Annotated in this window: 157 protein-coding genes, 1 tRNA gene and 1 pseudogene (1 of these 159 cut by a window edge); 92 read left to right on the top strand and 67 right to left on the bottom strand. The window is 58.0% G+C overall.

Annotated elements, in window-relative coordinates; translation table 11 throughout:
• Positions 1 to 182 precede the first annotated feature (182 nt).
• The 7 genes from JAO29_RS06630 to JAO29_RS06600 all read left to right on the top strand — a co-directional run bounded on the left by JAO29_RS06630 (position 183) and on the right by JAO29_RS06600 (position 8,460).
• A complete protein-coding gene (locus tag JAO29_RS06630; protein ID WP_334267403.1) occupies positions 183 to 365 on the top strand; it encodes a DUF3565 domain-containing protein in 183 nt (60 codons plus the stop codon).
• A gap of 138 nt (positions 366 to 503) precedes the next feature.
• The gene (locus JAO29_RS06625) at positions 504 to 1,601 is read left to right on the top strand and encodes a mannonate dehydratase (protein WP_334267402.1); all 1,098 of its coding nucleotides are present in this window, start codon (positions 504 to 506) and stop codon (positions 1,599 to 1,601) included.
• A gap of 73 nt (positions 1,602 to 1,674) precedes the next feature.
• The gene (gene dprA / locus JAO29_RS06620) at positions 1,675 to 2,859 is read left to right on the top strand and encodes a DNA-processing protein DprA (protein WP_334267408.1); all 1,185 of its coding nucleotides are present in this window, start codon (positions 1,675 to 1,677) and stop codon (positions 2,857 to 2,859) included.
• A gap of 285 nt (positions 2,860 to 3,144) precedes the next feature.
• Positions 3,145 to 5,985: a type I DNA topoisomerase gene (gene topA, locus JAO29_RS06615; protein ID WP_334267401.1), complete on the top strand. Its 2,841-nt coding sequence runs from the start codon at positions 3,145 to 3,147 to the stop codon at positions 5,983 to 5,985.
• Between the two features lie 38 nt (positions 5,986 to 6,023).
• The gene (locus tag JAO29_RS06610; RefSeq protein ID WP_334267400.1) at positions 6,024 to 6,443 is read left to right on the top strand and encodes a DUF4760 domain-containing protein; all 420 of its coding nucleotides are present in this window, start codon (positions 6,024 to 6,026) and stop codon (positions 6,441 to 6,443) included.
• 134 nt (positions 6,444 to 6,577) lie between these two features.
• Positions 6,578 to 6,862: a DUF427 domain-containing protein gene (locus JAO29_RS06605; protein WP_334267399.1), complete on the top strand. Its 285-nt coding sequence runs from the start codon at positions 6,578 to 6,580 to the stop codon at positions 6,860 to 6,862.
• A 125-nt stretch (positions 6,863 to 6,987) separates the two neighbouring features.
• A complete protein-coding gene (locus tag JAO29_RS06600) occupies positions 6,988 to 8,460 on the top strand; it encodes a pyridoxal phosphate-dependent decarboxylase family protein (protein ID WP_334267398.1) in 1,473 nt (490 codons plus the stop codon).
• 19 nt (positions 8,461 to 8,479) lie between these two features.
• On the opposite strand, the gene JAO29_RS06595 is transcribed toward JAO29_RS06600, so the two are convergent.
• The 15 genes from JAO29_RS06595 to JAO29_RS06525 form a co-directional block, all read right to left on the bottom strand.
• Positions 8,480 to 9,973, bottom strand: coding sequence for an ATP-binding protein (locus JAO29_RS06595; RefSeq protein ID WP_334267397.1), 1,494 nt, complete (start codon positions 9,971 to 9,973; stop codon positions 8,480 to 8,482).
• A 231-nt stretch (positions 9,974 to 10,204) separates the two neighbouring features.
• Positions 10,205 to 11,728 (bottom strand): sulfatase-like hydrolase/transferase, encoded by a 1,524-nt coding sequence (locus tag JAO29_RS06590; RefSeq protein WP_334267396.1) that lies wholly within the window; start codon positions 11,726 to 11,728, stop codon positions 10,205 to 10,207.
• 76 nt (positions 11,729 to 11,804) lie between these two features.
• Positions 11,805 to 12,830, bottom strand: a complete 1,026-nt coding sequence (gene ilvC, locus JAO29_RS06585) for a ketol-acid reductoisomerase (RefSeq protein WP_334267395.1) — start codon at positions 12,828 to 12,830, stop codon at positions 11,805 to 11,807.
• A 46-nt stretch (positions 12,831 to 12,876) separates the two neighbouring features.
• Entirely contained in the window at positions 12,877 to 13,494 is a 618-nt protein-coding gene (ilvN, locus tag JAO29_RS06580) for an acetolactate synthase small subunit (RefSeq protein WP_334267394.1), read from the bottom strand.
• 3 nt (positions 13,495 to 13,497) lie between these two features.
• Complete coding sequence (locus JAO29_RS06575; RefSeq protein ID WP_334267393.1) at positions 13,498 to 14,448, bottom strand: alpha-1,2-fucosyltransferase; 951 nt, start codon at positions 14,446 to 14,448, stop codon at positions 13,498 to 13,500.
• 111 nt (positions 14,449 to 14,559) lie between these two features.
• A complete protein-coding gene (gene ilvB, locus JAO29_RS06570) occupies positions 14,560 to 16,344 on the bottom strand; it encodes a biosynthetic-type acetolactate synthase large subunit (RefSeq protein WP_334267392.1) in 1,785 nt (594 codons plus the stop codon).
• 13 nt (positions 16,345 to 16,357) lie between these two features.
• Positions 16,358 to 16,756 (bottom strand): hypothetical protein, encoded by a 399-nt coding sequence (locus tag JAO29_RS06565; RefSeq protein WP_334267391.1) that lies wholly within the window; start codon positions 16,754 to 16,756, stop codon positions 16,358 to 16,360.
• 141 nt (positions 16,757 to 16,897) lie between these two features.
• Positions 16,898 to 18,598 (bottom strand): dihydroxy-acid dehydratase, encoded by a 1,701-nt coding sequence (gene ilvD, locus JAO29_RS06560; RefSeq protein ID WP_334267390.1) that lies wholly within the window; start codon positions 18,596 to 18,598, stop codon positions 16,898 to 16,900.
• On the bottom strand, positions 18,599 to 18,814 hold the full coding sequence (locus tag JAO29_RS06555; protein WP_334267389.1) for a hypothetical protein: 216 nt from the start codon (positions 18,812 to 18,814) through the stop codon (positions 18,599 to 18,601).
• Positions 18,815 to 18,934: 120 nt separating this feature from the next.
• Complete coding sequence (gene leuD / locus JAO29_RS06550; protein WP_334267388.1) at positions 18,935 to 19,588, bottom strand: 3-isopropylmalate dehydratase small subunit; 654 nt, start codon at positions 19,586 to 19,588, stop codon at positions 18,935 to 18,937.
• A complete protein-coding gene (leuC, locus tag JAO29_RS06545) occupies positions 19,588 to 21,024 on the bottom strand; it encodes a 3-isopropylmalate dehydratase large subunit (protein ID WP_334267387.1) in 1,437 nt (478 codons plus the stop codon). The genes leuD and leuC overlap by 1 nt, the downstream gene beginning before the upstream one ends.
• Positions 21,021 to 21,689, bottom strand: coding sequence for a hypothetical protein (locus JAO29_RS06540; protein WP_334267386.1), 669 nt, complete (start codon positions 21,687 to 21,689; stop codon positions 21,021 to 21,023). The genes leuC and JAO29_RS06540 overlap by 4 nt, the downstream gene beginning before the upstream one ends.
• Positions 21,690 to 21,836: a hypothetical protein gene (locus tag JAO29_RS06535; RefSeq protein WP_334267385.1), complete on the bottom strand. Its 147-nt coding sequence runs from the start codon at positions 21,834 to 21,836 to the stop codon at positions 21,690 to 21,692.
• A gap of 31 nt (positions 21,837 to 21,867) precedes the next feature.
• Positions 21,868 to 22,974: a 3-isopropylmalate dehydrogenase gene (gene leuB, locus JAO29_RS06530; protein WP_334267384.1), complete on the bottom strand. Its 1,107-nt coding sequence runs from the start codon at positions 22,972 to 22,974 to the stop codon at positions 21,868 to 21,870.
• A gap of 72 nt (positions 22,975 to 23,046) precedes the next feature.
• The gene (locus JAO29_RS06525) at positions 23,047 to 24,225 is read right to left on the bottom strand and encodes a 2-isopropylmalate synthase (RefSeq protein ID WP_334267383.1); all 1,179 of its coding nucleotides are present in this window, start codon (positions 24,223 to 24,225) and stop codon (positions 23,047 to 23,049) included.
• A 125-nt stretch (positions 24,226 to 24,350) separates the two neighbouring features.
• On the opposite strand from JAO29_RS06525, the gene JAO29_RS06520 reads away from it, so the two are divergent.
• The 3 genes from JAO29_RS06520 (at position 24,351) to JAO29_RS06510 (ending at position 26,621) form a co-directional block, all read left to right on the top strand.
• On the top strand, positions 24,351 to 25,274 hold the full coding sequence (locus tag JAO29_RS06520) for a LysR family transcriptional regulator (RefSeq protein ID WP_334267382.1): 924 nt from the start codon (positions 24,351 to 24,353) through the stop codon (positions 25,272 to 25,274).
• A gap of 122 nt (positions 25,275 to 25,396) precedes the next feature.
• A complete protein-coding gene (locus tag JAO29_RS06515) occupies positions 25,397 to 25,822 on the top strand; it encodes a Spy/CpxP family protein refolding chaperone (RefSeq protein WP_334267381.1) in 426 nt (141 codons plus the stop codon).
• A 202-nt stretch (positions 25,823 to 26,024) separates the two neighbouring features.
• Entirely contained in the window at positions 26,025 to 26,621 is a 597-nt protein-coding gene (locus JAO29_RS06510) for an outer membrane beta-barrel protein (RefSeq protein WP_334267380.1), read from the top strand.
• 64 nt (positions 26,622 to 26,685) lie between these two features.
• On the opposite strand, the gene JAO29_RS06505 is transcribed toward JAO29_RS06510, so the two are convergent.
• From JAO29_RS06505 to JAO29_RS06490, 4 genes are all read right to left on the bottom strand, one after another.
• Complete coding sequence (locus JAO29_RS06505) at positions 26,686 to 27,213, bottom strand: porin family protein (protein WP_334267379.1); 528 nt, start codon at positions 27,211 to 27,213, stop codon at positions 26,686 to 26,688.
• A gap of 107 nt (positions 27,214 to 27,320) precedes the next feature.
• A complete protein-coding gene (locus JAO29_RS06500; protein WP_334267378.1) occupies positions 27,321 to 27,875 on the bottom strand; it encodes a porin family protein in 555 nt (184 codons plus the stop codon).
• Between the two features lie 118 nt (positions 27,876 to 27,993).
• Positions 27,994 to 29,883: a hypothetical protein gene (locus JAO29_RS06495; RefSeq protein ID WP_334267377.1), complete on the bottom strand. Its 1,890-nt coding sequence runs from the start codon at positions 29,881 to 29,883 to the stop codon at positions 27,994 to 27,996.
• Positions 29,884 to 30,004: 121 nt separating this feature from the next.
• Positions 30,005 to 31,099 carry an energy transducer TonB gene (locus JAO29_RS06490; RefSeq protein ID WP_334267376.1) on the bottom strand — a complete coding sequence of 365 codons (1,095 nt, stop codon included), beginning with the start codon at positions 31,097 to 31,099 and terminating at the stop codon, positions 30,005 to 30,007.
• Between the two features lie 369 nt (positions 31,100 to 31,468).
• Here JAO29_RS06490 and galE point away from each other — a divergent pair, with 369 nt between their 5' ends.
• Together galE and JAO29_RS06480 are read left to right on the top strand one after the other, a co-directional pair.
• A complete protein-coding gene (galE, locus tag JAO29_RS06485; protein WP_334267375.1) occupies positions 31,469 to 32,437 on the top strand; it encodes a UDP-glucose 4-epimerase GalE in 969 nt (322 codons plus the stop codon).
• A 46-nt stretch (positions 32,438 to 32,483) separates the two neighbouring features.
• Positions 32,484 to 33,059, top strand: a complete 576-nt coding sequence (locus JAO29_RS06480) for a DUF421 domain-containing protein (RefSeq protein WP_442886333.1) — start codon at positions 32,484 to 32,486, stop codon at positions 33,057 to 33,059.
• 72 nt (positions 33,060 to 33,131) lie between these two features.
• Here JAO29_RS06480 and JAO29_RS06475 read toward each other — a convergent pair whose 3' ends face one another.
• Entirely contained in the window at positions 33,132 to 33,341 is a 210-nt protein-coding gene (locus JAO29_RS06475) for a hypothetical protein (protein WP_334267373.1), read from the bottom strand.
• A 217-nt stretch (positions 33,342 to 33,558) separates the two neighbouring features.
• On the opposite strand from JAO29_RS06475, the gene acs reads away from it, so the two are divergent.
• A complete protein-coding gene (acs, locus tag JAO29_RS06470) occupies positions 33,559 to 35,535 on the top strand; it encodes an acetate--CoA ligase (protein ID WP_334267372.1) in 1,977 nt (658 codons plus the stop codon).
• 65 nt (positions 35,536 to 35,600) lie between these two features.
• On the opposite strand, the gene JAO29_RS06465 is transcribed toward acs, so the two are convergent.
• The 3 genes from JAO29_RS06465 to JAO29_RS06455 form a co-directional block, all read right to left on the bottom strand.
• The gene (locus JAO29_RS06465; protein ID WP_334267371.1) at positions 35,601 to 37,973 is read right to left on the bottom strand and encodes a PAS domain S-box protein; all 2,373 of its coding nucleotides are present in this window, start codon (positions 37,971 to 37,973) and stop codon (positions 35,601 to 35,603) included.
• A gap of 67 nt (positions 37,974 to 38,040) precedes the next feature.
• Positions 38,041 to 38,616: a YybH family protein gene (locus JAO29_RS06460; RefSeq protein ID WP_334267370.1), complete on the bottom strand. Its 576-nt coding sequence runs from the start codon at positions 38,614 to 38,616 to the stop codon at positions 38,041 to 38,043.
• A gap of 19 nt (positions 38,617 to 38,635) precedes the next feature.
• Positions 38,636 to 38,902 carry a hypothetical protein gene (locus JAO29_RS06455; RefSeq protein ID WP_334267369.1) on the bottom strand — a complete coding sequence of 89 codons (267 nt, stop codon included), beginning with the start codon at positions 38,900 to 38,902 and terminating at the stop codon, positions 38,636 to 38,638.
• A gap of 39 nt (positions 38,903 to 38,941) precedes the next feature.
• Between JAO29_RS06455 and JAO29_RS06450 the strand changes: the two genes are divergently transcribed.
• The 14 genes and pseudogenes from JAO29_RS06450 to murG all read left to right on the top strand — a co-directional run bounded on the left by JAO29_RS06450 (position 38,942) and on the right by murG (position 57,417).
• Positions 38,942 to 40,210, top strand: a complete 1,269-nt coding sequence (locus JAO29_RS06450; RefSeq protein WP_334267368.1) for a dicarboxylate/amino acid:cation symporter — start codon at positions 38,942 to 38,944, stop codon at positions 40,208 to 40,210.
• A 550-nt stretch (positions 40,211 to 40,760) separates the two neighbouring features.
• Positions 40,761 to 41,549, top strand: a complete 789-nt coding sequence (locus tag JAO29_RS06445; protein WP_334267367.1) for an NIPSNAP family protein — start codon at positions 40,761 to 40,763, stop codon at positions 41,547 to 41,549.
• A 392-nt stretch (positions 41,550 to 41,941) separates the two neighbouring features.
• On the top strand, positions 41,942 to 43,840 hold the full coding sequence (gene dxs / locus JAO29_RS06440) for a 1-deoxy-D-xylulose-5-phosphate synthase (protein ID WP_334267366.1): 1,899 nt from the start codon (positions 41,942 to 41,944) through the stop codon (positions 43,838 to 43,840).
• Between the two features lie 156 nt (positions 43,841 to 43,996).
• Positions 43,997 to 44,524 (top strand): DUF2127 domain-containing protein, encoded by a 528-nt coding sequence (locus tag JAO29_RS06435; RefSeq protein WP_334267365.1) that lies wholly within the window; start codon positions 43,997 to 43,999, stop codon positions 44,522 to 44,524.
• Positions 44,525 to 44,865: 341 nt separating this feature from the next.
• Positions 44,866 to 45,306: a division/cell wall cluster transcriptional repressor MraZ gene (locus JAO29_RS06430; protein ID WP_334267364.1), complete on the top strand. Its 441-nt coding sequence runs from the start codon at positions 44,866 to 44,868 to the stop codon at positions 45,304 to 45,306.
• 39 nt (positions 45,307 to 45,345) lie between these two features.
• Positions 45,346 to 46,238 (top strand): annotated as a pseudogene (gene rsmH / locus JAO29_RS06425) (16S rRNA (cytosine(1402)-N(4))-methyltransferase RsmH).
• 189 nt (positions 46,239 to 46,427) lie between these two features.
• The gene (locus JAO29_RS06420) at positions 46,428 to 46,955 is read left to right on the top strand and encodes a septum formation initiator family protein (RefSeq protein WP_334267363.1); all 528 of its coding nucleotides are present in this window, start codon (positions 46,428 to 46,430) and stop codon (positions 46,953 to 46,955) included.
• A 45-nt stretch (positions 46,956 to 47,000) separates the two neighbouring features.
• The gene (locus JAO29_RS06415; protein ID WP_334267362.1) at positions 47,001 to 49,316 is read left to right on the top strand and encodes a penicillin-binding protein; all 2,316 of its coding nucleotides are present in this window, start codon (positions 47,001 to 47,003) and stop codon (positions 49,314 to 49,316) included.
• 34 nt (positions 49,317 to 49,350) lie between these two features.
• A complete protein-coding gene (locus JAO29_RS06410) occupies positions 49,351 to 50,841 on the top strand; it encodes a UDP-N-acetylmuramoyl-L-alanyl-D-glutamate--2,6-diaminopimelate ligase (RefSeq protein WP_334267361.1) in 1,491 nt (496 codons plus the stop codon).
• Positions 50,838 to 52,217, top strand: coding sequence for a UDP-N-acetylmuramoyl-tripeptide--D-alanyl-D-alanine ligase (locus JAO29_RS06405; protein ID WP_334267360.1), 1,380 nt, complete (start codon positions 50,838 to 50,840; stop codon positions 52,215 to 52,217). The genes JAO29_RS06410 and JAO29_RS06405 overlap by 4 nt, the downstream gene beginning before the upstream one ends.
• Positions 52,218 to 52,369: 152 nt before the next feature.
• A complete protein-coding gene (gene mraY / locus JAO29_RS06400; protein ID WP_334267359.1) occupies positions 52,370 to 53,506 on the top strand; it encodes a phospho-N-acetylmuramoyl-pentapeptide-transferase in 1,137 nt (378 codons plus the stop codon).
• A 362-nt stretch (positions 53,507 to 53,868) separates the two neighbouring features.
• Positions 53,869 to 55,224 (top strand): UDP-N-acetylmuramoyl-L-alanine--D-glutamate ligase, encoded by a 1,356-nt coding sequence (murD, locus tag JAO29_RS06395; protein WP_334267407.1) that lies wholly within the window; start codon positions 53,869 to 53,871, stop codon positions 55,222 to 55,224.
• Positions 55,225 to 55,241: 17 nt separating this feature from the next.
• On the top strand, positions 55,242 to 56,333 hold the full coding sequence (gene ftsW, locus JAO29_RS06390; RefSeq protein ID WP_334267358.1) for a putative lipid II flippase FtsW: 1,092 nt from the start codon (positions 55,242 to 55,244) through the stop codon (positions 56,331 to 56,333).
• A 1-nt stretch (position 56,334) separates the two neighbouring features.
• A complete protein-coding gene (murG, locus tag JAO29_RS06385; protein ID WP_334267357.1) occupies positions 56,335 to 57,417 on the top strand; it encodes an undecaprenyldiphospho-muramoylpentapeptide beta-N-acetylglucosaminyltransferase in 1,083 nt (360 codons plus the stop codon).
• Between the two features lie 771 nt (positions 57,418 to 58,188).
• Here the strand turns inward: murG and JAO29_RS06380 are convergent.
• The 8 genes from JAO29_RS06380 to JAO29_RS06345 form a co-directional block, all read right to left on the bottom strand.
• Complete coding sequence (locus tag JAO29_RS06380) at positions 58,189 to 59,679, bottom strand: sulfatase family protein (protein WP_334267356.1); 1,491 nt, start codon at positions 59,677 to 59,679, stop codon at positions 58,189 to 58,191.
• A gap of 140 nt (positions 59,680 to 59,819) precedes the next feature.
• Entirely contained in the window at positions 59,820 to 60,848 is a 1,029-nt protein-coding gene (locus JAO29_RS06375; RefSeq protein ID WP_334267355.1) for a colicin transporter, read from the bottom strand.
• A gap of 316 nt (positions 60,849 to 61,164) precedes the next feature.
• Entirely contained in the window at positions 61,165 to 61,839 is a 675-nt protein-coding gene (locus JAO29_RS06370; protein ID WP_334267354.1) for a DUF4410 domain-containing protein, read from the bottom strand.
• Between the two features lie 88 nt (positions 61,840 to 61,927).
• Complete coding sequence (locus JAO29_RS06365; protein ID WP_334267353.1) at positions 61,928 to 65,578, bottom strand: efflux RND transporter permease subunit; 3,651 nt, start codon at positions 65,576 to 65,578, stop codon at positions 61,928 to 61,930.
• Between the two features lie 2 nt (positions 65,579 to 65,580).
• Positions 65,581 to 66,738 carry an efflux RND transporter periplasmic adaptor subunit gene (locus JAO29_RS06360; protein WP_334267352.1) on the bottom strand — a complete coding sequence of 386 codons (1,158 nt, stop codon included), beginning with the start codon at positions 66,736 to 66,738 and terminating at the stop codon, positions 65,581 to 65,583.
• 1 nt (position 66,739) lies between these two features.
• Positions 66,740 to 68,194 (bottom strand): TolC family protein, encoded by a 1,455-nt coding sequence (locus tag JAO29_RS06355; RefSeq protein WP_334267351.1) that lies wholly within the window; start codon positions 68,192 to 68,194, stop codon positions 66,740 to 66,742.
• A 4-nt stretch (positions 68,195 to 68,198) separates the two neighbouring features.
• Entirely contained in the window at positions 68,199 to 68,477 is a 279-nt protein-coding gene (locus JAO29_RS06350; protein WP_334267350.1) for a hypothetical protein, read from the bottom strand.
• 206 nt (positions 68,478 to 68,683) lie between these two features.
• Entirely contained in the window at positions 68,684 to 70,846 is a 2,163-nt protein-coding gene (locus tag JAO29_RS06345; RefSeq protein WP_334267349.1) for a sigma 54-interacting transcriptional regulator, read from the bottom strand.
• Positions 70,847 to 71,039: 193 nt separating this feature from the next.
• Here JAO29_RS06345 and murC point away from each other — a divergent pair, with 193 nt between their 5' ends.
• From murC to tsaE, 8 genes are all read left to right on the top strand, one after another.
• Positions 71,040 to 72,455, top strand: a complete 1,416-nt coding sequence (gene murC / locus JAO29_RS06340; RefSeq protein WP_334267348.1) for a UDP-N-acetylmuramate--L-alanine ligase — start codon at positions 71,040 to 71,042, stop codon at positions 72,453 to 72,455.
• Positions 72,456 to 72,717: 262 nt separating this feature from the next.
• A complete protein-coding gene (locus tag JAO29_RS06335) occupies positions 72,718 to 73,935 on the top strand; it encodes a cell division protein FtsQ/DivIB (RefSeq protein ID WP_334267347.1) in 1,218 nt (405 codons plus the stop codon).
• On the top strand, positions 73,932 to 75,164 hold the full coding sequence (gene ftsA / locus JAO29_RS06330; RefSeq protein WP_334267346.1) for a cell division protein FtsA: 1,233 nt from the start codon (positions 73,932 to 73,934) through the stop codon (positions 75,162 to 75,164). Before JAO29_RS06335 ends, ftsA begins: the two co-directional genes overlap by 4 nt.
• Before the next feature lie 195 nt (positions 75,165 to 75,359).
• A complete protein-coding gene (locus JAO29_RS06325) occupies positions 75,360 to 78,551 on the top strand; it encodes an alpha-L-rhamnosidase (protein ID WP_334267345.1) in 3,192 nt (1,063 codons plus the stop codon).
• 108 nt (positions 78,552 to 78,659) lie between these two features.
• On the top strand, positions 78,660 to 80,129 hold the full coding sequence (gene ftsZ / locus JAO29_RS06320) for a cell division protein FtsZ (RefSeq protein ID WP_334267344.1): 1,470 nt from the start codon (positions 78,660 to 78,662) through the stop codon (positions 80,127 to 80,129).
• Positions 80,130 to 80,324: 195 nt separating this feature from the next.
• On the top strand, positions 80,325 to 81,521 hold the full coding sequence (locus JAO29_RS06315) for a penicillin-binding transpeptidase domain-containing protein (RefSeq protein ID WP_442886332.1): 1,197 nt from the start codon (positions 80,325 to 80,327) through the stop codon (positions 81,519 to 81,521).
• A gap of 108 nt (positions 81,522 to 81,629) precedes the next feature.
• Positions 81,630 to 83,237, top strand: coding sequence for an NAD(P)H-hydrate dehydratase (locus JAO29_RS06310; protein ID WP_334267342.1), 1,608 nt, complete (start codon positions 81,630 to 81,632; stop codon positions 83,235 to 83,237).
• A gap of 17 nt (positions 83,238 to 83,254) precedes the next feature.
• The gene (gene tsaE, locus JAO29_RS06305) at positions 83,255 to 83,707 is read left to right on the top strand and encodes a tRNA (adenosine(37)-N6)-threonylcarbamoyltransferase complex ATPase subunit type 1 TsaE (protein ID WP_334267341.1); all 453 of its coding nucleotides are present in this window, start codon (positions 83,255 to 83,257) and stop codon (positions 83,705 to 83,707) included.
• Positions 83,708 to 84,016: 309 nt separating this feature from the next.
• Here the strand turns inward: tsaE and JAO29_RS06300 are convergent, their stop codons facing one another.
• The 3 genes from JAO29_RS06300 to JAO29_RS23450 form a co-directional block, all read right to left on the bottom strand.
• The gene (locus tag JAO29_RS06300; RefSeq protein WP_334267340.1) at positions 84,017 to 85,177 is read right to left on the bottom strand and encodes an SPL family radical SAM protein; all 1,161 of its coding nucleotides are present in this window, start codon (positions 85,175 to 85,177) and stop codon (positions 84,017 to 84,019) included.
• A 275-nt stretch (positions 85,178 to 85,452) separates the two neighbouring features.
• Complete coding sequence (locus tag JAO29_RS06295) at positions 85,453 to 85,719, bottom strand: hypothetical protein (protein ID WP_334267339.1); 267 nt, start codon at positions 85,717 to 85,719, stop codon at positions 85,453 to 85,455.
• A complete protein-coding gene (locus tag JAO29_RS23450) occupies positions 85,650 to 86,003 on the bottom strand; it encodes a VOC family protein (protein ID WP_442886331.1) in 354 nt (117 codons plus the stop codon). Before JAO29_RS23450 ends, JAO29_RS06295 begins: the two co-directional genes overlap by 70 nt.
• Before the next feature lie 185 nt (positions 86,004 to 86,188).
• On the opposite strand from JAO29_RS23450, the gene JAO29_RS06290 reads away from it, so the two are divergent.
• A complete protein-coding gene (locus JAO29_RS06290; RefSeq protein WP_334267338.1) occupies positions 86,189 to 86,689 on the top strand; it encodes a MarR family winged helix-turn-helix transcriptional regulator in 501 nt (166 codons plus the stop codon).
• Between the two features lie 190 nt (positions 86,690 to 86,879).
• Here JAO29_RS06290 and JAO29_RS06285 read toward each other — a convergent pair whose 3' ends face one another.
• Complete coding sequence (locus JAO29_RS06285) at positions 86,880 to 87,347, bottom strand: class I SAM-dependent methyltransferase (protein ID WP_334267406.1); 468 nt, start codon at positions 87,345 to 87,347, stop codon at positions 86,880 to 86,882.
• 329 nt (positions 87,348 to 87,676) lie between these two features.
• Here JAO29_RS06285 and rplA point away from each other — a divergent pair, with 329 nt between their 5' ends.
• The 5 genes from rplA (at position 87,677) to rpoC (ending at position 99,203) form a co-directional block, all read left to right on the top strand.
• The gene (gene rplA, locus JAO29_RS06280) at positions 87,677 to 88,387 is read left to right on the top strand and encodes a 50S ribosomal protein L1 (RefSeq protein ID WP_334267337.1); all 711 of its coding nucleotides are present in this window, start codon (positions 87,677 to 87,679) and stop codon (positions 88,385 to 88,387) included.
• A gap of 85 nt (positions 88,388 to 88,472) precedes the next feature.
• Positions 88,473 to 89,171, top strand: a complete 699-nt coding sequence (gene rplJ / locus JAO29_RS06275) for a 50S ribosomal protein L10 (protein WP_334267336.1) — start codon at positions 88,473 to 88,475, stop codon at positions 89,169 to 89,171.
• Positions 89,172 to 89,320: 149 nt separating this feature from the next.
• Positions 89,321 to 89,698: a 50S ribosomal protein L7/L12 gene (rplL, locus tag JAO29_RS06270; protein ID WP_334267335.1), complete on the top strand. Its 378-nt coding sequence runs from the start codon at positions 89,321 to 89,323 to the stop codon at positions 89,696 to 89,698.
• A gap of 656 nt (positions 89,699 to 90,354) precedes the next feature.
• Complete coding sequence (gene rpoB, locus JAO29_RS06265; protein ID WP_334267334.1) at positions 90,355 to 94,827, top strand: DNA-directed RNA polymerase subunit beta; 4,473 nt, start codon at positions 90,355 to 90,357, stop codon at positions 94,825 to 94,827.
• 185 nt (positions 94,828 to 95,012) lie between these two features.
• Positions 95,013 to 99,203, top strand: coding sequence for a DNA-directed RNA polymerase subunit beta' (gene rpoC, locus JAO29_RS06260; protein ID WP_334267333.1), 4,191 nt, complete (start codon positions 95,013 to 95,015; stop codon positions 99,201 to 99,203).
• A 278-nt stretch (positions 99,204 to 99,481) separates the two neighbouring features.
• Here the strand turns inward: rpoC and JAO29_RS06255 are convergent, their stop codons facing one another.
• On the bottom strand, positions 99,482 to 99,934 hold the full coding sequence (locus JAO29_RS06255; RefSeq protein ID WP_334267332.1) for a TonB family protein: 453 nt from the start codon (positions 99,932 to 99,934) through the stop codon (positions 99,482 to 99,484).
• Between the two features lie 237 nt (positions 99,935 to 100,171).
• Here JAO29_RS06255 and JAO29_RS06250 point away from each other — a divergent pair, with 237 nt between their 5' ends.
• The 3 genes from JAO29_RS06250 to JAO29_RS06240 all read left to right on the top strand — a co-directional run bounded on the left by JAO29_RS06250 (position 100,172) and on the right by JAO29_RS06240 (position 103,040).
• Positions 100,172 to 100,918: an ROK family protein gene (locus JAO29_RS06250; protein ID WP_334267331.1), complete on the top strand. Its 747-nt coding sequence runs from the start codon at positions 100,172 to 100,174 to the stop codon at positions 100,916 to 100,918.
• Between the two features lie 128 nt (positions 100,919 to 101,046).
• Positions 101,047 to 102,540 (top strand): sensor histidine kinase, encoded by a 1,494-nt coding sequence (locus JAO29_RS06245; protein WP_334267330.1) that lies wholly within the window; start codon positions 101,047 to 101,049, stop codon positions 102,538 to 102,540.
• Positions 102,541 to 102,782: 242 nt separating this feature from the next.
• Positions 102,783 to 103,040, top strand: coding sequence for a GlsB/YeaQ/YmgE family stress response membrane protein (locus JAO29_RS06240; RefSeq protein ID WP_334267329.1), 258 nt, complete (start codon positions 102,783 to 102,785; stop codon positions 103,038 to 103,040).
• A 44-nt stretch (positions 103,041 to 103,084) separates the two neighbouring features.
• On the opposite strand, the gene JAO29_RS06235 is transcribed toward JAO29_RS06240, so the two are convergent.
• Entirely contained in the window at positions 103,085 to 105,436 is a 2,352-nt protein-coding gene (locus JAO29_RS06235) for a putative bifunctional diguanylate cyclase/phosphodiesterase (protein ID WP_334267328.1), read from the bottom strand.
• 677 nt (positions 105,437 to 106,113) lie between these two features.
• On the opposite strand from JAO29_RS06235, the gene JAO29_RS06230 reads away from it, so the two are divergent.
• From JAO29_RS06230 to JAO29_RS06215, 4 genes are all read left to right on the top strand, one after another.
• Positions 106,114 to 106,566, top strand: a complete 453-nt coding sequence (locus JAO29_RS06230) for a thioredoxin family protein (protein WP_334267327.1) — start codon at positions 106,114 to 106,116, stop codon at positions 106,564 to 106,566.
• A 45-nt stretch (positions 106,567 to 106,611) separates the two neighbouring features.
• Entirely contained in the window at positions 106,612 to 107,466 is an 855-nt protein-coding gene (locus JAO29_RS06225) for a YihY/virulence factor BrkB family protein (RefSeq protein WP_334267326.1), read from the top strand.
• Positions 107,467 to 107,585: 119 nt separating this feature from the next.
• Positions 107,586 to 109,145: a pyruvate kinase gene (pyk, locus tag JAO29_RS06220; protein WP_334267325.1), complete on the top strand. Its 1,560-nt coding sequence runs from the start codon at positions 107,586 to 107,588 to the stop codon at positions 109,143 to 109,145.
• A gap of 180 nt (positions 109,146 to 109,325) precedes the next feature.
• On the top strand, positions 109,326 to 110,525 hold the full coding sequence (locus JAO29_RS06215) for a pyridoxal phosphate-dependent aminotransferase (RefSeq protein WP_334267324.1): 1,200 nt from the start codon (positions 109,326 to 109,328) through the stop codon (positions 110,523 to 110,525).
• A 67-nt stretch (positions 110,526 to 110,592) separates the two neighbouring features.
• Here JAO29_RS06215 and JAO29_RS06210 read toward each other — a convergent pair whose 3' ends face one another.
• Positions 110,593 to 111,624, bottom strand: a complete 1,032-nt coding sequence (locus JAO29_RS06210) for a PmoA family protein (protein WP_334267323.1) — start codon at positions 111,622 to 111,624, stop codon at positions 110,593 to 110,595.
• Entirely contained in the window at positions 111,617 to 112,969 is a 1,353-nt protein-coding gene (locus JAO29_RS06205) for a Gfo/Idh/MocA family protein (protein WP_334267322.1), read from the bottom strand. The genes JAO29_RS06210 and JAO29_RS06205 overlap by 8 nt, the downstream gene beginning before the upstream one ends.
• 371 nt (positions 112,970 to 113,340) lie before the next feature.
• Between JAO29_RS06205 and JAO29_RS06200 the strand changes: the two genes are divergently transcribed.
• Positions 113,341 to 113,880, top strand: coding sequence for a PEP-CTERM sorting domain-containing protein (locus JAO29_RS06200; protein ID WP_334267321.1), 540 nt, complete (start codon positions 113,341 to 113,343; stop codon positions 113,878 to 113,880).
• Between the two features lie 98 nt (positions 113,881 to 113,978).
• On the opposite strand, the gene JAO29_RS06195 is transcribed toward JAO29_RS06200, so the two are convergent.
• The gene (locus JAO29_RS06195; protein ID WP_334267320.1) at positions 113,979 to 114,128 is read right to left on the bottom strand and encodes a hypothetical protein; all 150 of its coding nucleotides are present in this window, start codon (positions 114,126 to 114,128) and stop codon (positions 113,979 to 113,981) included.
• 81 nt (positions 114,129 to 114,209) lie between these two features.
• Between JAO29_RS06195 and mutL the strand changes: the two genes are divergently transcribed.
• Complete coding sequence (mutL, locus tag JAO29_RS06190; protein ID WP_334267319.1) at positions 114,210 to 116,156, top strand: DNA mismatch repair endonuclease MutL; 1,947 nt, start codon at positions 114,210 to 114,212, stop codon at positions 116,154 to 116,156.
• A gap of 65 nt (positions 116,157 to 116,221) precedes the next feature.
• Here mutL and JAO29_RS06185 read toward each other — a convergent pair whose 3' ends face one another.
• Positions 116,222 to 117,049, bottom strand: a complete 828-nt coding sequence (locus JAO29_RS06185) for a hypothetical protein (protein WP_334267318.1) — start codon at positions 117,047 to 117,049, stop codon at positions 116,222 to 116,224.
• A 285-nt stretch (positions 117,050 to 117,334) separates the two neighbouring features.
• Between JAO29_RS06185 and JAO29_RS06180 the strand changes: the two genes are divergently transcribed.
• The 4 genes from JAO29_RS06180 (at position 117,335) to JAO29_RS06165 (ending at position 124,186) form a co-directional block, all read left to right on the top strand.
• Positions 117,335 to 119,044 carry an MFS transporter gene (locus JAO29_RS06180; protein WP_334267317.1) on the top strand — a complete coding sequence of 570 codons (1,710 nt, stop codon included), beginning with the start codon at positions 117,335 to 117,337 and terminating at the stop codon, positions 119,042 to 119,044.
• Positions 119,045 to 119,050: 6 nt separating this feature from the next.
• Positions 119,051 to 119,959: a hypothetical protein gene (locus JAO29_RS06175; RefSeq protein WP_334267316.1), complete on the top strand. Its 909-nt coding sequence runs from the start codon at positions 119,051 to 119,053 to the stop codon at positions 119,957 to 119,959.
• A 102-nt stretch (positions 119,960 to 120,061) separates the two neighbouring features.
• Positions 120,062 to 121,570, top strand: coding sequence for a UxaA family hydrolase (locus tag JAO29_RS06170; RefSeq protein ID WP_334267315.1), 1,509 nt, complete (start codon positions 120,062 to 120,064; stop codon positions 121,568 to 121,570).
• A 123-nt stretch (positions 121,571 to 121,693) separates the two neighbouring features.
• Positions 121,694 to 124,186: a 2-oxoglutarate dehydrogenase E1 component gene (locus JAO29_RS06165; protein WP_334267314.1), complete on the top strand. Its 2,493-nt coding sequence runs from the start codon at positions 121,694 to 121,696 to the stop codon at positions 124,184 to 124,186.
• 390 nt (positions 124,187 to 124,576) lie between these two features.
• Here the strand turns inward: JAO29_RS06165 and JAO29_RS06160 are convergent, their stop codons facing one another.
• From JAO29_RS06160 to JAO29_RS06135, 6 genes are all read right to left on the bottom strand, one after another.
• The gene (locus JAO29_RS06160) at positions 124,577 to 124,777 is read right to left on the bottom strand and encodes a cold-shock protein (protein ID WP_022845525.1); all 201 of its coding nucleotides are present in this window, start codon (positions 124,775 to 124,777) and stop codon (positions 124,577 to 124,579) included.
• A gap of 328 nt (positions 124,778 to 125,105) precedes the next feature.
• Positions 125,106 to 125,903: a (d)CMP kinase gene (cmk, locus tag JAO29_RS06155; RefSeq protein ID WP_334267313.1), complete on the bottom strand. Its 798-nt coding sequence runs from the start codon at positions 125,901 to 125,903 to the stop codon at positions 125,106 to 125,108.
• 68 nt (positions 125,904 to 125,971) lie between these two features.
• Positions 125,972 to 128,332 (bottom strand): hypothetical protein, encoded by a 2,361-nt coding sequence (locus JAO29_RS06150; RefSeq protein ID WP_334267312.1) that lies wholly within the window; start codon positions 128,330 to 128,332, stop codon positions 125,972 to 125,974.
• 228 nt (positions 128,333 to 128,560) lie between these two features.
• Positions 128,561 to 131,833 carry a TonB-dependent receptor gene (locus JAO29_RS06145; RefSeq protein WP_334267311.1) on the bottom strand — a complete coding sequence of 1,091 codons (3,273 nt, stop codon included), beginning with the start codon at positions 131,831 to 131,833 and terminating at the stop codon, positions 128,561 to 128,563.
• Between the two features lie 139 nt (positions 131,834 to 131,972).
• Positions 131,973 to 133,064: a YeiH family protein gene (locus JAO29_RS06140; protein ID WP_334267310.1), complete on the bottom strand. Its 1,092-nt coding sequence runs from the start codon at positions 133,062 to 133,064 to the stop codon at positions 131,973 to 131,975.
• 693 nt (positions 133,065 to 133,757) lie between these two features.
• Entirely contained in the window at positions 133,758 to 135,611 is a 1,854-nt protein-coding gene (locus JAO29_RS06135) for a phosphoenolpyruvate carboxykinase (GTP) (RefSeq protein ID WP_334267309.1), read from the bottom strand.
• Positions 135,612 to 135,785: 174 nt separating this feature from the next.
• On the opposite strand from JAO29_RS06135, the gene JAO29_RS06130 reads away from it, so the two are divergent.
• Positions 135,786 to 137,309, top strand: coding sequence for a rhamnogalacturonan acetylesterase (locus JAO29_RS06130; RefSeq protein WP_334267308.1), 1,524 nt, complete (start codon positions 135,786 to 135,788; stop codon positions 137,307 to 137,309).
• Here JAO29_RS06130 and JAO29_RS06125 read toward each other — a convergent pair whose 3' ends face one another.
• The 3 genes from JAO29_RS06125 to JAO29_RS06115 form a co-directional block, all read right to left on the bottom strand.
• The gene (locus JAO29_RS06125; RefSeq protein WP_334267307.1) at positions 137,310 to 138,365 is read right to left on the bottom strand and encodes an AI-2E family transporter; all 1,056 of its coding nucleotides are present in this window, start codon (positions 138,363 to 138,365) and stop codon (positions 137,310 to 137,312) included.
• Positions 138,366 to 138,402: 37 nt separating this feature from the next.
• A complete protein-coding gene (locus tag JAO29_RS06120; RefSeq protein ID WP_334267306.1) occupies positions 138,403 to 139,773 on the bottom strand; it encodes a glycoside hydrolase family 28 protein in 1,371 nt (456 codons plus the stop codon).
• A 299-nt stretch (positions 139,774 to 140,072) separates the two neighbouring features.
• Positions 140,073 to 141,149, bottom strand: a complete 1,077-nt coding sequence (locus tag JAO29_RS06115; protein WP_334267305.1) for a sialidase family protein — start codon at positions 141,147 to 141,149, stop codon at positions 140,073 to 140,075.
• Positions 141,150 to 141,363: 214 nt separating this feature from the next.
• Between JAO29_RS06115 and JAO29_RS06110 the strand changes: the two genes are divergently transcribed.
• The gene (locus tag JAO29_RS06110) at positions 141,364 to 142,161 is read left to right on the top strand and encodes a class I SAM-dependent methyltransferase (protein ID WP_334267304.1); all 798 of its coding nucleotides are present in this window, start codon (positions 141,364 to 141,366) and stop codon (positions 142,159 to 142,161) included.
• 203 nt (positions 142,162 to 142,364) lie between these two features.
• On the opposite strand, the gene JAO29_RS06105 is transcribed toward JAO29_RS06110, so the two are convergent.
• Complete coding sequence (locus JAO29_RS06105) at positions 142,365 to 143,201, bottom strand: AraC family transcriptional regulator (RefSeq protein WP_334267303.1); 837 nt, start codon at positions 143,199 to 143,201, stop codon at positions 142,365 to 142,367.
• Positions 143,202 to 143,317: 116 nt separating this feature from the next.
• Between JAO29_RS06105 and JAO29_RS06100 the strand changes: the two genes are divergently transcribed.
• The 3 genes from JAO29_RS06100 (at position 143,318) to JAO29_RS06090 (ending at position 145,531) form a co-directional block, all read left to right on the top strand.
• Positions 143,318 to 143,845 (top strand): DUF417 family protein, encoded by a 528-nt coding sequence (locus JAO29_RS06100; protein ID WP_334267302.1) that lies wholly within the window; start codon positions 143,318 to 143,320, stop codon positions 143,843 to 143,845.
• 199 nt (positions 143,846 to 144,044) lie between these two features.
• The gene (locus JAO29_RS06095) at positions 144,045 to 144,446 is read left to right on the top strand and encodes a nuclear transport factor 2 family protein (protein ID WP_334267301.1); all 402 of its coding nucleotides are present in this window, start codon (positions 144,045 to 144,047) and stop codon (positions 144,444 to 144,446) included.
• 89 nt (positions 144,447 to 144,535) lie between these two features.
• Positions 144,536 to 145,531: an aldo/keto reductase gene (locus tag JAO29_RS06090; RefSeq protein ID WP_334267300.1), complete on the top strand. Its 996-nt coding sequence runs from the start codon at positions 144,536 to 144,538 to the stop codon at positions 145,529 to 145,531.
• Positions 145,532 to 145,718: 187 nt separating this feature from the next.
• Here JAO29_RS06090 and holA read toward each other — a convergent pair whose 3' ends face one another.
• Positions 145,719 to 146,885, bottom strand: a complete 1,167-nt coding sequence (gene holA / locus JAO29_RS06085) for a DNA polymerase III subunit delta (RefSeq protein WP_334267299.1) — start codon at positions 146,883 to 146,885, stop codon at positions 145,719 to 145,721.
• A 146-nt stretch (positions 146,886 to 147,031) separates the two neighbouring features.
• Between holA and JAO29_RS06080 the strand changes: the two genes are divergently transcribed.
• Positions 147,032 to 148,111 carry a hypothetical protein gene (locus JAO29_RS06080; RefSeq protein ID WP_334267298.1) on the top strand — a complete coding sequence of 360 codons (1,080 nt, stop codon included), beginning with the start codon at positions 147,032 to 147,034 and terminating at the stop codon, positions 148,109 to 148,111.
• Here JAO29_RS06080 and lptE read toward each other — a convergent pair.
• Positions 148,108 to 148,626, bottom strand: a complete 519-nt coding sequence (lptE, locus tag JAO29_RS06075) for an LptE family protein (RefSeq protein ID WP_334267297.1) — start codon at positions 148,624 to 148,626, stop codon at positions 148,108 to 148,110. The genes JAO29_RS06080 and lptE overlap by 4 nt on opposite strands.
• Positions 148,627 to 148,738: 112 nt before the next feature.
• Between lptE and JAO29_RS06070 the strand changes: the two genes are divergently transcribed.
• Positions 148,739 to 149,614 carry a manganese catalase family protein gene (locus JAO29_RS06070; protein ID WP_334267296.1) on the top strand — a complete coding sequence of 292 codons (876 nt, stop codon included), beginning with the start codon at positions 148,739 to 148,741 and terminating at the stop codon, positions 149,612 to 149,614.
• A 96-nt stretch (positions 149,615 to 149,710) separates the two neighbouring features.
• Here JAO29_RS06070 and ftsH read toward each other — a convergent pair whose 3' ends face one another.
• The 3 genes from ftsH to JAO29_RS06055 form a co-directional block, all read right to left on the bottom strand.
• Positions 149,711 to 151,630 (bottom strand): ATP-dependent zinc metalloprotease FtsH, encoded by a 1,920-nt coding sequence (gene ftsH, locus JAO29_RS06065; RefSeq protein WP_334267295.1) that lies wholly within the window; start codon positions 151,628 to 151,630, stop codon positions 149,711 to 149,713.
• A gap of 388 nt (positions 151,631 to 152,018) precedes the next feature.
• Entirely contained in the window at positions 152,019 to 153,131 is a 1,113-nt protein-coding gene (gene tilS / locus JAO29_RS06060) for a tRNA lysidine(34) synthetase TilS (protein ID WP_334267294.1), read from the bottom strand.
• A gap of 118 nt (positions 153,132 to 153,249) precedes the next feature.
• On the bottom strand, positions 153,250 to 155,031 hold the full coding sequence (locus JAO29_RS06055) for a MutS-related protein (protein WP_334267293.1): 1,782 nt from the start codon (positions 155,029 to 155,031) through the stop codon (positions 153,250 to 153,252).
• A gap of 79 nt (positions 155,032 to 155,110) precedes the next feature.
• Here JAO29_RS06055 and ispD point away from each other — a divergent pair, with 79 nt between their 5' ends.
• Both ispD and ispF read left to right on the top strand, forming a co-directional pair.
• Positions 155,111 to 155,827 carry a 2-C-methyl-D-erythritol 4-phosphate cytidylyltransferase gene (ispD, locus tag JAO29_RS06050; RefSeq protein ID WP_334267405.1) on the top strand — a complete coding sequence of 239 codons (717 nt, stop codon included), beginning with the start codon at positions 155,111 to 155,113 and terminating at the stop codon, positions 155,825 to 155,827.
• The gene (ispF, locus tag JAO29_RS06045; RefSeq protein WP_334267292.1) at positions 155,824 to 156,441 is read left to right on the top strand and encodes a 2-C-methyl-D-erythritol 2,4-cyclodiphosphate synthase; all 618 of its coding nucleotides are present in this window, start codon (positions 155,824 to 155,826) and stop codon (positions 156,439 to 156,441) included. Before ispD ends, ispF begins: the two co-directional genes overlap by 4 nt.
• A 1-nt stretch (position 156,442) precedes the next feature.
• Here ispF and JAO29_RS06040 read toward each other — a convergent pair whose 3' ends face one another.
• Positions 156,443 to 157,111, bottom strand: coding sequence for an O-methyltransferase (locus JAO29_RS06040; RefSeq protein ID WP_334267291.1), 669 nt, complete (start codon positions 157,109 to 157,111; stop codon positions 156,443 to 156,445).
• 147 nt (positions 157,112 to 157,258) lie between these two features.
• On the opposite strand from JAO29_RS06040, the gene JAO29_RS06035 reads away from it, so the two are divergent.
• From JAO29_RS06035 to JAO29_RS23445, 8 genes are all read left to right on the top strand, one after another.
• Complete coding sequence (locus tag JAO29_RS06035; RefSeq protein WP_334267290.1) at positions 157,259 to 159,136, top strand: M14 family metallopeptidase; 1,878 nt, start codon at positions 157,259 to 157,261, stop codon at positions 159,134 to 159,136.
• Between the two features lie 86 nt (positions 159,137 to 159,222).
• Positions 159,223 to 160,530: a M24 family metallopeptidase gene (locus JAO29_RS06030; protein WP_334267289.1), complete on the top strand. Its 1,308-nt coding sequence runs from the start codon at positions 159,223 to 159,225 to the stop codon at positions 160,528 to 160,530.
• 122 nt (positions 160,531 to 160,652) lie between these two features.
• On the top strand, positions 160,653 to 160,970 hold the full coding sequence (locus JAO29_RS06025) for a M13-type metalloendopeptidase (RefSeq protein WP_334267288.1): 318 nt from the start codon (positions 160,653 to 160,655) through the stop codon (positions 160,968 to 160,970).
• 23 nt (positions 160,971 to 160,993) lie between these two features.
• The gene (gene fbp, locus JAO29_RS06020) at positions 160,994 to 162,004 is read left to right on the top strand and encodes a class 1 fructose-bisphosphatase (RefSeq protein WP_334267287.1); all 1,011 of its coding nucleotides are present in this window, start codon (positions 160,994 to 160,996) and stop codon (positions 162,002 to 162,004) included.
• Positions 162,001 to 162,261, top strand: a complete 261-nt coding sequence (locus tag JAO29_RS06015; protein WP_334267286.1) for a hypothetical protein — start codon at positions 162,001 to 162,003, stop codon at positions 162,259 to 162,261. Before fbp ends, JAO29_RS06015 begins: the two co-directional genes overlap by 4 nt.
• Before the next feature lie 93 nt (positions 162,262 to 162,354).
• Positions 162,355 to 162,430: transfer RNA gene (locus JAO29_RS06010), tRNA-Ala, on the top strand.
• 160 nt (positions 162,431 to 162,590) lie between these two features.
• Entirely contained in the window at positions 162,591 to 162,737 is a 147-nt protein-coding gene (locus tag JAO29_RS06005; RefSeq protein WP_334267285.1) for a hypothetical protein, read from the top strand.
• A gap of 328 nt (positions 162,738 to 163,065) precedes the next feature.
• Positions 163,066 to 163,572: a hypothetical protein gene (locus JAO29_RS23445; protein ID WP_442886324.1), complete on the top strand. Its 507-nt coding sequence runs from the start codon at positions 163,066 to 163,068 to the stop codon at positions 163,570 to 163,572.
• Positions 163,573 to 163,782: 210 nt separating this feature from the next.
• On the opposite strand, the gene JAO29_RS23440 is transcribed toward JAO29_RS23445, so the two are convergent.
• Positions 163,783 to 164,052, bottom strand: a complete 270-nt coding sequence (locus tag JAO29_RS23440) for a DUF3732 domain-containing protein (RefSeq protein WP_442886330.1) — start codon at positions 164,050 to 164,052, stop codon at positions 163,783 to 163,785.
• 226 nt (positions 164,053 to 164,278) lie between these two features.
• Positions 164,279 to 164,842, bottom strand: a complete 564-nt coding sequence (locus tag JAO29_RS05995) for a hypothetical protein (protein WP_334267284.1) — start codon at positions 164,840 to 164,842, stop codon at positions 164,279 to 164,281.
• Positions 164,843 to 166,064: 1,222 nt separating this feature from the next.
• Here JAO29_RS05995 and JAO29_RS05990 point away from each other — a divergent pair.
• From JAO29_RS05990 to JAO29_RS05980, 3 genes are all read left to right on the top strand, one after another.
• On the top strand, positions 166,065 to 166,748 hold the full coding sequence (locus JAO29_RS05990) for a response regulator transcription factor (RefSeq protein ID WP_334267283.1): 684 nt from the start codon (positions 166,065 to 166,067) through the stop codon (positions 166,746 to 166,748).
• A 113-nt stretch (positions 166,749 to 166,861) separates the two neighbouring features.
• Positions 166,862 to 167,239 (top strand): response regulator transcription factor, encoded by a 378-nt coding sequence (locus JAO29_RS05985; protein WP_334267282.1) that lies wholly within the window; start codon positions 166,862 to 166,864, stop codon positions 167,237 to 167,239.
• A 49-nt stretch (positions 167,240 to 167,288) separates the two neighbouring features.
• The gene (locus JAO29_RS05980; RefSeq protein WP_334267404.1) at positions 167,289 to 168,365 is read left to right on the top strand and encodes a sigma-54 interaction domain-containing protein; all 1,077 of its coding nucleotides are present in this window, start codon (positions 167,289 to 167,291) and stop codon (positions 168,363 to 168,365) included.
• Here the strand turns inward: JAO29_RS05980 and JAO29_RS23435 are convergent.
• Positions 168,355 to 168,717: a response regulator gene (locus tag JAO29_RS23435; protein WP_442886323.1), complete on the bottom strand. Its 363-nt coding sequence runs from the start codon at positions 168,715 to 168,717 to the stop codon at positions 168,355 to 168,357. The genes JAO29_RS05980 and JAO29_RS23435 overlap by 11 nt on opposite strands.
• Positions 168,718 to 169,209: 492 nt before the next feature.
• Here JAO29_RS23435 and JAO29_RS05975 point away from each other — a divergent pair, with 492 nt between their 5' ends.
• The gene (locus JAO29_RS05975; protein ID WP_334267281.1) at positions 169,210 to 172,716 is read left to right on the top strand and encodes a PAS domain S-box protein; all 3,507 of its coding nucleotides are present in this window, start codon (positions 169,210 to 169,212) and stop codon (positions 172,714 to 172,716) included.
• Between the two features lie 735 nt (positions 172,717 to 173,451).
• Complete coding sequence (locus JAO29_RS05970; RefSeq protein WP_334267280.1) at positions 173,452 to 173,814, top strand: hypothetical protein; 363 nt, start codon at positions 173,452 to 173,454, stop codon at positions 173,812 to 173,814.
• 127 nt (positions 173,815 to 173,941) lie between these two features.
• Here the strand turns inward: JAO29_RS05970 and JAO29_RS05965 are convergent, their stop codons facing one another.
• Positions 173,942 to 176,512, bottom strand: a complete 2,571-nt coding sequence (locus JAO29_RS05965) for an alkaline phosphatase family protein (RefSeq protein ID WP_334267279.1) — start codon at positions 176,510 to 176,512, stop codon at positions 173,942 to 173,944.
• A gap of 348 nt (positions 176,513 to 176,860) precedes the next feature.
• On the opposite strand from JAO29_RS05965, the gene JAO29_RS05960 reads away from it, so the two are divergent.
• Positions 176,861 to 179,878, top strand: a complete 3,018-nt coding sequence (locus tag JAO29_RS05960) for a TonB-dependent receptor (RefSeq protein ID WP_334267278.1) — start codon at positions 176,861 to 176,863, stop codon at positions 179,876 to 179,878.
• A 705-nt stretch (positions 179,879 to 180,583) separates the two neighbouring features.
• On the opposite strand, the gene JAO29_RS05955 is transcribed toward JAO29_RS05960, so the two are convergent.
• Positions 180,584 to 181,984 carry a hypothetical protein gene (locus JAO29_RS05955; RefSeq protein WP_334267277.1) on the bottom strand — a complete coding sequence of 467 codons (1,401 nt, stop codon included), beginning with the start codon at positions 181,982 to 181,984 and terminating at the stop codon, positions 180,584 to 180,586.
• A gap of 354 nt (positions 181,985 to 182,338) precedes the next feature.
• Between JAO29_RS05955 and JAO29_RS05950 the strand changes: the two genes are divergently transcribed.
• Together JAO29_RS05950 and JAO29_RS05945 are read left to right on the top strand one after the other, a co-directional pair.
• Positions 182,339 to 185,815, top strand: coding sequence for a TonB-dependent receptor (locus JAO29_RS05950; RefSeq protein ID WP_334267276.1), 3,477 nt, complete (start codon positions 182,339 to 182,341; stop codon positions 185,813 to 185,815).
• Positions 185,816 to 186,150: 335 nt separating this feature from the next.
• Positions 186,151 to 188,433, top strand: a complete 2,283-nt coding sequence (locus JAO29_RS05945) for a GH92 family glycosyl hydrolase (protein ID WP_334267275.1) — start codon at positions 186,151 to 186,153, stop codon at positions 188,431 to 188,433.
• A gap of 271 nt (positions 188,434 to 188,704) precedes the next feature.
• Here JAO29_RS05945 and JAO29_RS05940 read toward each other — a convergent pair whose 3' ends face one another.
• Positions 188,705 to 190,372: an alpha-amylase family protein gene (locus JAO29_RS05940; RefSeq protein WP_334267274.1), complete on the bottom strand. Its 1,668-nt coding sequence runs from the start codon at positions 190,370 to 190,372 to the stop codon at positions 188,705 to 188,707.
• A gap of 284 nt (positions 190,373 to 190,656) precedes the next feature.
• The gene (locus tag JAO29_RS05935) at positions 190,657 to 191,613 is read right to left on the bottom strand and encodes a 3-keto-disaccharide hydrolase (protein ID WP_334267273.1); all 957 of its coding nucleotides are present in this window, start codon (positions 191,611 to 191,613) and stop codon (positions 190,657 to 190,659) included.
• Positions 191,614 to 192,286: 673 nt separating this feature from the next.
• Between JAO29_RS05935 and JAO29_RS05930 the strand changes: the two genes are divergently transcribed.
• The 3 genes from JAO29_RS05930 to JAO29_RS05920 all read left to right on the top strand — a co-directional run bounded on the left by JAO29_RS05930 (position 192,287) and on the right by JAO29_RS05920 (position 195,845).
• Entirely contained in the window at positions 192,287 to 193,327 is a 1,041-nt protein-coding gene (locus tag JAO29_RS05930) for a glycosyltransferase (RefSeq protein WP_334267272.1), read from the top strand.
• A complete protein-coding gene (glf, locus tag JAO29_RS05925) occupies positions 193,320 to 194,510 on the top strand; it encodes a UDP-galactopyranose mutase (protein WP_334267271.1) in 1,191 nt (396 codons plus the stop codon). Before JAO29_RS05930 ends, glf begins: the two co-directional genes overlap by 8 nt.
• Before the next feature lie 126 nt (positions 194,511 to 194,636).
• Positions 194,637 to 195,845: a glycoside hydrolase gene (locus JAO29_RS05920; RefSeq protein WP_334267270.1), complete on the top strand. Its 1,209-nt coding sequence runs from the start codon at positions 194,637 to 194,639 to the stop codon at positions 195,843 to 195,845.
• Positions 195,846 to 195,858: 13 nt separating this feature from the next.
• On the opposite strand, the gene JAO29_RS05915 is transcribed toward JAO29_RS05920, so the two are convergent.
• Positions 195,859 to 197,679, bottom strand: coding sequence for a glycoside hydrolase family 2 protein (locus JAO29_RS05915; protein WP_334267269.1), 1,821 nt, complete (start codon positions 197,677 to 197,679; stop codon positions 195,859 to 195,861).
• Between the two features lie 604 nt (positions 197,680 to 198,283).
• Between JAO29_RS05915 and glgX the strand changes: the two genes are divergently transcribed.
• A complete protein-coding gene (gene glgX, locus JAO29_RS05910) occupies positions 198,284 to 200,425 on the top strand; it encodes a glycogen debranching protein GlgX (protein ID WP_334267268.1) in 2,142 nt (713 codons plus the stop codon).
• A gap of 44 nt (positions 200,426 to 200,469) precedes the next feature.
• Here glgX and JAO29_RS05905 read toward each other — a convergent pair whose 3' ends face one another.
• Both JAO29_RS05905 and JAO29_RS05900 read right to left on the bottom strand, forming a co-directional pair.
• Positions 200,470 to 202,428, bottom strand: coding sequence for a PP2C family protein-serine/threonine phosphatase (locus JAO29_RS05905; RefSeq protein WP_334267267.1), 1,959 nt, complete (start codon positions 202,426 to 202,428; stop codon positions 200,470 to 200,472).
• A 351-nt stretch (positions 202,429 to 202,779) separates the two neighbouring features.
• Positions 202,780 to 203,364, bottom strand: coding sequence for a PEP-CTERM sorting domain-containing protein (locus tag JAO29_RS05900; RefSeq protein WP_334267266.1), 585 nt, complete (start codon positions 203,362 to 203,364; stop codon positions 202,780 to 202,782).
• Between the two features lie 562 nt (positions 203,365 to 203,926).
• Here JAO29_RS05900 and JAO29_RS05895 point away from each other — a divergent pair.
• The 9 genes from JAO29_RS05895 to JAO29_RS05855 form a co-directional block, all read left to right on the top strand.
• Positions 203,927 to 205,093, top strand: coding sequence for a PP2C family protein-serine/threonine phosphatase (locus tag JAO29_RS05895; protein ID WP_334267265.1), 1,167 nt, complete (start codon positions 203,927 to 203,929; stop codon positions 205,091 to 205,093).
• Between the two features lie 80 nt (positions 205,094 to 205,173).
• The gene (locus JAO29_RS05890) at positions 205,174 to 205,569 is read left to right on the top strand and encodes an ATP-binding protein (RefSeq protein WP_442886322.1); all 396 of its coding nucleotides are present in this window, start codon (positions 205,174 to 205,176) and stop codon (positions 205,567 to 205,569) included.
• Between the two features lies 1 nt (position 205,570).
• Positions 205,571 to 205,933, top strand: a complete 363-nt coding sequence (locus tag JAO29_RS05885) for an STAS domain-containing protein (protein WP_334267263.1) — start codon at positions 205,571 to 205,573, stop codon at positions 205,931 to 205,933.
• 480 nt (positions 205,934 to 206,413) lie between these two features.
• Positions 206,414 to 206,674 (top strand): hypothetical protein, encoded by a 261-nt coding sequence (locus JAO29_RS05880; protein WP_334267262.1) that lies wholly within the window; start codon positions 206,414 to 206,416, stop codon positions 206,672 to 206,674.
• A 54-nt stretch (positions 206,675 to 206,728) separates the two neighbouring features.
• On the top strand, positions 206,729 to 207,256 hold the full coding sequence (locus tag JAO29_RS05875) for a hypothetical protein (RefSeq protein ID WP_334267261.1): 528 nt from the start codon (positions 206,729 to 206,731) through the stop codon (positions 207,254 to 207,256).
• Between the two features lie 182 nt (positions 207,257 to 207,438).
• Complete coding sequence (locus JAO29_RS05870; RefSeq protein ID WP_334267260.1) at positions 207,439 to 207,738, top strand: hypothetical protein; 300 nt, start codon at positions 207,439 to 207,441, stop codon at positions 207,736 to 207,738.
• 97 nt (positions 207,739 to 207,835) lie between these two features.
• The gene (locus tag JAO29_RS05865) at positions 207,836 to 208,804 is read left to right on the top strand and encodes a 2-keto-3-deoxygluconate permease (protein WP_334267259.1); all 969 of its coding nucleotides are present in this window, start codon (positions 207,836 to 207,838) and stop codon (positions 208,802 to 208,804) included.
• Positions 208,805 to 208,907: 103 nt separating this feature from the next.
• Positions 208,908 to 209,813, top strand: a complete 906-nt coding sequence (gene kdgD, locus JAO29_RS05860; RefSeq protein WP_334267258.1) for a 5-dehydro-4-deoxyglucarate dehydratase — start codon at positions 208,908 to 208,910, stop codon at positions 209,811 to 209,813.
• Positions 209,813 to 209,919 carry the start of an MFS transporter gene (locus tag JAO29_RS05855; protein WP_334267257.1) on the top strand. 1,246 nt of this gene lie beyond the right edge of the window, so only the first 107 of its 1,353 coding nucleotides appear in the window; it begins with the start codon at positions 209,813 to 209,815; its stop codon lies off the right edge, out of view. Before kdgD ends, JAO29_RS05855 begins: the two co-directional genes overlap by 1 nt.

Genomic DNA, 209,919 nt, shown 5'->3' with positions numbered 1-209,919 from the left:
GCACAGAGTGCCGGAAGCGTGTAGTGGAGCTGATAACGCTGAGCGAGCTCGTCGGAGATCGGCGGGTGCTCAAGGTCCCACATGAGAGGCGCCGAATTGAGGAAGTTGATTGCGGCTACGCGGACGGGATGGAGTGATGTGCCCAAAGGTCTAGTGTAAAAGATGCGTTGGAAGGAGACAGGATGCAGCGTGCGATCATCGGCTTCCATAAGGATGATGAGAGCCACTGGGTGGCGGAGCTGGAATGTGGGCATGGACAGCATGTGCGGCACGATCCTCCATGGATGGTGCGCGAGTGGGTGACGACGGAAGAGGGGCGGCGATCAAGATTGGGAACGGAGCTGGATTGCAAGCTCTGCGAGTAAGAGATGTAGAGGTTGCTGGTGGAGGGCGCCGAATGTAGGATTCTCTGCGGACGCGAACAGCCGGTGGGGGTGCAGCTTGTACAGTAAGGCCGGGGACTGCCCGATCAGCGACGGCGCGAGCATGGAAGCGAGGAATCAATGGATCGGCGAAGGTTTCTTTCTGCATCGAGCGCTGCGGCCGTCGTTCTCGGTGCGAAGACCGGGGAAGCTGCGGGATCTCCGAAGTCAGTGAAGGCTCCGAAGGCCCTGATGAAGCTGGGTTGCCAGAGTGCGCCGACTACGGACGCACACCTGAAGTACCTGGCGCGATACGGAGTGAAGCACATCTGCGGCTATCCGGAGACGACGGAGGGACGAATCGCCTCGACGGTGGACGAGCTGAGCCGTATGCGCGATCTGGCGGAGAAGAACGGGATTGAGATTCTCTGCGTGGGTCCGCCGATTCTCGAGTCCAGCTATATCGATCGCGACAAGCACCCGGCGATCATGCTGGCGCAGAGTCCTGAGCGCGACCGGGATATTGAACAGATGCAGCTGCTGATTCGCAACTGTGCGCAAGTTGGGCTGCCTTCGATCAAGTACAACATGAGCCTCCTCGGGGTGCTCCGCTCAGGCAGAGTGCAGGGCCGCGGTGACGCGAGCTACAGCCAGTGGAAGCTGGCGGAGGCGCATCCCAAGACCCCGCTCACGGTTGCGGGAGAGGTAGACGCGGATGCGTTCTGGGAGAGAATTACGTACTTTCTCGACAAGGTCATCCCGGTCGCGAATGAGTACAAGATTCGAATGGCATGTCACCCTCAGGATCCGGGCGTACCTCCGGAGGGATACCAGGGTGTGGATCGTGTGCTGGGCACGGTAGATGGACTGAAGAAGTTCATATTGATTCGCGAGAGTGAGTACCACGGGCTGAACTTCTGCCAGGGGACGGTGTCGGAGATGCTGGCCGATCCCGGCACGGAGATCTTCGATGTGATTCGCTACTTCGGAGCGCGGAAGAAGATCTTCAACGTACACTTCAGGAATATTCGGGGGCATCGAAACGACTTCGTCGAGGTGTATCCGGACGAAGGCGATGTGGATATGTGGAAGGCGATCCACGTGTACAGGGAGATCGGATATCCGTACATGCTGATGCCGGATCATGTTCCCGTCGCGGAGAGCGACCCCCACGGGCTGCAGTCGTTCGCTTACTGTTATGGATATATCCGCGGCCTGATCCAGGCCGTGCAGGCATAGCGTCGAGGAGAGAACGATCTTGAAGTTGGGCCCGCAGGAAGAGAAGAAGGATCCCTCATCTCAGAATCGAGATTTGGGGCACCCGGCACCCCGGTCTGCTGATGTTGCCGGGACGGAGTCGCAGCTGGCATGGCTTGGGCTGATTCTGACTCCGGCGATGGGAGCGACGCGGACCTGGCGCGTGATGACGCAGCTGGAGGATCCTCGACAGCTCTTTACGGCTTCGCTTACGGAGCTGGAGGGCCTGGGAATGCCCGCCCAGTCGGCGCAGTTCGTCTTTGACGGTAAGGCGCGAGCAGCGGCGGAGGACGAGTGGAACCGGGTAAGGGATAATGGCGCTGCGATTCTTACTCCGGCAGAAGAGGGATATCCGGAGCGGCTGCGCGAGATCTATGATCCCCCGGCGGTGTTGTGGATCAGGGGGGATGCCAGCCTGCTGTCGCGGCCGGGAATCGCGGTCGTAGGGACTCGTCACCCTTCTCCGTATGGAGCGGGTATGGCCGAGATGCTGTCGCGGGACCTGGCAGCGAGAAGCCTGACTATATTAAGCGGGATGGCTCGGGGAGTGGATACGGCGGCGCACAAGGGAGCGCTCGAGGCGAGGGGGAAGACGGTTGCCGTCTGGGGTACGGGAATCGACGTGATCTATCCCAAAGAGAACAAGCGCCTGGCCGAGCAGATTATCGAGAGCGGAGGCGCGATCGTGAGCGAGTACCCTCTGGGAACGTTCCCAGCGCCGCAGAACTTCCCCGTCCGCAACCGCATTTTGAGCGGTCTGAGCATAGGGGTGCTGGTCATCGAGGCTGCGGAGCACAGCGGGACACGGATTACGGCCAGACTGGCCATGGAGCAGAATCGGGACGTCTATGCAGTTCCAGGCAACGTGACGAACAAGAACGCCTGGGGCCCTAACACGCTGATAAAGCAAGGGGCAAAGCTGACAGCGACCTGGGAGGACGTCTGGGAGGACCTGCCCTCCGAGGTACGGCTGCAACTTGAAGAGGAGATGGGCGCTTCCGGGAAGTCTGAATCGAAAGAAGCCGGATCAGCATCCTTATTTAGCGACACGAGGCTCTCTGATCATGAACGGATGATTCTCGAACGGCTAAGGCAGGACGAAACCACCCAGCTGGACGAGTTGATCGAGCAGATGGAGGGTCAACTTGGATCGGCGGAGATCTTTACCGGACTGTTCGAGCTGGAGCTCGCAGGCCGAGTAAGGCAGCTACCGGGCAAAAACTATCTTCGGACGATGTAATCCGGAAGGCGCGTTAACGTCTGAAGCGGTGGAAAACTCTCCGGATGTGGAGATAAGTCTCTGTCTTTGAATCTATTTGCGTGCCGTACCGGAAGAGGTGCCCGAATGAAACGGACCTCTCCGGTGGTGGTAACGTTTCGGCACTGCCTTCGTCTGTTGGGAATCGCCGAAGGTGACGGAACCGGCGAACCGTGTTAGGTTCGCAAGGGAATCCTCGGAAGAATCGAGAAGGATGAATGGAACGCTCAGCTTCGAGCCGACGTTCCGGGGAAATGAAGGGAATCGATGGCTAAGTCACTTGTGATCGTAGAGTCGCCCGCGAAGGCGAAGACGATCAATAAATATCTCGGCAGCGACTACCAGGTGGAGGCCTCGCTGGGCCACATTATGGACCTGCCCAAAAACGACATCGGCGTAGAGCTGAAGAGAAGGACCTTCGAGCCGACGCTGATCGTCTCTCCTGGAAAGGAGAAGGTCGTCGACCGCCTGAAGAAGCTGGCGGCGAAGGCCGATGCGGTTTACCTGGCGCCTGACCCTGATCGTGAGGGAGAGGCAATCGCGGCTCATCTTTCGATGCAGCTTATGCCAGTGGTCCGGGACAAGAAGATGGTCCGAAGGGTGACCTTCAACGAGATTACGCAGAAGGCGGTTCGGGCGGCCTTTGAGAATGCGCGCGACGTCGATGAAAATCTTGTGGACGCGCAGCAGACCCGCCGGGTTCTGGATCGCCTGGTGGGATATCAGATCTCGCCCCTGCTGTGGGATAAGGTTCGCCGCGGACTGAGCGCGGGCCGCGTTCAGACAGTGGCGCTGCGCCTGATTGTGGAGCGCGAGCAGGAGATCAACGAATTCAATCCGGTGGAGTATTGGACGATCGATGCCGATCTTCTGTCGGGTGGTGGAAAGCATGGCTTCACGGCTCGATTTGTCGGCGTCAACGGCGTCCCTTCGCGGGTGGCCAATGGTGTGGATGCGGACGGGAAGGAACAGTTTCTCGCCAATGCACTGCCGGATCGTGACGCAGTCGACGAAGTGGTCGGTGAGCTGGGAGCCGCGAAGTGGACGGTAAAGTCGGTCGAGAAGAAGGAGCGCAGGAACAATCCCAAGGCTCCGTTTACGACGAGCAAGCTGCAGCAGGAGGCAGCGGGACGTCTCGGCTTCAACGTGCGGCGGACGATGGGCGTGGCGCAACGACTGTATGAGGGTGTGGAACTGGGCTCGGAGGGTACGGTCGGTCTTATTACCTACATGCGTACCGATTCCACCCGCGTCAGCCCGGATGCGATCGCGGAGGCGCGAGAGTTCATCGGCAAGCTGGGCGCGGGCTATCTGCCAGCCAAGCCGAATGAGTTTGCGGGCAAGAAGCAGGCCCAGGCGCAGGATGCGCATGAAGCGATTCGACCGACCTCGGTGAAGTTCACACCAGATTCGATCCGCAGATATCTTTCAGACGAGCAGTATCGCTTGTACAAACTGATCTGGCAGCGATTTGTGTCCAGCCAGATGACTCCTGCCGTCTTCGACCAGACGACGGTGGAGATTGAGGCGAAGGCAAAGCTGGCCTATGACTTCAGGGTGACCGGGAGTGTGCTGAAGTTCGAAGGCCATCTGAAGTTCGAAGAGGAAGAGAAACGGGCTCGGCATCTGGCGAAGGAGAAGGTTGCGAAGGAGGAGAAGGTCGCACAGGATCAGCCTGCTGGAGCAGAGGGCGAGGACGAGTCCGAACGACGGCTGCCGGAGCTGGCCTCCGGCGAGACTCTGCGGCTTGAGAAGCTGGATCCGCAACAGAAGTTTACGCAGCCCCCGCCGCGCTACAACGAAGCGAGCCTGGTGAAGACGCTGGAAGAGAAGGGGATTGGCCGGCCTTCGACGTACGCCTCGATCATCAACACCATCCAGGATCGCGACTACGTTAAGAAGATCACCGGGCGATTTGTGCCGACGGAGATCGGGATTGTCGTCACCAAGCTGCTGGTGAAGAACTTCCCGTATATCTTCGATACTCAGTACACGGCGACGCTGGAAGGCGAGCTGGATGCGGTCGAGGATGGGCAGGAGCGCTGGACGGATCTGCTGACCGGCTTCTACGACCACTTTGAGAAGGAGCTCAAAGTCGCTGAGAAGCACATGGAAGATATCAAGAGGATGGAGCACCCGACCGAGGAGGTCTGCGAGAAGTGCGGCTCCCCTCTGATTCTGAAGTGGGGTAAGTTTGGCAGCTTCTTCTCCTGCTCGAACTTCACCAAATCGAAGCCGATGACTGTGGCGGCGGGCCCGTGGAAGAAAGATTCCAAGGCGGTGGTGAAGAAGATCACCTCTGCCTTCACCTTCCCGATGACGGTGAAGGCGATGACAGAGGATGTGACGGACTTCAGTCGCGAGGCTGGCGATGCAAAGCAGTTGACGGCTGCCGTCCAGGAGGCGCAGGGCAAGGGGAAGAAGGTCGTGGTGGAGACCTTCAGCTGCGACTTCACCAAGGAGAACTACGCGGCGAAGCCGGACCTGAACGCTCCGGGCGCCGACGATGTTGCGGAAGAGGAGTTCTGCGATAACTGCGGCCGGGTGATGGTGCTGCGGAACGGGCCGTTTGGTCCCTTCATGTCGTGCCCCGGATACAACGAGGACCCACCCTGCAAGACGATTCGCAAGCTCAACCAGAAGGTCCAGCAGAAGCCTCCGGTGCAGCTGGAAGAGGCTTGCCCCAAGTGCGGCAAGCCGTTGCTTCTGCGGCAGGGCCAGTACGGCGAGTTCATCAGCTGCAGCGGGTATCCGAAGTGCAAGTACATCAAGCAGGACCTGCTGGATGTTAAGTGCCCGAAGTGCGGCGGCGATATTGCGGCGAGAAAGACGAAGCGGGGAGATGTGTTCTACGGCTGCGTCAACTATCCCAAGTGCGACTTTGCCTCGAACCAGAAGCTGATCAACGAGACCTGCCCGAAGTGCGACAGCGCATACCTGCTTGAGGTCACGAATGACAAAGGCACGTTCTGGGTGTGCCCGAACAATCAGGATGCACTACCCAAGCGTCGCAAGAAGAAGGGAGCAGCGGAGGAGGAAGTGGCCTCCACCGTGCCGCCGTGCAGCTTTGAAAAGCAGGCAGCTCAGCCGGAAGGCGAAGCTGCCTGAGGCAGGCGAGAAAGGCTTCCATCAGGAAGAGGAGAGAGATGGCAACTGCTGCAGACGGGGAACTGATCCTGAAGCTGTACGAGATGAGGCGGGAAGAGACGCTGCGGAAGTCGCGGCGCTTTATGGTCTTCGATTTCCAGCCGAAGACGATCGACGAGCTGCGGGTGGTATCGCGCGATGTCGGTTCGCAGCACAATGCAGCCTGGAGGCAGGTTGTGGGCTACTGGGAGATGGCAGCTTCGCTTGTGCTTCGGGGGGCTCTGGACCCCGACCTCTTCCTCGATTCCAATGGCGAGGGCATCCTGATCTATGCGAAGTTCCACCACTTCCACGCTGAGAGTGAGAAGCAGTCGGGTCACCCGTTTATGCGGCATACGGCGGCGTTGATTCGAAAATATCCCGTGGCCGCCAAGCTGCATGAGGGATTCCAAAGATCGCTTGGCCTGACGAAGGAGTAGACGCAAGCTAGCGTTTCTTTTCTGCACCGATTCTGTTACAACTACTAAAGTAGTCTCTGGAAACTGACTTTATGTGCGCCGCCTGGATACCGGGCGGCTTTGCTGTAAATTATTGGAAAGACGGGTTGCAGACTATGGCGAAGGCAGTTTGGAATGGGCAGGTTCTGGCCGAAAGCGAAACCTATGAGACGGTTGAGGGTAACGTTTACTTTCCCGAAGAGACGGTTAAGCGAGAGTTCCTGAGGCCAAGCTCTACGACCTCCAGCTGTCCCTGGAAGGGTCAGGCACGCTACTACACGATCCTGGTCGACGGGCAGGAGAACCAGGACGCAGCGTGGTATTACCCGGATCCCAAGCCTGCGGCCCGCAATGTAAAACATCACATCGCCTTCTGGCGTGGCGTCGAAGTGACGAAGTAAGCCTTCTTTTCTCAGATTCCCGAGGGCTCCTTCGCGAGCTTAGGGTTCTCTCGTTGCCGAGGGCTCACCTTCTGTCGTAGATCCAGTTGTCAGGACAATGCCAAAGTCCAGCGAGGTGGGACGACGTGTATCCCGATGAGAAAGAAAAGACGCTGGATCCTGGCAGCCAGCAGGAGTGGGACCGCCTGCGTGCCCTGGGGCACCGGATGATGGACCAGATCTTCGATCATCTGCAGGGAAGACGCGATCAGCCTGTATGGCAACGGATGCCTGACCCTGTCCGGAGAACGATGGAGCACGATCCTCTGCCGCGGGAGGGCGAAGGCGCTGCGGCTGCCTATGAGAGTTTCGTGAACGGGATTCTTCCCTACGGGATCGGAAACACGCACCCACGTTTCTGGGGGTGGGTGATGGGCAACGGTACTCCTGAAGGTGTGCTTGGGGAGCTGCTGGCCGCGGGGATGAATCCGAATGTCGGTGGATTCGATGATTCGGCAACCTTAGTGGAAGAACAGGTCCTCCGCTGGATGGCGGAGATGATGGGCTTTCCGCCAGAGGCGAGCGGTCTGCTGATGAGTGGGGGCACGATGGCGAACCTCATCGGGCTTGCCGTAGGACGTCATGCGAAGGCGGGATTCGATGTTCGGGCGCAGGGCTTGCAGGGCGGCCCGGTGCTGCGCGTATACGCTTCCAGAGAGACCCACAGCTGGCTGAAGAAGGCGATGGAGCTGATGGGGATGGGCCGAGTCGCTCTCTGCACGGTAGGAGTCGACCGCCATTACCGCATCAGGATCGACGAATTGCAGCAGGCAATCGCGGCAGATCGCGCAGCGGGTATGCGGCCTGTGTGCGTCGTGGCTACGGCGGGAACCGTGAATACGGGAGCGACTGACGATCTGGCTGCCATCGCTGATCTTTGCGAGAAGGAAGACCTCTGGTTCCACGTGGATGGAGCCTTCGGAGCACTGGCGTACTGGTCGGAGGAGTTGCGGGGTCAGCTCAAGGGAATGGAGCGGGCGGACTCACTGGCGTTCGATCTCCACAAGTGGGGTTACATGCCGTATGACATCGGCTGCGTTCTGGTCCGGGACGCTGAGACGCATAAGGCGGCTTTTGCCAGCGGTGCCAGCTATCTGGTCGCGATGGAGAGAGGCCCGGCTGCCGGGGGGCTGCAGTTTGCGGATCGCGGGATCGAGCTCTCCCGAAGCTTCAGAGCATTGAAGGCGTGGATGAGCATGAAATCGCAGGGCGTGAATGCAATTACTGCAGCGATAGAGCAGAACGTGGAACAGGCTCGATATCTCGTATCGCTGGTGGAGAAGTCTCCTTCGCTCGAGATTGCCGCGGAGGCACCTCTGAACATCGTCTGCTTCCGCTATGCCGGGGCAAGCGACGAGCAGAATAAAGAGATCCTGATGCAGTTGCAGGAGAGCGGAGTAGCCGTGCCATCGAGCACAGTGCTGGATGGGCGGTTTGCGATCCGCGTGGCGATCTCCAACCATCGTTCGCGCCGTGAGGACTTCGAGCTGCTTGTGAAGACCGTCGAGCAGATTGGACGCGATGTAGTTGCAGCGACGGGCAGTCCCGCACAAACCTAGTGCGGGACCCCATGGCTATCTAGTAGGCCTGTGCCTGCTCCAGTGGAAGGCGAACCTGGAAACAGGTGGATCCTGGACGAGACTCAACCTGGATATAGCCAGAGTGGCGTTGCAGGATGCGCTGCGCGGTATCAAGACCCAGTCCAAGACCGCGACCCGGAGCCTTGGTGGTGTAGAAGGGCTCGAAGATGCGGCTCTTGAGCTCAGGATCGATTCCCGTCCCTGTATCCCAGACCTCGATGACGGCCATTCCGCCCTGTACCCTGGCACAGACTCGCAGCGTGCCCTGATCCTTCATAGCATCGAGCGCGTTCTCGATGAGTGCGGTCCACACCTGGTTCAGCTCCCGTCCGTACCCGGCGACCGGAGGAAGCGCGGGATCGAAGTCCGTGATGACGGTGACTTGCTGCAGACGCGATTTGAACATCGCCAGGGTATTCCCCAGAGACTGCGCGATGTCGACGTCCTGGATGGGCGCCTGATCCATGTAGGAGTAGTCCTTGATGGCGCGGATCAAGTCGAAGATCCTGACCGTCGAGTTGACGACGGTCTCGGCCATCTTCTCGACACGGAGCGAGCTGGCGAAGGTGGCAACCGCTACCGGCAATGCCTCGGAGGTGGCAAGACCGGCAAGCTCATCCAGCTGAGTCGCAGCGATGCCGGTCTCAGCCAGGGCAGGTGCAATCGCCCAGGGATTGGGTATCTTGTGTTCTTCGAGCCAGCGCAAGAGATCGACCTCGCGGTCGCTGGTTGCAAGCGCATCAGGAGGGCCGTTGAGAGCCTCCTGCTCAGCCAGCCTAGACCGGGTGCGTGCAACCCAGGAGCGATACTGCGAGGTGAGCGCATCGGACAGACAAAGGTTGCCGAGACGATACTTCTGGTCGCCGTACTGGCGGAGCTCGGAGAAGAGGCTGGAGGCAGAACGTTGCGCCGCCGAGGCAGGGTTGTTGAGCTCGTGAGCGAGATTCGCTGCGAGCTTGCCGAGAGCAGCCAGCTTTTCAGCCTGCTGCTCCATGCGCGTCACCTCGCGTACGCGATCCATCATGGTCGAGACGCAGCGTTGCGTCATCGACGGAATAGCGGCCAGCATCTCCGGAAACAGATCTTCGTGAATATCGAGCGACCAGCCTGAGCCTACGAGATAGCCCTCTCCTCCGTATACCTTCATACGTGAGAAAGGGAGCTTGCCCGTCATCTGACCGGCCCGGCCAATCCAGAACGCCATGGGACCTGCGTTGTGGCGGCGGACGTGTACCTCGCCCTTAAGGATGAAGACCATCCGGTCACAGGGGCTGCCCTCTGCAAAGACCATGGCCCCGTCATCCCCCACGCGTTCGGTGCCGTGAGTGGCGAGCCAGCGATATTCGTCTTCCGCGAGGCCATCCAGCGCGGAGATGGTGCGGAGCGCGGCGACGATCTCGTGCAGCGGTGTCGGGTGATGGGGAGGAGCGATAAAGACCTGGAGCCCGAGCTGCTGGGGAAGTAGAGCTTCGTAACTGCTGGGGGCGGCCATGAGGCGAATCTCCTTCTGCCGTCGTGGGCAGGGTAGAGGAACAGGAAGGACAACTCTGTCTCATTGTGACAGGTTTTTGAATACGTTTGGAGGCAAAGCGGCCGTAGAACACGGGGTTTTGTGACGAAGAGCGTGTCCTTGCACGGAATGGCGCCAAGGCGCTACTGAACGGACAAATTTCGGCGTTCGGCTGCGACAGGTTATTGCCGAATATCGGGCGAGGGAGAAGATCTACGGACGGCTTCGCCCTGCTGATTCAATATGATTGATCTGGTCCAGCATGCGTTGGACCAGATCCGGGTGCGTCGCAGCAACATTATGGCGCTCGGCAGGATCATTCGTTCGATCATAAAGCTGCGGTTCGGGCGAATTTCCCAGCTCTGTCCGGGTGTTGGGATCGTAGGCAGGTTTATGGTTGCCACGGATAAGCTTCCACTTATCGTCGACAAGCGCCAGTGACCCGGCTTCTTCAACAAGGGACTGCCTTCCCTTGGGAGAGCGGCCGATCAGTGCGGGCAAGAGATCGAGACTGTCTGGTCCATCCTCTCGACGCAGGGGCTGGCCCACCAGCGACGCAAAGGATGCCATCAGATCAATCTGATCGACAAGCGCGTCTGAAGTTGTTCCCGGTTTGATGTGGTTTGGCCATTTCGCAATAAAGGGCACGCGTGTCCCGCCATCGAAGTTGCTGTATTTGCCTCCACGATAGATGCCGGCCGGTTTATGTGCGCCAAGTCTCTCGACTGCGTCGTCGTGGTAGCCGTCATCGACCACGGGGCCGTTATCGCTCGAAAGGATGAGCAAGGTGTTTTGAGCGAGGCCCTGCTTTTCCAGAGTTTGAAGAATTCGGCCGACGCACCAGTCAAGCTCGGCAATCGCATCGCCGCGGGGACCCATGCTTGTCTTGCCGGCGAAGCGAGGGTTCGGCAGGCGAGGGACGTGGATGTCATGCGCGGGATAGTAGAGGAAGAAGGGACGATGACTGTTTTCTTCGATAAAGCGGACAGCCTTTGAGCTGAGCGTGTCGGCGATATCTTCGTCGACCCATAGGGCGGACTTTCCGCCCTCCATGTAGCCGATGCGACTCACTCCGTCGACGATAGCCATATTGTGTCCATGGCTGGGCTTCATCTTCAGCAGCTCGGGATGATCCTTTCCGGTTAATTCGCCTGGAAAAGGGGCTTTATAGCTGACGTGGATCGGATCGTTGGGATTCAGATTGACCACGCGATGATTCTCCACGAAGACGCATGGAACGCGATCGGGGGTCGCAGGAATGATGAAGGAATAATCGAACCCCAGCTCCATCGGGCCGGGCTTGATCTCCCCATTCCAGTCGATCTCTCCGCTGCCCAGCCCAAGATGCCACTTACCGACGATGCCTGTGGTGTATCCCGCTCGCTTGAGGAGGGACGGCAGTGTGAGCTGGTGAGTGTCGATGACGAGAGATGCATCGCCCGGAAGAACTCCGGTGCCCTTCTTCCGCCAGGCGTATTGCCCGGTCATCACGGAGTATCGCGAGGGAGTGCATGTGGCCGATGTCGCGTGGGCGTCAGTGAACCGCAGCCCCTGGGCCGCAAGCGAGTCGATGTTAGGCGTGTGGACCGAGGTCGCGCCGTAGCAGCTCACATCGCCATAACCGAGATCGTCGGCGTAGATAAAGATGATGTTGGGATGAGAGGCAGGCTTTGCCGCGCCGAGCAAACCTGTGGCAGTGACAGCGCTGAGGGTCTGGAGAAACTGTCTGCGGTTCATCGCAGACCATCTTACTTGAGGAGAGGACTCGCAGCGGCGCGGGCGCGCACGCTGCGAGTCTTTGCAGACGGTGCAACTAGGCCTTGACGACGGTTCCGTTCTCGACCTTGACGGGATCGAGGAAGGGCATCGCCTTACGCAGCTCGGCACCTACGGTCTCGATGCCGTGGGCGGCCTCCTGCTGGCGGATACGAGCGAACTCATGACGGCCGGTCTCGTTCTCCTCGATGAATTTCTTGGCGAAAGAGCCGTTCTGAATCTCCTCGAGGAGCTTCTTCATCGCCTTCTTGGTCTCAGCGGTGACGATGCGTGGTCCAGCCACATAGTCTCCCCACTCCGCGGTATCGGAGATGGAATGACGCATGTAGGCAAGTCCGCCGCGATACATGAGGTCCACGATCAGCTTGAGCTCATGGAGAACCTCGAAGTAGGCAAGCTCGGGCTGATAGCCGGCTTCGGTGAGGGTCTCAAAACCCGCCTTGACGAGAGCAGCGGTGCCTCCGCATAGGACGGCCTGCTCGCCGAAGAGGTCGGTCTCGGTCTCTTCGGTGAAGGTGGTCTCAAGAACTCCGGCGCGGGTGCAGCCGATGCCCTTAGCGTAGCTGAGAGCAAGCTCGAGCGCCTTGCCGCTGGCGTTCTGCTCGACGGCTACAAGACCGGGTACGCCGCCGCCCTCGGTGAAGACCTCGCGGACGCGGTGGCCGGGTGCCTTGGGGGCAACGAGCGAGACGTCTACGCCCGTGGGAGGAACGATGGTTCCGAAACGGATGTTGAAGCCGTGCGCGAACATGAGGGTCTTGCCGGGAGCGAGGTTCGGTTCGACCTCTGCCTTGTGAACCTTGGCCGCGGTCTGGTCGGGCGTGAGATTCATGATGACATCGGCCCACTTGGCGACGTTGGCAACGGTGTCGACCTGAAGACCGGCCTTGCGTGCGCGCTCGGCGTTGGGCGACTCGGGACGGAGGCCTACGCGAACCTCGACGGCGGAGTCCTTGAGGTTGAGGGCATGTGCATGGCCCTGCGAGCCGTAGCCGATGATGCCGACTTTCTTTGCTTGGATGAGGGAGAGGTCTGCGTCTTGATCGTGATAGGTCTTTGCCATTTCTCTTTTCCTTTTCTTTGTTTCGTTAATCGTAAATGGAGGGAAGCTAAGCTTCATCTTCAGCGAACTGGTTCGGGAGATCGTCTGCGTCAGGACGTTCCGGGAAGGCGATGGGCGACTCATCAACGGCTTTCGTTCCGAGAGCCTTGAGTACGCGGCTGGTGTGATGACCGCGGCGCATGGCCATGCGGCCAGTGCGGGAGACTTCTAGCACCTCGAAGCTGGACTCACGAAGGACCTGGAGCAGGCCCTCGATCTTCGAGGCGGCGCCCGTCATCTCGAGCATGATGGACTCTGGTGCGAGATCGACCACGCGCGCGCGAAAGACATTGGCGAGCTCAAAGATCTGTGATCGCGAGTGCTGGCCGTGCGGCGAGTTGGGCCCGGCGGCGACCTTGATGAGGCAGAGCTCGCGGATGACTGCCTCGCTGCGGCCGAGCTCATCGACGTCCCGCGTGATCTCAAGCTTGTAGAGCGAGGCACGGATACGATCCGCGGCATGCTCCGGAGCCTCGCAGACGATCGTCATTCGCGAGACGCCTTCCCCTTCACTTTCGCCGACGGTGAGCGAGACGATGTTGACATTGAGACGGCGAAAGAGGGAAGCGACCCGTGTGAGAACTCCGGGCTTGTCGTCTACCAGGGCTACAAAGGTGTGAAGCATTGGTTACATCCTTATCAGGCTGTTATCTAAGGTTGGACTGAGTAAGTCATCGATTGCTGAATCGGCTGCGATGCGCTTCCACGATGGGGGCAGAAGATCGGTATACGGGACGGTGGGATCGAGCCAGCGGTTGGGCGCGAGAACGATCTTGTCAGGATTGGGATTGAGCCAGGCTCCCCACCACGAGAAGCTGCTATTGGCGATGATGTGGTGCCTGCAGGACGACATCAGCCGGAGATCTTCATGCGCGTCTGCCTGGCCGTTGTGATCGACAAAGATATAGCGTGGCCCTGCGGGAAGGTTCTCGCGGCAGAAGGCGATGTCGTCGGAGAAGACAAAGAAAGTTGGATTGGATAGGTGCTTCGCCATCGCGGAGATGGCGTTCTGGTAGTACGTGACAGGCAGGGCATCGCGACCACCGTAGATCTTTGTGTAGTCGCCGCGCCGAACATGAAGCGATACGGCAGACTCGCAGGCACGAATCTGTTCCTGCGTCTCGAGATTACGGCCCGTCGCAGCCTCTCGGAGGGCCAGTTCGCCGCGCAGCTGCTTCTCGATCGTTTGGGCATACTGATGCGCCTGAAAGTACCCGTCGATGTAGATGTTCCTCGTCATGGAGGTTACGGGCAGATCCTGAACGAAGATCCAATCAGTGTTGAAGTGAGGCTTATGCAGCACCGTGCCGGAGACAAGACGCCCAGGCAGAGCCACCGGTCGTTTGTAGGCGGCTGTCGAGCAGACCAGACGATCCCACCCATTTCGTTCTCGCACCTTTGCAGTGATGCGGAACTTCGACAGCAGGAAGGGACGTGGATGACCGAACGACACGGCGCGCTCCTCGGATTCGCGGATGATCTCTAGTTGGGCTGCGTATTTACGGGCGAAGTAGAGCCCCGCAGCGTACTGAAACAGTTGATTCCCAAGGCCGGACTTTTGTTGAAGCGTTATCTTCACGCAAGGCTCTTTCCAAAAAAGAATTCCAGAACAACAAAGCTTTCTGCCCTGCCCGGTAGGGAACTTCCGGTGCGGGTTCAGCTGGAACCGTACCGGGCTCCAGCTGTCTTCCTACTCGTCTTCGGCCGTTTCGATAAGAGGATTGGGCCGGCGAACCATCTCGTGCAAAGCGGCGCCGGGAGCGATCATGGGATAGACACCATCCTCCTTCTCGACCGAGAAGTTGATAAGGAAGGCGGTGGAACCTTCACGGGCCTTTGTAACCGTTGGTGTTACATATTTGCGCTCGGCGACGTGTGCTCCCGGGATGCCGTGAGCATCTGCCAGCTTGACAAAGTCGGGCGAGAGGATCGGAGAGCAGGCGTAGTTCTTGTCGTAGAAGGCCTCCTGCCACTGCCGCACCATACCCAGAAAGCCGTTGTTGATGACGGCGACGTTGATATGGATACCTTCCTGCTGGATGGTGGAGAGCTCGGCGGCCGTCATCTGGAAGCCGCCGTCTCCAGCGATGCACCATACGTCGCAGTCTGGGCGGGCCATCTTAGCGCCAATGGCAGCGGGCAGAGCGAAGCCCATGGTTCCCAAGCCGCCCGATGTGATAAGTGTGCGCGTATCTTCGTGCTTGAAGTACTGTGCCTCCCACATCTGGTGCTGGCCCACGTCGGTAGCGATGATGGTCTTATCGAGCCGGCCCGCAGCCTTAGCCTCCTGCCAGATGTCGTTGATGACATGGGCGGCATAGAGGTGTCCATTGTCGGGGAGATTGATGATGTCGCGCACGGCGGCATTGCCCTTCATCGCACGGATCTCGCGCAACCAATCAGTCGTGTTGTTGGTTGATTTCGTAGTATCCGCCTGATAGCTTTTGTCGTGAATGAGGGGCTCCATCGTCCGCAGCACCTCTTTGAGGTCACCAATCAGAGCGACGTCGACCTTGACGTTCTTGTTGATCTCGCTGGGGTCGATCTCGATGTGAATCTTCTTCGCGTTCGGGGCGTAGCTGGCGAGGTTGCCGGTGACGCGATCATCGAAGCGCATGCCAAAGGCGAGCAGCAGGTCGGCCTGCTGGATGGCATGGTTTACCCAAGATTCGCCGTGCATGCCCATCATGCCAAGCGCGAGCGGATGCGAGGCCGGCAGGGCTCCCAGACCGAGCAGCGTGGTGGCCACGGGAATCTGATATCGCTCGGCGAAGGCGAGAACCTCGCGCTCGGCGGCGGAGAGAATGATGCCGTGTCCGGCAAGAATCACGGGCTTCTTCGAGGCGCGCATCAACTCAATGGCGCGGTGCATCTCTGTAGATTCGGCACGCAGCATCGGGTGAGGTCGGAACGCGGCAGGCGCGGCTTCTTCGAAGTTGAAGAGCGTGGTGCCCTGCTGTGCGTCCTTGGTGATGTCGACCAGCACGGGGCCGGGGCGGCCGGACTGGGCGATCTGGAAGGCCTCGCGGATCATCGGTGCAACGTCTTCAGGCCGGGTGGCGACGAAGTTGTGCTTGGTGATCGGCAGCGTGATGCCGGTGATGTCGATCTCCTGGAAGGCATCGGAGCCGAGGACCTTGGACGAGACCTGCCCTGTGATGCAGACGATCGGAATGGAGTCCAGCATGGCTGTCGCGATGCCGGTGACGAGGTTGGTCGCTCCCGGCCCGGAGGTGGCAATAGCGACCCCGACTTTGCCTGAGGCACGTGCGTAGCCGTCGGCCATGTGCGCGGCGCCCTGCTCGTGTCGCGTGAGCACGTGGTGAATGGGGAACTTGCGCAGAGCGTCGTAGGCGGGGAGGATGGCTCCGCCGGGATAGCCGAAGACCGTGGTGACACCTTCGCCGACGAGCGTGGCCCAGAGAATCTCGGCTCCGGTCAGGGTGGGGTGTGCGTGTTTATTTTTGTCGGTCATTGCGGTCCCTCCATCATAAAAACCATATTTTGTGATACTTCGTCTGATCGTTGTATTTCGAATCGAGAGTCAGCGTCCAGAAACCGAAGGTGTTCTCGAGACTTCCATATATCTCGTTGTCGCTGGCAGCAGCATTGGATGATCTAAGAAAATTCTCCGAAAAGACAACTCCGCCTTGTCCAAGGCGCCGCCATAATCCGTTCGCATGAATAGTCGCTGCACCGTTAGCATTGATTTCTTGAGTAAAACTGTGATCAGCATTGAGAACAAGAATGGTGCGTTGTCCTTTCGATTTTGCGATGTACTTCCCTGCGACAAATTGATCACTGAAGTCCCAACTCATCCACCACCAGACAAGGCATGCCATTAAAAGTGCGATCACTCCCGCTACTTTTCTGGCCGGCCTGTTCATTGATGTACCTCAGGGGCAAGCCCCTTTTCTTCTGGTTGAGGGTGCGGCACGGCTAAAGCCGTGCCCTTAACAAAATGCGGAACAAAAGCAAGTGCGAAAAGCAATGAAACAGATCCCGCCGCTTCGCTGCGGAAAGACAATTTAGGTCGTCACAGCACCTTCGCTCGCGCTGCTCACGGTGTTTGCATACTTGGCGAAGACGCCGCGCTTGAAGCGTGGTTCGGGGTGCTTGATCTCTGCCAGACGCTTTGCAATCTCCTCGGCCGGGACATCGAGATTCAACTCGCGCTTTTCGATGTCGAAGGTGATCTTGTCACCCTCCTGCACGGCGGCGATTGGGCCCCCGAGGTAGGCTTCGGGAGCGACGTGGCCGACCATCAGGCCGCGGGTAGCTCCGGAGAAGCGGCCGTCGGTGAGGAGCGCTACGGTCTCCGAAAGTTCGGGGATTCCCTTGATGGCTGCGGTGACGGCGAGCATCTCGCGCATGCCGGGACCGCCCCTTGGACCTTCGTAGCGAATGACGCAGACGTCGTTGGGATTGATCTTGCCGGCCTCGACGGCGGCGTGGCAGTCATCTTCGGAGTTGAAGACCCGCGCAGGGCCGGTGTGCAGAATGCGCTCGTGTCCGGCGACCTTGACGACACAGCCTTCGGGGGCGAGATTGCCCTTGAGGATGACGAGTCCGCCCGTAGGCTTGAGGGGATGATCGACAGGATAGATGACGGCCTGGTTGGGCGTTTCAACGGCGTGCTCCGCCTCTTCAGCGAGCGTCTTGCCGGTGACGGTGATCTGACTGCCATCGATGAGGCCAGCGTCCAGCAGCCGCTTCGCCAGAAGGCGCGAACCACCGGCGTCCTGATAGTCCTTTGCGGCGTACTTGCCGCCGGGTGAGAGATCGCAGATGTGCGGTGTGCGATCGCTGATCGCGTTGAAGTCGTCGATGGTGAACGGGATGTTGAACTCACGCGCGATGGCGAGAAGGTGCAGCACGGCATTGGTGCTGCCTCCGCTGGCGCACGCTGCAGCGTAGGCGTCCTCGATGGTCTTGCGAGTGACAATCTCGGAGGGGCGAAGATCTTTGCGGGCAAGCTCCATCACGAGGCGTCCGGCTTCGCGGGATGCGCGGGTCTTCTCGGGCGACATCGCAGGGACGCCGGTGATCTCGATGGGAGAGATGCCGAGGAACTCGCCTGCCATCGCCATCGTGTTGGCGGTGAACTGGCCGCCGCAGGCTCCCGGACCGGGACACGCAGCTGCCTCAAGGGTCTCAAGCTCGTCGTCGCTGATCTTGCCGGCTGCGTGCGCGCCCATCCCCTCGAAGACCTGGAGGATGGTGATCTCCTTAGTAGTGCCATCGGGTTGCGGGAGCTTACCGGGAGCGATGGAGCCGCCGTAGAGCATCAGCCCAGGGATATCGAGGCGGCCGAGAGCCATGATGGCAGCGGGCATGTTCTTGTCGCATCCGGCAATGCAGACCAGGCCGTCGAAGGAGTTAGCGCGAGTGACGAGTTCGATAGAGTCGGCGATTACTTCGCGGGAGATTAGCGAAGCCTTCATGCCCTGCGTGCCCATCGTAATGCCATCGTGGACGGTGATGGTGTTGAACTCCATCGGTGTTCCGCCTGCCTCGCGGACGCCCTGCTTCACGGCCTCGGCGACCTGGCGGAGATGGAAGTTGCAGGGGCCGACCTCTGTCCAGGTATTGGCGATGCCAATAATGGGCTTATGAAGGTCCTCTTTGCTGAAGCCGACGCTGCGGAAGTAGCTGCGTGCAGCTGCCCGGTTGGGTCCTTCGGTGAGGACGATGGAGTGCTTCTTTGCCGGGTCGAGTTGGTTGCTCACTTAAAAGCCTTTCAAGTTCAGAGGTGATTGTGGCGACTGCTCGTGAGCAGCATCCGGGTTTTCAGTTTGTTCCTTCTTGGCATCATTCCAACCTGCTCGCCAACTAGCGTCTAGAGAGTCGAGGACGTGGAATCGTTCGCCGCGCATTCCTGCTCGATACCCTTCTTCGTATCGAGCGGGGTCAATCAGTTGCGGGATGCCAAATTCCGGTTCCATCGTGGTCCTCATAGGTCGGGGCCCTCAGGCCAGTGTTTTTTTGCTATTTACCCGGGGCTTCGCCCCAAGCTGGAATATAAGGCGCTTATCGCGTTTGGGCGCTGATGCGTTCATTGTGAGCTATGCGGGTACCTTTACTGTCTTCGGCGCAGACCAGAGATTCTTGTTGTGCTTCTCTTCAAATTTGTCGAGCGATTCCTCGTGACGCAGCGTCAGGCCGATGTCATCAAGTCCGTTCAGCAGGCAATACTTGCGGAAGGGATCGATCTCGAAGGTGGCACTGAAGCCGAGCTCGTCGGTGACGGTTTGCTTTTCGAGATTAATGGTGATCTTGTGTTCGGGGTTCTTCGTGCAACGCTCGATCAGGGTTTGGACTTCCTCTTCGGAAAGACGAGCGAGGACGATGCCGTTCTTGCCCGCATTCGAGAAAAAGATGTCGGCGAAGGTCGGTGCAATGACGGCGCGGAAGCCGTACTGATTGATGGCCCATGCCGCGTGCTCGCGTGAGCTGCCGCAACCGAAGTTCTTCTCAGTGATAAGGATCTCGGCGCCCTTGTACTCCGGCTTGTTGAGCACGAAGTCGTGACGCGGAACGAGCTGTTCGCTCAGGCCGGAGCCGGTACCGACGGCATAGCGCCAGTCGAAGAAGAGAAACTCGCCGTAGCCGGTGCGCTCGATGCGCTTGAGGAACTGCTTGGGGATGATCTGGTCGGTGTCGATGTTGGGCAGCGGCAGCGGCACAGCCTTTGACGTAAGGATGTTGATGGGTTCCATTAGTTCTTCGCTCCTTCCGTCTGTTTCCACTTGCGGATGTCGGTGAAGTGTCCCGTGATGGCGGCGACGGCGGCCATCTCCGGCGAGACCAGGTGCGTGCGTCCGCCGCGTCCCTGGCGACCCTCGAAGTTGCGGTTTGAGGTGGAGGCGCAACGCTCGCCGGGCTGAAGGATGTCAGGGTTCATGCCGAGGCACATCGAGCAGCCGGGCTCGCGCCATTCGAAGCCTGCAGACTTGAAGACCTGATCGAGCCCTTCTTCTTCGGCCTGCCGCTTGACCTGCTGCGAGCCGGGAACGACCATGGCCCGCATGCCGGTGGAGATGTGATGACCTTTGACGACGCCTGCTGCGGCGCGGAGGTCTTCGATGCGCCCGTTGGTGCAGGAGCCGAGGAAGACGGTGTCGATCTTGATCTGCTCCATCGGCGTGCCGGGCTCGAGGCCCATGTACTCGTAGGCGCGCTCGAAGCTCTTGCGATCGGCTTCGGTCTTCGCGTCGTCGAGAGTGGGCACGGAACCTTCGATGGTGGCGTGCATACCAGGTGAGGTTCCCCACGTAACGGCAGGAGCCAGCGTCGCGGCGTCGATGTGCATCTCGCGGTCGAAGACAGCGCCCTCGTCGGTGGGCAGCGTCTTCCAGTGCGCAACGGCCTCGTCCCACGCAGCGCCCGTCGGCGAGAAGCGACGGCCTTTGAGGTAAGCGAGGGTCGTCTCGTCGGGAGCGATCATACCGGCGCGCGCACCGGCTTCGATGCTCATGTTGCAGATGGTCATGCGGCCTTCCATCGACAGCGAGCGGATGGCCGAGCCGGCGTACTCGACGGCATAGCCGGTGGCTCCGTCGGTGCCGATCTTGCCGATGATGTCGAGGATGATGTCCTTGGCGGTGACACCGAAGGGAAGCTCGCCATCGACGGTGATGCGGAAGGTCTTCGGCTTGGACTGCGGGAGCGTCTGCGTGGCCATGACGTGCTCGACCTCGCTGGTGCCGATGCCGAAGGCCAGGGCGCCAAAGGCTCCGTGCGTCGAGGTATGCGAGTCGCCGCAGACGATCGTCATACCGGGCTTGGTCGCGCCCAGCTCCGGACCGATCATGTGAACGATGCCTTGGGATGAGTCCTGCACGTCGAAGAACTCGACGCCGAAGTCGGCACAGTTCTTGCGAAGAGCATTGACCTGCGCTGCCGAAACCTGGTCGACGATGTGGAGGCGATCATAGGCGCTGGTGGTCGGGACATTGTGATCGACGGTAGCGATGTGGCGATCAGGCCGGCGAATCTGGCGGCCGGCCATGCGCAACCCGGCGAAGGCCTGCGGGCTGGTAACTTCGTGCACGAGGTGCAGGTCGATGTAGAGGATCGTCGGCTCGTCTTTTGGCTCGACGACAACATGCTGTTGCCATACCTTTTCAAACAATGTCTTTGGTGCTGTGCTCATGAGTTTGCCTTCTGCTCAGTCGTTTGCATGATGCCGACATCAGCCGGCTGAATCTGGTGCGGTTGCCCGTCAGGATCGACGAGGATTACGTTAGCGATGTGCTCGACAGTCTTGTCGGCGAGAGGTTCCTGTACCCACGGCGCAATGTTGCGGGTGAGTGCTTCCGGCAGATGAGCGGGATCGAGTGCCCGGCTGGCGAAGACCCACAAGGTGTAAGTCGCGCCTGCCTGATCCGTGGGCTTATCTTCGGCGACCCAGTTGGTTGCGGCGAAGACGAGCAACGGATGTGCCGCCGCAAGATCGATCCAAAGCATTCCACGCTCCGGACAGAACTGCGCCACGCAGCCCGTGGCGATGAAGTAGCGATTGCGGTCTGAAATTACCGAACGTGGCTGACCCAGGAACGCCATAACCGTGTCGGGCAGATTCATACCGTTGCCCCAGAATGTCTGTGGCGCGGAGAGGTAGCTCGAAAGCAATGGCTTCAAACGCACATCCGAGAGAAGCGCGCTTCCGTTTCCGACTGGCGCTGGCTGGGTATATTGCCACAGCCATGACAGGTCATCGACGGCAGGCTTATCGCGCTTCAGATGAATCTGAGCGGGCGCGCCCGGGGCTACGGTCAGGACCAGCAGTGCAGCAGCGAATTGGAAGAGGCGGCGCATTTATTTTGCTGAAGCTGACTTCTTTCTTGTAAGCAGGATGAGCACGTTTACCACAAGAAACATGATCAGTCCGGCAACTACGAGGGATCGGACAGGTGCGCCGAGATGCCAGCGGTAATACAGCGCGCCGACCACGGCCAGGTTCATCAGGATTAGTCTCACTTGCGAACTCATGCGTCTATACGGCGTGAAGCGACTGCCGTCGATCGATGGATTCGGCCAGCGCCTGGTGGACGTGTTTGCCCATCTGCTGTGTGGAGACCATCTGCACGCTGTCGCCTCCCCGAGCGATATCTGCCGTGCGATACCCCGCTTCAAGAACCTTGTGAACCGCCTGCTCGACCGCGCGTGCATCCTGCTCGAGCCCGGCCGAGTGACGCAGAACCATCGCCGCCGTCAGAATCGCTCCAAGGGGATTTGCCTTACCTGTGCCTGCGATATCGGGGGCAGAACCGTGGACCGGCTCATAGAGATTGACTGCGCCGCCGATGGTCGCTGAGGGAAGCATTCCCAGTGAGCCGGTGATGACCCCTGCCTCGTCGGAAAGAATGTCGCCGAAGAGATTCTCGGTGAGGACGACGTCGAAGTTCCGCGGGATGTTCATGATGTGCATCGCCATCGAATCGACCAGTTGATGTTCGAGCGTGACATCGGGATAGTCCTTCGCGATCTCGGTGACGGTAGCGCGCCACAGCTGCGAAACTTCTAGAACGTTCGCCTTGTCGACGGAGGTAACTTTCTTGCGACGCTTCGAGGCCAGCTCGAAGGCGATGCGGGCGACACGAACGACCTCGTCGCGTGTGTAGCGCATCGTGTTGATGGCTTCGTTGGTCTCCTTGTTCCACCAGCGCGGCGCGCCAAAGTAGAGACCGCCCAGCAACTCCCGTACAAACAGAATGTCTGTATCCTTCGTCACCTCAGGGCGCAGCGGAGAGCTCGCCGACAAGGCGGGATAGGCGATGGATGGCCGCAGATTGGCGAAGCCTCCGAGTGCCTGCCGAATCTGCAGCAGACCAGCCTCGGGCCGCTTGTCGGGAGTCAGGGAGTTGAACTTGTTGTCCCCGACCGCACCCAGCAATACAGCGTCAGAATCGAGCGCAGCGTCGAGCGTCGCCGTAGGAAGCGGGGATCCAGTCGCGGTAATTGCGACCCCGCCGATCAGGCCCTCGACGAACGTGAAATCATGGCCGCCCAATTCCGCGACAGCGCGCAGAATACTGAGAGCTTCCCGTGTGACTTCAGGACCGATGCCGTCGCCGGCGAGGACTGCAACTTTAAGACGCATACGCTTTCCTTCTTAATGAGGTAATGAGGGCTAAGCCCTTCTCCTGGTCGGAGCCGCTCGAAAAGACAGGCTCTAGGTGGTTGCTACGACAGCGGACTTCTCGGCCTTGAGCAATCCAAGAATGTCCTGGTCGTAGATCGATTTTTTGCGATCCGCCAGCTCAGTAAAGCGGTGATAGACCTCATCGAGCTGCTCGCGGGTGAGGTGATGTCCCAGCTTCTCCAGCCGGTCTGCCAGCGCGCGACGGCCGGAGTGCTTGCCGAGGACGAGATTCGTGCTGCCCGCGCCAACCGAGGCAGGTGTCATGATCTCGTAGGTCAGCGGATTGGCCAGCATGCCGTGCTGATGAATCCCGGACTCATGCGCGAACGCGTTGGCCCCGACCACTGCCTTGTTTGGCGCGGTACCGAAGCTGATGCACTGAGCCAGCAGCTGGCTGGTGGGATAGAGCTGCTCCAGCTTGATGTTGTTGGTATAGGGGAACCTGTCACGCCGAACCATCAGAGCGGCAGCAATCTCTTCCAGCGCAGCATTTCCGGCGCGCTCGCCCACTCCGTTGATTGTGCACTCTACCTGGCGCGCTCCCCCGTGGATACCGGCCAGAGAGTTTGCAACCGCCATGCCAAGATCATCATGACAGTGCGTTGAGAGAATTACGTTCTCGATGCCGGGAACGCGCTGCTTCACCATCTGGAAGATCGCCTCGTACTCGGCAGGGGTGGTGTAGCCGACTGTATCGGGGATGTTGATCGTTGTAGCGCCAGCCTGCACTGCGACGGTAATCATCTTCACCAGAAAATCGGGATCGGTTCGTGTTCCGTCCTCGGTGGAGAACTCGACATCGTCTGTATAGCTTTGAGCGTGTCGAACGGATTCAGCTACCTGGTCAAGCGCCTGCTCGCGCGAGATGCGCAGCTTGTATTCGAGGTGGAGGTCCGAAGAAGCAAGAAAGGTATGAATGCGGTTGAGCTTCGCCGGCTGAATCGCACGACCGGCAGCATCGATGTCCTCACGCTTGCACCGGGCAAGCGATGCGATGCGGGTTCCAGTCACCTCTCGGGCGATCGCCTGAACCGCGTCAAAGTCGCCCTCTGAGGCGATCGCAAAGCCGGCCTCAAGAATGTCCACACCAAGGTCGCGAAGCTGATGCGCCATGCGCAGCTTTTCATGGTGATGCATGGTGCAGCCGGGAGACTGTTCGCCATCCCGCAGGGTGGTATCGAAGAAGACGATTTGGTTTGGATTTTGCATAGTTCTGGTCACTCTCGATCCTGCACGCTATCATAACGCAGGCTTATGATGGTTTTGGGCAATATCAAAACTTCTAATTGAAGTATTCGCGCGATCAGCAACATCGGCTCGAGGAGAGGTACAAAGTGGATCTGGTCCAGATGGAGACATTTCTGGCAGTTGCGGAAGAGCGAAGTTTCTCACGAGCCGCCTCCAGGCTTCATCGTACTCAGCCTGCGGTGAGTCAGGCAATCGCCAAGCTGGAGGGCGAGATTGGCGAGGTTCTCTTCGACCGTTCCTCGCGGGATGGGACCTTGACCGATGCCGGCGAGGTTCTGCGCGAATATGCCGCTAAGATGTTGAATCTACGGAATGAAGCCTCCGGCGCACTCTCCGAGCTGCGCTCGCTTCACCACGGCCGGCTCAATCTTGCCGCCAACGAGTACACCAGCCTGTATCTGCTTCCCCTGCTCGATGAGTTTCGCAGGCAGAATCCCCGGATCAAGCTCGCAGTTCAGCGCACACTCGCCAGCCGCATTCCGGACGAGGTGCTGATCCATTCGGTGGAGTTCGGTGTCCTCTCCTTTCGGCCCGACGACAGCCAGATCAGGTCTATCGTCGTGTATCGCGACGAACTGGCCTTGGTCGTCAACCCGCGGCATCCACTCGCCGGAGCCGGCAAGGTGTCGATCCGGCAACTTGGAACGCAGAACTTCATCGCGCACAACATACCCTCGCCACAGCGCCAGAAGGTGATTCAGACCTTCAAGAAGCACAAAACGCCTTTGCACATGGGGGTTGAGCTGCCCTCACTGGAGGCCATCAAGCGCTTTGTAGAGATGGGAAACGGGGTGGCGCTGGTGCCGCGGCTGACAGCCGTACCCGAGCTGGCAAGCGGTGCGCTCGTCATGCTTGAGGTTCCGGAGTTGCAGACTGAGAGGAAGTTGCGGCTCGTCTATCGCAAGCAGGCCAATCTCTCCCACGCCGCGACGGCCTTTCTCAAGGTGGTCGAGTCCTACGCCGCCACCCATGGAGATCCGTACTGCTTTCACCCCGACCGCGGAGTCTGACGCGGGAATATATTTCATTCCTCGCAGAACATTCTGGACAGATCGGAGTTCGAAGGAGCAGCCTTCTGGAGCAGGAAGGAAATGGGTCCGGTTTCTTCGAACGCGAGGTGATGTGGATGTTCATGAAGACGATTCACAGGGTAGGAATGCGGATAGCGATGATCGCGCTTTGCAGCGGCGCGCTGATGGCCATTCCGGTGATGGCGCAGGATGCTGCGCCGGCAGGTCCACCAGCAGGCGGTCCGGGAGGGAGGATGCAGGGTCGGCAACTGGAGATGATGACCCAGAAGCTGAACCTGACCACCGATCAGCAGACCCAGATCAAAGCAATCCAGAGTGACACGATGAAGCAGATGATGGCGCTGCGGGAGGACACCTCGTTATCGCAGGCTGACAAGCAGTCCAAGATGATGGATCTCCGGACCGCATCGCAGAGCAAGATACGTGCTGTGCTCACGGACGAGCAGAAGCCGAAGTTCGACGAGATGCAGGCGCAGATGCGCGAGAGGATGAAAGAACGGCAGCAGGGTGGGCCTCCTCCGCAGTAATTTCGATTCTGGAATGCGGTTGATTTCCAGGTGGCCGGAGATCTCTTCTCCGGCCTTTTCGCGTTCAAAAGTCCGTAGTTGCAGGTTGTGCGGTTACAATGAAGGGACAGTGATGAAGGCGCTGGAAGTGACCGCGGCAGGTACCGTTGCCGACGTTCAGCCCGGAGTTCTACTGGACGATTTTGAAGGGATCTAGCGAAGAATGAAGAAGACGATGTTGTTGGGCGCGCTGATGTTGATGGCGTCTCTCGGATATGCGCAAGAGAGCCGACAGGACGTAAGCCTTAGCGCGATTGGGATCTTGACACCGCAGGTCAACGGAAACGCGGTCCAGTTGAACACGACGAAGACGGTCGGATTTCTCGCCAGCTACCGGTACATGCTGACCCCTCGCAGCGCACTTGAGCTTAACTACTCGTTCGGCCAGTACAGTTCCAAGTACAGCACCAGCTTCCTGCCGAACGTGCGCATCCACACTCGTCAGCAGGAGATCACTGCGGCCTATGTATATACGCTGAACTTCCGAAACTTCAATCCCTTTGTGGAAGGCGGCGTCGGCGGCATGATCTTTACCCCGATTCGCGACTACAGGACCACCAACTTCGATACGCGTCAGAATACGAATATCGGCGGATTGTTCGGCGGCGGTCTGGCCTACGAGCTTAGCCCCAGCTGGGACGTTCGTGTGGAATACCGCGGCTTCGTCGGCAAGGCTCCTGACTTCGGTCTTACCAACTTCAAGACCAACCGCTGGGAAGTGATCTCCATGCCAGCCATCGGTATGGCGTACCACTTCTAGTCGCAGACTGGCAGAAAAGAAAGCCCCGGCCTTGGCCGGGGCTTTTTCGTGTCTTCTCGCAGGATCAGAACCGGTATGCGGCTCCTATCGTGATGACGCTGGGCGTCAGTCCATTGGGAGGGAAGCCAAACCAGCGCTGATATTCGTATTCGCCCCGCACGTTGACGTGCCGAAGCACACGGTAATCGAGGCCGCCACCCAGCGCCAGGAGATTGTAGGCCAGGTTTGCGGTCCTCTCTCCCCGGTAGGTGAAGTTGAAGACCCCTCTTCCGTACAGCCCCTTAACGTACGGTGAGAAGCGGCCATAGGTCCTGGAGTAGCGCGGGCCGATCTCGTAGGTCTTCTCGTAGATATTTGTCCCGCCATCTTTGATGTAACGAAACTCGCCTTCCAGTCCCAGGTGATGGAAGAAGTCGAAGTCGGCATAGATGGTGGTCCCGCTGACCCGTTGCGGAACGTAGTCCGTGTTGGCGTTGGAATATCCAGCGCCCACCTGCAACGAGCCTGGCCGAACTGCGGTTGGGCTGGCCTGAGCAAGCAAGAAAACAGGTGTGCTGAAGAAGGATGCAGCGAGAAGAATCTTCCTGAACAATTACGCTCCCCTTGAAGTGGGCTGGCCGCAGTAGAAGGCTGGCCGACCCTATGTCTGATGGGGCGGCTCCTTCCACTTATCGGCGAAGCTGCCCCATCTGTTCAAGCTTAGTGGAAGCTATAGGCTGCACCAAAGGTAAAGACGTAAGGAGTCAGGCCGTTGGTCCTGAATCCGGGCCAGTTTTGATACTCGAAATCGACGGCACGGATATTCAGGTGACGCGTCAACGTGTAGTCAAGACCTCCACCCAGGGAATAGATCTTGTAGGTGTAGGCGTGGTTTGGTCTGTTGGAGAGCGGATCGTAATCCGTTTTGAACCGGCTGAATCCCAGCAGTCCCTTGGCATATGGCCTGAACCGGCGAACGGGGAATACGTAACGTGGTCCCAGCAGATAGGAATCTTCCCCGATATCCGTTGGAGTGATCACGCTGATGCGGTGGATGTCCCCTTCGATTCCCCAATGCTTCGTGAAGTCGAAGGTTCCATAGATGGTATATCCCTGGATCTTCTTCTGGCCGTAGTCGGGAGACGCGTAGGAGTAACCACCTCCGAGCTGCAACGTACTCCTGCGGGTTGCCGTTGGAGCCGCCTGAGCGTGAGATATGCGAGCCGTAGTCCACATCAAAAAGGCGATGAAAAGAATAGAAAGAATGCGTTTCAACTCGGTGTTCCTCCAATACGAGGCTTTCAGGCTTAGTTGCCGAAGATGAGGACAGGATCATCTCGGCATGTTGGTCGAAAGTAGGGACCGCCGACGGCGATCCCTGGGAACCATCGAATTAGTTCTGGGGTGGATTTGCCGTTCCAGTTGCAGGAGCAGTTGAGCCGGCAGCGGGTTCAGGATTCGCAGCAGGAGCGGTGTCAGTGTTGGCAGCAGGAGCGGCCTCCGTACCGGCGGCTGGAGCTCCGGCAGGCGGTGCAGCCCCTTCCGTCGGCGGCTTGTAATAGGTCAGCTTGATGTATACCGGCGCAGCTTCGAAGGGCATCTTGTCAGCGGGGGACAGGAGCGGTTCGAAAGCGGGGTGCATCGTAATCATCTGATCGGTCCACGGGTCACGCCGCAGGAAGCTCGACAGCGGCATGGCTGCCTGTTGCTTCAGGTTAGACATATCCAGTTTGGGGCTCTTCGCCATCAGAGCAGCCATCCAGAAGGTCAGGTCGTCGTCGCTCTTGACCAGCCCATCGCCGATCATCGGTTCGTTCAGCGCCTGCAGCGGCTTTACCCGTTCCTGCAGCTGCTGAAGATATAGACCGAAGTACTGCTGACCTCCAACCAGTTCCTTTGCGTCCAGCAGCTCCATCGCCTTCTTCGCTGCTGCCGCATTGTCCTCGGCGGTATGGTGCATGGGGATGCGGTTGAAGACGGAGGTTGCAGGGAAGAGCATCCGGTCGTTGAAGGCGTACTTGGTGTCAAGCCGGTGGCCGAGAATGATGTGCGCAAGCTGGAAGGCGAGCAGCGCATTCAGATTCCCCATCTGCTGAGCTCCATCCTGGCTGAGGATGGCAGTCGTATCGATCAGACTCTTGGAGAGGATGATCGTGTTTCCGACCGAAAGAGACTCAAGAGGCTCGGTCAGCAGCGTGCGAACATGAATCGGCTTCGAAAGCGTGATGTTGTTATAGGCGAGGATGTTGGTCGCCAGTGCCTCAAGTGTCTTGTCAAAGTCGCTCGGGGCATCCAGCAGGCCAGCCTGATACAGTCGGTCGACAACATTGTCCTCCGCCTGCTGCACCCATGCGCGCTGAGCGCCAAGCGGGCTGACGTCCTGCGCGTCGTTACTGACGTCTGTAGCTCCAACCACATCCATAGAGGTATTCTCAGATTCCTTCTGCGGAACCTTGAGCGAGTAGCCCCAGATGTGGTTGATGGCCTTGAACTTTAGGGAACGGTTCCGGCTCTTGGAATCGCTTTCCTCTACATAAAACGAGGTCGGCAGCCACACGTTCGGCTGCACATTGGTGCGCCAGCTATCGAAGTGATAATACTCGCGGGAGTCCTTCTGGGAGCCGGCGAAGTCGCCGTTGAAGCGAACCACATTTCCATCACGGGTCTCAATCCAGATGCGTCCGAAGAAGCGGCCCGTCTTGTTTTTGCCCAGCGGAGTTACGTCGAAGACGGCAGTAGGGGTGTTCCCGAGAAATTCGTTGTGCACGTAACTGAACTGATAATGCTGACGGTCGAAGTCGTTTGAGTCCATCAACAGCATCTGGATGAAGCCGGTCTCGCTGAAGTTCAACTGCAGACTGCTGCCCAGCCCGGTCAGGAATGAGGCCGAGTGCCGGAAGAAGCCGAACTTCCCATGGCTTTCGCCGCTCGCCGTCGCCTCATTGATCTCGTACTTCTCTCCGCCGATAATGCGTCCGAACTCAACGCGACCCAGAAAGTGCTGATCCGATTCAGGAGCCTGCACCAGCTTATCGTCCGGCCGCATGTTCTGGATGTAGGTCTCAACAAGAGGCGCGCGCTCTTTGAGGAGCTTGATAACCTCTTTCTCTCGGATGATCGCTTTATCGATCAGCTGATTCTGACTGGCCGTGAGTTTGGCCGCCGGAAGTTCCTGTGCCGGCTTCTTCTTGCCTAACGGAAACGCCGAGGCGTAGTGGCCTGAAAAAGCAGTCGCTAGAAATGCCAGTGCAAGACCGGCGGCAGGGTGTTTGCGAAGAATCATGTTATTACGGCTCCTGCGGTGACCTCGAGTCATCCATGATGTCTTGGTGCAGTTAGTGAAAGTTGCAAAAATGGAACACATAAATGGCCAGCAAGTATGGATGTAGCGCCCGATACGTATTTTATCCAGCAAGTTGGAAAGCGACGTTGACGATGCCTTCCCAGTCAACAGGGTGGCCGGAAGCATCGGTTGCAGGCTGGAACCGAGTGGCTTCGACAGCGTGGATGGCCGACTCTCCAAGGCCGTGGCCAAGATCACTGGTGACTCCCAGGACCTGGACTGTGCCGGTCGCGGAGACACGCAGACGAACGGATACTGTTCCCTCGATATGGAGCTTGATCGCCTCCTGGGTGTACTGCGGGCGAGGCTTGTAGAGAACCTTCGGAGCCCGGGAAGCAGTGGAGACAGGGGCGGTCGGCTTCGGCATCGGGGGTGGGGTCGCGTGGCCCAGATTGACAGCTTCCGCGCTTGCCGCCGTACGACCGCTGGAGTTCATTGGTCCCGTCCCTCCGGCAACACCGAGCCTGACTCCCTGTACCGGCCGAGCCCCATTGCCCGCCATTTGCTGGCTGCCGGCGTACCCTGACCCCAGGCTGACTGCGCTGGCGCGTGGTCCTGTACCGGTGTTTGAGGCGGGCATGCCCGACATTCCTCGCTGGCCCAGATCGATGGCTGCCGTGGCAGGGCGATTCGAAGGCGCAATTGGATTGTCCGGTCGGCCCAGAGCAACGGGCGTCGGGTGTGGCGAGTTATTGACGACCGAGGCTGCCTGCGGGTGGGCCAGCGATACCGGCCGGGGAGCCGCAGGAGCAGTGACCTGCTTGGGAGGCGCGGGAGGCATCACAGGAGCAGGATGCTCCATCTTTACCTGTACGGGCTTGATCGGTTCCGGCTCTTTCACCTGAGGCATCGTGATCTTCCGCGGAGCCGTCTTCACGACCGGGGGTGGGGGAAGGGGCTTCGGCGTGATCTTCGGTCTGACCGGTTCAATGGGCTTCAGGGGGAGGGAGAGGCTGATCTCTTTCAGCCGATGATTATCGACCGTCTTCTTCGCGGCTGCACCAATGATGCAAACAATGATCGCGAGAATGACATTTACAGTGATGGAGGTGAACAGTGAGCCCTTGCTCTGCTGTCCATCGTGTAAAACTCCAAAATGAGAAAACTGCACACTGGGCGGTGGAGTCAAATCGTCACTATGCAAAGGCTTAGCCATATATGAGTCCTTATTGTTGACACCCCTCCTGCAGAAGAGGTGGAACATCGGGACCAATCCGGGTAAAGATACCGGAGGACTGGTGTACCGGGGAGAATCAAACCCCAGCCCAACTGGGGTAAAGTGCCGCGAGCAACTACTGCTCGTGGCGAGAGCAAACGACAACTTATGCTGCCGCCAAAGGAGCGCATACAAGACAGACGTGAACAATTGCGTCAGGGTTGCAGCAGGCACCGTGCAATTGGGAGACCAGTCCAGTCGTTAGCCGGGGCTCTGCCAATCCGTTACTTCCAGTATAGTGCCCTACTCGTAACTGGTTGACACTTATACTTTTGTGGTATGCAGGACGATTCGATCAGGAGCCATGAAATGAACATCTTAGTGACAGGCGGAGCAGGATACATCGGGGGTACCGTGTCCCGGCTTCTGCTGGCGGGTGGGCACATAGTAACCATCTACGACAACCTGTGTCACAGCCGGAGGGAGGCGGTAGCCGCCGGGGCAAACTTCGTCGAGGGAGATCTCTCCGACCGCGGTCGTATCGAAGCCACGCTCCGGGAAGGGCGATTTGACGGTGTCATGCACTTCGCTGCCCTCATCGAGGCCGGCGAGAGCATGAAATATCCGGAGCTCTACTTTCGCAACAACACCATGGCCACCCTCACGCTGCTTGAGGCGATGCATGCCACCGGTCATGACCGCCTTGTCTTCAGCTCAACGGCCGCCTGCTACGGGGAGCCGGAGTCGACACCTATCGACGAGCGGGCCAGGCTGCAGCCCACGAACGCCTATGGGGAAAGCAAGCTGCTCGTCGAGCAGATGCTTACCTGGTTCAACCGCATCCACGGATTTCGCTACGCCAGCCTGCGCTACTTCAACGTTGCCGGGGCAATCGAAGGCTATGGAGAGGCGCATGAGCCGGAGTCTCACCTGATTCCTCTCATCCTCGATGTCGCGCTTGGCCGCCGTTCCAGCATCAAGGTCTTCGGCCAGGACTACCCCACCAAGGACGGCACCTGCGTCCGTGACTACATTCACGTCAGTGACCTTGCCGACGCCCACTTCCTCGCCCTGGCGGCCCTGGATCGCACCAGCCGCCTGATCTACAACCTGGGCAGCGGACAGGGATTCACGGTTCGCGAAGTAATCGAATCCGTTCAGCGGGTTACCGGGCGAGCTATCAAGGTTGAGGAGCACGAACGTCGTCCGGGAGATCCTGCTGTTCTCGTCGCAAGCTCCGAAAAGATCAAGGCAGAACTCGGCTGGAAGCCGAAGTACCCGGAACTGGACCAGATCGTCGCCAGCGCATGGCAGTGGCACCAGCAGCGTTACGCTTGAAGACCCGTGAGTGGCAGTAGCATGGAGGGTTGACGAGGTGTCCGCTGTGTTCCAAAACATGTTTCATCTGCCGGTGCCGCTGCTTGAGAAGGTAGTGCGACCCATCATCGTCTACCTCTGTCTCGTCATCTTCGTACGCATCTTTGGAAAGCGCGAGCTGGCGCAGCTCAACCCGTTTGATCTCATCGTTCTGCTCTGTCTCTCCAATACGGTTCAGAACGCAATCATCGGAGAGGACAACTCGGTCACAGGCGGCATCATCGGTGTCTTTTCGCTGCTCGCGATCAACTATCTCCTCTCGCGTCTTCTCTTTAGAATGCCGAAGCTGAACCAGGCTCTGGAGGGCAAAGAGACCATCCTCATCCTCCAGGGACAGGTTGACTGGGCTGCTCTGAAAAAGGAGGCTCTCACGGAGATCGAACTGAAGAGTGTTCTTCACAAGTTTGGACTCAACGATTTCTCCCAGGTCAAAAAATGTGTCCTTGAACCCAGTGGTAACTTCTATGTCGAACAGAACGATCCCCTGCGTGAAGTCCACGAACGGGGCGAGATCCTGCGACAGCTGACCGCGCTGAACGCAGAGGTAAACGATCTGAAGACGATGCTGGCCTCCAAAGGCTAGAGAGTTGTTACCGGTGCTTCCGGAAGAAGGTCTCAGGGCAAAGCCGCCGACCACTTTTACGATTGACACAAGCTAGCCGGTGGGATCGTTTCGACGCTGCTCGAGCTTCTTCAAAGCTTCGCGATAGCGTTCAGGCGGTTCCGGGAGCCTGGAATCACGGATCGCCGCACGATAGCCTCCAAGATAGATGGAATACATCACCGCAAGCGCGCATCCCACCCCGAAACCAAAGCCAAGGAAGAATCCCACGCCCGCGGACCAGAACAGAGTTGAGGAAGACATTCTGATCCTGAGTCTATCCCGCCACCTTCAGCGGTATCGCAAACCGGCATGGAAGTGTCGCAGTGGAAGGCGATATATCCTCTGCATGGATGCGCTTTTGTCTCTGTCCCGGGACATTTGTCCTAGCTGCCGGTTGCCGGTCGTATCCACCATAGCGTACCTTTTTTGTACCGAAATCAGTGGAGATAACTCGCACTGAATCAGTGGAGGATGTAGCGTGACGGCGATTGCAGAAGGAACGGCGAATCTGGATTCAAGCTTGAGGGAGAACAGGGTCTTTGAACCCTCGCCGGAGTTCCGCGCCAAGGCCCACATCTCCAGCCTCGAGCAGTACGAGCAGATGTATCGCCGCAGCATCGAAAAGCCGGAGGAGTTCTGGGCCGAGGCTGCCTCGGAGCTGGAGTGGTTCGCTCCCTGGACCAGCGTGCTGGAGCCCGGCAAAAATGGTTCTGGTCAGGGAGCCAGATGGTTTGAGGGAGGTAAGCTCAACCTTTCGCATAACTGCGTCGACCGCCACGCTCAGGGCGCACGCCGCGACAAAGTTGCCCTTCTCTGGGAAGGCGAGCCCGGCGAGGTCCGCAGACTTACCTACGGAGACCTGCACGCCGAAGTGCAGCGATTTGCCAATGTGCTTAAAGGTCTCGGCGTCCAAAAGGGCGACCGCGTAGCGATCTATATGGGGATGTGTCCGGAACTGGCGATCGCCCTGCTCGCCTGTGCCCGCATCGGCGCCGTGCACTCGGTCATCTTTGGCGGTTTTGCCGCACATGCGATCGTCGATCGAGTCAACGACTCCGCCTGTGTCGCTCTCATCACCCAGGACACCGCCTATCGCCGCGGCTCGGAGATCTACCTTAAGAAGATTGCGGACGAGGCGCTGGAACAGTGTCCTACCGTCAGGAACGTGATCGTCTATCGCCGCAGCGGAACCGCCGTCAACATGAAGGAAGGCCGCGACCTCTGGTGGGACGAGTCGATGCTGACCGCCGCGAAGGAATGTGCTCCCGAATGGATGGACTCGGAGGATCCCCTCTACCTTCTATACACCTCCGGAACGACCGGCAAGCCGAAGGGGCTGCTGCACACCACGGGCGGCTACTCGGTCCAGACCTACCTCACCTCCAAGTACATCTTCGATCTCCACGAAGACGACGTTTACTGGTGCACCGCCGATATCGGGTGGGTGACCGGCCATAGCTACGTGGTCTATGGTCCGCTGCAGAACGGTGCGACCGTGATGATGTACGAAGGCGCTCCGAACTGGCCGGAATGTGACCGCTTCTGGAAGATCGTCGATGCCCACAAGGTCTCCGTGTTCTACACCGCTCCAACTGCCATTCGCGCCTTCACTAAGTGGGGTGTGGAGCATGTACGCAAGCACTCGCTTGCCTCGTTACGGCTGCTGGGAACGGTGGGCGAGCCCATCAATCCTGAGGCGTGGATGTGGTTCCACCGCGAGGTCGGCAAAGAACGGTGCCCCATCGTCGACACCTATTGGCAGACCGAGACAGGAGCCATCATGATAGCTCCCGTCCCGGGTGCCGTCGCCACCAAGCCCGGCTCCGCAACCCGCCCCTTCTTCGGAATTGTTCCTGAAGTCGTTACAAAAGAAGGTGAGCCCGTTCCCGACGGCAAAGGCGGCCTCCTCATCTTCCGGACGCCGTGGCCATCGCTCGCCCGCACCGTCTACGGAAATCCCGAGCGATACGAGCAGGCGTACTGGGTGGAGATTCCCGGCAGTTACTTCACCGGAGACGGTGCGCGCCGTGACGCCGACGGCTACTACTGGCTGATGGGACGCGTCGACGACGTGCTCAATATCAGCGGACACCGCCTTGGAACGATGGAGATCGAGTCAGCTCTGGTCGCACACTCCAAGGTCGCTGAAGCCGCGGTGGTTGGCCGTCCCGACGATCTCAAGGGCCAGGCGATCTGCGCCTTCGTCACTCTGGAGGAGGGACACGTCGCCTCTGACGAACTCAAGCAGGAGATCCGCCAGTGGGTCGCGAAGGAGATTGGAGCTCTCGCCCGTCCCGACGACGTCCACTTTACGGAGGCTCTCCCCAAGACCCGCAGCGGAAAGATCATGCGGCGACTGCTTCGTGAATTCGCCACCAACGGTGAGGTCAAGGGAGATACCACCACGCTTGAAGACTTCAGCGTTATCGCAAAGCTTCGCGACAACGAGGAGTAGCCTTACACGCCGTTCTCGCACACAACCTGCAAAAAGATGAGACCTGCACCGCAGCCTCCGGGAGATTACCGGAGGTTCATGCGCGGCCTGGTCGGCAGCGTGAAGTAGACGCTGGTTCCCAGGCCTGCTGTGCTGGTAGCCCAGATCCGTCCACCGTGCAGGTCGATAATCCTGTGGCAGATGGTCAGGCCCAGCCCCGTTCCCCCCAGCGCGCGCGAGTCCGAGGCATCTTCCTGCTGGAAGCGATCGAAGATTCGCTCAAGCTTGTCCGGAGCGATTCCGCGTCCGTGATCCCTCACCTCGAACAGAGCCTCCTGATCGTCAACAGGCCGGACCGAAATATAGACTTCGGCATCTGAAGAAGAAAACTTAAAGGCATTCGACAGAAGGTTGTTCAGTACCTGCAGGATGCGTTCGGAGTCTGCCCACACGCTCACCTCCGTGGGTCTCAGCCGAATCCGCTGACTCGATCCAGGATTCTGGGCTTCGCAGACGTTCACCGTGCCATGGAGCAGTTCACGCGCGCGAACCATCGTCAGGTGAAGCTCATTCTTTCCGCTTGAGATTCTTTCGAGATCCACAATGTCGTTGACCAGCCTCACCAGCCGGTCCGCATTGTTGATCGCAATATCCAGCATCTGCTGCGACTTCTCCGGCCGCCGAAGCAGCGCGCCTCCGCTGAGAAGTCCCAACGCTCCACGGAGAGACGTCAGAGGCGTGCGCAGCTCGTGGGAGACGGTCGAAATAAACTCATCCTTCATCTGATCCAGTGCGCGGCGTTCCGAGGTATCCGTAAACGCGACCACCACGCCCAGGGCGCGGAGGCTTCCACTATCACTGGCATTCGCATCGATCAGCGGCCGGGCAACATACTCGACAGGGAAGCTCGTTCCGTCCTTCCTCCAGAAGAGCTCGTCCCGCACCCGGGTCGTCCCGAAGCTGGTAAGACTCTTGCAGATCGGAGATTCGCTCATCGGATAGGGACTGCTATCGCCCCTTGTGTGCTGAATCAGGGAGTGCATAACGCGACCCAGCATCTCTTCCTGCTTGTAGCCCAGCATCTGCGCCGCTGCTGCATTTACAACGGTGGCCCTGCCTTCGCGATCGATGCAGAAGATTCCATCACCGACCGACTCCAGAATCGAGTTCGACTGCCGCGTCAGCGTACGCAGCTTCCTCTCGGCCTTGACCTGTTCGGTGATGTCTACGCCGAATCCGAGAACATACGGACTCTTATCCCCGTCCGCAATCAGCTTGTTCCTGTAGGCCACCACCCGCACATCCCCATTGATGTGCTCCAGGTGCAGCATGCCCTGCGCCTTTCCGGTCTTGACCACAGAGTCGAGGTACTCCTCGATCGTGCTTCGCCGTTTCAGCGGAACGAAGGACGCAAGCGGAGACCCCACCATCTCCTCCACCCTGCGGCCCACCGTGGCCGCGCCATGGGTGTTCAGAGACAGCAGGCGGCCGTCCAGGTCGTGTGTGAATACGATTCCCAGCGAGCCCTCTACAAGCTGCCGGTACTTGTCCTCCGGCTCCTTCGTCGTGAGGTCCGAACCCGTTGCCACGATGAACATGACCTGCCCGTCGATATCGCGAAGTTCAGTCGCAGACCACCCAATGCGCCGTTTGCTGCCGTCGCGATGTACCCAGCGGTTTTCGAAGGCCGCCGGAAAGCTTCCGTCTCGAAGCTTTTCGAACCAGTCCTTTGCAGCGGCGACCTCGTCCTGTGGAACCAGTTGATCCCAGATATATCCCCCCGCAAGACTCGTCGATTTATATCCGGTCGCGTCCTCGCAGGCTTTGTTGAACCGAACGATGCGTCCTTCCGAATCAAAGACCGCCACCAGGGTGTCGACAGTCTCGAGAACCGCCGAGAGCAGCCTGTTCTGCTGCGTCAGCGACACCAGTTCGACTTCCTGCGCACGAGACAATTCGTCGAGCTGCTGCAGGCGCTCCTTCCACTCGAGCTTCGCCACCATCTGGCGTGCCAGGGTGCGTAGGCCTCGCGCCTGTGCCTCTGTCAGCTGGCGCGAAGCCTGATCCAGCACCGCCAGCACTCCAAAGCTGGCGCCGGAAGCGGTGGTCAGCGGCGTGGCTGCGTAGAAGCAGAAAGACTGTCCCTCGATTGTGAAGCCGTCGGGCGCAAACTCCGGCTCAAGCCGCGCATCGGAGATCTCAAAGACCGCATCCCGCTCCATAGCGGCATCCCAGGGGAGAGTTTCTGGCGCGAGACGCGTCTCCGCTATCCCTGCTGCGGCCTTGACGTGCACACTCCCGGCATCCAGATCCCAGACCATCGCGACGGAGACATCGCAGATCTGTTTCGCCAGCAACGCAAGCTCGTCAAGCGCCCGATCATCCTGCGGATTTGGCCTGTTTTTCTGCTCCAGGCCCTGACTCCGCGGAGCTTCGTCTTTGACCAAAAGAGCACTCATAACTTGCAGCTCGATCCTAGGTCAGCATGTCGGGGAGGGGGTATCCAACTTTAGGTGTAGCGCATTGTTACGGTTTTGGCAATGCACAACATTCGCCTGCCGCCGCAGGACCATCTGCGCTGGCGTCCATGGCGACCTTCCAGTTGCCGTCCGGCATCTTCTTCCAGACTGTCATATAGCGGCCCTCGATCACGATCGGCTGGCCGTTCTTGTCCTTCGAGTGGCCTTCGTAGTGACCCCAGGTGAAGCCCATATCGTTCGACGGACCCATCTGTCCTCCCTCGGGAACCCACATCAGTTGGTACACCTTCGGGTCCCACTGTGCCTGTGCCGCGATCGCCGTACGCCCCGCTGTGGCTGGCCTTCCGTTGTTCAGCACTACGGCATCGTCGGCAAACCACTGTGCAAACGCCTTGCCTCCGCCTTCTGCAACGGATTTGGCGAATCTCCCCTCCAGCTCCATCAGAAGAATCACTCCCGGCGAAAGGGTAGGTTGCGTCAGAGGACTGATCGTCGGGCTCTTCTGGCTCAGGCCATCCAGCGAAGGGGAGGAAGACACAGGAATCTGGGCAGCGAGAGTGCCGGAAGCTGCTATCCAAAGCAAAGCGGCCGCCAGAGAGAGATATCGATTGTTCTTTTGCATGTCAGACCTCGGTACGGTCTCATCGTGCGAAGACCGCGTATTTCCAATCCTCGTCGCACGCGGAAGGAGTCCGCGCAGCGCATATCCAGCCGCCCCGCATCTCCAGCGGAGGACCAAAGGCTTTTATACCAATAAACGCTGCCCGGAGCTCTCCCGTCCACTCCGCCGCCTCCGCTTCGTCCCTGCTGGTATCCTGCGCGGAGTGCGAACGCATTCCATCGAACGAGCTCTTGTTGCGCTTGCAGCGCTTCTGCTTAGCGCGGGCGTCCTCGCCGTTACCCTCCATGCTCCACATCTTCCGGCGCTTGTTCTTCGCTGGTTGGCCATGCTCCTTCTCATCGTCTTTGCGATGCGAAGGCGTACTCTCACCCCCTGGATCTTCGTCGCCATGGTCGTCGGTGCGGAACTGGGATTCGACGCTCCCCATTTTGCTGCTTCGCTTCGGGTCTTCAGCGACATCTTCCTTCGTCTCATCAAGACCATCGTCGCCCCACTCATCTTCGCGACTCTCGTTACCGGAATCGCAGGTCACGGCGACATCAAGGCCGTCGGTCGTATCGGAATTCGCAGCCTCATCTACTTCGAAGTCGTCACCACACTCGCGCTGGTCGTCGGTCTCGTAGCAATCAACCTCAGCCAGGCAGGTCGCGGCCTCTCCGTGCCCCCAGCCGGCATGGCTCAGGAGATCACCCAGACGGCGCCGCCCGCCACCCACTGGCAGGACTTCCTCCTCCATGTCTTCCCCGAGAACATCGCCAAATCCGTCGCGGAAGGCCAGATCCTTCAAGTCGCTGTCTTTGCCGTCTTCTTCGGAATCGCGCTCGCCGGTCTCAGCCCACAGCGGCGCTCCATCGTGCTCCAGGTCTGCGAGGGACTCAGTGAGGTCATGTTTCGCTTCACCAACGTCGTCATGTACTTCGCCCCCATCGGGGTTGGGGCCGCGATGGCCTATACGGTCGGCCATATGGGAGTAGGCGTGCTCCTGAACCTCGGGAAGCTCCTGCTCACGCTCTATGGCGCTCTCCTCGCCTTCGCTGCCCTCGTCCTTCTTCCCATCGCTCTGTTCTTCCGTGTCCCCGTCCGGAGCTTCCTCCGGGCCGTCGCTCAACCTGCGACCATCGCCTTCGCGACCTCCACCAGCGAAGCCGCACTCCCGCGCGCCATGGAAGAGATGGAGGCACTCGGCGTACCCCGCCGTATCGTCTCCTTTGTCATTCCCGCCGGATACAGCTTCAACCTCGATGGCTCCACGCTCTACCTTGCCGCGGCGAGTATCTTCGTCGCCCAGGCCGCAGGAATGCACCTCTCCGTTGGCCAGCAGATCGCCATGATGCTGACGCTCATGCTCACCAGCAAGGGAGTCGCCGGTGTCCCACGCGCTACTCTTGTCGTTCTTCTTGCAACCGCCGCCACCTTTGGCCTGCCCACCGAACCGATCTTCGTGCTGCTGGGGGTGGATGCTCTTGCCGATATGGCCCGCACCACGGTAAACGTCGTTGGAAACTGCCTCGCCTCCGTAGTCATCGCCAGGTGGGAGGGCGAGTTCGGCACTCAACTCCCCAGCGACGCCGCACTCGAAGCAGCCTCGGAGTAGACGGCGCCTCAGTGCGGCGAAGCACAGACGGTTGACCCCTTGCGAACACAGGCCGTGGAAGGTAATAGTCCCTCCCAGGGAGTCATCGTGAGAGTGTCAGCCGGGAAAGTGTCATCCTAAGCAGGATTCAGCCAAGCATGAGTTTCCTCCTCAGTAAGGATGTCCCCTGAGCACAAAGGTCCTCCATGCAACAGTTCACCTCAACTAAAGGTGTCATCCCGAGCGGAGCCTCTCGTGGCCTTATCACGAGAGGCGCAGTCGAAGGATATGCGGTTGGCGCTATGCGCTCGCAAACTACCGACATTCCCCCCAACGTATGCAGATCTCTACATCCGGAACTCCCTACTCTCCCCAAAAAATCATCATCGCCGCTAAATCTTCTCTTCGAGCGAATCTCCGCAACTCACCCCTCGCCCATGCCAACCCACCACCTCACCCACGCCGCTCTAATCCCCAAGTCGCTTTCGAAGATGCCAGCGCACCCTCGCATCGGTTAGACTGTCAGACCTGAGCAGAAAACAGACATCTCTCGTCTTAGGAGAATCGATTCGTGCGTAGAAGAAGTTTCCTCAAGGCTGCCGTGGCCACCTCGGCCGCTGCGTTCACCCAGGGTGCCGTAGCGCAATCTGCCGCCCCCTCCGGCGGTTCTCGCGAGTACTACCAGCTCCGGAAATACACGTTGCGCAGCGGCCCACAGGGGAAGCTGTCCGACCAGTTTTTCGGCGAGGCACTCATTCCTGCACTCAACCGGCTCGGTCTCTCTGCCATCGGAGCCTTCAAGGTTGAGTTTGGACCCCAGACTCCCACAACCTATCTCCTCATTCCAGGGACCAATCTCGAGACCCTCGTCGATGTCGACCTCCTCCTTGCCAAGGACGCAGCCTTCCTCAAGGCAGGAGAGGCCTTCTGGAGTGCCCCGGCTAAAGAGCCACCCTTCGAGCGAATCGAGAGCACCCTGCTGAAGTCGTTCGAGGGATATCCCAAACTCACTCCACCGGCAAAAGGGAAGCGCATCTTCCAGCTCCGCACCTATGAGAGCCCCACCCCGGCTGACCATATCCGCAAGGTAGAGATGTTCCACGGTGGCGAGTTCGAAATCTTCCGTAAGTCGGGCTGCGGAAACGTCTTCTTCTCAGACGCCATGATCGGCCCCAATCTGCCGAAGCTGACCTACATGCTCAGCTTCCCGGACATCGACGCACTCAACGCGGGCTGGGATAAGTTCCGTACGGACCCCGACTGGAAAAAGCTGTCCGCCGATCAGCGCTATAGCTTCGAGCCCATCGTGAGCAACGTAGACAGTCTCATCCTCAACCCCGCTCCATACTCCCAGATCTGAGCCTTCTAAAGTGTTGTCAAGAGATATAGGTACTTAAACCATTTGCATTTAGCGGTTACCCGATGCCGGAAAGTTGCGTCCCGACTGCTACTCTTAACCAAGAGTTTCAAATTGAGGTCCGGCTTTATGCCGGACCTCAATTTTTCTGGGCAGCAAAGGCACTGTCACATAAGTCCCCTGCTATCAATAATTTAGCTTGAAGGTCCAAGGCTAAATCATTTGTTCTGAAGATTTTGCGCAAATTCGGTATACCCACCGCTACGGGAAACTCCAGAACCCACCTCTCGAGGAGAGGTCGTTATACTTAGAAACTGTCGAAACGAGAGGCCGAAGAGTCTCATGGAAAGAAGTTGCGTCAAATTCAGAAGTAGGCCCCACAGGAACAACGACAGATGGACGGGATTCTAAAGACAATCAAGTCGCCAGCCGATGTAAAGAAGCTCTCCTCGGTTGAGCTGGAACACCTCGCCGAAGAGATACGCGAGAGACTCATCACATCGGTGGCCAAGACCGGGGGACACATCGGTCCCAACCTGGGGGTGGTCGAACTGACCATCGCTCTTCACTACGTCTTTGATACCCCGACCGACAGCTTCGTCTTCGACGTCAGTCACCAGGCATATGTACACAAGCTCCTGACCGGGCGCGAAGAGAGCTTCGCCAGCATCCGCCAGCCCAACGGTCTCAACGGATTTATGCTGCGCACCGAGAGCGAGCACGACAGCTACGGCGCCGGCCATGCAGGCACGGCACTCTCCGCTGCCCTTGGAATGGCTGTGGCCCGCGACCTCGCTGGCGGGAGTGAACACATTGTTGCTCTGGCCGGAGATGCGGCGTTCACCAATGGCATCTCGTTCGAGGCGCTCAACAATATCGCCGCGCAGACGCGCCGCATGATCATCGTGCTCAACGACAATGCCTGGTCCATCGACAAGAACGTCGGGGCCATCGCGGAGTACTTCCACAAGATCACCGCCACGAACACCTTCAGCAATCTCCACGACAAGGCTGCCGGCCTGATCGAGAAGTTTGGTGGAAAGGCTGCCCGTCACGTTGCGCGTAAGGCTGAAGAGGCTGCAAAGGGCCTGATCGGCCCGGGAATGCTCTTCGAGGAGTTCGGACTGAGCTACTACGGTCCCATCGACGGCCACAACCTGCCGCTGCTCATCGAGACATTCAAGTTCCTCAAGCAGCAGAACAAGCCCGTCGTCCTCCACGCGATCACGCAGAAGGGCAGGGGATTTCAGCCGGCGCTCGAGAAACAGAAGAAGTTTCACGGCCTCGGGCCCTACGATCCGGAGTCGGGCGAGACCAAATCCGCCGGTCAGAAGACCTACTCCGAGATCTTCGCCGAAAGCCTGACCAAGCTCGCGACCGCCAACGAGAAAGTAGTCGCGATCACAGCGGCGATGCCCAACGGAACCGCGCTCGACCTCTTTCGGCCGCACCATCCTTCGCGCTACTTCGACGTCGGCATCGCAGAGGAACACGCCGTGATCTTCGCCGCTGGAATGGCGACCAAGGGCTACAAGCCGTTCTGCGCGATCTACTCCACCTTCCTGCAGCGAGCCTTCGACCCCATCGTTCACGACGTCTGCCTGCAGAACCTTCCCGTAGTCTTCTGCATGGATCGGGGCGGCCTGAGCGGCGACGATGGCCCGACCCATCATGGACTCTTCGACATCAGCTACCTGCGCAGCGTCCCCAACCTCGTTCACATGGTCCCCAAGGACGAGGACGAGCTGCAGGACATGATGTACACGGCCATGCTGCACGAGGGGCCCTCCGCCATCCGCTACCCGCGCGGAAACGGACCCGGAGCGAAGGTGAAGTCTCAGCCGGTGGCGCTCGAGATCGGCAAGGCTGAGATCATCAGCGATCCCGGTCACGTCGATGTGGCCGTCCTCGGCCTGGGAGCGATGCTTCCTGAGGCCGTTCGCCTGAAGGAGATGCTGGAGCGCGAAGGATTTTCGGCCGCCGTCATCAATCCTCGGTTTGCCAAGCCTGTCGACAGCAACTGCCTCGCCGATTTCGGCTCGCGTGCAGGTCTGATGATTACGCTCGAGGATCACGTCCTCGCAGGCGGCTTTGGATCTGCTGTGATGGAAGCTCTCAACCAGCTGGAGATCAATGTCCCCGTCGTTCGCATCGGCTGGCCCGACGCCTTCATCGAGCATGGAAAGGTTGAGGATCTCCGCGCCAAGTACGGAGTCACCGCTGAGGCCGCGCTCGAAAAAGCGAGACCCTATCTCAACCGCCTGATGGAACAGGTGCTGGCGAAGCACTCCTGATTTTCGAAAACAGCGCTCACCAGTATCGGATCCGCCACCGGATCTCAGAGAGCGAATCTTCTGATTGCTTCCATAGGCACTGCGCTGCAGCGAGTTCCAGAGGCCGCTCGGCCGTCGTTGACTTTTCCCGCGTAAGTCCGTCAACTGAGAATCAGGATGGAAAGCGAACTGACAACCGATCGAAGCTGGAAAGCCTCGATCTCACGCGCTCCTGCCGGCCACCGGCATAGAGATCGTGGCCTCATGGCAATCGGCCTCTTCAAGCTCGGAAAAGCCATCCTCTTCTTTCTTCTTGGAGTAGGAGCGATTCATCTGCTGCACAAGGATCTCGGCGACGAGATTATGCGGCTCGCCACGGCTCTCAAATTCGATCCCGAAAGCAAGCTTGTGACGCTGCTGCTGGAGAAGGTTGACCTGGTCGACGCTCACCGTTTGAAGTTGATCAGCCTCGCGACCTTCGCCTACTCCTGCCTGGCTCTGACCGAAGGCATCGGCCTGATGCTCGAGAAGGTCTGGGCAGAGTACCTCACCCTCGGTCTGACGATCTCCTTCCTGCCCTGGGAGCTGTTCGAACTGACCCGCCACTCTAACCTGTTCCGCCTCAGTCTCTTGCTCATCAACCTTGTGGTTCTCGCCTACCTGATCTGGCTTCTTAGAAAGAAGAAGGAGAAGCAGGTCGCGTGAGCCTTGGGGGCGCTTTCGCCTTTAATTCGCCTATCAGATCGGTTTCAACGTTTCAAGTGACAGAGTCGCTATGAACCGACTCCGTTAACCCCATATGTAGTGGTTATCACGATTGGTAACCCAAGGGCCTGAATTATTCACAGCCCATTGTGGGAATAACTCCTTTTTTTCCACTTGTATGCAAAATCCGTCCTTTACAGCGCCCCGCTACTACGAGACTATGTGGACGGAAGTGGTAAAAAGTGGAGTGAAAGGGACCAATCAGAGAAAAATCTGAAGGAAGTCTACCTCTCCCCTGAAGATTTGGGTTCAAGCAAGCCACACAAGGTATCGAGGTTGTCATGTTCCGGGGAAATCACCCAACGCGCGTGGACGAAAAGGGCCGGCTCAAGCTGCCGGCTGAGTTCAAGCGCCGGGTGGATGAGCTGTATGGGCCCCAGTTCTACATCACGAGCAAGGACGGGAAGCGGGCTGAGGTTTACCCGCTGAAGGAGTGGGAAAAGATCGAGGAGAAGTTAGCCTCCATCCCCTCCATGAACCCGGCAAAGAAGAAGTTTCTGGACGTAACGAATTATTACGGCCAGATGGCAGAGATGGACGCGCAGGGGCGGTTGTTGTTGCCGCAGATCCTGCGGGAGTCGGCAAAGGTTGTAGGGGATGTCGTTGTTTTGGGATCGCAGACGTTTCTCGAGGTCGTCAACCACGATTCGTTCAAGGCCGAGCTGGAGGCTCAGCCGATGAGCGAGGCCGATATGGCAGCGCTGGCAAATCTTGGGTTGTAGGAAGTTGGCCCCCAGGGGCAGCACAGAGGGCGGAGATCGATGAGTAAACCGCAGCATGTGCCGGTTCTTTTAGAGGAAGTAATGGAGTACCTCAATGTGCGGCCGGGCGGAGTCTATGTTGACGCCACGCTCGGGCTCGCCGGTCACTCTTCGGAGATTGCGAGGAGGCTGGGACCGAAAGGGACGCTGATCGGTTTCGATCGCGATCCCGAGGCTATGAAGCTCGCGGAGACGAAGCTTGGAGAGATTCGCGAAGAGCTTGGCCCGGAGATGCCGCAGCTTCGGCTGGTGCCGAAGGCATTTTCCGAGGCGCAAGCGAGATTGAGCCGGGAAGTCTGGACGGCCTGCTTGCGGACTTTGGAGTAAGCAGCCTGCAACTGGACGAGGCGCACAGAGGATTCAGCTTTCGGTCGGAAGGCCCCCTGGATATGCGGATGGATACGCGTACGGGGGAGACGGCCGAGCAAGTGGTAAATCAGGAGGACGAAAACGAACTCGCCGACCTGATTTACGAATTCGGAGAGGAAAGGAGGTCGCGGAGAATCGCCAGAGCCATTGTGAGGGCCCGGCCGATTACGACAACAGCCCAACTGGCAAGAGTCGTAGCGGCTGCGGCCCCAACAATGAAAGGTGACAAGATTCATCCTGCGACACGGACCTTTCAGGCACTTCGAATTCGAGTGAATGACGAGTTGGGAGAGATCAGGACGCTGCTTGAGAGCGCGCCATCTCTGCTGAAGCCGGGAGGGCAGCTGGTGTTGATCAGCTTTCATTCCCTGGAAGACAGGCTCGTGAAGGACGCATTTCGTGAAGCTGCACGCAACGGAGTGTACGAGGTTTTGACGAAGAAGCCGGTGGTCGCCGGCGAAGAAGAAGAGAGACGAAACCCGCGGTCAAGAAGCGCAAAGCTGCGGGCGGCAGTCAGAGTTTGATGTTGTTTGTCGTACTTGGTTCTGAATGGTTGAGGTTTTTGGAGACAAGTGATCGGGCCGGGGTTGTCCCACCGTGCTTTCAGGCGAAAGACAACCAGTAACAAACAGTCCCTTCCTCTAATAACGATCCCGGCCCGGTTTCGTTTCTGAGGATGACAGAGAAGTGAAGCAGAGAATGAGAGGTGCACGATGGCAACGTCGGCAATGGCAGGACAACAGATTGGGATGATGGGTGCAGCGGCAAGACCGCAGCGTCGCACGGAGTCTGTTGCAGAGCGAAATCGCGCATTGCTGGAGGCGCAACGCAAGGCACGCCGGGGGCCGACGCCCGAGGTCTTCTTCGCCAAGCACATCGACAACACCCGCCTGGTGAAGGCCGACGATCCGGAACGGCGCCGCGAGATGCGTCAGTTTGCCGTGGTCATGAGCATGTTGTTTATGCTGGTGATGGTCTACGTCTGGCAGCACTTTATGGCTATTGAGATCGGCTACCGCGTCGAGGCACAGAAGCAGCAGGTTGAGCAGTTGCGCGAGCAGAACCATCAGCTCCGTTTGAGCGAAGCCCAGCTGACGGATCCGGAGCGGATCGACAAGATGGCGAAGCAGCTCGGGCTGGACGCACCGCAGCCCGGTCAGGTCGTGCGGCCGGATGGGAGCGAGGTCAACTCCGGTCCCGTATGGGCAGAAGCCAAGACCCCGGCCATCGTCGCTCGATAGGAGCAGAAGCAGCAAAATTATAAGTTTCAGATTGGAAGAAGCATCATGAACAAGGCGCCACGGCAGACACTGACCGCTCCCATTCGGAGAATCCGGTTCGTCAACGTGGCGCTTTTCTTTGCCCTCTGGACGGCGGCTCTTGGGGCCAGACTGGTTTGGCTGCAGGTTGTTCGCCACAGCGACTTCGTTGAGCGGGCAGCTCGCCAGCAGCAGCGCACCTTTGAGGTTGCACCGCGTCGAGGAGTGCTGTACGACCGCAATCTGAAGGAACTGGCTATGACGGTGCTGGTCGACAGCATCTACGCTGTTCCGACGGAGCTGGGTGAGAACCGCGCCTCTACCGCCGACCTTCTTTCGAAGGTGGTTCACACAGATTCGCTGGATGGCTTCACGACTGATAAGCAGATGCTGGCGCGTTTCAATGCCTCGCGCAACTTTGCGTGGGTCGCGCGTCGGGTCGACAACGAGACGGCACAGCGGGTAAAAGAACTGAATCTGAAAGGGGTCTACTTTCAGAAGGAGTTCAAGCGGTTCTATCCCAACAACGACCTCGCCGCTCAGGTCCTGGGCTATGTTGGAACCGACGATACTGGCCTTGGGGGCCTTGAACGCGAGTTCGACGACGAGATGCATGGAACACCAGGGCATGTAATGACTGCCGTCGATGCCAAACGCCACATCCTGGGCAGCCAGGAGAGCCAGCCGATGCCGGGCGAAAACCTGGTGTTAGCCATCGATGCCAATATCCAGTACATGGCCGAGCGTGCGCTTGACGCGCAGATGGCGAAGATGAAGGCGGCCCACGGGACCGTGGTGGTGCAGGATCCTCACACCGGCCAGATTCTTGCACTCGCCATTGCTCCACGTTTCAATCCGAATGATCGACACCATATCGATGCCAGTGCACTTCAGAATCTCGCGGTCAGTGATGTCTATGAGCCCGGTTCGACCTTCAAGCTGGTGACCTACGCCGCGGCTCTTGATGCGGCTGGAGTACAGCCCACGGATATCGTTGACTGCCAGTACGGCGCGATGACGATGTATGGCCGCACGCTGCACGACGATCATAGTGATCGTTTTGGCAGGGTCACCGTGCAGTATGCTCTCGAGCACTCGAGCGACGTAGGCGCTGCGAAGATGGCGCTCAAGCTCGGCAATCAGAAATTCTATGACTACATGCGTTCCTTCGGCTTCGGAGACAGGAGCGGCATCGAGCTTCCGAGCGAGACGCGCGGCTTGTTACGGCAACCAAGGAAGTGGGGCTCGACCAGTATTCTCTCTTTGGCCATTGGCCAGGAGGTGGGTGTAACTCCGGTTCAGCTGGTGACCATGGTCAGCACCATCGCGAATGGTGGAGTCTACATGCCGCCGCATGTTTTGCTGCAGTCCACCGACGAGGCACGAGGTGATCCCAGATTGAAGCCGATTTCGTTCAGGCCGGCAAATCAGCTTCCTTCTCCGCTGCCGGATGGAGCGCACCGCGTGATCTCGGAGATGACGTCGGCGAAGATGCGCATGATGATGCAGGGCATCGTTACGGAGGGTACAGGCAAGAAGGCACAGCTCAACGGCTACAGCTCGGCCGGAAAGACGGGTACGGCGCAAAAGATCGATCCTGCAACGCACACCTACTCGCATACCAAGCTGGTGGCCAGCTTTGCCGGCTTCGCTCCTGTCAGCAATCCCGCCATCTCGATCGCGGTCGTGATCGATACCCCGACGGTAGGCTCGCGCTATGGCGCTGAGACCAGTGCGCCGGTCTTTCAGGAGGTGGCACAGGAGGTGCTTGAGTATCTCGGTGTGCCACACGATCAGCCGCTGAAGACCAAGAAGCAGATGATGGAGGTTGCCAAAGAGGTCGCGAAGGAATCGCCGATCGAGAACGGCGCCGACCTCAACCAGATGTTTGCGGACATTAACGACCTGCCCGCGGACGATCCTCTTCGCTCCTCTGCCCAGAACACGGACCAGCCCCCCACGCAGGCGATCGACGACAGGGCGCCGTCGTCGGCTCCCAAGACAAGCCAGACCGCCAGCACGAATCTGTTGCCGTCAAAAGTACTGGCTGCGCTGCACTCCGGCTCAACCGACGACTCGCCCCAGCAGAACACCGCTGCCGTCGCGGCACACGTCGCCCCTGCGGTCCATCTGCGGGACGATGGAGGCGTCGTAGTGGATGCGACGCATCGTGTCGCAGTGCCTTCGTTCGATGGCTCTTCGCTGCGCACGGTCGTCGAAAAGGCTGACACTTTAGGCCTGCGTGTACAGCCTGTCGGCAGCGGCCTTGCAAAAGATCAGGCTCCGGCTGCAGGAACGATGGTGCCCCTCGGGACCGAAGTTGTTGTGAGATTCGCCCGTTAGGAAAGCCTGTTCTCGACGCATAAAATCACAGCATATGAATTGGAACGAGGTACTTCGGGAGGTCGGCACGCAGAAGCATGTCGAAGCCTCCGTGGCGGTCGATGGCGTTCAGTACGATTCTCGCCGCGTCGGCCCCGGCGATCTGTTTGTGGCCATGCGCGGAGGCTCGGCGGACGGCAATCGCTTCATCGAATCGGCGATGGCGCAGGGCGCCGTTGCTGTTCTCACCGATTCGGTCGAAGCCTATGAGGGACTTCGAAGCCAACACCCGGAGATGGCTGCAGCGCTTGTGGAACATGGCCGACGCGCACTTGCGGAAGCCAGCTCTGCGGTCTTTGGACATCCGCAGCAGCACCTGGCTTTGAGTGCTGTGACCGGCACCAATGGCAAGACGACAACTGCATTTCTCCTCGAGGCGATGCTCAAGAGCGTCGGTCGCAGCTGCGTACTGATCGGGACGATCGAGACGCATATTGCGCGGCAGGTGCGCGAGTCTCCTCACACGACTCCGGAGTCGAGGGACGTCCTGGAGCTGTTCGCGGAGGGGGCGCGCGCAGGCGCAACCGAGGCCGTGATGGAGATGTCCAGCCATGCGCTTGAACAGGAGCGCGTCTGGGGCTTCCCTGTCGATGTCGCCATCTTCACCAATCTCACCCAGGATCATCTGGACTATCACGGCACCATGGAGAGCTACTTCGCCGCGAAGGCTCGACTCTTCGAAGGAGTTGGTGCGCCGCCCCCGCGTGTTGCCGTCGTCAATATTGACGACCCGTACGGTAAGAGAATTGCCGATGTTATCGACCGCTCGCAGCTGGTTCGCTACGGTCTCGATGCGCGGGCGGATTTCTTTCCGGAAGACATTCGGATGAGCGCGGGAGAGACGATCTTCCGTCTGAAGACGCCGCATGGAGACATTGATGTGAGGTCGCCGCTAACTGGTCGCGTGAACGTCTACAACCTTCTGGCAGCCGCTGCAGCTGCCCATGCGCGGGGTCTGACTCTCGACCAGATAGCTCACGCAGCCAGGAACGGCGCCCAGGTGCCCGGACGATTTGAAGTCGTGCCTACAGATTCCGGTCTGACGGTGGTGGTGGACTACGCCCACACCGACGACGCCTTGCGAAACCTGATTGCGCTTGCCCGCGAGCTGGTGCGCGAGCGCGGCGGGAGGGTTATCACCCTGTTCGGCTGTGGAGGAGATCGCGATCGTGCCAAACGTCCGCGCATGGGGCGCGCTGCTGGCGAGGGAAGCGATCTGGTTGTTCTTACGAGCGACAACCCTCGCAGCGAGGAGCCCGACGCAATTATCGCTGAGGCTCTGTCGGGAGTAGAAGAGACCGGAACGCCCTGCATCGTAGAAGAAGACAGGGCAGCGGCGATCGAGATCGCCATCCGCTCCGCTCATAAAGAAGACATCGTCCTGATTGCGGGGAAAGGCCACGAGAAGGTTCAGGTTCTTCGAAGCGGCTCCGTTCCCTTCGATGACGTGGAAGTAGCCGCACAAGTGCTGAAAGGACTGCAATGAAGTTAAAGCTGGGCCAGATTGCCGATTGGATTCATGCTGAAGGCATCTTTGACACCTCTGTCGAGGCACAGGGCTATTCCATCGACTCTCGCACCGTCGGCGCCGGCGAGCTGTTTTTCGCGGTAACGGGCGAGCGTCTGGACGGTCATAACTTTGTAGCTGCTGCTCTTGCTGGCGGAGCCGCTGCCGCCGTTGTGAGCAATGCATGGCTTGTGCCTGCCGACGTCGATGAGACGAAGCTGCTGCGCGTTGCGGACTGCGAGGATTGCGTCCTCCATGCAATGCAGCGGCTGGCGCATGCGGTCCGTCGCGACTGGGGCGGGCGGGTCATCGGCGTGACTGGGTCTGCCGGCAAGACAACAACCAAGGAGGCAGTCGCGCAGGTGCTGAGCGTGCGCCTTCGTGTGCTCAAATCCGCCGGAAACCTGAACAACGCCTTCGGAGTTCCGTTGCAGCTGTTGCGGCTAGAGCGCGATCATGAGGTTGCAGTCATCGAGATGGGCATGAATCACGCCGGAGAGATAGCCGCGCTCGCACGCATCGCGGAGCCAGATTGGGCTGTCATCTCGAACGTCGCTCCTGTGCATATCGAATTCTTCCCCGACGGCATTGCTGGAGTAGCCCGTGCGAAATATGAGCTGGTGGAGTCGCTTCCTGCCGATGGCATCGCATTTCTCAATGCCGATGATCCATACGTTCGGGAGTTTGGTCGCGACATGGGGGAGCGTGCCGTTCTTTACGGATTTGGAGAGAACGCACAGATCCGCGCGGAGAATCTTCACGAGGCCGGGATAGAAGGAATCAATTTCGAAGTGGTCGCCGGTGGCGAACGTGCACCGGTGCAGCTGAAGTTACTGGGGCGTCACAATGTGTCGAACGCGCTGGCGGCTATTGCGGTGGGCGTTCGCAGCGGAATCCCGCTCGTGGGATGTGCAGCGGCGATCGCGGAGCTGCAGCCTTCGGACAAGCGTGGCGAAATTCTGCGCTGGCACGGCGCAACCATCATCAACGACTCCTATAACTCCAATCCGCGCGCTCTCGATGCAATGGTTGACGCCCTGATGGCTATGCCGGGCGAGCGTCACTTCGTTATCGCGGGCGAGATGCTGGAACTGGGATTGGAATCCGCGTCCTTGCACGAGGCATGCGGCAAGAGAATGGCAGAAAAGGGTGTTACGACGATCCTCGGAGTACGGGGAGCGGCCTGTTCGCTCGTCGAAGGAGCTTTACGTGGAGGTGGAGATGCGATCTTTGTCGCCACTCCTGAAGACGCAGGCAAATGGATGCGTTCTAACCTGCGGTCGGGAGATGTCGCTCTCCTGAAAGCCTCGCGCGGCGTACGCCTGGAGAAGTCTTTGGCGAAGTTGCAGGACTAGAGCGTCCTGTGCTGGAACAACGGGGAATGAATGGACTTTGGTTCCTCTGCAAAAAACCCTCAATTGCCGGGAGGAACCGCCTGTTAAGATAACCTCTAGCCGCAGTCTGTCATGCGTGCCTCTCCTGCGGATCTCACTCGAAGGCGGACGTTTTGCTCTATTGGCTGTTGTATCAAAAGCTGTTTCCTTACTTTCGCCTGTTTCGTATCTTCCGCTATCTGACGTTTCGCACGGTCTTTGCGAGCCTCACGGCGCTGCTGATTGGCCTCCTCATCGGCCCCTACGTTATTGATCGGCTGCGCGAGTTCCAGATCGGTCAGTACATCCGCGAAGAAGGTCCGCAGTCGCATCAAAAGAAAAGTGGAACGCCAACCATGGGCGGCGTTCTCATCTGCATCTCCATCCTTGTGCCGACACTGTTGTGGTCCGATCTGTCGAACCCCTTCGTCTGGTTGGTCATGCTCTCCACGCTGGCCTTTGGTGCCATCGGTTTCGCGGACGATTACATCAAGGTAGTTCACCGTCGCAATCTCGGCCTTACCGCACGAGCCAAGCTGGGCCTGCAGCTGCTGGTCAGTGGCGGTGTCGCGGTTACCTTGCTCGCGCTTAAATCCCATGGGAACTACTCAACGCAGATGACGTTTCCCTTTCTCAAACGATTCAGGCCGGACCTGGTCTGGAGCTCTCTCGGTCATATTCCGCATCTGCACTGGCTGGCAGTTCTCCCGTTCGTTATCTTCGTGATGATCGTAATCGCCGGTGCCAGCAACGCCGTAAACCTCACAGATGGTCTGGACGGCCTCGCGATCGGCTGCACCATCATCGCCGCTGGCGCGCTTACGGTGCTGACCTACGTCAGCGGGCACGTCGTCTTCTCCGACTATCTTGAGCTGCAGCGCATGCCCATGATCAGCGAGCTGACCATCTTCTGCGGAGCCATGGTCGGCGCCAGTATCGGCTTTCTCTGGTACAACGCGCACCCGGCGGAGATCTTCATGGGCGATGTCGGCAGCCTTGCGCTCGGAGGCGCCATCGGAACCGTCGCCGTCGCCATCAAGCAGGAGCTCCTGCTTCCCTTCATCGGCGGCGTATTCATCCTTGAAGCTCTCAGCGTCATGCTGCAGGTCGGCAGCTACAAGCTGCGCAATGGAAAACGCATCTTCAAGATGGCTCCGCTGCATCACCACTTCGAGCTTCTCGGCTGGTCCGAGTCCAAGGTGATCGCCAGATTCTGGATCCTTGCGCTGATCTTCGCGCTGCTTGCGCTCACGACATTGAAGTTGCGGTAGAGAATGATGCCAGAAGATACGGTATTCATCAGCAAGCTACGACGCTTCCAGGCGTGGGCTGCCTTGGTCGGCATAAACTTAGTGGTAATCCTCATTTGCGCTGGGCTTTGCATTGAGGATCCTCGGCGATGGCCTGCGATATTTCTTTTAATTCCTATCCAGATAGCCGCAAATCTATTTCTGTTACGACCTGGAGTTAGCGGGAATCGGGACATTATCCTGCCGCTCATCAATGGGACAGCGATTCTGTTTGGAATTTACTTCTACTTCCGTAACCAAAGCTGGTATCTGCTCCTAGGAATTATTTTTGCTTGTACGATTCTTTTTTGTCGGATTAGTAAGCTGAGAAAGAGACATAGATGATGGAACTGAAGAACAAGCGTGTACTCGTAGTGGGTCTGGGAAAGTCAGGAATCGCCGCTGCCAAATTTCTGCGTCAGCAGGGAGCCCGGGTTACGGTCAGCGATACGCGAAGCGCCGTCGCGCTCGCAGAAGAGATTCCGGGCCTGCTCGACGCCGGGATCATGGTCGAAAGCGGCGGCCATGGCTTGTTGACCTTCCGTCGCCAGGACCTGATCGTCATCTCTCCAGGCGTTCCGCTCGATACGCCTGAGGTCAGGCAGGTGATCGGCTTTGGGGTTCCCGTCATCGGCGAGCTCGAGCTCGCGAGCCGCTTTCTCAAAGGGCGCGTCCTCGCCATCACCGGTTCAAACGGAAAGACGACGACCACCACGCTCCTCGGCAGCATTCTTGCCGAGGGCGGCCTTCCCGCACTGGTCGGAGGCAATATCGGAACTCCGGTCATCGATCTCATTCCCTCCAGTACGGACCAGACCGTGAACGTCCTTGAGGTCTCGAGCTTCCAACTCGAAACCATCGAACAGTTCCGTCCATGGATCGCGGTCGTCCTCAACATCACTCCCGATCATCTGGACCGTCACGGAAACTTTGAGAACTATGCGGCGATGAAGATGCGCATCACCAAGAATCAGCAGGCCGAGGACTTCCTGGTCCTGAACGCCGAAGACAAGCCCACCCAGATGGTGGCGGCAAGGACGAAGGCGCAGATCTTCTGGTTCAGTCCGCGAAGGCCCATCAAGCAGGGCGCCTTCCTCTATGGCGACAGCATTGTCTTCGTTCCTCGCGAGGGAGCCAGGGCCGAACCCATCATGCCTGTCGGCGAGATTCCGCTGAAGGGATCGCACAACGTTGAAAACGTGCTGGCAGCCGTGTGCGCGGCTCGCCTCGCCGGAGTTTCGGCGGAAAAGATTCGCAGTGCTGTGGCTGCCTTCAAGGCTGTCGAGCATCGCCTGGAGTTTGTAAGCACGGTCGAGGGAGTCGAATACTTCAACGACTCCAAGGCGACGAACGTCGATGCAGCGTTGAAGGCGATCGCCGCATTTCCAGGCTGCGTTCACCTGATCCTTGGGGGGAAGGATAAGGGCTCCGATTACACGCTGCTGGAGCCTCTGCTCCGGGAACGGGTCAAGGCTGTTTATACGATTGGTTCTGCCGCGGAAAAGATTGAGCGCCAGCTTCAAGGAGTCGTGAAGATGGTGGGAGCGGGAACGATCGATGTGGCCGTACGCGAGGCCCGGAAGGCCGCGATTCCTGGTGATGTCGTTCTTCTGGCTCCGGCGTGCTCGAGCTTCGATCAGTTTGAGAACTACGAACATCGCGGGCGCACCTTCCGCAAGATCGTCCACGAGCTGATTTAGCAGCAGGAAGTGTAGACATGGCGAAGAGAGTTGGAGTCGACAAGTGGCTCTTCGGAGTGGTGCTGCTGCTGGTGCTTTTTGGGCTGGTGACGGTCTTTTCCGCATCCGCGGTCATGGCGAAGGCCACCTTTGGAACACCGTATTACTTCATGCTGCGGCAGGGAATGTGGGCTGTCTCAGGACTGGTTGCGCTCACGCTGCTGATGCGCGTGGATTATCGACGCTATAACAATCCAAGATTCGTCTTCATCGCCGTTGCGGTCACGATGGTTCTGCTGCTGGGCGTGTTTGCCATGCGTGACTCGCACAACACTCATCGCTGGTTCCGTTTCGGATTTGCCAGCTTCCAGCCCTCGGAGCTCGCCAAACCAACGCTGGTTCTGTTTCTGGCCTATTTTCTTCAGACCCGCATCCACAAGATGGATGACTGGCGCGGAACCGTCCTTCGCGCCGCACTTCCTCCGTTGCTGTTCATCGCGCTCATCCTGAAGGAGCCCGATCTTGGGACAGCAATGGTGTGCGCTGCCGTCACCGCGCTGATGCTGTATCTTGCGGGCATGCAGTTGAAGTACCTCGGCATCGGAGCTTTGTGCTCGGCGCCGGTGCTGTATTACATGCTCTTCCGCGTGCCGTGGCGCAGGGCGCGCATGCTGGCCTTCGTGAATCCTGAGGCCGATCCTCGAGGGACCGGCTTCCACATTCTGCAATCGCTCATTGCTGTCGGTACAGGCGGGCTGCATGGGCTGGGCCTGATGGAAGGGCGTCAGAAGCTCTTTTATCTGCCGGAGCCGCACACCGACTTCATCTTCGCGAATGTCTGCGAGGAGCTGGGGCTGATTGGAGCCCTGCTGGTGATCTCGCTCTTCATCGCGCTGGGTTACCGCGGGTTGCGCGCTGCCTATCTTTCCACCGATCCGTTCGCCCGGTTTCTTGCCTTCGGGATTACTTCGACGGTCCTCATTCAGGCGTTCTTCAATATGAGCGTCGTGGTCGCGTTGGTTCCGACCAAGGGCATCACGCTGCCGTTCATCTCCTTTGGAGGGACGTCGCTCTTTGTGATGCTGGCGAGCATGGGAGTTCTCCTGAACGTCACTCGCGAGATCGACTGAAGTGGGTCCATCGTTGCGGGTTCTGATTGCAGGTGGAGGCACCGGAGGTCACGTGGTTCCGGCGCTGGCGATTGCGCGGGAGCTGCGCGACGCACACGGCGCTGAAGTCCGCTTTGTGGGAACGGCGCGCGGGCTGGAGACGCGGCTGGTTCCAGAGGCGGGATTTCCGCTGGAGCTGATCAAGGTCGGTCAGCTGAAGAACGTGAGCCTGACGACGCGAGCGCGAACACTCTTCGACCTCCCTTTAGGAGTGGCGCGGTGCCTCAACCTGCTCCGGGGCTTTCGTCCCGATGTTGTGATCGGTGTCGGTGGGTACGCTTCAGGGCCGGCGATGATGGCGGCGATCCTGCAGCGGGTTCCGACGCTGGCATTTGAGCCGAACGCGGTCCCGGGGCTCGCGAACCGGCTGGTGGGCAAGTACGTCAACGCAGCGGCGGTGAATCTGAGCGAAACGACGAAGTACTTTCGCAACGCCCGGGTGACTGGAACGCCGGTTCGGCCAGAGTTCTTCGCGATTGAGCCTCGTCCCGAAGGACCCGCGCATCGGCTGCTGATATTTGGCGCCAGCCAGGGTGCTCGGGTTCTGAACCAGAACATGCCGAAGATCATGGCACAGCTACTTGCTCGTTTTCCCAAGCTTACCGTCGTTCACCAGACAGGAGCGCGGCATGCGGAGACGACTCTGGCTGCTTATGAGCAGGCTGGTATCGGCTTCGAACGGCTGACCGTCACGCCCTATCTCGACGACATGGCGGCGCAGTTTGCGGCGGCGGATCTGATCCTCTGCCGCAGCGGGGCCAGTTCGGTGGCCGAGGTTGCCGCAGCAGGCCGGGCCGCGGTGCTGGTTCCGTTTCCGCAGGCGGCGGACGATCATCAGCGGAAGAACGCGGAGGCGTTTGTCGCTGCCGGTGCTGCCGCGCTGATTATCGAGGCGGAGCTGACGGAACAACGTCTGCTGGACGTGCTCACGTCGCTGCTTGGAGACGGCTCGCGGCTTAGTGCAATGGGCGAGAAGGCCAGAACCCTCGCTCATCCTCACGCTGTCCGGGAGATTGCCGGGATGGCGGTGGAGCTGGCCGGGTAGTCCCCCCCCTGTTATTGCCCAAAGTCTTCTAAATACAGGACTTAGGGGTGGACTTCTGTTGCAAATTCTTGATTCTAATGATGATCGTGCAAAATATTGATTCTATGAATGTTATGGTCGAGAACGTCTTCCTCGCGGATTGATTGGTATTGATTTAAGGATAACGGATTGGATGGTATGGATCGGCACTTTCGGGTGCTTTGATATCAGTGGTTTACCAGACTTCGAGCTTGACAGGAGCTTAGGCGGGTTTCTTTCATCTCCGATATCTTCTGCACGGATTTGTATCTCAGGGGCTGAAGCCCCCTTTTGGATGCGGGTTCTTCGGCACGGTTGAAGCCGTGCCCTTAACGATGCGGTTCGAGCTTCGCTCGAATGCCCACCTAGCCGCCTTCGGCGTCGAAGATGGGGCACGCGAGTGTCTAGTGGGTTTTCGGAGTGGCTTGAGTGGATTCGTTTCCCGGGTGAGTGGTTGGGGCGTTTACCTTTCAGAGTTCAGTTGGCGATGGTGGGGTAACCGCAGATCCTTCGACTGCGCCTCTCGCGATGGTGCGGCGAGAGGCTTCGCTCAGGATGACACTTTCATAAGGGAAGAGTTCGAAGGAAGGTGGGTTTCGCCAAAGCATTCGAGTTCGAGTTCGAGTTCGAGTTGGAGTTCGACTTCAACTTTCAACTTCGATTTCGACCGCAACTTCAACTGGACTTCTACTCAAACGCAGGCTGCGACTCCGACCCGCGACTTCGAGGGTTCGCCTGGGTCGGAGTCGGATGCTAGAGGTTTTGCCGATCGGGGATGCTGGAACGGAGAGCGTCCAGGCGCTGGTTGAGGTGAGACTGCAGGGCCGCATGCTCGGGTTTGCCGTAGAGGTTGATGCGTTCTCCCGGGTCTGCCTTCAGGTCGTAGAGCTCCCCTTCCGAGGGGTCGAGGACATAGCGGATGAGCTTGTACTGCTCGGTCCGGATGCCGCGGTGGGGGGCGACCTTCTCGGGGTTGGGCCACTCGTAGTACTCGTAGTACCACTCCTTACGGAAGTTCGGATCGTTGGAGGCTGCGAGGGGAAGGATGCTCTTGCCGTGCATGTGCTTCGGAGCCGGGACGCCAGCTAGATCGAGGAGGGTGGGGGCGATGTCGACGTCGAGGATCATCTCGTCGCGTACGGTTCCGGCCTTGATGCGTGCGGGATACCTCGCCATGAAGGGGACGCGGAGAGAAGGCTCGTGCATGAGGCGTTTGTCGAACATTCTCCACTCTCCGAGAAAGTAGCCGTGGTCGGAGGTCTGGAGGATGGCGGTATCGTCGAGGATCTTCTTCTTCTCGAGATGGTCGAGGACGCGCCCGATGTTTTCGTCGACGGCGACGAGACCGGCGTAGTAGTCCTTCGCCATCCCTTCGAGCGATCCGCAGGCGACGTGAGAGTAGGTCGTGCCGATCTTGTTCTCCGCCTCGATGAAGCTCTTCGGTTTGCCGGGGTAGCCCTTGAGGTCGTCGTCAAAGGTTACGGGCTTGGCGACGGGAACTCCGTTGTAGAGATCGAGGTGGCGGCGGGGCCGGAAGAAGGGCTCGTGCGGGGCTACGAACCAGATGAGGATGCAGAAGGGCTTGTCTCCGCGCTTCTGGTCGATCCATTGGAGGGCACGGTCGGTGGTGAGGTCGTCGGGATAGACGTTGTAATACTGCTTCTGTTCCCCCACTATGCCGTTGCGTCCCTCTTTGAAGAAGGGATTGGCGTAGTTATTTCCCGGGTCGTTGTGGCCGAAGTAGTAGTCCCAGTGTCGATCCTCGAAGCCATTACGGCCGTGAGTCTTGCCAAGCAGGGCGACCTCATAGCCGGCATCGCGCAGCAGCTCGGTAAAGAGAGGAATGTCGGCGTTGAGAGGCACGTGAGACTTCTCATTGGAGAGGGCGCCGGTCGCACGCGAATACATTCCTGTAAGCGCGGTCGCACGGGCCGGAGCGCAGAGAGCATTGGTGCAGAACGCATTGTTGAAGCGGACGCCTTCCTTGCCGATGCGGTCATGATTGGGCGTTTTGAGTAGAGGATGTCCGGCGATCGAGAGGGCATCGGCGCGTTGGCCCTCGCCGAGGAAGAAGACCAGGTTGGGGCGCTTGCGGGGCGTTTGCGCGGCCATTGAGGAGGATGAGACTCCGGTGGTTGCCAGTGTGCCAGCAACAGCGACGGCACCCTGGATGAAATCGCGCCGTGTAGCCTTTGCCGATTCAGGAAGGTTGGAAAGAGAGGCAGGCCCCTCGGTCTTCGACATCAGATCTCCTTGTTATTCCTATCAAAGGAAAGGGTAAAGAGATCAGGCGTTACGGTAAAGGTGAATGGGGTCGAGGTGCTGAAAAAAGAAGGCTGAGATCGTTTGATCTCAGCCTTGAAGAATTGCTCGGGAGGTTTTGATTAGCGGTGTCCGCCACCACCATGGCCACCGCCACCACCGTGAAATCCGCCGCCGCCGCCGCCGCCGTGGAAGCCACCGCCGCCGCTGAAGCCGCCGCCGCGGGAGCCGCCGTAGCTGCTGCTGTTGCCGTGGAAGCCTCCATAGCTACCGCCGAAGCTGGGGCGAGATTGCGAGCTGGCGTATCCACCCCGGCTGCCGAAGCTTTGATTGCTCTGCCCACCGCGATAGCCCATCGACTGACCCTGGCTGGAGTATCCGCGGTTGCCGAAGCTCTGGTTGGATCCGGCGAAGCTGCGCTGCGAGGTGGTGGCTCCGCGGTAGTTGCCGCCGTTATAGGCGCTGTGGCCGCTGTTGAAGCTTCCGTTCCCGTAGCTGCGGTTCGAGACGTTGGTGACGCTGTGATTGGAGAAGCCGTTGCGGCTGCCCTGGGCGAAGCTGTTGCCGCGGTTGTTGTAGTACGAGCCACGGTTTCCGGCATAGTTGCTGCCGCGGTTTGCCCAGCTGGAGCCGCCGGGCCGACCGTCAAAGTGGCCGGAGTAGGGGCGGTTGTACACGTATCCGCCATGCCATCCGGAGCGGAAGTTGTTGTAGCAGCGGTTGTAGTAGAAGTGTCCGCCACCCCAGTAACCGCCGTAGAAGCCTACGCCGAAGTATCCGAAGCCATAGTTGATGCCGCCGTAGTAGCCGACGGATGGGCCCCAATATCCAGCGTTCCAGAGGTAGCCGCCGGAGCCGTAACCCCAGTAGCCGGGAGTCCAGAGGGCACCGGTATACGGAGGAAGCACCCAGGCTCCCTCGACCCACTCATAGCCTTCGCCGGTCCAGGCCCAGTAGCCGGGGGTCCAGATGTATCCATCGCCTGGCATAACGGGTTGGGTGTAGACGGGGATTGCCGGGGGCGCAATGGCCACCGATACGAAGACCCTGGCCTGTGCGGGGGCGGGAGAGAGGAATGCTGCACCGGTGAAGACGGCTGTTCCAAGAACGGCTGCTCCAAAAGCCTTGCGAATTCTGCGGGAGAGGTCCATTGCCTACCTTCGCGTGTCATTCGTCGTTTTGCCCGAACGGGCTGGGCTTCGCGGATGACCAGCTGAGGTTCCTGCCCGCTTTGCCATGCGGATCAGGCACTCAGTTATTAGAACCCGAATTGTAAATTTTCGTTGCGGTAAGAGTGAATGAGGATTCACCCGGTGTAAGTGACCATTGTTTTGTGTCGTTTAGAGGGAAGAGCCCGGTTTGGGTGCAGGCGTTAATGGGCATCGAGCTCGATATGCTTTTAAAGCGGCCGCTTTAGAAGGAAGATGAAGGACACGATTTATTTCTCAACAGTATGTGAGCCGTCAGCTACACTATTTCCCCCTCGCGAGCCTTCATGTCAGTGGAGAGCTTCTTCAGGATGTGATCGGCCAGCTTTTTGGAGTCGGAAGAGAGACTTTGGCGGGTGTCTCTCGCTGCATGCACGGCAAGTCCGGCAGGCCCGAGCGGCGGCAACAGATCTCCGCCCTTCACCTCGAGGTCGAAGGTGTCCACCGGCCTCCATCCGTCCTTCTTTTTCGAAACAGCAACCACATGGACACCCAGGCGGCTCGCCCCGACGTTCATGCCGATCAACCTTTTGGCAGCATTGCCGGGGTTCGCCTTGGTGATGCACCCGCTGATCACCAGAGCGCCCACCGGGATGGACGCCGAGTCTGGATCTACCATGACAGACATCTTCCTGGACAATCTCTTTTGCATCTCTGCGGAGATCGCGTCCAGTATCTTCGGATCGACGGTGACACTTTTTGATGGAGCCGTCGCAGTTGGCGACGCGGTCTCGTCGCCGGTTTGCGGACAGGCCTGTGCTGAAAGCTCCGATCTGCCGGTTATCGATTGCGATTCGACCGCAAACCGGAGCACTACCGCTGTGCGCGGCTGCGATTCGAGTGAAGATGAATTCGACTGAGCGTTAGATATTAAAGGCGCAGCCGCGATTGCCAGCAACGCGCACTTGAGAGCGAAAGGTAAATACAATTTCATAACTATCTCCAATTTGGGGGGGGGTCTGTTTTTGGGAGGCGATCGTTTCGGTCATATCGCCAGGCCCACGGTTAATGGTTGTCAGTCCTTAGTGCGGCTGCTCCCAACGAACGATTTTTAGGTCAAGCACCGCAATGCTGTAGAGCACAGGGACCAGCAAGAGGGTGATAAAGGTGGCGACGGCGAGTCCTCCGATCTGGGCGTAACATAACGGCTGCCAGAGCGGACCGCCGTGCATCGCGAGCGGAAAGAGCGCGAAGATCGTGGCTCCGACGGTGATCAGCACCGGACGCAGACGCTCGATGCCCGCGTCTCCGAGGGCCTGTTCGATCGGTTCGCCAGCCTCGTGCCGCTCTTCGATGAAGTCAAAGAGCACAATGATGTGGCTGACGATGACTCCGATCAGGCTGATGACTCCAAGAAAAGCCATGAAGCCGAAAGGGGTTCCTGTAACCAGCAGGCCAAGCAGCGCTCCAACGACGCCGTATGGGACAGCCGCAAAGACGAGGAGGGGCTTGATGGCGTTCTTGAACTGGATCAGAAGCGCTGCATAGATACCGGCGATCGAGATCAGCAGGACAACGCTGAGGTTTTGAAAACCGTCCTGCTGCTTCGCATATTCGCCTCCAACGATCATCTGATAGCCGGGGGGAAGGTTCTTCTTGAGAGCGTTGAGCTTCGGCATGGCTTGCTTCAGAACTTCGGATGGAAGAACCCCACTATCCGGCCACGCATGAACTCCAACCGTGCGGAAGTGCTCCTGCCGCCGTATAAGCTGGGTTGTCAACTTGGGTTGAGGATCTGATATGGCGCGCAGGGGAATCTTTGGGCTTGCTGTGGACGTGGAGACGTACATGTTCTCCAGATCGGACAAGGAGGCGCGCTGCTGAGGCTCGAGACGGGCAACCACCGGAATCTGCTGATTGCCGATCTGGAGAGTCGTCACCGGAACGCCATCCGTAGCGAGAAGCGATGCCTGAGCGACATTTGTGTTCCCAATGCCGAGGAGATTTGCTTTGTCCGCATTGATATCGATCTCGAGTTGCGGAGCTTTGTTCAGCCAGTCGATTTGTGTGACTGCGCTACCCCGGGTATTCCGCAGGATCGATGCGGCCTGCGAGGCTATCTCCAGGAGTTTCTCGTTATTCGCCGGCTCATCGGCGGCAGTGACGTCTGCTGTGCTGGAGACTCGTACCTCGACCGGAAACTCTACCGGATTGGTCTGCAATTGATGAACGATGATCTGTGCGCCCGGAATCTGCTTTGCGAGTGCGTCCTGTAGCGGACCAGCGAGCTTCGGGGTCAGGTCCTTGTTGCTGATGCGAATCAGCACGAGCCCATAGTTCGACTGCTGTGCCTGGGGTTGCGCGGAGAACCAGAAGCGCGGACCGCCGCCTCCGGCGAATGAGGTCAAGGACTGTAAGAGTTGTGGACCGTCGGCGGCTCCCTCTTTGTCTACGACAACATGATGAGCGCGCGCATACTCCGAAATCGTTTGGCTGATGATGCGTTCGGCCTGATCGGTGGCATCTTTGGTTTGCGCAATCGGCGTCCCGACCGGCAGCCATATGTCGACGTAGCTCCAGTACTGTACGTCGTCCGGAAAGAACTCGGTCTTCATGTTCATCGCGACGACGACGCCCAGGGCAAGGAAGACGAATGAGCCGAGCAGAAACTTCCATCTGTGAGCAATCGCCGATTCTACGACCCGCAGATAGTAGCTGTAGAAGCCTGTCTTTCGCTTTTCTTCGAGCGTACGTTCCGGCTTCGCGGGCCGAGTCAGGATGTATCTGGCGATCAGCGGAATGAAGGTCATCGAAACGAGGCGCGAGGATACCAGCGCAGCGGTCATCACCAGCGGGAGCGAGAACAGAAACATTCCCGTGTTGCCGGGGAGCATGAGGAAGGGCAGATACGCGATGATGTTCGTTGCGGTGGCATAGAGGATGGCGGTCGCCAGTTTGGTCGGGCCGATCCAGGCCGCCGGCGCTGGAGCCAGCCCGGCGGCAATCTCTCGTTTGATCGCGTCATTTGCGACGACGGGATCGTCCACCAGAAGACCGAGCGCAATGATGAGGCTTGCGATGGAGACTTGTTGCAGATCGAGGCCCATGACGTACATCAGGCCGAAGGCCATGGCCAGCGTGATGGGAATCGAGAGCGACATCAGCAGCGCTGAGCGCCAATCCCAAAAGCCCAGAAGCGACACCAGCACCACTAGGCCAACGGCCTCCAGGAGCGCATCCATGAAGAGGTGAATGTTCTCGCGCACCTGAAGCGGTTGATCGGAGGTACGGGCCAGAATGATGTCGGACGGCAACCAGACCCGCGCGTCCTGCAATTTCTGATCGATGGCCTTCCCGAACGCGTTGATGTTCTCACCGGGGCGCATATAAACGCCCAGGGTCACCGCGCGGTATTGATGTCGATGACCGCTTCCGTCAGTCACGGCGTAGTAGTTGAGCAGCGTGGGAGGAACGGCGTAACTGTTGTGAATGTGCACAAGGTCGCGCAAATAAATCGGCGTGTTGGTGCCTTGCGTCGTGCCCACGATCGTATCGCCGATCGAGCTCGCATTCTTGTACAGGTCGGTCGATTTTACGGCGAGACTTTCGGGACCGGACTCCACGGAGCCGCTGTTGCTTGGGGTATTGTGGCTCGCCAGTATCTGGCTCAGGCTTGCGGACAAGGTGCCGTAGGTCCCCAGCTCTTCCTGCGGAAACTCAAGCTGGACCTGCTGCTTCAGCAATCCTGTGCGGTCGACACGGGAGGTCTGAGGAATGCTCTGGAGATTCCGGGTCAACAGGTCGGTGTAGTCGTTCAACTGCGCATAGGTGTACTTCGGCCCGGCGATGGCCTTGATGTGCGATTCCAGGGTAGACAGGTCCCGCACTACCAGCGGCGACCAGACGTCGGGATCGATGGACGAGGCAGGCAAGGACCTGGTGATGAAGTCATCGACCGAATGCTGCACCTGCGATTCGCTCCAGGAGGTTACACCGTCCAACCCGATGAAGCCGTCGCCATGAATGATGGAGGCATCCCGCAACCATCCTGACGATTCCGCAGCGTCGCGTAGTTGCGTTATGACACCGTCCAGGTTGACGGTGTCCTTGGCCATCGGATACATGAGCGCGATGGCCACGTGTCCATCGGACTGCCCTTGTGTCTCATGCCGCGCCGCGAGGATAGACTGCCGCATCTCCCGCGCGCGCAGAGCGATCTCTGAGGCATCGACCTCAGGACTCGCCACCGTGAGCATCAGTGCGGTCGTGTCGCCAAAGTCGCTCTTGAAGGAGATCGGCCCGGCTCCTTGCGGCAGTTGCGAGTTGAGTCCTTCCAGACGCAGGTTAATGTCGCTGAACTGCTCCTGAGGGTTCTTTAACCCGTCGCGCAGCTGGACCCAGACAATGGTGTGCCCCGGAAATGTCTCAGATCGGATGCCATAGTCAGCGGCAGTGGGCGCGTGTACGTACTTGTTCTGCGCGATCGTGTCCTCGATCGGCCGGGTGACCAACTGTTCTACCTGCGCCGCGGTAGCGCCCGGCCAGTTGCATGTGGCGGTCGCTACGCGCACGGGAATGTCGGGGTCCTTGCGTTGAGGCAGGTGGATGTATCCATAGATGCCCCATGCGAACAGCGCAACCAGGGCCATCCAGGAGACCTGGGGATGCTCGACGAAGAAACGCGCCGTATTATGCGAGTGCTCGATCAGCTCTTCACTGGATTTATGGGCCATGGCTATTGCACCACCCGGATCTCTTCGTTGTCGTGGAGCATCTGGGCTCCGGTGGTGATTACTTCCTGGTTGAGCGTCAGGCCGCTGCGAACTTCCATATCCCGGCCGATACCACGGCCGATCTCGATGGGTTGCAACTTAGCGAACGTATGACCGCCTTCCTGGCGCGGCACATAGACGGCAAAACCGGATCCGCCGTTGATGTGCACCACGGATTCGATGGGTGCAGTGAGCACGCGCTCACTGCTGCCGTCCTGCATCAGTTCAAGCGAGCCGATCATTCCAGGTCTTAGCCTGTTGTCCTGATTGAGCAGCGAAACCTCGACCGTGAACAGATGGCTATTCGAATCGCTCGTCGGCGAAACAGCTGTGACCGTCGCGGGGACAGGCTGGATTGCACCCGGCAGATTAAGGAGAATCTTCCTGCCCTTGGGAACACTGTGCAGAAGCGTGTCGGGAACCGTGAAGTCCGCCTTCAGGATGTGTATGTCGGCGATCTGGAAGGCAGTTGTACTGCTTGCGACGATGTCGCCTAATTCAATCTGACGGCTCACGACAACGCCGCTGAAGGGTGCATTGATCACCGTATCGCGCAAGGCAAGCTGCGCCTGAGCGATGCTGGTCTGGTTTTGCAGAATCGCGGCTTCCGCGCCTTTAACCGAGGCATCGGCGGCAAGCTTCTGCTGCAGCGCCTGATCGTAGTTCTGCTTTGTCAGGCTAGCCTCGCGATAGAGGTTAGCCGCCCGGTCAAAGTTGACCTGGGCGAGTTGTTGACTGGCCTGCGTGGAGGCAAGGGACGCCTTTGCCTGCGCGAAGCCCTGTTGTGCAGTTTCCAGCTGGTGCTGGTAGTCGGCGGTGCGAACGCGCGCCAGTCTAAGCCCGGCGGGAGCGGGATCGCCCATCGTGATCTCTCGCATGCGCCCATCGGCTCCGCGCGTTTCGGCAATCTGCTCGACGATTCCCGCAGACTTGAATCCAAGGTTCGCCTGCCGATTGGGAAGCAGGGAGAACGAGTAACGGGTCTCGCTGCCGGCCTCGGCTGCCGAGACGGTTCCGAGCCGCACGGACGGAGGAATCGGGGCAGGAATTTGCTGCTGACAACCGCACACGAGTGCTATTGGCAACAGCATTGTGAGGTGCTGATGGATCTTCTTGTTCATGTCAGTCTCTCCCCAAGGCTTGATCGAATGCGGCGCGGGCATTCCAATATGCCGTGAGCGCCTGGGCATAGTTCTGCGATTGCACATGGTCCTCCGCTGCCTGTTTCAGGACATCGGAAAGAAGGGCCGTGTGCTGCCGGAACTGGTTCTGAGTTTCGCGTAGCTGTTCGGCGCTCGCTTGCCTGGCCAGAGATGCCGCCTCGACAAGTTGACGCGCGAGCGCCAGGGCACGAAATGTCTGATCGACATTCATCGTGACTTGCTGTGTGGTTTCGTCGGTTGATAGTGACTGCTGCTTTGCGGCATCGCGGAGCCCGACGATATTCGTATGGCGATTTCCCCAGTCCCACGGGTTTTTCCATTGCAGGCTGACCCCGGCTGTGGCGAAGCTCTGAGGCAGAAAGCTCACGTTCTGGGCGCTCAGGTATGTAATCTGTGCGCTGATATCCGGAATGTATCCCGCCTTCTCCTGCTTGACGGCGAGTTCCGCCTTCTTCTCCTGAAGCATTGCTTCCCGTAGTTCCGGGCGCTGTTTGAGCGCAGCTGCTCTCGCATCTGTGAGGCTTATTTCCTCCGGCGAGGCAGGCGGCAACTCTTCAACGGTAAAGTCGGTATCCAGGTCACGGCCCAGGAGATTGTTCAGCTGCTCCCTGGCATTGGTCATGGCATTCCGGTCGCTGTCGAGGCTATAGCGAGCCTGCACGAGAGAAGACTCTGCCTTGAGCTCATCCGACTGCAGCGCATGCCCCTGTGCTGCACTGTTCTTTGTTACCCTGAAAGCCTCTTCCAGAGCTTGTACCTGTGCCTGGTCGCTGTCGATCTGCACTCGCTGAGTGCAGATCTGGTGATATGTCTGCCGTACCTGCAGGGTCACCGACTGATGTTGCGAACGGAGCTGCTCACTGGCAATCTTTTGATCGACGCGCGCACTCTCGACCGAGAGATGAATCCTATAGAGCTGAGAAATCGGCTGTGCAAAGCTACCCCTGATGAATCCTGTGATTTGCGCATTTCCCGAGATGTTCGCATTCTCACTCGGAATGGGACCCGTGCCCGGATACGTGCCGAGTGTTCCCTTGGGGATGGTGAGGTTGAAATCCGCTAAGGGGTAGCCGCTCAGGATCTGAAGGTCGGATTGCGGATAGAATCCGGTTTTCGCCTGCTTTACGGATTGAATCGCGCGGTCGATGGCGATCTCCGAGCTCTTCGTCGGCCTGTTTGCTGAGCGCGCAATGTTCACTGCATACGCTTCGGTTAGAAGCGGTGGCGCCGCTGATGTCTGGGCGATGGAGTCCACGCTGCAAACCAGGAGCGCAACCGCGATCAGAGCGAGTCGCTCTACTTGAGCGACTCGCGCAATCTTCCGCTTGTCCCGCAGCTCTGCAGCGGATTGTTGCGGGAAAACGCTGTTACGGAGTGCCCGGCGATGTGGCACGCTGAAATGCGAACGAATCATTTCGTTATGACCTCTTCCGTGCGAGTTGCTTCAGGATTTCTCTGGTGAACAGGCCGGAGCCGCAAACCTCGACGCCGTCATTCATCAGATCGAGAAGGATGTCTTCCCCCTCCTGGCTGATCACAGTGAGGCGTTGCATTTCGACGACGAGCTTCCGGCCCTTCAGTTGTGTTCGGGCCTGTTCACAGGCGTTCTTCAACTCGGTCGTCCACGGGGCAATGAGCTTGCCCTCCACGACAACCCGGAGCTGTTCTTCTTCCTCAATATTGGTGATCTTCAGCATCGCCTATGGCTCCCACGCAGATGGAATAAGCAACGCGGATGCCAAAGCCGGACAGCTGTAACTGATTCATTTGTCAAAGGCGACAGAGCCTGCGTCTAACCGACAGTCGGAAGTGTCGCCAGTCAACTCCAACAGGCGAAGAGCCTGCGGGAGGCTGGTTCGACTTAACCGGTTCTTGACAGAGAAGTGAGGTTGCAACGGGCGAATCAGGCGTACTGCCGGGGATCGATGCCGAATTTCTTGATGCGCGTGATCAGAGTGCTGCGGTTGATTCCCATGCGCGCAGCAGCTCCATCGGCGCCTGCCACCCGGCCCTTGCTTTCTTTCAGGGCGCGGATGATCTCTTCCCGCTGCTTCTGGGAGTGCTCGTCGGAGAGATCTCGGTTTCCCTTGAGGGCGGCGATGGTTTCCTTCACAATTCTCGCGATATCTTCCTGCCCAGGCTCAGGGGTGGCAGAGACGGAGTTGCTGCTTACCTTGCGCAGTCCTGAGATCGGCGCTTCCAGTGAGCTGCCCCGAGTCAAGATGACGGCGCGCTCAATAAAGTTCTCCAACTCACGGATGTTCCCCGGCCACTCCCATGCGATCAGGCCCTTCATCACCGCGGTAGGAATGCTTTCAATCTTCTTTTGCATTTGGTCGGCAAATTTCTGGACGAAATAACTCACCAGAAGAGGAATGTCTTCCCGGCGGTCCCTCAGCGGAGGAATGCGAATCGGGAAGACGTTCAGCCGGTAGAATAGATCGCTGCGGAACTCCCGGTTCGCGACCATCTGCTCGAGGTCGCGGTTGGTCGCCGCCACCAGCCGTATATTGACTCTTCGTGTGATGGTGCTGCCCAGCCGTTCAAATTCCCGCTCCTGCAATGCCCTCAGAAGCTTGGGCTGAATCTCCGCGGGAATGTCGCCCACCTCGTCCAGGAACAGCGTGCCCTGATCGGCGAGCTCCATGCGCCCGACCTTCTGGCTGACCGCTCCTGTAAAGGCTCCCTTTTCATGTCCGAACAGCTCGCTCTCCAGCAGGCCGGTGGGAATGGCGGCACAGTTCAGCTTCACAAAAGTGCTGCTGCTGCGCCGGCTGCGGTCGTGAATCGCGCGAGCGACCAACTCTTTGCCGGTTCCAGTCTCGCCCAGCAGCAGAACCGTGGAATCGCTCGGAGCCACTGTCTCCACTAGTTGCAGGAGTTCTCGGAGCGCATCGCTGTTGCCAACGATCTGTTCGTAATTCCCCTCGCTGCGAATCTCTTGTTCGAGATAAAGCTTCTCCTGAGCCAGCTTGTCTTTTAACTCGGAGATCTCGCGGTAGGCCAGTGCGTTTTCGATCGCGATTGCGATCTGGCTCCCGGCCTTGCTCACAAACTCGGTATCCTCGGGCGTAAACAGATCATCGCTCCTGCGGCCGAAGACGATGACTCCTACGGCGCGTCCGCGGTTCACCAGCGGGATGACACAAAGGCTCTTCACGCCTTCGGCCACCGACATCTCGTACGCCTGGGGAGAAACATCGACGGTGTCCGCCGTCCTGACGATGACCGGCTTCAGTGTTTCGAAAGCCTTTTTGACGGGGGCGTTTGCTGCGGGAGTAGCCAGCAGATCTTCTTTGGCAAATCCTTTCCCCTGGGGAAAATCCAAAGCAAACACCCTGAATGTTCCGGCTGTTTCTTCGGGGAGGCAAATGCCGGCAACATCGCATTGCATCACTTCGCGGACGTTCGATGCGACTGCGCGCAGGACCTCTCGCAGGTCGAGGTTTGAAGTGATCCGGCTGGTCAGATCGAGCAGGAGCTGGATTCGGTCGTTTTGCCGCTTCAGATCTGTTTGTGCTTTCTGGGCACGGCTGACACCCAGACCGGCATCGATGGCTATGGCCGTCATCCGCGCAATGAGGCACAGGAAGCCAATGTCTTCGGCGCTGTAAACGGTCCCCCGGGGGCCGGCGATGCCCAGTGTCCCCACTCGCCGCTGGGGAGTGACGAGGGCCACGCGTATCACAGGGCCGATACTCTCCGCGCCCAAGGCTTTGGCCGCGAGCGCCGCCTTCAGGTACGGAAAGCGCCCGTCGCTGCTCCACTCTGGAATGTGCAGCGGCTCCCGGTCGCCCTGCCGGTGCCACATCCTCATCTCTTCAGCGGGCAGATCCGGCAAGGGCAATGGGCCTCTGCCCCAGGCCACCTGTTCGATCTCGTTGGAATCCTCGCGGAAGAGGGCCACATCGAGATGATCGAAGGAGAGGAATTCGCTCAGATGCATGGCGAGAGCTTTTGACAGCTCTTCAAGATCGCGGCAGACCGCGAGGGCGTCGGTGATGGGAACAGCGGCGTAATAACGCCTCAGCGTGCCTTCCGACGGGATGTGTACTTCCTCGCTCATGTCGTTCTGTGTAAAGGGAGGCTTAGACTGCCCGGTGGTTCTCCCTCGAAAGGAGGGATGAATCAGCGCACTAGATCATTGTAGCTACAGGGTACCGAACCCAGGTCCGGTTCGTCCGCACAGGGAGAAACCGTAGGTTTGGGTGTGGATTCGCGGTTCCGGGGGTGCTTTGTTGCTGCTGTAGAGTGGGGGTATGCCGGTTACAAGCGCACCTTCTGCACCTCTTTTCTTTGCTCGCTCACTCCGTATTCATTTCATTGGGATTGGCGGCATTGGGATGAGCGGGATCGCGGAGATTCTGCTGACGATGGGATATACGGTCTCTGGCAGCGACCTGCGGAGGTCGGCCGTGACGGAGCGCCTGGTGGGGCTGGGCGCGCGGATCTTCGAAGGGCATGCGGCGGCGAATGCAGCCGGGAGCGATGTCGTGGTGACGAGCTCGGCTGTGAGTCCGACGAATCCGGAGGTCCTGGAGGCGCGGTCGAGCAAGGTTCCGGTGATTCAGCGGGCGGAGATGCTGGCGGAGCTGATGCGGCTGAAGTATGGGATCGCGGTGGCGGGGATGCACGGCAAGACGACGACGACGAGCATGGTGGCGTCGGTTCTGGCGGCGGGAGGACTGGATCCGACGGTTGTTGTTGGGGGAAGGGTCAACGCGCTGGGCTCAAATGCGCGGCTGGGGAATTCGCAGTACCTGGTGGCGGAGGCGGATGAGAGTGACCGCTCGTTTCTGAAGCTTTCGCCGGTGCTGGGAGTGGTCACGAACCTGGATCGCGAGCACATGGACTGCTACCGCGACATGGCGGACGTGGAGGCGGCGTTCGTCGAATTTATGGACCGGGTACCGTTCTATGGAGCGTCGGTGGCGTGCGTGGATAATCCACTGCTGCGGGCGGTGCTGCCACGAGTCAGGCGCAGGCTGTATACGTACGGCGAGAGTGCGGATGCGGACTTCCGGCTACGGATGCTGGACCGGGACGGCGTAGGGTTTTCGCGGTTCGAGGTGAGTTATCGGGGCGCTGTGATGGGACCATTCACGCTGCATGTTCCGGGAAGGCATAACGTGCTGAACGCGACAGCGGCGCTGGCAGTGGGGGTGCAGCTGGGGGTGGCTTCTGAACAGATTGCGGCGGGGCTGGATGGGTTTCGGGGAGTGGACCGGCGGTTCCAGGTGAAGGGCAAGGTGCGGGGGGTCACAGTGGTGGACGATTATGGCCATCACCCGACGGAGATTGTGGCGACTCTCAAGGCGGCGCAGGAGTGTGGCTACGGCAGGGTTCTGGTGCTGTTTCAGCCGCATCGGTATACGCGTACGCGGGATCTGATGAAGGAGTTCGTAGAGTCGTTTGCGGACGCGGAGCGGGTCGAGATTCTGGATATCTACGCTGCCAGCGAGGAGCCGATCGCGGGGGTCACGACCGAGGCGCTGGTTGGGGCGATCGGGAGGGTCGAAGTGCGCTATGCGCATTCCGTCGCCGAGGGTGTGGACGCGTTGATCGAGGATGCCTGTGAAGGCGATGTAATCGTGACCATGGGGGCGGGGAACGTATCGCAGGCTGCGGGGCTGGTGCTGGAACGCCTGGAGGCAAGGCAGACTGTGACCGGGTGAAGTCACGGGTTGCCAAGGATAGCAGAAAGGTGGGAGTGACAGCGGGGGTGAGTTCCTGAAAGGGTACAAGAGGAAACTTGGCGGGCGGCCCGGCGGTATTCGCGGGATATAGTCGAAATGGCGATTCTCCGCGGCCCTGCTCAGGTTGCGAAGTAAAGAAGGATCTTCGAAGCGTGGATCGGCGGTGCTGGATGCGCCGGAGCCGGAGTACGCGTCGGAGGAGACGAGGGTTCCGGAAGGTTCGCCTGCGCCGAAGAGGACGATGGCACGCGAGTTCATAGATTACGAGGATGAGTTCGAAGACGACGCTCTGCCGACGCGCAGGCGGTCGAATGGAGTGCGTGTCAAACTCCGTGGAGGTCTTCCTCGCTCTCGCGGGGGAAAGATAGCTGCGGCGCTTGCGCTGGTAGTACTGGCTGGGCTGGGCTGGGCCGGCTGGATGGTGACCCGGAACGCAGTTCTGCACGATGAGAGATTCATGATTCCGTCGGCGACGGCGATTGAGATCCAGGGGAACTCCCACGTGGCCAGGGCGGAGTTGATAAGCCTGTTTGGCGAAGATATCGAACGGAATCTGTTTCGCGTGCCGCTGGAGCAGCGAAAGGCTGAGCTGGAAGAGCTGCCGTGGGTGGAGCATGCGACGGTGATGCGGCTGCTGCCGAACCGCCTGCGCGTGGCGATTACGGAGAGAACGCCGGTCGCCTTCGTGAGGCAGGGGAATCACATCGGGTTGGTCGATGCCAACGGCGTTCTGCTGGACATGCCCACGGACGCGCAGGCGAAGAGCCATTACTCGTTCCCGGTGGTGACGGGACTGGAGGCCAAGGATCCGTTGTCGCTGCGAGCCGCACGGATGAAGCTCTACGAGAGGTTTATCCAAGATATGGATAATGGCGGGGAACGGATCTCGGAGAAGATGAGCGAGGTGGACCTCTCAAGTCCTGAGGACGTAAGAGCCCTGGTGCAGGATAAGGGAGGCGAGGTGATGGTTCACTTCGGCGAGGACAACTTCCTGGATCGCTATAAGAAATTTCAAGAGCATCTCCCGGAGTGGAGGAGCCTGTACCCTCACCTGGCGGCAGTGGATATGCGCTATGAGCGGCAGGTGGTTCTGGAGATGCAGCAGGGAACGACGGCTCCGGTAGTGGGAGAGCAGCAGGCCTCAGCAGACGGGGCTAACAGTTCTGCCGCAAAACCTGTGCCTTCTTCTGCAACGTCCGGACATGCGGCAGGAACGCACTTAGCGACTCCGGCGAAGAGGGTAGTTGTGAAGCCTTCCACGAAGGGCAAAAAGCCGGCGTCCAAAAAAGGAGTTCCTTCCAGGCGAGGGGCGCTGGAGCCGAACTCTTCCGCTCCTTCTGTTTCAACGCTGAAGGCCAGCCTGGAATCAGGCTGGGTTCATCCCGGCGCAAGAGCAGAAGCAGTACCGGGCTCGAGTGTAGAGGTACAGTATCATTCGCCGCAGGTGGTTCATCCATGAAGACCCAGAGGCCCGAAAGCCTGATTACCGTGCTGGATGCCGGAACCACAAAGAGCTGTGTGCTCGTGGCCGAGCTGCACGATGGTGTGTTGCGTTATCGAGGCCACGGAATCGAGCCGTCGCAGGGGATGCGGAAGGGCTTGATCGCCGAGCTTGGACCGGCGGCGGAGGCCATCAATCGCGCCGCTCTCACAGCTGAACGCGCGTCGAAGACGGCGATCGAAACAGCGGTGGTAGGGATTGGCGGGACTCATATCCGAGGCATGAACTCGCGTGGAGGCATCAGCCTGGGAAGCCGGATGCGCGAGATTACGCGCGAAGAGGTGAGGGCGGCGGTCGACCGGGCGCGCAGCATTGCGCTGCCAGCGGATCGGGAGGTGCTTCATCTTCTGCCGCAGGAGTTCATTCTTGACGATCAGCCGGGCATTCACGACCCGATCGGAATGGTCGGAAACAAGCTGGAGGTAAACCTGCACCTCTCGACCTGCTCCGGCGGAGTAGCGCAGAGCGTGATTACCTGTGCCAACCGGGCAGGGCTCGAGGTGATCGACACCGTCTATGAGGGCATTGCTTCGGCGGAGGCGGTTCTTTCCGCAGATGAGCGCGAGCTTGGAGTGTGCATCGCTGATATTGGGTCGAGCACAACGGAGCTGGCTATATTTTTCGAGGGCTCGGTCGCCCATACGGCTGTGCTGCCGATCGGCGGCGATCACTTCACCAACGACCTGGCGGTCGGCCTGCACGTCACGGTGGAAGAGGCAGAGTATCTGAAGAAGACCTATGGTCACTGCGTGGTGACGGCGGTGCCGCAGTCGAACGAGATCGAGGTGGGTGGTGACCTGGCGATCTCGGGCGGTCAGCCGGCTCGACTGGTGCGGCAGAGATTTCTGGCGGAGATCCTGGAACCGCGGGCGCGCGAACTGTTCACGATGATGCGGGATAATCTGCGCCATGGCGGGGTGCTTGAGGCGCTCGGAGCGGGATGTGTCTTTACGGGCGGAGGATCGCAGCTGTCAGGACTGCTCGACAATGCGGAGAGCCTGCTGCGGGTGCCTGCCCGGATTGGATACCCGGTGCCGTTGTCGAAGATGCCTGAAGAGCTGGTGAAGCCGGAGTTCGCCACGATGATCGGGATGCTGTTGTACACGCATCGGACCCAGGTGCGAAAGGCCAGTGAGGAGCAGGGTCTGCGATCGAAGCTGAGGTCGATCTTCGCGGGCAGCTTCTAGATAGCGCTCAGTTAAGTAGCGGACCATTTGGTGAAGCTGGTTTCTTGAGGGATGGAGATGCCTCCGTCTTTCTGTTGACTGGTCCGCGGAGATCTCCTGGCCCAGCGAGACTCCTATTTATCTGGAAAGTGTGAAGGTGCGCCGCATTCGAGCGGCATCGAGTAGCATGTTGCTCTGTTTTCGATGCGAGGTCGAATGGGAATCCCATGCTCTTTCAAAGTGCGTCACGGTATTGCCGTGCTGCTTGTGGCTGCAGTCCAGGTGGCATATGCCGCACCGGTGAATCTGCGAGTAGAGCGGCGGGTAGATCCGCTGGGAATCGACGTGATGCGTCCGACGTTTTCATGGCAGAGCGACAGCCTGGAGCGTGACTGGAAGCAAAGTGCTTACCGGGTGCGTGTAGCTAGCACACGTGCGGTGCTGGCGGCCGGAAAGGCAGATGTATGGGATAGCGGACGGGTGACATCGTCGGAGAGCGTAGGAATTGCGTATGCCGGCCCGGAGTTGAAGTCGCGCGAACGATACTACTGGGCCGTGGAGGTGTGGGACGGCCATAACAAGTCGGCACATCCCGTGGGCTCGTCATGGTGGGAGATGGGGCTGCTGCGTCCGGAGGACTGGACGGCGAATTGGATCTATCGCGAGGACGAGGAGGCCGCGACGGAGCTGCGGGAGATGAAGGTGATCGGGTCTCCGGCAGCAAAACTGGAGAAGGCCGAGCAGCCTCGCAAGGTGGCGTTCCGGTATCAGTTGCATCTTGAGGAGAAGTTGTTTGCGGCGAGCCTGCATGTCTATTCGCCGGGGAAGTTCACCACAAGGGTGAACGGTACAGTGGCGGGGCACAAGGCGGATTGGAACGCTTTTGACCGCGAGGAGATTGGAGACCTGCTTCACTATGGTGCGGGCCCCGCCGGCGACAACCTGATCACCTTCGATGTGGATGCCCAGAGCGCGCGCAACGGAGAGCTGCCGCTTCCGGCGACGGTGGCGGCGGTGCTCCGGCTGGAGCAGAGCCCTGGGAAGCATAAAGTCATCGTGACGAACCGGGACTGGCAGGCGAGCAACAACACGGACTGGGCTGCTGCGAAGGAGCTTGGTCCTGTGAGTGAACAGCCGTTGGAGCCTGCGATGTTCGGTCCGCCGAAGACAGCGCCGACTCGGATCGACAGCGAGACCTCGCTGCTGCGCAAGGAGTTTTCTGCGCAGGGCGGCGTCGTTTCAGCGCGCCTGTATGTGACCGCGCTTGGCAGCTATCGCTTCTTCCTGAACGGACATCGCGTTGGAAATGACGTGCTGACGCCCGGGTTCACTGATTTTAATAAACGCGCGCTGTACCAGACGTACGACGTAACGGCGCTGATGGATCGCACAGGGAAGAACGTACTGACGGCGATGCTTGGTGCGGGATGGCACGGAAGCCCGATGCTGTGGATTGGAGCGCGCCTGTTTCCCGGCCCGGATCTGCTGAGAGCCCAGTTGGAGCTGCGCTATGCGGACGGATCGCGAAAGACGGTCGATACGGACGGAAGCTGGAAGGCAGCGTCGTCACCGATCGTCTCATCGGAGATCTATGCGGGCGAGGCCTACGATGCCCGGCTTGCGAACGAGGGCTGGGATGGGGCGAAGGCCGAGGGCAGCCAATGGAGCGCCGCTGTTGTGGGGAAGATTCCAGAGGGTATCGATGTGTCCGCTCAGCCGGATATGCCGATACACCAGACACAGACGGTCCATCCGGTATCCGTGAAGATGGCGAGCGGGGATGCGGTCTTCGACATGGGACAGAACATGGTCGGGGTGGCGCGGCTGCATGTACGCGGGCCAGCGGGGACGGTGGTAAGGCTGCGGTTTGCGGAGAGGCTGAATCCTGACGGAACAATCTATACGGAGAACCTGCGCAACGCAGATGCCACGGATACGTACATCCTGAGCGGGAAGGGGGAAGAGGTTTGGGAGCCGGCGTTCACCTTTCATGGATTTCGTTATGTGCAGGTTTCAGGCTACCCCGGGAAGCCGCTGCCCACGGCGATCGAGGGCGAGGTGTGGAACAGCCTTGAGCCGCAGCCGTCGTTTCGGTTGAAGACCTCGAGCGATCTGCTGAACAGTATGTATGAGCTCGGGATCTGGGGTCAGCGCGGGAACTTTGTCTCGATTCCGACCGACTGCCCGCAACGCGACGAGCGGTTGGGATGGATGGGAGATGCGGGGGTGTTCTGGCGGACAGGATCGTACAACTTCGATATCGATGCCTTTTCGCACAAGTTCATGCAGGATGTAGTCGATGCTCAGACTGCAGGTGGAGCGTTCAGCAATGTCTCGCCGGATCTGCTGGGAACGACGGATGCGCAGCCGGGAGCGCCGGGCTGGGGCGACGCGGGAGTCCTGGTTCCTTATGCAACATGGATGCAGTACGGCGATCGAACGATCCTCGAACGGAACTGGGCGGCGATGGAGCGGTGGATGGATTACATTCTGCGCACCAATCCGAATTACCTGAGGCAGAAGGATTTGGGAGCGAATTTCGCCGACTGGCTGGCTCCCGATCCGCGGAGTCCGAAGGACCTGGTGGGCACTGCTTACTGGGCTCTGCTGGCGTTACAGATGGAGGAGATGAGCACGGCACTCGGCCGTGCCGACGATGCAGCGAAGTACAAGTCGCTGTACGGCAGGATTGCCGAAGCGTACAGGCGTGAGTATGTCCACGCCGACGGCTCCGTCGCAGGCGATACGCAGACGGCGTACGTGCTGACGCTGTATGCGGGACTGGCTCCAAAAGGAAGTGAAAAGGAGATGATGGAGCGCCTGGTGAAGGACATCGAGGCGCACCAGAACCACCTGACGACGGGCTTTCTCGGAACGCCATTTCTCATGTTTGTGCTGGAGGAGCATGGGCGGGCAGATGTTGCGTACAAACTGCTGCTCAGCGACACGTATCCATCGTGGGGATACATGGTGAAGAAGGGCGCAACGACATGGTGGGAACGATGGAACGGCGACACGGGAGATCCGGCGATGAACTCGTACAACCACTATTCGTTCGGTTCGGTGATGGCGTGGGTGTATCGGCGAGTTGCCGGGATCGACACAGATGCGATGGGTGCCGGATTCCATCATGTGACGATTCGGCCGCAGGTGGGATCGGGGCTGACCCATGTGCATGGAGAGTATGACTCGGCCTATGGCACGGTCACGACGGACTGGACCCGAGGAGCGGATGGAAAGATGGCACTGAGTGTGCATGTTCCTGCGAACAGCTCGGCGACGGTTTACCTTCCGAACGAGGGGGCGACGGCAGTCACCGAAGGCGGCAAGAAGCTGGAGGCGAGCAGCATGGATGGCTTCTTCGTGGTCCCGGTTGGGGCAGGGACCTACCGGTTTGCCCTCCGATGATGGATCAGGATCACGGACTGAACCAGCGATGGTACGGGTGGTGGAAAACATCAGTGTCCGGCTTCTGGGGATGATGTGAGAATTAGGTAGCGAAGGAGCCCTGCATCGATGCCTAATCTGCCTGAAGACGATATCCGTATCCACTATCACGACGAGATCCCCCGAGGGGCCAAGATCAAGGTGATAGGAGTGGGAGGCGGTGGAAATAACGCCGTGAATCGCATGATTGCGGCGAAGGTGGAAGGGGTTGAATTTATTGCGGCAAACACCGATGTTCAGGCCCTTACGGTCTCGAATGCTCCGGTAAAGCTGCAACTCGGGGTCAAGCTGACGAGCGGGCTGGGAGCAGGTGCGAACCCCGATGTGGGCAGGCGCGCTGCTCTGGAGGACTCCGACAAGATCATCGAGGCGCTCGAGGGCGCGGACATGGTGTTCGTCACGGCGGGACTCGGTGGGGGAACAGGAACGGGTGCGGCTCCGGTGATTGCCTCGCTGGCCAGCGAGATGGGTGCGCTTACGGTGGCGGTGGTGACGCGGCCTTTCGGTTTCGAGGGCAAGCGCCGCATGATGCAGGCAGAACGCGGCATGCAGGAGTTGCTGGAGTCGGTCGATACCGTTATTGTGATTCCGAATGAGAAGCTGCTGGCTGTAGCCAAGGATGCGGGCTTCTTCGAGAGCTTCCGTATCGCGGACGACGTTCTGCGGCAGGGCGTGCAGGGCATATCGGACATCATCACGATTCCGGGCGTCATCAACCGCGACTTCGCAGACGTGAAGACCACGATGGCGGGCATGGGCTATGCGGTGATGGGGACGGCGATGCGATCAGGCCAGGATCGCGCCGTGGAAGCCGCGATGGCGGCGATGGCTTCGCCGCTGCTGGAGTCCGGCGCAATCGACGGCGCAAGGGGCATCCTGATCAACATCACGGGTTCAAGCAATCTGAAGCTGAGCGAGGTGAACGAGGCTTCGACGATCATCCAGAACGCCGCGCATGAGGATGCCAACATCATCTTCGGAGCGGTACAGGACGAGTCGATGGGCGAAGAGGTAAAGATTACCGTGATCGCTACGGGCTTCAAGCAGCAGGAGATGCCCGCACGACGCGAGCGGATGCTGGCCGAAGCGACGCTGCCCACGGTGCGCTACGATATCCCGGTCGCCCGACCGGCAGCGCCGAGATTTCTGAGTGAGGATGTGCAGCGGGCTGAGTCTGCTCCAGTTGCCCCGGAGCGTCGCGAGCCTCCGATGGATAGTCGACCGGCGAACGGCGAATCCAGCCCCACCGCCCGCCACGCAGCAGAGCTGGTGCCGGTGCCGGCATCCGTCTTCGACGACGACTTTTTCCGGGGATCGCAGCCCAGAGTAACGGTACCGCAGCCGCCGGAAGAGCCGGTTCGCATGGACATTGGCCTCGAGAATACGGCTCACGCGACCGGCCCTGAGAGCATCCAAACCAGTAAGCCGATTGTGGATTCGGGCCTGCATTCGCCTTTTGCCGGAACCGCAGTAGCGCAGAGCGATCCCTCCGAGCCGGATGAGCTCGATATCCCAGCCTTTTTGAGGCGCGGACACTAGACGTTCAGGGCATCGGGCCGGCAGCGGCGAGTAGCATGGAAGTAGCATTTCCGGGAACGGAAAATATCCCTTAGGATGTTCTCAGATTCCCTGTTTCGAAACGGCAACCTGATTGCTGTTTTTGGGTTTAGAAGTAGAAGGAGTGCCTCGGTGTCTAAATGGGTCAGGATCGTCGGCGGGATCCTTCTGAGCCTGATGTTGGGTTCGGGAGCTGAGCTGGCCGCCATTACATCTTCCGGGAGTGTGAAACACCACTCATCGGGTACCAACCATGCGTCCGTCTCCAAGGCGCATCTTGCTTCCCGAAAGACGTCGAAGTCTGCAAAGACGACGAAGACGACGTCTGTGGTAAGTGTGTCTTCGAGGCACCGGCATGGAGCGCGAACAAAGCTGGCCGTTCGGCGGACGCGGCACTATGAGCACTTTTCTGCGAGCTCCTTCGCGGACAACCTGACTCTCGGAGATGCGACGGACGGAGAAGATCCGATCGTCCGCGCAGCCGCGATCGAAGCGCTCGGAAATATGAACGGCACGGCGCTGGTCATTGATCCTTCCGACGGAAGAATCCTGGCGATGGTCAACCAGAAGCTGGCTCTCTCGCGAGGCGCAGAGCCCTGCTCGACGATCAAGCTGAGCGTTGCTCTGGCCGCCCTTGAAGAGGGAATCGTCAAGAAGGACACCCCGGTCAATCTCGGCGGTCATTACCGCATGACGATGACCGATGCATTGGCTCACTCCAACAATGCGTACTTCGAGACGTTGGGTCGGTCCCTTGGATTTGAGCGGGTAAAGCACTACGCGAACGAGTTTGGCCTGGGAGAGCTGGCCGGGTATCACATCCAGGGTGAGCAGCTCGGAACCTACCCGGATGAGGAGCTTCCTGCCAAGCTGGGCGGTGTAGGGAGAATGTGCTCGTTCGGCGAGAGCGTTTCAATGACTCCGCTGCAGTTGGGCGCACTGGTATCGGCCATTGCGAACGGCGGAACCCTGTATTATCTGCAGCACCCGGAGAATGCGATCGATATCGCCACCTTCCAGCCCCGAGTGAAGCGCCAGTTGAACATCGCACCCCTCATCCCGGAGATCGTAGACGGAATGGAGGGAGCGGTTAGGTACGGCACGGCTCGCTCGCTGCGTACAAACTTCAGTGAGTTCCCGGTGATGGGCAAGACCGGAACCTGCTCGAACAACGGCACCCGGTTCGGATGGTTTGGCTCGTATGCGGATACTCCGAACGGCCGCATCGTGACCGTGTTCTTCCTGGAAGGTGGCCGGCCGACCTTTGGTCCCAAGGCTGCGGAGCTTACGGGACAGTTCTATCGCGCGCTTTGGGAGAAGAGCTACTTCACTCCGAAGACCCAACAGGCGTCCGGGGTGATGGGAACCGAGTAAGCGTCTCTCTCTTTGAAGCTTCAGGAGCCCTGCGTCATGCAGGGCTCTTTGTTTTTGCTTGAGGCGGCGTTTTTTGCCTGAGGCGACGTGATGGGGTAGAAGGGTGGAATGAGAGTTCTTACGGCAGCGGAGATGGGACAGACAGATCGGCGCACGGTCGAGGAGTTCGGAGTAGCCTTCGGAGCTTTGATGGAGGCTGCTGGAGAATCTGTCGCTACGTTTGCGAGGCGTCACTATCCAGATGCCCGTAGCGTAGTGGCGTTGTGCGGCAAGGGCAACAATGGCGGGGACGGTATGGTGGCGGCCCGGGTCCTGGCCGAGGCAGGATTGGCGGTGGAGGTGATCCTGTTGGGCAGGACCGCCGACGTGAAGGGGCAGGCAGCGGAAGCGTTGGCCCAGTTAACGGGTGAGACCAGTGTTCGGATTCATGAGATAGAGGACGAAGCTCGATTTAAGCTGGCCCTGGAGCAGAGTGGCGTAATCGCATACGCTGGTGGACAGAGTGTCGATCTGTTGCTGGATGCCCTCGTGGGGACAGGGTTCCAACCTCCGCTGCGTGGGCTGGCAGCGGCGGCTCGGGAACTCGTGAATCGGCTTACGATTCCGGTGCTTGCGGTCGATGTTCCGAGTGGATGGGACGCGGATTCAACGGAGCAAACGGTAGAGGGAGCCTTCCGCGCCGATGGGGTTGTGACCTTTACCGCGCCCAAGCTGGCACATGTGTTCGGGTATATGACAGCCGGGCCGGTGGTCGTTGCGGGAATCGGATCGCCGGATGAGGCGATTCCCGCGGGAGATGGGCTGAGCTGGATGGGGAGCTCGAAGGCGATTGCGGAGAAGCCGCGCGGAGTGAACTCGAACAAGGGGAAGTTTGGGCATGTGCTGCTGGTGGGCGGAAGCTATGGCACGGCTGGAGCACCTTCGATGGCATCGCTGGCAGCCTTGCGGACGGGTGCGGGGCTGGTGACGGCGGCGGTGCCGAAGTCGATTGTCGATGTGGTCGCTGGGGTAGCACCGGAGCTGATGCTCAAGCCGCTGGAGGAAGGTCCAGAGGGCGCGGTGGCGCTTTCGAATGTGGAGGGCCAACGACTGGAGGAGCTGCTGAAGCGCATCACCGTACTTGCGGTTGGGCCTGGTCTTTCGCAGCGGGGAGAGGCAGGGAAGGTTGCGCGGGAGCTGTTGGCGAAGACGAAGATCCCGATGGTGATCGATGCCGATGGATTGAATGCCTTCGATGGGCGGGACGATCTGCTGCATGGTGAGGGCAGAACGCTGGTGCTGACTCCGCACCCCGGCGAGATGGCGCGGCTGGCGGGCCTGACGATCAAGGAGGTGGAGGCGGACCGCATTGGCCTGGCACGACGATTTGCCATCGAGCACAAGCTCACGCTGGTATTGAAGGGGTGGCGAACACTGGTGGCGCATCCTGATGGCCGAGTTGCGGTGAATACGACGGGCAATCCAGCGATGGCGAAGGGCGGAAGCGGCGATATTCTGACAGGAATTGTGGCCGCGATGCTGGCGCAGTTTCCAGACGACGTTGCGCGTGCGGTGGAGGCAGCCGTCTACCTGCACGGGCTGGCGGCTGATTTTGCAGCGCGCATGATGGACGAGCATACGGTACTCGCCACAGATACCGTGGCGCATCTGTCGGATGCGTTTCGCTACCGTGTAAAGGATCAGGACGGCTTCAGCTGGATCGCCGGGCTGCGTTGAAGGAAGAAAGGTGAAGATTGGCTAAAGAGTTTTCGCGAGAGAAGAGGTTCCGTACACGAAGTGTTGCTGGCACGCTGGCTCTGGGAGAGAGGATCGCCGAGATTCTGTCGCCTCCTCCGAAGCTGGTAGTGCTGCGGGGTGAGGTCGGGGCGGGAAAGACGACGCTGGTAAAAGGGATAGCGGCTGCGTTGGGTGCGGCCGGGGAAGAGGATGTAACGAGCCCGACCTTCACGCTGGTGCATGAGTACGTCGGGCCGAAGGTGAGGGTTTATCACCTGGACCTCTACCGTCTGGAGACGGAGCGCGAGCTGGCCACGCTGGGTCTTGAAGAGATGATCGCGGAGCCGGATGCGCTGGTGCTGGTGGAGTGGGGTGAGCGTTTTGAGAGCATCGTCTCGCGCATGGACGCGGAGATTGCTATGGAGCATGGAGAAGGCGATGAGCGCGGAATGATGGTGCGCTGGAACTGATGGGCTACGGCGCGATGGCTGTGTGTCCTCTGGTGTGCCGGAGAACAAAGGCAGATTCCTGCAGAGCGGAGCGACGCAGCGGTGAACCGGGATTGAAATCACTGACGAATCGAAGCGCTGCATTTGCTAAGTAGCAGGGAGCGGCAGGACTGCGGAGGTTTGCGGATGGCGCGTAGTGGCGTTGAAGTTTGCCGTCGGCGTTGCCTCATAGCAGAGAGATTGCGGCGGCGGGATCTCCGGACCAGAGCAGAGGGAATCAATCGAACTGTCCACGATGTTTGCATTGTTTTTCTCCCATGGCTGAAGGCCTCAGGCAAAGAGGCTTTGTTGTTGGGGTGAGCTGATATTGCGGGGTGGCTTCCGAGCGGCATGGATCTCGGGATCAGGGGGGCGTGGATCCTCAGGCACAGGGCCAGGGCTCGGCTCGGTGGGGCTGACGAGATCATCGTAGTCCTCACGCCAGCGACGATTGAGGCCATGGCGTTCGCGTGCCACGGCGACGAGATGACTGAGGTGCTGGGTGTATGACTTCGGGGCGAAGTCGGCTCGATCGAAGCGGCGGTGGTAGTCGGGGACGAGGTGAGGGAAGTGCTCCTGAACAAAGCTGAGGTAGGTGGGGCGTGAGCACGGCTTGAGGAACAACGGGTTGGCAGCGAAGAAGCTCGCGTTGGCCTCGGCGGAGTGACGGGCCATGCGGTCGATGGCTTCTTCGGTATCGGTGATTCCCGGCAGGAGTGGCGAGCAGAGGATGCCGGTGGTGATGCCGGCCTGGCGGAGCCGGCGAACCGTGTCGAATCGAAGATCTGGGCGAGGAGCACGGGGCTCGAGCAGCCGGGCGAGGGCAGCGTCGGGCGTGGTGATGGTGATGTGGACCGTGAGGCGATTGCGGCGGTTGATCTCCTGGAGGAGGTCGGTGTCGCGAAGGACCAGGCGAGATTTCGTGACGATGCCGATGTTGTAGCCGGAGTGGCGGGCGAAGACCTCCAGCAGGCTGCGGGTGATACGGGCGCGACGTTCGATGGGCTGCCAGGGATCTGTGGCGGTTCCGATGGCGATATGGTCGGTGGGGTGGTGGCGGCGGAGCTCCTGCTCGAGCAGCCAGGCTGCGTTCTGCTTGAGGAAGATGAGGCGCTCGAAGGTGTTGGGATCGCGGAAGTCTGGCTGACCGGGCTGCGGCGGCTGGTTCTGACCAGGCGCCATGAACTCGTGGGTGTACCGGGCGTAGCAATAGCGGCAGGCGAACTCGCACCCGCGATAGGGATTGATGCCCCAGGCCATCCACGTTATGCGTTTGGAGGCGATACGGCTGAGGACGCTGCGGACCTTGAGGGTGCGGAACTCGATGAGATGGCCGTCATCGGTGTGGGTGGACTCGAAGGCCATGCGTGCGATGCCGACGGGGAGCTGTGGAGATTGATCCTGGTTGAGGATGGGGAAGAGCGATTCGGCGGTCAAGGTTGTTTTCGCCATTTGTTCGCCTTTCTGAAACGAGCATAGGGCGGTCAGACGAATGCGTCAAGCGGGAGTTTTGAACAGGCAGGTTGGATTAGCCCCGGCGAGAACATCGGGGAATTTCTCCGTTTTGAATGACCGGCAGATCGAATTAAATGACGAGAAGCGCGTTTCTCGTTACTGATTCTTGGAGTGGAAGCCCGATGGCCCCTGTGGTCAACAGTTGAAGGAAGCCACACTCGCAAGGAGGGTTCTGCATGCTTCTGGAGCCGGCCTCCTTCGATGGACACGGCTTAGAATCGGGCACCCGGATCGAACGGCTGAGCTGGAGCAAATTCTCCAGCGACTGCACGCTTGTGAATGTCCCAGGGCGAGGCGCCCACCTCGCGTGCCGCAATCATCTTATCGGGGTCGACCTGGGCCGGCATTGCAGAAGCCGTGCTTTCAAGGTACTCCGTCGCGGTCCAAGGTTCGATGAAGACGTTGATGTTCAGCTCGACGACATTCTGATCCGGGTCCGCATAATAGAACGCGATCCCACACCATGGTCTGCAGCCCATGTCGGCCGGATCCCTCGTTTCTTGAGTCGGAGATAGGTTCCCAGCAGGTCGTCAAGGCTCGCGTACTCGAACGCCACATGCTGCAGTCCCGTGTGCTGTCGCTTCTCTGGATCAACCGACGCTCGTGGTATCTCGAAGAACACAATGCGGTGGTCCCTTTCGTCATTCGAGACGAAGGCAAACGCCAAAAACGGCGGGCCATTACGAGTTAGCCGTGCTATAGCCGGAATCTTTGAACGGTGATTGACCCTCATGCCAAGTACGTTGCGGTACCACTCGGTCATCACATCGATGTTGGCGGTGATCAGCCCATAGTGCAACAGTGTGGTGAATGATGGCTTCGGTGTTCATGTGCATTCTCCTGTCCACCTGGATTCGGAGTCATTGACTCCATGGCAGGCGGTTTCATATATTTGAATAATGCAGCATCTTAAAGATGCAGATTATTCTTTCTAGTCGCAGGCGACTTATGTCAACGGCAAGGACAACGGGGACCGCCAAACGAGCAGAGATGCTGCAAAGGCTGGGTGACCTCGCAAGAAGGTTCAGCACCAGAACGGTTTTTCTACATCAGGTGATCGCGCAGACTGTCGGTCTGAGCGCAACCGATACCAGGTGCCTCGACCTGATCCTTACCGACCCCGAGAACATGACGACGGCGGGACGGCTGGCCCATTTGAGCGGACTGACGACGGGCGCCATCACGCACATCCTCGACCGCCTCGAAAAACGAGGATTCATCAAGCGTGTGCGAGACACCGAGGACCGCCGCAAAGTCTTTGTCCGCGTGCAGGAAGAGAGCTTGGCTCCCGTGGTGCCGAAATACCGAGCGCTGGGCGAGGCATACAAGACCTTGGTCGAGCACTACACCGATAGCGAGCTGAAGCTGATCTTCGATTACATGGAGAAGATGTCCGAGATGAACGAGCGGCTGATGGCGGATGCAGTCGCTGCCCAGCGCGAGGGATGAAGCTGGGTACCAACCGTCCAGAATGGAGGCTGGCGAGGCTTCATCGGTGTGGCTCATATTCTCGGCGACTGCGACATCGCCGAGTCAGTCACTGAGGAGCGGATTAGCCCTCATACGTCGGCGTGTCGTCAGTACGGGCTGGTCACTTCCCCCAAGCGCGTTTCTCGGTACTTACGTTAAAGGTTCATGCTTACCGAATTGCTTGAGCGAGCCACACCGTACGGCCACCACAGTCCCGGTCCTGAGCCACGGTCGAAACGATCGTGAAGCCATGCTCTTCAAGCAAGCTCCGGTACTCCGCGGGATCAAGACTTGCATGATAGAGCGGTTCGCCTTCAAGAGCGCCGGTAGCCTCGCCGTGCGATGTCCCTGAGGTGAACATAAGGGCGGCTCCTGCAGCAGCATGCGCGCGAAATGTTGGAAACATTCGTCTTTGATCCTGATGATTCAGATGGAAGAAGCTGTCCCAAGCAAGAATGCCCTGAAACGGCTTATCTAGAGACAGACTTCGCATGTCGGTGACAAAGGCGCGTTGTTCCGGTAGCCGAGTTCTAAACATGCGAATCATTGCTGCCGAGGAGTCCACCCCGACGACAACGTAGCCCTTCGCGGCCAAGTACGTTGCGATGGGGTCGCCAGCACCACAGCCACAGTCCAGTACAGACCAGAGTCAGGTATCAGGGCACAGAAGCGATCTATCCAGCCCTTCTCGTAGAAATCCACCGCGCGCAACCGAGCCTGAACCCACTGGTCAGCATGCCGCTCATAGAGGTTGATGATCTCTTCACCGGCCATATCGAAAGATGCTAAGCCACCTTTCTTTCGGATAAGCCGGGATCTCGGACGTAATCTACCCGCAGGACCCAAAAATGTTGCTTCCTCTACGGATTTGAGGCATACTCGAAAGAGCGTCCCAACTCCCCGTTGGGACCAGTCGATTACCACGCCCCGGAGGGTATCTCCGGCAGGGGTGGGAGATGAGGGAAGATGGCCAGGAAGATCTCCAAGAATTTGACGAAGGCGCGCGCGCTCGTTGAGCCCCGTCCTTACGTTCTGGCGGACGCTGTTCCGCTGCTCCAGAAGGCAAAGTACGCGAAGTTCGATGAGACGGTGGACCTGACGATGCGCCTGGGAGTAGATCCCCGGCATGCTGACCAGATGGTCCGCGGCACCGTCGTTCTGCCGCATGGTCTGGGTAAGACTAAGGTTGTGGCCGTAATCGCCTCCGGCGACAAGGTTCGCGATGCTGAGGCGGCGGGTGCTGAGTTCTTCGGCGGCGAAGAGTTGGTCGAGAAGATCCAGAAGGAAAACTGGACTGCCTTTGACGCTCTGATCGCGACGCCGGACATGATGAAGTCTGTCGGGCGCCTGGGTAAGGTTCTGGGACCGAAGGGTCTGATGCCCAACCCGAAGACCGGAACGGTTACGACGAACGTGGCCGATGCGGTGAGAGAGATTAAGGCTGGTAAGGTCGAGTTCCGCACCGACAAGACGGCGCTGGTTCACGTTCCTGTGGGCAAGCTCTCGTTCGATCCGCAGAAGCTGATCGACAATGCCACGACCGTTATCACCAGCGTGGTGAAGGCGAAGCCTTCGGCTGCCAAGGGCAAGTACATCAAGGGCGTCACGCTGAGCTCGACGATGGGCCCCGGGATTCAGCTGGACTACTCGGCGGCCGAGGCTGCCGGTAAGGCGTAGACGCCGTTCGGAGTATGGCCGCAGCTAATGCGGCTCTCAATTTTCAGCTAGCGTTTGGAGCTAGCAGCGAAGGCTAGGAATTGTTATGGCACTGTCCAGATCACAAAAGTCGGATAAGGTAAAGAAGCTTGCGAGCGAGCTGGAGACCTCGACCTCGGCCATCATCGGTACGTTTACCGGGCTGACGGCGTCGAAGGATTTCGAGCTGCGTAAGAAGGTTCGCGAGGCAGGCGGAAGCTACCACGTCGTGAAGAATAAGCTGGCCGCCCGTTCGGCGGAGGGCACAAAGATCGAAGAGGCGCTGAAGGGTCTGAAGGGCGTGAACTCGGTCGCTTACACCTCCGGAGATCCCGTGGCTCTTGCCAAGGCTCTCTCGACCTGGGTGAAAGATAACTCGGAGTTCACCTTCAAGCTTGGAATCGTTGATGGAAAGGTTATCAACATCCAGGAGATCAGTGATCTGGCGAACATGCCGGGCAAGGAAGAGCTGTTCTCGAAGCTGCTGTTCCTGATCAATGCTCCTGCTCAGCGCCTTGCGACGGTAATCAATGCAACCGGACGCGATCTGGCTGTGGTGATCAATCAGGGCGTGGAGAAGGAGAAGTTCTCCGGTTCGGCCCCCGCTGCTGCGGCCGCTGTAGCTGAGGCGCCTGCGGAAGAGGTAGCCGAGGCGCATGCAGAAGAAGCCACCGCCGGCGAGCAGCCTTCGGGTGCAGCTCAGCCTGAGAATGCTACGGCATCCCAGGCAGGCGAGGCGGCATCTACGGAGCCGGTCGAGGGGTAAGTTTGGCAAGAGAGTTTCGTTCTTTCTTCTTCGGGTGCGCTGGTCTGGGCGCTACGGAAACCTGAAGCGGGATCGAACAGCCGGAGGAGGATTCAGGCTTCCGGAGAGGTAATCGGCGGTACAAAGTTCAGTAGTAATGGGAGAGAAAAATGGCGGACATTCAGCAGTTGGAAGATCAGATCGTTAGCCTTAGCCTGCTCGAGGCTTCGGCACTGGTAAAGAAGCTTGAGGAGCGCCTTGGCGTCTCGGCAGCGGCAGCGGCCGTAGCAGCTCCGGCAGCAGGCGGCGGCGCGGCAGCGGCTGCTCCGGCTGAAGAGAAGACCGAGTTCACCGTCATCCTGAAGGATGCCGGCGCGAACAAGATCAACACCATCAAGGCTGTACGCGAAGTTACCTCTCTTGGGCTGAAGGAAGCCAAGGATCTGGTTGACGGAGCCCCGAAGCCCTTGAAAGAGAACATCTCGAAGGACGATGCGGCTGCAATCGCCAAGAAGTTCGAAGGCGTTGCTACCGTCGAGATCAAGTAGTTACCCTGTCAGTTGCACTTCTGGGCGGAACGAGATATTCTTTATTAAGAAGATTCGTTCTGCCCAGTTGTGTCGACGGCGGAATATATAATTAAAGAAGTCGGTTTATAGGGTAGTACTCCGGTCCATCCTCTTGTGATTGTGAGGCTAAGGGGCCGGCCATCATGCGTTCTAGCGGCGGATTCGCATGGTGCCACAGGTTTCAGGCATACAGCAGCGAATTTGGGGCAAGGCGAGCCTCAAAATGGCGGCAGACATTCATCTCATCACGAACGAAATAGTGCACAAGTCGACCTTTGCGCTCGCGGGACAAGCTGTCCTTTCGAGCGCTTTGCCGCGTTTTCAAGTATTCGGCCCTAAGTAGGGTCCACTTTAGCGCGCTACGCGTTCTTATAGCAGATTCATTCTGCATTGAGCGAGTTGGGTGCTGTGAAAAGTTTTTGAAGTTCCAAAATTCTTGCAGGGCGCCGTCCAGGGAGTGGCGGCGAGATATTTTGCGCACGGGTTGACCGTAATCGAGGACGGTGAAACCCGATGAACTCAGGGCGCAACGCAGAGCCAACCAGGAGAGTCAGGGCCGGGATTCTCCCCTTCGTGAAGATGATTGGAAGGCACATCGACCGAAGGCCCTCGAAGGTACGTATTCAGGAGAGAGCATGTCCAGCGAAATGCGCGCGATCCGCAGCCGTCTAGATTTTTCAAAGATTCCAACCGCAATTGAAATTCCCAACCTCATCGAAGTGCAGCGTAGAAGCTACGAGCGCTTTCTGCAGATGGACAAGCTTCCGCAGGAGCGTGAGGACAATGGCCTTCAGTCGGTCTTTACCTCGGTCTTTCCGATTACGGACTTCCGCAATGTGAGTGAGCTGGAGTTTGTTGATTATTCGATCGGCAACTGGGAGTGCAAGTGCGGCTACCTGAAGGGGCTGAATCATCTGCGCACGGCCTGCGTCAACTGTGGCCACATGGTCATCACGGACCCGTTCCACCCGGGCGATGTTCTCTGTAACTTCTGCGGAACCTATAACAAGAACACCCCCGACTTCTGCACCAAGTGCGGCGACCCTGTCGGTCTGCAGCTGAAGTACGACCAGGCGGAGTGCGAAGAGCGCGGCATGACGTACTCTGCGCCCCTGAAGGTCACGATCCGGCTGAAGATCTACGACAAGGATCCTGAGACTGGCGTCAAGACCCTGCGCGACATGAAGGAGCAGGAGGTCTTTTTTGGCGATATTCCTCTTATGTCGGCCAACGGCACCTTCATTGTCAACGGAACCGAGCGCGTCATCGTATCGCAGCTGCACCGTTCGCCTGGCGTCTTCTTCGAGACGGCGAACAACCGTACCTACTTCCTCGGCAAGATCATTCCGTACCGCGGCAGCTGGGTCGAGTTCGAGTACGACCAGAAGAACACCCTGTATGTCCGCATCGACCGCAAGCGCAAGTTCCTTGGAACGATCTTCCTGCGTGCGCTTGGTCTGCGTACCGACGAAGAGATTCTCAAGACCTTCTACACCGTAGATACGATCAACGTGAGAGAAGGCAAGCTGGCCTGGAAGGTAGCTGCTGAGGGAAGGCCGACCAACCTGCAGGGTACGCGTCCTGCCGGTGCTATCACGGTGAAGGGCGAAGAGATTGCTCCCGCAACCCGAAAGGTCTCGGCGCACTCACTGAAGAGCCTGCGTTCGCACAACGTGGAAGAGGTCGAGGTTGAGACCTCCGAGTTTGACGGAGCAATGACCGCAGCTGACGTTGTCGATCTGACGACGGGCGAGCTGCTGTACGAGGCCAACCAGGAGCTGACTGCCGATAAGCTGCACAAGATCCAACAGTCGGGTGTGACCTCGCTGGAGATCTTCTTCCCGGAGCGCGATGACGTGGGCAACATCATCACCAACACGCTTCGCCGCGACTCGGTACGCAAGCCGGAAGAGGCTCTGATCGAGATCTACCGCAAGCTGCGTCCGGGTGACCCGCCGACCCTGGATACGGCGACCGCGCTCTTCGAAGGCATGTTCTTCGATCCGCGGAAGTATGACTTCTCGCGCGTGGGCCGCCTGAAGTTCAACATCAAGCTCTACGAGAATGCAGAGGCCACTGGGCTCGACCATCGCACCCTGACCCCTGAGGACTTCTACGGCACGATCAAGTACCTGCTGAAGCTGCGTAAGAACATCGGCGTTGTGGACGACATCGATCATCTCGGCAACCGACGCGTGCGCGCGGTAGGCGAGTTGATGGAGAACCAGTTCCGGATCGGCCTTGTTCGCATGGAGCGCGCCATCAAGGAAAAGATGAGCGTCTATCAGGAGATGTCGACGGCGATGCCGCACGACCTGATCAACGCCAAGCCGGTGATGGCGGCGATTCGCGAGTTCTTCGGAAGCTCGCAGTTGTCGCAGTTCATGGACCAGACCAACCCACTGTCTGAGATCACGCACAAGCGCCGCCTGTCGGCCCTCGGGCCGGGCGGTCTGTCACGCGAACGTGCTGGTTTCGAAGTGCGCGACGTGCACCCGACTCACTACGGCCGCATCTGCCCGATCGAGACGCCGGAAGGTCCAAACATCGGTCTGATCTCCTCGCTGAGCTGCTTTGCCCGGATCAACGAGTACGGCTTTATCGAGTCACCGTATCGCCGTGTCAAGGACGGTAAGGTACTCGACTACGTGGCTGTCTCCAACGCTGGTGAGAGCGGTCTGCGTCAGGGCGATTACCTCGAGATCAACGAGGCGAAGAAGCTCAACGACCAGCTGAAGAAGGACAAGAAGCGCACGATGGACCTGGTTCCATTCAGCTTCTATCTCTCGGCCTGGGAAGAGGATCGCCACACCATCGCGCAGGCGAATATCGAGCTTGACGATCATCTCAATATCGTTCAGGATATCGTCGATGCGCGTCGTCAGGGTAACTTCGTGCTCGTCAACAAGGCAGAGGTGGACTACGTCGACGTCTCGCCGAAGCAGCTGGTCTCAGTAGCTGCCTCGCTGGTTCCGTTCCTCGAGCATGACGACGCGAACCGCGCTCTGATGGGTGCGAACATGCAGCGTCAGTCGGTACCTCTCCTGGTCTCCGAGGCTCCTTTTGTCGGAACCGGTATGGAGGGCGTGACTGCTCGCGACTCGGGTGCCGTGATTCTTGCCAAGCGCAACGGTATCGTGGACTCGGTCGACTCTGAGCGGATCATCATCCGCGTGGAAGGCGAGCACCATCCGACGCAGCTGTCGCGTGAGGTTGGATCGGACATCTATCAGCTGACCAAGTTCAAGCGCTCGAACCAGAACACCTGCATCAACCAGAAGCCGGTGGTCCGAAAGGGCGATCGTGTTCTGAAGGGACAGGTAATCGCCGATGGTCCGTGCACGGAGCAGGGCGAGCTTGGCCTTGGACGTAACGTGCTTGTGGCCTTCATGCCGTGGCGCGGTTACAACTTCGAGGACGCGATCCTGATCTCGGAGAAGCTGGTTCGCGACGACTACTACACCTCGATCCACATTGAAGAGTTTGAGATTGAGGCACGCGACACCAAGCTCGGACCGGAAGAGATTACGCGCGATATTCCGAATGTCAGCGAGCACGCTCTGCGTGATCTTGACGAGTCGGGCATTATCCGCATCGGAGCGAAGATCTCGCACAACGACATCCTCGTCGGCAAGGTCACTCCGAAGGGTGAGACCCAGCTGACGCCGGAAGAGAAGCTGCTGCGCGCCATCTTCGGTGAAAAGGCCGGTGACGTTCGCGACGCTTCGCTGACCTGCCCCCCAGGAATTGAGGGAACGGTTGTCGACGTCCGCATCTTCTCCCGCAAGGGACAGGAGAAGGACGAACGTGCCAAGCAGATCGAGCAGGAGCAGATTGAAAAGCTCGAGCGCAACCTGGCCGACGAGATCCGCATTCTGACCGACGAGCGTCTGAAGCGTCTTGAGGCGATTCTGGGAGGCAAGGAGGTTCTTGCCGACCTGCACGACGAGCGTACCAACAAGAAGCTGCTCTCGAAGGGCGAGATTCTGAACCGCGACACGATCGAGCTGATCTCGACACGTAACCTGAAGCGTATTCGCTACGCCGACAAGGATCCGCGCGTCAACGAGCAGATCGATGAGATCGAGGAGATGACCTCGCGTCAGATCGACGTGCTGCGCAAGATCACCAACGAAAAGATCACCAAGATGGGCAAGGGCGACGAACTCGCTCCTGGCGTCATCAAGATGGTCAAGGTCTACATCGCCATGAAGCGCAAGCTGTCGGTCGGCGACAAGATGGCCGGTCGTCACGGTAATAAGGGTGTTATCGCCCGGATTCTGCCTGAGGAGGATATGCCTTACCTCCCGGATGGAACGCCGGTCGAGATCGTCCTGAACCCGCTGGGCGTGCCTTCGCGTATGAACGTCGGTCAGATCCTGGAGACGCATCTTGGATGGGCCGCTCACGAGCTTGGCAGGCAGGTCGCTGAGGCTGCAGAGAAGATGGAGTCTGCCAACGAAGTTCGCGAGCTCTTCAAGGCGCGCTTTGCCGGCACGGCTGCTCTCAACCAGCTGCTCACGCTTGACGACGAGCAGACGCTGCGCGTCGCTGCAGGTATGAAGCGCGGTATCTGGTTCGGCACGGCAGTCTTCGACGGTGCACGTGAGACGGAGATCAAGGCTTTGCTGGCTTCGGCAGGTCTTCCGAGTTCGGGTAAGAGTCTTCTGCATGACGGCATGACGGGTGATGAGTTCGAGCAACCCGCTACGGTCGGCTACATCTACATGCTGAAGCTTTCTCACCTTGTCGATGACAAGATCCACGCACGCTCGATCGGACCGTACTCCCTCATCACCCAGCAGCCGCTCGGTGGTAAGGCACAGTTCGGCGGACAGCGCTTCGGTGAGATGGAGGTCTGGGCCCTCGAAGCATATGGCGCAGCCTACATCCTGCAGGAGTTGCTCACGGCGAAGTCGGACGACGTGTACGGACGTACGAAGATCTACGAGGCAATCGTCAAGGGCGAGGCAGCAATCGAGCCCGGCGTGCCAGAGTCGTTCAACGTGCTCATCCGCGAGCTCCAGTCGCTCTGCCTCGATGTTGAATTGGTCAAGCAGGCCGATCAGAAGAAACAGCCGCTGCCGACGATCGCTGCGGCGGATTAACCGAATCAAGGGGACTCCGGGAGAGGCGGCACATTGCCTCTCTCGGAGGAGCCGCTCACCCAGATCGGGCGGCATGACAATTGAAATCGAGCACCAGTACCAGAACCGCGGCTAAGCGATACGCCGAGAACTATCGCAGAGACATTGAGTAACCGCAGCGTGACGCTGCAACGGAGACGCCAAATATGTTCCGCTCCAGCCCCTTCGAACTGACCGGACCCATCGCTGATTTCGACGCGATCAAGATTCAGCTCGCCAGCCCCGAGAAGATCCGCAGCTGGTCACACGGCGAAGTAACCAAGCCGGAAACCATCAACTACCGCACATTCAAGCCGGAACGCGACGGCCTGTTCTGCGCCCGCATCTTTGGTCCTATCACGGACTGGGAGTGCCTGTGCGGGAAGTACAAGCGCATGAAGCATCGCGGAGTGATCTGCGATAAGTGCGGCGTCGAAGTCACGCTCTCCAAGGTTCGCCGTGAGCGCCTGGGTCACATTGAGCTGGCTTCGCCTTGCTCTCACGTGTGGTTCTTCAAGGGCCTGCCCTCGCGCATCGGCCACCTGCTGGATATCTCGCTGCGTGAGCTTGAGGCTGTCCTGTACTTCGAGAGCTACGTTGTCGTTGATCCAGGCGACGCTCCGGTAAAGGAGCGCGAGGTCATCAAGGACGAGAATCGCTTCCGCGAGCTTGACCAGCAGTATCGCCCCACCGGCTTCAAGGCCATGATGGGCGCAGAGGCGATCAAAGAGCTGCTGAAGCGCGTTGATGTCACGGAGCTTGCTACAGAGCTACGCGAGCGCATGAAGCAGGAGGCTTCGCTTCAGAAGAAGCTCAAGTACTCCAAGCGTTTGAAGATTGTTGAGGCCTTCCGCAAATCCGACAACAAGCCGGAGTGGATGATCCTTGACGTGATTCCAGTCATTCCACCTGAGCTTCGTCCCCTCGTGCCGCTGGATGGCGGCCGTTTCGCGACCTCGGATCTGAATGATCTGTATCGTCGCGTGATCAACCGTAACAACCGCCTCAAGAAGCTCATGGACCTTCATGCGCCTGAGGTCATCGTGCGTAACGAAAAGCGCATGCTGCAGGAGGCTGTCGACGCCCTGTTCGATAACGGCCGCCGTGGACGCGTGCTTCGCGGTGCGAACAATCGACCGCTGAAGTCGCTCTCCGACACGCTCAAGGGCAAGCAGGGCCGTTTCCGTCAGAACCTGCTCGGCAAACGCGTGGACTACTCGGGCCGTTCGGTGATCGTCGTCGGTCCGGAGCTGAAGCTACACCAGTGTGGTCTTCCCAAGAAGATGGCGCTCGAGCTCTTCAAGCCGTTTATCTATCATCGTCTGGAGCAGACGGGGCACTGCACGACCATCAAGCAGGCTAAGGAGATGGTTGAGCTGCAGGAGCCGATCGTCTGGGACATCCTCGAAGAAGTCATCAAGGATCACCCGGTTCTGCTGAATCGCGCTCCAACCCTGCACCGTTTGGGTATCCAGGCGTTTGAGCCCGTGCTTGTGGAAGGTAAGGCCATCAAGATTCACCCGCTGGTCTGCACCGCCTTCAATGCGGACTTCGACGGCGACCAGATGGCCGTGCACATCCCGCTTTCGCCTGAGGCTCAGATTGAGGCCAGCGTTCTGATGCTTGCCTCTCATAACATTCTGTCGCCGGCGAGCGGTCAACCTATCACGGTGCCTACGCAGGATCTGGTGCTTGGTCTGTACTACCTCACCAAGTCCAAGGTCAATGCGAAGGGTGAAGGACGCGTCTTTGCCAATGTCGAAGAGGTCCTGATGGCGCTCGAAGCCAAGGAGGTCGAGACGCTAACGCCTATCCGTCTGCGTTACACCGGCCAGGTTCTCGATATGACCACCGCGTACGACGATCAGGATATCCTGCACACCGAGCCGGTTGATTTCAACAAACAGTACGTCAGCACTACGGTTGGCCGTGCCATTCTGAACGATGCACTTCCCGAAGGCATTCCGTATATCAACGGCCTGCTGAAGAAGAAGGGAATCGGCCAGCTGGTGAACTACTGCTACCTGAACCTTGGCCTTGAGGTCACGGTGAAGACACTGGACCGCATCAAGGACCTCGGCTTCCGTTATGCGACGCGCTCCGGTCTATCTGTAGGTCTCGATGACATGGTCATCCCGGAGTCGAAGTACGTCGTTGTCTCCGAGGCTGAAAAGCAGGTCATCAACGTCCAGCAGCAGTACCTTGATGGTGCGATCACTAACGGTGAGCGTAACAACAAGGTCATCCAGATGTGGTCGGCAGTCACCGAAAAGGTGGCCGATGAGATGTTCAACAACATGAAGCGCGCGGATAAGGAAGGAGCCATGAATCCGATCTACATCATGGCTGACTCCGGTGCCCGTGGTTCGAAGCAGCAGATTCGTCAGCTCTCGGGTATGCGTGGTCTGATGGCGAAGCCCTCGGGCGAGATCATCGAAACACCGATCACCGCAAACTTCCGCGAGGGTCTGACCGTTCTGCAGTACTTCATCTCGACGCACGGCGCTCGTAAGGGCCTTGCGGATACCGCTCTGAAGACTGCCGACTCGGGTTACCTAACCCGTCGCCTGGTCGACGTGGCACAGGATGTCATCATCTCGCAGAACGATTGCGGAACAGTCGAAGGCATCTATGTCACTCCGATCATCGAGGCTGGCGAGACTATCGAGCCGTTGCGTGATCGCATCATCGGTCGTGTCTCGCTCGAAAAGCTGAAGGATTACGAAGGCAAGACAATTGTCGATATCAACCAGGAGATCGATGAGGACCTTGCCAGCGCAATCCAGGCCGCCGGTATCGAGCGCGTTAAGATCCGCTCGGTGCTGACCTGCGAGTCCAAGCGCGGCGCCTGCATCCTTTGCTATGGCCGTAACCTCGGCTCCGGCAAGATGGTTGAGATGGGCGAAGCCGTAGGTGTGATCGCGGCGCAGTCGATCGGCGAGCCGGGAACCCAGCTCACCATGCGTACCTTCCACATCGGCGGTACGGCATCGCGAGTCTCCGATACCTCTCACATTGAGGCGAAGAACGCTGGAGCCGTTCGCTTCATTAACCTCGTCACGGTTCGCTCGAAGTCAGGCGATCTGGTTGCGATGAACCGTAATGGCTCTATCGCGATCATCGACGAGAAGGGACGAGAGAAGGAGCGCTATGCGATCGTCTACGGCGCCAAGCTGAAAGTGGAAGAGGGTGCCATTGTGGCACTTGGCGACCGCCTCGGCGAGTGGGATCCGTACACCTTCTCGATCCTGACGGAGATCGCCGGCACGGTTCAGTTCAAGGACCTGCAGGAGGGTGTGACGCTGCACGATGAGATCGACGAGGTCACCGGCCTCTCGCGTCTGGTCGTCGCCGACTCACCCGACGAGAAGCGCCAACCGACGATCATCATCAAGTCCGCGCAGGGCAACAAGCGTTATCTGATGCCCAGCCGTGCTCACCTGATGGTGACCGATGGCGACGAGCTCTTCCCGGGAGACATTCTGGCGAAGATCCCGCGCGAGACAACCCGTACCAAAGACATCACGGGTGGTCTTCCGAGGGTCGTCGAGTTGTTTGAGGCGCGTAAGCCGCGTGACCCCGCGATCATCTCGAAGATCGACGGTGTCGTTCGCTTCGGCGATGTCTCCAAGGGACAGCGCAAAGTGTACGTCACAGCCGACAACGGGCAGGAAGAGGAGTACTCGGTTCCGCGTGGTGTTTACGTCAACGTGCAGGAAGGTGAACGCCTCCGCGCAGGAGACGCACTCATCGACGGTCCTCGTAACCCGCACGACATTCTTGAAGTGCTCGGCGAGCGCGCATTGCAGCAGTACCTGGTGAACGAAATCCAGGAGGTCTACCGTCTGCAGGGTGTGGCGATCTCTGACAAGCACATCGAGACAATCGTTCGGCAGATGCTGCGCTGGGTCAAGATCGAGGATGTAGGCGATACCAACTTCCTCGTCGACCAGCAGACGGATCGGTTCCGCTTCAACGAGGAGAATCAGCGTGTCCTCATGAGTGGCGGCAAGCCGGCCATCGGGCGCAGTCTGTTGCTTGGTATCACGAAGGCGTCGCTTTCAACCGACAGCTTCATCTCGGCTGCAAGCTTCCAGGAGACGACACGCGTTCTTACTGAGGCCTCTATCAACGGTGCAGTGGATACACTGCGCGGCCTGAAGGAGAACGTGATTGTAGGACGTCTGATCCCCGCCGGAACGGGTATGGAGTACTACCGCAATGTTCAGCTCTCCCCAGAGCTGGAAGAGGTAGCGGCTCAGGTACAGGCCGAGGTCCAGGAGGCGCACGATGCCGAAGAGCGCGAGCTCGAGGCGATGCGCATGGAAGGCGAACAGGAAGAGATGGCCGCCGAATAAACTGGCCGTTCAGGTAATCGCGCTTAGCGGCGCATAGAAAACGGCAGAGCTTCGGCTCTGCCGTTTGTTTTGCTGCTCAAGACGCCTTGTTGAAGTTGGCCATATGGCATTCTCGCGACAGGAAATTGCGATAGGTATAGCAATCAAGTGGGTTCAGCCAAGAGAGTTCAGCGTCTGAGTTTTCAGCCTTTGTATCTCTTACTGGGAGATGCGGTGGAAGGCATAAAGACGGCGGACTCTGGTGAGTCCGCCTTTCATTCGCAATTGTCCAAAGTTGATTACCGAGCGGAAACCAACTTGATCTCGAGGTTGAAGGGGAATGCAACCGGCTGATTGCTTACGGTGCCGGGGCTGAAGCGGTATTGGCTTACAGCTTCGAGAACGTTGCGATCAACGATAGGGCCTGCGGACTTGACGATCTTGAGAGCGGTGGGCTTGCCGGTTTCGTCGATGATCATGCCAACGGTGACAGTTCGGTTAGAAGCAACATCGGTCCAGGGACGAGTAGCGTCGGAATTGACGCTGATGGAGTGAACAAGCTTAGGAGCAACAACTCCCGTGGAGATACGGAGTGGCTTGGTGACAGCAGTACCGCGATCGCCAACTGCACCTAGTGCCGCCGGGGAGGCAGGGCGGGCCGCTAGCGCAAGCTGGGGTTGAGCAGGCGAACTTGCCTGAGCGTGAAGCAGGACGGGGGACAGGATGAGGGTGGCCAGAAGTGCCTTACGCATATTTGTCTCCTAATGTCTAAGGGTGCCCAGCACCATTTTTAATTTAGACAAGCATGATTGTCAACAGAATTATTTCTGCGCAGATTATGCTATTGAAAATACGATATTTACGGTAACTCCTACAGCGTAGGAGACGGCGATTTCTGGCAAGTGGCTCAGGTCTCTGTTGTATGGGGAAAGAATGCGATTCAGTCGCTTATCTGCTTCAAATCAGAGAGGGCTTGTATTCTTTTCCTCATGAAGAATGTTCTTGTCATCGACATCGGCGGCACTAATGTAAAGGTCGCGTCAACGACTCAGAGAATTCCGCTCAAGATCCCTTCAGGGCCCTTGATGACTGCAGAAAAGATGGCAGAGCAGGTGAACCTGGGAACGAGCGGTTGGGAGTACGACTGCATCTCGATCGGATACCCGGGGCCAGTGGCGCACGACCATCCGCTTGCGGAGCCTCACAATTTAGCCGCGGGATGGATAGACTTCCCTTATCAGAAGGCTTTCAAAAAGCCGATCAGATTCATCAACGACGCCGCAATGCAGGCACTGGGTGGATATCAGGGCGGACGAATGCTGTTTCTTGGAATCGGTACCGGTCTTGGTTCGGCGATGGTGTTTGACGGAGTCGTAGTGCCGTTGGAGCTGGCACATCTTCCCTATCGCAAAGGTCGCACCTATGAGGATTATTTAGGCAAAGCCGGGCTGGATTATCGTGGCAAAAAGCGATGGCGCAAATCCGTTCTCGACGTTATCGAACGACTTAAGAACGCGCTGATCTGCGAGTACGTGCTGCTGGGGGGAGGAAATGCGAAGCTCATGAAAGATCTTCCTGCTCATGTCACTCTCGGAGCCAACAGCAATGCCATAGATGGGGGGATACGTTTGTGGCAGGAAAGAGAAGAGTTGAAGGCTCCGGTTCGCGTTGAGAACACAGCTGAGAACTTATTTGCGGAGACATCAGGGAGAAGGCTGGCAGGTCGCGCAGTTTAGAACCTCAGCATTGTTCCTTGTGGAAGCAGGCGGTGAGTGTCGGTCGCGGTCGCATGCTCAATTGCACGCCGGATGCATTTCTCTGCTTTAATCAGGAGCAGAACCGAGCGCAAAAACAGGAGGCCAAGATGTCCGCCCCAACCAGTCTTGAGTTTGCCCCTGTCTCATCAGGAAGCGATCAGGTCGCTACAGCTCCCGCTGAACCGACGCGGAAGAGCGAGGTCATTGCAGCACTGCGCACAATTGCGGTTCTCAATGGACTAGGGCCTGAGGACTATGAGTGGATTGCCGCGCACGCAACCGAACGAGTTGGTCCCGATGGTGCATTGATCTTTCGCGAAGACGAACCGTCACACCATATGAACATCATCCTGCGCGGAGAGGTGATGGCGCAGCGGCGCAAGTCTGCCCCTGTCGCGCGCTTTGTAGGCAGGACGTCCAGGCTGACAGGCAAACTTCCTTTCTCGCGGATGAAGACGTGGGGCGCCGACGGAAGAAGCATAGGGCCTGTGTGGGTTCTGGATATCCATGAAGATCTCTTCGACGAGATGCTGCATGCTATTCCGTCGATGGCAAAGCTTTGCGTTTCTCTTCTTCTCGATCGGGTAAGAGATTTCACCCGAATGGACGAGCAGGCAGAGAAGTTACTGGCTCTTGGCAAGCTCGCAGCGAATCTTTCACACGAATTGAACAACCCTGCCTCTGCGGCCCAGCGCTCCGCCGTCAGCCTTTCTACCGAATTGCGTGAGGCTGATGAAGCCAAGTACCGCCTTGGACGCCTGTTTCCGTCAGACCACGAACTGGAGCGCTACAACCAGTGGGTTAGACAGGCACGTGACCATGTACGGGCTTCCACCGGATTTTCGCCGCTTCCAAAAAGTCCTCTCGAAGCAAGCGACTACGAAGACGAGATCTCATCGTGGCTGGACAGGCATCAGGTCACATCGCCCTGGACCATCGCTCCGATACTGGCCGAGGCGCGAATCCCGACCTCTATGCTTGACTCGCTTGCAACTGCTCTAAGCCATGAGACACTTTCTCCTTCACTCGCGACCTTTGCCAGCGCCCTGCGGGTGGAACGAATGGCCGACACGGTGGTCGATTCGAGTGGACGCATCTTCGAGCTGATCAGCGCCATCCGCGGCTATTCCTTCATGGACCAGGCTCCGATCCAGGACGTCGACTTGCCGTCTTCTATTGAAAACACTCTGGCAATGTTCCGCTCCCGCACTGCGAACGTAAGGATCTCTCTTGAGTTCGAACCGAACCTGCCACCGGTCAGTGCCTATGGAAGCGAACTGAACCAAGTGTGGTCCGCACTGATCGAAAATGCACTGGATGTTATGCACGACAGGGGAACGTTGACCGTCTCCATCCGAATAAGCGCTCAGATGGCGATGATCGAGGTTCGGGATGACGGTCCTGGAATCGACGAGGCGATCCAGTCACGCATCTTTGAGCCGTTCTTCACGACAAAGCCCATTGGCACCGCGATGGGGCTGGGCCTCGATACGGTGCAACGAATTGTCAGCAAACATGGTGGTTCCGTTGCCGTGGACTCAAAGCCCGGAGCGACCTGTTTCCAGGTCCGAATTCCTTTGAACAGACTTCGTGCTTACTAGGCGCAGGTGCGGGATGCAGGGAATCGGTAGAGAGAAAAGCAACAAAGTATCCGGGCGCCTAGAGCGCCTTCAGAGTCTCGGAGAACTCTAAGACACACAATTTTGCGAGGGCCAGTCCAGCTAGTCGGATTGATTTTTCCGGCGAAAAGGAGTTCAGTCTTTCGCAGCCGTGGAGTATGCTTATCCGCACAGCGCTGTGCCTCGGGGAAACCCGAGAGAGTTCAAGCATTTGAGGAGCTTCTATGTTCAGTCTGCTTTGGACCGCGATCATAGGTCTGGTCGTCGGTGCACTTGCGAAGTTGATCATGCCGGGGAAAGATCCCGGTGGCATCCTGGTAACCATGATCATCGGGATTGCCGGTTCATTCATTGGAACTTACCTGGGCAGACTTGTCGGGCATTACCAGGAGGGCCAATCGGCGGGGTTCATCATGTCTCTGGTGGGAGCTATCATTTTGCTGGCGATCTATCACTTCTTTCGACGGCGCCAGACAGTTTAGGCACAACCCGGATTATCCAGAGTTCAGGTCATGCAAGCACCGGATTAGATGTTTTGCAGGACTCCGATGCCGCTGTATCCCTGAAGAGAAGCCACGAACTCTTTCGCGGATACAGGGAAGCCCAGATAGTTTCCCTGTGCCTCGTCGCAGCGGCGCCGCATCAGGAACCGGAGCTGTTCTTCGCTCTCGACGCCTTCTGCGACGACGCGAATCGCCAGACCGTGAGACATCGCGATAATAGTTCGGACCACTGCTGCTGCATTCGGGTCGGTACCGGCCTGTTTGATGAAGCTGCGATCGATCTTCAGACGGTCCACCTGATAATCCAGGAGATAGGAGAAGCTGCAGAATCCTGTGCCGAAGTCATCGATGGAGATGCGAACCCCAAGCTCCCGGAGTTGTTGAAGCTTCTCCAGATTGCCGGGGGTGTTAACCATCAGAATATTTTCCGTAATCTCTATCTCTAAACACTTGGGTGTTAGGCCGCTGACCTCCAAGGCGAGCTCGATGACCTGCACCAGATTTCGCTGCTGGAACTGACGTGGCGATAGATTGACGGAGATCGTCAGGTCGGACCCCATCTCATCCTGCAAAGCCTTTCCCTCGCTGCAGGCAGTCATAAAGACCCACTCTCCGATCGAGACGATAAGGCCCGTCTCCTCGGCGAGGGGAATGAACTGTGTGGGAGGCACATTTCCTAGCTTGGGATGATTCCAGCGCAGTAGAGCCTCAACACCATTGATGAGGCCAGTCGTCAGCGAGATCTGCGGCTGGTAATGCAGACTCAGTTCGCCATTGTTAAGGGCGTGGCGAAGCGCATGCTCCATCGAGAGCCGGTCGGCAGTCTCCTTCAGCATGTCTTCACTGAAGATCTGGTACTGGTTTCGTCCGCTCTCTTTAGCGGCGTACATCGCGGAATCCGCACGTTTCAAAAGATGCTTCGCATCCGCTGCGACGTCGGGATAGATGCAGATGCCCACGCTCACCGTGACGTTTACCAGCTGCTCATCAACCTGGATCTCTGGAGACATTCGTTCGATCAGATTTGCTGCGCACTGCTCTACGTCGGCTATGGTCGTGATGTCAGGCATTACGACTACAAATTCATCACCGCCGACCCGAGCGACAACATCGCTGCTTCGGACGCAGCGCCGAAGCCTCTCTGCCGTCTCTATGAGAATCTGGTCTCCCGAGGTGTGGCCCAGCGAATCATTGATCCTTTTGAACTGATCGAGATCGATGACGAAGACGGCAACCCTGGTTCCGTAGCGACGGGCTCGCTCTACGGCCTCTACCGTCCTGTCCCGGAGGAGTGCTCGTCCGACCAGACCCGTAAGCTGGTCATGAGTGGCCAGATGGGTAACGTACTCCAGCATCTGTCTACGTTCCGTGATGTCGACGGCGATACCGACAAACCCGCTGATCTCCCCGGCATCGGAGGAGGTGACAGCCCGCATCGCGAGGGTGATCGGAGTGCGGCTTCGATCGCGCTTGATCAGCGTCCACTCCCTTTCCTGCATCTCCCCGTCGCGAGCTCCGGCCGAGAGAACTTCGAAACCGGGAGCATCCACTACGTCATCGCCTGCTATCGAGTTTCGGCTTGCTGCCACGATCTCGCGCTCATCGAGCAGAAGCATTATGGGCACCCTACCCACGAGTTCTTCTCGTCCGTAGCCTGTAAGTTTCTCTGCCGCGAAGTTGACTGCGGTGATCATGCCCTGCACATCGGTGGCGATAATGCCGAAAGGAGCGTGTTGAAAGATAGAATTGTTGAATTCTGCGAGGTGCTGATAACGTTCCTGTGCCGCTTTGACGTCGCTGATGTCCGTGCAGGTGACAGCCACTCCATCTCCGAGTTTCACGGCCTGATAGCGAACCCACGTGGCGCGCCAGGCGGTAGTTGACAGCACCGGGTATTCTTCTTTCATCGGTACGCCGGTTTCAACGACTTCTCTATATCGATCCAGGCGCTTCGAGCTTCTAATATCCACCACAGCTTCAGAGAGATAGGCTCCAACGAGCTGTGCTCGCGGAATACCGACCAGCTCTTCCGCATTGCTGTTGACGTAATAAATCCGAAAATCGATGATGTTACCGTCACTGTCACGAACTGAGTCGAGGATGGAACAGGCATCGAGACTTGCTTCCGCTGCTGCTACGAACTTGGAGAGTTTATCTTCCGGATCCTCGTACCTTTTAGACTTACGGGCGCGCCACACAGACCACGCCGCCGTGGCGAGGACGGTCGCGAACAGCGAAGCCAGACCAAACGTTGCCTGAGTCGCCCCAAGGTGGACGATCGGCAAATTTCCAATCAGGACGCAGCCGGGAAAGGTGGTCAGGCTGTTATTGCAGCAAGACAATCGCGGCGGAGGATCAAGCATCCAGGCTTTCAAGGAATCGCTCCGAGAGGAAACGTTGGGGTTACCGGTCTACATTAGACTAAAACCGGTTATATAGGATTAGCTTGAGAATGCAAGGTACGATTGGTCCGATATTATCCTGTCGGCTAGTCGACCAGGAGAGATCAGATGGTATATGCAAGTGGCTGTTGTACAGGCACATCGGATGGCTCTCCTCACTTGGAAAATGTATTTGGAATTACCGGCATATTACCAAGGTATGTAGACTTGCGTATAAAACCTTGACTTGGTCGAACTCGTTCTTGATCCTTCGTAGAGGCGAAACGTTATTCGCAAGTTTAGGTCTACATTCACAGGCGTGAAACAGATCGTTCTCCACACCATGCCTGCTCGTCTCGGTTTTGACTCGGAGAACGCACAACAGAGCCCTGTGACAAGAAAGCACCACCTGAAATGCCCCCTCAGGGCACGTTGAGATGAAACATTCATCTCGCGGACAAACATTTCTCTCATTTGGACCGAGAAACCAGGGACTTGCGCAGATTCTCCAGGGTGACCATCATATTCCCGCTCGCGGTAACGTTCCTTGCGACTGCCGAATAGGCTGATGCATCATCAAAGGTACAGGTCTGTAGAAAGACGAACACGGAGGTTTTGCACTCACCATGCTTCAAAGGTCTTTTTCACTCCCGGGTTTTGCGGCGGTTCTGATGTTTTGGACCGTTGTGACGCCGTCTCCGATGACCGCGCAGATGGCCCCTCCGTTCGTAAAAAAGCATCTTTATTCCTCTACGGCCAACCCCAGAGCCGATATTGCTGCTGCCTTAAAGCAGGCCAAAGCGGAGAAAAAGCGCGTGATTCTGGACTTCGGTGGTGACTGGTGCGGAGATTGCCAGGTCTTAGACATTTACATGCACCAGAGCCCAAACGCTGAGCTTCTGCGCAAGCACTTCATTGTCGTTCATGTCGATATCGGTCGCATGGATCACAACGTGGATATCGCCGCAAAATATAAGGTTCCCATCCAGAAGGGTGTTCCAGCGTTAGCAGTGCTGGATGCAAACGGGAAGCTTCTCTACTCGCAGGAGAACAAGGAATTCGAGAACATGCGCAATATGAATTCCAGTGACGTTACCAAATTCCTGAACCGCTGGAAGGCGTAACTTTGTCGTGGACGCCGCTGAGGTTTGCGGGCTTAGACTGTATCCGTGAGAACACTGCTGCGCATACCACTTATCTCTCATCGCGCTGTGGTGCGCGCTATAGATCATGATGTTCTGAATCTTGCGCAGTCGGCGGCCTACTCGGCAATGGTGGCCCTGTTTCCTGCGCTGCTGGTAGCGGCCGCGCTGATTGCGCTACTGCCCGACACGGCACCGATTCGCGCCCAGCTAGGCACCTTCTTTGAGCGCCTTCTGCCGGCCGACGTGATGCCCATCCTTGATGGATACTTTGCCAGCTCTCCGCACACAGCGAAATCTACGCACGTACTAGGCGTCTCATTTTTTGTCTCGTTCACGGGAGCTTCCAGTGTAATTGCCACGTTCATGGAAGGGTTTCGCAGAGCAAATGAACTGCCGATGGACTGCTGGACCTTCTGGAGGCGGCGTGCCCGTGCCTATGCCCTGGTTCCGCTCTCTCTTATTCCCCTCGGAATTTCCAGCGCACTTATCGTCTTTGGGCATTCACTGACTCACTGGGTGGCTGGTCATGTCATGCCTTCTATACGGACAGAGGTTTACATTGTGGCGCTCACCGTTCGCTGGCTTGTGGCGCTTGCCGGATCTGTGGGGCTTATCGCACTTATCTATCACATGGGAACTCCTGTACGGCAGCCCTGGCGACAGGTTCTGCCCGGAGCGATCGCCGCGACCACAATGTGGTTTCTCACCACGCTCATCTTCGGGTGGTACGTAACACGGTTCGCCAACTACTCGCAGGTTTACGGTTCGCTGGGGGCAGGAATCGCGCTTCTTTTCTGGCTCTACATCGTTTCGCTAAGTGTTCTCTTCGGCGCAGAGTTCAACTACGCCTTCCGCCTGCACCAACATCCTTATCGCTAATCGCTAAACCGTTTTACCCGAAGCAGCTCCCGCACGGGTAGAATGACGACGTACTAACTTTACTGGTAATACCATCGGGGACTCTTCCGCGACGGTTCGAAAAGGATCCTGCTGCATTTATGACTACCTCCGCGAATCCCATGCTTCTCGATACCCCTTCCAACGGAACGCTACGTGGTCGCCGCGCCAAGATTGTAGGCACACTCGGGCCCGCTTCGAGTTCTATCGATGTCTTCCGCCAGCTTGTGCGCGCCGGACTCGACGTCGCTCGTCTCAATTTCTCGCATGGCTCCCACGAACAGAAGGCGGAGCTCATCCGCATGGTGCGGCAGGTGTCAGAGGAAGAAGGGAAGCCTATCTGCATCCTTGCCGATCTTCAGGGGCCGAAGATCCGTACCGGGAAGCTTAAGGATCACAAACCCGTACAGCTTGTCGCCGGCAAACAGCTCATCATCACTCCGCGTGAGATCGCAGGCACGGCATCGATGGTCGGGACGACCTTCACGACCCTGGCTGAGAATCTCGAGCCGGGTTCGCGCATCCTTCTGTCCGACGGATTGATTGAGCTGCACGTCGAGCAGGTTAAGGGCGGAGACGTAATCTGCAAGATCATCAATGGTGGCATGCTGGGTGAGAACAAGGGCATCAACCTCCCCGGAATTCCGGTCAAAGTGCCCTCGCTCACAGATAAGGATGAAGAGGATCTCATCTTCGCCATCGGTGCCGGCGTCGATACCATTGCTGTGTCCTTTGTACGAACGGCGGACGATATCCGCCACGTAAAAGGGCGCCTGGCAGCGCTCAACTCCGACGCCTGGATCGTCGCCAAACTTGAAAAGCCGCAGGCGATCGAACATCTCGACTCGATTCTCGAGGCAACCGACGCCATCATGGTGGCGCGCGGCGACCTTGGCGTAGAGGTTCCGCCCGAAAAGGTTCCTGCAATTCAGAAACACATCATCCGGCGGGCGGCTGAGTATCGAAAGCCGGTCATCACCGCAACCCAGATGCTGGAATCGATGATCGAGAATCCACGTCCGACCCGCGCCGAAGCCTCGGATGTGGCCAACGCCATCTATGACGGTACAGATGCCGTCATGCTCTCGGCAGAGAGCGCTGCAGGCAAGTATCCGGTAGAGGCTGTCGCAATGATGGCAAAGATCGTTACTGAAACTGAAGAGCAGATCCACTTGGATCCGCCGCCTGAGCATCATCACCCTCGTGGTATGCGGCTGTCTGTCGCAGAGACTATCTGCGAATGCATGGCGCACGCGGCTGACGACCTGGACGTGTCAGCCATTGCAATCTTCACGGAGACCGGCGCGACCGCTCGTCTGCTCTCCAAATACCGTCCTGATCCCCCGATTTATGCACTCTCGCCGTTTGAGAAAGTCATCAATCGTTCGATGCTTCTGTGGGGGACCTATCCTATCCTCTGCCGTCGTTTCCACGATACCGACACGCTGGTCAACATGGCTGAAGAGATCCTTGAAAGCCACGGCCGCGTCCGGGAGCGGCAGATCGTAGGCATCGTCGCTGGAACGCGCACACGCTCCGGAGCCACGAACTTCATGCGTTTACACATGATCGGGGATCGCGAAAAGGATTCTGCATCCGCTCCAGATCAACCGGTAGAGACTAAGACCACGCCAAAGCCGTCCAAAAAGAAGAAGCGCTAACCATCCTGAGGGTCAGAAAGGCCGCCCATCCGGGCGGCCTTTTATTTCGTCACAATATGCTGTAAAAAATCTTCCAGCGGCGTTACCCTTATCGCTAGCGAGTGCAACCCCGTCTGTTCCTCGCATCTCCCAGGCCGACAATTAAAATCACTCGCACTGCCCTCAAGTCAGGAGCTAGCCATGCCGTCTTTTTCGCAAGATCTTTCCGGTTGTCAGCCCTTCTCGCGCCGATCTTTTCTCCGCTCAGCCTCCGCTGCGGTCGTTGCTGCGCCCATTCTTACCGAGGCCCATTTCGCTCGTGCTGCCATGGGAGCTGCCGCTGTTCCTGAGTTCTCGATGAACGGTGTCTACCTGGATGCAAACGAGAACCCGCTCGGGCCTTCGGACTCGGCTCGTAAGGCTATCGCGGATATCATCCCGAACGGCGGTCGCTATGCTCCACCGCTCTACTTCAGCCTCATAAAGATGTTCGCCGAGCAGATGGGGGTTCCTGCCGAGTACGTCATGGTCTACGACGGTTCCAGCCCACCGCTCCACTATAGCTCTCTGGCGTTCACCTCGCCGACGAAGAGCTTTGTTTGCGGGAACCCGACCTATGAGGCTGGACAGCGCGCCGCTACCATCGCGGGTGCGAAGATTCACGCCGTTCCGCTTGCGAAGGATCACTCCCATGACGTGGCTGCCATGATCAAAGCGGATCCGAACGCGGGGTTGATTTACATCTGTAATCCAAACAACCCCACCGGCACTACGACCAGCAAGGAGCAGATCGACTACGCCATCGCTAACAAACCAGCCGGGGCAGTTGTGCTGGTTGACGAGGCCTACATCCACCTGTCGGATGCTACTTCGGCAATCGACCACGTGAAGGTCGGCAAGGACGTCATCGTTCTGCGTACCTTCTCGAAGATCTACGGGATGGCAGGCATTCGCTGCGGTTTCGCGATTGCGCGGCCTGACCTGCTCAAGAAGCTTGAGAACTACGGTCAGTCACCGATGCCTATTACCGGTATGATCGCGGCTCAGGCCAGCCTGATGGATTCCGATCTGGTGCCCACGCGTAAGAAGCTGATCGCCGAGACTCGCAATAAGACCTTCGCGTGGTTGAAGGCCAACGATTATTCCTTCATCCCGTCGGAGAGCAACTGCTTCATGATCGACGTGAAGCGACCGGGTCCCCAGATACGCGCTCTCATGGCGAAAGATAACGTCCACATCGGTCGTAGCTGGGCGGCGTTGCCAACCTATGTCCGCGTCACGGTCGGTCTGCCCTCCGAAATGGAGGCGTTCCAAACCTCCTTCAAGAAAGCCATGGATACACCGGCAACCGCATTCAACGGCCTCCAGGGCCGCATGCATCGCGACGGCATCTATTCCTGAAAACCAGCTGAACTCCAAAAGAAAAGCCGCCTCGTCCTGAGGCGGCTTTCTTCTTTGGCGAGAAGCGTCACTTCTTGGATTCGAAGGCATCCGCGGCTTTGTTCATCTCTGCGGGCGAGACAGCATGAGACGAGATGCTGACCTGATACTGGAACGTCGCAGAATTACCCTTCTCAAGCGTGTAGTCGAACTGCGGCTGCTTGGCATCGAAGATCTTCCTGCCCAGAGGGTTCGCTGCAAATAGCCCGTACCCACGTGCATGCCAGTAAGTTGGGTATCCCGGATTGCCCTTGTGATCGAAGATCGCAATCGTCTCAGTGTGTCCATCCGGAGTGTGGCCCGTTAGCTCGCACCAGCGTCCGCGCGTCGCCCACACCGCGTCGCCTTCCACTCCTTCGCTCGTTCGATAGACTCCGGTGGCTCCTGCGGTATTGCCTTCCACCTTGGTCTGCCGTCCACTTGCATCGGCGAAGGTACCACCTTTCTCAGTCGGTGACTCCAGGAAGTGAGCGACGCGAATTCCGAGTACTCCTTCCTTATCGTCGTGAAACACCACCTTGTCGAGAGCCGTGAGCGTCACGGTCATATCGATCGTGCGCGTATCCCCGTTTTGAGAGAAGACGTACCTGGTTCTCTGGTTGAGAATCTTCTCTCCTGCACCGGTCTCCCAGACTGAGTCGACGACCAGTTCTCCCTTGGCTCCGCTTTTGACGGAGACGATCTTCTCGTGGTGGATCGTCCCCATCTTTCCCCGGTTCTCAGGTTTGATGGCATCGGAGTTATTCCAGAAATCAAACCCGTTCGCGTTGCCATAGTTGAACCACAGACCTGCATGATGCGGATGATCCACTCGCTCCGTATCTCGGGGAGCAAGCGGATACCCCCGCGTGACCGTGACTCCATCGGCGGCCACGAGAGGGAACAGCACAGGCTTCTTCAGTGTGGAAGGCCACACGTAAGAAGTAAAAGGTTTGCCGTCGATCGTTACGTCTACACGGTGTTGTGCCTCGTCAGCGACGACGTTGACCCCCTTCGTTGCCGCTCCGGCTACCTGCAAAGCACTCATGGCCACTGCGCACCCCAGCAGCAGACTACGCATAGACCTTGCCTCCCGCGAGGATCTGCTGCGTCTTGGAGTTGAAGGTCACTCTCTGTCCTGTCTGCATCGCCGCGATATTCATGCAAAGCGCAACGGAATGACTGTAGCCTGCGTCCACATTGGCATTGGGCTGCTTCCGCGAGCGGACACATTCCATCCAGTTCAGCATGTTCGCCGAGGTCATCGGATCGGCGCCAGTGTCCGCAGCCGTGGAGGCAGCCTCAGCGTGTTCGCTCAACGCGGTCGTCGGAAGCAGATTCGCCTTCATGTCCATTTCCGCAGCTGCCTTCGCCGTAAGGCCACCGGTCGAGTTCACCACCTGCTTGTCCATGTCGAGCGAGCCGCCATTGGAGTAGTAGATCTCCTTCACGCCACCAGCAGAGTTGGTCTGCCGCGAAGAGTAGAGCACCTGGAAGCCTTTGGTCGGATCATCTTCCGGACCATAGTCAAAGACCGCCGTCATCGTGTCCCAGTTCTTGCGGCCGTCGTGCCACTGGTAGATTCCTCCGTTTGCCACCACGCTGCGCGGGTGCGGATATCCGCTGAACCAGTGAACGGTGTCGATCTGGTGGACCAGCCACTGGTCCGGGATTCCCGAAGAGTACGGCCAGAACAGACGGAACTCCAGGTACTTCCTCGCGTCGAAGGGTTCGTACGGCTGATCCATCAGGTAACGCTTCCAGTCCGTGTCCTGTTCCTTGAGCAGCGGCACCACATCGGGCCTGCGCCAGCGTCCGGGCTGGTTCACATTCCATGTCATCTCGACCATGTTGATGTCCCCGAACTTGCCCGACTTGATGTACTCATACGCCTTTTGATAGCTGGGGGTCGATCTTCGCTGGGTTCCGATCTGCACGATCTGTTTGTTGGCGTGCACGGTGTCGCGGATCGCACGAGCATCCTTCATCGTGTGGGCCAGCGGCTTCTCCACATAGGCATCCCGACCAGCCTTGACCGCCTCAACACCATGTTTTGCATGCTGGAAGTCCGCCGTCGCAATCAGTACGGCATCCACATCCTTGCGCGCATAGAGCTCATCATTGTTTCGCACGGTTTCGACCTTCGGGCCGCCCTTCTTCTGTATGTAAGCGACACCCTCCTCGCGCCGGCGATTCCATAGATCCGAGATCGCCACAAACTCGAAGTTCATGTCCTTGGCGTGCTGTAGAAAGGATGGAATCAACGCGCTCTTCATACGATCTCCACAGCCCACCACTGCGGTTCGTACACGGTCGTTTGCACCCACAATTTTGGCGTAACTTGTTGCATTCCATGTCGCGACGGTTCCGGCCACCGCCGCCCCCATCTTTACAAACTCCCGCCGGCTCGTCTGGTCTGATCCCATTGCTTGGCTCCTCGAACTAGAAACTCTCTAAAGTGCGCCGGGGGCAAATTGTCTCTCTGGCCTCGAAATCCGTTGGAGTTTCGAAACCGAAAACATTTCTGCTCGTTCGGCCCGGGAAGTGTACAGAACTTCCAAGAGGTCTGGCCACTTTAATCCGATGGCCAATGTTTTCGTATCTGCGTTCTTCACAGTTCCACAAATCTTCCCTTCTAGAGCTTAGGTAGGAAAACACTTTCCCCTTGTGCCACAGCAATAAGACACAAATGTGCAAAAAAATGCGGATAAGCGCCTCTAAGGCCGCTCCCGAACTTTGGCCACCCACTTGCTTCTATGGCAGGCAGTACTCATACAAGCAAGTTGGGATGAAAACAATGTCTCGTCTTTTGAAAGTTTTGGTTTTTACTGCAGTTGCCTTGGTTCTCTCAGGTTCGGCCCCGCTCCTCGCTGACACGGTTACCTACAACGTCACTCTGACACCCTCTCCCGGTTCCATCTATGGTGGCACTGGATCCGTGACCTTCGACGGTGCTCCCTCTGGAACCGGGATCTCTGACTACTCGATCTCGAATGGAAAGCTGCTCGATGTCGTTTTCAACATCGATGGCCAGACCTTTACCCTTGCAGGAGCTACCGGCGATACTCTGGTGCGCTTCCTTGACGGGCAACTGAATGACATCACCTTCTCCGAATTGATTGGGACATCACCCAATCGTTACACCTTCCATTCCACTAGCGGCTATGCCTTCTACTACAACGATGGGCAGGCCGCATCTTACGGTACCTTCGCGGCAACTCCCGCTGGTGGACCGTCTCCCGTGCCTGAACCCGGTTCGCTGGCTCTGCTGGCTACTGGACTTCTGGGCGGCAGCAGTGAACTTTATCGCCGCCGACGGTTTGCGCGCTCCAACTGAACTCACAAACGAAGTTCAGCCGAGAATGCGCAGAGTGGCAGATCCACCTCTTCAATCGCAAGGCGTGATCTGCCACTCTTCTGTATCTGTTCCGATTGCTAATGACGCTTGAAGTACTGGATATCCCGTTCGTGCTTTTCAGCCTGTTCCCGGGTTGAGAACGTTCCGAGATTCCTTCTCTTCTTCGTCTTCGGATCCACGTGGCGGGAATAAATCCGATATTCTCCGGTTTTGAGCTTGCGAATCATCTCCGGCTACCTCTCCCCCGTGAGATGCTGTTCGATTCCGGACTCGTTTTCCGCACTGCTCTAACCCATACAATCAGAGACATGGGTCGCATTCGCATCCTCTCCGACCTGGTGGCCAACCAGATCGCCGCCGGTGAAGTCGTCGAGCGTCCGGCTTCGGTGGTCAAGGAACTGCTCGAGAACTCGCTCGATGCCGGGGCTACCCGGATTCGGATCGAAATCGAGGCTGGCGGGCGCAAGCTCATCCGGATTAATGACAACGGTCACGGCATGGTCGCAGATGACGCTCTCCTTGCGTTCGAACGCCACGCCACCTCGAAGCTTCGCACCTCCGATGACCTGCTCTCGATTGCGACGCTCGGTTTCCGGGGCGAGGCTCTCCCTTCCATCGCATCCGTCTCGCGGCTCACACTCGAAACCCGATCAGCCGAGGAAGAGGCTGGAACGATCGTTGAAATAGCAGGTGGCAACATACTTCGGGTTGAACCTGCAGGTCTGCCGGTAGGGACGACGATCACCATCCGCGATCTCTTCTTCAATACGCCTGCCCGGCGAAAATTTCTCCGATCCGAACAGACCGAGTTATCCCACATCGCCGCGCTGGTGACCCATTATGCACTGGCCAATCCCACAAGGCATTTTGAGCTGCACTCCTCCACCCAGGCGCTACTGACCGCCTCGGTGGCGGCGACGAGTGCCGATCGTCTCTTCCAGATCTTCGGAAGAGAGACCAGCTCGAACATGATTCCTGCCGCGGCAGAGATCGATTTCGCGCGCGCCGGACTCCCCGAACCACCGCCATGGAAGCGCGATGCGGATTACGAGCCACCAGAGCCGGGCTTTCTTCGTCTTTCCGGCTTCGTCTCCAAGCCCGACCTGCAGAAGCTCAATCGAAACTCGATCTACATCTTCGTCAATGGTCGTCTCATTCGCGATCGCCTCATCCTGCATGCTCTGACCGAGGCTTATCGCAACATCATTCCCCCAACTTCCTACCCGGTCATACTTCTCTTTCTCGAGATGCCGCCTCAGGAGGTGGACGTCAACGTTCATCCTGCGAAGACTGAGGTTCGCTTTCGCCAGTCTGCGTTTGTTCACGATTTCGTGCGCGACACGGTACGGACGGCGCTCATGCACGCTCGTCCTGCAGCCGACTTTCTTCAAGCGCTGCACAATAGCCCGCTCGCCAGTGCGTCTTTGCTCGTCGACGTCAGCCCTCTACCATCTGGATCAGAGCAGCCGGTCTTCGATCCGGTTCGTGATCCATCCGGATTCGGCTCCGAAGCTCCGCCGACTGCCTCGGATGTCGCAGCCTTCAGCCTGGAATCGCCAGCTCTCCCCGCTGCACCAGGGCGGCTGGCCTTCAGCGAAGGCATCCCCGTGGGCTATGAGCGTCCACTCTCGGCGTCGCCACTTGAACCTGACGGAGAAGCCCGGACCCTGAACGCTCTCGCGACCCTCAGGCCTCTCGGGCAGCTACAGGACTCCTTCATTCTTGCTGTTAATGATGAAGGACTCTGGATCGTGGACCAGCATGTCGCGCATGAGCGCGTTCTCTTCGAGAAGATCCTGCGGGAGCGCGAGGTTGAGGGAGTGCAGCGTCAGCGGCTCCTGATGCCTGTTCTTATCGATCTTCTTCCCGCGCAGATGGTTGCATTTGCGCGTCTGGCTGCAGAGCTTGAGCGCAACGGCTTCGAGGCCGAGCCCTTCGGTCCGCAGACCATCGCGATCAAAGCCGCTCCCGTCGGTCTTGAGGGCAGGGAACTGGAGAGAATGATCGAGGAGGTTCTCGCGGTCCCTGATCGTGAGCAGCAGGTTGAAAACGCCGAGGCACGCCGTCATCGCATCGCCGCCTCGATCGCCTGTCATGCTGCGATCAAGATCAACACGCCGCTCGATCCGGCGAAGATAGACTGGCTGCTTCGAGCGCTGGCAAGGACAGACCATCCCACCAGTTGTCCTCACGGACGTCCCATCGCCCTGCGATACTCCCTCAAAGATATCCAGAAGGCATTTCACCGTATCTGAACGACATCTGAACGACGCGAAGGGCAGCCATGTGGCTGCCCTTGCTCACTACCGGTCAAAGAAAACTAGTGCGCCTGTCCGAGCGCCTGCGCGGGGGCGACATTGGCTGTGAACTTCGTTCCACTCTCAAGAGAGATGTTCTCACCCTGCGCGTCCAGCACACCCGCGCTCTCCGGAGTCGAAGGTGCACTCAGCATAACCTTCGGCTTGTTTCCGACAGCGACACGATCGGTAGCGTTCTTCAGCATCTGTCCAGGTGCTGCAGTTTGCGAGGGAGAATTCATCTCTCCTGCAGCCATGGTTGGAGAGCTCGGCACGGGTGCGGCGGCGCCTGCCGTTGATCCGCCAGCTCCTGCAGCCCCTGGGCTTCCGCCCATCGGCGTGCTGCCCATCGCAGCTCCTCCGGCTGCCATGTCCGTATTTGAACTGAGCGTCGGAGCTGTCATTGAAGTAACAGCGGCACGGATCGGAACCTCTTTACCGTCTTTGAGCACAGCGCGATTCAGCGCCAGCACCAGGTGTGAGTCGTTTTGTTCCTTGGATTTTGCTTTTACATCCACGACATTGCCGACCAGCTTCGTTCCCTTCGGGAGAGCTGTGCCATCCGGTAACTTAGCTTCGCTAATTGTCTTGGCGTTGACCTCGTCGCCGACCTTTGCCTTCTTTGTGTCGATTCCCTTGGTAAACTCCGCTGCCACACTTGCCGCCTGGACCTGTTCCGCCTTCTGCGTCTGCTGCGGCGTGCCTGCATCCGTCATCGCACGCGCATGCGAACCCGTCTGGGTCGTCCCCGGTGTCATGGCTGGATCGGGAGTCTGAGGAGAGGCCGTACTCTGTGCCTGCAGGGCGACCGACATGACCGCGAGCGAGGCTAAGGACAGAATCTTTGTCATAGCGTTCTCCTTTCGTGAGCAGGCGTCGCACAACCTGCACTCAAACTTCGACGGCCGTCTCAAAAGGCGCGTTGCTTACGGAGCAAATCCCCAAAGACGATGAAACAGAACTGAGTCGCAAGTTCTTCTCTTTGGTGCGCCGATGGAAAGCTATCGAAGACGCAGCCATTCAGCACATCTATCCGGTGTTGTGTAGGCATCCTTTTCACTGTCAGGGTAGCCAGAGATGCCAACGTGCCCGGCAGCACAATCTTATTGGCATCGTTACACTGGAAGTCTGAGTGAATGCCTCTTGAGACGCCAAACTCCGGTCCGCTCGTAGACGTTGCCGACCCGGCACCCAGCGGCTTCGCTCCGCTTCGTATCCGGCTCTTTCGTGATCGCTGGATAGCATCTACCATCTCGTCCATTGGAACCTGGATGCAGGACACGGCCGGAACATGGCTGATGACCTCGTTGACAGCGTCTCCTCTGCTCATCGCGCTCATGCAGACGGCGGCATCTTTGCCGGTGCTGATGGTCGGCCTGCTCGCAGGCGCTACCGCCGACATCTTCGATCGTCGCAGGCTGCTCATCTTCTGGCAGGCGTGGATGCTCGCCTCCGTCGCGGTACTCGCTGTGCTGACATTCCTCGGGTTCATCTCCCCGTGGACTCTGCTGGCATTCACCTTCCTGCTCAACATCGGATCGGCGATGAACAACCCTGCCTGGCAGGCCATCGTTCCCGAACTCGTTCCGCGTGAGCTTATCCCCGACACCGTCTCTCTCAATGCAGCCTCCAACAATCTCGCGCGAGCTGTAGGACCTGCACTTGGTGGGCTGATGGTCGCGGGCTTCGCAAGCGTTCACGCCGGCGCGGGATCAGTCTTCTTCCTGAATGCCTTGTCGTTTGCGGGCGTCATCTGGGTTCTCTTCAACTGGAAGCGGACGCCGCTATTCAAATCGGCTCTGCCGTCCGAGCGTATCGCTGGATCAATCATGACCGGCCTGCGCTATGTGCGTTATGCGCCCGAGTTGCAGGCGTCACTGGTTCGTGCCTTCACCTTCACCTTCTTTGTCTCAGCGATGTGGGCGTTGCTTGCCATCGTCGCCAAACGTGACCTCAACGAGGGTGCGCTTGGCTATGGCATCCTCAACGGCTCTCTCGGCCTCGGAGCAGTCATTGCGGCCACTCAACTTCCGCGCATCCGTCGACGCGTCCCTGCCGACACCATCATCGCTGTCTCGACCTTCTACGACGTCGCCACCCTGCTCATACTCGCGTACGCTCACTATCCCGCGATCATCATCCCCGCGCTGATACTCTCCGGCTTTGCGTGGACCAGCACCATGTCCACCCTCAATACATCGGTCCAACTTTCCGTGCCTGCCTGGGTTCAGGCGCGAGCCCTGGGAACTTACCTGATGACCTTCCAGGGAGGGATGGCGCTGGGCTCCCTTATCTGGGGCTCCGTCGCAGAGAAGACCTCGACTCCCTTCGCGCTTGCTGCCTCAGCCTGCGGGCTGGCCATCAGCTATCCTTTCATTCGTCGTTTCCACATCCTGCAGGGGCCTCTTCCCGATCACACCCCGTTCCGGTCTTCGCGAAGTGCCTCGCAGCCAAGCGTCTTCCAGCTTGCCGACTCTGCAGCGCAGGCTGACGACTTGATTCATGCAGGTCCTGTCCGCATTTCGATCGAATACAGGATTCCCCTGGAACGCTACGCGGAATTCACACACGCCATCCACGAGCTTCGCGGCGTGCGTCTTCGTGACGGCGCCATACGGTGGGGAATCTACCGCGACGTCATCGATCCCGAACGACTCAACGAGACGTTCGTCATGGAGTCGTGGCTCGACTATCTCCGCTCTCGCGAACGTATTACTGCGGCCGATGAAGCCATCCGGGCGCGTGTTCGTGAGCTGCATCAGGGTGATGAACAGCCGAAGATCTCCTATCAGATCTACGCGCGAGAGATCACGCCAAACGAAGTCCCGCACCATCACGGCTCCTGATCGCACATGAAGCTTGCCGCCCGTACATCGCTCCTGCTCGTAGCCCTGTGCAACTCCATCCTCTTCGCGCAGGGACAGGGCTCCTCTTTGCCTGCGGCGTCGATGCAGCCTCTCCCGGCCATCCCAAACCTCATGCATGAGGTCGAGCAAAACCAGAGACAGGCGGAGGCTCTTCAGGCGAACTATCTCTACCGCGAGGTCGCCCGCGAGCAACGAAGCGATGGCCGGAAGACCGAGACGAAAGAGTATGACGTCTTCTGGCTCAGAGGAGTTGAGGTTCATAAGCTCGTCCGGAAAGACGGAAAAGAGCTTTCTCCTGACGAGCAACGCAAAGAGAGCGACCGTATCGACAAAGAGGTTGAGAAGTCGCAGGAGCGCAAGCATAAGGCGGACGCCGAGGGAAAGGCGACTGATTCTCATGGCAACGAAGAGGTCACCGTCTCTCGTTTTCTAGAACTCGGAATTTTTTCAAATGCCCGCCGCGTCAAACTCAATGGACGAGACACAATCGCCGTTGATTTCGCCGGAGATCCAAAGGCAAGAACAAGGAACCGGGTGGAGAGCGTCATTCGCGATCTCGCGGGAACCATCTGGATCGACGAGCAGGATCATGCCATCACCCAGATTCACGGACGCTTCGCCGACTCCTTCAAAGTTGGCGGAGGTCTGGTCATGTCCATCAAAAAAGGAACCAGCTTCTCCATGCAGCAGATGAAGATCAATAACGAAGTGTGGCTTCCGTCCCGGATAGAGGGGGAAGGAGCCGCACGCGTGTTATTGCTGCTGCACTTCGACGGAAGTATCCTCATCACCGACTCCGACTATCGCAAGTTCAAGGCGACATCGACCATCCTCCCTGGAGTCGAAACCGTCCATCCCACAGTCCCGCAAGACACGCCTTCTCCACCGCGATAGTTCAACCGCTTCGTAAACGGAAGAGAATTCGCCAGTGACACGCCAGCAGGAGTAAATTTGGTCATACCATTTTCCTGACTTTGCAGCACTGATCGACTTTCTATGGCGCAACTTCTCAAGCTCGGCTCAAACGATGATGTTGCGGTGGCACTTACGTCCGTGGCACAGGGCGAGTTCATTCCGGAGTTGGAGCTCACGGCGGCGTCAGAGGTCCCCGCGGGACATAAGCTTGCGTTGCATCCATTGCCGTGCGGCCATGCGGTTCGCAAATTCAACCAGATCATCGGCTTTGCCACGCAGCCCATAGCCGCCGGAGAACATGTCCACACTCACAATCTGGCGGTTGCCGAATTCAAACGGGACTATGCCATCGGTGCAGAGGCATCAGGCTCTCAGATTGTCTCGACCGACGAAACGACCTTTCTCGGTTTCGAACGCGCTGATGGCCGTGTAGGAACCCGCAATTATGTTGGCGTGCTCACTACAGTGAACTGCTCGGCGACGGTGGCTCGCCGTATCGCGGCCCACTTTACTCCTGAAGTCCTTCGCAGCTATCCCAATGTCGACGGCGTCGTTGCGCTCACCCATGGCACCGGTTGCGGTATCGCCAGTCACGGAGAGCCTGCCGACCTTTTGCGACGCGTCTTTACCGGCTATGCCACGCATCCCAACTTCGCTTCGGTACTCCTGCTCGGTCTGGGCTGTGAGACCAATCAGGTCGATCGGCTGGTTGAACTTGCGGGCGCTCCCGACTCCATCAGGACCGCCAATATTCAGGAAGAGGGCGGCACTACCGAGAGCATCAAAAACGGAATCGCGACCGTCTACGAGATGCTTGATCGAGCCAGCCTCGCCGTTCGCACCCCGGTCACTGCATCGCACCTGGTTGTGGGCCTGCAGTGTGGCGGATCGGACTCCTACTCGGGAATCAGTGCGAATCCCGCCTTGGGTGTAGCCGTTGATCATCTCGTTCGGAGCGGCGGAACTGCAATCCTCTCCGAAACCCCTGAGATCTACGGCGCCGAACATCTGCTGACGCGAAGAGCTTCGAGCGCGGAGGTGGCCGAACGCCTTCTGCAACGCATTAGCTGGTGGGAGAATTACACCGCGCAGCATGAGGCTTCGATGGATAACAATCCGCAGCCCGGGAATAAGACAGGTGGACTCACCACCATCTTGGAAAAATCCCTGGGAGCAGTCTCAAAGGGCGGTTCCACCGACCTCAGAGAGGTCTATCGTTACGCCGAACCTGTACGCGAGAGAGGTCTGGTCTTTATGGATTCTCCAGGCTTCGATCCGGTCTCGGCGACGGGCCAGGTGGCAGCAGGAGCGAACCTCATCTGCTTCACGACCGGACGCGGTTCGGTATTCGGCTGTAAACCCACCCCTTCCATCAAGATCGCTTCGAATACCGCACTGTTTCGTCGCATGCAGGATGACATGGATATCAACTGCGGTTCGGTCATCGATGGAGACCAGACGGTGGAGAAGGCAGGAGCGGCAATCTTCAAGGAGATTCTGGAGATTGCGTCCGGAAAGCCTACCCGGAGCGAGATTCATGGATTCGGGGAAGAGGAGTTCCAGCCCTGGGTTTTGGGTGCCACTCTATAGTCCCTGCACAACGGAAGTTGCAGGGACCCATATGCAGTCAACCGACGAAAGGACTAGCATAGATATGCAGAGATATCGGGCGTTCGTCGCCGCAATTTGATTATCTAGAAAATCGAGGAAGCAATGGCCACCAAGGCAGAGGCGTTGACCCAAGGACCCGCGGTAACCGATCAACATGAACGCGAAGCAGTGTTCGACATCTTTCGCCGATGGGGGTACCTGCAGGCTTCACTCGACCCTCTCGGGCAGTACCTTCCGCCGGAGCCTTTTCCCACGCCCGCACCCGAGGGAGAACTGGCAGTAGAAGCAAGGCAATACTATTGCGGGACCATCGCCGCAGAGTTTATGCACATCCCGAGCCCTGAGCAGAGGCAGTGGCTTCAGGAGAGGATTGAGCAGAAGCCTCCCAAACCAAACCAGGCACAAATCCTCACGCAGCTCATTCGTGCCGACCTCTTCGAGCAGGTGATTCAATCTCGATATCTCGGAGCGAAGCGTTTCTCGCTTGAGGGCATCACGGCGCTCATTCCATTTCTCGATCGAGTCTTCGAAGTCGGCTCCAGTCTGGGAGTAACCAAGGCAATGCTGGCGATGAATCATCGCGGCCGCCTGAATGTGATGACCAACACGATTGGCCGCCCTGCACGTGAGATCTTCACCAAGTTTGAAGATGTCGACCCGCGCAGCACCATGGGTGGCGGCGACGTAAAGTATCACATCGGCGCGACGGGCGATTACACCTCTCCGGACGGCAAGGTCATCAGCCTTCATCTGGCCTCCAACCCCAGCCACCTTGAAGCCATCGATCCTGTTCTGCTGGGGCGCACCCGCGCGAAGCAGGAGCGCATCGGCGAAGGCGGCAAGCAGCAGGTCCTTCCGATCACCATCCACGGAGACGCTGCATTCGCCGGCCAGGGAGTTCTGGCCGAGACGCTGAACATGGCGACGCTGCATGGATACAACGTTGGCGGAACCCTGCATGTGATCGTCAACAACCTGCTGGGTTTCACTGCGAATCCTGAAGAGTCGAACTCTTCCCGCTTCTCCACCGACATCGCCAAGCGCCTTCCGATTCCGATCTTTCATGTCAATGCAGAAGACCCTGACGCTGTCGTTCGGGTCGCTGCGATCGCGGCGGAATATCGCCAGCGCTTCCACACCGACTTTGTGGTCGACCTGATCGGTTACAGGCGCCATGGCCACAGCGAGGTCGATGATCCGACGGTGACGCAGCCTCGTCGCTACGCGGCCATCAAGGACCACAAGCCTCTGTTCCAGATCTATGCCGAGAAGATCGGCGTGAATCCGGCCAAGGAAGCTGAGGCGATTCAGCTGGAGTTTCTGGACCAGCAGAAGGCTGCGACAAAGGCAGAGCGCATTCCAAAGCTCTCCGAGCTACCCGATTACTGGGACAAGTACAAGGGCTGTGAGTTCAATCCGGCTGACGAAGCGAATACGGGAATCTCAGCCGAGCGCGTCGGTGAGATCGTGCGAAAGATCACCACGGTTCCGGCGGACTTCCACATCCATCCCAAGGTGAAGAAGCTCTTTGAGCAGCGCCAGGAGATGGGAACGGGAGCAAAGCCGTTTGACTACGGCATGGCGGAACTTGTCGCCTTCGCTTCGCTGGTGGAAGAAGGAACGCTGGTGCGGCTGACGGGACAAGACTCTCAGCGCGGGACCTTCAATCAGCGTCACTCCATCGTTGTGGATACCGAGACCGAGGTTCGCTACTCTCCGCTGGCTCATCTGAGTGAGAAGCAAGGCCGCTTCGAGGTCTACAATTCGCTGCTCTCCGAGGCTGCCGTTCTCGGCTTCGAGTACGGTTTCGCTCGCGACTACCCTGAGGCACTGGTGATGTGGGAGGCGCAGTTTGGCGATTTCGCCAACGGCGCCCAGATCATCATCGACCAGTTCATCGCGGCGGGCGAGGCCAAGTGGGGCCTGCTCTCCGGCGTGGTGATGCTGCTGCCTCACGGATATGAAGGACAGGGACCGGAGCACTCGAGCGCTCGCATCGAGCGTTATCTCCAGCTCGCCGCCAACGACAACATTCAAATCTGCCAGCCTTCGACTGCGGCTCAGCACTTCCATCTGCTGCGGCGTCAGGTGCTGCGTCCGTGGCGTAAGCCGCTGATCGTCTTCACGCCGAAGAGCATGTTGCGTCACCCGGACGCTTCGTCCCCGATCTCGGATTTCAGCCGGGATCGCTTCCTGGACGTTTTACCGGACAATGAGGTCCAGAATCCTCGCCGCCTGCTGGTCTGCAGCGGCAAGATCGGACACAATCTCCGCGTGGAGCGCGAGAAGCGCAAGGACACCAGCGTCGGCATCATCTTCCTGGAGCAGCTCTATCCCTGGCCGGAGCATCAGCTGCAGGCTGCGCTCGACCAGCATCCGGGAGCCGAAGAGATCGTCTGGGTCCAGGAAGAGCCGGCGAATATGGGAGCGTTCTTCTACGTCATGCCTCTTCTGCGGCGGCTGGCGCGGGATCGCGCGGTTCTGAGCGTCAAGCGCAGCGCCAGCGCCACCCCGGCGACGGGTTCCGCGAAGGCGCATGATATCGAAGAGAGGACTTTGGTCGATATGGCGTTGGGAGCAGCAGGGGATCGCTAGACCGATCCCCACCCCCCGTACACATTTAGCGCAAAATCTTCCAGACATTGGACTTAGCCCCGGACCTCGGTCGGAATCACGAAAAGGACCGGCTTAAAAGAAGAGAGCCCCGAGGGATCGGGGCTCTCTTGCTTATGTATTCAAGTCTACCACCCCGCGCACTACAGAACCGCACAATCAACTTGTTGAATAACAAGTATTTGCGGGGTTTTGCCTCTTGACACGGCAATTCCATCGAGCGGGAACGGCAATCAGCTTATGTCAGGCTGCCGCTGGTTCCTTAGGAAGGGATGTTGGATCTTCTGGTCCGAAGATGCATAAAAGGGATAGCCCGTAGCTATCCCTTCCTGCAAAACCGGTCGTCGCTGGCCCTCAACCCGGTTTGGAGTTTTAGAGAGGCTGAACGTCAGAAGCCTGCCAACCCTTAGGCCCCTTGACCACGTTGAACTGAACCGCCTGGCCTTCCTGGAGGCTCTTGAAGCCGCTGGAATTAATCGCCGAATAATGAACAAACACGTCCTCACCATTCTGACGGCTAATAAAGCCAAACCCCTTCGCGTCGTTGAACCACTTTACTGTTCCCTGTTCCATGTTGTTTCTTTCCTTCGTTTACACCTGAATTGCCGTAGATACAAATCGGGGTTTTGCGCAGACAAGCATTGCAGAAAACCAATCTGTTTCAAACGATGTGAGAAGGTTAGCATACTCCGCAAATTATTTTGGAAAATCTTTGTTTTGCACCACCAACGGTGCAAGAAATGCTTGAGGAAAAGGTGTCTTGTGTGCTGACAGGGCAAGGCTTATCGATTGGAGACAAGTGTGCCTATGGCTGTCTCAGACGCAAGCAATGAGAGCCGTGGAGAGAGGCGAATATGGCTCCTCCAGTGCTGTGGAAAAGTGCGGAATCAGCGATACCGAATCAGCTTCCGGGAGTGCTATTGGGGCGCAGATGGGAGCGCACGATCTCTTCTGCCCTGGCCAGAACCTCTTCCAGGGTCATCGCGGTTGAGTCGAGAATGACCGCGTCCTCGGCCGGCCGGAGGGGTGACTGCTTGCGGTTGCGATCCCGCTCATCGCGCTCCTTGAGATCCTGAAGGATCTTGTGCTGTGCCTCGATCTGCTCCGGCGAAGGCGCTGCGGGGACCACAGGCTTTGGCCGATCCTCAGGTGAATGGGGAACGATAACCTGACGATAGCGGCGGTCGCCGCGAACCTCCGGGGAGGCGTCGAGGAAGATCTTGACCTCGGCGTCCGGGAAGACAGCGGTTCCGATGTCTCTCCCCTCCATCACGACGCCGCCCTTTGCGCCCAGTGCGCGCTGCTGGCCGACCATCCAGGCTCGAAGCTGTGGATGGACGGAGATACGCGAGGCAGCCGCGGTGACATCGGTATCGCGGATGCGTTGCGAGACGTCGAGATCATCCAGCAAGACCCGATTGCCTTCCAGTTGAGGCTCCAGGCGGATCCGGGTGTAAGAGGCCAGTTCGAGCAGAGGCGCTTCTTCATCGAAGTCCAGGTCGGTTTCGATCGCTTTGAGGGCGAGCGCCCGATACATGGCTCCGGTCTCCAGATTGAGAAATCCAAAGTGGCGAGCCAGGTGCGCGGCTAGTGTACTTTTGCCCGCCCCCGCCGGACCATCGATGGCGATGATCGGGCGTTCACGCCGATCGGGCATGGAGACGGAGGAGCGGGGAACGGAGCTGAGGGAATTGTTCATGCGCGGCTATCTTATTGCGTGTACTGGCCTGATGGGAAAGGGGAATCCGGGAGGGAGTTCCAAAGGCGCTACTCCTCCCGATCTTCGCGTGGCTTTCTGGCAGGTGCGCCGCGTTTGCCAAACGGCTTCTTGTTCCCCTTGAATTTATCGAACGGGCCTTCGTTGCCAGAGGGCTTACCGGAAGAGCTCTTAGGCTTGCCTGCGAACTTGCCTGATGGCTTTCCGAACGGCTTTCTGCCTGCACCTGCAGGACCACCTTCAGGGCGCGGCCGCCTAGGCCTGTCGGAGCTGGATTCGCCGGTTCTGGCGTAGGGCTTCCTGTCAGAGAAGCTCTTTTTAGCGCCGCCCGGTCTATCGCCGAAGCCCGGTTTGCTGCCAGTAAAGCTTCGACCACCCGAGGGCTTATCACCAAAGGACGGTTTGCTGCCGGAGAAGCTTCTGCGCGGAGCATCGGAGAAACCCGAACCTTCTGTACGAGGCCTGGAGGATTTGCTTCCACCGAAGGATTTGCCGGGGGAGAAAGGACGTTTCGCATCGGATCCGCGACGCGGCCGATCTTCTCCTCCGCGATCCGGCCTGAATCCAGCGCCGGTGCCCTCAGGGCGTGAGAACTTACGCGGTGGAGCGTCGAAACCGCCGGAACCTTGTGGCCTGGGTCTGCGTGGAGCGTCGAAAGAGCCGGAACCCTCAGGCCGAGGCCTTGAGAACTTGCCACGCGGACCGTCGAAGCCACCCGAACCTTGTGGCCGTGGCCTGCGTGGAGCGTCGAAAGAGCCGGAACCCTCAGGCCGAGGCCTTGAGAACTTGCCACGTGGACCGTCGAAGCCACCCGAACCCTGCGGCCGTGGCCTGCGTGGAGCGTCGAAACCGCCGGCACCCTGCGGCCTAGGCCTGCGGGGAGCATCCGAAGATCCGGCACCCTCAGGTCGAGGTCTCGAGAACTTACCGCGGGGAGCGTCGAAGCCGCCGGAGCCTTCCGCTCGGGGTTTGAAGGGACGCGGACGCGAAGCATCGAACGATCCAGCACCTTCGGAACGGGGTCCGGAGAACTTGCCACGCGGCGCATCGAACTTGCGGAACGGCGGGCGCCCCGTTCTGTCTCCACGTCCCTGGCTGTCGTTGTCGCGACGGAACGGCGGTCTGCCTTCCCGGTCTGGGCGGGGTGTTCTGGTTTCGCTGCCGGAGCCTTCGAAGGAGCGGGGGCGGCGTGCTTCGCGATCGCGCTTCTCTTCGTTCCAGGGGCGGCTGAAGTCTGGCCGCGGACGGTCGCCTGAGGTACCGGGTCTTTGTTCGTCCCGCCGGAAGGGCCGGCGTTCGCGATCGGAGTTGCTATCCTGCCGTGGAGCTCGGCGCGGCGCATCCCTGTCCTGAGCTCCGCGGGCCTGAAATCCGCGATCCTGAGCTCCGCGATCATCCCGGCTGCGCCTCTCGAAGGGCTTGCGGGCGGAAGGAACAAACTTTGCGATGCGCTCGGCGGCGGGTGCTCCGGTGGTATCGCCTTCTGTGGTGACGACCTGCGAGTCGACATCATCGGCGACGGGCTCGGCTACAGGCGCGAAGACGGGAAGCTCGCCTGGAACATACACGTGAGACTTTCCATCGATAACGAGAGTTTCAACCTGGCGCGCTCCAAGTAGGGCTCGAACGACTTCGCGAATGCGCGAGCGTGACGCGAGAGGGGAGAGAAAGGTCTCGATCTCCTCTTCTGTTGGAAGAATGGCCTGCGCGAGATAGAGCGAGATAAGAGCGGAGAGCGCGCTGGGAAGACCGGCGTTTGCTCCGGATTTGAGCTGCTTGTTGTAACGGGTGGTGGTCAGCTCCCAAAGGGTGGCTGTACCGTCGGCCTGAAGGACGGGAAGGACCCGCAGGTGCTCCCACAGTTCGGTGAGGGCGCGAAGAGCGGCGGCCTCGGTGACCTCGTTTCCAAGCTCGGTGGCGAGCTCAGAGGCGGTCAGGCGTCCCTTGGTGGAGAGGAGGTTGAAGCTGGCCAGAGCGAGGGGAGAGACCTTGGTGGCTCCGCTGGTGACGGGTGGCTGCTTCCATCCCTTATCGCCCCGGAGGGTGAAGATGTAAGGAAGAGCGGACTGCGAGACGAGAAAGTCGGGGGTCTCGGATCCAGCTCCGGTCGGCGAACCAAACAGATGCAGCGGAACGACGGAACCCTCGCCGACGAGGCGGGCCAGAAGAGTGCGTGGCTGCTGGAGCTCAGCGAGGCTCGGAGCCGGTGTGGCCGCCCCAAGAACGGCTTCGGCAAAGCTGGGAGCCGAGACCAGAAACTGCTGGGTACGGGGGGTATAGAGAACCAGCCCCATGCTGTCGATCCATTCGCGCAGCGTATCGACGGTAAGAAGCGGCTGCGCGTCATGGTGCCAGTGCGCAAGTCGTGTCGCGGCAAGCTGGCCGGCAGTTGGAGCGATGGAGGTATTCAACGTAATGCCTTCCTGCCGGGCGCGATGCTGGGCGCAACGGCAAATCCACAGGCCTGGGCCGATGGATGACGGTTCCCTGAATGAGTGGGAGCGGCGTGCGCCTGATAGACGCAGGAAACCCGCTGCATGTCATCTACTAGGATACCCCAACCGGAGCGCGAAAGCAGAGGGCAGAGGAGTATAGTCTCGCTCTGCCCTCAAAGGAAGGAATGCTGGTGAAGGGGAGGGTTAGAAGAGAACCTTCAGGCCGAACTGGATCTGACGCGAGGTGGTGGCTGTACCGGTGATGACGCCGGCGGTCGGGCTGGCGACGATGGCGGCGGTCTGATTGGCAGCACTGCCCTGGGTCGGGCCAGAGGTGAAGACTACAGGGTTGGGAGTGGCGAAATTTGTGTGGTTGAGGACGTTGAAGAACTCAGCCCGAAACTGGGTGCGGACGCGTTCGCTGATCTGCGTCGCTTTGAGCAGAGAGAGATCGAAGTTGGCGAGGCCCGGGCCGGTGAGGGTATCGCGGCCGAGATTGCCGACGGTTCCATAGGCGGGTGCAAGGAATGCCGCGGGGTTGAAGTACTGTTGCGGAGTACGCGGGTAGAGATTGCCGTGGAAGTCGGGATTGATGTCTGGCCGAACGGGATTGCGGGTGTCTCCGGAGCCGGTTGGGTTGTAGCCAAGCTGCGGCGAGAAGGGGAAGCCGGACTGGAGAGAAAGGATGCTGCTGAGCGTCCAGCCACTGACGCCGCGAGAGGCGAGCCCGTGGAGATCTGCTCCAAACCGGTGGCCCTGGCCAAAAGGCAGATCGTACGTACCGTTGATAGCGACGAGATGACGAATGTCGCTCGCGGAGCGGCCGTAATCGAGATGAGGGTCGGCAGGGTAGGAGACGAAGGCGGGAGTGTTGGCGCTGACGCTGGTGTTCCAGGCCGAGCCGTTGTCGAGATTCTTCGAGAAGGTGTAGTTGCCTCGTAGCTGCAGACCGCGAGAGAGGCTGCGACGAACGTCGACGACCAAGCCGTTGTAGTTGCTTACTCCGCGGGAGATCCACGAGGTTGTGTTGGCGACCGCGGGGTTGACCTTGTTCGTCGTGGGGTAGTAGATCCTTCCATTCATGACGGTCGCTTCAGGCTCGTTGAGGTCGGCGGAGAGGATCTGGTTATAGCCATGCGAACCGATGTAGCTGAGGGTGAGAGAGGTGTCTGGCGTGAGCTGCTGCTCAAGCTGCAGGCTCCACGACAGAACGCTGGGGGTTGCGAGGTCGGTCTGCACGTTGGAGGGCGAGATCAGCGTGCCCGGTGCTGGCGCTGTCGAGGATGTGATGTTGAGGGCAGAGACGGCGACGTTTGCGAGGGACAGCGTGGTGTTGAAGGGCGCCGCCTGATCGAGGCGATAGTTCAGGTTGTCGAGCAGGGAGTAATGCAGGCCGAAGCCGGCGCGGAGGCTGGTCTTGCCGTCTCCGCGCACGTTCCAGGCAAGGCCGAGCCGCGGAGCAGGAAGGAACTTCGCTCGATTGTCGGTGAGGGGAGAGGTTCCGACGAAGGGATTGGTGTTGATGACTCCATTGGTGAAGCTGTAGTTGGAGGCGCGGCCCTGGGATTCGTTGAAGCCGTTGGTGGATTCCATGCGCAGACCGGCGCGGAGCTCGACGCGCGGCGTGAGCTTGATGGTGTCTTCGAGGTATCCGGCTCCCATCCATGATCGCCAGCCCAGCCGGGTGGGAGAGGGCACGACGGTGAAGGTCTTGACCGTGCCTTGGAGGAAGGTGGTGAGCGACGCGAAGGAGGCCTGACCGAACTGGTTCTGGGCGAGATTGTCGTTGGACTGCAGCCGCTGCAGCCAGCCTCCGGCCTCGATCTGATGGCGGCCATGGGTCCAGAAGATGTGGTCGTCGAAGGTGAACAGGTTGCGCGTGGTCGCGTTGTTGGAGCCGACATTGGCTCCCGCGCCGGTGATCTGGGAAGAGCCGTTGGAGGCGGTGGAGCCTGCGATGACGATGGCACCGACAGGCTTTCCGGCGACCCATCCGGGGACGTCGGCTCCTCCGAGCGGAGACGAGGTTCCAAGAAAGAAGAAAGAGGCGCGAGAGAAGCCGAAGCGCGCCGTGTTGAGGAGGCTGGGAGAGAAGATGTGTTGCTCCTGCAGACTGGCGACCTGTTCGCGAAGATCTTCGTTGATGGAGGCGAGAGGATTCTGAGTGGGGGTGTCGGCGGTGGAGTCGTCCACGGTGTAGACCCCGAAGAAGAGATCGCGCGTGCCGATGTTGTAATCGGCGCGGGTGGTCCCGAAGTCCTCGCGGATATGCTGCATCGGGTTGGAGTAGGCGAGCGCGATGCCGGTCTGATTTCCCTTGGCGTCCAGAAGCGCGGGGCCGTTCTGTTCGGGCCAGAGATTGAGGAGAGGAGCTACTCCGGGGGCGATGCCGACTTGTTTGCGCGGGCCCGAGGGGTTCGCAGGATCGGGAAGATAGCCTTGGCGTGCCTGTGCGTCGGGAACGAAGGTGACGTCGGAGAGGCCGAGGTTCTGGCGATAGCCCTCATAGTTGGCGAAGAGGAACAGCTTGTCCCGACGGATGGGGCCACCGAGCGAGCCGCCGAAGTTGTTTCGCTGGAATCGCGGAATGTCAGCCTGGTCGAAGTAGTTGCGGGCATCGAGGGCGGAGTTGCGGAGGAACTCATAGGCCGAACCGTGAAGGTGGTTGGTTCCTGAGGCGGTGACGATGGAGATCTGTGCGCCCTGGCGCTTGCCGTAGCTTGCGGAGTAGGTGTCAGAGACGACGTTGAACTCGCGTACGGCATCGACGCCAAGCAGCTGGCCGCTGGTGCCTCCGGGAGTGACGTTGATGAGGGAGGCCCCGGTGTACTCGACGCCGTTGAGGAGGAAGAGATTGTCCTGCGGGCGGCGACCCGAGATGGAGAACATGTTCCCGACCGAGGAGTTCGAGGTACCGATGCTTCCTGAGCGTTGGCCGGTGTAGTTGACGACCGCTGGATTCAGCGTTATCAGCTGATCGTAGCTTCGTCCGTTAAGGGGGAGCTGCCTGATCTGGCGCTCATCCACAAGGCCGGAGGTCTGCTGGGTGGAGAGATTGACGATGGCGGGAGTGTCCTCGACCGTGACCTGCTGTTCGACGGAGTCAACCGTCAGGGGAAAGTCCAACTCTTTGCTCTGACCGATGGTCAGGGGAATGTCCGTGCGGCGCTGAGTCGAGAAGCCATCGTGCTGGACAGAGATGGTGTACGTACCGATGGGTATGGATGGCGCTGAGAAGCGGCCATTGCTTCCGGTTACCAACTTTCTTTCGTTGCCGGTCTCTTCGTTGTGAATGATCACTGTGGCGTCGGAGAGCGCGGCTCCACTGGGATCGCTGACGACGCCGGTGAGCGTGCCTCCCACCACCTGTGCGGGAGCGGAGGCTGAGAATGCGGCGAATATAAGAACGATGACGCTGAGGATGCGTGTGGCGGGGAAGCTGCGCAAACGCGCCTGGGTCTGCATACGGTCGTACATGGAGGTCTCCGAAAGAGGAAAAGGAACACGCCGCTTGGGCGGTCTGTGATGAGGTTTTCTTTTTGTGAAAGGAAAGCTGAGCTGGTCCTCGCTTAAGAGCGGCGACAACAGCGATTGACTTGAAGTACGAAGAGCGAAGTCATCGGGTGACTCCGTGGCTGTAGCTCCAGTAGACGAGCCCCAGCGTGATGAATGCGATTGCGATCTCGCCAAGGATTCCGACGATCAGAGGACGCCATCCCTGGCTGGTGAGGTCGCGGAGGTTCGTTCTGAGTCCAACGCCTGCGAATGCAGGAAGGAAGGCCCACTTGGAGAGATTGGCCAGGCTGGTGAGCTGGCTGTGGGTGAAGAAACCGGCTGTTGCGAGAACCGAAAGCGCGATAAAGCCGAGGATGAACTTCGGGAACTTGCGCCAGAGAAAGACGCCCTTGTGTTCCACATCGGGAGCCAGACCCCGCGAGGACCAGTAGACGGCGTAGGCAAGGACAACAAAGCCGATGAAGCCGGAACGTGCGGTCTTTGCGAGTACAGTCCAGCGTCCGGCTTCTTCGCCGTAGAGAGCGCCGGTGACGAGCGATTCGGCGGTGTTGTCGACAGCGAGGCCAGCCCACATGCCGTATCCCTGCTGGCTCATGTGAAGAGCGTGGCCGATGGCAGGAAAGGTAAAGAGTGCGATGGCGCCGAGCGTGAGGATGGCCGCGATTGCGGTGGAGGTGTCTTCTTCTTCGGCCTCAATGGCGCCGCGAGCAGCCATGATCGCGGTGACACCGCAGATGCTTGATCCCATCGCCAACAGCGAGGTCAGTTTGGGAGGCAGGCGAAAGATACGGCCCAGCAAGTGCATCATGGACAGCGAAAGGGTCAACTCGACCGCAACCAGTGCGAGAGAGAGTCCGCCGATGTGCAGAATGTCCTGCAGGAGAAAGCGGGCGCCCACCAGGACGATGCCGAGCTTGAGCCAAAGCTCGTAGGTTGCCACGCCGGCGCGGAAGAGGGGAGCGACGCCCCACGTGTTTCCAATGAAGAGGCCGAGGAGGATAGCCCACAAGACATATTCAAGGTGAGGGAAGGGGATGCTGGGGTAGGTCGTCCGGAGGACAGTGGAGGTATGTTCAAAGAGCTTGCCCAAAAGTCCGATACCGAAGAGCAGGGCCACTCCCGGCAGCACACCAAGAAACCTTGCGCTGAGTGAGGGAGAGGGGGCAGTCACCGGAATCGTCTGGACAGACACTTAGGATCCTAGAACCCGATGGGAGGAATCAGGTCAAAGCGGATAAGTGCCGCCAGGGTGAGGGCGATCGCAACGGCGATCAGGTCGATGTTGATGCGGCTACTGGATATTTGAGGAGCTGCCATAGATGCCTCGATTCAGCGATTGAACTTTTTGAGTTTCCGCGGGCATAAGAAAAACCCACGTGCGCGATTGGCGCTGCTACGTGGGTTCCTAAAATCTTCTAAGCCTGAACTACGATCTTGGCCTAGGCGAGGGAGATTCCAGCGCAGCAGCAACAGGTGCCCTTACAACAAGGACAACAGTTACAGGCCGCGATGCGCATCAATCCCATTAGGAAGAGGTTAAAAGGTTCCGGGGCATGCGTCAAGTTGAATGGTGGAAAATCTCACTATAAAAAGGAAACCCACGCAGCGCGGTGGGGGCTGTTGCGTGGGTGTTCCATTAATCAACGAAGTGGGTGGACTTCGTTATGACCGACTCAACCCGAAGGGAGTCCTGCCACATCGGTTAAGATACCGATAAAAAGGTTGCCCGTCAAGATGCCTTTGTCTTATAGGGCATCCTGGTGTCTGCAGCGAAACCCTTTCAGAGGCTGAGCTAAGGTAGACATCCTCAACTAGATATGGAGGGGGCATAGTTTTTCGGCCGCGAGAAGGTTTCCGGCTGTGCCTGATCTGATCACCTCTACATTCAGAGGCGGCAGATGAGAAGCTCACGCTCATAGATCATCTCGGGTGGAAGGTGATCATGGAGCGCGAGAAAGAGCTCCTCATGGTCCATCACCTCGCGGCGCCAGGCAGCCCGGTCGACCGTCTGCAGCTCGTCGAAGACGGCTCGGCGTCTCTCTTCGGACATCTGCAGCCCCTCCCACCGAATGTCTTCGTAGTGAGGGGTCCACCCGATCGGCGTCTCTTTGCCCTGAGCTCGTCCGCGCACGCGATCGACGACCCACTTCAGCACGCGCATGTTTTCCGAGTATCCGGGCCAGAGGAATCTTCCGTTCTCGTCCTTACGGAACCAGTTGACGTGGAAGATGCGGGGCGTGGACGAGAGCGTGCGCTGCATCTTGATCCAGTGCCGGAAGTAATCGCCCATGTGATATCCGCAGAATGGAAGCATGGCCATGGGATCGCGCCGCACTTTGCCCAGTGCGCCTCCTGCGGCCGCTGTGGTCTCTGAGCCCATGGTGGCTCCTGCATAGACTCCGCCGGACCAGTTGAAGGCCTGATAGACGAGCGGCATGGTGGTCGAGCGGCGGCCCCCGAAGATGATGGCCGAGATGGGAACTCCCTGCGGGGCTTCCCAGTCGGGATCGATGGTGGGGCACTGGCTCGCCGGGGCCGTAAAGCGGCCATTCGGGTGCGCCGCAGGCTTTCCGGTCTGTTTGCCGATCTCAGGGGTCCACCGCTCTCCACGCCAGTCCAGACACTCTGCTGGTGGAGTGTCGGTCATGCCCTCCCACCAAACGCCGCCCTCGGGGGTAAGCGCCACGTTGGTAAAGATTGTGTTCTTCGCCAGGGTGGCCATGGCATTGGGATTGGTCTTCGCGGAGGTTCCGGGGGCCACGCCAAAGAACCCCGACTCCGGATTAATGGCGCGGAGTCTTCCGGTGGAATCGGGCTTGATCCAGGCGATGTCGTCGCCCACGGTCCACACCTTCCAGCCCTCAAAGCCGGCGGGGGGAATCATCATGGCGAAGTTGGTCTTTCCGCAGGCGGAAGGAAAAGCCGCCGCGACATAGGTCTTCTCGTGGGTGGGCGACTCGACGCCCAGGATGAGCATGTGCTCGGCCATCCAGCCTTCGTCACGCGCAATATTGGAGGCGATGCGGAGCGCGAAACACTTCTTTCCCAGCAGGGCATTGCCGCCGTAGCCAGAGCCGTAGCTCCAGATCTCGCGGGTCTCCGGGAAATGGACGATGTACTTGTCGTCATTGCAGGGCCATGGCACGTCCTGTTGGCCGGGCTCGAGCGGAACTCCGACCGAGTGCATGCAGGGAACGACGCGCTTGGTGTCTTTGTCGATCTCGGCGAAGACCGGGGCGCCGACTCGGGCCATGATGCGCATGTTGACGACCGCGTAAGCGGAGTCAGTCAACTGCACGCCGATCTGCGACATCGGCGAGCCGATGGGTCCCATGGAGAAGGGAAGAACGTACATCGTCCGCCCCCGCATGCAGCCGCGGAAGAGCTGCTTGAGCTTGCGGCGCATCACGAACGGGTCTTCCCAGTTATTCGTGGGACCGGCGTTGTCCCTGGACAGGGAGCAGATGAAGGTGCGGTCCTCGACCCGGGCGACGTCATTTGGAGCCGAGCGGGCGTAGAAACAGCCGGGCCAAAGCGACTGATTCAACTGAATGAAGGTGCCTGCATCTACGAGCTGGCGGCACAGAAGATCGTATTCGGCCTGTGACCCGTCGACCCAGTGAATTGCGTCCGGCTGGGTGAGGTCTGCCATCTTTTCGACCCAGCGAATCAGGTGCTTGTTCGAAGTGGGCGGCGCGGAAGGAAGGACAGCAGTAATAAGGGTCTTTTCGGTCTTCATAGGGTGATCAAGAATCTCCTGATAAGGATTCGCCCGCTTCCGGGCGCTGTCAACTCCGTCGTTCGCTCCGCAGAAGGTCTTACGTTGCCCCGTGTATAGGACGCGGGAAGTGGTCAGGCCAATTTTGCTTCAGCTGCGATATGCTGTTTGCCATTGAAGAGAAGGAAGGATCTCATGGGTCTCCGGTTCCACCACTCGTTATCTGTTGTGGCATTGAGTTTAATTTGTGTATCAGCGATTGCGCAGGGAGATCCCCCTCGCGCATTTGATGCCGCCACGGCTGCAATGCGGAAGCCCGGAACGAGCGTACGCATTGACCTGATCGGCGATTCGACCCAGACGGACCATGCCGGTTATGGAAGAGGATTCTGCGCCAACCTGACTGCGGCGGTGGATTGTCTGAACATGGCCAAAGGGGGCGCGAGCACCAAAACCTACCGCGAGCAGGGGTTGTGGGACAGAGCCCTGGAGACCAGGCCGGACTACATGCTGATCCAGTTTGGCCACAACGATATGGAGAGCAAGGAGCATCTTCCGCGGCAGGTCCCGATGGAGCAGTACGAGGCCAATCTTCGACGCTATGTGCAGGAGGCTCGTGCGGCAGGGGTAAAGCCGGTGCTGGTCACACCTCTCACGAGGCGCTACTTCGGTGCAGACGGCAAGATACACTCCGACCTGCTGGCACACGCCGCGACCATGAAGCGTGTCGCCACCGAGATGAAGGTGCCGCTGATCGACCTGCAGGCTGACAGCATCGCCTATCTTGATCGTGTGGGCGAGGCGGAAGGAACCAAGCTTGGCATCACGAAGAAGGACTCTGACGGGAAGACGATTCCGGACAAGACGCACCTGAACTGGGCCGGGTCTTATGTGTTTGGACGCATCGTCGCGGTCGATCTCGGCAAGGCGGTGCCCGCGCTGGCGCACGATGTAAGGCGGCAGGCAGCGCAGCTTCCGGCGGAGGGCGTGAAGGCGATGAAGGTCTTCGAGGGCGGTCCGGTGAGGATTGTGCTCGTAGGCGACTCCACGGTGAATGCGGAAGGCGGCTGGGGCAAGGGCTTCTGCGAGATTGTGACTCGTAACGTTACATGTATCAACGACGCGCTGAATGGACGTAGCTCCAAGAGTTTTATCGACGAGGGTGCATGGGCCAAGGCGCTGGCGGACAAGGGCGATTACTACCTTATTCAGTTTGGCCACAATGACATGAAAGGCAAGGGGCCCAAGCGCGAGACTGATCCGGAGACCACCTACGCTGCCAATATTCGCAAGTACATTCGTGATGCGCGCGCGATCGGAGCTGTCCCTGCGGTTGTGACGTCGCTCTCGCGGCGAAATTACGAAGACGGCCATCTGATTGAGGATCTCAATGCATACTCCGCTGCGGCCCGGCGGGTTGCGGCGGAAGAGAATGTCGCCGTGGTGGATCTGAATGCAATGTCGACCAAACTGCTGGTGGGAATGACGCAGGAGCAGGCCGATCAGTTCGATGCGAAGGGGAACGAAGATCAGCACGCTGAGAACGGTAAGAACAAGATGGATCGGACCCACCTGAATGCGAAGGGGCAGGCACTGTTCGGGCGCATGGTGGCCGACAGCCTGGTTCGCGTACAGGTGGAACTGGGTCCGGACATCGTTGGTCAGCCGGCGCAGACGGCAACGTCGGCAGCAGAACCCTCGAAGACGTCGTCCAACTGACTAGGCCGCGGGCGGAACGATAACCTCCGCTCCGCTGCGACCTCTCCATATGTCGAGCAGGGTGGCGGCGGCGGTGAAGGTAATCGGCCCCAGGATGATGCCTGTGATCCCGAATAAAGTGATTCCGCCGAGGATCGATAAAAGAACCGCGACGGAGTGTTGGCGCAGTTGCGGGCCAACCATGATGGGATAGAGGAAGTTGTCCACGAGACTGACGATCCCTCCACCCCAGATGGTGAGCATGAGGGCTTTCAGCCAGTGTCCGGAGAAGCCCAGGAAGAGAGCTATGGGGACCCAGACCAGGAAGGCTCCGAAGGCAGGAACCATGGCCATGACGCCGGTGAGGATGGCCCAGAGGAGTGCATTGGGGACTCCGAGAACCCAGTAGGCGCAACCGGCGAGGACTGCCTGCAGGGCGGCGATGGCGAGTCGGCCCAAAGACGTCGCGTAGACGGTACCACGGAGCCGCGCCAGAAAGATTCCCGCTTCGCGATCGTTCAACGGCAGGAGCGAACGAGCAAACCTCGCTGCGGTGTCACGGTCACGATAGAGGAAGAAGAGGACGAAGAGCATCGCTACGATCTGCGTAATCGCTCCGATGGAGTTTCCGATCAGGACGGCGAATTTCTTTCCCAGGAAGGCCGCTGTCGTTCGCGCCGTGTTCTCGATGTCGATGCTATCTGTAACAGTCTGGATTCGCGCGGCCACGGCAGGATGCCGGCTGAAGTAATCGGAGATATTTTGCTGCGTGGTGTCGCTGCGCAAGGTAGATATGAGCCCGGCGATCTGATTGCCCACATCCTGCGCCAGGAAAGAGATGGGAACCACGATACTGAGGATCACAAGGGTCAGCGCAAGGGCCGCAGCTAAATTGGGGCGTTGGATTCTCTGAGCGATCCAGAGATACGGCTTCTCTGTCACGATCGCGATGGCGATGGCGCCCACGATCGCTACGAGGAACGGACGTAGCAGAAGAGCGCAGACGATCAGGACACCAAGGGTCAAAAGGAAGAGAGCGATTTGCTTCCATAAAGAAGATTCAGGACTTGCTTGCATGTGACCTCGTCCGAAGATGGAGCCGTTGGGCTACATCTTATGGTGCAAGAGGGGTCGAGGGGGTTGCAGGAAAAGGAACGAACCTGCTGTTGCAGGAGGACGCAATGGAGGTCTGCGAATCGCCGTGGACCTTGGAATCGAGCCCTGGCGGGGGCTTCAGATTGACAGGACCCGGTCCGAAGAAGAGATCCGCATGTTTCAAAGAGTATGTATAGGCGTCCTCATCGGTGATCTGTACATTGTCGAGCGCCACCGAGGCGCGGTGCGTGGCGTCATAGCCCTCAAACAGAATCTTGCCTCCGCCGGAGATACGCACATTGCGGAGGGTGATATCCCGGAACGTCGGTGGCGAATCGCCCTTGACCGGACCGTTGGCGGTGTAGGACGCAGAGATATCGATGGGCCTGGGCGATTTGCGGATGCACACATCGTCGTAGACCACGTCCTCCACCAGACCTCCGCGCGTACCCATCGACTTGATGCGGATTCCTGAGTCAGGACTATCCAGCGAGAGATCGGTGACGCGGATATGGTTCACTCCACCGTTCGTCTCGCTCCCGATGGACATTCCATGGCCCCAATAAAAATGATTATGCGAGATGGTGATGTTCGAGACAGCTTCGCCTCCTTTGATGGCAACATTGTCGTCGCCCGTACGGATGTAACTCTGCGTGATGGTGACGTTGCGCGATCCTCCAGGATCGACACCATCGGTGTTGCGTGCGCCGCGGCGAGGCGTATCGATCACGAGTCCCCAGATGGTGAAGCCGTCACCATGGTTGTAGACGACATGAAAGTTGGGCGAGTTCCGCATCGTGATGCGGTAGATCGTGAAGTCATTGGCGTAGTCGGCGACGATGAGGCGCGGCACCTGCTGTCGGCCTCCGGCGCGAGCCTGCTCGGCAAGCTGCCACCACGTGACATCCTGGTGAAGCAGCTTTGCTCCTCCCCGGCCGTCGATCGCGCCCTCTCCCATCACTGCGGCCCCGGTGACGTGATCTACAGAGATGAGCGGGCGGCAGCCATTGCGCTGATCGTTGACGACACCGCAGGATCCGGGCGTGGTCTCGTACAACTTCGGATCGCGCGAGGCATAGAGGGTGACGCCGCGATCGATCAGCAGCGTTACACCTTCCCGCAGTTCGAGCGGGCCGCTCAAAAATGCGCGGGCCCGTCCTCGCGAACGAAGGACGACAGCGCGGCCATCGCGGCAGGTGTCCAGCGCATGTTGAATGCGGACTGTGTCCAGCCTCTCTTCATCCTTCTCTGCTATTCCGCTGGATAAGGGAATCAGTCTCGCCGTCAGAACACTACAGCTCGGCGGCATGACCGGCTCAGTCACCGTGCGAGTGTCCTGGGCAACGAGAGGAAGGGCGGCGGCCAGCGAGAGAAGGATAAGGTGACGCATGTGTCTCCTGATTGGTCGAACCAATTATGCCACTCTTAAGGTCGAGGGTTGCTTCCCACCCTTGGAGATCGAGTCAGAGTCGGTATCGATGCGCGATAGCCCGATCGATTCTTCAGCAGAAGGGACACCTCTTGAGCGAGAGATGCGCAACCCCGACGCGACAGATACCTCGACCTCAGAACGGTTCTGTCCAGCCGCTTAGTATTGGATGCCGACCAGAGAATCTCTGAGGCCTCAAACCATTGCGTTCAGCGTCCGTTCTCTCGTGACTGACTCTTATCGGGTACACGGGTTCAACCTTAATGAACGCTGGATAAGGGAATCTTCGCGAAGGCGATTCGCTTCCGGTTCCAGGTGTAGGTGGCGTAAAGGTTCGAGTCACGTCCCTGGATGATGGCGGGGTACGAGTACTCTCCGGGCTGGTCTTCGAGGGTTGAGAACATAGTGAAGTGCTCGCCGTCTTTGCTGACCGCCAGGTTCAGCGGCGTGCGTCCGGTGGTGGTGTTGTTGTAGATCAGGACCACGCGTCCATCCTTTAGCCCTACTGCGTCGATTCCCGAGTTGGGATTTGGCAAGTCCATCGGGTGAGCGTCGGTCCAGGTCACGCCATCATCGTAAGAGTCAGCCGCGCAGATGCGTCCGATGTCACGGGTCGAACGGGCGTAGAGACGCAGATGCTTCTTACCCAGCTGCACGACGCTGGGCTGGATGATGCCAGTTACCTGTTCCGAGCCGGGCTTCAGCGGCGGTTGGAAGAGTGCCGGTGAGGGCATGAGGCGAGTGGGAACGGTGATGGGACCAGACCTGTGCCAGGTTGCGCCGTTATCCGTGCTGCGATCGACCCACACGGCCCAAGCCGAGTAGCTCTCCACGGAGGTTCCGCTGACGATGGTGCCGTTCTCGAGCACCAGCGGCTTGTCTTTGATCGGTCCCAGCAGGCCGGCCGGTAGATGTTCCGGCTGAGACCACGTCTTGCCCTGGTCCTTGCTGACGAGCCGCGCTCCCGTCCACTCTCGCACATTGCGTCCGTACTTGTAGTAGAGCCACAGCCTCCCATCATGAGTCTCGAAGAGCACTGGGTTCCAGCAGGGCACGTTGGGTTCACGTACCAGCAGAAACGGTGCCGACCAGCCGGCAGAGGTACGTCTTGCACCCCAGATGGCTACATCGGTGGCGCCCTCTTTGGCCCCGCCGAACCATGCCGCCAGAATGTCACCATTCACCAGCTGCACCAGCGTAGAGGCGTGCGCGGAGGGGAAGGGAGCCTCTGTGTAGATGAACTCCTTTGAGATCCCCGAGGGGGGGGATTCAGCGAAGAAGGGCATGGTTGCGGACAGGAGGACAAGAAGGCAGGTGCAAAGGAGGTTTTTTCTCATGGCTCCGATCAGATTTTGCAAAACTTCGGTTCGACGAGGTTGAGAAGGTACGAGAACTTAATCCCAACGATGGAATGTCAGGAGACCACTCTGAGATGTTCCGGCCCCGAACGACAATTTGCAAGCGCCTCGTCTCTTCTCGGATTTTTGGAGTACTCGGAAGAAGGAAGATTTCCTGTCCGGCTTCGGGCGATCTGGACGTTAGAATCTGCAGATGGCTCGCTCAGCCGTCAGAAGAGTTCTGCAGGTGTTCGTCAATCGCGGGCCGTGGGGATTCTGTGTCCTGGCGGCTCAAAAGGCAGGTCAGCGGCTCCATCTGGTCAAGGCATCGCCCGATGCAGACACGCCGAAAGGCTCAGCGGGCAGGCCTCTTCATCCCTTCGATGAGGAGTATGGCACCGATACGAGCGGTCTGATCTGGGGTGAAGATCTTTCTTCGGGACATCGTAACGATCTCTGGAGTACGGCCTACTACGGTATCTCTCCTTCGCTGCTGACCGACGTCATCGGGACGCTTCAGCTCGAGTGGGAACGGTTCACCTTCATCGATCTCGGCTCGGGCAAGGGACGCGCTCTGATGGTGGCCTCACGCTTTCCGTTTCGCAAGATCATCGGGGTGGAGTTTATCCCGCAGCTCCATACGGCTGCGGTAGCGAATATCGCGAGATTCTCTGCTCCCTGGCAGAGCTGCCACGACATCCAGCCGATCCATGGCGATGCGACGGAGTTCATGTACCCGGACGGTCCGATGGTGATCTACCTCTACAATCCTTTTCTGGCTCCTGTGCTGAAGAGATGTCTGAAGCACCTGTCCCGGCTGCTGAAGAAAGATCCTCGGGAGGTTTACCTCATCTATGCGAATCCATCGTTTGAGCGCCTGGTAGAGAAGTACGCGCCTGCCATGAGGAGACAGTGGGAGCGCACGTTCGCCTTCACTCCAGAGGAAGCTGCCGCCGATCGCTTCGGCTCAGAGCAGGAGAGGGTCGTCGTGTGGAAGTACGATCTCTCATGAGGATCGAGGAAAGGGTTCGTTGCTATAGCAGCCCAGATTCTGAACGTACTTGTTTCATGACCGCTCTCCCTTGAGAAGAGGTTGGCGATCGCCGGAGCTTCGGTTAGGTCAGAGAAGCGCGCCTCTTGCTCCTATCACAAAGACGTCTCCTGAATGAGTGATTCGGTTTGGAGGAGAACGGACCGGAATTCCGCGTCTTCGCCTCAGGGGACATCGGCTAATTTTCGTTGAGAGGCGAGCCAGTCAGACGGAGAAATCCGGAGACGTTTGGTGAAGACTCGTGTGAGGGCTGTGGCATTGGCATATCCCACGGCGGCTGCGATCAGCTTCAAAGAGCTGCCCTTGCGTAACATCGTCTGGGCCACGCCGAGGCGCCAGTCCGTCAGGTAATCGAAGGGCGTCGTGCAGACGACCTGGCGAAAGCGGGCGGCGAAGCGCGCACGAGACATTCCCGCTCGTTGGGCCAGTTCTTCCAGTGACCAGGGAGCCTCAGGGTGTTTATGCATGGCCTCAATTGCTCTGCCCAGCCGTTCATCGGCAAGCCCCGACAAGACCCCACTCTCGAGCAGACGTTCCTTCAGGGCGGACCGTATGAGAAGCACGAGAACGTATTCGAAGAGATGATCGAGCGCGGTCTGCCTCCCGGCGGACTGAGAGCTGGCTTCGGCGAACAGGAGCTCGAGGGCCGGAGCAAGCTCAGGAAGGGCGTCCAGAGCGACAACGAATGGCTCTGGGAGTGAGGCGGTTAGAGGGTTCAGCATCCCGGTGCCGAATTGCACAGTCGCGCAGACCAGGTCAGCGCCATCTGCCTCGGGGCCGTGCACACGATGCCGGTGAGGACGGGGAAAGAACACGATGCTCGGCGTGTCAATCACCAGGGGACGAACGTTGGGGCGAATGACCGTCAAAGTTCCTCTTCGAAGTACATGGAGATAACCAGTCGGTTCGTCGAGGTTCGGGGAAATGCCACATTGCTGTCCCGAGTAAAACATTCGGGCCGAGAGGGAGAACCGTTCGAAAAACGGAGCCAGGCTATCCATAATGAGACTATAAGGTATATAGATGGCACTCTACATGGCCCATAGTATTGTCTCATCGTCGAAGATGTTTCGTTGGATCAGTGCAAAAGCACTCTGGATGCGAAAGGGACAAGACGATGAATTGGTTAAACAAGTTGCGAATGAAAACGGATAGAGGTTTGGTTCACTTAGCTATTTGGGTAAATGGACACGATATTGCATTCCTCGTTTCCAGTATCGGCATGATCGTAATGCTGCTTTGGGCCGGATCCTTCAAAATGACGAGACCGGGGGCCGAAGGCATCATTCCTTTGGTCTCTAATAGTCCGCTGATCTGGTGGCACTTTAAAGTATTCGGTCCTTACATCGGATCGGACCTTATCGGCCTCACCGAGTGGCTTTATGCCGTCTTGATCATCGCGGGATACTTCAGACCTAAGGCCGGCATCGCAGGAGGGCTCGTCGGAATTGTCATCTTCTTTACGACGAGCACCATGATCGTGACTACTCCGGGCGCAATTATCTCCGTACCGGGGATTCATGGAATGAGATACATGAGCTTCTTGGGCTTGTTTCTTTTCAAAGATGTCATATCCCTCGGAGTATCTTTTTACCTGGTCAGCTATTTCGGGAAGAAGGCAATATCTTCCGAAAACCAATGCTAGTGTCCACGCCGCACGCCTCTGGCTCAACCATCCTTAAAGCTGCTCGTGGTAACGAGAGGCCTAATCCTGGGGGCGCTCTGTTTCGTGCCTCGCCTCTCTTGAGAAGAGATTGGCGATCTCGGAGCTTCGGTTACGTAGGAGGAGCGCCGTTCTGAGGATCTATCATGACTCGTGTGGCTGCAGCCGCACGGAGGACTGGATGACAGACGCGCAGACCCTTATAGTTGATGCCTATTCTGCCTTCAACCAGCGGAACATCGACGCTGCATTGGCGCTGATGAGTGAGAACGTGAGTTGGCCTAAGGCATCGGAAGGCGGGCGTGTCGTCGGGAAAGAAGAGATTCGTGCCTACTGGAGCCGCCAATGGAAAGAGTTCGATCCGCACGTCGAACCGATTGAGGTGATCGACCGCGGCGCAAACAAGATTGATGTCAGAGTCCATCAACTCGTAAAGAGCCTTGGTGGCGAAGTGCTTTCAGACAGCGAGGTCTGGCATTTCTATACAACTGCGAACGGTCTCATCGAACGGATGGACCTCGAACAGAAGGAAACAGACTCCGAGCCAAAGCCGTCCTCAGCATTTACCCAGCACCAGGCGTAGACGGAAGCTGGTCTGCTCTGCATACTGTCTTGTGGATCGGCCTAGACTGAGAATGTTCGATCCATGCACGATTCGACACAGGAGAAATCATGCAAAAGCGCACATTAGGAAAAAGCGGCCTCGAAGTTTCAGCACTCGGCCTCGGCTGCATGGGCTTGAGCTTCGGCCTGGGCCCCGCTACAGAAAAGTCAGAAGCCATCAAACTTATCCGAGCCGCGGTTGAGCGAGGTGTCACCTTCTTCGACACCGCCGAAGTCTATGGCCCCTTCACCAATGAAGAAGTGGTTGGCGAAGCACTCGGGCCGTTCCGCAAAGACGTCGTCATCGCCACCAAGTTCGGCTTTGAGCCCGACCCCCAAAATGACGGCAAGTGGACCTCTACCAATAGCCGCCCCGATCACATCAGGCAGGTCGTCGAAGGTTCGCTCAAGCGTCTGCGGACCGACACCATCGACCTCCTCTACCAGCATCGCGTGGACAAAAACACACCTATTGAAGACACTGCGGGAGCTGTTAAAGACCTCATCCAGGCCGGCAAGGTAAAGCACTTCGGTCTCTCCGAAGCCGGCGCAAACACCATCCGCCGCGCCAATGCCGTGCAACCCGTCACGGCACTGCAAAGCGAGTACTCTCTCTTCTGGCGCGAGCCGGAAGACTCCGTCATGCCGACGCTCGAAGAACTTGGCATCGGTTTTGTTCCCTTTAGTCCTTTGGGCAAAGGCTTCCTTACCGGCAAGATCGACGCCTCCACCAAATTCGACAGCACCGACTTCCGCGCCATCGTGCCACGCTTCACTGAAGAAAATCGCAGAGCGAACCAGGCACTCGTCGACGTGATTACCAGCTTCGCGGCGCGGAAGAAAGCCACGCCTGCACAGATCGCTCTCGCTTGGCTGCTTGCCAAGAAGCAGTGGATCGTTCCCATCCCGGGCACAACCAAGCTCTCACGACTTGAAGAGAATCTTGGCGCCGTCGCCATCGAACTCACACCAGAAGACGTACATGCGCTCGAAGAAGCCTCCTCCGCGATTAAGGTCGAAGGCGAACGTTACCCCGCAACGCACGCGAAGATGATCGATCGCTAATCCCGGCTACACAGATCTGCGGTGACAGATACTGCGAGCAGAACCTGGTTTCCCTCGGCTCTCACATACGACGATGTGAGAGCCGTCTCTTCTGCGCATATCGTCTCTCACGCGTAGCTGAGAGATTATGAATTCGTAATGGAAAGCCGTCTTCTCGTCAGTGATTATGCGCGCTCTATATAACGAGCTACAGCTCCATCGCGAACTGAAGGGAGGAGTCATAAAACGCTGCCTTCGGTTCGGCGCACAGGTCGAGGACGAGTCGCTCGAGAACTAGCACCTTGCTGACCGGAGAGCTGCGCAGTTCAAGGTCCGCGCGCGCGATCAGGCGAAGGGCCCGGGTGAGGTCGCGGCGGGACTTGTATCGCCGTGCCTGGCGGATCAGGTCTTCCGCGGCAAACGGCGGCATCCGGAAGCCCTGCCACAGCGCCTGCCAGATGGCGCGTGAGTCGCGGACGTTCTTCTCGACGATGACCAGCATCTGGCGGAAGGTACGAGCCAGCATATAGAGATGACCGATCGCGGCGTCTTCTCCGCCGTCCGAGGCATTGAGCAAACCGTGCAGCAGGGCGAGAGCGCGTGGACGGTCGCGAAGCGAGATTGCGTCGGTCAGCTCGTAGAGCGAACGCTGCTTGGCCGCGAGCACCATCGTTTCGACGTCGCCAAGGGTTACGCGATTCTTTGCGACCTCTTCGGTTCCGCGGGCACCGGCGTAGAGCAGCAGCTTTTCGAATTCGCTGGCGATCAGCATCATGTCTGCGCCCAGCGAGTCCGCGAGTTCGCGCGCGGCATCGGGATCGAAGCGCACGCCGCGAGAGTCTGCCGTATCGGTAATCCAGCGAACGGCGTCGTTCTCATCGACACGGGCAAGTTCGACGATGCCACACCAGTCGCCGAGAGTCTCACGGAGGCGCTCGTATCGTTCCTTGTCCTGGTAGTCCATGCGCCGCAGGTCGGTGGGGATACGGATGTGGTCGGCGACAAAGATCAGAAGCGCCTGCGGGTTGGGCGAGCGGAAGTAGGCGTCGATCGCCGCGAACTCTTCTTTCTTTGAACCGCGTCCGTAAAGCACCTTGGTATTGCGCAGAAAAAAGACCTGAAAGGGAGCCATCAGCGACGGTGTCTGGGCGCGATCCAGAGCCTCGAAGATGCTGGTCTCGGAGAGGTCGAGATCGTGCAGCGAAAAGTCGCGTGCGTCGGCGGCGATGAGGGTGGAGAGCACTGCCCGACGGCAGCGGTCGTAGAGGAAGATCTCGTCCCCAATGAGGACATAACCGGGACGAATTGACGACGGAGCCGCGATCTCGGCAAGAAATCGGTCGGTCGAGGCAAAACTGCGAAGGGATGGAGGCATAGAGTTACCGGCCTTCCAGCGAAAGGCCTCATCTCTACTATGACCGCTGCGGAGGGTTTCGCCAAATGAATGTCACGGCCCCCGTGTTCAAAGGGTAATGGAGAAAAAACATCGAACTAGAATTCTGTGCAGGTAGGATAAAAACGATGGCGTCGACAGAGGAACCGGGAACAGTGCCGAACCAGCGGTCATGGAAACGGCGGGATATTCTCCTCCTTGCCTTTTTATCTTTGTTCGCCGTGCAGTGCGTAAGAAGCCACTTCTTCAACAACGAGAGCAATGGCATGGACTGGTCGACCTATGCGGCCGGAACGGCGAAAATGCCCTATCAGGGGCGCATCGGTATGGTGCCGGTGCTGCGTTGGGCTGAGGAAAACTCCTTCATGGTGCAAACCGCCCATCGCTATAACGCGATGATGGTCGCGGGGGCGCGATACAAGGAGCCCGTGACGGTGGAGAAGTTCGCTTCGCTGCTCTCCTCTCTGCTAGCGATGTTCGGTCTTCTCGGCTTTACGGTCTGGTATGGCAGGCGGAAGATGCAGGGGCCGTGGTGGCTCTCCGCCGTGATCCTGCTTGAGATCCTGACAGTTACTCTCGCGGTCCACAGCGAACATACCGCATGGACTCCCTACGACATCCCACATACGGCTCTGTTTGGCCTCGCGGTGCTCTGCGCGTACGAGGGTTGGTGGGCGGCGATGCTTCTTCTCTTTGCCATCGATGTTCCCGTACGCGAGACTTCCATCTTTCTGCTGGCCGTCACTGTGCCCATGGCATATCTCCGATGGAAGCAGCCCCTGTGGCGCACTGTCGCGCTTGCACTCGGAATGGGAGTGTATTGGGAGGGATGGCACCTGTGGATTCAGCACCGATTCGCTCACAATGGCAATGACATCGGAAACCGTCTACGGATGAATCTGCATGAGATTGCTGTTCCCACGCATTGGCCCCAGATGCTGTGCGCGGGCGGATATCTGATTGTGTTTATCTGGCTGGAACGAAGGCGGCTTAGCCCCAATGAGCGGTTGTTGCTCTATTGCACGCTTCTGAGCACGCCAGTCACTCTATGGTTCGGCGTCTGGGGCGAATCGCGCATCTGGCTGGAGTGGTCGTTGCCATGGGCGGTGCTGGCGGCTGCAGAGCTTAACCAGTACTGGAGCCACCGTTCCGACGAGGCTCCGACGCGTGAGGCTCTGCCAACTTCGAGAGACTCTGCCAGCATCTAGAAAGAGTTCAGCATGTCACTGACCACTGTCTGGGCAAAGTCCCGCGACATGCGCGAGATGGCCGGCGATCCTTCCTGAATAAACGTGTTTACATCCTGCGTGGACTGGTACTGCTCACGGAAGGTGACGGCATCGTTGCGATAGAGCACGGTTCCGTCGTGCGCCGTGAGAGTGACGCTCGCGGTGACGGCGACCAGATAGCTTGACGATTGGCTGGAGTTCGCATCGTAGGTCAAAGGCGTAATGGTCTGACTAAGAATGGTGCCGCGAAGGATGGCGTCAGCATCGGTGGTATCCGAATTGAGAACACGATAACGGGTTTGCGTGTTCAACTCGCGTATCAGAGCCTGCGTGAACGCCATCTCGGTGTGATACGCCTGCGTACGCGTGGAAAAGATAGGTACAGCAAGGGTGCGGACATTGGCGGGAATGTGAGTGGCAGAACCCGCAGTGTGATAGCCGCAGCCTGTCAGGGATAGGGGAAGCAGAAAAGAGAGGGCGAGAAGGCGCTTCATGCTATTGGCTTATTGTCGCATTTTTGTAAAGCCGGTAAAACGACGAACGAGCGCAGCAGAATCCGCATCGAACGAGAGGTACGCCGCACGCAGACCAATATGAGGAACGCCTATGTATCACCATGTAAAGAAGTTGATGTACACAGTCAACATCGGGGAGCCCGATGTAAAGTTTGGCAATATGCTGCTGGAGCAGTTCGGTGGGGCAAACGGCGAACTCGCAGCAGCCATGCAGTACACCATCCAGGGCTGGAACTGTCTCGACGATCTGGGGCGCAGAGATCTGCTTCTTGATATCGGAACGGAAGAGTTGAGTCACCTGGAGGTAGTCGGAGCCCTGATCCGGATGCACCTGAAACCCCTCAAAACGAATCGGGAAGCGGCGGAGGCTGATCCTCTGGTGACCATCGCCGGCGGTGGGGGAGTGAACCTCTTCGACTCACAGGGAAATCCCTGGACCTCGACCTACCTGAAGATCACGGGCGAACTGGACGTGGACCTTCGCAGCAATATCGCTGCCGAGGCAAGGGCCAAGATCGTCTACGAACGCCTGATCGATCACACTGACGATCCAGGCAGCATCGACGCCCTGCAGTTTCTGATGACCCGCGAGATTACGCACATGAAGGCGTTCCAGGCGGCGCTTGAGAGCATGGAGAAGCCGATGTTCTCGATCGGTATGCTCAAGCCCACTCCCGGAATCGTCGACGAGTACTTCAACGGCTCGACCGGCGACGGAAGCGAAGGAGATACGGATATGCGGGGCCCCTGGACCACTCTTCACGGGCTGCATGTCGTGGATCCAAAGATGGATGCTCCTGGAGGCGGACTCTCAGTGCAGGACATCAATGGGAAGATTCAGGGCGAGGAGCGCGGCAAGCAGGACGAAGCCCAGAAGGCAACCACTTCTCCCGGAGAAGAGGCGATCGGCAAGAAATCCTCGGGGAAGGTAAAACCCGCTGTGAAGAGCACGGGCCGGAAACTGTAATAACGGCAAATAAGGTTTTGCTGGTTACTGCAAATTCAGACAAAAAGAGGAGGCAGCCCATGTGGCTGCCTCCTCTTTTTGATGCTGGGTTTGAAGTTATGCGGGTGAAGGCTGACCTTCGTTGAAGCCGGGCTTGCGGCCTGCCTCGGGCTTGAGGACCTTCTGGGCCTCTCCTCCCGGGCCGGAATCCACGCCGGCAAGTGCGGACTTCATCGGTGGGAGCTGCTTGCCCTCGATGATCAGCTTGATCTCAACAGCGTCCAGGGTCTCGCGCTCCAGAAGGGCGCTGGCGAGCCGATGCATGATGTCCTGGTTGGTGTTCAGCAGGCTGTAGGCCGACTGGTAGGCGGAATCGACGAAGCTGCGAACCTCGGCGTCGATCTGGCGGGCAGTCTCGTCGGAGAAGTCGCGGTGTTGTGCGATCTCGCGTCCGAGGAAGATCTGCTCTTCCTTCTTGCCGAAGGTCATCGGTCCCATCTTCGACATGCCGAACTCGCAGACCATCTTGCGGGCGAGGTCGGTGATGCGCTCGATGTCATTGCCGGCACCGGTCGTCATCTTGCCGAGGAAGATCTCTTCGGCGCAACGTCCGCCCATGAGGGTGGCGAGGCGCGTCTCGAGGTACTCCTTGGTTACGGTGTGCTGATCTTCCTCGGGGAGGTAGACCGTAACGCCGAGAGCCATGCCGCGGGGGATGATCGTTACCTTATGGAGCGGGTCGGAGTGCTCACGGAGCGCGGAGACGAGTGTGTGACCGGCCTCATGATAGGCGGTGACCTTCTTCTCTTCGTCGGTGAGGAGCATCGACTTACGCTCGGCACCCATCATGACCTTGTCCTTGGCTACTTCGAAGTCGTACATGTGGACCGACTTGCGGTTGTAGCGGGCCGCGGTCAGAGCGGCTTCGTTGACCATGTTGGCAAGGTCGGCTCCGGAGAAGCCCGGGGTCCCACGAGCAAGAACGTTGAGGTCGACGTCTTCGGCCATGGGAACCTTCTTGGCGTGGACCTTGAGGACCTCTTCGCGGCCGCGGATGTCCGGGCGATCGACGACGACGCGGCGATCGAAACGGCCGGGGCGGAGAAGGGCGGGATCAAGAACGTCGGGCCGGTTGGTGGCAGCTACCAGGATGACTCCATCGTTAGCCTCAAAGCCGTCCATCTCGACCAGAAGCTGGTTGAGGGTCTGCTCACGCTCATCGTGTCCACCGCCGAGGCCAGCGCCACGATGACGGCCGACAGCGTCGATTTCGTCGATGAAGATGATGCAGGGAGCGTTCTTCTTGCCCTGTTCGAAGAGGTCACGAACGCGGCTTGCACCGACGCCGACGAACATCTCGACGAAGTCCGAACCAGAGATGGAGAAGAAGGGAACATTGGCTTCCCCGGCTACAGCGCGGGCCAGGAGCGTCTTACCGGTTCCTGGAGGTCCGACGAGAAGCACACCCTTGGGGATGCGACCGCCGAGACGCTGGAACTTCTGGGCTTCGCGGAGGAACTCGATGATCTCCTTGAGTTCTTCCTTGGCCTCGTCTACGCCAGCGACGTCCTTGAAGGTGATCTTCTTCTGCTGCATGGAGAGCAGGCGGGCTCGCGATTTGCCGAAGCTCATCGCTTTATTTCCGCCGGACTGCATCTGGCGCAGAAGGAAGAACCAGAGGCCGAGGAGCAGAGCGAAGGGCGCGAGCTGGATGAGGAAACCAAGCCACGCGTTCGAGTTCTGGTCCTTGATGGAGATGTTGACGCCGTGGTCACGGAGCGTCTTGTACATGTCCGGGTAGTTGGCCGGGATGGTGGTGTGGAACTGGGTCTTGTCGTCCTTCCACTTGCCCGTTACCTCGGAGCCGTTGACCATGACCTCAGCGACTTTGCCCTGGTCAGCATCGTTAAGAAGCTGCGTCAGGCTGATGTTCTTTTCCTGGCCGGCGCCTGTGCCCTTGACGACAAACTGCCACAGAAAAACGAGGCAGGTGATCATGAAGACCCAGATCAGTATTTGTTTGACGGTCGAGTTCAAAGCGTATTCCTCATTTCCTTGTCTGCATGCCGTGATGCGTGGACGGCTTGTCAGACCCAACACCCCTGGGGAGAGCCCTAGCGAGTGTCTACATCTTTTAGACGATAGCGATAAAGGAAGGTTCCACGGGCAGCCGGTTCGAATCGATCGGCACCGCGGTAACGGTCCTACCCCGTCAGATGGTTAAGATTCTACTCTGAGGGACAAAGATTCAGGGGGAAATCGAAGGTTTTTCAGCGCATATCTAAAGATATGCGGAGAGCCGACTTAGGTGGTTTCGGAAGCTCAGATATCCATGCCCGGATGGCCTGACAGTGAGGCGGAGTTCCATGGTCAGGTGCTGTTGATTCAGAAGCAGATAGGCTCAAGATCAGGGCGGTCCCCGCACCTAGAGAGTGTCCTCCGCGGGGCTGCCGGCCCCGGATTCGCGGAACAGACGGAGCTCTCGCGCGGAGCGTTGCGCCCGCAGACCTCGAGCAAGGTGGACTGCGGCACCCGATCTGGCAGCTACGGTTGGGAGTGTGGCCAGGCCTGCCAGAGCGAGAAGGCGGGTGGTGTCGTCGAAGCTGAGCCGGAATCCGAGCTGACGGGCGGCGGAACGCAGGACGCGACGACGAAGCGCAGGGTCGAGGGGACGGAGCCGATCCAGCTCGATCGCGACGGTGGCCTCACCGGGAACAGTGGCGACAGCCCGGCCCCCACCCCGGACGGGTTTTCCTGGCAAGAGAAGCTGAGGGAGCAGTCGGGAGAGTTCCGTTTGCCAGCGAGCCTCCTCCTCGCGGGCGAGTTCAGCGAGATTTGCCAGAGTCTGATCGATGGATGGGTTAAACGTGCGGAGCTGGGGTAAAAGCTCGTGACGAACTCGATTGCGGGTGTAGGCGATGTCGGCGTTAGTGAGGTCGGTTCGCCAGGGCTGATTGCGCGCCTGGAGAAAGGCTTCGATCTCGCTTCGACGCGTGGAGAGCAGGGGACGGAGGATGCGGCCGGAGCGCGGAGAGCCTTGCGAGTGTGTGGTGGGGATCTCCACGGATACGACGGGATGGATGGCAGACAGTCCCTCCGTCCATGCGCCCCGGAGCAGCTTCATCATGACCGTCTCGGCCTGGTCGTCAAGGGTGTGGGCGGTGAGGACGGAGTCGGCATGGCCAGACGCGATGAGGGTGCGGAAGAAGGCGTAGCGGACCTCGCGGGCGGCTTCTTCGAGGGTCTCGCGGTTTTCTGCGGCGCGGGCGGGAACGTCGGCGCGGTGAATGTGAAGAGGGATGTCGAGCTGGATGCAGAGATCCTGAACGAAGGTGAGGTCGGCGTCGGATTCGGCGGCCTCGCGAATGCCGTGGTGGACGTGGATGGCGGAGAGGCCGATGCCGAGGGCGTCGCGCTGGGCCGTGTTTGCCTCGTGGATGGCGAGCAGGAGTGCTACAGAGTCGGCTCCTCCAGAGATGGCGACGCAGAGGCGATCGCCGGGACGGATGTGTTCCCGGCTAAAAGGAAGCGTGGACATTAAACCATCGTAGACGGACATCGCGACGGGAACGAAGGCTGCCGAAGATCGCTGGATGAATCTGGTGGGTTCCAGCTGCTTCCTGAATGACTGTCGATTTTAGGGATTGCTGACGCGATCAGACTTTCAGGCCGATCAGACGCATGAGGGCTACCCCGTTGCTGCGTGTGACTGGACCTTCGCGGAGGATGAAGTCGAAGTTCATCCTGCCGTCCTCGATCTCGTCCTGAAAGTGAAAGTTGTGGATGAGTTCACTGTTTAGCTGCGTGAGGGCGAGGTCATGGGTACTGATCAGTCCGATAGCGTTGGTTTCGAGAAGGGTATTTACGATGCCTTCCGCACCGATGAGACGATCGCGCGAGTTTGTGCCCTGCAAGAGCTCATCGAAGAGAAAGAGAAGCGGAGGTTGGCGCGTCGCCAAATCCAGGACGTGTCGGAGGCGTGTGATCTCGGCATAGAAGCGCGAGCTGCCCTTTTGAAGCGAGTCGTTGACGAGGATGCTGGCGCCGACTCGCAAAGGAGAGAGCTGGAGGGACTGGGCGCGGACGGGGGCACCAGCCATGGCGAGGACGGTGTTGATCCCAATGGCGCGCATGAGCGTGCTTTTGCCCGACATGTTGGAGCCGCTGATGAGGATGATTCTGCGATCGCTGTCGATCGTGACGTCGTTCCGCACGCAGCGCGCGGCGGGGATGAGCGGGTGACCGAGCGCAACAGCGCGAAAAGACGGCTCGCCGGGGATGAGGTCGGGGAACGGGTCGGCGGGGTGCTCGAAGCTGTAGGTGGCCAGGGAGAGGAGAGCTTCCATCTCGCCAAGGGCAGAGAGCCATGTGGGGACTGCGGAACCGAACTGACATCGCCAGGAGTCTGCGGCAAAGGCGAGCTGGACAGAGTACAGAAAGGGAATATCGAGCAGGCGCATCAGGGGATTCTCGAGCGACTGGACGTACTGGACGATGGTGTCGAGACGGGCGATTGCCTCCGAAGCGTTGACCTGATGGATGGAAAACTGCGCTTTGAGGGACTGGAGGACGGGCGTCTCCATGGGTTCCTGCTCGATCCGTGAGAACAGGCATGAGAGCAGCTTGAGATCAGCAAAGGCATGCTCGACCTGATGCAGAACGCTGTTGACCCTGGCGCTGTGGGTAAACACGACAATTCCTTCCAGCAGGAGGACGAAGAAGAAGGGGGAGCGCTGGCCGGTTGCGCCCCAGAAGATGGCGGAAGCGACCATCAGAAGTGTGAGGAAGAGTGCGAGCCAGCGAACGGGGGAGCTGGTGAGCTGAAGCGGGGACTGAGCCCATTGGGTGAGGGCCTCGGGGTGGACCGCTGCCTGGAGATCTCCGCTGCAGATCGCCATGTCCTCGCGGAGATCGATGCGGCTGCGAAGGTCGGTGATGGACTGGTGGCGTTGCCTGATCTCGTCGACTGCAGCGGGGGCAAGCAGCCATGAGACTAGGGTGTCTTCGCCCATACGGGTGCGGGCGGCGGAGATCAGTTGGAAGAGACTTCCGGAGCCAAAGATGTCGAGGTCGGCTGCATAGAGGTGTTCCGCGATGTCGAAGCGATCTCCACGTGAACCCTGCCCCTGCCAGCGGTCTTCGATTCGATCGACCCCCAGGCGGTAATAGTCGACGGCGCGCAGGGCGGTCGCTTGCCTTTTGAGGAGATTTGCGTGATAGACGGCGACCGCGATGAAGGCGCCGAGAGGAAGGAAGAGCCATCCGGCCGACAGAGTGTGAGCGTCGAGGTAGATCCAGATGGCGGCGATCTCCGCGATTGCGAGAAGGAGGCGCAGATAGCCGAGGCGGATATGGATGCGCTCGAGGTTTTCTACCTTGCGCTGGCGGATGGCTTGCCTTTCCAGGTATTGGCCGGAGGGAGAGGTGGGTTGAGACACAGAGCCATTATTACTCGCTAAATACCAAGCGATCGGCATGAGACAGAAAGCGCACCATGATCTTGTATACTTCGCGTTTATGCGAGTTTTTGTCATTCTTCCGGCGGCGGGCATTGGCACCCGAATGGCTGTCGGGTCTCATACGGCGGCGCCGAAGCAGTTTCTGAGCGTTGGCGGGGTACCGGTACTGGTGCGGTCGGTGAAAGCTTTTCTTGATGTTCCACGAGTGGACGCGGTGTGTGTCGCAGTGAGGGCTCCGGAGCGCGAGCGAGTGACGGCGCAGATCCGGGAGCACGGTCTGGGCGAACGGGTGCATGTCGTCGAGGGCGGCGATTCGCGGCAGGAGTCGGTGGGGAACGCGCTGGCGGCGCTGAAGTCGAACGATGATGACATTGTGCTGGTACACGATGCGGTCAGACCGTTAATTGACGCGGCAACGATTGAACGGACGATTGAGGCGGTGGATCGACATGGCGCCGCGATTGTAGGGCTGCCTGCGGTGGACACGATCAAGCAGGTGGAGCGCACGGCTGAAGGCGCGATCATCACGGCGACCATTCCACGCGAACGAGTTGTGCTGGCCCAGACTCCTCAAGGCGCGCGGGTGGCACTGCTGCGGAAGGCCTTCGCAGAGGCACAGGCGGATGGCTTTGCGGGAACCGATGAGGCCAGCCTGCTGGAAAGGGCTGGGGTGGAGGTTGCAGTGGTAGCGGGGTCGGCGAAGAACTTCAAGATTACGCAGCCGGGGGATATCGAACTGGCGGAGTTTTACCTGAAGCAGGCAGGTACACGATGAGCATGAGGATTGGGTACGGATTCGACTCGCATGCGTTCAAACCCGGTGTGCCGCTGGTGATCGGGGGACTGCCCATCGAGCATCCGGAGGGGCTTGCTGGCCATTCTGACGGAGACGTGCTGCTCCACGCGATCACGGATGCATTGCTGGGCGCGGTCTCCGCGGGGGACATTGGGACTTTCTTTCCGCCGAGCGATCCGCGATGGAAGGGTGCGGCGTCGCACATCTTTTTGCAGACGGCGCTTGAAGAAGTTGCTACAGCGGGCTACAAGATCGTCAACGTAGATACGGTGCTGGTGATGGCACGGCCCAAGATTGTTCCTATCGCAGGGGAACTTCGCGAGCGCGTGGCTGAGTTGCTGGGAATACAGCCGGGGGAGGTCGGGATCAAGGCGAAGACTCCCGAGGGACTAAATCAGGACCACGTAGCCGTGGCTCATGCGACGGTTCTGCTGGAGAGCGTAAAGCTGGCAGATGCTCCGGTGCAGATGGTTGCGACCGCCGAAGCCGAGGATGATATTGACGAGGTGGTTAAAGGGCTTGTCGGAGATTCACGCGACATCTCTGCGCTCGGAAGAAAGCGGCCCACCTTCAACACGGACGATCTGACCTAGATCATGCCTTTACGACGGCGAGTGCAAAGCCGTCGTAGCCTTTTAGACCGACGGTCTGGATGGCGGTGGCGTCGAGCTGCGGATGCTGCCCGAGTCGCTCCAGAAAGGTGCGCGTTCCCAGGATCGCAGGATCGGTGCTCTCTGGATCGACGATGCCACCGTCGCGGACTACGTTGTCGGCGATGATGAGAGTTCCAGGACGAGAGAGCTTTATGGCCCACTCCAGGTAGGGCGGATTGTTAGGCTTGTCGGCGTCGAGGAAGATGAGATCGAAGGGCCTAGCCTGCTGGGCGGACAAAGTGGCGAGAGAGTCGAGCGCGGGCCCGACCCGAATGTCAACGATCGATGAGAGGCCTGCACGCTGAATATTGGAGCTGGCGACGGCGGCGTGTGTCGGATTGAGTTCGAGCGTGATGAGCTGGCCATCCGGCGGCAGTGCTCGTGCGAGCCAGATGGTGGAATATCCTCCGAGGGTTCCGATCTCCAGAATTCGACGAGCTCCCTGGATTCGCGCGAGGAGATGAAGCAGCTTGCCCTGGTTAGGAGCTACATCGATGGCGGGGAGGCCGGCGCATGCGTTTGCCTCAAGCGCGTGGTCGATTCTCTGACCGGGAGGGATGAGCGTGTCCGTGAGGAAACTGTCAACGGCGTTCCAGCGATTCTGATCCATGCAAGCAAAGATAGAGAATTGCAGTGGTGACAGCAAGCCGGGTGCTAGCGTGTTTCATAGCAGTCTGCTGAACGAGGGATTCTCCTGCCAGGCAGACGCCGCTCCGGACCCAGCCCGGCGATGGTCTGGATGGATTGAGGTGAGGGAATGCGACGAGGGCTGTGTGGTTTTGCCCTGACGGTGCTGACGACAGTGGGCTATGGACAGACCGTGGCTCAGCCGAGACTGATGGATGCTCCTGCGGCGAGATCGTGCGCCGTGCAGGATGAATGGGCAACGCCTGCAGAGAAGAACTGCTATGCGACGACTCCCGACTACGCGGAGACGATGGCGTACCTGCGACGGGTACAAGCTGCCGCTCCCAATGAAGTGAAGATTGAGCCGTTCGGAAGATCCGGCGAGGGGCGTGAGCTGGACATCGTGATCGTGTCGCACGACGGCATGTTCGATCCGGCGGAGCTGCATGTTGCGAAGCGGCCCATCGTGCTGGTACAGAACTCGATCCATGCAGGAGAGATGGATGGCAAGGATGCCTGCCTGTCGCTGCTGAGGGACATGGTGATTACAAAATCGAAGGCGGCTCTGCTGGAGCGAGCGGTTCTTGTTTTTATTCCCATGTACAACGCGGATGGGCACGAGCGAAGGAGCCGGTACAACCGCATCAACCAGGATGGGCCGGCGGAGATGGGATGGCGCGGGAACGGGACCAATCTGAATCTGAACCGGGACTACCTGAAGGCGGACGCACCGGAGACACGGGCGTTTATGGCAATGTTCCATCGCTGGCTGCCGGACTTCTTCGTGGACGACCATGTCACCGATGGTGCGGATTATCAATATGACGTGACGTTCACGATGGACGATGGGCCGAATGTGCCGGCGGGAACGGCGAGATGGGTAGGCGAAGTGGCGACTCCGATGCTGGAGAAGTATGTCGATGCACACGGGCACCTTGCGTCGCCGACCTATATCACGCTGGCGAACGACAGCGATCCTGCACAGGGTCTGGGTTTCAACGACAATCCGCCAAGATTTTCGACGGGATACATGATCCTGGAAGGTCGCCCCGGAATGCTGGTGGAGTTGCATATGCTGAAGGATTATCAGACGCGTGTGACGGGGAATTACGAGATTCTTGCTGGGTTGATGGAGCTGGTGAATCGTGACGCTGACAAGCTGATTGCATTGAACGCAACTGCCGACACAGAGGCTGAAGCGATGGGGTCGCATCCGCTGAGCAACGTTAAATATCCTCTGACACTGGCCTGGGGAGGGGAGACGACTCCGTTCCTGTTTCGCGGTTACCGATATACGCGAGAGCTCAGCGGAGTTTCAGGAGTGATGTGGGTGCGCTATACCCACGAGCCATGGAACGTCTCGTTGCCAGCACAGACGGGGTACAAGATAGTGGCTGAGACAAGGCCTCCCGCTGCCTATCTGATTCCCGCGCAGTGGACGGGAGTGATCGATTCGCTGGCTGCACACCAGATAGAGATGACACGCACAACTGCACCGTGGGCGGGAGTGGTAGAGACATATCGGTGCGCGGGGATGGAGTGGCAAGAGCCGCCGTTTGAGGGAAGGCACCCGACATTCAATGGCGAAGCTCAGCACGATCCGGGCAAATTCGGAAACTGCGTTCTCGTTCGCGAGCCGATGAGCTTTCCTGCAGGGTCTGCCCTAGTGCGCCTGAATCAACGCCTGTCGCGAGTGGTTATAGAGTGGCTCGAGCCGGCGGCACCGGACTCTGCGCTGCAATGGGGATTCTTCGATTCCATATTCGAGCAGAAGGAGTACGGTGAGGCGTACGTGCTGGAGGATCTGGCGCGGGAGATGATGGCGAAAGATCCGAAGCTGACGGCGGAGTTCGAGCGGAAGGTATCGAGTGACCCGGTCTTCGCCGCCAGTCCGTATGCGCGTCTGGAGTTCTTCTATGAGCGATCACCCTGGTACGCGGCCAACCGAGTTGGGCTGTATCCAGTAGGAAGATTGAGCAGCCTGGATGGCGTTCCGGTTTCACACTGAGAACTCCGAGACTGCACACAGAGCGGAGAGCGCTGGAATCTGTAATTGAGGGATGCAAGCGGAACATTATTGATTACAATCCGCTCATGCCATCCAGACGAACTTTTCTCTTTGCCGCCTCCGCAGCAGTTGCAGCACCGTCGTTGCCAGTCCAGGCCCAGCGGCCGTCAGGACCCTCAACCGAGATCAAGCAGCTGCCGCCGGCGATTGCGGCGCTTTCGAATCGCCGCGCCGAGGCGGTGCCGATTACCCTGGAGGAGCGGGAGCACAGGGTTGAGAGAGCTCGCGAATTGTTGAGCAACTCAAAGCTGGATGCCCTGGTGATCTGCACGGGTACGTCGCTGACCTATTTCACAGGACTGCGATGGGGCCAATCAGAACGGTTCTTTGCGTGGGTACTTCCGGCGAAGAGGAATCCATTTGTCGTCTGTCCGGTCTTCGAAGAGGGTCGTGTGCGCGAGCGGATGGAGGCAAAGCCCGCGACACTGCCTCAAGCGTCCGTTACGAAGGTCTATACGTGGAACGAGGATGAGAGTCCCTATACGCTGCTTGCCAAGGCGCTTAAGGAAGCGGGCATCACTGCGGGGCGGATAGGGGTGGAGGAGCGCACGCAGTTTGCATTCGCGGATGGAATTGGTCATGCGAGCCCAACGTTGACCGCTGTGAGTGGAACTCCGGTGACGGCGGGATGCCGTGCGGTGAAGTCCCCGGCAGAGCTGGCGCTGATGCGACTGGCGAACGACAACACGCTGAAGGTCTATGAGGCAGCGTGGAAGTCGCTTGAACCCGGAATGACGAACCGTCACGTCTCTGATCTGATCGGCGTAGCTTATGAGCGTACGGGCTTCCCTGGCTATGCATCTTGTCAGGTTGCAGAGTATTCGGCTCTCCCGCATGGTTCCTTGCAGCCGCAGGTGATTCGCGAAGGGCAGATCATTCTGCTGGATGACGGCTGCACTGTAGAGGGCTATGAGTCTGACATCTCGCGCTCCTTTGTTCTGGGCAAGGCGACGGACAAACAGAAGAAGGTCTTCGACATCGTTCATAAGGCGCAGGCGGCTGCCCTGGCCGCGGGCAAGGCGGGAGTGCCGTGCCACGCTGTAGATGATGCTGCTCGGAAGGTCATTACAGATGCGGGCTTTGGTCCGGATTACAAACACTTCACGCATCGACTTGGCCATGGAATCGGAATGGATGGCCATGAGTGGCCATACCTGGTGCGAGGCAATGATCTTCCACTCGAGTCGGGGATGACGTTTTCAGACGAACCGGGGATCTACATCGTCGGCGAGTTCGGGATTCGACTTGAGGATGATTGGGTTGTGACTCCGAGCGGCGGCGACATGTTTACTCCACAGAGCCCATCGCTCGAACAGCCGTTCGCGAAGGCTTGAAGCCGCGGAGATCTCGAGAATTGGCAATCCCGTTGATGGGAAAGAATGGACGATGGAGCCACAGACCGTGAATGCGGTGAATCTTCCGCTGCACAATGCACTGAACTTTCGCGCTGCGATTCTTGAGCCGCCTTTCTAGTGACCAGCAGTTCTTCCTTGCCTTTGCGCAGAACTGGGCCTCGAAGGTCAGGGATGGTGCTCTTCGTCAGCAGCTGCTGACCGATTCGCATGCTCCGGGAAAGTACAGGGCAGAGACGGTTCGTAACCTCGATGGGTGGCACAAGGCTTTTGATGTCAAGCCGATAGATAAGCCGCTGAGGAGAGTGTGCGCATCTGGTAATAGATCCTGGAGATCGGTCAGCTGTCCTGTTGGATCGAATACAGGGTTGATGATAGCTTCGATATCTGGCTTAGGGTTTAACGAGACCAGAGCGGCTTAGATCGAAGTGGAAGGACTACAGCAATGATTACGACGGTGCAACAGCATATTTTGCAGCAGCAGCAGGAATTACTGAAGTCGACGGGCCGCGAGGCGACGGGGACGTTTAGCTGGCTGCTGAGCGGCATTACGCTGGCGACCAAGATGATCGAAGCTAAGATTCGTTCCGCCGGATTGAGCGATGTTCTTGGCGCTGCGGGGGCGGAGAACGTTCAAGGAGAGCAGCAGCAGAAGCTGGATGTCTATGCCAATCAGGCGATGCTGCATTGTCTGGGACTAAGGGACAGCGTAGCCGCGCTGGTGAGCGAGGAGGACGAGGAACCCGTTACCTTCAACCGTGATGCGGAGACCGGGAAGTACATCCTGGTGTTCGATCCTCTGGATGGGTCGAGCAACATCGACGTGAACGTCAATGTCGGTACGATCTTCAGCGTGCTGCGCCGGATGCCGGCTGAACTGGGGACGCTTGAGGAATCGATTCTGCAGCCGGGTTTTCGCCAGGTAGCCGCGGGCTATGTGGTCTATGGGCCATCTACGGTGCTGGTGTACACGGCGGGCAATGGCGTTTTCGGATTTACGCTTGATCCAAAGATAGGAGCCTTCGTGCTCAGCAACGATCGGATGGAGATCCCGGAGCAGGGAAGCTACTATTCGGTCAATGAGGCCAACGCGGCGACCTGGCCGGAAGAGTACAGGACTTATGTTTCCATGTTGCGTGAAGGCGGTCTTCAGAAGACGTACAGCTCGAGATATATAGGAAGCCTGGTGGCGGACTTTCATCGCACCCTGCTGAAGGGGGGCGTGTTCCTGTATCCACCTACCGAAAAGCAACCGAAGGGAAAGCTGCGCCTGCTCTATGAGGCGAATCCACTGGCGTTCATCGCGGAGCAGGCCGGGGGAATTGCGACGAATGGAGCGGATCGGATCCTTGATATCAGGCCAAGCGGGATTCACCAGAGAACGCCGTTCTGTGTCGGCGGCCGGAGGGAGATGGAGGCGCTGAAGAGTGCGTTGGCTGGAGTGTTGACGTCGTGAGCTTCTCAAGCGTTGTAATCGATATTCGCGAGGAGCGCCGGACGGAGGGACGTCAGCAATGGCAACTGCTGCTGGAAGGTGGCGAATTTAGAGCCGGAGATACAGGGTTGCTGGAGGTGATCGCGCGAAGCGGGGCGAGGCTCTCTGTACCGGTTTTGAACGTTCTGGAGGAGGATGGAGAGGTGTGGTTGCGTGTTGAGAAGCCGTTGACGGCCGGCACTCAAGTTACTGGTCAGGTGGAGCGGAAACAGATGTAGGCTAGGTTTTAGAAAAATTCGCTTCCTGCTACACTTGAGGAGTCAATCCGACTCAGGGACAAGCGGAACGCGGTGAGTGCCTGAGATCGCCTTGGGGCTGTAGCTCAGTTGGGAGAGCGCCTCGTTCGCAACGAGGAGGTCGTCAGTTCGATCCTGATCAGCTCCACCAAAAGAATCAATTACTTAGTAATAGAATCTGGGAACAATAAGAAAGATCGAAGCGACTTTCCTACCAGCATTCCTCTTTTCATCACCAACCGTTTGAGCGTATGTCGCCAGCGTCATCTCCGCTGTGGAGTGCCGCATTAGCTCCATGCTGACCCTTAGGCTTGCCCCTCAAGCTCCCGGATCGCCTGCTCTTCAACGCCCGCTCCGAAGGCATCGAACGCTCACGCTTCGGGGCGGATGCTTTCCGCAATCACCGCGCCATCACACCAATCACCCATTCTCAGGTTGGACTCTTCGACTCCCAGTAGCGAAATTGAGATGGACCGCCGCTCTCTTTCCCTATAGCGATCGGGACCAGAACAACGGCACGTTGCGGAGGAGGGTTCCTCCGCCCTGCGACCGCATGCGCGTTCTCCGCTTCCTGTGCGGGCCCCCCAACGCCCTCCCTGTAATTGCTGTGCGCTGACCCGCGCCAGCTCTCGGCATGAGCTACGGCGGACGCATCGCTCTATTACCCGGACAGTCGAAGGCAGAGGAGTTTCGAGGCTGGTACGTGAAGCAGCCCATGAACTTCTGCACAAGGCGAACGCCTCATCGCTACCACTAAGACAGTACGCGAAAACCGGGGCCGAAGCCGTGGCTTTTGCCGTCGGCAGAGCAGCTGGACTGGCGACGGGTTCGGTTTCCGCCGATTACATCCAGCTTTATCACGGCAATGCTTCGCTGCTGGCCGAGAGCTTGGAAGCCATCCAGCAGACCGCCAGCGTCATCCTTGACGCACTGGACCCGTCCATCGCGGAGGAACCCGCCACTGACGAACTTGCGGAGGTCCAGAGCACAGTCCCAAATTCAACAACCAATGTAGGCGCATTTGCAATTTCTTTGGAGTCAATCACTGTCTTGCTCCTAAAGGTGACGGTTTTAACCTGTGAACGTCGAGAAATGGCATCGACAACCGCCGGGCGATCAACCCGAAAAAAGACCCGAATGCCGCGAGGCAATGACAGGGTGAACGGAAGGCATGAGGAGCATCGCAAACTTCACGATGCAGACCGTGATTCGTTCGACCACGATCGGAACCTTATGCGCGTGGACTGCAGCGCTCATCCGCTTGAGCGACGGAAGGCTCGCATCGATATCTAATCGCAACACGGGCCTGACCGATGTTTCCGCAAAGGCGCGTGCGGTTGCGCTGGCGCCGCCGACGCTGGAGCCTGTTGATTGAAACGGGCTCCAGCAAGGCGTTCGTCACCATTTTTCTTTGATTCATTTAAAATAGCTCCTCAAACTAGTACCACACGGTACCGTAAAAGTGACAGTTGAGTATGATTGCTCCTGAGATTCAGCAAGAAGTCAAATTTCAAGGGCAATAGAATGCTGACCGCGACGGCGAATGGAACGATCATCAGAAATCATCAGAAAACGAGGAATCGGTCGTCCGGCTTTCGCAGCGAAGAGATGGAGCGCTAAGAGAGTCGAGAGGTGGTAGGCGAGATGGTTCTCTCCGCCGCCGGTGCGGCTCATTGGCACTGAACGTTCAGGGCGATCGAACACAATGGTGAGATTTGAAAAGTCGATACGTACCGGAAAGGGCTGAACTCGACCTTCAACTCGTGAGGGAATTGCGACATGTAGCTTGCGATGTTGTTGAGAATTGATGCCAAGCGGTCGCGGCTCGCGTCGTCTCCCAGTCGACGTTCGAGATCTGCAACCCTCCGTTTGAGCTGGTCGTGCTTGGACTCGAGCTCCAGCAACTCAGAACGAACGCGAGATGAATTAGAAATCGGAGTCTAGGTGAGCCACTTGGCCTTGACTGGCGGCGAGGTGCTCACAGATGCCGCAAGGCCGGTCAATTCAGCAAACTCGGTCCGAAGAGTAGATCCATTTCGAGCGCGAGGCCACAATCGAAAGCTTCTGCTGCAATGAGTTTCTCCGCCAGCTCACGACCGATCGCGACATCCTGACCGCTGCAGTTGAGCAGAACGGCACATTCCTTTTCAGAAATCCCTTCGATCACAGACATAACGAAAACAAAACGCTCAAATGGGTTGAGGAAAGTGATGGAGGCAAACGGCCGGCGTGCTGTTAACACCAGGGGCCGCGCACTTCCGCGGAAGGCCCAGCTATACGCTTGCTGAGACGCGGGCTCAATGATCTTGATCGCTTGCCTGAGCACCGCGCGCCGGCCATGCTCTTTAGCCCATTCCAGGAAGCCGCCGGGGGCTTCCACGTACTCATCCAGAGCTTTGAAAAAGCACCGATCGGCGACCCTCCGGTCTGCCGCAACTAGAAATGAAAGCAAAAAGAGCGAGTTCACCTGATCGATGAACATTTCCGTGTAATTCGTGCCGCCAGCCGCGCGATCCTGCTGCGCGTCATTGAGGGTTGGTGAAGATGAATGGCTGATATGCATGATCTGTCTCCCTTTCCTGTTGCCGACGGTCTGCAAGCAATCGTGATCGCCCACGCCTGTGGTTGCTCTCATAATTGGCCCGCTGAGTGGCTACATCCTTGCGGCGAACTGTGAATGGATGGAGCCACTCGCCACGCCGCTGCATGCATAAATCGAAAGCCGGCGGGATAAAGGATGAAAACTGCCACCTAGCGATACAGGAGAAGCTGCACCGTCCAACGTGCGCGTCGTGCGAGGCGCTCGCCGCGGACGCCCTATCCAGTGCACGTCTATTGCCATTGCGAAAAATGCCGCGCCACCGCGGCTGGCTATACAAACAAGGATCAGGACAGCTGTGAAACAGTTTCCCAAACTCAGCCGACGTCCATCCTGTGGCGTCCGGCCCATTACCGCTGTCACTCCGTTGACACTTTCCATATTTGCTCCAGGGGTGAGGCAGAGCCCAATCGGACATCCTCTGAGCCCGATACTTAGCTGACGCGACGCAATTCGGCCCTTGTTCGGTTTGGGCATTGCGGCCCGCGGGCCATGGGGTCGCTCTGGCTGAAACGAAGAAACACATTATTTGCGCTGTCAGCGATGCGAGTACCGGGTCTGTGCAGTGCACGAAGAGCCTTCGCGGCCAGTCGCATCAGCAGATAGCGATTTTGGATATGTTTCTGCGCGCTAGTAACGAGTTCAGAACGCATCGTGCCTCCTCAGATCCAGTTCGTCTCAGTGGGATGCAATGCGATGGCCAAACCCGTTCGCGAGTGGCGCTTACCGTGGGAATGGTTCATTCCGCTGGACAATCTGCGATTCAGGGACTTAGAAGGTAAGTGGGAGTACCGCTCGAACGCGCTCGACCTGTTGATGCTTTCACCAAAGCTGCCACGCGCGAGTCAACATTATGACGGGAGAGCTGCCTCCTGTTCGTCACTTTCGTTTGAGGCGATAATGGAGAAGCAGTGCGTTTGGCCCACATGGCCGCCTCGGACGAGGCTCGAACGCGTATGGATCACGCCGCGTGTTACCACCAGAACGGACCGATCAGGTTCCGCCCACGTGCGCCCGGTCGATGCCTGATCTATGATGCCCTTTCACTGAGGGTGCCGATGGGTGCCCGGCCAGCGGATACGGCACATGATTGTGAACCAAGGTCCGGGTAATTTGGGTAGTTGCTTCTGAATATTGTTCTGACTGTGCCTCAACAACAGAATGGGATCGAATTCGGGGTGGTGAAATGGAATTGGCCGAAACTTCCAACGTCTTTGTTGTCGATGATGACGCATATGTCCGTGATTCGCTTGAGGCGTTGCTGGCAACGGTAGGCCTGCGCGCCCTACTCTTTGAAACGCCCGAAGCATTTCTTCGTTCGGTAACGCGGGATGTCCCCGGTTGCCTCATTCTGGATGTGAGTCTTCCCGGAATGAACGGCCTAGAATTCCAGCGGCAGCTCAGGGATGCTGAATTCCATATTCCCGTCATTTTCTTAACGGCCTACGGCAACATCCCAATGACGGTATCCGCAATGAAATCAGGAGCAGTGGAGTTTTTCACGAAGCCCTTCGATGATCAGGTTCTGATCGATGCGGTTCAGCGGGCACTGAGCCGGGACCGTGCTGTACGCGAAAAATCCGTCGAGCTGGCCGATTTACGAAGCCGTTATGAGACCCTGACTCCGCGCGAACATGAGGTGATGAAGCTTGTCATTTCCGGCCTGCGAAACAAGGAGATTGCATCGAAGCTCGGTACGAAGGAAATCACGATCAAGGTTCATCGTGCTCATGTCATGCACAAAATGAAGGCCGAATCTCTTGCCGACCTAGTGAAAATAGGGGAAAAGCTCCGGCGGTTCCACCCTAAAGCTTCGCTCCTGAGCGATCTCCCTCAGATTAATCCCCGGCGCTCCGAATTTCAGAGATAGCTGAGAACACCGGAGTGCCTGCGCGGTCTCCGAGATTCCAGTCGCTATTCACTTTGCCCGGTTATACCAAAGCATAATTGCGCACCTCGTATCATCGGAATACGTTTGTCGATATGGCCGTTCAGGACAAGCGAATGCTGATCGCTATTGTTGATGACGACGGTTCGGTGAGAGATGCACTGCAGGGTCTGATGCATGAGGCAGACTTGCCAACATGTGTTTTTGAATGCGCTGAGGCTTTCCTCGAATCGGGCAAACAGCACGAAATCGGATGCCTGATCGCTGATATTCGCATGCCGGGAATTTCGGGCCTGGAGCTGCAGGCAAGGCTGAATGCAGACCATCGACGGATTCCGATCATCTTCATTACAGCGCATGGAGATGAGGCAATGCGCCTTCGGGCTTTGCGAGCCGGCGCTGTGGAATTTTTGGCGAAGCCATTTGATGATCAGGCTTTGCTCGACAGCGTGAGAGCGGCACTGAGCCGCTGAGTATGGAGCCTTCACCAGGAAGGCTTCTCGGAGATCACCTTTGGACCTTGTGCAGCCAATTCCGTCGATCGAATCGGATCAGGATCAGCGCAGATTCGAGCAGATCATTGGCAACAGCTCCGCGCTTGAATCCGTGCTTGAGCAGGTCCAGCGTGTAGCTCCCGCCAGTTCTACCGTGCTCATCCTAGGTGAGACTGGCACGGGCAAGGAATTGATCGCACGTAGCATTCATAACGTAAGCACGCGCTGCGGACGTCCATTCGTCAAGCTGAACTGCGCGGCGTTGCCTTTTGATCTGCTGGAAAGCGAGCTCTTTGGACACGAAAAAGGCGCATTTACCGGCGCAATCGCGCAGAAAATGGGCCGTTTCGAATTGGCCCACACCGGGACGCTTTTCCTGGACGAGATAGGTGACATTCCGTTGGCATCACAGCCTAAATTACTTCGTGTCCTGCAGGAACAGGAATTCGAGCGATTGGGAAGCGGCCGCACGATTCGAGTGGATGTCCGTCTCGTGGCTGCAACGCACCGCGATCTGGCTGAAATGGTGAAGAGGAACGAATTCCGGAGCGATTTGTATTACCGACTGAATGTCTTTCCCATCACCATCCCTCCGCTGCGGGAAAGGCGTGAAGATATCGTTTCGCTGGTTTGGCATTTCGTCGATTTGTTCAGTCGGAAGATCGGCAAAACAATCCAATGTATTCCCCCGGAAACATTGGCAGCATTCCAATGCCATGATTGGCCCGGCAACATACGAGAACTTCAGAATGTGATCGAAAGGGCAATCATCCTGTCGAACAACGGAACGCTTCCGAATATCCTCGCCCCTCGAACGAACGAGACCCCCAATGTGAGCTCAGCACAACCAACGCTGAAAGATTTCGAACGAGATTTGATAGTACAAACCTTACGAAGTGCGGACTGGGTCATTGGCGGCGCGGCTGGCGCTGCGTCAAAGCTGGGTGTAAAGCGCACCACCCTAATGGCCAAAATGAAGAAGCTCGGGATCGTCCGGCCAGGACGGCGCAGCAGCAAAACCTCAGAAACAACCGACCAGTATCTGGCCGAAGCTAGGCCAGTCAGCAGCGCATATCCGGCTGGCGGCTGGCTCCCTACGGAATAGCACACGTGAGCGTCGGGATGCCCGGTTTGCTCCCGTGCATTTCAATAAGACTCAGGTGTGGTCGGCACAAACCTGAGACCTTGAGCAAACTATTCGAGCCTCTTCGTGCGTGCATCAGTTCTGAGATTTGGGCGAGCAGTGCAGCTGCCCCCATACCTTTCGGAACGAAGACGTCGACATTGATGATTTCGTTCTCTGGAATTCTGAACGCACCAGAATAGAGGATGATCCTGATATTTCGATTCCATGCTCTGATCTGGCGGGCAACCATGCAACCATTCATCTCGGGCATCTCGTAGTCCAGGACAGCTACGTCGATCGCATGCTTGGTATCAATATGCGATCGCCTCACTGGCGCTCGCGGCCCGTCAGCAGGAGGAATCCCCTCCTCTCCAGCACGGTGGCGCACAGTTCCAGCTGCCTACTATCGTCGTCTACGAGCAGTAGCGTTGCATCTATGGGGGCAGTGATACTCACGATGACCTCTCCCTTATGCCGATCACAAAGCATGTCAAACGCCAAACCGCTCCGACTCAACAACTCCTGCAATGACATATGGAGTTCGCCGACTCCTCGGGCCGAATTACAAGCACCAAAGCACCGTTGAATTCATCGCGGCGTTAACGCACATTGCCTGGCTCGGCGACCGTGACATCTTTTTCGCTTGGTGTGAGGCCGAAGTGCTCGCGGTAGGGGAACGGCCGGCAACTAAGGGCAATCTGGTCTCGACTGCTTCGCCGCGCAGACAGGATGGCGGGTGTGCGGTATTATGTCAGATCATTGCAATCAGAATGAGTCTTCATCCATGGCATCGCGTTCAAGTTCGGGGGCGCCAAGAGGCACGATGCGGTGGGACCACGTGGGCAAGCCCCTCTTTCGACTTCTCGCCGGGGTCGCGACGGTGTTCGCGATCACGATTGCTCTCTATGCAGCACCCCTTCATGCTCGGAGCTTAACGGCGAGTCTCACCTATCTAGTTGTTGTCTTGATCGTCGCTGCCTTCTGGGGCGTTCGTGACGCAGTTTTTGTCTCATTCCTTGCGGCATTGGGATTTATCTGGATGCTGCCGCCCGTCGGCTCTTTTCGGCTCGATGATTCACGTGACTTCTCTGCGATCCCTGCATTCCTCTTCATCGGGATCACAGCCGGCTATTTTTCAGAGCGTGCACGCAGCGAGGCTTTGAACGCGAAGCGGCGCCGTGCGGAAGCCGTTGCCGCACAGGAGCGTTACCGCGGTCTGGTCAATTCGGTGGAGGCTATCGTCTGGGAAGCGGATGCCTCCACGTTCGCTTTTCTGTTCGTCAGTGAGCAGGCGGAACGCATCCTCGGTTACCCCGTTGAAGCATGGTTAGCCGAACCCGCATTCTGGACGAACCACCTTCACCACGAAGACCGCAATTTGGCAGCTCATTTCTGCGAACAAACCAAAGCCAGTGGACAAAAGCAGGATTTCGAATACCGTATGATCGCCGCCGACGGACGTGTGGTATGGCTGCGGGGCGTGGTTGCATTTGTGGTCGAGAACGGACACCCGAGCCGGCTGCGCGGCGTGATGATTGATATCACCGAGCGCAAGCAGGCAGAGCAGGCTCGCCAGGAAATTGAGGAGCAATGGAAAGCGGCTTTCGAGAGCAATCCTACAATGTACTTCATCATCGACGCAGCGGGCATGATCGTTTCGGTGAACGGCTTCGGTGCAGAGCAATTGGGTTACTGTGTGGACGAATTGATAGGCCAACCTGTGTTGAATGTGTTTTATGAACCTGACCGACAGTCCGTCCAAGGATATGCCAACGCGTGTTTCGAGCAGCCTGGCCAAATGAAGAGGTGGGAAGCGAGAAAGATCCGAAAAGATGGCACGATGCTCTGGGTTCGCGAAACCGCGAATGCAGTATTTTTGAAAAAGCGCCCGGTGTTGTTAGTCGTATGCGAGAACATTACCGAGCAGAAGCGCGCCGAAGATGCCGCCCGGCACAGCGAAAAGGAGCTTCGTGATGCAATCGAAAGCGTCCCAGCGATGTTATTCATCGCTCTGCCTGGTCCATCCAATGTATTCGTTAGCCGGGGTTGGCGCGAATATACAGGCTTGACGTCGGAAGACACGGCAGGATTCGGATGGCAAAGCGCAGTCCATCCGGAAGATATGGAGAAATTTTTGGAGAAGTGGCGAGTGTGCTCGGCAACTGGCGAGCCATTCGAAGATGAAACGCGTTTTCGCCGTGCGACGGACGGGGAATATCGCTGGTTTTTGATCCGGGCTGTGTCGCTTCGCGATGAGTACGGAAACATCCTCAAGTGGTATGGAGTACTGACGGACATTGAAGATCGCAAGCGTGCCGACGAAGCTGTACGGAAGAGTGAAATGCATCTTCGGGATGTAATTGATACGATTCCGACGATAGCATGGACCGCGCTGCCCAACGGGAACATAGATTTCGTGAATAGAAGCTGGCAGGAATATCTCCAAATATCCCTGAACGACACGTCAGGCGCTGGTTGGGAGACGTCAATTCACCCCAATGACATCTCTAGCAACCTGGAGAGGTGGCAAGCCTCGCTTAGTTCCGGTAAGCCATTTGAGACAGAGTCACGCGTAAAGCGAGCCAGGGACGGAGAATACCGCTGGCTCCTGCATCGTGCCGTTCCGTTCCGAGACGACAACAATAACATTCTCAAGTGGTACGGGATCTCTACAGACATCGAAGATCGCAAGCGGGCAGAGGCTTTACTCACGGGAGAAAAGCGCATTCTTGAGATGGTGGCGAAGGGGGATTCGCTTGCTCAAATACTTGACAGCTTGTGTCGGCTCGTAGAGGAACAGGCTAGCGGTGTTCTGGCGTCTGTCTTGTTAGTTGACGGCAACCACTTGCGGCATGGTGGCGCGCCCAGTCTTCCAAAGACCTACACCGATGCTATCGATGGGGTTGAGATCGGGCCTACTGTTGGTTCCTGCGGGACAGCCGCGTACCGCGGAGAACAAGTGATTGTGGCGGACATCACAACGGACCCCTTGTGGGCGGAATTTCGCGGAGCAGCTTTGCCTCACTCCCTGCGTGCCTGTTGGTCCACGCCGGTCTTTTCATCGCAAGGTAAAGTAATCGCGACCTTCGCCATGTATTATCGCGAGCCCCGCAGCCCGAGTACGCACGATCAGGAGATCATCGAACAGATCACTCATCTGGCGGGAGTTGCTATAGAACGTAAGCTGACACAGGAAGCTCTGCGGCGAAATGAGGCGTATCTCGCGGAAGCGCAGCGTCTAACCAGGACGGGCAGTTGGGCCTACAACCCTTTCACGGGGAAGACAGTTTATTGGTCAGAAGAAATGTTCCACATTTTTGGACTCGATCCACAGGAGGGTCCGAGCAGCGAAAAATTCTGGCAGCTCGTGCACCCGGAAGATCTCGACAGGGTAAGAGTTCGAGTTGAGAGGGAGGCCCAAGACCAAAAAGAATACGTTGACGAGTACAGGATTGTTCTGCCTGATGGAAATCTCAAACATATTCTCGATATTGGGCATCCGGTCTTCGATGAGGCTGGAGGTGTAGTCGAATTCGTCGGCACCGCAGTCGATGTCACGGAGCGCAAACATGCGGAGCAAGAACGCGAAAGGCTGCGCCAGATCGAGGAAGATCTCGCGCACATGAACCGCGTGAGCATGATGGGGGAATTGGCGGCCTCGTTGGCGCACGAAATCAAGCAGCCGATCACCGCAGCCGCGACGAATGCCAAAACTTCTCTGCGATGGTTGCACCGCGAGCCGCCTGAAATCGGAAATGCCCGCGATGCGGTATCAAGGGTCGTTAAGGACGTAATCCGGGCCGCCGACATCATCGATCGAAATCGCTCTCTGTACAGTCGAGATACACCGAAACGGGAACCGGTCAACCTCAATGACCTGATCCGAGAAATGACCATGCTGCTGCACGATGCTGCGGGCAGGCATTCGACATCCATCCGTGTCGATCTTGACAGGGCCCTTCCGACAACTATCGCCGATCGTGTGCAGATGCAACAGGTCCTGATGAACCTGATGCTGAACGGCATTGAAGCGATGACGAATACGGGTGGAGAACTGACGATTAGATCCAAGCTAGCCGAGGATGGTCAGCTGGTTATCTCTGTGAGAGATATGGGTATTGGCCTCCCCACCGAGAACACCGAACGCATCTTTGACGCGTTCTTTACCACTAAGGCGCAGGGCACCGGCATGGGACTCTCCATCGGCCGGAGGATTATTGAAGCTCATGCCGGGCGCCTGTGGGCGTGTGCGAATGTCGGACGGGGCTCGACCTTTTATTTCGCTTTGCCTGCCGACCTGGCGACGCCATCGTCCCCTTCTGGCGCCTGAATTGATCAAACCGCCGTATCTGGCGAAATCCTTTTTCGCCGGTAGAAACCGCCCGGCTTCAGTGACATATTGGACTATGGCGTTGCAGCCACTACCCTCTCAAGTTGAGCGCGCCGCCTGCGTTACAACCGGGCGACACAATTCTGGGCGGCCGACCCCGCCTGCCCTGTTCGCATTTCGACAATGCCAAGGTCAACCCTTTGACACTTCCTCTAGAAGCGAGACGAATATTCAAAGGCATGGTCGCCACCTCTGACGGTCAGAAGCCATGCTGGCTGGCTCCCCGCAGGCCAGCCAGAACGCCCACTTTGATGCGATGGCTTTGTGGCAATTTTTGTGGCAAATACCGCCGTCTGGGCCCTTTGCCGGTTATGCCGTCTCAAAGTACGCGCCATCAATAGCTTAGGTTTGAACTCATACCTTCACACGGTGGAAGTCGTGTTTGTCCCTCCCATGGAGCCAAAGTTCGGATATAAAAGCCTCGACCGATAGCCTTGCCCCAATCGCTCCTCGCTGGGATACCGTCCGTGCCGCGTTGATCTGCGAGCCAGCGAACAGTAAGGGAACAATAAAGATTTCGAACGATTGTTTCCCGCTAAAAAGTGCCTCTGCTTTGTTGCGCTAAATCATTGAAAGTTCGTTAGTCAGCCGTTTCGCAACGAGGAGGCCGTCAGTTCGATCCTGATCAGCTCCAGCAAAAGAATCAGACACTTACAAGTAAAATCTGGGTCCAAAATGCGATCTGGGTCCATTACGCCGCATTTTTCATTCTTATTTTGTTACCGTATCCGGAACTCGCTGCAAAAAGGTCTTACGAACACTGGATCGGAGAACTATGGCGGTGGCGTTGTGACCGCAGGCGGTTTGTTCTTTATCGGGGCGACCAACTACGACGCGAATTTTCACGCATTCGATAAGAGCCACGTAAGCTGTTACGGAGACGACGCTGCCAGTAGCCGGAATGCTACACCAGTTGTCTACGAAGCTGGGGAGCGGCAGTTTGTTCTGGTTGGTGCCGGAGGAGGAAAGAATTCAAAGGCGCTGCCCGATGGAAGTTATGTCGCTTTCGCGTTGCCACAGAATGAGGCTTCGAAATAGCGAGAGCGTAGCGACGTCGCGCAAACGAGGATCGTACAGGTGCTATCCGCCCCAATCTCGAGAGCCTCGCATAAGTGCCAAACAAAAGGCCTCCCACTCTACGGGAGGCCTTTGCGACGTATCGGCGCTATTCATCATCATCCTTGTCGATCTTGCCCGATTCAGCAACATCGATCAGCGGTCGGAAGCGATGCACAGGCGTCGGCATCGCCGAATCCTTACCCTTGATGCTCTTCCACAGGATCTCGTTCAACGCATGCATGGGCGCCCGGTCCACTTCTTTGAAGTTCATCCTGCTGCTCTCCTTCGCGCCGTAGGAGTTCTTCGTATTCTTCGCATTCACGTCGATCATAGGCTTGATCACGTTGAACGGTGTTGCGGACGGCGTCGTACCGAAAGACGTATACATCGGCATTGCCGCCGCATCGTACTGGCTCATCGCAGGCAGCCCAAGCAGCAGCTCTATCGATCGCACCATTGAGCTCGTCGTGTATAGCGTGCTGTCCACCATGCCGCGTTTCACATAAGGGCTGATCACCAGTCCCACTGTTCGCCGCCCGTCGACATGATCTGCCCCGTCCTGCGCATCGTCCTCAATAATGAAGATCGCCGTGTTTCGCCAGTAGTGGCTGTGACTCACCGCATCCACCAGCTGCCCGATCGCATAGTCGTTATTGGCCACCATAGCCCGTGGCGTATACGCTCCCGGAGTTGTGCCGCGCGTATGATCTTCCGGCATGCTCATCACAATGTAGTTAGGCAGACGCTTCGCTGGATCCGTACTGTCATAGTTCGACTCAAACTCTTTTAAGTCCCGCAGGAAGACTGCGACCTTGTCCGTATCACGGTTTTCAAGCCCAGCACCGTACTCTTTTGAGACATGTCCCACCAGCCCCTCGGATCCGGGCGCAGCCTCCATCGTCGCGCCGGTGGCCGTGCTCGCCCGCGCGGCGCTCTCGCCATACGAGCGATACGTCAGTCCCTTTCTTCGCGCAAGATCCCACAGGTGTCCTGCCGAGGGAACCATCGCGTGCACGCCGTACGATGCACGGCTATGGCCGCCATACTCCGGGGGCCACTGCTTCTCGTTGAAGTCCGTCGCATACGACGAGTTCGACCACGAGTGCCCGTCGACACTCACCTCGCCATCGCAGTAGAGGTTGTCCAGCACAACATACTCCTTCGCCAGTGCATGCTGGTTCGGAGTCACCTCTTTGCCAAACAACACCAGTTTCGACTCGCCATTCGCATTGGGTATATCGCCGAACTCCTGATCGTATGTCCGGTTCTCCTTGATAATGTAGATAATGTGCTTGATTTCGCTGGCCTCTCCCACACGCTGCGGGATGATGCTCGGCTCCTGCGGCATCCGCGCCTCCGCAAGCAGCGAGTCATGATACGGCGTATTCTCCGTCACCTGGCGCGTCCACACCGGCAGCTTTTCCTTCAGGTCCGTCACCGGCAGCACCTCGAGGCTACTCTTCTGCAGCGTCTTGTCGCTCTCTTTGCCGAAGTGCGGACCATCCGGATCCGGATGACCCTCTTCTCCCTTGGCATTCCCGATGTAAAGGGTGCGCCCCTGTTCTGTCAAAAGCAGCGCTGAGGGATACCATCCCGTCGGAATAAAGCCTACCACCGTGCTGTGCGGGCGGTTTTCAATATGTGCCACTGCAATCGAGTTGTTGTCCGCATTCGCAACGTACAGCAGCTTGCGCGCGTCATCGATTGCCAGCGCGTCGGGCGTGGATCCCTCCGGAGCCAGCGGCGTTAGCGTTGTCGACAGCCGCTCCATCACCTCCAGCTTGGTCGCATCGATCACATACACCGTGTTGTCGTTCGAACACGCAACGAACAGACGTCCATCCGAAGACAGCTTCATATCGTTCGGGTTTATCCCCACATGCAGCGTACGGACCACCTTATTCGTGGCCGTATCAATCACGCTCACCGACTCGCTCGACCAGTTCGAGACAAACAGGAGCTTTCCATTGGGCGTAAGCAGCGTCTCGTACGGTGTCGTCTCGACTGGAATACGCGTCACGATCTGCCGTGTCTTCCCGTCGAATACCACGACGTCGCCCGGCCCCGTTCCCGTACCGCGATTCGCTGCATACAGCAGATGTCTGCCCGGTAGATAAGCCACCCCGGACCACCAAACCAGCTTCGGATCGATTGTCTCCACCAGCTTGCCCGTCGGCTGCTCGCTCAACCTGCCGTTCGCATAGGTAAATTCGTAGATCGGCGCTATCGGCTCCGCCGTGTTCTTCGCCCCGGATGCGTTCCCACCCGAAACATAGAGCGTACGGCCGTCCTGGGACCAGGCCATGCCCAGCCACGTCGACGGCAGCTCAATATGCTGTAGATGCTTGTGCGTCTTCGCATCAAACACATCAATCGCATGTGGCAAAAAGCCCGAATTGATCGATACCACAACCTTGCCGTCCGGTGAGGACACCAGATTCAGCACCAGATCGTTCATCTCCCCCACAGCCTTGCCCGCGGGTGTAATGCGCCAGCCGTTCGGCAGGTCCGAGCCGTCGGCAAAATGTTTAGGAAGCCGCTTCGTCTGCTCGCCCAGGACATGGTCCTTTACCGAACCGGAAGCAGACGTCTGACCATAGACAACATCGCGAGACGATGACAGAACAAGTAGGAATGCACACGCTGCAAGCGAAGAAAACTTCAATCCGATAGACATCAAACTCCCCATATTTAGACCGGCTTACGTGGTGGAATATAGCAGCGTCCTACAATCGGAAGATTAAAGCAAAACAGGCACACTTGAGCCCAGGCAAGCGGGGCGCTTATCGGCAAGCAGGAATCCCTCACCAAGAATGCTTTGGAATCGCCCAGCTTTTCGATCAACATCTCTAACGGGGAACATTATTGTGTCGGGTCAGATCAAGCCAACAAGAGTCCCTTCGCTGCTTAATTTGTATGAACTTCGAGCTCTCTGACCTTGTTTGTCTCTCAGTTCAGAATCCTTAACTGGATCGTCATCTTGGTTACAGATGCGTTTGCTTAAATGTCTTTTAGGTACATATGAATGAAATGGACTGATCTCCTTGCTTTATTTGTTCTGAGCCTTATGGGCGCTTCGCTCTGCCATGCACAGGTGGACCGCAGCGGGCTGAGCGGCTCGGTGACTGATCCCACCGGCCGTGCATTGGCGGAAACGCACATCACCGCGGTTGAGAACTCCACCCAACTGAGGCGTGAGACCGTGTCCCACGCCGATGGCAGCTACCACATCGCCGAACTTCCGGTGGGCTCCTATACGATTACCTTCGAACACGCCGGCTTCAAGAACGCGACCTTTGTGAATGTCGAAGAGACGATCGGGCGGACCCGCCAGCTGAATGCGAAGCTCGCGGTCTCGGGCGGAGAGCAGCGGGTGGAGGTATCGGCCAGTTCGGAGCAGATCGATACGAACACCGATGCGCTGGGCGGCCGCATCGAAAAGATACAGGCGCAAGAGTTGCCCCTCAACGGCCGAAATTGGGCGACACTGACGGCACTCGTGCCTGGCGCGGTGGACACCGGGGGCAGCAACCAGCGATCGATTCGCTTTGCGGGACGAGGCCGCGATGACGACAACTTCACTTACGACGGCATCGACGCGACCAACATCATCAACCAGGCGCAGCAGCCCTACGTACGCCTTGCCATTCCACTTGACACGATCGAGGAGTTTCGCATCGATGCGATGCTGGCGACAGCGGAGGGCGGGGGGACAGGCGGACCGCAGCTGGCCGTCACCTCGCCTTCGGGTACGGACGACTGGCACGGACACGCATTTGAATATCTGCGCAACAACGTCTTCGACGCGCAACAGCCCGTGCCGGTTACAAATGCGTCGCAGCCGCCGTTTCATCTGAATCAATTTGGCGCATCGCTGGGCGGTCCTATCGTGCGCGGGAGAACGTTCTTCTTCTTTGCCTATGAGGGATACCGGCAGCGCTGGGGATTCCCGCTGAGCGGTTACGTGCCGAGCAACACATTCCGCGCAAAGGTTCTTAAGGATTCGCCGGCGCTCGCGGCGATCGTGAACGCTTACCCATCAGGCCAGCTGTTGACGAGCGACCCGAACATAAACCAGTTCGTAAGCGAGGGCACGCAGGCGATCAATGAGAACTCCGCGATGATGCGGCTCGACCAGCGCTTTTCGGAGAAGACCACCGGTTTTATACGCTTCAATTTCGACCGCGCAGTGAATACGCAGCCGCTGGCAAGCTCCGGGCAATATCTCAAAGACCTGCAACAGCTCACATCGGCCCCGGTCAACGGTGGTCTTGAGCTGATGCATATCTTTAATCCGAACCTGGTGAACGAGATCAAGTTCGGGTTCAACCGTAGTACAGCAAAGACAATCGACCTCAACCAGACGGGTATACCCTATGCGGTCTCGGTCGCAGGCTTCACCACGCTGAACAACAATCGCGTGAGCAGAGGGACAGGGAATTCATTTTCGGAGATCGACAACCTGACGTGGGTGCGGGCGCGGCACACATTGAAGGCCGGAGTCGAGATCCGGCGGATTCAACTGAATCAGGGAAATACGGAGGCCGGAACCATCGCATTCGCCTCGACCGCGGCGTTCGATGCGAACCAGGTGAGCACGGCGAGTTTGAATGGAACTCTGCCCGTGAACGGACTGCGCAAGACACAGTACTTTGGATATGTTCAGGATGAGTTCCGGTGGATGCCGAAGCTCACGCTGAATCTGGGTCTGCGGTACAGTTTCTTCAATATCTTTCACGAAGTTCTGGGGCGGGCCAATCCGTTTGATTTCGCCACGTGCGGGGAACAAGGATTCTGTGGCGTAGGCGCGAGCTTCGGCCAACGGAATTACAGCGATATTGATCCGCGCATAGCCTTTGCATGGGCGCCGGATAAGAGCGGTGAGACAGTGATTCGCGCGGGCTTCGGCATCTACCACGAAGACGGCCAACTGGACGATCAGAACCTGCCCATCAGCAACGAGGTCTTCGCGTATTCGCTGTCGAACAAGACCATCCCCCACCTCAGTTATCCGATCGACCCATTTCTCTCCAACACGCAGGGAGTCATCTCGCCGCGCGACGCCGACCGCTTGCGCAAGGACACCTACGTAGAGCAGTGGGGACTCTCCGTCCAGCGAGCACTGCCAGCGGACTTCGTCAGCACACTCTCCTATGTGGGAAGCAAGGGGGTTCACCTGCTGGCGCTCTCTGCTGTAAACGTTGTGGATCCACTGACGGGTACGCGGCCCTATCCAGGCTTCGGCCAGGTGAGCTGGCGCGGCAACAAGGACTCGAGCGACTACGAGGGATTTTCCGCTGCGGTAAAACGGTCGTTCTCGCGCGGGATTCTCTTCTCAGCGAATTACATGTGGTCGCATGAGATCGACAACGGCTCGAATGGCAGCGGTGACGGCGACTCGCTAGTGCCGCAGGACGTCGCCTGTCCAGCGTGCGAGCGCAGCAGCGGCATCTGGGATGTTCGTCACGTGGTGAACGCCAATGCCGTCTATGAGCTGCCCTTCGGGCCGAACAAGCCGTTTTTAAATCAACGAGGAGTTCTGAGCAACATTGCTGGCTCGTGGGAACTCACCTCGCTGGCAGTAGTGCGCACCGGCTTTCCGGTGAATGTGCTGGTCAATCGCTCTGCGGCGAGCGTGCCAGACGGCAACACCAGCAGCCAGCGTCCTGATCTGGTCCCTGGCGTTTCGCTGACGCCGCCGGCAGGCAAGAGCATCGGCGAGTGGATCAATCCGGCGGCGTTCGCGATGCCGGACAACGGGACCTTCGGTGACGCTCCGCGGGATATCGGCCGCGGCCCCGGCGCATGGCAGATGGATCTCGGTGTAATGAAGAAGGTCTCGATCACAGAACGTGCACAGCTGGAGTTCCGCTCGGAGTTCTTCAACATGTTCAATCATCCGCAATATGGTCCGCCGCAGACCACCTTCGGCGTCCCTAGCTTCGGCAGCATTATCCAGACGGTGAACACCACGACTCCTGTCAGTCCCGTGGGCTCGGGAACGCCGCGCGAGATGCAGTTCGCTTTGAAATTGAAATTCTGATTGAATCCTGAGCAAAAGCTATGAAACTCGTAACAACCAAAACAATCTTGTGTAACGATGCAACTGACGAGAGGCCACTCAACCGGTATCTCGTCGATCATGGCGTCCAAATATCCTCAAGCCAAATTAAGTTGAGCGCGCCAGTTCGACACGCCCGTGTCATGGAAGAACGTTTGTAATACACCTGATCAGCTCCGCCAAGAAATCAATCACCTATCGCAAAAAATTCTTTCAATAAGACAGAAGTATGTACGTGGGTCCATTGTGCTGCATTCTCCTTCTTTATCAGAACCAGAGACGCGACCTTTTCTCCTGCCTCTCGTTTTTCACCTCGCCCTATTTGTGCAGAGGTAGTCCACGGCATCTTCTTTGTGGAGTGTCGCATCAATTCCATTCTCGATCGCGAATAGCTGGGGCATCGTCGACGAGGCACTAGGACGCGGCTGTACATTCGATACCGCATGCCTGGCCGACTTGATGAGGTTTTCAACCAAGCAACAAGAAGGGGTGTGAACCTCGCAGGAAAGCGAAGCTGTGCCTTCACAGGTGGGCAAGGTGCAGAGGTTCGCGCAAATCATGATCGCGGAACTGCGGGAGGACGACGAAGAAGCCAGAAGGGTAAGCACGGCTACCAAAACCCTCAAGGCACACGTTGGTTAGTCTCTCGGCTCATGAATCACGGATCACAACTCGATCCTCAGCTGTTCAGCGCGTTTTGATGCGTTCAGCGACTATCTGGGGAGCGGATGCGTTTGAGGAGAAGTTGTCTGCGCCGATCAGAAGCTCGAACGATCGCAATTGGCCGTTCGGCTCTCGAGCGCGCTGGAGAGTCGGCGCAATCAGAGATGGAGTGAGCAGGAACGTTGTGGCCGCCTGCGTTCCTGCCGTATTGAGACCTCCCACGATAAGGACATGTCCCGTGGACGTGAGGTTGGGGAGAAACGCTATCAGACCGTAAGTGTGGTCCTGTTCCTGGGTACCGTAGAGCGTGCGCTCACCTGCATGTGGATGCGTATTCACGAGGCCGGAGGGAGTTTGTGGGTCTGTGTTGATACTTTGACGAAAGTTCATCTGTGGTACGAAGAGTTGAATCCACGGATTGGATTCGACGGAACCAATGAGCACGGCGTTCCCGGTGCGGAGGTCGTCCATCCGAAGATCGCGGGCGTACCGAATGGTCATACGCGAGCGATTGACCCTTTCAAGCTGTGCCAGATGCGTGGCGAAATCGAGATCGACGACACTGGTGTAGCGTCGAGCGCCCAACTTGAGGATTTCAGCATCATCTGGATTTTCCCGACCGTTCTTGCTGGTTCGATATCCCCCGCTGATGTAGCTGCCGAGTGGCACTGGACGCGCCGTGAGGCGCTGCATGATGACCAGACCATCATCCGAGGGCACGATAAAGGTATCTCGATCAGCATCAAACATCTGCCGCCAGAGGCAATTTGATATAGCCTCCGTTGACGATTCACTTGCGCGCCCGAGGAAGCGTAGGGGGTGGATTGCCGTGATTGTGAGTCCTAAGGCGATGCCGAAGCAGAGCGTCAGCAGGGGGCCGTAGCTCCACAAAAATAAAGCTGCTGTAAAAGGTTTTCGGCTAATGAATCCAGGATCGGGCAACGTGTCAGGCGGGCAGTCGAGAGGAGTGTGCGCCCTCTCCGTGGAGGGAAAGGACGACTCTTCGACGAGCTTTCGTGGAGAAAAGCATGGGGTATAGCCTCCGCGCGGTATCTCCAGGAGCAGAGGGTCGGCTTTGCCTTCCCCTGTGTAGTAGTCGTCTATGCGGCGACGGAGGTTGCGGGCGTAACTGCGAACGATGTTGTCCTCGTTTGAGTCGTAACCTTCCGGTCTGTCGAAGACAAGCATGCCAATCTGTTGCTCAGTGATCTCATCGGCCCGATTGCGAATATGTCGGTCGACGATGAAGAGCAGGAAGCGAGCAAGCAGGCGCGATCGCCCGAGGCTTCCGCTGGAGGCGATGCGCAACGCAAGCTCCCAGCGTGGATCGTCTGCATGGGGATGGATTCTTACCTTGCCGGCATTGAGCAGGTCTAAGGCCGTCGCCTGAGATTCGATCTTCGGTGCTGGTTCCAAGGTCTGCATATTCGGTTAAGAGGGTCTCAGGGATAAAGCTATGTCGCTCTTATGAATGGGCCATGAACGATTCCGCCTCCCGCTATGCGGACGCGTTCTAGGGGGTGTAAATGAGGCCATACACGAGTGTTCACCCGTGTGCGGAACACTCGAGCGTCGATGAATATTAGAAGAATCGTGTCCGATAAGTTATTTATTTAAAAGTAGTTATCGGCAGGCGGAGATTTTTTTCACGGTTCTGAACCCCTTGTGAGGGTTCCGGCTCTCGCGGATGATCGGATAAATCCCACAAGCAGCGCGGAGGATTGCCTGAGGCCATCGACTCTGCCGCTGTCAAATCTTCTCTTTGAGGCTATTCCAGTGATGAAGTTCTGGCACATATTTGCCCATCAGCTGCGTAAGCAGCGGCGCTATACATCGCTGATCCTGGCATGCGTGTTGGCATGTTCCTGTCTGCCATTGTTCGGGCAGTCCGATCTCTCTGGAGTGTCGGGTACCATTACCGATGAATCCGGAGCAGTGATCCCGAGCGCTACCGTGACTGCGATCGACGAGGCAACCGGGGCAGAACACAAGGCGGTTACGAGTGACTCCGGTTATTACACGATCCCCAGCCTATCGCCAGGTCGCTACACAATCATTGTGCAGGCTTCAAGCTTTCGAACGGTTACCAGCAAAGGTAACAACCTGGACCCCGCGGTGACGACCACGGCCAACTTGAAACTGATGGTGGGCAGCACCAACGAGACGGTGCAAGTAGCGGCTCAGGAGACCGGCATTCAGACCGACAGCACTGTCCTCGGGCGCGTGATTACAAGCAAGCAGGCGGAGTTGTTGCCATTGAGTGGGCGCAATCCCATCACCCTGGCTTTGTTAAAGGCCGGTGTAACCAGTACCAGCGGCAACGTATCGAATTTCCAGTTCAGCACCGGCCTCGGGGGTCTGAATATCAACGGTGCCCGTGACCGCGACAACTTGGTGACATATGACGGAGCAGTAGCGGTGCGCGTGCGCGCAAGCGGCGACTCCGTGGGTGTCGTCGATCTTGAGAATGTGCAGGAAGTCCAGGTGCTTGCGTCGAACTATCCGGCCGAATACGGCAGATCCGTGGGGGGACAGGTGCGGATCATTACACGGGCTGGCACGGATCGCTTCCACGGCACGGTCTATGAGTATCTGCAAAACCCGGTGCTCAACGCCAATACCTGGGTACGCAACCACGCCTCCGCAAACTTCAACTCTGCGCTACCCAACAGCGTGAAGTCGAATTACGTGGCGCCTTTCACCTACAACCAGTTTGGTTTCAGCGTAAACGGCCCGGGGTACCTTCCGCATGTGCTACCGAAAGGTAAGGTGTTTTTCCTCTACTCTGAGGCGTTTGTACACTTCCCTGCGACTAACACGGCCCCGGTTACGGTACCGAATCCCGCCTTCCGCACTGGTGACTTCTCCTCGGTCTCCACGCATCTGCGTGACCCGCAAGCAACAGGCGTCTGCAACCCGAAGACCGGTGGGCCGGCCTGCTTTCCTGGCAACATCATCCCAAAGAGCCGCCTAAGTCCTAACGGTGTTGGCTTGCTGACGGTCTTTCCCACACCGACGCCCGGATTCCTCGTGGGGACGCAAAACCTGCTGCAGATTGCGAAGCATCCGCAAAATCAGCAGATTGATAGCGGGAACCTGGACATCGTGCCAACCGAAAAAGACTATATTCGATTCCGTCTAACGCACTTTTACTATTATGAGAACAATCCATTCTCAGCGGCTTACGACCTCGTGCCCCGTATTTTTAATCGGCCCAACCAGACTGTCTCTCTCGACTGGGTTCACACCTTCAGCCCGACTACCATCAATGAAGTACTGATCACGGCAGCGCATAGCGCCGATCGCCTTTCCATCGACACGAGCAGTGGTCTTTACGATCGAACGAGATATGGCGTCAACTATCCGTTCCTCTTTCCAACCGGTAAGGATCTCCCCAATAAAATTCCTACTGTGCAGTTTGATAGTAGTGCGATCACAACCATGGATGGCAGCGCCTATCCCTCGCACTCACAAGGTGAAGTGTTTGACTATGCTGACACCTTTACTCATATTATCGGCAACCACACACTGCGCGCCGGCGTTCTGTATGAGCGGGCGGGTGAGAACGATAAGGATCAAATCTCCGGCCAGAACAGCGTGCCGGGCCAAACCAACAACCAGAATGGTAAGTTTGAGTTCTCGAGCGCCAACCCAGCCGGTACAGGTCTTGATACAGCAGATGCGGCGCTAGGTATCTTCCAGAGCTATGCTGAGGTGGGGCCACGTGCAGAGACGCCTTACCGAGCAAACATGTTCGAATTCTTCGCGCAGGACTCGTGGAAGGTAAGTTCCAAGCTACACCTGGATTACGGTGTGCGTTACTCGATTGTGCGGCCTTTCTATAGTCTTTGGAACAACATCGGTACATTTGACCCAGCCTTCTACAGTGCGGCGAATGCTGTGCAACTCGATCGAAACGGAAACCCGATTTCTGGCACAGGAGACCCGCTAAACGGCACCGTGCTGTTTGGAGACGGTTTTACTGAGAGTGCGAAAGCTCATGTTCCGCTGGCGACTACGGGAGCGGCGGACCGCCTGTTCCACAATCTGCCGCGCGGCTACATCGATGTGCACTACACCACCTTTCAACCACGTATCGGTCTGGCGTACGCGGTGAACTCGAAGACGGTGGTGCGCTCAGGTTTCGGTCGCTACATGAGTCGGCAGGGTGTCTCCGATGGTGTCTTCGAAGGCGGGGCGCCACCGCTGCAGTCTTATGCGGGTATCAGTGGCGGCAGCGTTGATAACCCTGGGGGTGGTACGGCGGGCTCATTCCCGACCGTTTCAGGACGCGTGGACCGTAGTTCGCCGCAGCCTGAGGCGTATGTCTGGAGCCTTTCCGTGGAGCGACAGCTGCCGTTCAACACGGTGCTCGGAGTTGCCTATGTAGGGCGCCGCGGATTACATGGTCAGTTTCAGGCCAACCTCAACGAGGCTCCTGCAGGTTCCGTCGCCGCAGCCAGCGCTGCAAAGTTGAACATTAACTCGTATCGACCCTATGCCGGCTATGGTCCTATCACGCTAGTTATGCAGGGGTCCGGCTCTGCTTACCGGGGTCTGCAGGTCGACTTGAATCACCGCTTCCAGCACGGCGTGAGCTTTGGTGTGGCGTATACGCTAGCGAATGCAACGGACTGTGGATCATTCCAGAAAAACTTCCTTCCCAGCGTCCACGATCCGAAATACCTGTGCGGTACGGCGGATTACGACATACGTCATGCGATCGCAATCAATGCAATTACGGATATTCCGTTCAATGGCACCAATCGACTTGCACGCGAGATCCTGGGAGGGTGGCAGATCACACAGATCTATAACTTCCAGACTGGCGTTCCAGTTTCAGTGACGACCACGACAGATATTGCCGGCGTCGGTACGGGCGGTGGTGCGCAGTTTTATTCCACCGTGCCCGGTGTCAGTCTGGCGGGCGCAGGGAAGTTCTCAGCGGGTACATCCGACCAGAACTTCTGGTTCAATCCCGCCGCGTTTGTAGCGCCGGCCTCCGGCACGTTCACGCCGCAGCACAACCGGAATATCTTGCGCGGGCCAGGTGTGGAGAACTTCAACGCGGGTCTGCAGAAACGGTTCTACACCGTCAACGAGCAGTACCTTACCTTTCGCTTCGAAGCCTTCGACTTTCCGAATCACCCAAATCTGACAGCTCCGGATACGAACCCCACCAGTTCGACTTTCGGAAGAGTGACCAGCAAGACTGGCCAGCGTTCCATGCAGGCCAGTCTTCGTTACACTTTTTAGATTCGATGTGAAGGACGAACGGGAAGGTCAGCAACATTCGCCTGCCCGTTCGTCGCCGTAGCAGTAGGCCATGCCTCAACTTCACTGCGGAAAGTCAAAATATGCTCATGCGTCTCAAGATCACTTTCACAAGTTCCCTAATCGTATGCACCTCAAGATGGACGCATCGCTGTGGCGAGCCAATCCGGTTATAAACCACACGGCACTGTTGTGATCGACACGCGCACACAACGCGAGATTCAACACATCGAACTGAAGACCACGTAGCTGGCGACTAACCCGAAGGCTCCTGGAGTCGGAGAATAACTCTAGTACAGAAAAGGCGATACTCAGCGATGCGACGGCACTCGATTCTTCGTGCACTACCAATACTGCTTGTGCTTTCACCTGGGCTCGCGCGGGTCACGGCTCAAGAACTTGCATCAAGCAAGCCAGCGACGCTGGACTACATACGTAATGTGGATCCCTTCATCGGTGTCGATTGGGGGGGCAACACCTTTGTAGGCTCTACAGTGCCCTTCGGCATGGTGAAGGTCGGGCCGGATATGGAGACTTTCGATGGAAGGCGCTCTGGCTTCGGATACTCGAGTCATGGTGTGATCCTGGGTTTCTCGCACCTGCACCTCAGCGGTGCACAGGGCAAGTATGGCAATATCCTGGTCGCTCCTGTGACAGGTCCACTGGATATAGCTGACATCAAGTCGCCACGAGAGAAAGAGATCGCGCAAGCCGGTTACTATGCTGCGACACTTACGCGCTACAGCGTGCGTGCGGAACTGACGAGCAGCCGACGCGTTGGCTTCCATCGCTATACCTTCGCCAACTCGGGAGACGCGCATATCACGTTGAACGCGGCAGCCGCATTGGGACTCGGCACCGGATCGGAATCGCAGAATTTTCTGGGTGCTGAGGTCCACGTCGTCTCGAATCATGAAGTGCAGGGTGTAGCACGCTTCCGCGGCGGTTGGAATAAGGGCGGCGAATACCGTGTCTTTTATGACTTGTTGTTGGACACGCCCGCTACAAAGGTCAGAGTTTGGACCGGTACGGAATTGAGCGCGGACCGGGATGCCACTGTTGCAGAGAACCGGCCCATTGGAGTTACATTTGATCTCCATGCCCACGCACATCAAGTGGTGCAGGCAAAGGTGGGCATCTCCTTCATCAGCGCGGCTCAGGCGCGGCAGAACATCCAGACGGAGATTCCCGGTTGGAGCTTCGAAGTGGTACATCAAGCGAACACCGCGCTCTGGAATGCGGAACTGGGTAAGCTGCAACTGAGCGGGGCGACCGAGAGACAGCGACGGGAACTTTATACGGCGATGTATCACGTGATAATGATGCCAGTGAACCGCACCGGAGAAAATCCGGGCTGGTCTTCAACTGAGCCCTACTATGATGACTACTATGCAATCTGGGACACATATCGGACCTCCAGTCCGCTGCTTACCCTGATTGCGCCCGGCCGTCAACGCGATATCATCCGTTCGCTCATTGATATTTACCGTCACACCGGCTATATGCCGGACGCCCGTAGCGGGAACGACAACGGACGTACGCAGGGAGGTTCCAATGCAAACGTGGTGGTGGCGGATGCCTATGTGAAAGGGCTGAGCGGTATCGACTATGCCACGGCATTGCAAGCCATGCTGCATGATGCAGAGGTGCCGCCTCAGGACGCTCAGAAGGAAGGCCGCGGTGGGTTGAAAGACTACAACGCGCGCGGCTATATCACTACGGCTGACGAACGCGCTGGATCGCGGACGGTAGAGTATGCATACGATGACTTCGCGATAGCAGAGGTGGCCTGTGGCTTGGGCCAGGCCAAGCAGGCGGCACGGGCCCTGGCGCGCGCACATAACTTTGAGCATCTATGGGACCCAAACATGTCGGTATCCGGCTTCAAAGGATTCCTACGCCCGCGGAAGCCGGATGGTTCATGGGCTGATCCGTATCTCGTAGTCCGCGGCACATGGCCGGACTTCATGTACGAGGGCGACATCTGGACTTACTCTCTGTACGCGCCGCAGGATATGCGGCGGTTGATTGAGATGGCGGGTGGAGAGAAAGAGTTCAACGCCCGGATGGACTTCATCTTTTCACGTGGCCACTTCGATATCGCGAACGAACCTGGTTTCCTGATGCCCTTGCTATATAACTACAGTCGGCGTCCGGATAAGAGTGCCGATATTGTGCACCTACTGCTAGAGAAAGCCTTCAACGATACTCGCGCTGGCATTCCAGGCAACGATGATTCCGGTGCGATGTCGAGTTGGCTGCTCTTTCAGTCGTTGGGGATATTTCCCGTGGCCGGCCAGGACATATATCTCATCAGTTCTCCGTCAGTGTCGGATGCCTCACTAGCCTTGGGCAATGGAAGGCGTCTGCACATCCTGACGAAGGGCTTCGACTCGTCAGGGTTGAACCGCTATGTACAGTCTGCAACGCTCAACGGCGAAAATCTTCAAACCAATTGGTTCCGCCATGCGCAAATTAAGGATGGCGCTACTCTGATGCTGACGATGGGATCTTCGCCCTCGACGTGGGGAACAGGAACTCCACCGCCCTCACTGAGCGACAGCAGCGCACGGATGTGTGTGCCGATATCCGCTAAATAGATATACGAAACCTGAATCTTCGGATCAAGCGCGTTTGCACCAGCGTTCTACTGTCATCTCAGGATTCGGCGGTTTCCTTCTAGGCAACGACCGCAACCGTATCGACCGCCCGTTGGCTCGTTCCTCTTATGCGCTTGTGGCATTCAGATATATTCCGTGCAGCGGCGCAATCGCCTTCATCGGGTGGATTGGTTAAATCTGACAGACGCAGGAAGAAGCACGAAGGTCGAATTAATCCTGGAGTTTTCTCTAACGGTTTTGTCCGAACTTTCTATACGTCGGAACGGTGCAGAAGATAGTCCAGGCTGCCGATTCGAAACCAGCGGTATCCATAGGGTTCAAGCACAATGCAATGGCCTCCGCTATCCTCTGGATGACTGTGATCATTGGAGAGCAGATTAATCAGTTCCTCTGGCTTGTCGGCGCGTTTTGAGGTCAGGCGAAAACGGACCTCGCGCGGTTCAGGCATCAGGTTGTGAAGGAAGAGCACGGAGTTGTCGCGCCAGGCGTATTTCATGGCCAGCACGCCAGATGTGCGGAGGGTCACGAAGGAAAAGTCGCCCCACCCAATTTCTGGAACCTCTTTGCGCATGCGAATGATCCGCTCCATCCAATTGAGCAACGAGTCAGGATCTCTGCGCTGCGCTGCAACATTGACTTGTTGAAACCCATAGGCGCCGTCTGCGATCACTGGCATAACCGGTTTTGCGTGTGTCGTAAAACCTGCATTCGGTTCCGTCGACCACTGCATCAGAGTGCGCGCGCAATTACGCTCCGGCAAGCGCAGGTCGTCCCCCATCCCAATCTCATCCCCGTACCGGAGGACCGGTGTGCCCGGCAGAGTCATCATAAGACTGTAAGCCAGTTCGAGTCGCCGACGATCACCGTGGAGCATAGGCGCTAGCCGCCGCCTGATGCCGCGGCCATACAACTGCATCGACTTCTCCGGACCGAACTCTGCAAACACCGTCTTTCGTTGGTTCTCTGTGAGCCGTCCCAGGTCGAGTTCATCATGATTTCTTAGAAACTGTCCCCATTGCGCGGTCGCCGGGCGAGGCTTCGTAGTACTGAGTGCTTTGATCAGTGGCTGCGTGTCGCCACTGGCCATCGCGTAGAAGAGATGCTGGTTCACCTCGAAGTTGAACATCATTTGCAAGCGTTCACCGAATTGACCGAAATACTTAAGATCGTTCTTCGGTACGATGTTCGCTTCACCGAGGATGATTGCCCCATTCTTCCTCCAGGTGAGAAACTCAGAGAACGATCGCAGCATATCGTAGTACTCGACCGAGTGCGTCTGGCTCGCTCCCTTCTTCGCAATCACAAAAGGAACGGCATCCATGCGGAAGCCATCCACGCCCAGTTGCAACCAAAAGCCCATGATTTTGAGGATCTCGGCCTGAACCTCCGGATGCGCTGTATTCAGATCGGGCTGGAAATCGTAGAAGCGGTGGAAATAGTAAGAGCGCGCATTCTTTTCCCACGTCCAGGTCGACTTCTGCACGCCCGGAAAGACCACGCCGGAATCTGCATTCTTAGGCTTCTTCGCCGACCACACGTACCAATCTCTGAATTGCGATTTGGGATTGCGACAGGCCTCGCGAAACCATGGGTGTTCGTTGGAGGTGTGATTGACGACTAGATCGATCAGCACGCGGATGCCGCGTTGTCTGCACCCCTGGGTAAACTCAACGAAGTCGCCGAGCGTTCCATATCGCGGGTCGACGTTGTAATAGTCGGTGATGTCGTACCCATCATCGCGCCAGGGCGAAGGTTGGAAGGGCATCAGCCAGACAGCGGTGATCCCCATCCCATGCAGAAAATCGAGCCGCCGCCCCAAGCCCTTAAAGTCGCCGACCCCATCGCCATTCGCATCCATATAGGTGGCGACGGAAAGGCAATATATAACCGCGTTTTTGTACCAGAGATCGTTGATCATGTGTTGGCTCTTTTGCAATCGTGAGTGAACTGCAGATGCTGAAGGATTGGATGCGCCGAATTAGAGCGTTGAAAGAGCAGTGATCTACGAGATCTATCTGAGGTCATTCCTAGGCAGCAACGGCGGCGGTGTCGAAGATCTCAGCGGCATTCCGGATCGTCTACATGCGGCACTGAACATGTGCGTGATATGGATTGCTCTTCGATTAGGAGAAATAGATCCTATTTTAGGCGTGATAGCCGAATTTGAGATGCTGCTCGCGGAGGACCTCGAGAGACAGACCCTTACTTTTCCGGAACCGAGATGGTGATGTTGCGGTAAGCGATGATGCCGTGATGATCCCCCTGTAAATAGAACGGTCCCGGCTCGGCCTCATTGCTGTCAAGGGCACCTCCCGTTGGGCCAGGAAGCTCGACGTTGTTGTGGTACATCTTGCCATCTCGCAAAACTGTCACATGTCTGCCAACTAGGGTGACGTCGAAGGTCGTCCACTTTCCAAGACCAGGTTTTGACCCCTCCGGCGGTGGATACCAGCTGTAAATCGCGCCCATCTCATGCGACGGGAGCTTTCCGCCTTCGGTGCCCACCTGTAACTCATAGCGACCGCGTAGATAGATGCCGCTGTTGCCACCTTCCGGGCAGTTCACTTCGATATGCAGCTTGAAATCCTGGAACTTTTCCGTAGTCATGATGTTGGCAGCCCCGTGGGTTCTCTGACCGGGTACTTCGGGATTGTCATTCACCAACTCGCCGTTACGAGCCACCCATCTGTTGTTCTCGACGTTTCCGATCGGCTCCCAACCATTAAGGTCTTTGCCGTCGAAGATGGGCCTGGGCTTGCTCCACTTCTTCGGCATCGGTCGATCAAGCGAAGGCGCCTTCACGCCAGCGAGCATTGGACCGGCCTCGTCGCCGTGTTTTTCAATGCCGGAAAGCTTGCCTGCGGCGGGAGATGTGAGCTCCCAGCTAATCTCCGAGCCGGGGGTACTAGGGCGGCCTTCCCCGACATCCAGAATCAGTTTGTCTGACGCCAGGTGGGCACCCATGATTGCATGCCATGCGCCGCCCCTGGGCTGAACGCGGCCTTCAATCTTGCCTCCATTCTCCGTGAGCTCCATCCATTGCGGGTAAGGTTTACCTGTGGCGGGGGTAACGGTCATGTCCCAACGGCCGAGGAACTTTTTCGCATCTTGCGCGGCGACGGTCGAGGTTATCGCGGTCGCCAAGATAACTGCGAACATAATCTTCGTTTTCACGGGTTTGAGTGTACCGTGTTTTGGCTGGGGCATGTCACCTACTATCTTCGGGACCCTTAGATGATGGGGTTCCTTTTGTCTCGGATCCGGGATGGCAATGGAACTCTGGCTTATCCTTCGTAGCATTGTTCCCCGGCAGGTAGTCGTTCTGACCGTGTGGTGATTGATATTGTCGCAGCATTCTGGCTGACTCGATCCCTCGCCAGCTTTTCTTCGGTGTCAAGGGTACTCGATGCATTCTCTTTTCATATCTGCCCCGATGATTCGTGCACTCGAAAGTAGAACGAGAATCAAGCGGCGGGCCGCGAGGGATGATTGCACCACCACAATCAGGTCCTGCAACCATTCCCAAGAGGCTATCGAAGATCACGACGTTCTTGTTCCCGGCCGAGCCAGACTGTTCACCCCGAAGTTGATGAGCACGCAGGCTCGTAGCCAGTTGTTAGCGGTAACCAACAATTAGCCGATCTGGAGCCGGTTGACGCAGCAGCCGAAATTCGCATCGAACTGATTGGACGTAACGCAAAGAAGGAATGGGTAGTCGGCCTTGGTGATTGTTTGTTTTTGCCATCTTCGCTGGAACTTTGTCTACCAACGGCCACAACATTTGTTGGCTCGCTTTGCACGACACGGGACAGTTCATCTATGGGAGGAACCCGTGTTTGAATCGCGAGAGAAACCAGAACTGAGTGTGACACAGACTGCTGAAGGCGTGCGGGTGCTCACACCGACCCTGCCTTCTGGGCTCACCGAAGAGCAGGGTATTGAGGCCCAGCGTATGCTCCTCGACACATATCTCGCGACCTATAATGTGCAGGATTTTGTTGCCTGGTACTACACGCCGATGGCGCTTCGATTCTCTGACCACCTCTCTCCGTCAAAGGTGGTATACGACTGCATGGACGAGCTGTCGGCGTTCCAGGGTGCTCCTCCCGCATTGATAAATCAGGAGCGGAGACTGTTCGAGCGCTCCGACGTAGTGTTTGTCGGGGGAGCCAGTCTCTACGCATCCAAGAGAACGCAGCACTCGAATGCTCATCTCTTTCCAAGCAGCATAGACTATGCTCACTTCGCAGCCGCACGCGCGAACCCTCAGGATCCTGCTGACCAGACTGACATTCCGCACCCGCGTATCGGTTTCTACGGTGTACTGGACGAGCGCCTGGATCGTAACCTGCTAAAGGAGATTGCTTCGCTTCGTCCGGAGTGGCACTTCATCCTGATCGGTCCTATTGTGAAGATCAGCGAGGCAGACCTTCCCCGCGGCGACAATCTGCATTATCTCGGTCAAAAAAGCTATCGGGAGCTGCCTGCTTATCTCGGCAACTGGGACGTGGCCATGCTGCCGTTCGCGCGCAACTCCTCGACGCAATTTATCAGTCCCACCAAGACTCCTGAGTATCTTGCAGGTGCCAGACCTGTCGTATCCACACCTATCACGGATGTCGTCAAGCCATACGGCGAGATGCACCTGGTCCACATCGGTGCGACCGTGGAAGAATTTGCGAGCGCAATCGAACAGGCCTTGCAAAAGAGGGATGAGACCTGGTTGACACAAGTGGATGAGTTCCTTGCTGAAACTTCATGGGATAAAACATTCGAATCCATGTGGAAAGAGATTCAGCGATGCAAATCGCCGGGTCCGGCAAGTTCCGCAACAAAGCAGTACATCACAGAAGGAGCCGGGACCGATGTTTGATTACTTAGTTGTGGGTGCAGGTTTTGCCGGAAGTGTTCTCGCTGAGCGGCTAGCCACGCTGCACGATGCAAGCGTACTGATTATAGACAAGCGTAACCATATTGCTGGAAATGCATACGATTACTACGATGATGCAGGCATTCTCGTACACAAGTACGGCCCGCACATCTTCCATACCAATTCTGAGAAGGTATTTCAATATCTCTCGAAGTTCACCACCTGGCGCCCGTATGAGCATCGCGTGCTCACCAGTGTGGATGGCCAGTTGGTTCCAATGCCGATCAATGCCAACACTTTGAACAAGCTTTACGGCCTGAACCTCACCTGTCATGAGGTGGAGGATTACCTGGCGAAGGTTGCAGAACCGCGCGATCAGATTCGAACGTCGGAAGATGTTGTCGTCAACAGGGTAGGCAGAGACCTCTATCAGAAGTTCTTCCGCAACTATACGCGGAAGCAGTGGGATCTGGATCCTTCGGAGCTAGACGCAAGCGTAACGGCTCGTGTGCCTGTACGCACGACACGCGACGATCGTTACTTCACCGATCACTTCCAGGCGATGCCGCTGCATGGGTATACCAGGATGTTCGAAAAAATGCTTGCTCATCCGAATATCAAGCTGATGCTTAACACCGACTACGCGGAACTGAAAGATGAGGTTCAGTTCCGCAATCTGATCTTCACAGGCCCGGTGGACGAGTACTTCGATTACTGCTATGGCAAGTTGCCGTACCGCTCGTTGCACTTCGAGCACCAGACGCACGACAAACCGCGCTATCAAGAGGCTGCGGTGGTCAACTATCCCAACGAGCACCCTTATACGCGGGTTACAGAGTTTAAGTACCTCACCGGCCAGGAGCACCCAAAGACCAGCGTTGTCTTTGAGCACCCACGGGCGGAGGGGGATCCGTACTACCCTATTCCGCAGCCGCAGAATTCTGAACTGTATGCCAAGTACAAGGCATTGGCCGAGGCCCTTCCTCACGTGCACTTTGTAGGACGCCTAGGAACATACAAGTACTACAACATGGACCAGGTGGTAGCGCAGGCGCTGACTCTTGCAGAGAAGCTGGGCATACAGCGTGGCTCTCAGCAAACTTCCAAGGTTCCCGTCCGATCGACAATCATCGTGGGTATTGAGGAGAAGACCGATACTCCTAAAAAGGACAGCGAAGCTGCATAGCCTATGATCTCTGACAACGGAAGCGAACGACCCTCCATGCTTGCGTCGTCCGAATGTCAACAAATTGAGATTTGGGGCGGCGTCGAGTGCACATACAACCGCGTCGGGGAGGGCTACTTTGATCAGATGGAACTCTGCGGACACGCCAGCCGGTCGAGTGACTACGAACGATTCGCGGAGCTCGGGCTGAAAACGTTACGACTCGGCATGCTGTGGGAACGGCACGAGTGTGACCCTTCATGGCGCTGGTCGGATGAACGGCTCCGCCAGCTGAATGAGCTTCGCATACAGCCCATCGTCGGCCTGGTTCACCATGGTAGTGGACCGCGGCACACCAACCTACACGACCCCGCATTCGCAGAAAAACTAGCGTCCTATGCGGGGGAGTTTGCGGAGCGCTATCCGTGGATTGGTTCTTACACTCCTATCAATGAGCCTCACACGACGGCTCGTTTCAGTGGAATGTACGGGATCTGGTACCCGCATCGTATGTCGAGACGTGTTTATCTTCGTGCGTTGCTGAACCAACTGAAAGGTATCGTGCTTTCGATGCACGCCATTCGAAGAGTGCGTCCTGATGCGCGCTTGATCCAGACAGAGGATGTGGGAAATATCTCCGGAACCGAGGAACTCCGGTCGACATGGGAGTTTCTGAACCTTAGGCAATGGCTTTCATACGATCTGCTGTTCGGTCGCGTTGACTGCCAGCACCCGATGTTTGCTTATATGCGAGCCGAAGGGATCACAGAAGCAGAGATTTACTGGTTTCAAGAGCATGCATGTCCGCCGAGCATCTTAGGTATCAATTACTACGTAACAAGCGATCGTTTTCTAGATCATCGCCTGGAGATGTACCCGGAAAACCGCAGATCGGCCGAGGGCCCATTCGTTGACGTAGAAGCCGTGCGTGTTCACCCGGATGGAATCGCAGGTGTGGACTCGTTACTGAGCGAAGCCTGGGAGCGTTATCGTATCCCAGTGGCGATCACAGAGGTGCACCTTGGCTGCACTGTGGATGAACAAATTCGGTGGCTGGCGGAGTCTTGGGAGAGGACGATGTGGGCCCGCAGCAAAGGCGTAGAGTGCGTCGCCCTGACAGTGTGGGCCCTGCTGGGCTCTTTCTACTGGAACGAACTGGTGACTCGCGAAAATGGCCATTACGAGCCAGCCGTCTTCGATGTTCGGAGCGGCTCGCCCGAGCCGACCGAACTGGCGCACGTAGTGGCGCAGATTGCCGCGGGAAAGCGACCACACCACGCGGCACTCACGCATGCCGGATGGTGGCGACACCAGAGCCGGATCTGCCTCCCAGGTGCGGAAGAGATCGCGGCCTGAAGATTGTGAGTCCTCACCGCTGTTGCATCAGGTATTCACGCCAGACGGTCTCTACAAGCGGATTGTGGTCCGGCAGTGCTCCCGTCGTGGCTTTTGCGATTGCTTCAAACGGGGCCTTCGGTGTGCGATCCGCGTACAGCAGACCGTTGGCTTCCTGGTATGTGTCGGTGAACTGCGTGTAACAGAATCCCGCCAGAGCCGGCAGATTTCGAACGGTTTCCAGCAGGGCGCTGTAGCGCCTCACCAGTTCGTCTGAAGTATTCGTTCGCGAATAACCCCAGATGCCGTCTTCTTTGCCCAGCGCGATGCCTCCGAACTCCGTAAGCACAATAGGGTGCTTCCATGCCTTATCTTCGCCGACGAAGAGCATGCGGCCACCCGGGCGTTCACGCTTGAAGAGGTGCGCTTCGATATCGTGAATGCCATATCGTTTACCGATGCGCTCTGGCTGGTCGTCGTAGTCGTGGATCCCAATGATATCTGTCGCCACGCTCTCCCATCCATCATTGCCGATTACAGGTCGACTGAAGTCGAGAGTCTTCGTCAGATGGTATAGGGCCTGCACATAGTGCCGCTGTGTGGGACTATCCGGCAGGTCCGGAACTCCCCATGATTCATTGAATGGCACCCACGCAATGATGCATGGGTGACTACGGTCACGACGTATCACTTGAGTCCACTCAGAGGTAAGCCGCTCGATGGAGGAAGTAGTGTACCGATACGCGCTGGGCATCTCCTCCCACACGAGCAGGCCCATGCGATCCGCCCAATAGAGATAACGTTGACACTCGATCTTCTGATGCTTTCGTACACCATTGAACCCTAAAACCTTCGCCAGGAGTACGTCATGGACAAGGGCCTGGTCGCTTGGAGCTGTGGATCCTGTCTCTGGCCAATAGCCCTGATCAAGAACCAGCCTTAGGATGAGAGGTCTTCCATTCAGGATGAACTTATCTGCCTGGACGCCAACAGAACGGAGCGCGGTATAGCTTTCGACTGTATCAAGCACTGTGCCGTCTTCGTCGCGAAGCTCAAGGAAGGCGTCAATGAGCGTGGGCGAGCTGGGGCTCCAGAGCAGGTCGTTGCGATAGTCATCGATACCGGGGTCAGACAGTGCAATCGAGCGGTGCACCTCGCCCGCGATCACTTGATAGGTGTCGGTCGCAAGAACGATGTGCTCGCGCATCAGTTTGAGCGCCAGTGTCAGATTTTGGCCAACCGGAGCCTCGATCTTTGCATGGAGTCCAATTTCCCAGCGTGCGAGGTCCGAGCTCCACCAGATCCTATCGATCCGAACAGCCGAGACTCGCTCCATCCAAACCGTCTGCCAGATGCCGGTTGTTCGCGGGTACCAGATCGAATGCGGGCGCAGTCTCCAGTCCTGCTTCCCTCTGGGCTTGGCCAAATCGGCTGGATCGTCCTCGGCACGAACGATAATCTCCTGCGATCTACCCGGATCGGTAAGGGCGCTCGTGATGTCCGCGCTAAAAGGTGTGTATCCACCCTGATGTTCAGCCACCTTCGTACCGTTTACCCACACGCTCGCTTTGTAATCCACCGCCTCGAAGTGCAGCAGCAACCGCTCCCCAGGTTGGAGAGGGTTAATCAGGAAACCGCGGCGATACCAGACGACGGAATAGAATCCCGGATGATCGATGCCACTGGCCTTCGTCTCTGGGCTGAACGGCACAATGATCTCGCGATCCCATTGGATCCCATCAGGCTCGTCCTGAAGACCTTGGGCATCGATGTGAAAGTCCCATGGTCCGTTTAAGGAGTACCAGAGCTTTCTGCGAAATTGCGGACGAGGGTGTTCCTCGGTGCTCTCAGTCAAGATATTCGAAATTTCTTCGCGCAAATGGCTGCTCCCGGATCGGGTTTAATTCTAAGACCACTGTTCTTTGGATGCATGAGAGAGGAGTAGCATCCGATTGCCAGATGACTAAGCTTGTCCGCTAGAACGATTTGACTCTAAATACGCGATGCCATTTGAGAGGTTCTTGGGAACGATCAGGTGAACCCGAAGGAGATCCTTAAGCCTGAGGGATCGTGGTCTCAGTACGCCGCGCAAAAAACGAGCTCACATGCTATTGAGGCAAACGTCCTAACTATGTCTACGATTTCAATCTCAGGGGCCAAACCATTTCTGAGTATGAGCTCTCCGAATTGATCTTCTCTCGGTTGCCGTACTGGAATGGCGGTTCTCCAGAGAAGATTACTCTGCCGACGCAAAGCTTTCTCGCGCGAATTCGGGGCTCTCACTCTCTGGCTGAACTGGGCAAGCTACGGTATCGTGAAATTTGAAATGCGCCTCTTAGACAAGAGACGTTTCGGTCTACTGCGAACATTTTATCTCCGCTCCGTCGGTGCCAAATTGCTTGAGTTGACGATATGTTATGCCCAATTCGTGCATCAAAGGGGTTGAGGACACACTTGCAATGCGGTATGAATTGGAAGAAGGAACTTCTACTAAGCGTGGTGCTCAGTGGGATGGCAGTGGGGTTAACTTTGCACTCTTCTCAGCCAACGCTACGAAGGTGGAGCTCTGTCTTTTCTCCGAAGATGGAAAAGAGGAGCTCGAACGCATTACTCTTCCTGAGCACACGAACGATATATGGCACGGTTATCTGCGTGGGGTTGGTCCAGGACAACGATATGGATTTCGCGTTCACGGACCGTATGAACCTGAGAAGGGGCACCGTTTCAATCCGAACAAACTTCTCCTGGATCCGTATGCGTATGCCCACATCGGAAGTGTGATTTGGGATCCAGCTATCTTCGGCTACGAGATGGAATCAATGGACGACCTCACGTTTGATGAGAGGGATTCCGCTCCGTTCGTTCCCAAATGTATAGTCGTCGATCCCAATTTCGACTTTTCCGGAGAACGCGGGCGCAAGAATATTCGTTGGGAAGAAACCATATTTTACGAGGCCCACGTTAAGGGCTTTACGAAGAGGAAGCCTGACGTAGAAGAGCATCTCCGTGGGACCTATGCCGGATTCGCTCAGCAGTCGGTCATCGATTATATCAAATCGCTCGGTGTGACATCGATTGAATTTCTTCCGATTCACACGTTTGTGGATGACAACTACCTGCTCGAGAAAGGCCTTGTCAACTACTGGGGCTACAACAGTATTGGGTTCTTTGCACCTGACCCCAGATACGCCGCTGACCGTACAAACACGCTAAAAGAATTTAAGGAGTTGGTCGCCCGGTATCATGAGGCGGGTCTGGAAATCATACTCGACGTAGTCTATAACCACACGGCTGAGGGAAATGAGAAGGGACCAACGCTTTCTTTCAAAGGTATCGATAATGCGAGCTATTACGCGCTCGTGCCGGATAAACGCCGCTACTATATCAATGAGACCGGAACAGGAAACACCCTCAATGTCAGCCACCCGCGGGTACTACAACTGGTTATGGATTCTCTTCGCTATTGGGTGAGTGCCACAAGCGTCGACGGCTTCCGCTTTGACTTGGGTACCATTCTTGGGAGAGAGATAGACGGGTTCAATCCTCAAGGCGGTTTTCTGAAGGCTTGTTCTCAGGATCCACTACTTGCTACGGTCAAGCTGATAGCAGAGCCATGGGACTGCGGGCCAGGGGGATACCAGGTAGGCGGTTTTCCTCCCGGATGGGCGGAGTGGAATGACAGATTTCGGGACACTGTTCGGGATTTTTGGCGTGGCCATGCACCTGCCTCAGCCTTGGCGTCCCGACTCGCTGGATCAGGCGATCTCTTCAACCGTGCAGGCCGAAAACCCTGGGCTTCCGTCAACCTTATAGCTGCCCACGATGGTTTCACCACGAACGACATCGTTACTTACAACGAAAAACATAATGAAGCCAACGGCGAGAACAACAACGACGGAATCTCCGAGAACCGCTCGTGGAACTGTGGGGTTGAGGGTCCAACGGACGACCCTGAGATCAACGCTCTGCGGGTTCGTCAGATCAAGAATCTCTTGGCCACGCTGCTGCTTTCGCAGGGGACGCCTTTGCTCGTGGCGGGGGACGAGTTCGGTCGGACACAGCAAGGTAATAACAATGCCTACTGCCAAGACACCGATATTTCATGGCTAAATTGGGACTTGAAGGATCGCGGTAAGCAATTGTTGGCCTTTGTGCAGGAGGTCATTGCATTACGGCACAAGTTTCCCATTCTTCGTCGAGGTCGTTTCTACACAGGCGTCTACAATGAAGCGTTGGGAGTTAAGGACCTTACCTGGATCAACGCTACAGGGCAGGAGATGCAGGAGAGGGACTGGGCTGACTCCACAACTATGTGCTTCGGCATGCTCATGGATGGACGTGCTCAGAAAACTGGAATCCAGAGACCGGGGGATGACGCTACCCTGTTGTTGGTCGTCAACGGATACCATGACCTCGTCGAGTTCACCCTGCCTTCTTCCTATGGTGGAGATGAGTGGGCGTTGCTGATGGACACAAATCTGGAAGTAAACAGGGGTGGTACTCACACCCTCCATAAGTCCGGAGAACAGTATCAGGTAACTGGCCGGTCTGTTCTTCTCTTTGCATTGAAATCAGAGAACGCTCAAGCTGGAAATTACTGACAAGTAAGTGAGAATCATGGATGCAATCCATGCCCGTCGCGGGGTCAGCTGGCGGCAAGTTGCGGTTCTACTTGTACTTGGAGAACCTGGGCCAGATCTCGTCGTACTTCAAGAATGAGGATGTCGTCCTCCTGACCAAAGGTCTGGGCCTCTTCTGCTATCTCTTTCGGAGTGGCCTGGCGAAGCAGGAGCGCGCTAATCCGATCGAAGCCGAACAACGTTCCTTTCCGATCCTGCGCCTCAACGACACCATCCGACATCACGATCAATGAATCGTTTTGTCTCAATTCAAAAGAGATGATGGAGAGCTCTGAGCCCGAAACAATTCCAATTGGTAGCGCGCCTTCCATGCTCATCTCTCGCCCGTTCAAATAAGGTGGGAGATGACCTGCATTCGCCAACCTCACCGAACCCTTGGAGTCGATCCGCATTATCAGGCATGTCGCGCTCGCTTCCTGGTGATCGCAAAGTTGCTTGTTGACCTCATTCAGGATCTCAGCAGGGTCGGAGCTGTGCTGCGCTGCCGCCTGTATGGCTCCAACGATGAGCGCGACAAGCATGCCTGCTTGCAGTCCTTTACCAGTAACATCACCAACGACGACCAGTACGCTATCCGGAGTGTCTGCTGGCAGAACCTGAAAAAAATCGCCACCAACCTCTCGTACCGGACGGTACTCGCTTTGGATCTGTAGCCCCCGGAGGTTCGGCAGTTTTTTGGGGATGAGCAGTTCCTGTATATGGCGCGCCTGCTGAATCTCGATCTTCCACTGCTCTTTCCTTCGTTGGGAGATGACAAACCTTCGCAGCAGCATGACCGTGATCACGAGGAGCGAGAGGATTGTTGATATGGTCCCAAGCGAAAGACTGAAGCCCATGAACGGAAATATCGTTCGAATGTGAATCAAACGTAGCTCGCTCTGATAGTTCGCGATCACCACAAGCACTACGGCAAATGCGGCCATCCAACCTTCTGTCCGTTGATGAACGAATCCGCGATAGGCTACACCGCAGAGCAGCAGTCCCAGTCCCAGCTTGGTCACCAGCAAGAGTGGAATAATAATAGTGGCGAAGTGGATCGGGATCTGCTGGCCATAAAGAGGTGGCCGCAGCATCGCGGTACCCACCATCAGAACCGCGACGAGAGGCCATACCATTTGATGGAGACGTTTTATGCTCCATATGCGAAACCAGTATCCCCAGAACAGGACCCAGAGCCCGATGCGAATAGGTCTGAGGACGATATCGGCTAGAACAACGCCCAGTGTCTGAGGGATGAGCGGAATGAAATTCGCCGCCAACACGATGGAATTTCCCAACAGTGTTACGAGGCAGACGAGGGCAAGCCAAAGATAGCCTTTTTCCTGCCGATCCAAACAGAACAGCGCAACGGCCATCACGAATGCCATGATCAAAATCAGCATCTCCAGAAAGCCGCCGCCAAGATCATGAGCTATATCGTCGTAATCCAATCGAACCAGTGCGCCGATGATGGAGGCATATCCCAGTACGGGAGGTCCGTGAAGGCCGCCGGAATCGGGGCTGTTGAATGGTGTAGCACTGTCCATCCACATGCGAATCGCGATCGTCACTACACCATCACGTATATCTTTCGGCAGGCGAAAGGATTGGGGTAGGCTGCTATAGGCCGCGACCCGATTCCCCGTGAATTTGCCAAACTCTCCAATCTGCGTGCCGTTGACAAATACCTGATAGGCATCGTCGGCGCTCGCCGGCATCTTCAGTGCAAGCCTGCGATCTGCTCCGTTGATATTCACCTTTAATCGGTACCAGGCGAAGCCCGTGTGTCTTGGGTATCCGCGCGCTGTCCACCCCGGAACGTACCCGCTGATGCCAAGGCTGGTATCAGCAGAACCTTCTGGAGGCGACAGGTCAAGCGTGCCCCAGGCAGAGTCATCGAAATCCGTCTTTGACCATTGAGGATCGTCGCCCGGTTGAAATTTCCATGGTCCTGCGAGTTCTGCCGACGATTCGCCAAGATTCACTTGGACGAGCTGCGTGCCGGGCTCAGCTTTATTCGCTATGGTGTTTTGCGCCTGGAGCGAAACGCATGACAAGAGTGGTAAGAGACACGCCAGGAGAATTCGTGAGGCAGATGGCATAGAGGCGCTTTCTACGAGTTCACTTCGCGGATCCGAACAAATATACGCCATACGGCTTGTGCACTGTCCGCAAGCCGACGCCTTGAGAAAAGCAGCCTAGCCTGCTCCAGCACCAAGCACCCGGGAACCCTCCCGATCGTGCTCGAAGGTGAAGCGAACCAGTGATGCAGTTCCGTCTCTCTTAAGGGAGACGGCGTTCTAGAGGGGATCGCGAACTGTAGAGCCTGTCTGTAGCTAAGAAAGACGACGTCTTCTCAAGAAGGAACCGGCGAACGCAATACCCGTGGACAAAAGCCAGATCGATTCTGGTTCAGTGACTGTGGAAGAGGTCGTAAAGGATGCTGTTACTTCGGGGAAATCAGACGGATCTACGCCCTGTTCCGCTATGACGAAGTTTTCGTTATTAAGAAGAAGGCCGCCAGTAAAGATCAGGAGATATTGCTCATTGTCCTGAAGATCGCAGGCACCCGCGCCCGGTGCTGCGAATATGTCCTGACCACCACCGTCCAGACTGCATACCGCCGGAGCAGCATCAGAGAGAGCACTATTATTGCTGAAGTTAAGCGTTAGACTCGTCCAGTCCTGGCCCGTGCGATTGACGCCGGAGAAACATCCGTCGTACGTACCCTGCGTACCGGTGGGTAGTTGCCCTACGGCGCACGGTGCGAAGGTGAAGGTGAACGGCGAATCAAAGATTGGGTACGTGGGGAAGCTGGATGGGGGAGGATCGAGTACCACCATGCGAAAGTCGTCAGCCCTGGCGGACGCGGCAACTCCCCAAACCAAAGTGATGGCAAATAGATAGCGCATTATCCGCATTCAGAAATCTCCTTGTAAAACGGGTCCTAGTTGAAACGGCAGTTTTCCCTTAGATGGCAGACACCAAAGAAGAGCCCAGTTGGAAACGGAGTATTACGCAGACTGCTTGCACGTTTTGTGCCGAAATAAAGGTAACCAATTAGCTGTGTTTCGACGGCGCAGATGTTTGATAGTGCAATAAATTGCACTTTGCGAGGCGAAATCACTTCAAAGGTAAGGAGCTCGTCATGATCACGCGATCTGGGAATTTGCGTCCCGGTTGACTTCTCTCTGCTGACAGCGGATCACTCTGAATCCGAACTGCGGTACTGAGCGCGAACGGTAAGGCACCGAAATGACAGTTGCGTAGCCGCCACTTGCAGCCGGTAGGAACCATGTTCGTCCGACATGGTGAGCAGTAAGACGATATTAAAGGGGCCCTCTGATGAAAGCCGATCGACCAATAACCGTCGATCCAATGGACATAGCACCGAAGGAAACTGAGTTAAGTGCTACACGAAAAGATGAAGTTCTTGACTTTCGGCATATACTCGGGGACACGTCTTTAGCCTAGGGAATCAAGATGGAGATAAGCGAAGCACTTCTGGCTCAGCAACAGGTGGTCCGTCTACAAGCCCTGCTGGAGGCCAGCCGGCAAATTCACTCGACTATCGAGCTCGACGAAGTGCTACATATCGCTCTTCAGATTGTCGTTCGTGAACTCGAACTGACTGGAGCATTCTTCTCCACGTGGTCGCAGACTTACGGGGTTATACCAGCTGCCCTACAGGAAGCAGTCGCGTCGGGTCTCCCTCTCTCCGAATTGGATTACTCCCTAGGGACGGCAATGAGCTTCCCTCTTTGCGATAAGGTCGGCGTTCCGTTCACTCAGCTTGTCGTCCTTATCCCCTCCGGACGTACGCTCGATCTCGATGAAGTGGACTTTTTGGAAGCACTATCTGTTCAGGCAGCGGTCGCCATTGAAAATGCACGTTTTCACAAACGCTCGCTGCAATGGCAGCGCGTCGAAAGTGATCTCGCTGCGGCGCGCCAGGTTCAACTCAGCCTCATACCGCAGCAGATGCCGGTGATTCCCGATTATCATTTGGCCGCCCGTTCTGTTACCTGCTACGAGGTAGGGGGAGATTACCTCGACATCGTATCGATGCCTTGTGGAGACGTTATCTTCGTCGTAGGAGATGTTGCTGGCAAGGGTCTCGCCTCGGCGTTGGTTGGGACGTCCTTTCGCTCGGCATTTCGCGCGATGGTCCAGTCAGGACTCAGCCTCTACGAGATCGCCACCCGTATGAATCTTCTTCACTACGGTGAAGGTGTGGAGGCTCAGCGGCGCTATGTTACCGCTATGCTTTTGCGCCTCGATCCTGCCTTGCACACGCTTGAAGTAGTGAATGCAGGGCACAACCCTGCCTTCCTCGCATGCGACGGGGCCGTGCGCACGATCTCTGCTTCAGGTGCGCCGATTGGGATCCTCCCATTTTCAAGCTATGTATCGGAAGAGTTCTCGTTTCGTCCCGGAACAAAGCTTTTAGTCTACACTGACGGCATGACGGAGGTCTTCTGCGGAGACGAAGAATTCGGAGAGTCTCGTCTGTTGAATATGTTTCTTGCCAATTGCGAACTGAGCGCTGAACAGTCCCTGGATTCCTTCTGGAACACGTTGGAGGCATTCTCAGATGCTCGTGAGCAATCCGATGATATGACTGCACTCGTACTGTTCAGAGATCGATAGTGGAGAGAAACCTGATGGACGAGCACAGGAGCAGTATTGAACTCAGGCTACCGTCACGACTCGGGTTCGAAAAAGTCGCTATGGATACTGCCGCGAGCGTCGCTCACTTGATGGGCTTTGGACCCGACAGGATCGAGGATCTTAAGACGGCCATCTCGGAAGCCTGCATCAATGCGATGGAGCATGGCAACAAGCTCGATGAGACTCTGTCGGTCAGTATCATACTTTGCATGGATGCAGACTCCCTGGAGGTCAGAGTTGTCGATACCGGAGACGGTCCCAAAGGCCACACTGCTCGACCTGACATCGACAAGAAGATGCACGAAGAGGAAGCAGCGCGCGGGATGGGGATGTTCTTGATCGAATCTCTGGTCGACGAGGTTGAGTGGATCAGCTCACCCCCATTGGGCAGCTATGCTCGCATGATAATCCGCCTGCATCCGGCAAGCGATTCAACCCAAGCCCAGGAGAGTTGACATGCAAGAGAAACTGACGCAAGTGAAGATGGAAGAGGTAAGATGCGGCGAGATGCCGGTTACCGTGCTTCGCTTCGCGGGCGATATCACAAGTGCATCGCGGACTGCCGTTCTCGGAACCTACGAGGGAATATCTGGTGGCCCGAAGCACATTCTTCTAGACTTCACCGGCGTAGACTACCTCAATTCGAGTGGTATCGCTCTCGTGATTCAGATGTTGATTGCGGCGAATAAGAACGGTCAGGTCATAAGGGCCTTCGGCTTGAAGCCTCACTTCCAGAAAGTCTTCGCGATGGTAGGGATCACGAAATACACGACGATCCATCCCGATGAGGAAACTGCCTGCGCCGCCTATTCGGGTTGAAGAACGAGCTAGGTGGAGATCGGAGGAGCGGCTTTGTAGTGGACCCTTCACTGATCGCTGCCACCCAGTGGCGGTACCCCTAAAAGAGAACCATTGGCGCGCTCCGGGATCTTCTCATTTGTCCGTTCGCCTGCCACTGTGCTTCGCAACAACATTGATCTAGTTCGGGAGCCGCGCGGAGCTGTGACAGGTGCTCCACAGGGAGGGGCTTACACTTATCTCTGCAAGTACCAGGGTCTTGACTTACGAGCTCTTGTTGGGATGTCGATCATGGAGGCTTTTTGGTCCCGTTATCGCTAACTTGATGAAATAGAGGGACATCGTGCATTTCGAAGCCAACGCTTCGAAGGGCGCGTGCATCAGAGTGAAAGACGGCAAGAATCAGGTACAGTTCCTCCTTTCCGGCGAGCCCGGCTTCTCCCACGAACAGGCTTGAACGTTGCTATGACACAAGCAGAAACTTCTGCCAGAGGTTTAGTTATGCATGATTTAAGGTGCCCTAAGATGGACATCCTCGGGAATCGCCTCATCGAGGCCTATCGCAAGCTCAGCGACACTGAGATGTTCGCGGACTCTGCACTGAATGCGGTTCAGGCTGAACTGGATATGATTTCAGCACAGGAGCAGATCGTAGCTCATCGACAGGAATGCTTCCTGTGCCGCACTGCTCAGTGCCGGCAGGAGACTCTGAAAGCATTTGCCATGGATGAACCTATCTGGCACGGAACGATGGCAAGCTAATCAGTTTGCGAAATCCCCTCTTCTAACGGAAAAGAGGATAGACATACGTCAGGGATGCCGAGGATAAAACAGCCAAAGAAACCAGTAGAACCAGCAGCCAGCGTAGAAGAACGTCTGGCTGCAGCGCTCTCTGCAAAATCAGACGGTGGGTCTGATGAACAGACAAATCCGGCATTGCCGAATGTCGGAGACCAGGTGATCCTGCGCAGTTCCGGCACAACTTATCTTGTTACCGCTGCCAGCTCCAATGGTCGTGAGGTAAATCTAAGCCTCCCTGGTACGAATCTCGAGCGATATAGGGTGTCGGTCGATGATCTGGAATTTCTTGGGCAGCAGCCCGCGCCGAGTAAGCCTGCGGAGCCAGAATGGGATCCGGAAGAGGGTGAGGCACACGTCGAAAAAGCGAGACGCTCCTCTCTGGAACAGATGGACGCCGAGTTATCAGAGCTCACCAGATATCTCAAAACCGAAGGCACACCTCATTCCGTTTCCAACAAAGTGAATAAGCTTGGAGACGAGATCAGGGCGCAGTGGCAGGAATTTCTGGATCGATTACCGGATCTTCTGAAAGAGCGGTCTTAAGGTGCCGACTTCTGGGAGGCCAAGGGTCCGAAAGCCAGTGGGTGCAACTCAATGGTTTCAGGCAGAATTGCGGCCAGCGCAGCCCCTCTTGCCCGCTTCCGCATCCAAACTTGCAAGAAGATGAGGTCCGATCGTCGCAGCCCTATCTTCTGGAACGGGATATCTAAGAGCCAGGGAGTGGTATGACAGATACGGAGACCATGCCGTCGTTTCTTTTGAATCTGCGTTTTGACGAAGGGGAGGAGCCGATCGTCGTCTCTTGTTCCATCATTGGCGACACTCTGGGCTTTCGCGGGGTCGTACGCAGATTTAAGAACCCCGAGATGCTGCAAAGCGAGTTGGGATCCGCTGGACTGAGGTCGGAACGGTATGCAGCCGCTTTGGCCGCCTGCGCTGCAGATGCTGGTCAGACGAAATCTTTCCCAATCGAGCTGAACGAAGCTCAGAAGTTATCTGTCATTCAGATCGATTCGACGGAGTAGCCAACTACACGACGGAGATGGGCCAGGTAGTTCTCCACAACCCATCGAGGAGATGGCCTTCCGCGCCTGAATGAGGCATCATTACTAGCGCGGACAGATGAAGATAAAACAGACGGTGGAACGGGTGCCCGGCGGCTTGATGACGGTGCCCTTAGGTCTGGGGGCGTTGCTCACCACAGCGGCACCCCATATGGGTGAATTCTTTGGTTCCTTCACTGGAGTGCTCTTTACGGGGGCGTTACCCATCCTTGCCGTTTTTTATGTCTGCATGGGCTCGACGATCTCCGCACGAGCCTTACCCGGAGTTGTGAAGCGGGGCGGGGCTTTGTTGGGAGCGAAGGTTGTGCTCGGGGTGCTTTGCGGAGTTGTCCTGGGCAGGATTTTGGGGGCACAGCCGGTCACCGCAGGATGGTTTGCGGGCATGTCCACGCTTGCTGTTGTCGCATCGGTTAACGATACCAATGGTGGTTTATACATGGCGCTGATGCGCCGTTACGGGACCACGGAGGAGGCAGGAGCCTACTCCATCATGGCCGTTGAATCTGGCCCGTTCATCACGATGGTCACGTTGGGAGTAGCAGGGCTGGCGTCGTTTCCCTGGCAGACGATGGTAGGTGCGATCTTGCCCCTATGTATAGGGATGGCATTGGGGAATCTTGATTCGGAACTGCGCGAATTTCTCGGCAGCGCAGCTCCCGCTCTTATACCGTTCTTTGCCTTCGCTTTGGGAACTACGCTTGATCTTCATCTTGTGTGGAGTGCAGGGCTGCTGGGCCTTTTCCTTGGCATAGCAGTACTGCTCGGTTCGGCTCTGGTGCTGATTGCTGTTGACAAGCTGATCGGGGGCAATGGAACCGCCGGTGTCGCGGCCGCGACCACTGCAGGCAATGCGGCTGCAGTCCCGATGCTTGTGGCTGCGGCAGATCCGCAATATGCAAACGCAGCAAAATCGGCTACGGTTCTCGTGGCATCTTCTGTCGTAGTGACAAGTCTGCTGGCTCCGTTCCTGACTGCATCGTGGCACCGATGGGCCGTAACGAAGGCTCCACGGAATGGTCGGAATTAGGCACTATGGCACTCCAATCACTGCGATACAGTCCGAATGAGCTCCACGCTCAGTGCGGTATAGTGGGTAAACAAATTTAGGACGCAGGGTGCAGATGTCAAAGATGAGTCCGTCTGAGCTGGCCAAAAAGATCGGTGAGGGTCTTCTCTCCTTTCCAGTCACGCATTTCAGAGGTGATCTTTCCTTCGATGAAACGCCGTATCGAGAACATATTTCATGGCTTTTACAGTACAAGCCAGCCGGACTGTTCGCTGCCGGCGGAACGGGAGAGTTCTTTTCTCTGACACTCGCCGAATTTTCCGCAGTCGTAAAGGCGGCGGTCGATGAGACCGGAGGAAAAGTTCCTGTCCTCGCAGGATGTGGATACGGAACGGCTATGGCGAAGGAGTTTGCCCAGGCTGCGGAGCAGGCTGGCGCAGACGGCATTCTGTTGCTGCCGCCGTACCTTGTAAACTCCGAAGCCGCTGGGCTAGCAGCGCATGCTGAAGCGGTCTGCTCGTCCACCAACCTTGGAGTGATCTTATACAACCGCGATAACGCCATCATGGACGATGTCACCCTTGCGAAGCTCTGCGACCGCTGCCCGAACCTGATCGGCTTCAAAGACGGCTATGGTGATATCGAACTGATGACCCGCATCTATGCTCGTCTCGGAGATCGCCTTACCTACATCGGCGGTCTTCCAACTGCGGAGACCTTCGCCCTACCGTATCTCGAGATGGGCGTAACCACATATTCTTCCGCGATCTTTAATTTCCTTCCAGGATTCGCTCAGGACTTCTATGCCGCGGTGCGCAGTCGCGACCATGAGAAGGTGTACGCAGGACTCCGTGAGTTTGTGCTGCCCTATATCTCCATACGGAACCGTCGCAAAGGATATGCAGTATCTATTGTGAAGGCCGGCCTGAATGCAATTGGAAGACCCGCCGGTCCTGTTCGATCGCCGCTTGTAGACTTGAATCCCGCAGAGACGGAAGAGTTGAGCCGACTGATTGGAAGCCGCATCTGATGATGGCGGCGGCCGCAGAGCAAAACAGGACCCGCGTTCGCTATCTGATCGTGCTGATGCTCTTTGTTGCCAGCTGCTTCAGCTACGGCGATCGCGTGATGCTCTC

This window comes from Edaphobacter sp. HDX4, from assembly GCF_036877565.1.
Lineage (GTDB): Bacteria > Acidobacteriota > Terriglobia > Terriglobales > Acidobacteriaceae > Edaphobacter.
The sequence above is the reverse complement of the archived record's forward strand: the minus strand, read 5'-3'. Positions and strand labels throughout refer to the sequence as shown.

Bases quoted from the DNA above. Each gene is read 5' to 3' on its own strand.
- holA (WP_334267299.1), bottom strand. From the start codon at position 146,885: ATGCCTCCATCCCTTCGCAGTTTTGCCTCGACCGACCGATTTCTTGCC.
- murD (WP_334267407.1), top strand. From the start codon at position 53,869: ATGGAACTGAAGAACAAGCGTGTACTCGTAGTGGGTCTGGGAAAGTCA.
- JAO29_RS06135 (WP_334267309.1), bottom strand. From the start codon at position 135,611: ATGAAGACCGAAAAGACCCTTATTACTGCTGTCCTTCCTTCCGCGCCG.
- JAO29_RS06495 (WP_334267377.1), bottom strand. From the start codon at position 29,883: ATGATTCTTCGCAAACACCCTGCCGCCGGTCTTGCACTGGCATTTCTA.
- JAO29_RS06030 (WP_334267289.1), top strand. From the start codon at position 159,223: ATGCCATCCAGACGAACTTTTCTCTTTGCCGCCTCCGCAGCAGTTGCA.
- JAO29_RS06315 (WP_442886332.1), top strand. From the start codon at position 80,325: ATGTTGGGTTCGGGAGCTGAGCTGGCCGCCATTACATCTTCCGGGAGT.
- JAO29_RS05945 (WP_334267275.1), top strand. From the start codon at position 186,151: ATGCGACGGCACTCGATTCTTCGTGCACTACCAATACTGCTTGTGCTT.
- JAO29_RS05940 (WP_334267274.1), bottom strand. From the start codon at position 190,372: ATGATCAACGATCTCTGGTACAAAAACGCGGTTATATATTGCCTTTCC.
- JAO29_RS05990 (WP_334267283.1), top strand. From the start codon at position 166,065: ATGGAATTGGCCGAAACTTCCAACGTCTTTGTTGTCGATGATGACGCA.
- JAO29_RS05950 (WP_334267276.1), top strand. From the start codon at position 182,339: ATGAAGTTCTGGCACATATTTGCCCATCAGCTGCGTAAGCAGCGGCGC.
- topA (WP_334267401.1), top strand. From the start codon at position 3,145: ATGGCTAAGTCACTTGTGATCGTAGAGTCGCCCGCGAAGGCGAAGACG.
- JAO29_RS06350 (WP_334267350.1), bottom strand. From the start codon at position 68,477: ATGCTGAAGATCACCAATATTGAGGAAGAAGAACAGCTCCGGGTTGTC.
- rplA (WP_334267337.1), top strand. From the start codon at position 87,677: ATGGCCAGGAAGATCTCCAAGAATTTGACGAAGGCGCGCGCGCTCGTT.
- ftsZ (WP_334267344.1), top strand. From the start codon at position 78,660: ATGCCTAATCTGCCTGAAGACGATATCCGTATCCACTATCACGACGAG.
- JAO29_RS06200 (WP_334267321.1), top strand. From the start codon at position 113,341: ATGTCTCGTCTTTTGAAAGTTTTGGTTTTTACTGCAGTTGCCTTGGTT.
- JAO29_RS06380 (WP_334267356.1), bottom strand. From the start codon at position 59,679: ATGTCGAAGACCGAGGGGCCTGCCTCTCTTTCCAACCTTCCTGAATCG.
- JAO29_RS05965 (WP_334267279.1), bottom strand. From the start codon at position 176,512: ATGTCTATCGGATTGAAGTTTTCTTCGCTTGCAGCGTGTGCATTCCTA.
- JAO29_RS05890 (WP_442886322.1), top strand. From the start codon at position 205,174: ATGGATACTGCCGCGAGCGTCGCTCACTTGATGGGCTTTGGACCCGAC.
- fbp (WP_334267287.1), top strand. From the start codon at position 160,994: ATGATTACGACGGTGCAACAGCATATTTTGCAGCAGCAGCAGGAATTA.
- JAO29_RS05900 (WP_334267266.1), bottom strand. From the start codon at position 203,364: ATGCGGATAATGCGCTATCTATTTGCCATCACTTTGGTTTGGGGAGTT.
- JAO29_RS05960 (WP_334267278.1), top strand. From the start codon at position 176,861: ATGAAATGGACTGATCTCCTTGCTTTATTTGTTCTGAGCCTTATGGGC.
- JAO29_RS06100 (WP_334267302.1), top strand. From the start codon at position 143,318: ATGAATTGGTTAAACAAGTTGCGAATGAAAACGGATAGAGGTTTGGTT.
- JAO29_RS06040 (WP_334267291.1), bottom strand. From the start codon at position 157,111: ATGGATCAGAATCGCTGGAACGCCGTTGACAGTTTCCTCACGGACACG.
- pyk (WP_334267325.1), top strand. From the start codon at position 107,586: ATGACTACCTCCGCGAATCCCATGCTTCTCGATACCCCTTCCAACGGA.
- JAO29_RS06185 (WP_334267318.1), bottom strand. From the start codon at position 117,049: ATGACAAAGATTCTGTCCTTAGCCTCGCTCGCGGTCATGTCGGTCGCC.
- JAO29_RS06370 (WP_334267354.1), bottom strand. From the start codon at position 61,839: ATGAAATTGTATTTACCTTTCGCTCTCAAGTGCGCGTTGCTGGCAATC.
- JAO29_RS06080 (WP_334267298.1), top strand. From the start codon at position 147,032: ATGGCGTCGACAGAGGAACCGGGAACAGTGCCGAACCAGCGGTCATGG.
- JAO29_RS05885 (WP_334267263.1), top strand. From the start codon at position 205,571: ATGCAAGAGAAACTGACGCAAGTGAAGATGGAAGAGGTAAGATGCGGC.
- JAO29_RS06180 (WP_334267317.1), top strand. From the start codon at position 117,335: ATGCCTCTTGAGACGCCAAACTCCGGTCCGCTCGTAGACGTTGCCGAC.
- JAO29_RS06230 (WP_334267327.1), top strand. From the start codon at position 106,114: ATGTTTTGGACCGTTGTGACGCCGTCTCCGATGACCGCGCAGATGGCC.
- JAO29_RS06160 (WP_022845525.1), bottom strand. From the start codon at position 124,777: ATGGAACAGGGAACAGTAAAGTGGTTCAACGACGCGAAGGGGTTTGGC.
- murC (WP_334267348.1), top strand. From the start codon at position 71,040: ATGCCGGTTACAAGCGCACCTTCTGCACCTCTTTTCTTTGCTCGCTCA.
- JAO29_RS06410 (WP_334267361.1), top strand. From the start codon at position 49,351: ATGAATTGGAACGAGGTACTTCGGGAGGTCGGCACGCAGAAGCATGTC.
- JAO29_RS05935 (WP_334267273.1), bottom strand. From the start codon at position 191,613: ATGTTCGCAGTTATCTTGGCGACCGCGATAACCTCGACCGTCGCCGCG.
- ilvN (WP_334267394.1), bottom strand. From the start codon at position 13,494: ATGCTTCACACCTTTGTAGCCCTGGTAGACGACAAGCCCGGAGTTCTC.
- ispD (WP_334267405.1), top strand. From the start codon at position 155,111: ATGCGAGTTTTTGTCATTCTTCCGGCGGCGGGCATTGGCACCCGAATG.
- lptE (WP_334267297.1), bottom strand. From the start codon at position 148,626: ATGAAGCGCCTTCTCGCCCTCTCTTTTCTGCTTCCCCTATCCCTGACA.
- mutL (WP_334267319.1), top strand. From the start codon at position 114,210: ATGGGTCGCATTCGCATCCTCTCCGACCTGGTGGCCAACCAGATCGCC.
- glgX (WP_334267268.1), top strand. From the start codon at position 198,284: ATGCGGTATGAATTGGAAGAAGGAACTTCTACTAAGCGTGGTGCTCAG.
- leuD (WP_334267388.1), bottom strand. From the start codon at position 19,588: ATGGAACCCATCAACATCCTTACGTCAAAGGCTGTGCCGCTGCCGCTG.
- JAO29_RS06525 (WP_334267383.1), bottom strand. From the start codon at position 24,225: ATGCAAAATCCAAACCAAATCGTCTTCTTCGATACCACCCTGCGGGAT.
- JAO29_RS06415 (WP_334267362.1), top strand. From the start codon at position 47,001: ATGAACAAGGCGCCACGGCAGACACTGACCGCTCCCATTCGGAGAATC.
- JAO29_RS06630 (WP_334267403.1), top strand. From the start codon at position 183: ATGCAGCGTGCGATCATCGGCTTCCATAAGGATGATGAGAGCCACTGG.
- JAO29_RS23450 (WP_442886331.1), bottom strand. From the start codon at position 86,003: ATGACCGAGTGGTACCGCAACGTACTTGGCATGAGGGTCAATCACCGT.
- JAO29_RS06325 (WP_334267345.1), top strand. From the start codon at position 75,360: ATGGGAATCCCATGCTCTTTCAAAGTGCGTCACGGTATTGCCGTGCTG.
- JAO29_RS06035 (WP_334267290.1), top strand. From the start codon at position 157,259: ATGCGACGAGGGCTGTGTGGTTTTGCCCTGACGGTGCTGACGACAGTG.
- JAO29_RS05955 (WP_334267277.1), bottom strand. From the start codon at position 181,984: ATGCAGACCTTGGAACCAGCACCGAAGATCGAATCTCAGGCGACGGCC.
- kdgD (WP_334267258.1), top strand. From the start codon at position 208,908: ATGAGTCCGTCTGAGCTGGCCAAAAAGATCGGTGAGGGTCTTCTCTCC.
- JAO29_RS05870 (WP_334267260.1), top strand. From the start codon at position 207,439: ATGACAGATACGGAGACCATGCCGTCGTTTCTTTTGAATCTGCGTTTT.
- JAO29_RS06360 (WP_334267352.1), bottom strand. From the start codon at position 66,738: ATGAACAAGAAGATCCATCAGCACCTCACAATGCTGTTGCCAATAGCA.
- JAO29_RS06565 (WP_334267391.1), bottom strand. From the start codon at position 16,756: ATGAACAGGCCGGCCAGAAAAGTAGCGGGAGTGATCGCACTTTTAATG.
- cmk (WP_334267313.1), bottom strand. From the start codon at position 125,903: ATGAACAATTCCCTCAGCTCCGTTCCCCGCTCCTCCGTCTCCATGCCC.
- leuC (WP_334267387.1), bottom strand. From the start codon at position 21,024: ATGAGCACAGCACCAAAGACATTGTTTGAAAAGGTATGGCAACAGCAT.
- JAO29_RS06610 (WP_334267400.1), top strand. From the start codon at position 6,024: ATGGCAACTGCTGCAGACGGGGAACTGATCCTGAAGCTGTACGAGATG.
- JAO29_RS06365 (WP_334267353.1), bottom strand. From the start codon at position 65,578: ATGGCCCATAAATCCAGTGAAGAGCTGATCGAGCACTCGCATAATACG.
- JAO29_RS06295 (WP_334267339.1), bottom strand. From the start codon at position 85,719: ATGGGCTGCAGACCATGGTGTGGGATCGCGTTCTATTATGCGGACCCG.
- ftsW (WP_334267358.1), top strand. From the start codon at position 55,242: ATGGCGAAGAGAGTTGGAGTCGACAAGTGGCTCTTCGGAGTGGTGCTG.
- JAO29_RS06250 (WP_334267331.1), top strand. From the start codon at position 100,172: ATGAAGAATGTTCTTGTCATCGACATCGGCGGCACTAATGTAAAGGTC.
- JAO29_RS06125 (WP_334267307.1), bottom strand. From the start codon at position 138,365: ATGCAAGCAAGTCCTGAATCTTCTTTATGGAAGCAAATCGCTCTCTTC.
- JAO29_RS06540 (WP_334267386.1), bottom strand. From the start codon at position 21,689: ATGCGCCGCCTCTTCCAATTCGCTGCTGCACTGCTGGTCCTGACCGTA.
- JAO29_RS06095 (WP_334267301.1), top strand. From the start codon at position 144,045: ATGACAGACGCGCAGACCCTTATAGTTGATGCCTATTCTGCCTTCAAC.
- JAO29_RS06355 (WP_334267351.1), bottom strand. From the start codon at position 68,194: ATGATTCGTTCGCATTTCAGCGTGCCACATCGCCGGGCACTCCGTAAC.
- JAO29_RS06435 (WP_334267365.1), top strand. From the start codon at position 43,997: ATGGAAAGCGAACTGACAACCGATCGAAGCTGGAAAGCCTCGATCTCA.
- JAO29_RS05970 (WP_334267280.1), top strand. From the start codon at position 173,452: ATGCGATCTGGGTCCATTACGCCGCATTTTTCATTCTTATTTTGTTAC.
- JAO29_RS06555 (WP_334267389.1), bottom strand. From the start codon at position 18,814: ATGGAACCGGAATTTGGCATCCCGCAACTGATTGACCCCGCTCGATAC.
- JAO29_RS06375 (WP_334267355.1), bottom strand. From the start codon at position 60,848: ATGGACCTCTCCCGCAGAATTCGCAAGGCTTTTGGAGCAGCCGTTCTT.
- rplL (WP_334267335.1), top strand. From the start codon at position 89,321: ATGGCGGACATTCAGCAGTTGGAAGATCAGATCGTTAGCCTTAGCCTG.
- ilvB (WP_334267392.1), bottom strand. From the start codon at position 16,344: ATGACCGACAAAAATAAACACGCACACCCCACCCTGACCGGAGCCGAG.
- ftsA (WP_334267346.1), top strand. From the start codon at position 73,932: ATGAAGACCCAGAGGCCCGAAAGCCTGATTACCGTGCTGGATGCCGGA.
- JAO29_RS06515 (WP_334267381.1), top strand. From the start codon at position 25,397: ATGAAGACGATTCACAGGGTAGGAATGCGGATAGCGATGATCGCGCTT.
- rpoB (WP_334267334.1), top strand. From the start codon at position 90,355: ATGTCCAGCGAAATGCGCGCGATCCGCAGCCGTCTAGATTTTTCAAAG.
- JAO29_RS06105 (WP_334267303.1), bottom strand. From the start codon at position 143,201: ATGGATAGCCTGGCTCCGTTTTTCGAACGGTTCTCCCTCTCGGCCCGA.
- JAO29_RS06300 (WP_334267340.1), bottom strand. From the start codon at position 85,177: ATGGCGAAAACAACCTTGACCGCCGAATCGCTCTTCCCCATCCTCAAC.
- JAO29_RS06170 (WP_334267315.1), top strand. From the start codon at position 120,062: ATGGCGCAACTTCTCAAGCTCGGCTCAAACGATGATGTTGCGGTGGCA.
- dxs (WP_334267366.1), top strand. From the start codon at position 41,942: ATGGACGGGATTCTAAAGACAATCAAGTCGCCAGCCGATGTAAAGAAG.
- JAO29_RS06290 (WP_334267338.1), top strand. From the start codon at position 86,189: ATGTCAACGGCAAGGACAACGGGGACCGCCAAACGAGCAGAGATGCTG.
- JAO29_RS06310 (WP_334267342.1), top strand. From the start codon at position 81,630: ATGAGAGTTCTTACGGCAGCGGAGATGGGACAGACAGATCGGCGCACG.
- JAO29_RS06420 (WP_334267363.1), top strand. From the start codon at position 46,428: ATGGCAACGTCGGCAATGGCAGGACAACAGATTGGGATGATGGGTGCA.
- JAO29_RS06210 (WP_334267323.1), bottom strand. From the start codon at position 111,624: ATGCGTAGTCTGCTGCTGGGGTGCGCAGTGGCCATGAGTGCTTTGCAG.
- JAO29_RS05985 (WP_334267282.1), top strand. From the start codon at position 166,862: ATGGCCGTTCAGGACAAGCGAATGCTGATCGCTATTGTTGATGACGAC.
- JAO29_RS06430 (WP_334267364.1), top strand. From the start codon at position 44,866: ATGTTCCGGGGAAATCACCCAACGCGCGTGGACGAAAAGGGCCGGCTC.
- JAO29_RS06345 (WP_334267349.1), bottom strand. From the start codon at position 70,846: ATGAGCGAGGAAGTACACATCCCGTCGGAAGGCACGCTGAGGCGTTAT.
- JAO29_RS06335 (WP_334267347.1), top strand. From the start codon at position 72,718: ATGGCACGCGAGTTCATAGATTACGAGGATGAGTTCGAAGACGACGCT.
- rplJ (WP_334267336.1), top strand. From the start codon at position 88,473: ATGGCACTGTCCAGATCACAAAAGTCGGATAAGGTAAAGAAGCTTGCG.
- JAO29_RS06175 (WP_334267316.1), top strand. From the start codon at position 119,051: ATGAAGCTTGCCGCCCGTACATCGCTCCTGCTCGTAGCCCTGTGCAAC.
- JAO29_RS06455 (WP_334267369.1), bottom strand. From the start codon at position 38,902: ATGGAGGGTAACGGCGAGGACGCCCGCGCTAAGCAGAAGCGCTGCAAG.
- JAO29_RS06490 (WP_334267376.1), bottom strand. From the start codon at position 31,099: ATGGCTAAGCCTTTGCATAGTGACGATTTGACTCCACCGCCCAGTGTG.
- ispF (WP_334267292.1), top strand. From the start codon at position 155,824: ATGAGCATGAGGATTGGGTACGGATTCGACTCGCATGCGTTCAAACCC.
- JAO29_RS06605 (WP_334267399.1), top strand. From the start codon at position 6,578: ATGGCGAAGGCAGTTTGGAATGGGCAGGTTCTGGCCGAAAGCGAAACC.
- JAO29_RS06595 (WP_334267397.1), bottom strand. From the start codon at position 9,973: ATGGCCGCCCCCAGCAGTTACGAAGCTCTACTTCCCCAGCAGCTCGGG.
- JAO29_RS06510 (WP_334267380.1), top strand. From the start codon at position 26,025: ATGAAGAAGACGATGTTGTTGGGCGCGCTGATGTTGATGGCGTCTCTC.
- JAO29_RS05995 (WP_334267284.1), bottom strand. From the start codon at position 164,842: ATGCATATCAGCCATTCATCTTCACCAACCCTCAATGACGCGCAGCAG.
- JAO29_RS06195 (WP_334267320.1), bottom strand. From the start codon at position 114,128: ATGATTCGCAAGCTCAAAACCGGAGAATATCGGATTTATTCCCGCCAC.
- JAO29_RS06215 (WP_334267324.1), top strand. From the start codon at position 109,326: ATGCCGTCTTTTTCGCAAGATCTTTCCGGTTGTCAGCCCTTCTCGCGC.
- leuB (WP_334267384.1), bottom strand. From the start codon at position 22,974: ATGCGTCTTAAAGTTGCAGTCCTCGCCGGCGACGGCATCGGTCCTGAA.
- JAO29_RS06465 (WP_334267371.1), bottom strand. From the start codon at position 37,973: ATGAGTGCTCTTTTGGTCAAAGACGAAGCTCCGCGGAGTCAGGGCCTG.
- ilvC (WP_334267395.1), bottom strand. From the start codon at position 12,830: ATGGCAAAGACCTATCACGATCAAGACGCAGACCTCTCCCTCATCCAA.
- JAO29_RS06130 (WP_334267308.1), top strand. From the start codon at position 135,786: ATGGGTCTCCGGTTCCACCACTCGTTATCTGTTGTGGCATTGAGTTTA.
- JAO29_RS06475 (WP_334267373.1), bottom strand. From the start codon at position 33,341: ATGTCTTCCTCAACTCTGTTCTGGTCCGCGGGCGTGGGATTCTTCCTT.
- JAO29_RS06145 (WP_334267311.1), bottom strand. From the start codon at position 131,833: ATGTACGACCGTATGCAGACCCAGGCGCGTTTGCGCAGCTTCCCCGCC.
- JAO29_RS06090 (WP_334267300.1), top strand. From the start codon at position 144,536: ATGCAAAAGCGCACATTAGGAAAAAGCGGCCTCGAAGTTTCAGCACTC.
- JAO29_RS06115 (WP_334267305.1), bottom strand. From the start codon at position 141,149: ATGAGAAAAAACCTCCTTTGCACCTGCCTTCTTGTCCTCCTGTCCGCA.
- tilS (WP_334267294.1), bottom strand. From the start codon at position 153,131: ATGTCCACGCTTCCTTTTAGCCGGGAACACATCCGTCCCGGCGATCGC.
- JAO29_RS06245 (WP_334267330.1), top strand. From the start codon at position 101,047: ATGTCCGCCCCAACCAGTCTTGAGTTTGCCCCTGTCTCATCAGGAAGC.
- JAO29_RS05880 (WP_334267262.1), top strand. From the start codon at position 206,414: ATGCATGATTTAAGGTGCCCTAAGATGGACATCCTCGGGAATCGCCTC.
- JAO29_RS06460 (WP_334267370.1), bottom strand. From the start codon at position 38,616: ATGCAAAAGAACAATCGATATCTCTCTCTGGCGGCCGCTTTGCTTTGG.
- JAO29_RS06535 (WP_334267385.1), bottom strand. From the start codon at position 21,836: ATGAACCTGGCCGTGGTCGGCGCGCTGTATTACCGCTGGCATCTCGGC.
- galE (WP_334267375.1), top strand. From the start codon at position 31,469: ATGAACATCTTAGTGACAGGCGGAGCAGGATACATCGGGGGTACCGTG.
- JAO29_RS06450 (WP_334267368.1), top strand. From the start codon at position 38,942: ATGCTCCTTCTCATCGTCTTTGCGATGCGAAGGCGTACTCTCACCCCC.
- JAO29_RS06110 (WP_334267304.1), top strand. From the start codon at position 141,364: ATGGCTCGCTCAGCCGTCAGAAGAGTTCTGCAGGTGTTCGTCAATCGC.
- rpoC (WP_334267333.1), top strand. From the start codon at position 95,013: ATGTTCCGCTCCAGCCCCTTCGAACTGACCGGACCCATCGCTGATTTC.
- JAO29_RS06120 (WP_334267306.1), bottom strand. From the start codon at position 139,773: ATGCGTCACCTTATCCTTCTCTCGCTGGCCGCCGCCCTTCCTCTCGTT.
- JAO29_RS05975 (WP_334267281.1), top strand. From the start codon at position 169,210: ATGCGGTGGGACCACGTGGGCAAGCCCCTCTTTCGACTTCTCGCCGGG.
- JAO29_RS06165 (WP_334267314.1), top strand. From the start codon at position 121,694: ATGGCCACCAAGGCAGAGGCGTTGACCCAAGGACCCGCGGTAACCGAT.
- JAO29_RS05875 (WP_334267261.1), top strand. From the start codon at position 206,729: ATGCCGAGGATAAAACAGCCAAAGAAACCAGTAGAACCAGCAGCCAGC.
- JAO29_RS06255 (WP_334267332.1), bottom strand. From the start codon at position 99,934: ATGCGTAAGGCACTTCTGGCCACCCTCATCCTGTCCCCCGTCCTGCTT.
- JAO29_RS06405 (WP_334267360.1), top strand. From the start codon at position 50,838: ATGAAGTTAAAGCTGGGCCAGATTGCCGATTGGATTCATGCTGAAGGC.
- JAO29_RS06590 (WP_334267396.1), bottom strand. From the start codon at position 11,728: ATGAACCGCAGACAGTTTCTCCAGACCCTCAGCGCTGTCACTGCCACA.
- JAO29_RS05895 (WP_334267265.1), top strand. From the start codon at position 203,927: ATGGAGATAAGCGAAGCACTTCTGGCTCAGCAACAGGTGGTCCGTCTA.
- JAO29_RS05865 (WP_334267259.1), top strand. From the start codon at position 207,836: ATGAAGATAAAACAGACGGTGGAACGGGTGCCCGGCGGCTTGATGACG.
- JAO29_RS06625 (WP_334267402.1), top strand. From the start codon at position 504: ATGGATCGGCGAAGGTTTCTTTCTGCATCGAGCGCTGCGGCCGTCGTT.
- JAO29_RS06070 (WP_334267296.1), top strand. From the start codon at position 148,739: ATGTATCACCATGTAAAGAAGTTGATGTACACAGTCAACATCGGGGAG.
- JAO29_RS05920 (WP_334267270.1), top strand. From the start codon at position 194,637: ATGGAACTCTGCGGACACGCCAGCCGGTCGAGTGACTACGAACGATTC.
- JAO29_RS06205 (WP_334267322.1), bottom strand. From the start codon at position 112,969: ATGGGATCAGACCAGACGAGCCGGCGGGAGTTTGTAAAGATGGGGGCG.
- glf (WP_334267271.1), top strand. From the start codon at position 193,320: ATGTTTGATTACTTAGTTGTGGGTGCAGGTTTTGCCGGAAGTGTTCTC.
- JAO29_RS06240 (WP_334267329.1), top strand. From the start codon at position 102,783: ATGTTCAGTCTGCTTTGGACCGCGATCATAGGTCTGGTCGTCGGTGCA.